The organism is Blautia sp. LMAG:89 (assembly GCF_008679485.1).
Taxonomy (GTDB): domain Bacteria; phylum Bacillota; class Clostridia; order Lachnospirales; family Lachnospiraceae; genus Blautia_A; species Blautia_A fusiformis.
Genome location: NZ_NANC01000003.1, coordinates 172,843 through 385,000, shown reverse-complemented (window position 1 = coordinate 385,000; position 212,158 = coordinate 172,843). Strand labels below are relative to the sequence as shown.

The window sequence follows — 212,158 nt, the reverse complement described above, 5'->3', positions numbered from 1 at the left end:
TTTCCATTACCTGTCAATATATTTTTTACATAAATTTCATTTTTTTCTAAAAAACGTATTTTTGCGCCAAAAACCGCATTTTCCAGACATGTCACCACCTGTATTCTGGTGCTTTTCCGTCTGCAAAATGCGGTTTCTTTTACCCACCATAAAATATTCCTGTAAAAATACGGATAAAAATATTTTTATCATAAAGAAAATCCAGTACTGTATCACCCCGGATCAGTCCCAGACCCTTTTGCCCTATTTCCGTGTTGCATAAAATCGTAAGTACCAGCATTCCGACCCATACAAAAACAATACACTTCATGCCTCCTACTACGGCGCCGGCTATTTTGTTGATCCCACGGATGACCGGCAATCTTGCCAGGAGATCCATGGCATATGCCAGCACATGGATCAGGATTGAGGAAAGTATGTATGATACCAAAAAAGAAAGACAGTTCACTGCTACATTGGCCAGGTATCCGGAAATATACCCTGCAAATGTATTAACCGCCAGATATTGATACACCAATGCCGTATTATTTTCTGTTATTCCCTTCTGGAGGAGATCCGGAATATCCATACTGCTGATCAACGCCTTCTGTTCCTCCTCATCCATGGTTTCTTTTCCATCTGCCAGAGAATCCACAAATGATCCGCTGGCAGTCTGGATTTTTTCATAAACAGACGTATTCTCACGTATGAACTGATTCACATAAGGATTGATCAGCCATACCAGAGCAACGGAGATCAGAACAAGCAATGCAGATACTACTTCTTTTACAAAGCCATGCCTGTATCCATCCACCATGGAAAAGGCAAGCAGGACCAGCACAGCCAGTCCAAGCCATGTCCAGTTCATATCTGCCCCCTTAACTGAATTTTATGGTGCTGACGCCTGTATCCAGTACCATAAGATATTTATTCCATCCGATCTTAAAGAAATCCCGGATCGTTCCATCTACATTTCCGGCATATTTCTGTACGCCACGGTTGTTCATCACGCAGATCTGCGAGCTGTTATACATGATGATATTATCTCCGCTCATTTTTATAGTCGTATATGGAATATTGAAATTTTTACGGAATTTCAGCTGTCCGCTCATATTATAGACTTCCATTGTATACAGATTATCTTTATTATTGTTTTTAAATACCAGGCCAATCCTGTCATCACTGAAAAATGTACTTACGATCTCCTGTTTTACATTGACTGTTTTGCTTTCTTTGGGGATCTGATTTCCCTGGTAAGTAGAAAATCCGTCATCTCGCAAAGCAATATACTTACTGTCACTGATACATTCCACCTGCGGGATCACTACATTCTCATAGGTATAACCACTTACGATCCGATCATCCTCATTCTGTCCTACATCCCCATAATTATAAAATGCCACATAGCTGGTAGTCTTGCTTCCATCAACATACTGGAATGTTACCATCATCACTCCGTTATCAGACACTGCTACATCCATGGGATATCCCGGATCATCGATCTTAGTTAGATTTTCCGCGACCAGACTGCCATCCGGATTATAAAAATTGATCCAGGTATTATCATCATTGTCCAGGATCACGGCAACCATTCCATTCGATGCGATCCGCACTTTTACAATAGAATAAGACGTTGTTACAGTTCCGGTCACACCTTTTTTGTCGCAGATATAAAGCGATGTTCCCTCGCTGTCTGCAACAACCGCCCTGCTTCCATTCACATCTGCAATAGGATTCTGCATTGTATAGGTTTCATTCCAGATGGTATTCATGCTGTTGTCCACAACAGATACTCCATCCGGACTGTATCTCAGGATATCTCCATCCATGTCCACATACTGTGTGGAAACAACATCTTCCTGTTCGCTTGTATTTAATACTTTATAGCTGTGATAGCTTCTTTTTTCTGCATAGAGAAAAACCAGGCAGACTGCTGCAGCGATCACTGCCGCTGTGATCACCTTTTTCCCCTTTCTTGAAATTCTTCGGCGATGAGAAGTTCTCCCGTAGTGAGCGCCTTCCTGTGTAACCTGTTCCTGTGCAAGCCTGGCTTTTTGCCTCATCAGCTTTTTACGCTTTTGTTTTTTCTGTATTTTTTTTATGATATTCACAACCGTATCCCTTACCTTAAGTATTTTATTTTGTAATTGGTTTTCCAGTTATTATAGCACACTCCATCAGGGTAGTACAATTACCTGCCCGGGATAAATGATCTCATTGGCAGAAATTCCGTTTAATGCACAGATCTGTTCCATCGCCTCTACAGTGCCATAGCGGTTCAGACTGATCTGATACAAGGTGTCTCCCGGGCGGATCACATAAGTTTCTCCAGGATTTCCTGCAGCCACTGAAGTCTCTTCTGTTTTTTTCTCTTCTGTTTTATTATCCTTTTTTTGCGTTGCTTCTGAAACAGACTGTTTTTTTGAACTTCGAGGTTCCGGTGTTATTGAGATTTTTTCTCTTTTCTGCGTGGTTTCCGTCGGGACCGGAGTTCCCCGCACAGCTTCCTGCGTCTGTACCGGTTTTTGTGTTTGCACCGGTTTCTGCGTCTGCACCGCCTTTGGCGAAACCGATACACTCCGCACCGGTTCTGTTACTGCAGGTGTCATCTGCACCACCGAAGCAGAAGCAGCGCGATAATCTTCCGGAACCTCTGTTTTTTCCTGCTGATTCCGATAAAAGCCCACTCCAGCCACAAGAACTGCCAGTGCCAGACACACCGTAGCCGCATAAGAAAAAACCGAAGTTTTCTCTTCTCCCCGTTCCTCCGGATTTTTACTGTCTATGATCTTTCTGAAATTTCTGACAGCCCTGTCCTCCACTTCCTCGGATGCTTCTCCGCCCTCTTTCTGGCTGCGTTCGATCATATACGTCTGCATCTGAGAATTTTTCTCATAATAAATATAATACCCGCTCAGTTTTGCCATCATGCCGCCATCATAACGGAAAAAGGCATCCTCCCGTTCTCCAGGATCCATCAGCATCAGGATCTTTTCCCCTCCGAAATGTCTGAGATGTACTTTCACAAAAAGCTCCGTGATCTCCATTGCTATCTGAGGCTGTGCAAAAAACCATCCCACGATCTCCTGCTCCGGAAAATACTGATCCTTATCCTCCTGCAGTTTCTGCCAGAGTTTTTCCGAAAAGTCAATATGTTCTGCCGCAGCCTCCATACCGTCTGCTGCAATGGCACCTTTTATAAAAATACAGGTCATATCTGCAGTCCATTGAATTTCACCTGTAAGTACCGCCACACTTCCCTGACCTTCCGGCTTTTCATCTTCTGCCAGGCTGCAGAGAAATGTGTATACATAATCTTCTATATAAATCCTGTAATCTCCGTTCGCCAGCCCGATCTGCCTTACATTTCTAGGTATGGAAAACGATTCCTGTGCGGCTTCCTGTTCTGTTGTGTCCTCCTTATAAATGACTTCTATCATCTCATATCACTCCTTCTGTCCAAGCATAGCACAGTAAAAATGCGGATTTTAGCAGAATGTAAGAGTCTGTCCATAGAATTTAGCGACAGATTCCGCACCATGCATATTTTTCCTTTTTTCAGGATATGATAGAGTGAAAAAAGAATCGAGGTTTCTCATGGCTTTTTACATTGATGCCGGAAAAAACGGTTCATCCGGCGAGATTGCTTATCTTCTGAAAAAATGCATTCTTCACTGTCCTAAAAAATGGACTGAGATCGTGTTTTTATGCATTGGCAGTGATCGTGTTACCGGAGATTGTTTAGGCCCATATATCGGACACCTTCTTCATCCTCATGAAACCGGACATATTTTTGTCTACGGCACTCTTTCCTGCCCGGTCCATGCCCTGAACCTGGAAAAAACTTCATCGCTTATCACAAGGCTTCATCCACACGCCCTTGTAATCGCCATAGACGCTTCTCTTGGACAAAAAAAACACCTGGGCTATGTGACCATTGGAAATGGTGCACTTTACCCAGGTGCTGGTGTTCAGAAAGATCTTCCACCTGTAGGGGACATCCATATCACCGGCATTGTAAATACTGCTGGAATCATGGAGCAGCTTACCCTGCAGACTACCCGGCTCTCCACCGTGGTAGCACTTGCAGATGTGATCGCCTGCGGGATCCTTAAGATACTTCCTGCAGAAACAGACTTATCCCCTGTTGATCTTGATTATGCGAACTCCTTGATCTGCTTATAGATACCCTCTGCATCGAGACCGTATTTATGAAGAAGCTCTAATGCCGGACCGGACTCACCGAATACATCATGGATTCCGATACGTTTAACCGGTACCGGTGCCTTCTCAGCCAGGCACTCGCATACAGCTCCGCCAAGACCGCCGATGATGGAATGCTCCTCAACAGTTACAACCTTGCCGGTTTCTTTGGCAGCTGCAACAACAAGGTCCTCATCCAGAGGCTTGATGGTATGGATATTGATCACTTTTGCATCGATTCCGTCTGCTGCAAGCTTCTCAGCTGCTTCAAGAGCCGGTGCAACGCAAAGTCCGTTTGCGATGATGGTAAGATCTTTTCCCTCGCGGAGAACGATGCCCTTACCAAGCTCAAATTTATAATCCGGTCTGTCATTGATAACCGGAACAGCAAGACGTCCGAATCTCATGTATACCGGTCCCTGATGCTCGTAAGCAGCAGCAACCATAGCTTTTGCTTCGATATCATCAGAAGGACTTGCAACGACCATGCCCGGAATCACTCTCATCAGGGCAAAATCCTCCAGGCACTGATGTGTGGCGCCATCCTCACCTACAGAAATACCGCCGTGAGTTGCTCCGATCTTTACATTCAGCTTCGGATATCCGATGGAGTTACGAACCTGCTCATAAGCACGTCCTGCTGCAAACATTGCAAAAGTACTTGCAAAGGGAACCTTACCTGTAGAAGCGATTCCTGCCGCAATACCCATCATGTTGCACTCTGCGATACCGCAGTCAATGTGACGCTCCGGGAATTCTTTTTTAAACATACCTGTCTGTGTAGCTGCAGCAAGGTCAGCGTCAAGAACGATAAGATCCTCGTGTTTTTTTCCTAATTCTATGAGGGCACTGCCGTAGCTTGCTCTCGTTGCGATTTTCTTTACTTCTGACATAATGCTTCACCTACCTTCTCCAGATCTTCCATTGCCTGTGCATACTGCTCATCATTCGGAGCTTTTCCGTGCCAGCCTACTGCGTTCTCCATGTAGGAAACGCCTTTACCTTTTACTGTTTTCATGATGATAGCTGTCGGCATACCCTTTGTAGCTCTTGCCTCATCAAAAGCAGCCTTCAGCTGATCCATATCGTTGCCGTCCGCAACATTGATCACATGGAAATTGAAAGCTTCAAATTTCTTGTCGATCGGATACGGGGAGCATACATCTGCAATGTCACCATCGATCTGAAGTCCATTGTTATCTACGATCACAACCAGGTTGTCCAGTTTACGGAAGCCTGCGAACATAGCTGCCTCCCACACCTGGCCTTCCTCGATCTCACCATCACCCAGCAATGTATATACTCGATAGTCATCATTACTGAGTTTGGCAGAAAGAGCCATACCTGCTGCTGCAGAGATTCCCTGACCAAGAGAACCACTGGACATATCAACGCCCGGAATATGCTTCATATCCGGATGTCCCTGAAGATAGGAGCCCAGATGACGAAGTGTTTTCAGATCCTCTTTTGGAAAATATCCTCTCTCTGCAAGTACAGAATAGAGTCCCGGTGCTGTATGTCCTTTAGAAAGGACAAAGCGGTCACGGTCTGCCTTCTTAGGATCCTTCGGATCGATGTTCATCTCTTCAAAATATAAATAGGTGAACACGTCTGCTGCAGAAAGGGATCCGCCCGGATGGCCGGCCTTTGCTGCATGGACTGCTGTTACGATATCCTTGCGGACTTCGTTGGCAACTTTCTGAAGTTCTAACTTATCCATGTTATTAATGTCTCCTTTTTAGTGCCCTGCTGTTCACAGGGAATTTGTATATAAAAGAGGTTTCGATCACTCACCGAATACTGCCTTGTAATCAGCCTGGAATTTAGCGATACCTGCATCTGTCAGCGGATGATGTGTCATCTGCTCAATTACTTTGAACGGTACCGTAGCGATATCTGCGCCTGCAAGTGCACATGCAGTTACATGCATTGGATGACGAACGCTTGCTGCGATGATCTCTGTCGGGATATCTGCAACTGCAAACATCTCAGCGATCTGCTGGATCAGCTCAACGCCATCTGTGGAGATGTCATCCAGTCTTCCAAGGAACGGAGATACATATGTAGCACCTGCTCTTGCTGCAAGAAGTGCCTGGTTAGCAGAAAAGATCAGAGTAACGTTTGTCTTGATCCCCTCAGAGGAAAGAACCTTAACTGCCTTCAGTCCCTCTGTTGTCATAGGAATCTTAACAACCATGTTCGGATGGATCGCTGCGATCTCACGTCCCTCACGGATCATTCCCTCAGCATCTGTTGTGGTAGCTTTAACCTCACCGCTGATCGGTCCGTCAACGATCGTTGTGATCTCTTTGATCACCTCGTTGAAGTCTCTTCCTTCTTTGGCGATCAGAGACGGGTTTGTTGTAACTCCACAGATAACTCCCATGTCATTTGCTTCTCTGATATCCTCTACTTTAGCTGTGTCGATAAAAAATTTCATTGTTTTTTCCTCCTGTTTACGTTCGTTCTTTTTCTTGATGATTCCATTATAACAAACTCATTGCGGGGGTCAAGGCACCTGTTTTTTATTAATAAATATTTTATTAATAAAATAACGTTTTATTAATAGTGCCTGTCAATTTTTTCACCCAAAACAGCTTCTTTCCATTTTCCTCAATTCGAATATCGCCGTAATTATCGTAGCTAACAAGGTTTCTATTCAAATGTGTCATGGAAACTCTCTCTATATATTATTATTAATAATTTTTGCGCCATTATTTATTTTTCTGTTCATCAGACTGGTTTCTGTCCAGTCTTGCATACCCCGTCGTGCGGCGCTTGATCAGCTTCGGGGTATATTCGATATTATACAGGCTGGCAGGTCTTTCATCCAGGTAAAATTTATCATTCATGTCGATCTTACGGATGATGATGTCACAGGCATCTCTTCCCTTCAGCGCAACAAAATGATCAATGGTTGTCAGGGAGATCCTGCGGATGCCGGAATAAAAAATATTGTCGCACCCTATGACAGAAACATCCTTCGGAACGTGTATCCTCATTTCATGCAGCGCATCAATGGCGCCTATGGCCATCATGTCATTCTGTCCTGCGATAGCCGTAAATTTATGTCCTTCCTGGAGAAGCTCCATGGTCAGCTCGTAGCCCATGGCATACTCGGAATCCATCCGCGGGATCTTTCTGTCATTGGACTCATCTGCCGCCTTGATGAGCACATGATCCTTTTTTCCCTCTTTTTCAAACTCGCGGACAAAGCCCTCCACACGCTTGGAGCGCTGCCACTGCCGTCTGGTAAGTGGCGGCGTGATAAATGCCACATCCGTGTGCCCCAGATCAAGAAGATGTCTGGCCATCAGCCTTCCTACCACTGTGTTGTCCTGATTGATAGCATCTACCGTGGTTGTTTTTTCCTTGTTACTGATGATGACCAGCGGTGTTTCTTTTGCGATTTTTTCTACCTGATGCTGAAAATCCGGATGAGGATTGCAGGTATAGATGATCCCTGCCGGCCGCATGGTCTGCATCATACGGAGATATTTTTCTTCCAGCCCCGCATCGCGCTGGGTGTTGCAGATAAATACCCCATATCCCTGCTCATTGGCCACAGCCTCGATCCCCTGAAGCAGCAGTACATAATAGGGACTGGTGAGTGTGGGACAGAAAACAACGATCAGCTTTTCTTTTCTGTCAGCTTTGTGTTTCCGACGTCCGGGAAGCTCATAGCCAAGCTCTCTGGCCGCCTGCTCCACCCGCTCCACAGTTTCTCTCGAAAAAGAAACATTATATTTCCGGTTCAGCACCATGGATACCGTTGCCTGGGAAACTCCTGCGCGTGCTGCCACATCCGATGAGGTTGCTTTCTTTTTTGCCACCAGTCTCACCTCCTTTATAATCTGGGGAAATTTCCTGGCTGCTTATCACTTTTTGCAATCCCTCAGGGAATTTTTCACCTGATCCGGTTATAGTTCCACTCTTCCTTCCAGTGCCCGGAGAAGTGTCACCTCATCAATATACTCCAGATCACCGCCCACCGGAACTCCGCTGGCGATACGGCTTACTTTGATCCCGGTCGGTTTGATCAGCTTACTGATGTACATAGCTGTCGTTTCGCCTTCAAGACTGGAATTGGTTGCCACAATAACTTCCTTTACATCCCCCTGAAGGCGCTTCATCAGTTCCTTCAGTTTGATATCATCCGGCCCGATCCCAAGCATCGGGGAGATCGCACCATGAAGTACATGATATACACCGTCAAATTTACCTGTTTTCTCATATGCTGCCAGATCCCTGGTATTCTCAACCACCATGATCGTGCTGTGATCCCTTTTGGGATTGGCGCAGATCGGACAAAGCTCCTGATCTGTCAGCGTGTAACAGCACTTACAGTACTGAACATTCTGCCTTGCATCGGTAATGGCGGCGGTCAGCTGCTCCACCTGGTCCTTCGGCATATTCATGATATGAAATGCAAGACGCTGGGCAGATTTGGCTCCGATCCCCGGAAGATGGGAAAGCTGCTCAATAAGTTTATTGATATGGCTGCTGTAATATTCCATCAGAAAGGAAGACCTCCGCCAAGACCGCCAAGGCCGCCTGTGAGTTTGGACATCACTGCTGCTGACTCGGACTCAACCTGACGGAGCGCCTCATTTGTTGCTGCCGCGATCATGTCCTCAAGCATCTCGATATCATCCGGATCTACCGCTTCCTCGGAAAGTGTGACCTTTGTTATTTCACGTTTACCGGAAACTGTAACGGAAACAGCTCCGCCGCCTACTGTTGCTGTAAACTCTTTTTCCTCAAGAGCTTTCTGGTTTTCTTCCATCTGACGCTGCATTTTCTGCGCCTGTTTCATAAGATTATTCATGTTTCCCGGCATACCCATGCCAGGAAATCCACCTCTTTTTGCCATAATACTTTCCTCCTGTTTTTTGTTTACGGATTTATGACTCCTCATCCGGGTCTTCTTCCACTACGATATCCATGTGGATATTCTCCCGAAGTGCATCGTCTACTGTGATCTGCGCGAGATTGGTGTGCTGATGTTTGTTGGCTACCAGCATATGTATCTCCACGCTCTTGCCTGTCCGGGCAGCAATAATGTCCTGAAGCTCTTTCTTCGCCTCCGGATTGTCTACATAATTCATCCCCAGAAAATCCTGGAATTCCACATAAAGGATGGGATCTCCTGTTTCTCCGTTATACTTGGGGACTGCACGCTGCAGGGACTGCTTGAAAAGTCCGGTAGTCTGACCCACGATGGCACGCCAGCCTGCCACGATCTTCTGAAGATCCTCAGGAGCTGCCTTCTGTGGTTTCTGCTGCTGTACCGTTGCTGTACCGGTCACTGCCGCCCCCGGTTCCCCGGTTCCACCGGCCTCGCTCTCCCGAACGATCACCTGCTGCACAGGCCGTTCCTCCATCTGCTTTTCCAGGACACGAAGCCTGTCAAGAACAGAGTCCAGATTTGTCTCCATGGCCGGTCTGCACAGCTTGATCAGTGCGATTTCCACCAATACACGCTTCTGGCTTGCAAAACGGATCTGATTGGACAGATCAGAAAAAATACGAATGTAACGCATCAGCGTCTCCACATCTGTCATCCCGCTCTCTTCCTTCAGAAGCTTCAGATTCTCAGAAGAAACATCAATGGCTTCCTCCGGATTTTCGGAAGTCTTCACAAGCAGAAGATTTCGCATATACCAGGTAAAATCTGATACAAACTGGCCCAGCTCCCGGCCGCCTGTGATCAGGTCCTCCAGCACATGGATGGAACCTGTCACATCGCCGGAAAGAACCTTTCGGAGAAGCCTGCTGAATACCTCTGTATCCACAGCTCCCAGAACATCCAGGACTTTATCATAAGTAAGCACCTGTCCCAGATAAAAGGAAATACACTGATCCAGAAGACTCAGGGCATCTCGCATGGACCCGTCGCCTTTTTTTGCCACATAGCGTACAGCCTTCTCCTCTGCTTCCACCCCTTCTGCTGTCAGAAGCTCGGAAAGTCTGGCAGCAATGGTATCAATGGATATCCGGTGAAAGTCATAGCGCTGACATCTGGACAGTATTGTGATCGGTATCTTGTGGGCCTCTGTAGTCGCCAGGATAAAAATAACATAAGAAGGCGGCTCCTCCAATGTTTTCAGAAGAGCATTAAATGCACCTGTTGAGAGCATATGCACCTCATCGATGATATAAACCTTGTATTTGCCCTCTGTTGGACGATAAGCCACTTCCTCACGGATCTCACGGATGTTATCAACACCGTTGTTAGAGGCTGCATCGATTTCGATCACATTCATGGCAGTTCCCGCCTGAATGGCCTTGCACATGGCACATTCATTGCAGGGGCTGCCATTTACAGGATGTTCACAGTTTACTGCCTTCGCCAGGATCTTTGCAACCGTAGTTTTTCCGGTACCACGCGTTCCGCAGAACAGGTATGCGTGTCCGATACGGTTCGCCTTGATCTGGTTGGTCAGTGTTGTCACAATATGATCCTGTCCTTTTACATCGTCAAAATTGTCGGGACGAAATTTACGGTAAAGAGCAGTATAACTCATAAAACTCTCCTTCTCTTCGCCACAGTCGCCGCGGAAAGACTCCCGCGGCGGCCAGATGACTCATAATTCATTAATCGCCAAAACTGATTCCGATCTGTTTGGCTGCTTTTACAAGCTGATCCTTTGGAGATACCATCTTCAGCTTGCCTGCGCATTCAGCAAGAGGAACCCTCTTGATCTTGCCGTTGATGACACCGATCATAACACCGTATTCCTCATCCATGATCGCCTGCGCTGCACCGGCACCGATCCTTGTGGAAAGAACGCGGTCATATGCACATGGCTCTCCGCCTCGCTGCATATGTCCCGGAACTGTGATACGTACCTCACTTCCGGTCACCTGCTGGATCTGGTCTGCGATCTCATAGGATACAGACGGATATTTCTTCGCTCTTTCCGCAAGCTTTTCTTTGTATTTTTTCTTCGGAAGCTCTGCATCTTCTTTTGAGATAGCTCCCTCAGCTACTGCAAGAATGGTAAAACGCTTGCCTGCCTTGTTACGCTTCTGGATGGCTTCTACAACCTTATTGATATCGTATGGGATCTCCGGGATCAGGATCACATCTGCTCCGCCTGCAACACCAGCATTCAGTGTAAGGCTTCCGACCTTATGTCCCATGATCTCAACAATAAATACACGTCCATGAGATGCAGCTGTTGTATGGATGCAGTCAATGGCATTTGTTGCGATCTCCAGAGCGCTCTGGAAGCCAAAGGTCATATCTGTACCCCAGATATCATTATCAATGGTCTTCGGAAGATGGATGATATTCAGGCCTTCCTCGCGGAGAAGATTGGCGGTTTTCTGCGTTCCGTTTCCGCCGAGGATCACAAGACAGTCAAGACAGAGCTTATAGTAAGTCTGTTTCATGGCCTCAACCTTATCCAGTCCCTTCTCATCCGGAACCCGCATCAGTTTGAATGGCTGTCTGGATGTTCCAAGAATAGTTCCGCCCTGAGTCAGGATTCCGGAAAAGTCCTTGGCTGTAAGCATACGGTATTTCCCGTAGATCAGTCCCTTATATCCGTCATCAAATCCATAAACCTCAAGGTTCTCAACGCTGTTGCTCAGACCCTTTACAACGCCTCTCATGGTTGCGTTCAGTGCCTGACAGTCACCACCGCTTGTCAGCAGACCGATTCTTTTAATCATAGCGTCCTCCATTCTGCGCCCTCTTATGTGCACATTTTATTTGTTGCTGTCTGCATATAAGACAGATATTCCACCTGACGTATTTCTGCAGAACAACTACTGTATCCTCTCTTTTCACAGAGTTTTACACAATATAATATTATAAAGCATTTTCAGGCAGTGTACAATAGCCAAAAAAGCACGAAAACAGCGAGTGTATTGATTGACTTTACCTGTATCTCATCGTAAAATAAAATTATCAGTAACTTTCGTATGTTTACAGAAAATTTTTACCAGGAAAGGAGCGTCCTATGAAAAAAATCCTCAAAAAACTATCCTGCGCTTTATTAGCCGCAGCCATGGTATGCGCCATGACTCCTCTCGCCGCCAGTGCAGCGATCAATTATTCCAAAACCCGGATCGTTTATATGCCCACATCCGGAAAGGACCTGGGATACGATGAGATCTCAATCAGCAATATTCCTGCTAAACAGAACATTCTCAAATCCAATGTTAAAGTGGTCAGCGGCGGTTCTGTGATCGCACTGGACTCCTTCGGTTCCAGCAGCTTCAAAAGTACCACGGAGGCTTTCCGCAAGGGTGCAAAACCGTACACTCACTCCGATCATTTCTACAATATCGGTTTTGCCGTTAAAAAGCCCGGAACCGGAAAGATTTCCTTCAAGGTCGGAAACAAAACCTATACTTCCACCATCAAGGTGCTTCGTTATGTCAACCCGTTGAAATCCGTCTCCATCACAGGTGTAAAAGGCAATCTTGCCGGAAAATTCAAAAGATCCGGCCATAACGCCTTTCGTTACGCCAACAAGGCACAGAAGAATGCTGTCATGAAATGCACCGCTGCAAATGGCTGGAAGATCACAGGCGTTTCTTTCAACAACAACCGGACCCATACACAGTATAGTACCAATTACAACGCTCCTAACAGCGGGGCTTCTTCTTCCACGCTCCGTATCGGAAACCTTTCCGCGAAGCAGTCCGCCTATATCAGCTTCACCCTTCGCAACACCAAAAACGGGGCGGTACAGTACTGTACACTTAATATGAACTGATTTATTTCGGTCTGTACCTTGACAAATCTGGTTTCAGAGTCTATAATTAAATTCCGCGCAGCCGGGGAGATAGCGGTGCCCTGTACCTGCAATCCGCTACAGCAGGGGTGATGCCAATCTGAGGCTTGTATCTTGCAGAGCAGCCCTTTATAAGTGGCGTTGACGTCTGGGTCTTACGCAACAGGAATCTGTGAACCGTGTCAGGGCAGGAATGCAGCAGCACTAAGCAGAAGCTCTTGTGTGCCGTGAGGGTGCCTGGGCTGAGTTAACTGTAAAGGTAACGTCTGTGAGACCATTCCGAGGTGCGGCGCGCGTAAAAAAGGTTATAATATATGATCTCTATATAAACAGCATTCCCGCCGGGTCTGTCATTTATGACTGATCCGGCGGGATTTTTTGTACTATTATTTTATTTACAATATCCGGCAACTACCTGATTGATCAGCTTGCCGTCTGCCTTTCCCTTCAGATCTCCCATAACTGCCTTCATGATCTGGCCTTTATTTCCTGTTGCCAGAACATCTGCAAATTTCTCCTCGATATAAGCCTTGATCTCTGCTTCATCCATCTGCTTCGGAGCATATTTCGCAATGATATCATATCTTGCCTGATACTCCTCTTTCAGATCTGTACGTTCTGCAGGGCAGGTGTCGATCTGCTCTTTTGCTGTTTTCAGCTCTTTCAGGATAACTTTGTCTACAAGCTCTCCTTTGATGTCATCACGGCATCCCTCATCAATGGCAGCTTTTTTTACTGCTGCGATCAGTGCGGAAACTGCTTCCTTTGTTACCTTATCTTTGGCCTTCATTGCTGCTACCATGTCTTTTCTTAAAGCTTCAAGTTCCATTTTTTGTTCCTCCATTTTCTGTCGTTCCTATATCAATGACTTTCGTTTGACCTGAATGGATTTTCTGTCTGTAATAGTGAAATCCATTTATGATTTTATTTTGATATTTTCACAGGATTCTGTCAAGAGTAAATCTCCCGGGATTTTTCGTTCTGTTCCGCTCTCTCTGACTGTGTCTGCCCGGCAAGGCGCTCTGCTTCCTGCTTCTTCAGGATTTTTGCCTGCTTCTTTTTCTCCCGCAGTTCCCTGAAAAATGTGGAAAGCATTTCGGAGCATTCCTCTTCCAATACCCCTTCTGTGATCTTTACCTGATGATTAAAGCCTTCGATCTGAAGAAGATTCATCACAGATCCGGCACAGCCTGCTTTCGGGTTCATACAGCCGATCACCACCTCATCGATCCTGGACTGTACCAGTGCACCGGAACACATCTGACAAGGCTCCAGCGTTACATACATGGTGCATCCCTCCAGACGCCAGTCTCCCAGCTTTTTACTTGCCTTTCGGATAGCATTAAGCTCTGCATGAGATAAGGTATTTTTATCTGTATTGCGGCGATTGTAGCCTCTGGCTATGATCTTTCCCTCATGCACGATCACGCAGCCGATCGGCACTTCCTCCAATGCACGGGCCTTTTTTGCCTGGCGGATCGCCTCTTTCATAAAACGTTCCTGATCTGTCACGTTTTTACTCCTCCTGTAACTTCACATTCCGGAAAAAGCTCCGGGATTCTATCTGTTCATACTAAGACTGCTCTCAGCCTTCTGTCCGTTCGATTATAGCTTTTCCGGTATTTCATGTCAATCTGCTGCAAAACAGATATTCGCACACAGCCAAAAACGCCACAGAAATTTCCACACTAATTTCTGCAGCGTTTTCTTATTGTATAACAGAAAAACGCAGACAACGGAAGCTCTCGCGAACTCCATTGTCTGCGTCAATGAATGCATTATATCTGCTTTTTTCCGGAAAGTCAAGCAACCAGATTGGTTCAGTGTACCTGTTCCATCGTCGTTGCGGTCCACGTAAATGTAGCCGTAGCGTTTTTTCAGCTCTGCTGTAGATGCACTGACAAGGTCAATGCAGCCCCAGGAGGTGTAGCCCATAAATTATATGTTTTTTTTCTTCCATGAGCAAGTCCCCATCTCTGCTTACTGCTTTTCGCAGCTCCGCAGGAAACTTACTTGATTCGGTTAAAAAGGCTTGCAGCTTTTTTCGGGGGAGAGTATGCTTGTAGTATCATAAATAAGAGAAACAAGGGGATTTTCCTATGAAAATATGTGGATTTAACAAAACAACCCTGCTGGATTATCCGGGAAGGGTAGCCTGTACCATATTCTTAGGCGGTTGCAACTTCCGCTGCCCATTCTGCCAGAATGGAGCTCTTGTCGTGGAGCCTGACACCCAGCCTGAATATTCCCAGGAGGAAATCCTGGCTTTTCTAAAAAAAAGAAAGGGGATTCTCGATGGCGTCTGTATTTCCGGCGGTGAACCCACACTTGCACCGGAGCTGCCGGAATTTCTCGGCAGAATCAAAACGCTTGGCTATGATGTGAAGCTTGATACCAACGGTTCCCGCCCCTCCGTAGTAAAAAATCTCGCAGCAGATGGACTGATCGACAAGGTTGCCATGGATATCAAAGCCTGTCCTTCCAACTATCATGTGCTTACCGGTGTACATGCTGATCTGGATGGGATCCGGGAAACTGCCGGATGGCTGCTGGACGGACACCTTGATTATGAATTTCGTACAACAGTTGTGAGGGAACTTCATTCCGAAAAAGATTTTCAGGAGATCAGCCGGTGGTTAAGTGGTGCAAAAGCTTATTATCTCCAGGCTTACCGGGATTCCGACGGAGTTCTGATACCGGGATTCTCTGCCTGCTCCGAGGAAGAAATGAAAAACTACCGGGATATCCTGTCTCAGACGATCCCGGTAGTAGAAATTCGTGGTATGGAGCTGTGATCTGCGGATTTGCAAAACTGTTTGCTTATCTGCATGGATGCCGAAATTTTTCTGATCAGATGTTAATAAAACAGTACCAGTATCCTCCCTTTCCGCCTGGGATATGAATATCCGGACATTCCTTAAAGTAGGGAAAGCCAAACATATTGGCCATAAACCGTTCCTGCTGGCTGTATCCACCGGGTACTCCCAGTATGTACTGTCCCCGGGGATTTCTGCACAGCAGAAGATGGCCGAAATTCTGATATCCGTACATGACAAAACGGTTGCTGCAGAAGCAGCCGTTTTTTCTGCATAAGGCACTGCAGTCCGATGGTCTGATCTTGCGGCAGTCTGTGAAATAGCCGTCGTTAAAGGGATCATCACAGGGTATTCCCGGAAGTGGACGAGATGGCTCCGGTCGCGATGGTTTCGGCGGATGCGGTGACGGCTGGCCTGGCCGTGGTAGTTCCGGCGGATGCGGTGACGGCTGGCCTGGTCGTGGTGGCTCCGGCGGATGCGGTGATGGCTGGCCTGGTCGCGGTGGCTCCGGCGGATGCGGACCGGGAGCCTGATATGAATTTCCGGTTTCCGATGTCTTTAATACATCCTCCTGAATCTCCTCCACCGTCATGATCCTGTCTGACTCCTTCTGATTTTCCTGCACTTCTGGCAAGGTTCCATCTTTTTGATTTTCTTCTTCCTTTTCTTCCCGCTCTCTGCCTTTTTTCTCCGCCGTCTTCTGATATTCCGTTCCTGTTTTCTCCGTTTCCTTCCGAGGTTCCGTTTCTTTTTTCTTCCACTCGCGGAAATTCTCCGGCCGGATCGGCTGATCATCCCATTCCGTTCCCCAGAATCCGCCGGCATCGGAGATCAGAAGCAGTCCTCCAAGCTCCTGAAGACTTTTTCCCATGCCTCCAATATCCCCTGTATCCGTCTCCAGTGCGCACTCGATCCGTTCCCGCCCTGTAACACAGTTTCCGATCAAAATACCATCCATCAGCCCTTCCTGCCGCACAAACCCATACACTCTGCACCGACTTCCAGGCTCCAGTCCAACGCAGCGCAGATGAACCTCCACACGGCATTTCCTATCTCTGGCCTCCACCCTCACATAACCGCTGCTGCTATCTTTTTTTCCTTTCCGATACTCGTACACATACGCAACAAAACGCTGATATCCAGCCAACGCACGTCCCTCCGGTATTTCGGTTTCGTTAATATATATGAAGATCGAGAGAAATCATTCCATCAACTGAAAAAAGCTCCAGGATGTACAAACATAAAAAAGAACCCCTCAACCAAGGGATTCTCAAGCTGTTAGTCGAAAGAATACGGCTATACCCGAATCAGTACACCGAAACAGAATATTAACAGACAGGTGAAGAATTAAGACGTACAGAAAATTTGCGCATTTTTCAAAAAAGCATTACTATCTTAGAACATTCTGCGCTTGTCAGGATTTTCCGTATATGCTACACTGTACGGGAACAATCGTGTTACAGGGTGGCTGACCTCTAGTCCCAAAAGGATGGAGGTGGTGCTGATGAACAACAATTATTTTGACTTCAAAGATCTTATGGCTTTTGGCATGTTCATTCTAGCATTGCTTACGTTCGTATTAACGTTTTGTAAGTAATTCTTTACATAGAAAAACCACCCCAAAACTTTGGCCGAGTACAGGGTGGGATTTTCTAATCTTCTCTTATAAGGTCAACCCCTTGTGGACGGTTGTTCTTTATATCTGTATTATAGCACTGCTATTTAAAGCATTCAAGAATATTTTCATCTGTAAATATAAAAAAGCCCCTGGTGGTCCATGCTCGGGACATTCACCAAAGGCTTTCTCCTTTCTTTTCTCATTGAGGTAACACAAGGTAACACAAACTTACGTTCTCTTATTTTTCACAAGCAAAAAAAGAACCCCTCAACCAAGGGATTCTCAAGCTGTTAGTCGAAGCGACAGGATTTGAACCTGCGACCTCTGCGTCCCGAACGCAGCGCTCTACCAAACTGAGCCACGCTTCGTTATTCTGTTTCAGTTGTTTGTGTGTTGCTCAACTGCAAGAGCTATTATATTAGAGTTTCTGTACTTTGTCAATAGAAAAAATTAAAATTTTTCAAAAAAATCGAATTTTTTCTTTTTTCCTGCTTCGGGCATGCATTTTTGCAGACCCGAAGCAGTTTTGAGAAAGGTTCTTTATAACATATCAAGTATATTCAAGTGAAATATATGCTTATTTCACTGTAACTGTTACCTTTTTTGTGATTCCGTTACTGCTTACATAGATAACAGCTTTTCCTTTTTTCACACCTTTAACAACACCTTTGCTGCTTACAGTAGCAACTTTTGTATTGCTGCTTCTGTAGGTGATCTTTGCCTTTGAAGTAGCAACTGCCTTGATGGCTGTTGTTTTCTTTGCTTTTACACTTACAGCTGTTTTGGATGTGATCTTCAGGCTGCCTTTTTTTACTGTGATCCTGCAGGTTGCTTTGTAGCTTCCGCATTTTACTGTAATTGTAGCTGTTCCTGCTTTTTTTGCTGTTACTTTTCCGCCTGCGCTTACCACTGCAACGGATTTATTACTGCTTGTATAAGTAACTTTTCCGCTAACGCCTGTTTTTTTCACTTTGATCTGGCTTGTTCCACCCACAAATACAGTCTTCGCTGAAGCCGAAGCTTTTACAGACGACTTCTTAACTGTGATCTTGCAGGTTGCTTTATAATTTCCGCATTTCGCTGTGATCACAGCTGTACCTGCCGCCTTTGCAGTTACCTTTCCATTTGCGGCTACAGCTACAACAGATGGTTTACTGCTTGTATAGGTTACTTTTCCGGTAACACCTGCGGTCGTTGCTTTCAGCGTCACTGTAGCTGGAGATCCTTTTACATAAAGCGTCTTCGCTGATGCATTCAGTTTTACAGATGGCGTTTTTACAGTAAGCTTGTACTGTGCAGTTTTTCCTGCTGCAGATGTTGCTGTGATCACGGCTGTTCCTGCTGCTTTCGCAGTTACTTTTCCGTTCTCGTCCACAGATGCAACCGTTTCATTATCGGAAGCGTATGTTACATCCTTGCAATTCTCGCCTGTTGCTTCAAGCTGTCTGGAGCTTCCGATATAAAGAACTCCTGAATTTTCTTTAAAAGCAATTGTTCCATACACCAGCTGAACAGAAACATCCGCGTGATCATCACTGGAGACTCTTACTGTATAGGTTTCATTTTCCGGTCTCGCTACAGTAGAATCCAAAGCAACCACTCCATCTGCGGCTACACCATCCTGTACAAGATATGTTGTCTGTGAATCATGTCCGACACCTGTTGTATAGAAAACAGATACCTTCGGATTTTTGTATTTATCAAGATTTGCAAGCTTTACATGGGTGCTGTCCGTAAATTCCGGAGAAACATCCATCTCTTCTGTTGCCTGCGGTTTGATATAAATACCATCTGCAAATTCATATACATACGCACCGTCTGCCATAATATACGTGATCCTGTTTACGGTTTTTCCTTCAAGACCTGCATCTTTTGCAAAGGCAGCCTTATATACCTTCACCCACATCTCGTTCATATGACGCATACCATATTTTCCGCCATCTGTTGTTTCCAGGATCATTCCCTGGATCCCGGAGTTAACTGCAAAACCAGCATCACTCTTTGTGTCGCGGAGATATTTTGTGCTGGTTTCTTTTACTTTGATCTCATAATCTCCCCAACGAGAAGATGTATTGAGTGTTGCCTCCGCATCTGTCACAGTTGCCTTTACATTAAATTTTGTAGCACTGTATGTTCCATCTGCATTCAATGTTTTATACTGCCCAGGCTCTACCGTCGGAGTACGTCCAAGGGTGATCCCTGCTGCTTCTGTATATGCTCCGCTTTCCGGAAGTTCTCCCGCTTCTGAAAGGATCCGCGCCTCTACATACGTTTTTGCATCTGTAGCTACACTAACCTTTTTTACTCCTGCGATCTCATATCCATTTTCTGTCAGATTCTGAACATCTGCATTTCCGAAAGCAGTGCTTTTTCTGGTTGTGGCAGATGTAACGGAATCATATTTGCGGCTCGTTGCATCTCCTGCATAAAATTCCTCGTATGACAGAGATGCCGTACCGTAAAGTGTTCCTGTCAGTGCCTGATGTCCATTTGCCGCCTTATAATAAATATCCGTTCCCGGAATCTGTGTATATCCATCCACTGCTCCCTTTACCCAGTAATAGGAGACATTGGAAACCGTGATCGGCTGGCCTGTCAGTGTGATATTTTTTGTCATATCCACATAATTGTCGCTTGAGATCATAACCGTGTAAATCTCATCCCCGGCCCTGGCTACACTGCTGTCAAAGGTTACCACCCCGTTCTCTGCCACTGCATGATCTACAACATATGTTGTTTTTTTACCATGACCGCTTCCTGTTGTGTAGTATACGGAAACCTTAGGGTTTTCATATTTGTCAAGGTCATCAACTTTAACCTGGGTTGTATTTTCTTTTACAAAAGCCGCCTGTACCTTCATTCCTGCTTCAGGCTGTTTTTTTACAAGAGGAGCTTTGTCTCCAAACTCATATACATAGGAGCCGTCCGGAGTAATATAAGTCACCTTTGATATTTTTTCCCCGATAAGCCCGGATCCTGCTGAAAATGCAAGTTCGTAAGGCTGTACCCAGATTTCATAGGTATGACGAAGTCCTATCTTCTTACCACTGGCGGTTTCAAGGATCACTCCCAGTGTATTTCCACCTACAGCAAAATCACCCTGTCTGGAATTGCGGAGATATTTTGTGCCGGCTTCTTTTACCACCAGCATGTAATCGCCCCAGATTGACGGTGCCTGGATCTGGGCAGTTGCATCTGTAACTGTTGCTTTTACATCGAATTTTGTTGCACTGTATGTTCCGTCTGTATTCAGTGTTTTATACTGTCCTGCTTCCTGTGACGGTGCTTCATTCAGCGTAATATCTGCTGCCTCTGTATAGACACCCTTTCTCGGAAGCTTGGAAGCAGCTTTCAGCGCCTGTGCAGCTACATAGGTTTCCGCATCCACTGCAACACTTACATTCTTCACACCCTGGATCTGATATCCGGAAGAGGTCACCTCTGTGCTGTCCTCATTGGTAAAAATCTGATTTTTGCTTGTTGTTGCCGAAGTGATAGCGTCATAGCTCTCCTGAGTGGTATCGCCGGCATAAAATTCCGAATAACTTAAGGTTGTCGTTCCGTACAGCTTTCCGCTCAGAGCTGTCTGCCCGTCTGCTACTTTTACATAAACGCCTGTTGTTCCTATCTGTGTATATCCCTCTGCCGGCTGCATGGACCAGAGATATTTCACTCCTGCAACAGTGATCTCAGAAGCATCCTGAAGAACCTCGCCTGCTTCTGCCATAAATGCTTCTCCATCACCGAATGCCTCTTCTGTATCCTCCTGGATCTGCGGCTCCTCTTCCTGTTGAATCTCTTCTGCTGAAATTTCTGCTACTTCTTCCTGAATAGCTTCTGCATCACTTTCTTCCGGCTCTTCCGACTGGATATCAGCTTCACCAACTTCCGGCTGGCCCTGGGAAACAGACTCCTGATCCTCGTTCTCTCCTTCTTCCTGTGCTGTATCTCCTTGTGTTTCTTCTGACACGTCACTAAAAACTTCCGCCTCAGACGCCATTGCCGTTACCGGCACTCCTGACGCGATCACCGCTGAGCTCAGAACGAGTGCAGCTGACTTCTTAAAAAGCTTCCACTTATGCATACCTGTCCTCCTCTTTGTCTTTTATATTACACAACTTTATACCAGATCATGACCTTACAGCTGCTCTGGTTAATTGAAATTTCTTCTGCAGGATATTCAACATATGTCAGTCTCCGCAGAAGTGCTCTGTCAAGCACGCTTTAGTTTGTCTAAACTAACATATCGTCATTTTATCAATGCTTAAATTATTTGTCTATACATATCTGGCAAAAAAGCCTCACGGTTATTGTTGTTTTTTTCTCAACTGAAAATTGTTTTCAAAATATTTATATTATTATCTAATATTTCAAACAAAAAAAGTATATATTCCAAGACATCATTTCAGGAAATGCAACAGCTATTGCCATTTCCTCCGGCATTCTCAGATCATATACTTTTTTATATTTCTATATTTTTGCTTTCTTTTATGCCCAGCGGCTCTTCTGTTCTTCGCAGATACTGTTCCACTGGCAGTTTCCACAGATTTCCTTACGTTTATCCATCGCAAGGATTTTTTCCTGGACTTTTTTTGTAAATTCACTGAAGTGCAATGTCTGTCCGGCCTTCAGTCCACATTTTTCCAGCACGGCATTGTCATACTCTGCCACTTTATCTCCGGCTTCACAATGTCCGCCCAGATTATTCGGACAGGCAGAGCAGATCTCATCCGTATCCACATGAAGCCTTATTTTCTTTCCCTCCAGAAAAATCTTCAGCATCTCGGCCATATGTGCAGTAAAACCGTTACTGTAGCCTTCCCCCTTAAAATACGCCAGGCACATACCATGATGAGGGCGCAGAGGAATGACTATTTCCTCTGTGCCCTCATCAGAAGCATATGCCGCAGCACTGCTTTTATCTTGCATATTTACGTACCTTTCCTGATAAAACATAAGCCAGTGCAATCTTGATAAGATCCGGAATGATAAACGGAAACACACACCAGCCAAGAACTGCCATAAGACCTACCGGACCTGTGCTTCTTGTGTAAGCAAACATAAACCATGCGGTTCCAAAGGCATAGCATACGATCAGCCCAACGACCATGGAAATGATCTGAACGACCGGCTTTCTGCCAAAAACGTGCTCAAATGCCCACATAACAAGTGCGGAAAAGATAAATCCAATGATATATCCACCTGCATTTCCGAGAAGAGCTCCAATGCCTCCGGAAAATCCTGCAAAAACCGGAACTCCTACTGCTCCAAGAAGAACGTAAACCAGAACTGCCAGAGTTCCTCTTTTTCCTCCAAGCACACCAACTGCCATAAATACTCCGAATGTCTGCAGAGTAAACGGTACCTGTGCCGGAATGGAAATCCATGAGCAAACTGCCATCACTACTGCAAAAACTGCACTGTAAACAAGATCATACGTCTTGCTTCTGCCTGCTGCCACTGTTGTCATAATAATCTGTATCCTTTCTTTCCTTTTCTGCTTTTCCTGTCGGAAGATCATTCCTGTCCTTTATAAATGATATCCGTTCTTTCGCTGTTAACAATTTAACACAGCAGGGTTTTAATGTCAACTTAATTTTATTTTTTAAGTTTACATTTTACAATGCCGTTTACTACTATGTAAACCTGCCATTTACAAATGATATTGTCAATTTTCACTTTCAAATTCCCCTCTCTGATGCTATACTGAAACCAATGAGTTTTCAGCAAAAAGGGGGATTTTTCCACATGGATATACACGATATTCATAACATCAGCACCAACTGCACACGGACTGAATTTGTAGGGACCGCAGTCCTTGACACAATCGGACTCGTGATCTCCGGAGTTGATGATTCTCTGCTTAAAAAGATGAACGTAGGTACCCAATACCACTGTCTGGGGCTTTTCAGTTCCCGAACAGGCGCTGCCGGCCAGATCACAGCTATTGACGATGCAGTAAAAGCCACAAATACAGAAGTCCTTTCCATTGAACTTCCAAGAGACACCAAGGGCTGGGGCGGTCACGGAAACTATATCGTCCTTGGCGGAAATGATGTATCCGACGTGCGTCACGCCATTTCTCTGGCTCTGGAACTGACTAACAAATATGCAGGTGAGGTCTACATCAGCGAATCCGGCCACCTGGAGTTTGCTTTTTCCGCAAGTGCAGGTCCTGCTATCCATAAAGCCTTCGGCACACCTCTGGGTGAAGCATTTGGTTTCATGGCAGGTTCTCCGGCTGCTATCGGTCTTGTGATGGCAGATAATGCCGTGAAATCCGCAGCAGTATCCATTACACAATATATGACTCCGAATATCGGTACCAGTCATTCCAACGAAGTGATCATCGCCATCTCCGGTGATGCCAGTGCTGTAAAAGCTGCTGTACTGGAAGGCCGTCAGACAGGCCTTGAGCTTCTCATCGGTATGGGAACCTATCCGGAGATCCCGGGTACGCCGTATCTGTAAAATCTCCGGATTGCAGGAAATTTGTGAATTTCCACACACTACACTTCACGAAACACATATCTGCGTCATGCATACAAAAGCAGCGCTGCAAGGATCCGCATACGATCCTGCAGCGCTGTATTTCTCTTAAATATTCTCCTCTGGATTTTTCCGGATCAGCCCACCTGATATACATCTGCAGACTGAAGTCCGAAGCTTAATGCCTCAGAATGGCTTCCACAATAGATATCCACATGTCCGTAAGGAGTTCCCAGATCCTCTACCGTATAAACAGTGCCGTTGATCAGAAGCTTGGTCCCAAACGGAACACCTGCCATAGCAACGGTACGTCCTGCTGTCGGAACTGTTCCGCTGGCGGTAAGATTGCCGGCTGTACCGCAGCACTGTGCACAGTTGCAGTATGCGGTCAGTGTAAAGTTTCCAAGATATGTTCCCTGACTGGAAGAACCGGAATCGGACGTATCCGCAGAGGCATCTTCCGTCTCCTCGGGAGCTGTCTCATCATTGGAAACCTCCTGGGAGCTGTCCTCGGAAACATCTTCGGAACTTCCAGACTGTACATCATCCGCTTCCTCTTCCTCCTCTACAACAATGTCTGTACTTGTAGAGCTGCTGGAAGACTCGGTTGTATCCTCCTCCGGATCATAGCCGTAATCATCGTCAGAATCAGCCTCTTCGCTGTCCTCGTTATCCTGATCGGCTTCTTCCTGGGCTGCCGCTTCTGCTGCCTGTCTCTCAGCCTCTGCTGCCGCTTCAGCCTTAGCTTTCTCTTCTGCAGCCTTCTCCGCCTCTGCCTGCTGTACCAGAGCGGTAATACTGCTGTCTGCATTACTGATATCTGCCATCAGCTGCTGAGCCTCTTCCTGGCTGGCGCTGATCTGGTTTACATAAGAGTTAATATCATCGCTTGTGCTGGAAGCCATGGACTGCACTTCCTGCTGTTTGGCTGCACGCTCCGTCATCAGATCATCAATCTCTGCGGACTCCGTCTCAACCTTTTTCTCATTCTCCTGGATATTCTCCTGAAGACTCACATATTTATCCAGCATGTCTCTGTCGTATGTAGAAATCTGGATCGCATTCTCCGCGCGATTGAGAAATTCTGCAAGGCTTTCGGAAGAAAGCAGTGTCTCCAGCGCGGAAGTTCCGGCATTTTCATACATATATGCGATTCGAAGCTTCATGGATTCATACTGATCTGCAGAAGCTTTCTTTGCTTTTTTCAGTTCTTTTTTTACTTTATTTAATTCATCTTCCTTCTCAGCAGCCTGGATACTAAGCTCAGAAATGCTGTTGGTAAGATCCTCATACTGTGCGTTTAAATCAGCCAGATAGCTCTCCAGCTCCTGCTTCTTGCTCTCCAGTGTGCCGATGCTGCTCTGTACCTGCGCAAGACCCTCCTCAGCGGCCTGTTTCTCCGCCTGTGCCTCTGCGATCGCAGCGTCTGTACCTGATGCATATACGGTGCTTCCCATGGAAAGGGTCAGCATACCTGTAAGCAGTAATGTGAAAACTTTTCTATTCTTCATATAAACACCTTTCGTCCTTTCATGGATTCTAGTATAACACATTTTTCATAAAAAGCAATAATTTTATTTTATTTTTGTAACAAATACGTAATAATTTAAATTTTTATGAACTGAAAAGCATTTTTTTGTTTTCCGGAGCATAAAAAAACTGCCCTCTCACAGATTTATCTGTAAAACGGCAGTTTTTATTCTATGCTGTTTCAATCCAAAGATCATCAGCTACGAGAATACTTCTCTGATGTAATCCCCCCTGAAGCTGCTTCTCTTACTCCGCAGCCTCCATAAGAACCTCATTCTCAGCTTCCTCAGCCATTACTTCCTGATACTTGTCCAGGATGATCGTCTGGATCTGCTCTCTTGTTGCTGAATTGATCGGATGTGCGATGTCACGATATTCACCGTCGCTTGCCTTACGGCTTGGCATTGCGATGAACAGCCCCTTCTCGCCTTCGATCACCTTGATGTCATGTACCACAAACTCATCATCTATTGTGACAGACACAACGGCCTTCATTTTCCCTTCTTTTGCTACCTTCCTCACACGTACATCTGTAATATTCATTGCTACTTGCCCCTTTCATTTCGCTAACCGTATCTGCGGAAAACTGATCTTCCGCATTTATAATACGTAGCGTTCGTTTTTCTCTACGACGATCTTCACTTCTCCTTCTTCGCCGCAGTAATATGAATTCGCCCGGATGGTATCCCGGCTCTCAACAATGCAATTCTCAATATGCGTATTATCTCCAAGATATACGTCATTAAGAATCACAGAGTTTTTGATCACACAGTTATTTCCTACAAATACATCACGGAACAGAACAGAATTCTCCACAGTTCCGTTGATGATACATCCGCTGGACACCAGACTGTTCTTCACAGTTGCACCCGGATTGTACTTAGCAGGAGGTACATCTGCGATCTTGGTTTTGATCGCCGGCTCCTGTTTGAAGAAATAGTTCCGGATCTCCGGTTTCAGGAAATCCATATTTGTCTGATAATAAGCCTCTGCAGTAGAGATATTATTCCAGTAGTTATCGATCTTATATCCGTAAATCCTCTTCAGATTTTTGTAACGGATAAGAATATCATTTACAAAATCATGCCTTCCTTCCTGGGCAGCACGCTCGATCAGTTCGATCAGCTGCCTTCTTCGGATGACATAGATACCAGTAGATACCGTATTATAGGAGGAAACGATCGGTTTCTCCTCAAATTCCTCGATCCGACAGTCCTCATTCATGCGAAGAACACCAAATCTCTCAACCTGGCTCTGATCCTTGCATGTAGTACATACAACGGTAACATCTGCCCGCTTTGCGATATGATACTCCAGGACTTTATTGTAATCCAGCTTGTAGATTCCATCGCCGGAAGCGATCACCGCATAGGGTTCATGACTGTTCTTTAAAAAGCTCAGGTTCTGATAGATCGCATCTGCAGTACCCTGATACCATAAGCTGTTATCTCTGGTAATGGTTGGAGTAAAGACATAAAGTCCTCCCTGTTTTCTTCCGAAATCCCACCATTTGGATGAACTTAAATGCTCATTAAGGGAACGGGCATTATACTGTGTCAGCACAGCAACCTTCTGGATATGTGAATTTGCCATGTTGCTGAGGGCAAAGTCGATCGCGCGGTAACTTCCTGCAATAGGCATTGCCGCGATTGCTCTTTTGTTTGATAATTCTCTCATGCGGTTATTATTACCGCCTGCCAAAATAATACCTATCGCTCTCATTCTTTCCCACCGTCCTTTGCTGCAATTACCTGGCCGGCTGCCAGTTCTCCGTCAGGGTAGTCTTCTTTTGTTGTAACACCGGCGATAGCGGTATTCTTACCGATTTTGACACTGTCTGGAATCACGCTGTTTTCGCCGATAGCCACAAGTCCAAAGGAATATACAGCCGGTTTCAGAACATTCGGTGCCTCCTCGCCGCATCCGATCACAACATTATTTCCGATGACAACATCTTCTGCCACGATGGCTTTATCCATAACAACGTTCTCACCAACTGCTGTATTCTTCATGATAATAGAATCACGGATCACACTGCCCTTGCCGATGATAACATTCGGACCGATCACTGAATTATGTACTTCACCATAGATTTCTGTTCCCTCACCGATGATACACTTGTCCACAACTGCATCTGCGGAAATATACTGTGGCGGGATCACATCTCCCTTGGTGTAGATCCTCCAGAATTCCTCATAAAGATTAAACTCCGGAATGATATCGATCAGCTCCATATTTGCTTCCCAGTAAGAACCAAGAGTTCCTACATCTTTCCAGTAGCCGTTGTACTCATAAGCAAAAAGGCGCTGCCCCTTCTCTTTACAGTACGGAAGGATATGTTTACCGAAGTCACAGCCATTCTGATCCTTCAGGGCGATCAGTGCTTCCTTCAGAACCGGCCATGAGAAAATATAGATACCCATGGATGCAAGATTGCTGCTTGGATGCTCCGGCTTCTCCTCAAACTCAGTAATACGGCTGCTCTCATCAGTAACCATAATACCAAAACGGCTGGCTTCCTCAATGGGAACCGGCATACACGCGATCGTAATATCTGCCTTGTTCGCTTTGTGGAAATCCAGCATCACTTCGTAATCCATCTTATAGATATGGTCACCGGAAAGGATCAGTACATAATCCGGGTTATACTGCTCCATATAAGCCAGATTCTGATAGATCGCATTGGCAGTTCCTGTGTACCATTCGCTGCTTGTGCTCTTCTCATACGGAGGAAGGACTGTGACACCGCCTTCATTGCGGTCAAGATCCCACGGAATACCGATACCGATATGTGTATTCAGGCGGAGAGGCTGGTACTGTGTCAGCACACCCACCGTGTCAATTCCCGAGTTAATACAATTGCTCAGTGGAAAATCGATGATACGATATTTACCACCAAAAGCGACTGCCGGCTTTGCAACCTTTTCTGTCAAAACTCCTAACCTGCTGCCTTGCCCACCGGCCAAGAGCATGGCAATCATCTCTTTCTTAATCATGCGATCACCTCTTGTATGTTATGATTATTTCATTATAGCATACTTTACTGTATTAGTGAACATTTTTTACAATTAATTTATCTATATTTTACTTTTTTTATCGCTATTGTATATTATAAATTGGTAAGACTCACCATTTTTTTCATTCCTCTGGTAATTTTCAACATTTTTCGATGTTATTTTCTGGTTACTTTTATATTCCGGAAAAAACCGCTTTTTTAGCCAAAAGAACCACTTTTCAATTGTTTCTGTTGGCGTTATAATAAAACAGACAAAAGAGCTACGAAAATAACATATATATAAGGAGATTATTATGTATCAGATAGACTTTCATAAACCGCTCCATATTCATTTCATCGGGATCGGAGGCATCAGCATGAGCGGCCTTGCCGAGATCCTTCTGGAGGAAAATTTCCGGATTTCCGGTTCCGATGCCAAATCCAGCCCGCTGACCCGCACACTGGAAGAACGTGGCGCTGTGATCTATTACGGACAGCGCGCTTCCAACATCAAGGATGATGTAGATGTGGTTGTCTATACAGCAGCGATCCACCCGGACAACCCGGAATTTGCCTGTGCGAAAGAAAAAGGGTTTCCAATGCTCACCCGCGCAGAGCTTCTGGGACAGATCATGCGGAACTACGATACACCGATCGCAATTTCCGGAACCCACGGAAAAACCACTACTACTTCCATGGTTTCCCATATCCTTCTTGAGGGTGACTGTGATCCTACCATCAGTGTTGGCGGAATCCTTCCTGCTATCCACGGAAACATCCGCGTTGGAAATTCTGAGACCTTTATCACAGAGGCATGCGAATACACCAACAGCTTTTTAAGCTTCTTCCCTAAGATCAGTGTGATCCTGAACATGGATGCCGATCATCTGGATTTCTTCAAGGACATCGATGACATCCGCCATTCCTTCCGGAAATTTGCAGAGCTTCTCCCTGCTGACGGTACTCTGATCATCAACGCCGACACACCGGAGTATGAGACGATCACCCGGGAGCTTCCATGCAATGTTCTTACCTATGGTCTGGAGCACGATGCCGATTACACCGCAGCAGACATTACCTGGGATAAATACGGACATCCTTCCTTCTCCGTTCTCTTCCGGGGCAAAAAGATCGGCAGCTATTATCTGCGTGTACCGGGTATCCACAACGTATCCAATGCACTGGCCGCCATTGCCGTAGGACGCCTTCTGGACCTTCCGGATGATGTGATCGTCAAAGGTCTCGGAAGCTTTACCGGTACAGACCGTCGTTTCCAGTATAAAGGTGAGATCGGCGGTATCACCATCATTGATGATTACGCGCATCATCCAACCGAGATCGAGGCAACCCTTCATGCTGCAAAGAATTATCCGCATCAGAAGGTATGGTGTGTATTCCAGCCTCATACCTACACACGTACCAAAGCTCTTCTTCCGGAATTTGCAAAAGCGCTGACTCTGGCCGATCATGTTGTACTGGCTGATATTTATGCCGCACGTGAAACAGACAATCTTGGTATTTCTTCCCAGGATCTCCAGAAACAGATCCAGGAACTTGGAACCCCCTGCGAATATTTCCCGACTTTTGATGAGATCGAGAGCTTCCTCTTAAAAAGTTGTGCACATGGTGATTTGTTGATAACTATGGGCGCCGGAGACGTTGTAAATATTGGAGAACACCTTCTCGGAAAATAATTATCCACATTATCCACATGCTTATGCACATTTCAGATGTGCCTGGCATGTGGATTTTTTTGTGTATAACCTACTTGACATAATTCAACAGCCACATTCAACAAATACCGCATTTTTCTTACAAAATTAAGGTTTTTGTTAGTTGCTGATAATGTTATCCTCGAAGTTTTCCACACTATCCACATTTTCCACATGGAAATTGGTGCACAACTTCTGTGAAAATAGACTATTCTCAAGTAAAAGCGGTTGTGCTATAATCCTTTTTAGCATGGCGGACTTCGGGATATCACCTGAAATATCTGCTGTATTTTAGAAAGGGAGCTGCTGATCATGAGCCTGATTTCACTTCAGAATTCCTCTGAACTGGAGGTAACGATTCTTTCCAATCGCTTTATTGACAATTTCATGCCTCGTGCCAACGGGGAGTTCGTAAAGGTATATATCTACCTTCTCCGGATGGTATCTGCCGCTCCTTCTTCTTTCAGCCTGGAGCATATGGCAGACAGCCTTTTCTGCACGGAAAGAGATATTTCCCGTGCGCTGAAATACTGGGAAGGTGAGAAACTGATCGCATTAACCTATACTGCAGATCAGAAGCTTTCCGGGATCACTTTGCTGGAACCCTTTGCGAATACCGGTCATAGAGAGAGCAGCGCTTCCGTGGATACTTTCACCGGTTCCGGCAATTCTGCTTCCGTTTCCGGGAACACGGATCCGGGAGTCCCAAGCTCCGCTGATTACATTCTCAGTCTCACTCCTGACCGGATCAGAGAACTTAAGCAAAACGAAGAGATCAGTCAGCTTCTCTATATCACAGAGCAGTATCTGACCAAAACACTGACGCCTACAGAAATGCAGAAGATCCTTTTTTTCTATGATGAACTTCATATGTCTGCGGATCTCATCGAATATCTGGTGGAATACTGTGTTTCCAGAGGCCGCAAGAGTATGCGTTATATTGAAACTGTTGCACTCGCCTGGGCAAAAGACGGCATCACCACCGTCGAGATGGCACGGGATGCCAGCTCCCGTTTTTCCAAGGATTATTACACGATCCTGAAGGCTATGGGGATCAGCGGCCGCAATCCTGTTGATAACGAGATCACTTACATTGATACCTGGCGCAAGACCTACGGTTTTGATCTGGAACTGATCCAGGAAGCCTGCAGCCGTACTGTCCTTTCCACCGGACAGCCCAGTTTCCAATATGCAGATAAGATCCTCTCCGGCTGGAAAAAGAAAAACGTACATACGCTGGAGGATATCCGGCTTCTGGATGCCGCACACAAAAAACGCCAGCTTGAGAAATCCGTTTCCAGGAAGAAGCAGCCCCAGACTCAGCCTCAGAATAGCAACCGCTTCAATAATTTCCACCAGCGTGATTATGATTTTGCGGAATATGAGAAACGTCTTTTAAATAATCAGTAACAGAACCTGGAAGGAGCGCTTTATGCCTTTACAGAATTTTCAATATGATACTATAATGAGAGAATACAGCCGCCGGCAGGCACAGAACCACCGTATTCTGGAGGAGCACACAGCCGAAGCCTACGGAAAGATCCCCCGTCTGAAAGAGATTGATGACGAGGTGGCAACTTTAAGTGCTGACAAAGTCCGTCGCCTTTTAAACGGCGAAGAAAAGGGAACTTCGGATCTGAAGGCAGCCATTCAGGAGCTTTCCGATGAACGGATCACCCTTCTTGTTGCAAACGGCTTTCCCGGAGACTATCTGGAGATGCCTTACACCTGCCCTGACTGTCAGGATACCGGCTATATCGGCAGCCGAAAATGCACCTGTTTTAAAAAAGCTGAGATCGAACTGCTTTATGCACAGTCCAATCTGAATGAAATTCTCGAAAAAGAGAATTTTGACAGCTTTTCATTTGACTATTATTCTGCTACAATAAAAAACGAAGCCACGGGACTGTCTGCCCTGGAAACAGCCAGACGGGCCTATGACACTGCACAGCGCTTTGTGCAGAACTTCGACCATAAATTTGAAAACCTGTTTTTATATGGTGATACCGGTGTGGGAAAAACCTTTCTTTCACACTGCATCGCCCGAGAGCTTCTCAGATCCACCCACTGTGTCCTGTACTTTTCCGCCTACGATCTTTTTGATATGATGGCTGCGAATTCTTTTTCCCGAAAAGATACCGGCACAGACGAGGAACTGATCTATGACTGTGATCTTCTGATCATTGATGACCTGGGAACGGAGCTTACCAACAGTTTCGTATCTTCACAGCTTTTTCTCTGTCTCAATGAGCGGATCATGCGCAGGAAATCCACGATCATTTCCACGAATCTGACGCTCAAAAATTTCTCGGATACCTATTCCGAGAGAACATTTTCCCGAATTGCCAGCAACTATCAGATGATATCGTTGATCGGGAAGGACATCCGTATACAGAAAATATTTTTAGGAGGAAATTAAAATGGCACAGGTAAATACAAAAGATTTTTCCACACTCCCGGTAGGAAGACTTGGACTGATTCCCCTTCAGAGCTGCAGCTCATTAGGCGCGAAGGTGAATGACTGGCTGGTCAAATGGCGTGCCGAAAGACAGTATCCTGGAATGGACTCCTTTGCATTCGAGGGATACAAGCGCGATTCTTACATTATTGACGCCAAGACTCCACGTTTCGGCTCCGGTGAGGGTAAATGCACCATCAACGAATCTGTCCGCGGTGATGATATCTACGTAATGGTAGATGTGACAAATTACAGCTTATCCTATCCGATCGGACCTTACACGAATCTTATGTCCCCGGATGATCATTTCCAGGATATGAAGCGTGTTATCGCCGCTGTAGGCGGAAAAGCCCGCAGAGTCAACGTGATCATGCCATATCTCTATGAGAGTCGCCAGGACAAACGTGTCGGAAGAGAGTCTCTTGACTGTGCCAATGCACTTCATGAGCTGATCGATATGGGTGTTGAGAATATCATCACCTTTGATGCACATGATTCCCGTGTACAGAATGCGACTCCTCTTCATGGTTTTGAGACTGTACAGCCATCCTACCAGTTCATCAAGGCTCTTCTTAATAATGAAAAGGGACTTCATATCGACAAGGATCATTTCATGACGATCAGCCCGGACGAAGGAAGCATGAACCGTGCGATCTATCTCGCCAATGTCCTCGGTGTTGATATGGGTATGTACTATAAACGTCTGGATTACTCAAGATATGTAAACGGCCGTCATCCGATCGCAGCATATGAATTCCTCGGACCAAAGATCGAGGGCAAGGATATGATCCTGATCGATGATATGATCTCCTCCGGTGATACGATCATTAAGATCGCGTCTCTCCTGAAAGAGAAAGGAGCAGGCAGAGTTTACATCTGCTCTACCTTCGGATTCTTTACCGATGGTCTTGATAAATTTGACGATGCTTACAAGAAGGGCTATTTCGACAAGCTCCTTACTACTAACCTGGTTTATCAGTCACCGGAGCTTCTTGAGAAGCCATACTACATCAGCTGCGATATGAGCAAATATATTGCTCTGATCATTGATACGCTGAACCATGATACCTCTGTCAGCCACCTTCTGAATCCGGTAGACAGAATCAAACGCTGCGTAACAAATTACATGAGCCAGCATGAGAAATAAATAAATCATAACGCACGCAAAGCGGCTGCACCTTCTGAGAACGATATAACAGTCTCTCAGAAAGCGCAGCCGCTTTATATTTCTGTAACAGACGGATATCCATGATCCGCATCTGCTGTCTGCTTTGCTTTTGATCTTTATGCTGAAATCTTCCTGCAAAAGCTCACATAGGAAGCTTCTGATAGGGAATCCTCTCTTTATCCAGGATCTCCATTTCTCTTTTATGGCAGGTACTTATGAGCACCTGTCTGTTTTCTTTATGCAGCCACCTGAGAGCCGCTGCAAGACGTTCTTCATCATACATGCCAAATACATCATCAAGGATCACAGGGAACGGCTCCTCTTTGCAGAAAAGCTCTCCTGCTGCCATACGGAGGGCAAAATAAATCTGCTCCAGTGTCCCGCGGCTCAGTCTCTCAATGGATACGATACGCTCCCCTGTGTTCACAGACATATGCAATGCCTCATCCATCAGAACCTCCTGGTATCTGCCACCGGTAATCTCACTTAATATCTCAGATGTACGTTTTTTCAGACAGATCCCTACCTGATCTGTAATGTTTCCGGAAAGTGCCTCAATAGTCTCCATAGCCATATTCAGCGCCTGGATTTCTGTTTCCTCCGGAGTGATCACTTCTGTGTTTTCTTCACATTCCGTCAACTCTGCCTGCAGGTTCTCCAGCGCTGTATGCTTCTCTTCGTAGTCACTGTCCAGACTGTTCCGGTTCCAGGTCAGCTCCTCATGTCTGGAAAGCCAGCGCTCTCTCTGACGTTCTCTCTTATTCAGCTCCCTGCTGAGCCGTATGCGGAAAAACAATGCCGCTACAGAAATCGCCGCAGTTGCCACGCCTGACAGAACACTGAAAATGACCTGCCCGGAAAAAGCTGCCAGGCAGCCGGTACCGGCAATCCCACCAAGAAGCACAACTGTCAGAACTGCATCTGTCAGCTCCCGCCTTCTTTTTACACGATCGATCCGAAGCTCAAGAAGATCCTCAGTACTCCGTTCTCTGGTCCCTATGTTCATCCCGTCCTGCTGCTGCATGATCCGATCACGCTTCTCATCCAGTTCACGGATCTCTCTGCGGATATATTCCATATTTGCGGAAATCTTTTCTTTTTCCTTTTCCAGCTCCTTTTTTCGCCGGGCCGCTTCTGTCAGATATCCTTTTCTGGACATTTTCAGCATCTGCATGGCTCGTCCCATGTCAATGGAACTGTCACCGGTTCCCTGGTAGCTGGCCATGTAATTCTGCAGTTCACGTACGAGATCTTTTCCTGTAACGCTTTTCAGCTGTGCCACAGACACCGTATTATCATAAACTGCCTCACTTACATTTCCGAGAATAGTCCCAAGAGCTCCCTGTTCCGCATCTACAAGACTGCCATCATCTTCACAGAGAAGCTCTCCCAGCTTCTTTTCTTTATAAAAATTCCTGGTAAGACGATACTTCTTCCCCTTGCTTGTAAACCACATGATCCCACCATACTCTGCCGGATTTTCCCATGGTTCATATTTTGTATATGTATCGTTCAGAGCAGCCTTTCCCCGCAGTCTGCGAACGCCGTAAAACATGGAGCGGATAAATGTATGTGTGGTAGTTTTTCCACTCTCATTTTCACCGTAAAGTACGTTGATCCCAGGTGAAAGCTCCATATCCTTGTCCCGGATCTTCCCGAAATTTTTTATTTTTAAACGTCTGATAACCATCTTATGCTATCCTCCTGTGCTGCCCCCTTATCGCCGGCTACCTGTCTCAAGCAACGCCTGAAGCCCATAATACAACGCCTTTTTTTCCACGGTATCCATACCCTTTTTGGCCAGAAAATAACCGATATAATCACCGATCAGAGTACCGCTGTAGCGTTTGTAGAGCTCACCAAGATCATACGCCGGCCAGGATTCATCCACAACATCGGTAACATTTCCGAGACTTTTCAGTTTCTCAGGAATCAGAAGAATATCCGGCGAACGCATTCCCTGAAGAATGATCCTGTAGATATTTCTTCCTCCTCTGCGGAAAATCTGGGATTTTATTGCTTCTTCCAGAGATATCTGTGTGGTTTCCTCGTGAAGTGTCATTACCAGCTGCTGATAGGAACGGCAGGCAAATGGAACGAACTCTGTACGGATCCTTCCGTTGATCAGTCGTCCCTCCATATATCCATGTTCCCCTGTATCATTCCTGTCAATGGGCTCCAGAGCCCCGGAAAAGGCCGCCTGGTCACGGATCAGGATCTGCGGCTTATGGATATGCCCTAACGCCACATAATCGAAGCCTGACGCCGCCAGAGCTGCTGCACTGAGAGGAATATGCTTCTCATCGCCGCCATGGGCCAGCAGAATATGGATTCCTTCTTTCTGGACAGGGGCAGCCTGATCATAAAGTCCGTCTTTTATTTCCCGGTCATAGTAACTCAGTCCATATACATAGACATCAAGCCTGGGATCTTTAACGCAGGTCAGTTCCCGGCTCCTGAAAAATATAACATTGGAATTCCACTCAAACGTATTATAAAAAGAATCTCTGCTTATAAAATCATGATTTCCTGCCATCAGATACACTCTGGTATCCGGGATGGTGGAAAACAGATAATTTACTTCCTTAAGCTCTCTCATAAGAGGCTGGCGGTGGAACAGATCTCCGGATATAAATAGCAAATCCACCGGATCTTCGCGGATGCCCGCAATAACCCGGCGGAAAGTGCTCCAGATTTCTTCCTCCCGCTCTTTGCTCCACGGGCAGCCCCTGTCGGGAACCGCGCCCAGATGCACGTCTGCAAGATGAATAAATCTCATAATGTTCTCCCTTGTGTGTCAGTCACACATATCAATACCTGTTGCCAATTTCTCTCTGCTGATCTCAGGAGCACAGAACGTCCTGCTGTGCAAAAGTGTTCTGATCAAAGATCGCAGTTCTTTACAGTTCTCGGGAATGGGATCACGTCACGGATGTTGCCCATACCTGTAAGGTACATGACACATCTCTCAAATCCAAGGCCAAAGCCGGAATGACGTGTGGAACCATATTTACGAAGATCCAGATAGAAATCGTAATCCTCCGGTTTCAGACCCAGCTCATCCATACGTGTTTTCAGCTTGTCGTAGTCATCCTCTCTCTGGCTTCCTCCGATGATCTCTCCGATTCCCGGCACCAGACAGTCCATAGCCGCAACTGTCTTTCCATCCTCGTTGAGTTTCATGTAGAATGCCTTGATCTCCTTCGGATAATCTGTAACAAATACCGGTCTCTTGTAGACCTGCTCTGTCAGATAGCGCTCATGCTCTGTCTGAAGATCACATCCCCAGAATACCTTGTAATCAAATTTGTCATTGTTCTTCTCAAGGATCTCAACAGCCTCTGTATAAGTCACATGTGCAAATTCAGAATTAAGCACATGGTTCAGTCTGTCAAGAAGCCCCTTGTCAATGAAGGAATTGAAGAAGTTCATTTCCTCCGGTGCATTCTCAAAGACATAACGGATCACGTATTTCAGCATAGCCTCTGCAAGCTCCATAGCGTCCTGAAGGTCTGCAAACGCACACTCAGGCTCGATCATCCAGAACTCAGCTGCATGACGGGTAGTGTTGGAATTCTCAGCACGGAAGGTCGGTCCGAATGTGTAGATGTTGCGGAATGCCTGTGCATAAGTCTCTCCGTTCAGCTGTCCGCTCACGGTAAGGTTTGTCTCCTTTCCGAAGAAATCCTGTGAATAATCAACACTTCCATCCTCTGTCAGCGGAATATTCTTCGGATCCAGTGTTGTTACCTGGAACATCTCTCCTGCACCTTCACAGTCACTTCCCGTGATCAGCGGTGTATGCACATAGACAAAGCCTCTCTCCTGGAAAAATTTATGGATCGCATATGCGCAAAGAGAACGTACACGGAATACAGCCTGGAAAGTATTTGTTCTCGGTCTTAAATGTGTCATGGTCCTTAAGTATTCAAGACTGTGTCTCTTCTTCTGAAGTGGATAATCCGGTGCGGAAGCTCCCTCTACAGATATCTCTGTTGCCTGGATCTCAAACGGCTGCTTCGCCTGAGGGGTAGCTACCAGTGTTCCCTTGACAATGATGGCCGCTCCAACATTCAGCTTGGAAACCTCTGCGAAATTCTCCATGTTATCGTGATATACGATCTGAAGAGTTTCAAAAAAGCTTCCATCATGAAGTACGATGAATCCAAACGCCTTGGAATCACGAACACTTCGTACCCATCCACCTACAGTGATCTCTTTGTCAAGATACTGTTCACGGTTTCTGTAAATCTCTTTCACTGTTGTCAGTTTCATAATCTATACCTCATTCCTCATATTCAGGATCACACGTCCCTGCGGACCTCCAAACGTCCGTATCGAATTAAGTATAGACTATTCTCATGGTTCGTGCAAGGAGTAATTGCCTTGTCGGACAGAAAAATAGCGGGCCGCCGGACAGAAAAATCCCGCCTGGCGGAATGTCTCCGGCAGACGGGATTTTTCTGTCTGTAATACCATTAATAATAAGATGCGTTGATACTTCCTGTGTTGAGATAAGTAATGCAGTAATAATAGATCCTCTTGAATGTCTTTGTTGTGTAGTGAAGTCCGTCATCGCCGTCATCCACACCATCATAGCGGGCATTGGTCCCGTAGCCTTTTTTCATAAGTACGCTGTACATATCAATATACTTGTAATACAAAGAAAGGCCGGAACGGATCTTGCTGTTGAATTCTCTTACCTGTGCCTCTGTACGGGCACCTCTTCCTGCTTTTGTGATCATAATGCTGTTGATCGGGTTTACGGACATGTAAAAGAGTTTACAGTTCTTACTTTTCAGTGTGGATGCTATATTGGTCATATAGCTGACATAATTACCTGCATTTCCCAGGTCATTGACACCCAGGTTAAAGATAACGGCGATCGGTTTGGAACCTTCTGTTTTGTCGATCTCTTCTATAAGCTGTGCATATCCTGTATCCCGGAACCAGCTCAAGCCCTTTCCTGGGTTTGCAACAAAAGAAACCCCATTTGTTACAGAACTGCTCATCTGTTTTTTCAGTGTCGCCTGTATTCCTGCAGTACGGGAATCTCCCACAAAAATGACCTTACTGTACATCATACCGATAGCCGGATGAGCCATCTCATCGGAACTGATGTCCTTCTCCAGTGCACGGTTAAATACCGTCGCATACAGATTGGTGTTTTTGCTGATCCGCAGAAGTTCGCCGGCTTCATAATCCGGATCTGTGGAAGAACCGGTCCGTCTGGTCTTAGACCATCCCATAAACGTATAACCTTCCGCATTGGATACGGATGGGAGCTTAAGGTAACCGCCCTTTCCAAGTGTTACTGTCTTCCATACGGTTCCGTTTGCCTTGCGGAGATTTACTTTTACTGACTGCATCTGTACGGAATAGTATCTGATATTACCGGAGATTTTAATCTTCGTTCCTACTTTTTTTGCAGTAGATGCCTTGCCGTTCTTTGCCGTTGACCAGCCAAGATTTACATATCCCAATCTGGATGGAACTGCAGGCAATGTGTAATATGTACCCTCTTCTACTTTTTTCTGCAGCTTCTTATATGCGGAATTGGTGCTTCCATTTCCAAGATAGAAGTTTACGGTATAATACTTACTCTTTCTGCGGACCGCATACAGAGTCATATCTTTTCTGATCTTTACGCTGGCACCTGCTTTATATACCACCTTACTGCTCCCCTTCCGTGTGGTCCATCCGAGATTCTGATATCCCACAGCCTTGGGTACTGCCGGAAGCTGGATCGTAGTATTTAATGTCACGTTCCGTGTCAGTGCGGTATACGTCTTACTTTTGCTGGTACCTGAATTATTATTGAACTTAACGGTATAAACAAGCTTCGCCGCCGACACCTTATGCGATGCAGCCGGCACAAAGATCAGTGCAGCTGCCACAAGTGCCAGCAAAAGCCATTTTATCCGAAAGGCCTTTCCGGTTTTTTCCCTGTTTTTCATATAAATAAACTCCTCCTGAAATACATATCCATCCCCGGGTGCCTCCGTACTTTTTTACAGAGTATTGATAAATCTCATAAATGCATCCCTGCCCTCTGGTGTGCATTTATAAACACCGGCATCCTCCAGTACATGAACAAATACATTGCCCACTTCCCTGCGAAGGACTTCCTGGATATTATCTTTATCAAGTTTCTCATATTTTGGCAGAAATTCTGCAACCCATGCAGCATGTTTCTCGATTTTCTCATTGGAAGCGATATCCCTGCCGCTTAAAATGTATTCTTCAAGAAGCTCCAGCTCTTCTTTCAGACGGGCCGGAAGAACAGCGAGTCCCATAACTTCGATAAGACCGATATTCTCCTTCTTGATATGATGATAGCATGCATGCGGATGATAAACCCCCAGCGGATGCTCCTCTGTTGTGATATTATTACGTAATGTCAGATCCAGTTCAAAGGTATCTCCCACTTTACGTGCGATCGGTGTGATGGTGTTATGCGGCTCTCCGTCTGTTTCTGCAAAGATAAATGCAGCCTCATCAGTATACCCTCTCCAGCCTGCCAGTACATGTGTTGCCAGATCGATCAGTCTCGTCTCGTCTTTGCTGCGGATACGCAGTACGGAAAGAGGCCATTTTACAATGCCGGCTTCCACATCTTCGTATCCCGGGATCGTCACATGCTTTTCAATCTCTGCCTTTGCCATGGCAAAGGTATAATGTCCGCCCTGGAAATGATCGTGGCTGAGGATAGAACCTCCTACGATCGGAAGGTCCGCATTGGAACCAAGGAAATAATGCGGGAACAGCTTTACAAAATCAAACAGCTTGATAAATGTATTTCTCTCGATCTTCATCGGAGTATGCTGACTGTTAAATACGATACAATGTTCATTGTAGTAGACATATGGAGAGTACTGGAAGCCCCATGGACTGTCGTTGATGGTGATCGGGATGATCCTGTGGTTCTCCCTTGCCGGATGATTGACTCTTCCTGCATAGCCTTCATTTTCCGGACAAAGCAGACATTTTGGATAGCTGCTGGATTTTACCAGCTTGGCAGCTGCGATAGCCTTTGGGTCTTTTTCCGGCTTGGAAAGGTTGATCGTGATATCAATCTTGCCATATTCGCTGTCTACTGTCCATTTCTGATCTTTTTTTACACGATAACGTCTGATATAGTTGCTGTCCTGACTCAGCTTATAAAAATAATCTGTGGCTTTTTCCGGATCTTCCTTATAAGCATCCCAGAATTCTCTCTGTACCTGGGCAGGACGCGGCATCAGACAGTTCATCAGCTTTGTATCAAAGAGATCTCTGTACACAATACTGTCCTCGATGATCCCCCTCTTTACAGCCTCATCAAGAAGTTCGTTCAAAGTCTCCTCAAGGTCAATTTTAGCATACTCTGCCTCCGGTTCTGTATATTCGCTTTCCCCAAAGGCATCCAGAAGAAGATTGGTTGCATAAATCCTTTCGCATTCCGGAGTAATACCACTCTCCACTCCATACTGTACCAGTTTTTTAATACTTTCACTTAACATTGCTTTTTCCCCTTTCCTGTCGCGCTTTTCCCGGAAAACAGGAACTTTTTTCCTGTTTTCCGATTTATGCCAAACGGGAACTCCCGTCTTGCCATCCTGCTGTAAACCCATAGCCTTCATCCGGCCTGCTCTGTAAGCATCACTCTGTGACGTTTTCTATATAGGTGAGAAATACATTTCCGGCACTCTCAAACAGCGCTGTACTGTCATTCATTCCATACGGGCTGATCTGCCCTGTTGCCGGATCATAAAGATAGGTATTATATTCATCATAGCCTACGATCACCACACTGGAATTTTCTCCTGTCTTGGCGATCACCGGTCTCTGGGCACTGACCTCATAAAGAACATTGTCAAGAGTGCAGCCGGTCAGATCGATCACCGTTCCCATATCACCAAGGCTATCCTGAAGTTCTTTTTTCTTCCAGTTGGCTGTACGTATACTTTCCGGTACATCTTCTATATTCATCTGAAGCTTTGTTTTTTTGTTTCCACGTTCCCAGACATACTGCTGCGCACGGTTAAGTACCACTCCAGTCTGCGCATCCGCGCGTTTCACAGCTGCAGCCGGATCGGTATAGATACGGTCAAGAGAACCATATGCATAAACATAATAAAGTTCTCCCTGTGGAACGGTAGTATCCAATGTTACCGATGAGTCTTCAGTACTCTCGATCTTGGAACAAACAAGCAGCGGACTGTCTGTCTCTGGTTTCTGAGTCATAGTCAGGCGGATCAGCGTTCCTGCACGGTTTGTAGTGATCAATGCTACATCTATCTGGCTTCCGGATGCTTTTTTGTTATTCATGATATTGTCCTTTTTCTGGACTGTATAAGCATTCCCCGATTTTGCAGAAAGTTCAAACTCCATCATGGTACTGCCAACCGTTACGTTGGTGATATAAAGGCCATCCTGACGATACTCTTTTTTCACCTTTCCTTTAAAGCTTTCAATGCGGAATGTACTGATTCCCTCTGTTTCATGTCCGTTGGCATCCGTAAGAATGTCTTCATCGGAAAGGATCCCATATACCAGATCTTCATTCATAAATCCCAGAGCTCTCAGATTTTTTCCGCTTTCCGGCGAAATATCTCTTGTTTTCAGAGAATCAAATTCAATTTCCCGAATCTTCCCTGCATCATCTCCGGATTCGATCAGCCATGCTGCATGTGCCTTGGTATCTGACACAACAAAATGGTTCTGTTTGATCCCTTCTTCCAGAACCTGTGAGGTTCCTGTCTCAATATCTACCTGATACAGCTTCTGTGCAAACAGCAGAAACAGCTGATTGTTTTTGTTTACATAAGTGAGTGTTCCAAGATCTTCCTTCAGAAACTCGTAGGATTCTGTACTTGGTATGAATACTTTTTCTTCCACCACATTACGGTCGCTGTTGTAGTGATAAACACAGACACCGCTGTACCCCTCGTGAACACCACGGTTCATGTAACCGTACAATACAAAGTCCACATCCCCGTTATCTGCCACTCGGATGATCTTGATATCATGTTCGTTGCGCACATATCTGGAATCGTTATCTTCCTCTTTGCGGAAGCTGAAGACCCTTGTGATCTTTCCGCTGGACGGTGCATAAGACCAGAGATCCCCATCCTGCTCAAAAGCAACGATCTTTCCACTGCTGTCTGAAGCATAGGTGACATTCTTGTCACGGACACCCAGAAGCAGGCCTGCATCGGAAACTACCTTCTGAGACGGATCAAATACCTTCGTTGCAGAACGTTTAAAATCCAGCAGCATGATCCTTGTTTCTGTATAACGCATACGGTAAAATTCCGTAACATCATAAATTTCGGTTTTACCCTCATCATCCTGTGCGGAAACCTGATAATCCAGCGTGATACTTGCAGTCGTTTCATTGATATCATCGATCAGCGGAACTCCTTCCATGTAGAGCTTCGGAGAAAGGGATCCCCAGCTGATATTGGAAAGTCCGGAACTGATGGAAATATTATTGTAATTCGTTCCGCCGGAAATATCCTCCGCTTCCAGATATCCGGTCAGCGCATCTGCCTGTTCCTTGTCCAGACACTTTGTGGAAAAATCCTTGACAAACTGAAGATACGCTTCTGTATTCAACTGGGTTCTGGAAACCACTCTTGTATAGTAGTAAACTTCCCCCTCACTGGTATCCAGCGTGATCTGCATGGAATACTCCTGGTTCATGCGAAGGTCACTGCCGATCTCAATCTCTGTACTTAAACAGCCGTTGTCCTCTTTCGTGAGATTCTTGATCTTACGGTTCTCCATAACCTTGCTTCCATCTGAAGTCCGTACCTCGTAAGCAAGCCCTGTTACTGTATCAGCATATGGGTTGATCTCAAAAGACACTTTTTTAGTCGTATCCAGCGGAGTAATACTTCCTCTCATGAAATCGGTCTGCATCTGCTGTCTGTATCCATACATCTTATTTGCCTGGGTACTTCCGATCTTTACCATAACCTCCGGAAGTGTGGCATCATTCATATCAGAGCGGTTATCTGTAGACTGGCTGTTCATCAGAAACGAGGTCCCGGCTACTACTGCCACAAAGATCACCAGCAGTATCGCTCCCTTACGTAGGATCTTCATCATGTCATTCTCCCTTCTGTGAGGCTGACTCTTCCGGATAAAGAAGCCTGTCCAGGGTAGGAGCCACATGAAGAGCCTTCATGGTATCCGAAAAACTGTCCCTGCTCCTTTTCTTTCCGGTTTTTACTGCGCGGATCAGAATATTCTTTGGTATATGTTCCATATCGATAAATTCAAGAAGCTGGGTTTCATATCCTTTGCTTTCCAGAAGCTCGGCACGAAGACCATCTGTGATCAGAGCTGCCATTCTTTCCTTCAGGATCCCATAACGCATAACAGGCTGGAGCATTTCGTTTCGGATCTGACGATTCAGTTCATGCTGACAGCATGGAACAGACAGGATCACCTGAGCCCCCCATTCCACTGCCTTGGCCAGAGCGAAATCTGTTGCTGTATCGCAGGCATGAAGTGTCACCACCATGTCCACAGAAGAAACGCCTTCGTACCCTGCAATATCTCCCTGGTAAAAATGCAGCTTGTCATAACCATAAGATCTGGCCAATTCACTGCAATGCCGTATCACATCTTCCTTAAGATCCAGCCCTATGATGTTTACATCAAAACCCTCCAGTTCTCTGAGATAATAATACATAGCAAAAGTAAGATAGGATTTTCCGCAGCCAAAATCCAGGATCGTGATTTCTCTGTCTTTAGGAAGCTTCGGAAGGATATCCCTGATAAACTCCAGAAAACGATTGATCTGTCTGAACTTGTCATATCTGGAAGCAACGATCTTTCCATCCTTTGTCATAACTCCCAGATCCACCAGAAACGGAGCTGCCGTTCCCTCTCTGAGAATGTACTGTTTCACCCGGTTATGAGGAGCGATCTTTATCTTCTCATTCTGTGCAGGCCCGTGTTGTTTTGTTTTGATGGTTGCTTTCCCTTTCTTGCTGATAAGGATACTTCCATCCTGACTGCGTCCGGTTGCCTGAAGCTGACGAAATTCCTCCATGGCATGCTCCAGATAAGCGATCATCTCTTCCCTGGTAAAATTCTTATGATAAACCTTCGTCCCTTCTGTCATGGACGCCTGGTAAAAAATCTGACCCTTCAGCTCCACAGGACGAAGCTTCACCTTGGAAGGTCCCTCGCCAGTCCTGCGGCCACTGACAACAGCCTGTATCAGCTGTTCATTAATCTGTTCTTCTAAAAATTCCCTTATTGTTTTCATCATACTTCCATTATATTCACTTTTTGTTTTATTGTATATGGACAGATGTTGTGCGAACCAGTTTTGGTCGCTTCTGCCAGTATCACTGTATCGTTCATGGGTAAACCGCCATTTTAATACTCAGTGCGGAAACATTTTCTGCACCTTCTCCTCCTGCATCTTCGTCTGGAAATCTCCTGATACACCAGTACTTCGATCAGATCATCCAGGAACCCTCCTGGGATCTCCTGTACACTGGTATCTCCTTCCATCTGTCCTTTCACCTGGTGACAGATGTGATAGAGCATGAAACGATCCGGATATTCATCATACAGCCGGCTTCCCTCATAATCCAAAAGCTGACACTGTGCTTCCGCTTTTTCCTGGATCCTTCGGGCTGTATCCGGATAGTATGATCTCATCAGATCAAATTCCTTTTCCTGTTCTCTCTCTTCATTATAAAAACCAGGACTTCCCTGTGTAGCATAAAACGGATAAAAATCTGGATAGATCATAACTCTTCTGCTGTCCTCTCTCTGCTATCTCTTACAGTATATGCAGAAGAAAAATGACGGTTCCCTCCAAAGTTCCGATCAGGCCATCCGTTTCAGCATTCCCTGGGTCAGACGTACGCTGTGCTCAATTGCAAGCTTTTCAAAAGCCGGATAATCCATGTTTGCACTATTATCTGCTTTATCTGAGATAGCACGGATGATCAGGAATGGAATCCCGTTAAGAGCTGCTGCCTGTCCGATCGCTGCGCCCTCCATCTCAACAGCATAGGCGCTGAATTCCTTTACAATATTATCTTTTACACCCTGATCACATACAAACTGATCTCCGGAAGCAATTCTTCCTTCAAAAACCCTGATCTCCGGATTTACTTCCTCGCATACATCATGTGCGATCTTACGAAGGCACTCATCTGCCTGGAAGGAAAACTCTTTCATCTGCGGGATCTGTCCCTTCGGATATCCGAATCCGGTTGCATCCATATCATGATGAAGAACATCTGTGGAAAGTACGATATCTCCAATATTGATATCATTGTTAAGGCTTCCTGCGATACCGGTATTGATCACCGCTTCCACCTGAAAGAGATCTGCCAGGATCTGGGTGCACATGCCGGCATTTACCTTACCAATCCCGGACTGTACCACAACTACCTTCTTTCCTTCCAGAACACCCTCATAAAAATCCATTCCGGCTCTGGTAGTAATGGATACATTCTCCATAACCTCTTTCAGTCTTGCTACTTCCTGTTCCATTGCTCCTATGATTCCAACACATTTCATGATCTGTAAATCCTCTCTTTCAATATGATATCCCGCTGAATTTCACAGTTTTTTCCGTTCAGCAGTATCTTTTTCTTTTTCTACATTGTTCATTATAACAAATTTTATTTTTTATGGAAACTTTTTTTGAGAGATGCTATAATCGATAAATAAACAGAACAGGAGGTAACCAGAATGGTTTATAAGACAAAAGGCGTCTGTGCTCAGGGAATTGAGTTCGAGATCGACGATAATAAAAAAGTTCACAATATCAAGTTTACAGGCGGATGTTCCGGAAACACACAGGGTGTTGCACAGCTTGCAGAGGGAATGGATGCAAATGAAGTGATCTCCCGTCTGGAAGGCATCCGCTGCGGATTCAAACCAACTTCATGCCCGGATCAGCTTGCAAAAGCCATCCGCCAGGCATTGAACGAAGGCTGATCTCATATAATCTTATTTTGTATATCGGATTTATCATCACCCTGCGAAAAATTTCCGCAGGGTGATTTTAGAATGATCTGACAAAATAATTGTTTCAATGTTATCTTTGTTATCCGGTTAAATGTCCGTTCTATCCCACTTGTCACACAGTGACTGGATATCTCTTGCAAAACGATCCAGATCTTTATTGGGGCAGCCTTCATTCTTCCGGATCACGGACATCAGGCGACGTCCCATAGCCAGCAGCTTCTCATATGCACGGGCAGCCTTGGTTGTTTTCGGCGAAGCAGTTGCCTTTACGATCCGAATACCAACAGTCTCATGGATACACCGGTTCTCCAGAAGATCATATTCTGTTCCACTAAAGGGTGCCGTTGCATCATACCCAAGCTCTTCTTTAAGCCTCTGGGCAAAAATCTCCGTCACCGTATCATCACCATGCGTAACAAATACGTGTTTTGGTCTCGTCTCAAAGGCTTTCGCCCATTCTATAAGTCCGTTTACATCAGCATGACCGCTTATTCCCGGCATTTTGCAGATTTCAGCAGCCACCTGCACAGTCTCACCAAACAGCTTCATCTCCACAGCACCTTCCAGCAATGCCCGTCCCGGAGTTCCGATAGCCTGGTATCCAACAAAAAGAATGGTATTTCTGGGATTCCACAGATTGTGTTTCAGATGATGTTTGATACGACCAGCATCACACATACCGCTGGCAGAAATGATCACCTTGCAGTCCTCATCAAAATTGATAGCTCTGGAATCATCGGTAGTAACGGAGGTCTTCAATCCCTGGAAGGATAACGGATTGATACCTTTATTCAAAAGATCCATTGCTTCCTCATCATAGCAGGTATATGCATTCTCACTGAAAATCGTAGTTGCCTCATTGGCAAGGGGACTGTCTACATATACCGTAAAACCATCATGGCCGTGAACCAGTCCCTGTTCTTTGATCTGTCGGATAAAATACAGCATTTCCTGAGTACGGCCTACTGCAAAGGACGGGATCACCAAACTGCCGCCTCTGTCAAAGGTCCTCTGGATGATCTCTGCCAGTATTGCCGGATAATCCGGACGTTCTCCATGACTGCGGTCTCCGTAGGTAGATTCCATCACAACATAATCTGCCTCTCGGATATATACCGGATCCCTGATCAGCGGCTGATTGATATTTCCGATATCGCCGGAAAAAACGATCTTTTCTGTTTTGTCCTCTTCCGTCATCCAGACTTCAATACTGCTAGAGCCAAGAAGATGTCCTGCATCCACAAATCTTACTTCGATTCCCTCTGCCGGTTTGATGATCTTATCATATGGGCATCTGACGAAGTTCCGGAGCACACCCATGGCATCTTCCATAGTGTATGCAGGAATAAATTCCGGTTTTCCTTCTCTCCGCCCCTTTCGGTTTCTCCACTCAGCCTCGAACATCTGGATATGTGCGCTGTCACGAAGCATGATATCGCAGAGATTACAAGTTGCCTCTGTCGCATAGATCGGCCCCTGATAGCCTTTTGCATACAAGGCCGGAAGATTTCCGGAATGATCCATGTGTGCATGTGTCAGAAGCACAAAATCCAGATCACCCGGAGCCACCGGAAGCTCCTTATTTTCATAATAATCCGGTCCCTGCTCCATTCCATAATCCACCAGAAACTTCCGTCCTGCCGCTTCCAGATAATAACAGCTTCCAGTTACCTCATGCGTAGCACCGATAAATGTTATCTTCATGCACAAGCCCCCTTTTCCGTCCCACGTTCTGAAATTTCCATATCAAAAAAAGCCTGAAGGATCTCTCTGTGATATCCGATCATCCAGAAACGCTGTGATATACAATTCCAAGAAGAAATAATCGACTTTTTGTTTATTAACGGTTTGTTATTGTATTTATTATACACGAAATATATGTTTTTTGACAGTCTTTTTGTGAAATATGTTTCTTTTTTTAAGGGGATTTTTTTAGATTTTTTGATATTATTCAGAATTTTTAGACATTCCCCAGCGAAGGTAATGTAAAGTTTACTGGATTTTTTATTTTTTTGGGGGTGTGGCATCGCTGGGGGGTGTGTTATTTTGTTGATTTATTATTTTACAAGAATACCATTGGTTAGAGTCCTTGTTGCCTCCTTGCTACCATCTTTCGCTGCATGATAGCCTCGTACACGATAATAATATCCACTTGGAACAATAACTGTAATATCTCTAACTAAATTACTTGCATTTGATGCTGTAAAACTCCAGTTTTTATATGTAGAATATGTTCCATTTACTTTTCTTTCCAAGTAAACGTCCAAATAAACTTTATCGCATACATGATGACACTGAGTAATTCCCGTAATAATAACTTTATTACTTGCTAATTTCTTTATGGTTGTCGTTCCAAAATTTAAATTATTACCACGTAAAACACTATACGTTGTATCTTCAGCGTAATCCGCATCTGTATCTGTTTCCACTGAAAAATCATCTGATAAACTTTCTGCCATTGCAGGAACTGCAAATAACACACTGCAGCAACATACTAAAAGCAACATACTTATTATTTTTTTCATTTTCTCTTTCATGTAATGTCTTTCCTCCTTTAAACTTTCATTACAATATATATACGATTTTAAAGACATTTAATCGCGCTAAAACTTGATATTTTTTACTAATTTTATAAATTCACTTTGCTGCATCTTACCACTTATCTGATAAAATACTGAATCTTTCTCCCAATATGCCGCATAATTTTCCTTCTTGTCATTTTTATCTTGTATTTTCTTTATAGTGATATTGATATTTTCATTTTTCATCTTTACCGTTGCAATTTCTTTTCCGTCCAGAATATACGCCCCGCTTTTACGCTCATCCGAATAATCATTAATATATAACGTAACAATTTCCTGCCCATAATAATATTCCATTATTGCATATCCTGATTTAACATTAACGTTGTAACTTCTAAACTCAAAATTTTCAGGACGATACAATATCAGCGGTATGTCTAAATCCAGTTCTTCTTCAATATCATCTATCGCTGTCTGCTCATCTTCACATTCTTTCTCATTCGTTCTATCATTATCTACCACAATCTTCGTATCATCCCCAACCCAATACCTCACAGAATCAATAAAATAACTCCTGTTCGCCTGGCTGGTCATGCTTGCGGCGAAGATACCGGCTGAGCATACAAGTACTGCTGCCGCTACGCGAGCTGCTTTATGACTTTTCTTTTCGGGCAGATAAACGATTTTTACATTCTCTTTATGATCATCAGTTTTAATACTGTCAGTTTCGTCTTCTTTGTAAACACCATCTGCTTTCAGTTTTTCTACAAGCCTCTGATAAGCAGCCTTTGCCTCCTCTTCTGTTTCTCCATCATCAGGAATCACTCCATCTGGAAACAGGATTTTTTCCATCTCTTCGGTTTCTTTTTCATATTCTTCTGCCAACCATTTTTTCAGTTCAGCATCCCTGAAATTTTCCATTATTTTTCTCCTGTAATCCTATCTTTCCTTGACAATTCCTCCGTTAGAGTTCATATTTAATGATAGTATATGACTATTCAGGAGGAATCCAAATGAAACACATCGTACTTACCGGCGGTGGTACTGCCGGACATGTAACTCCAAATATTGCCCTGATTCCAAAGCTCAGGGAGCTTGGTTATAAGATTTCCTACATCGGTTCCTACGAAGGAATCGAAAAAAAACTGATCGAAGAACTTGGAATCCCATATTATGGAATCTCATCCGGAAAGCTGAGACGTTACTTCGATCTCAAAAACTTCTCTGACCCTTTTCGTGTACTGAAGGGATTCAGCCAGGCCAGAAAGATTCTGAAAGAGCTGAAACCGGACGTTGTTTTTTCCAAGGGCGGTTTCGTTACGGTTCCCGTTGTGATCGCGGCCAAACGTTTAAAAATCCCCGCATTGATCCACGAGTCCGACATGACTCCAGGTCTTGCCAATAAACTCTGTCTCTCTTCTGCATCCAGAATCTGCTGTAATTTTCCTGAGACAGTCGCCAATCTTCCAGCTGACAAAGCAGTTCTTACAGGAACTCCGATCCGCCAGGAACTTCTTTCCGGAAATGCGGAAAACGGTCGTAAATTCTGTGGTTTCACTGCTGACAAACCGGTACTTATGGTTATTGGTGGTAGTCTGGGAGCTGCTTCTGTCAATGATAATGTCCGCAAGATCCTCCCTGAACTTCTGAAGGAATTCCAGGTTGTTCATCTCTGCGGAAAGGGAAAAACCGATGAATCTCTCAACGGTACTGCCGGATACGTCCAGTATGAATATATCCAGGACGAGCTTCCGGATCTGTTTGCCATGGCTGATATCGTGATCTCCCGCGCAGGCGCTAACGCAATCTGTGAGATCCGCGAACTTCATAAGCCAAATCTTCTGATCCCGCTTTCTGCCAAAGCCAGTCGTGGTGACCAGATCCTTAACGCTCGATCCTTCGAACGCCAGGGCTTCAGTAAAGTGCTGGAAGAAGAGGAGATTACAGAAGAAAAGCTTCTGGAAACCATCCGCCAGCTCTATACCAATCGTCAGAAATATACAGATGCTATGGCAGGAAACGGCCAGGTAGATTCCATCAGTAAGATCACTGATCTTATTGAAGAATGCGCCAGAGCCTGACTATATTTCCACAACAGCCATATGAAAACTCTGCCACTCCCTTCCGGGCTGGCAGGGTTTTCTTTTATTCGTATACTTTGCGAAATTCTTCCTGCAGCCAGCGCTTCGCTTTATATATCCTGTTATTGACACCACTTTTCGTCAGACCATATTCTTCTGCAACTGTTTCAACGGAAATCTCCAGATATTTGACCTGAATTAAGATCTCATAATTTATCGGCTGTTTCTTTCGAAATCTTCTCAGCACCATATACATAAATTCTTTCTTCTCTTTACGCAGAAATACCTCTTCCGCATCAACCGAATTCTGTTCTTCCAGAAATGCCGCAACTTCTTCCTGACAGACAAACTCATGCTTGGAGCTTGATTTCTTTATATAATCCAAAGCCTTATTCATAGATGCCCTCTTGATCAGAGAAAACATCATCTTTTCATTATCAATATTCAGGCCATCCTTTATAGTATACATTTTGTAAAGTACATCCTGACTGACATCATCAGCAATACTCCAGTCATGGAGAACCCCATACGCATACCCTCTGGATATTTTTCGGTATTTAAGATAAAACTCTTCAAATGTCTGATTATTCATTTTTCCTCTTTAGTGGCTATTTGTCATTCTTTAATTTTCTTTAAGATTTCATCTCTCACCTCATCGCTGAGTTCTCCGGGTTTCCAAGTTAAACCAACACCATCTCCCTCATATCTCGGAATCAGATGCATGTGAAAATGAAACACAGTCTGTCCTGCGATCTCTCCATTGTTCTGCACAACATTAAATCCATCACAGTTCAGTGCATCTCTCAGCTTTCCTGCCATTTTTTTAGCCAGGATCATTGCTTTTCCGGCAGTCTCATCCGGAAGTTCATAAATATTCGCTGCATGCTTTTTCGGCAGGATCAATGAGTGTCCTTTGCTTGCCGGTCCCAGATCCAGAATCACGCGAAATTCCTCATCCTCATAAAGTGTTGCTGATGGAATCTCTCCATTTGCGATTTTACAAAATATGCAATCTCCCATTATTTTGTCCTCCTTGTTTGCAAAATTATTTTATCTATATTCTTATTTTGTCGTATTTTCTCGAATTTTTCAATACTGTTCTTGTTGATATTTGAAATTTCTGATGTTAATATTTTTTCGAGGTGATAATATGTGCAACGATACTACAGTCAGTAAATTGAAAAACGATTTTCATTATACACTTTCAAAATTTTCACATGAACTCCGGAATCCTCTGACTCTTATTAACAGCGGACTCCAGATGATCGCATCTGCACATCCTGAGGTCAAAGAATATGCGCACTGGGATGATGTTATGGATAATCTTGATTATGTAAAAGAACTTCTTGATGAACTTTCTGCATTTAATAATGCAGGCCATGTCAAAAGAGAAAACATTGACACCTGCAGCTACCTCCGAACGATCCTTTCCTCCATAAAACCTACTCTGGATTATCTGGAGATCACACTTGAAACAGATATTCCGGATTCATTGCCATCGATGGCTCTTGACCGGATCCGTGTCCGGCAGATGCTTCTGAATCTTCTGAAAAACGCATGGGAAGCCGTTCCTATTCCCGGAGGAAAGATTTCTTTTTCTGTCATTCCGGAAAATTCCGGCATCCGCATTGATATCCGGGATAACGGATGTGGAATCTCAAAGGAACAGCAGGCTACGATATTTCAGCCATTTTTTACAACCAAAGAATCCGGGACCGGCCTTGGCCTTGCTGTTTCAAAACAGATCGCTCAGGCACACAGTGGAGACATCACGCTTGAGAGCGCTCCCGGTCAGGGAACTGTTTTCCATATTTTTCTGGGATGATAAAGAATTACAGCGATCAGGAAACCACTCAACAAACCGCCTATATGCGCTACGTTATCTACGCCTTCACTTGCAAATCCGAAATACAGTGAAAATGCGGCCATGATAAGCATCTGTCTGACAGTCAGATCCGCCACTCTTCCTCTGTGCCGTATGATCACATAGATCATACCGCCCATGACTGCAAAAACAGCTCCGGAAGCTCCTGCAGATAAAGAAGCGTTTCCTGCATACATATCAAAAAACAAAGAGAGCATATTTCCGCCCAGACCACCAAATATATAGATCAGAAAAAATTTTATCTTTCCTGTTACCGGTTCCAGTCTCTGGCCAAGCACAAACAGAACCAGCATATTATTGATCAGATGCGGCGCACCAAAATGCAGAAACATACTGCTAAACAACCGATACCACTGTCCCTGTTCCAGGATCAGCGGTGCATAAGCAGCACCGCATTCCAGCATATGCTGCCCGTTCTCCGAGCCGCCGGTAAATTCCACCACAAGAAAGATCAGCGTATTTATGAGGATCAGTAAAACTGTCACAGGTTCTTTTTTTATTTCTTCCAATTCCGGCCTCTTTCCACAGCGGTTCCGGAAATATTTCCCATAACTCGCTGTTATAATCTGAAAATTCGAATTTATTTCATTATTTTAACAGATTTTCATCAGGCGGACAACCTACGGTCCCATATTAGTACGATACAAAACTGGATTTTTCGCTCTGTTATTTCAAAAAAATATAACGGGCCTGTGCAAAATCGACTTCATCCTCATCCTCCAGCAAATAATCTTCTCCTGTTTTCAGAAGCTGTCCATTTACAGAAGTCCCATTTCTGGAGTTCAGATCTGCCAGATAATATGCCCCCTCCCTTTTTCGGATCTTGGCATGGATCCTGCTGACAGTTGGTATATTGATCACTGCATCCGCCGCAGTTTCCAGTTTTCCGATCACTGTGATATCTCTTTCCAGATAAATGGTAGCCAATTCCCCCGGTTCCCGGCTTACTAATGTAGCAGGACCTTTGGATGCACCTGCCGAAAGAACTACTGTTTCACCAAATCCATCTAAAAAATCTTCCGCTTTTGTCGGGATATTTTTTTTGATCTTTTCCAGTTCTTTTCTGCTGTCACCGGCATTGCTCCCTGACAGCGTACCAGATTCTTTCTGATCTTCAGAATATACAGCTGCCTCTTTTTCCGCCGCACCATATTTCTGCTCAGGCACCGGCGTATCCAGTTTTTTCTTTTTTCCACAGACTTTTTTGATCAAAATATAGCTCAGCATCCCCAGTATCATTGCTGCAAGAATTCCCAGAAGAAAAATTTCTTTGCTTATTCTTGGAATATATCCGCCGGCCATTCCTGCCGTAATTCCCAGAAGAAGCACCAATGCTGCACCAAATCCAGCCACTGGCTTCCATATTTTGTTTGTTTTCCGCTTCTGTGAGTCCGCTGAAGATTTTTTCTGTTTTTCATTTCCGGACACACTGGCTCTTTCCCAGCCTTCCACCTGCCACAGATCCTCTGCTTTTTCCTCCTCCGTCATCCTGTTTTCTTCCTGGACCACTGTTTTCTTTTTTTCATATGGAGAAAAATCTTCCTCGTCACTGATACATATTTTATATAACTCTTCCTTGATGTATTCCAGATGAAAACTGTCCTCCAGTGCACGTCTGTATACATTATATCCCAACATGACCGCTTTTCCGTCTTCATGATCCAGCTTTGGAAGGATATACTCCGCAAGACTCTGAAACTGTTTCTGTATTTCCCCATGAAATCCCGGAAGATAACAAAATCGGACACTTTTTCTTTCCGCATCCAGATAGATATATTCCGGTTCCAGGATCAGCTGACAGGGATTCAAAAGATACTCGGACATTTCTTCCATGATCTGTATAAAGCCTCCCAGTATCACCTGAAGCGACTCCAGATCCATCTTTTTTTCCTCAAAAAGTGCAGTCATGGAATGCCTGGAAGTTATATCATAATACACCATGAATTTTCCGTCGATTCCCTGTATCCGACACTGAAGAAGATCAGGCACAGCATTGGCCACGATCATCCTTACCTGGTAAGAATCTGTATCAATCCTCTCTTCTCCTGTCAGGATCAGGTAATTATGATTCATATCTCTTTTATATTCCGTTCTCATTTTATGGCGTCACCTCTCCCAGCATATCCACAGTTCCTTTTACCTTGCGGATCCATCCCACAGGCCGCAGAGGCTTTGCCTTACCACTGACTTCCAGCTTCCATTTCTGCCCCAGGAACCCGGCAGGTACTTCCAGTCTGTAAGTTACTTTCACAGTTTTTCCTGCATTTGTCTGCATGCTCAGATTCTCTCCTCCCGGCAGCCCGATATCTCCCAGCATTCTACCCTGTATATCCGCCTTTTCATATATGTTCCCTTTCTTTTTATATCCTTCCATACTGCCGTTGACTGCTGCCTCATAAGCTGCCGCAGTAAGATATGCTCTGTCATGTACAAAAAAATCCAGATACAGCACTCCGATCAGTATCATAAGCACCAGAGGCATGAGCAATGCAGCTTCTATTGTAAAGCTCCCCTTTTTTATTTTTCTCACAAAAATATCCCTCCCAAATATCCGATCAGCAGAAACGGTACAAAAGGAATTTCCTCACTTCGACTCTTTTTTAGCATAAGATACTCAATGCCTGAGTAGATTCCGCACAACAATAATGCCCCACAGAGGATCCCTGCCAGTTCTCCGGCTCCCAGCACAGAGCCCATTGTCAGTATTAGCAATCCGTCTCCAAATCCGACCATTCCTCCACTGATCAAAGCGATCAAAATTATAAATACTCCAATTCCCATGGAAATAATCCCTGCCGGCCAGAGAAGTCCCTGCCTGATTCGCCACAGGATCCCGCCTGCCAGAAAAATAAAAAGCACCGGTAAACAGATTTCTTTTTTTCGGATATCTGTCCATGTATTAATTCCAAGAAGTACAGTCATGCAAATTTTTACACTGCTCATGATCTCTCCCTTCAGCCACATCGCCCGCAGGCACTCATTTCACCGGAAACCTCTGTTTCTTTCACCATCCGTACAGATCGTTTCAATGCGCTGCAGCTTTCCCTGTTATGAAAACGGTTACTCTTTTTTGTGATATATACCACTCCGGCCGGTTCCTGCCCACGACTGCACAGCTCACAGGCCTGATACTTTTCTCCATATGCATTTTTTAAAGCTTTAACCGAAGAGCCTGATATCTGCTGAACAGACAGATTCAGATAACTGCACCCCAGTTTTCTGTGATACACACTTCCTGATTCTGTCACATACACCATAGGCTGGCTCTCCACTGTATCCTTTCCATTTTCGTATATCACACCATTCCACGTATGAACCTTTACCGTATTATGGAACCATATTTTAGGAAGCGGGATCAGACCGCCTATGGGCTGATAGGAATATACGTCCGGCAATGTGATCGTTTCTGTACCTGAACCGCCGGCACCATACGCATACATACCTGCTTCCTTTGCTTTCTGGCACAAGCCGGTCAGATGCTCCGTCTGTACCTTATAAATATCCATAAAAGAAAGCAGCGTGAGCACTCCGAAAAAAAACAGCGGCAAAGCCATCGCAGTCTCCAGAGTGAGACTTGCTTTTTTCAGAAAGGTGCACAGGGATACTTTTCCAGAAAGCGTTTTCCGGCTTATCGGGGAAAGCAGGAAAAAAGCTCTTCGAGAGCGCCTTTCTCTTTTTTGATCCAGTCTGTTTATCTGATTTTTATCTTCTTTTTCTTTCTGAAAAAGCATCCCTGTACACCTCTCTTTCTATTCATACGCATACTGACGTGTAACTGTAAATATTTTCCGTCTGTTTGCTTTTACATCTGCAGACGCTTCCATGGCAGTGATGCAGTGATCCATCTGAAAACCCGGTCTTTTTCCCTTTTCACGTACAGAGCACTCGATCATATCCATTCCTCTCAGAACTTTATCCTGTTTTCCTTTCGCCATAAGCAGAACCTGAAGATAATCCTCATAAGACATTCCATTCCCTGCATCCTTTCTTGAAGAATCCAGTTTGTCCAGGATATTGGGCAGATTACTCAAAGACAGCTGCCAGTCTGAGGAATTTTTTATAAGAGGTACATGTCCTCCTGCAAAAAGTTCCCGGACATCCAGAATACTCTCCGCAAATGCCCAGCAAAAGATCAGTGCCGCTTCGATCACTGCTGCCGCCGGTGGGATCAGAAAACCTGATGCAATCGCCAGCGCCAGTGTTTCGACCTGTATCCGTTTTCCACCATCTGAAAGCAGATACGCCATGTTAACCCCCTGACGGATCACCAGAAGTTTTCCTGCCACGGACTTCAGATTTTCCCGATCACTGTTCTTCCCTCCAAGAATATATTCCACCTGATAATTTAAGCCCGCCGCTGCCGGTCTTCGATAATTTCCCAGTTTCTTTAACAGATACTGTCCAAACAATATTCCGGACGTATACGAATTATCGGATCGTATATCCGTATCCAACATTAGTCCTGTCTGGAGCTTTCTTCCGGATGTAAGGCTTTTTCTGTCTGTAACCGCATCCGATATTCCCCGTTCGGATGGTACTACCAGATCAAGAAGTCCCATTTTACGGACTCTTCTGATGATTGGAATAGGATTTTCCACGCTTTCATCAACACCGCCGGTAAAATCATCCCCATTTCCTGCATCCGAAAAATCTCCCTGGTTTTTTTGTTGTTCCTGTTCTTTTTTGGCTTCTTCGCTCTTCTGCGCGGCGTCCGTAATAGCAGAATCATAGGAATCCAACGTTCCTTTATTTTCTGCCTGTTCTCCTTTTTTCTCTGCATCCTCTGTCTTCTTTTCCTGATCCTTCAGTTTTCCGAGAAGAGTCTGTACCCCCTGGCTTCCCAGAGTTTCACGCATATACTGAACAGCCTGCTGGTAAAAAATCTCGCCTTTTCCGTCGCTCAGAAGCTGATAACCATTGAATCCGCCCTGGAGAAGCTCCAGTTTCTGACTGTTCTGTTTCAATACAGGTTTCATATAAGTCTGAAAATCATCATATACAGAAGCCATATCCAGTTCTTCTTTTCCACCTGCATACAGTGCAAACAGCTCATAATCTTCCAAAAGCGTTCGGTCATACTGTCCAAATAAGGAATATAAGCCAATATCCATACTGTTAAGTATCTGTGTCCTGGCAGCTGCCATGCGTACAGATTCAATGCTGGCACACACAAGAGAAAGAACCAGGCTCAAGATCAGAGCCAGAAAGATCGTAATGCTGCCTTTTTTCACATTTCCTGCCAAGGGGTACCTCTCCTTTCCAAAACGGAAATATCAGCAGATATCACCGTTTTTTCTCATTTTCAGATCGTGTTGCTTTGTTTTGTGATTTTTGTAAGGATTTTTTTAACAAGTGCTGTAAGCTGTTCCTTAAAGATGATGACCAGACTGATCAGAACCACCAGAATCAGGATGATCTCCACAACACCCACAGCATCCTCTTCCATCGCAAATTCTTTTACATACTTCCACATATTTTCATTTGTCACCTCACATTTCCTTTCTCTGCTCTCCGGTCCTACCCTCCGTAAAAGGAAAGACATGCCGGAAGCATGATCACCGCCATCACCACCAGGAGCATCAGGACCATCGGAAGAAGCAGTTTTGTTGCTGCTGTATCTCCCAGCACTCTTGCTTTTCTTTTTCGCTCCTCCCAGGCTTCCACGGATTCCTTTTCCAGCAGATCGGCCAGATACCTGCTTCCTTTCTGGAGGTTCTGGATCAGTAGTGTTGACAGAGTTTTATACTTTACCTGTCCGCACCGTTCTCCAAATCTCCGGTAAGCCTCTGATTCGGAAATCCCACTGTCCATCTCATAACAGGCTACTCGGATTTCTTCGTAAGCCTCACGTTTTTTACCATCTTCTCTCTTTCCGTAATCCAGTGCTATTTTCTGGAACGCTTTTCTGGCAGTTAAGCCTGCCTGCACCAGAAGGGTAAATTTCATGATCAGTCCTGGATAATCCATCAGCATCTGTTCTCTTCTTTTTATCTGAGCATTCTGTTCTTCCCTTTTTTTTGCAATGACAGCTGCTGCCGCTGCTGCCAGACCAAGAGCTGAAAGCAGGTTTCCTGTTTTGTCTTTTGGCTGCTCCCATTCAATATGTTTTCCATTCCATTCATCTGGAAGATAATAGTACTGCGGATCGTTTTTTTTCTGATTATGTTGTACGATCATGTCCTGCAGCTCTTTCTCGCGCTGCTGTTCTTCGCTAAGTTCTGTTTCCGGTTCTTCTTCGGATCCTTCTGTTTCTTTTTCCGGCACCTGCACATACAGGGAACCGGCTTCTTCTCCGTCTACAGATACTTTGAATTTCTCTTCATAAGCACCTGTCTCCTCTTTTTCCATACGGTATCCGGATGAATAAACCTTATCTCCGCCACTTTGAAATGTCAGGAGCATACCGATGATATTTCCGGTAAGCGCTATCCGTATAAACAGTTTCTTTTCTTCCGGATTTCCGGCTTCCGGAGGCAGTCGCCCCATTTTTCCTGCCAGAAACACCCCAAGGATCACCATAAATATCAAAATATGTATCCACATTATCCTCACCTACACTTCTATGTCTACAATCTTCACACCCAGCCAGTAAGACAAGCCATAGATCACCATGCAAACTGTCATGGCACAGATTCCGAAAGGATTCCCATAAAGTACATCCAAAAATCCCGGCGAAGTCAGTTTCAGATAGCAGATGATACCGGCCGGCATGATACTCATAACCATCTGTTCCGATTTCTTTGCGGCCAGCGTTGCCTCGATCTCTTTTTTTACCTCGATCTTATCACTAAGCATTCTGGCTACTTTCTGGATCACCTGCGTCATATCCCCGCCTGTTCTTTTTGCTGTATAAAATACTGCTGCGAAATTTTCAATATCTTCCACTCCGCTGCGTTTTCCCAGATCCAGGAACAGCTCTTCCACCGGAACACTCAGACGCAACTGGCTTTCGATATACCGAAATTCATCCAGGATATCACTTCCCTTTTCATAAAGTCTCCCCAGATCCTTTACACTGGCACGCACCGCATTCTCCGCGGAATAGCCGGCCTGTACCGCCACATTCATGGCCGTCAGAGCATCCCGGAACTGGTAATTCAGCTCCCTCTGCTGCCGTGCAGTGCATTTTTTCCTCTGCATTTTCAGAAAAAGCACTGGTATTGGAAGCATAAACAGCAACACAGGAAGGCTCTGATAAAACAGATAGTCGGCTGCAGCGCATACGGCAGCTCCCTCCAGAAGATACTTTGCGGTCTCCTTCCCCGTAAAATGATACATCCTGTAATCTTTCCTCGTAGATCTCCATTTCTGATTCTTTCCTTTCCGCTCTTTCATAGTCTGATTCCTGCCCGTTTCATTTTTTCACAATGCAAAAGTTCTCCGGTTTTTACAAGTCCCTTTCCTTCTTCCCAGCGATACAGCGGCCTGGTCTGGATCTCTCCGTTTTCAAATCCACATACTTCTGTGATTTCCAGCAGCTTTCTGCTTTTATCCCGCATACGCCCGAGATGTACCAGAATGTCTACCCCGGAAGCAATCTGCCTTCGGATCGCTTCCAGGGGAAGATCGATCCCCATCAATGTCATCGTTTCAATTCTGGAAAGCATATCCTGACTGCTGTTTGCATGAAGTGTTGAAAGGCTTCCATCATGTCCCGTATTCAGGCTCTGCAGCATATCCACTGCCTCTCCTCCACGGACTTCCCCTACAATTATCCTATCCGGTCTCATTCGAAGGGCTGACCGGATCAGATCTCGGATCGTTACTGACACCGCGCCCGCCATATTGGCCATTTTTGCCTCCAGACATACCAGGTTATCAATTCCCCGGATCTTAAGCTCCGCATTATCTTCAATGGTGATCAGGCGCTCATCTTTTGGAATATATTCTGTAACAGCTCCAAGGAATGTTGTTTTTCCACTGCCTGTACCTCCACCGATCACAATAGAATATCTTGCCTGAACAAGTTTTTTTAAAAACTGTGCACATTCTTCGGTGATGCTTCCAAAAGCGATCAGTTTTTCCATTGTGATAGGATCATCCGGAAAACGACGGATCGTCAGGATCGGACCATTCAGAGCAACCGGATAAACCACTGCATTCACACGTGCTCCGTTTTCCAGCCTTGCATCTACAATGGGCATGGACTCGTTGACAACCCGGTTACAGCGCCCTACGATCTGCTGGATCACATCCTCCAGCTTCTCTTCTGACGTGAAGACCTTATTCCATCTGGTCAGTTTTCCTCCACGTTCCACAAAAATATGATCCGGACCATTTACCATGATCTCCGTAACACTTTCATCATCGATCAGTTCCTGCAGAACATCCAGCTTGCGCACAGAACAGAACAGCTCCTGTCTGAGCTCTACTTTCTCCTTCAGTGAAAGAAACAGTTCCCTTGCCTGAGTTAATATCAGTTCATCGATCACCCCCAGGATCTCATCATCGGACAGCTCTCTGGAAACATCCAGCTGTTCCATGAGCAGATCATACATTTCCCGGAATTTTTCTCTGTTCATGACCGCTCCTTTCTCAAAAGTTCACGGATATAATCTCCCAGTTCACTCCAGACCAGCTGTTCTACGTAAGCGTCAGAAGAGATCCTATCCATATGAAAGGGCAGATGCACCTTTTCTGTTTTTTCCAGGATCTTTTCTTTATTCCAGATACGCAGAAGATTTTCGAATTGTGTCACCTTACAGACAGAAAGTGTGTCATTCAAAACCGGCATATAGATTTTTCTGCACATTTCCAGAAGCCGGAAATCCTCATCTCCATTTTCTCCCATATCCAGGATCAGCACTTCATAGGAACTGTGAAATACGATCTCCTGCAACAGCCGCTCCCAGTCTTCCCAGTCCACGGTCCGGATATCTGAAGGTGTTCTTACAGGCGGTATAAAATCCAGATTGTTTACTGTCTGGATCATTCCGTTCATTCTATGGATTAGGTTTTCATTTCCCTGGCGAACATAATAAAACAGATCACTCAGATTAGCCGGAAATTTTTTCCCAAGAAGTTCTTCAAAACCAGAATAGGATTCCAGATTCAGATAAAGAACGGCACGTTCTTTCGCCAGTATCTGTCCCAGCGCAAGTGCAAAGGATGTCTTCAGACACCTGCCAAGAGGAGAAAAAACACCGATGATCTCCATTGTCTTTTTCAACACAGGAAAAGTTACCGGATCAAGAGACTTCTCTTCTCCATAGCAGGCCATCACCTCCCTTATCACATCTGAGGAGGATTGATATTTATACACACTTGAATACTGATCCAGTTCCGGAGGATGCACACCCTCTGAAAGAATGATGATCTTTCCGATGCCAAGGTCACGGACTTCTTTTCGCATTGCTTTATCGGAAATCAGCAGCAACTCAATATGATTTTCTTTTCCGTAGGCAATGAGACTTTCCGCCGTGGTAAATGCCTGGATCTCAAACGGAAGATTCTTTTTCTGGTTCAGATAATCCATAAAATTGAAAGCATAATCCACCTCCAGATCACAGACTGCAAATATGTTTTTCTTCAATACACACCTCCTGCATAAAGCACCGCACTCAAAAATATGGGTACCGTAAAATGAAAGTTCTCCGGAAAGCTCATCCCCTTTCTGTAATAAGGACGTATCTCACCGGTACAGTAAAACTCATTCATATACTGATATAAATAAAGGAATCGTCGGCGGATACCGCCTGTAGAAATAAGAATTGCCAGAGAAATGCCTGCACCTGCAAGCAGAGAATAAACAATACATTCCATAACTGTCCGCGGCCCCATGATCCCGCCAAGTGCGCACAGAAGCTTGATATCTCCGGCGCCGATCATATGGAATATAAAAAGGATTCCCAAAAGAAGCACCGGCACGGCCACTCCTGCCAAAAAGATCACTCCACCTTTCAGCCCGTTTTCTGTGATCTGGATCAGGAAACCGATCATAAAAGAAAAAAGGATCCATCCATTATCTACAGATGCATCTTTAAGATCCATCCAGACCGCCATCGCAGATATCACCACGGATAATTCTCCATAAAGAAACATACACGCCCCCTTTCCTTCTTAAAATATATGTTTATTCAGTTATAATAAAAATGGGATTTCCCGCCTGACCTGGCGGTGATCGATACCAGAAGATCTCTGGTGAAATTAATTATAGAATTTCAGGAGCATTTTGTCCAGCATTTTCGTTCGACAAATTCTGACACGAATTTTGCTGTCATCTGCTCCTGAAACTCTTTTTATCTTTTAATTTTTTTCGCTTTATCTTCTATGATCTTATCGGATCTTTACTCCGTCCTTGATCACTGCCTTCAGTTCCAGATCCTGATCCAGCAGTACCACATGAGCTTTTTTCCCTGCTTCCAGAGATCCGTACTGTTCTTCTACCCCAAGGCTTCTGGCCGGATTTATGGTCGCGCAGGCCACGGCTGTTTCCAGCGGAAGATCCATCTTTTTAACAACTGTACGCATACAATCCATCAGATTTGTGGCAGATCCTGCGATCGCACCATCAGATACCAGCGTGGCAAGTCTTCCCACAACCTTAACATCCAGTCCGCCCAGTGTATACTGACCGTCCGGCATACCGGTAGCTCTCATACTATCGCTAATCAGGATCATCCTGTCAGCTCCCATCATCTGAAAGGTAGCTCGAACAACAGACGGATGGATATGGATCCCGTCACATATAATCTCTGCCATAACATCCTTATTATCAAAAACAGCACCTACGACGCCTGGTGCACGATGCGTAAACGCAGGCATTGCATTATACAGATGGACTGCATGGTTTGCTCCTGCTCTGCATGCTTCCATTGCTGTATCGTAATCTGCATTAGTATGTGCCAGAGAAACATTGACCCTTTCATGAACTTCCCGGATAAATTCTGCTGCATGCTCACTTTCTTCAGGTGCAATCCCTATAAATTTTACCAGACCTTCCGAGGCCTTTAAAAAACGGTCACAGATTTCCACATTACATGGCAGGATATTCCTCGCGTCCTGTGCCCCTTTTTTCGCCGGGCTGATAAAAGGCCCTTCCATATTGATTCCCAGAAAATCCGCCTTACGGCAGTCCTTTGTTTCTTTTTTATATTCTGCAGCTGTATGGAGGATCTGCTCCAGTTCCTCTACCGGTAAAGTCATGGTAGCCGGTGCGATCGCTGTAACTCCTACCGATGCCTCATATTCCGCGATCCTTCCGATCGCAGCCTTGTCTCCGTCGCAGAAATCATCTCCCTTGCATCCATGAAAATGCAGATCGATCAGTCCCGGAATGGCGTAGCAGCCTTTTCCGTCCAGAACATCCCCGTTAAGCTGCGGCGCATCCTTTTCTTCATAAACCTGTCGGATCTTATCCCCATCCAGGATAATCCCGCCTTTTACAAATGCTTTGTCCGGTGTAAAAACATACACATTATCAATGATCATAGTAAAACCTCCCAAAATCCCCATTTGTGATCATAAACAAAAAAGCAACCAGAAACATGTTCTGATTGCTTTCAGTTAATAGCCAGTACGGGAATCGAACCCGTGTTTCCGCCGTGAGAGGGCGGCGTCTTAGCCCCTTGACCAACTGGCCATATTCTTTTGTTTCTGTCGTTTGATTTCGTTTTTTGTTGTTTCCCTCAACCGACTTCGTTAGTATATAACACTTTCTTTCAAAATGCAAGTACTTTTTTTAATTTTTTTAAAAAATTTTCATGTTTTTCACGTTTATTCGTTTTTTACCCATTTTCCGGTATTTCGTACGCTTGACCACTGCTGATGTAAGTGCTACTATCAAAGCACCAATACGAAAATAATCGACTGCGGATAATGATCCGCCCGGTATAACAGAAAGAAGGAATTGGATGACTCGCATTTTGTGTCTCGGAGACAGTATCACAGATTGCGGACGGCTTTTCTCCGCAGATCCTCTTGGAAAAGGATATGTGAAGCAGCTCTCCTGTCTGCTTCATAACACAGATCACCGATTTTCCATTGAAAACAGAGGTATTGATGGTTTCACCCTGGAACGGCTTCTTCAGAACACAGATTTCTGGCTGGAAAGCTCTGATCCGGATATCGTTACCGTCCTGATCGGGATCAATGATGTGGGGATCATGATGAACACCCGCCGTTCATCTGCACAACAGCAGGATCTGATGAACAAATTTGTCACCCGTTATGAGCTCCTTGCAAAAAAGCTATCCTGCACAAACTCCCGGAAACGAAAGCTCTATTTCCTGGAACCCTTTGTTTTTCCATGGCCACGCTGCTACGCTTCCTGGGCTCCCCTTCTTTCCCAGATGTCCGTGCATATTAAAAAGATCAGTCAGGATCATGGCGCCGTTTTTCTCCCGCTGCAGAACGATCTGGATCAGGAAGCTGCACGGTCCGGGCCTGCATCAATAACTTCTGACGGTATCCATCTCACACTACAGGGGCATCAGATCCTGGCAGATAAACTTTATAAATTGATCATATCAGAAAGGTAATACTATGGAAACAACGATCAAAAAAATCGAAGATATGTCACTGAACGCATGGCCTTCTCATAAAATGGAACTTTATGACGGATGGATCTTACGTTTTTCTTATTTCTATACGCACAGGACCAACAGTGTGGAACAGTTCGGAACCTCCACACTTCCATGGCGCGAAAAAATCCCCTACTGCGAACAGGTCTATAAGCGTCTGGGAACTCCTGCGATCTTTAAGATCAGCCCCCTTGTATCCCCGGATTTTGACTATATGCTGGAAAACAGGGGCTATTCCGTTCAGCACATAACAAATGTTATGACTGTAGACCTGGACAATGCCGTTCTGGATGCGCCTGTCACCGATGTGCTTTTTTCCAATGAAATTCCTGATTTCTGGATCCACAGCCTTTTTGACTTGAAAAGAACTACAAATCCGATCCATCGAAGCGTCGTTCCTTCCATGTACCGCGCCATTCTTAAGGAAACTGTCTGCGCTTCCATAACAAAAAACGGCGAGATCATTGCCACAGGTCTTGGAATCCTGGATCGCGACTACATCGGTATCTATGCCATTCATGTGCGTGAAGATTATCGCCGCAGAGGATATGCCCGTCAGATCTGTACCGGTCTTCTCAATGAGGGCAAAAAAAGAGGCGCCAGCCACGCTTATCTTCAGGTGGTAAAAAACAATACTTCCGCAGAAAAGCTTTACAGCTCTCTTGGATTTCAGTATTCCTATACCTACTGGTTCCGTGTTCAGCCTGTAGGAACACGTTTTCAGTAAATGCATGGATTTTCCGTAAATCCCTGTAGAAATCAAAAAATCTTTTTGCTATAATACCCTTAATATGTATAAAATCTTTCCTGCCTTCATATACTGATCCTTATCAATCGATAAGGAGACTGATCCGATGAACGATCCGCAGGAAAAAAACACCCAAAATCCCTATCATATTTATTACGATAATTATCTGGATACCAATGCCTGTACTGAATGCACGGGTCTGATCAACCATGGAATCGACAGCCGTGAGCAATGGGATTCTTTCCGCCAGATCTTTGACTTTATACCGGCGTCGGAAACCCATGATCTTACAGATAAACAGGACTGACCGTTATCCCGGGTCGGAGGACACAAATGAAAAAACTGTCTGCTGCATGTATGATTCTCGGCCTTTCCCTTTTTGCGGGAGGCTGCAGCAATGATCAGATCGATGATCATATTATTTCTCTTCAGGATAAAATTTCAGACGTTACTGCTTCAGATTCCACAGAACAGGAAGATCAGGAGCCTTCCACGGAAGAACGTGTTTATATAGATGAGCTTACCGGCACACTGCTGGATTTTGACGGTACACACCTGACGATTTCCAGCAATGGAGAAACCTATGTATTTGATGTTTCCCAGACAAGGCTTGAATGCAAATACGGCGTTGTATCCAGTGATCAGGTCAGTGTGATCTACCAGGGACAGCTTTCCGGAACGGATATCAGCACCATTTCCCCCATCAAAATAACCGACAAATATCATAATGAAACTCCTCTGGAGGACCGCACTTTAAAGGGCAAAGTGAAATCACTCACCTCCAATGCCCTTGTGATAGTTACAGAAAAGGGAAATACCGTAACCTTCCCTGTCACCGGTGTCAGACAATACTACAAAAAAGGCATCAAGGCCGGCAAGTGGGTCTATGTCCATTTTCGCGGTAAATTCATCAACGAAACACTCGTGGATGACAAACAGTATGACGGCAGTTTCACAAAAGTGATCAGTGTCTCCGATACGGATCCACTGAAAGTACCTGCAGCAACTCCTACGCCTTCCCCTGAACCGAAAAAAAAAGAGCAGCATCTCCGTGCAAAGATCGTAAATGTCAGCACCGGCACAATGACTGTCATTCCGCAGACCACAGGATCGGAACTGACTGTTTCGCTTTCCTCGGTTCCTGTATATTTCAAAGGAGGAATGGCTCCGGGATCTTATGTAAACATTATCTATACCGGTAAATTTAATGGTGAATCCACCAGCGGCATGAAGATCCGTGGAATCACCGGGGAGGATCCGGACATACTTTCAGTACGCAACATTACTTCTACTGTAACCGGCACGATCCTGGGCACAACCGCCAATACCGTGCTGCTCCAGACATACGATGGCGTAAAGATCCTCTGCAGCCGTGAAAACGTTCCGGACCTTTCCTCAAGCGGAATGGAAGAAGGTGCCGATCTCCGGGTTACTTTCAACCCTGCGAAATCACGCACCTCCAATATTTATACCTGTATTAAATTCGAAGACCCGTGACGGAAGATGGTACGGATCCTTTTTTCTCCATCTTCCATCCAGCTTCGTACTGCCTGCGTATCACCCAGTATATCAAAAAAAGCTCTGCTTTCATCCTGTACACCCTGGCCGTGAAGAACCTGATATGCACCGGCATCGCTTCCTACTGCCACATGAACCTTCTTTTCAAAAGCTTTCTTCAGATTCTGCTCGCCTGCCTTTATAATAGATGCAAGGATCGTATCTTCAAATCTTCCGCAGCCTTTAAGATTCCGCACAGTTACAAGTGTCGGAACCCACACGCTTTCACTGTCTGCCAGTATGGAAATCGTCTCATCATCCATATAGTTCCCATGCTCAATACTGTCAACACCAGCCTCCACTGCTGCCTGTACGCCATAGCATCCATTTGTATGGCTCATCACGGCAAATCCCTCTTCATGAGCAATATGCACCATTTCTTTCACATCCGTTGCTGAAAGCGGCGTTCCCGTAATTTTCCCGTGATCTGCAAAATCCAGAAGCCCTGTAGTCATGATCTTGATAAAATCCGCACCTTCAGCGGCAGCTTCCAGAACTCTTCTGTGATATTCCTTCATGTCTGAGAAGCTTTTTCCAACGATCTTCCCATAATGGCCCTCTTTATAAATGGCAAAAACCGGTGTGCGATAGTCAATTTCATATTCCGGAGCCAGTCTGGCAGCCCGCTTTGACACACCGTAATGATCTCCTCCGTCTCTCACAAAACGGATTCCTCTTTTCCGGTATTCCTCAAGATGAGCACGGATCAGAGCATCCCGGGGTCCGTTTTTCTGTGTCTCAACGGCTTTCCGGTAATCATAGCCATTAAGAAATATATGTGCATGACATTCTCCAAACATTTTCATCACTGCTCAAAAAAGTTTCGGATTTCTTTCTCAGATGCCTGCACCGATCCCTGTACAAAAAACGGCTTCCCACCTCCGCGTCCATTTAATTTCTCATTCATTTCCTTTGTAAATCGGCGAAGATCTCCGTCTTTTTCACCCATTGCATACTTATAGCTTCCATCTGCATTTCTGGAAAAAACCGCACAGCAGCCCTGGCAGGTCTGCGTCACCGCATCTGCAAGCTTCCGCACACTGTCTGCATCCATTCCATCCATAAAGATGAGAACGCTTCCGCTTCCTGCATAACGCTCTGCCTCTTTCCGGCACATGTCGTCTACCAGCTGACCAACCTGTCCTTTCAAGCGGAAATTCTCTTCCTGAAGGCGTTCCACTGCCTGCGCAGTCTTATCCATTTTTGCAGAAAGCTTTACAGAAATCTGATGGTTCTGCTCGTTGATCATATTCAGATAATCCAGCACACGTTTTCCGCAGATCATCTCAATGCGGACACCTTCACGGAATTTTTCCACGGAAAGGAGCTTCACCATTCCGATCTCTCCGGTATGTGTCACATGAGTTCCGCAGCAGGCACAGATATCCACCCCTGGAAATTCTACGATCCGCACCTGACCGGTAAGCTCTTTTTTGCTTCGGTAGTCGATTTTTTCCAGTTCCTCCGCTGTAGGATATATGATCTTTATCTGCGTGTCTTCCCATATCTTTTGGTTTGTTTTCCGCTCAATCTCAGCAAGCTGCGCCTCATCCAACGGACCATTCAGATCTATGGTAATGGTATCGCTTCCCATATGGAAGCCTACATTATCATATCCGTAAGCCTCATGAATCAGTCCGCTCACCATGTGCTCACCGGAATGCTGCTGCATCAGATCGAACCTTCTTGCCCAGTCAATGCGTCCCTGTACTTCTGTTCCGGCTTCCATCGGCTGATCTGTATAATGAAGAAGTTCTCCCTCCTTTTCATGCACTTCCTTTACTTTCACATCGTTGAGATATCCGGTATCGCTTGGCTGTCCGCCGCCCTCCGGGTAAAAAGCACTCTCATCCAGAATGATATGAAAGCCTTTTTTGGCTTCTCTGCACTCCAGGACTTTGGCTGTAAATTCTTTTTTATATACATCTTCATAATATAAGCGTTTCGTCTCTGTCATTTGTCTCATCCTTTCTGCATCTCTGCTCTGACGACTTATAGTATAGACCAAATTTTCTCTCCCCGCTATATAAAAACGGCATTTATCCAATGATTTACATATTTTTCCATAAAAGCTGAAGTCTTTCCTTCAGGTTCCGCGTTATAATAAATGAAACGGGAAGAGAAGGGAGCTGATTGCATCACACGGGAAGAATATCTGGAATATCTGATACATACATACCAAAATTTAATATTTTCCATTTGTCTGAAATCGGTGGGCAATCCCTTTGACGCCGAGGATCTGACACAGGATGTTTTTCTTTCCGCCTACAAAAATCTCTCCCGTTTTGATGGCACCTACGAAAAAGCCTGGCTCAGCAAGATCGCAGTCAGAAAATGTCTGGATCATCTGAAAGCAGCCGGCAGACGTACCATTCCCACAGAGGACACCTATTTTGAACAGCTCCATGATAAAGAGTTTTCCCCGGAGGAGGCATTTCTGGACAAAGATTTCAAGGATCGGATCCGACATTTATGTTCAGCGCTGAAAAGCCCCTACAGGGAGGTTGCCCTTGAGCATTTCTGCGAAGAAAAAACCGCCGCAGAAATTGCAAAAGCGCAGAATAAAAATATCAAAACAGTCCAGACGCAGATCTACCGGTCCAGATCTATGCTGAAAGCACTGCTGGAAAGGAGTGATTAGATGCACATACCACAAGATGAATTACAGAAATTCCAGGACGGAACCATGAATACGGATGAAATGATCCATTTTCTGGAGCATATGGAGCAATGTGACTTCTGTCTGGATGAACTTCTTCAGAATGAGGATGCCGCTTCTGAGTATGCTCCATCCTATCTGCAGGATGAAATTCTGAAAAAAGCAGCTTCTCCGGAAGTTCAGGCTTCCAGAAAAATACATGAAACTGCTTATTGGATGAAGCTTCTCTGTGCAGGCTTACGGACTGCCGTAGGCATGGGTGTTGCGCTGATCATGCTTTTTTCTGTATCTCAGACAGATTTTACGGCTCTTCATCCTTCACCGGAAACAAAAGTTAAGATTTCTTCATCCCTTGACATTGGTTCCGGCCTAAACCAGCTTTCCATGCAGGTAGGTTCCCAACTCAGTGAACATTCTCAGAAGATCAGTAATAATCTGAACGATCTTACGAATAAAATTATAAACGGAGGCAAGTAAATTTATGAAAAAACAAAAACATGGTTTCTGGGTATTTATCTTTTCCCTGATTCCCGGTGCCGGGGAAATGTACATGGGATTTAAAAAACAGGGACTCAGCATTATGCTGCTGTTCTGGGGATCGATCGCACTGGCATCCATAACCGGCCTTGGATGGCTGGCCATGTTTCTCCCGGTAATATGGTTCTATAGTTTTTTTAATGTCCATAATCTGAAATCCCTGTCAGAAGAAGAATTCTACTCTGTAGAGGATAATTACATTCTTCACATGGATCAGCTTTCCGGTGATATGGGAAAATTCTTACAAAAGCATCAAAGTGCAGCTGCATGGGTCCTGATCCTGCTTGGTATCTGCATCCTGTGGAGTCGTTTCACAAGTCTTTTGTACCTCATTGTACCGACTAATATAGTCGACTATGTATACAATATCTGCAACAGCCTTCCGCAGATCATCATTGCTGCAGGTATCATTGCTGCAGGTATTTATCTTCTTACTCAGCAGAAAAAGAAGCTGAAACAGGAAACCGAAACAAAAGAAGAGCATTACTGGGAACCCTATCGTCCATATCAGCAGCTGACAGAAAAGCCTGTTCATACTTCTGATAACTCAGACAAAGATACAGCTTCTGAAGCTTCTTCCATTACTGATCCGGAAAATACCGATTCTAATTCATCCACAAAATAACAGAGAAAAAAAGATCCACTGTCAGTTTCCTGACAATGGATCTTTTTATATGATTTAAATTTACTGCTTATGTGTTACCTTAAGACGTGTCATCGCTCTCGCAAGTGCCATCTGGTTCATATGATACTCCTGGATGCTCTGTTTCTGACGAAGCTGCTCTTCTGCACGTTCCTTTGCTTCCTGAGCACGGCGGATATCAATCTCGTCCGGACTCTCTACGCTGAGGCAGAACAGCTTGGCACGGTTATTGATCATCTCAACAAATCCGCTGCTCACAGCAAACACATACTCATTACCGTCAGCATCCTCAAAACGCATCTCACCGGGAATGATGGCAGCTACAACATTCGCATGATGGGCAAGAAATCCCTGCTCACCATCCACTGCCGGGATAATAAGCTTCTGAGCACGTCCTGCATAAGCCAGTTTATTGCTGGCATATATTTCCAGGCCAAATGTCTCACTCATAGCTGCTCCTTACTGCCGGTTCTCCTCGGCTTTTGCTTTTGCAATTACATCATCAATGGTTCCAACATTAAAGAATGCGTTCTCCGGATAATCATCCATCTCGCCGTCAATGATCGCCTTAAATCCGCGGATCGTCTCTTTCAGAGGTACATATTTACCTTTGATACCGGTGAAGTTCTCAGCTACATGGAACGGCTGGGAAAGGAACTTCTGGATCTTTCTTGCACGGAATACTGTCTGCTTATCTTCCTCTGAGAGCTCCTCCATACCAAGAATAGCAATGATGTCCTGAAGTTCTTTATATTTCTGAAGGATCTCCTGTACTCTACGTGCAACCTCGTAATGTTCCTCACCAACAATATCTGCCTCCAGGATACGGGAAGTAGACTCAAGCGGATCTACGGCCGGATAAATACCCTGCTCAACGATCTTACGGGAAAGAACGGTTGTTGCATCCAGATGGGCAAATGTTGTTGCCGGAGCCGGGTCAGTTAAGTCATCGGCCGGTACATATACTGCCTGTACAGATGTAACAGAACCTTCCTTGGTAGATGCGATCCTCTCCTGAAGCTCACCCATCTCAGTTGCCAGTGTAGGCTGATATCCTACTGCGGACGGCATACGTCCAAGCAGAGCGGAAACCTCAGATCCTGCCTGTACAAAACGGAAGATATTATCAATGAAAAGAAGTACATCTCTGTGCTCCTGATCACGGAAATACTCTGCCATGGTAAGTCCTGTCTCAGCAACACGCATACGTGCTCCAGGCGGCTCGTTCATCTGTCCGAACACTAAGGCTGTCTTTTCAAGAACACCGGATTCCTTCATCTCTGTCCAAAGGTCATTACCCTCACGGGAACGCTCACCGACACCGGTGAAAATAGAATATCCACCATGCTCGGTAGCGATATTCTGGATCAGCTCCTGGATAAGGACTGTCTTACCAACACCGGCACCACCGAACAGACCGATCTTACCACCTTTTGCATATGGAGCAAGAAGATCGATAACCTTGATACCTGTTTCCAGGATCTCAACTGCCGGTTTCTGCTCCTCAAATGAAGGCGGATCACGATGGATGACCCAATGCTCTTCACCGTCCAGAGAATCACCGCCATCTACGGTATCTCCAAGAACGTTGAACAGACGACCAAGTGTTTTATCTCCAACCGGAACCTTGATACCGCTTCCGGTAGCTGTTACTTCTCTGTCTCGCTGCAGGCCCTCGCTGGCTCCCAGCATAATGCAGCGTACGATATTATTTCCAAGGTGCTGGGACACCTCCATAACGCATCTCTTACCGTTGTTCTCGACTTCAAGGGCATCCTTGATATCCGGAAGCTGTCCGTCTTCAAAAACAACGTCTACAACAGGTCCCATAACCTGTACGATCTTACCTTTATTCATAGTCATCACTTCCTTTTTTGTGCTTTAGCACCGCTGATAACCTCAGTGATCTCCTGGGTGATCGCAGCCTGACGTGCACGATTATACTGAATGGAAAGATCCTTCAGCATCGCCTTCGCACTATCTGTAGAGGACTGCATTGCTGTCATTCTCGCACTGTTCTCACTGGCATATGCCTCTACAAGACATCCATAGATCACACCTGTAAGGTAGTTGGGGATCATAGTATCCAGAAGCACATCTGCAGACGGAGATAACACGATCTCCTCCTGATAAATATCTGCCGGGATCTGACCCACCTTAAAATCAGCCTTTTTCAGCGGTAAAAGCTGCATATTCACATTTTCCATTGCCATCGCATTCAGCATCTGTGTATAGACAATGTGAATTTCATCCAGCTCTCTTTCAAGAAATGCCCGTACGATCTCTTCCGTGATAAGGCGTGCTCTGTGCATAGTCGGCTTCTGCACGGTATAATGAAAACTGCCGTCCATATCCACATCTCTCTTGCCGAAATACTGACGCCCTACCATACCAAGGACATACAACTTGTGATGTCCCGGTACCTCTTCCATGAAATCTTCTGTCATTTTCTGTACATTATGATTGTATGCACCAGCCATACCTTTATCACCTGTAATGACAATGGTACCTACCTTTCTTTCATCCTTCGGAACAAGATGACGCTCACTGAAGAAAGGATGCTGGATGTCCGGCATATGACGGAGGATCCTGGCAATGGCAGCCTGCATATTATAGAAATATGGTTCCGTGTCCTGCAGGATCTTCTTGGCCTTCTGCATCTTGGAAGAAGAAATCATGTACATCGCATTGGTGATCTTCATGGTGTCCTGAATGCTTTTCATACGAGTCTGTATTTCTTTTGCATTTGCCATATCAACACCTACCTGCTCTTATCTCTGAATTCTTCTGCCGCCTTTACGATTTTCTCTACAAGCTCATCAGAGAGCTGCTTTGTAGTCTCGATTTCTTTGCCGATCTCAGGATATACATTATCAAAGTACTCCAGAAGATCCTTCTGATATTTCTTGATCTCTTTCTTTTCTACATCTACCATCAGCTTGTGAGTCGCAACGCAGAGAGTAATTACCTGCTGATGAAGACTTAACGGGCTGCAGAGCGGCTGTTTCAGAAGCTCCATCAGACAGCTTCCGTATTTCAGCTGTGCAGTTGTAGCCTCATCCAGATCTGAACTGAACTGGGTGAACACTTCCATCTCTCTGTACTGTGCCAGGTCGATACGTACACTACCGGAAGCTTTCTTCATAGCCTTGGTCTGTGCAGCACCACCAACACGGGATACGGAAAGACCAACATTGACTGCCGGACGCATACCTGAGAAGAACAGATCACTTTCCAGGAAGATCTGACCATCTGTGATGGAAATTACGTTTGTAGGAATGTATGCAGATACATCACCGGCCTGTGTCTCGATGATCGGAAGTGCCGTAATGGATCCGCCGCCTGCCTCTTCACTCAGACGGCTGGAACGCTCCAGAAGTCTGGAATGAAGATAGAATACGTCACCAGGATATGCCTCACGTCCCGGAGAACGCTCAAGCAGAAGTGACAATGCACGATATGCCACTGCATGCTTGGAAAGATCATCATATACGATCAGTACGTCTTTACCCTGATACATGAAATACTCTGCAAGAGCAGTACCAGCATAAGGAGCAATATACTGAAGCGGTGCACAGTCGCTGGCTGTTGCGGAGAATACGGTTGTATACTCCATTGCACCGTATTTTTCAAGATTGGAAACTACCTTTGCAACGGTAGAAGCTTTCTGTCCGATGGCAACATAGATACAGATCACATCCTTACCTTTCTGGTTGATGATCGTATCGGTTGCGATGGATGTTTTACCTGTCTGTCTGTCGCCGATGATCAGCTCTCGCTGTCCACGGCCGATCGGGAACATGGAATCAATGGAAAGGATTCCTGTTTCCAGAGGTACAGTTACAGACTTACGGTCGATGATTCCAGGAGCCGGGTTCTCGATCGGGCGGTATTCCTCTGCCTGGATCTCTCCCTTTCCATCAATAGGCTCACCAAGTGCGTTCACGATTCTTCCGATAAATTTATCCCCTACCGGAATACCTGCCTGCTTGCCAGTTCTGGCAACCTTGGTGCCTTCCTTGATTCCTGTATCCTTTCCGAAAAGAATACATCCCATGCTGTTGGCACGGACATCCTGTACCATACCTTTCAGACCATTCTCGAAGGTCACGACCTCACCGTACATGGCATGATCGATGCCATAAACAGTTGCGATACCATCTCCCACGGAGATGACAGTGCCTACTTCCTGGTCCTTGCTGATTTCGTCATAGTTCTTTATTTCTTCCTTGAGAATCGAAATGATTTCATCTGGATTTATTGCACCCAATTCAATTTCACCTCCGGGTTAATTTCTGTTTCAGTTTCTTATAACGTCCGATGAGGCTCCAGTCGTACTCACGATCTCCTGCCCTGAGAACAAATCCACCTACAAGGCTTTTATCCTCTGTAAGGGTAAGTTCCACTTCTCTGGCAGAAAACTGGCTACGGAGAAACTCCTTCATCTTATTTTCCTGCTCTTCGGCAGGACGTGTTACATAAAGAAGCTCTGCCTTGAGAATTCCTTTCTGTTCCCGGCTGTAAGCATCATAAGCTTCAAGGATCTCTCCGATTCTGTCAATCTTCTGATACTTACACGTTACTTTAAGAAAACTCTTCATTTCCTGCGGAAAAACCCGCTCTATTACCTGTTCTTTTTCTTTGAGGGAAACAAGTGGATTTTCAAGCATTTTACCTATCTCAGGTGTATTCTTAAAAATCTTTCCTGTTTCGCAGATTGCCTCCCCCGGGACAGAAAGACCGTATAATGCTTTTGCATAATTAATGGACGTCTCTGTCATGAGGATCACCTGCTCCTTCTAAAAACTGGTCATATAGGGACATATCCTGTGCTTCGTCGTTCTTTTTTCCCATGATTCTGGATGCTGCATCCATTGCCAGCTCAGCCACTTTGCCTTCCATCGCTTTCATAGCAGCTTCCTGCTCAGTACTGATATCTCTTCTTGCTTTCTCAAGAATCTGACCAGCCTGATCATTAGCTCTCTTCACGATGCTGTCTGCCTGTACTTTTGCCTCGTCCTTAGCCTGCTCTACAATACTGAAGGATTCCTCCTTCGCAGATTTCAGTGCATCCTCATACTGTCCTTTCAGCTGGTTTGCTTCAGTGGTTGTCTTCTCTGCTGAAGCAAACTGCTCATCGATCATGGCTTTTCTCTTCTCCATAACACCAATGATCGGGCCGAAAAGGAACTTCTTCATTAAAAGATAAAGAACGATCAGGTTTATAATAGTAAAGACAAGGTTGATATCAATTTTAATCACCTGGTCCACCTGCCTCTCTTAATCCTGAATTAGTATCTCGTCTTTACCTATTAGCCAAGCATGATGATGATCAGAAGACCGATTACGAAACCGTAAATAGCTGTTGCCTCTGCAAGAGCACATCCAAGAAGAAGCGCTTTACTGATCTTGCTCTCTGCCTCTGGCTGTCTTGCGATAGCTTCTACTGCTTTAGATGTTGCAAGACCGATACCAATACCTGCTCCAATACCTGTAAGAACTGCGATAGCTGCACCAATTGCGATTAACATAGTTTTTTCCTCCTGTAAAATACAATTTTTTTCATTTTTAGATCAAGCGGATCTTCCGCTTCACTACTCAATTGCTTCCTTAATGAACAAGGATGTTAAGAATACAAATACATACGCCTGTATGAATCCGTCGAAGAAATCAAAATACAGGCTGAATGGTATGGGAAGAATGGCCGGACAAACAAACTCCAGCAACTTCATAACTACGAAGCTTCCCAGAACATTACCGAACAACCGCATGCAGAGAGATGTAGGTCTGATCGCTATTTCCAGAATGTTGATCGGAAGCATGATCGGAACCGGCTCCGCAAAGCTTTTCAGGAAACCCTTCAGTCCCCTTTTATGAAAGCCTGCATACTCGATCAGAATAATGCTCATCAGCGCCAGCGCAATGGTAACATTCATGTCCTTCGTTGGTGGTGTAAAACCAAATACGCCTGCGATATTGGCTATTCCGATGTAAATTACGGTTGACATCAAATAAGGCACATACTGTTTGCCTTCTTCTCCAAGGATACCCATGAAGAAATCCTGAAGAAAACTTACCCCGGTCTCCAGAAGCAGCTGCTTCTTACCCGGATTTTCCACACTGAGATTCCGAACTAAGATCAGAGACAGAATCACAAGAACCGCCATGATGACCCATGTGACTACCACGCATTCTGCAATTGGTATTCCACCAAACGCCGGAATGGTAAAGGCTGTCTTACTGTTTAGTTCTTCTGCCAGTGTACTTGATAAATCTCCCGTTTTTCTCCCTCCTTTTCTCTTGGCGCTGATCGTATCTTTTTATAATTGGTATGACCACGCCTTGTACTTGACTTTATTTTACTCCGCATTTCCAGAATGTCAATATTATTTTTGCCTGTTTTGCACAAAAAAGAATCTGTTTTTTATACAAAATATACAATTCATTTCAATTAACCTTGATCTGACTTCCTGCGTACAGATACTTCTCCATAAGAAAGCAGGGTTTCTGAACCATCCTGTTCTCTCACAAGAAGCCTTCCATCTGGTGCTATGGATTCTGCATAAGCTTCCCTTGTACACTGTCCGTCTGTGATCACGATCATGTTTCCAGGAATGATATTATTTTCTGTATATTCTCTGGAAAGTCCCGGAGTCTCCACTTCCATGAGAAGCTGATTGACGATCTCCGCCACAAGAATACTGCAGTTTATATGCTCTGCGTCATTCCTGTTTTCAAATAATGCTCCAGCCGTTTCCTGTATATCTTCAGGAAACCCATCTTCCGGCATATACAGATTCAAACCAATTCCTACAACTGCAAACTCAATGTTCCCGCTTTCAAAGTCTGTAACAGCCTCTGTCAGTATCCCACACACTTTCTTATTATGAAAATACAGATCATTGACCCATTTGATCCCAAGGTCGATCCCGCAGATTTTCTTCACTGCACGGCACACTGCAGTTGCCGCCGCTGTAGTGATCAGGAGTCCTTCCTTCAGAGTTCGGTCCGGTCTTAGAACGATACTCATATAAAGTCCTGCATTTTCAGGAGAATAAAAACTTCGGCCTCTTCGGCCTCTTCCGCTTTTCTGTCTGCGCGCCAGTATCAGTGCACCATGACCTGCTTCTCCTGAAAATGCAGCCTCCTTGGCTGCCCGGTTTGTAGAATCCAGTTCTCTGTATATTTTTACAGGGACATCCGGATGATCGAGGTAAAGCCGTATTCCTTCTTCCGATAAACGGCTGCCTCCTCGAAGCACATAGCCTTTGTTTGGTCCAGCTTCTATGGTATATCCCTCTTCACGAAGGGATTTCACAGCTTTCCAGATGGCTGCCCGTGTGCAGTTTAGTTCTGCTGCTGCCGCCTCTCCGGATATCAGTTCATTCTCGTGCTGCTCCAGAAGCTTCAGCATTCTTGCTTTTACAGTCATATCTTCACCGTCCGTAATCTGCCTGAAATGGCAAAATTTATTCCCTCCTAAGAGTCGAAAGCATTATAGCACTTAAGCATCGCGATGTCTATTATCTTTTTTACATATGCTATCTATATTATTTTTATATTTCAGATGCAGCTATTATATGATTTTTCTCATTTTTGTCTGTTTTCATTTATTTTTTTATATATTATTTCTGTTGAAAACCTGCAGACTCAGGAGTGAATTTTCCTGAATCTTTATTATATACAGATTTTCTTTATCATATATTTATCATTTGTAATTAGAAAGACTTTTCTCAAGAAATTCCCGGTACTTATCGCGAACCTCATCCGGTGACGCGATCACCGCATCCGGGCCAAGACTGGCTATCCAGCCAAAGAACTGGTCACTGATATTTACACGAACCAGTGTTTTGAAATGTTCAGGATCCTTCCTGTGTATCATAATATCTCTGCCAAACCGATCCAGCACCACCCCGACCAAGCGGTTATGTGCTTCCAGACATATGGTTACTTCTCTGCCGCCAAACATCCCGAAGGTCCTGGATGTCAGCTCCCCTATATCATAATTCTCAAAAAATTCTCTGCCGCGTCGCACCTCCTTCTCTATACGGATCTGCTGGAGCTTATCTACCTGATACTGCTTAACCCTTCCACACTTCTCGTCGTAAGTGATCAGATAATACTCCTCATTCTGCCATACAAGTCCCCAGGGACTGACCGAATATCGTTCTCCCTCATTCTCCGGACGCAGCTTCTTCTCCACAGTCCATTCACAATATTGAAAAGAAATCTGCCTGTCCTCAGTTAATGCACGCTGGATCATATCAATACTGTAATACACATTCTCGTTTATAGTCCGGATACGATTCTCTGCAAATCCCTGTCGCCGCAGCTGTCTGGACTCATAAACACTGGCAAGGCTCTCCAGCTTCCTGATCAGCTGTCGGGATTTCCCATTGGTGATACATCTGGAGGACTGTACTGCATCCACCAGAAGTCTCAGCTCCGGAAGCTCAAATTCCCGACTGGCAAGATAAAAACCGGCCGGGTGCTCCCGCCGGTTCAGGATATCCATTCCAAAATTCCGCAGGGTTTCAATATCATCATAGACAGTTTTACGCTCTGCACTGATCCCCAGACTATTCAGATAGGCGATCAGCTCCTTCACAGACATCGGATGCTCTTCGTCCGTCTGCTCCAGAAAAATGCGCATCAGATATAAAATTTTAATCTTCTGGTTAAAGACCCTTGGCATCCTTTCTCCTCCGTTCTGCTACTTGTCTGTCAGTGATGCTACCACTGCAAAATATAATACCATGAATGACAATACAACAGCAACGATATCTGCTCCGCGGAAATCAAAATTAAACAGCATCGCCCCGCCAAGCATGATCTCCATTGTAAGAAGTGCGCCCAGTACCATTGCCATTCCTGAGGAAAGCTTCTGTCTGCCGCAATGTCCGTTCTCAGCTTCTACATATCTTCCTTCTGCCAATACTGCCTTCCTGCTGCTCTCTGTATTCCACATAAGATCCATCCTCCCTGTCCTATGTTCGTCTCACGATTTATCGAACATATTTTCCAAACATATTTTCTGTATATTTGCATTATAGCTCATTTTTAGTCCAATAAAACGGTACAAATATGGTTTTTCCGAACATTTGTTTATTTTATACAAAAATATGTTCGTCTTTAAGATCCACAAAAAAAGCCTGCCGTAAACGACAGACTTGTAAAATGTGACACTTTGAAAGGACATTTGAAATCCTATGATATCTGCTTTTACATCATTCCCGCAAACACAGACGCTCCTATAACCGTAAGCAATCCGGCTACGGCAATGGCAAGGCTGCTCATGGCTCCTTCTACCGGGCCAAGCTCCATGGCTTTGGCTGTTCCGATAGCATGGGCAGATGTTCCAAGTCCAAGACCTCTTGCGATCGGCTCCTCGATCTTTGCGATCTTGTAGACAACCTCTGCGAGCATATTTCCCAGAACTCCTGTGATGATGATCACGGCAACGGTGATGGTCACGATACCGCCAAGCTCCTCGGAAACACCCATTCCGATAGCAGTTGTGATAGACTTCGGAAGCATGGTGACATATTCCTGATGATCAAAGCCAAACAATTTCGCCATAAGCAGAATGCTGCAAAGCCCGGCCAGCGTTCCGGAAAAGATCCCGGCAGCCACTGCCTTGAGATTTTTTTTCAGCAGATGGATCTGCTCATAAAGGGGCACTGCCAGACAGACTGTTGCCGGGGTCAGCAGATAGCTGATATATTTTCCACCTTCATTGTAATCATCATAATCAATATGGAAGATCAAAAGAACACCGATAACACAGATGATCGAGATCAAAAGCGGATTAAAGATTGCCATTTTAAACTTCTTTTTCAGGATCAGACCGATCTCATAGGCGATCAGACTTATCATTGCTCCGAAAAATGCGGAGTTTTTTATGAATTCCATCATTTTTCAGTTCCTCTCTTTCCCATACGGATCACTCCCTGTGTTACTTTTCCTGTTACGACCATTACGATCACCGTGCTGATAAACGTCATGATGAGAACCGGTACACAGATCGGTTTCAGAGTACTCCAGGCTGTGATCAGTCCCGCACCAGCCGGCACAAACATCACCGGCATGATCTCAACCAGAAAATCTGCCGCACCTTTGACCTGATCCAGCTTCAGAATACCTGTGAGCAAAGCCACCAGCATAATGATCAATCCATAGACACTGGCCGGTACCGGAAGTGGAAGAAAGGTTTTCAGTAGTTCTCCAATGACGGAAATCAACAGGATGATGCTAAACTGCTGCACATGCTTCATGTTGCATCCCTCCTGATTCATGTAAAGCGCATATTCACATTTTGCTTTACTGCATACTCATGAACGCAGCTGCGTTCACAGTCTGCGCTCAAACGAATTTTTCAAAAGTGGTAAGACCACTTTTGTTTTAAACGTTTTTTTATTATACGCTACAAATCCAAAATTACAAGGATTGTATCCAATAAAATACAAAAAATCCTTTTATGCATCAGCGTATTCCAGTAATCTACAGAAACGGATCTGCATAAAAGGATCTATAAACAGGGTTCTGATCATTTCCTGGAATTTTCCGCCAAAATGATTTTTTCCACCTGATATTTGCCATCTTCCACAGTCATTACCGCCATGGTAACCTCTCCGCCAAAACGGCTTCTTCCACAGCTTCCCGGATTCAGCCACAGTCTACCATCAATCATCTTCTCAAAATATTTGTGAGTATGCCCGAAGATGACCACCTGTGTGTCCCCCAACTCCCACGCAACGTCTTTTTTGTTATGAACCATAAAAAATTTCACGCCGCCAATGGTAAAGCTTAGACTGGTGCGGAGATTTTCCGCCCAGTCTTTATCATTATTTCCACGGACCACATAGAGATTCCCCATGGAACGCAGTACATCCAGGATCTCATCTTTATTGACATCTCCGGCATGGAGGATATACTTACAGTCTTTTAAGGTTTCCAGTACCTCAGGCCGCAAAAGACCGTGAGTGTCTGATATAATGCCGATTTTTTCTTTCATGATCTCTATCCTGCTCCAATCCTTTATCATTATCGCCTTTTACCTTTTGCAGCTCACGCTATGACCGGCAATACTCTTCACAATACATAAATATTTAACAGCTGCTTCTTTTCACACCATTTCAGAAATTTTCTTAATTGGATCAAGCCGATATTCGCAACCCCGCAGAGGACTTACCTGATTCGCTTAAAACAATTCTATTTTTCCATATTCTCCGTCAGATCCCGGTTTCCGCACCACTTCTCCTGCACGGAGCCGCCGGATGCCTTCCGCCAGAACTTCTCCGCCGGCTTTTCGGATATCTTCCGGCGGAACCTCTCTCAATATGGTAAATTCTGCACCCAGTCTTTCAAGCAGCGCCTCGTACTGTCCCTGAACTTTTTTGCTTGCCGTGGAAAATCCCATGCAGGCGGAGATCACCTCCGGCAGCGGCATCAGGCTTTCATATGGGCGGCCGCTTTCCGGCATGGCCGCTGAACTCTCGTCACGGTCAGATAACTGCAGGATCCGGTGATCCACACCCATAGTCAGCTTCTTTCCGCAGACCGGGCAGATACCGTTATACATCTCTGCTTCTTTCGGGCTCAGGCACACGCCGCACTTCCGGTGACCGTCGAAATGATACTTTCCTTCTTCCGGAAAAAATTCGATCGTCCCTTCAAGACCTTTTCCGTTCTGCACTGCATCCCACAATCCCTGATAGGAAAGCTCTATATCCAGAAGATCCGCTTCCCTTCCCAGCTTCGACGGTGAATGTGCATCCGAATGGGACACCAGCTGATAGCCATCCAGCGCCGAAATCTGCCAATTCATCGCCGGATCTGAAGAAAGTCCTGTCTCCAGGGCATGGATGTAAGGTGTCAGTTCTTCAAAGCATTCTTCTATGGTATCAAATCCGGACTTCGCTCCAAACAGGGAAAAATGTGGGGTCCAGATATGCGCGGGGATATAGATACCCTCCTCACTGACCTCCAGCATCATTTCCAGAAGATCATGACAGGGCAACCCCAAAATAGGACGTCCATCTGAATGGATATTTCCGATCTTTTCCAGCCTTGCGGCAAAAGCATCTGCCTCATTGAATCCCGGAAGCAGGATCAGGCTGTGCACCTTCCTGGTTTTTCCGCCTTTTTTATAGATGGAACTGATCTCACCGGACAGTACGAACCTGGGTGCTTTTCCCGGATAATGCGCTGCCTCCGGCAAAACATATTCCTCTTTCAGCCGGAACATTCCCTGTTCCGCAGGGATCAGCTTCGCCTTCAACTCCTGCCGCCAGATGGGATGTGTCATATCTCCGGTTCCAAGGAGTGTGATTCCTTTTTTCCGCGCCCAGAGATCCAGCATCTCCGGCGTGCCATCTTTGCTGGTTGCCATGGAATATCTGGAATGTATGTGCAGGTCTGCGATCTGTTTCAAAACTTTTCCTCCTGTATCATCTTTTCCTCTGTCCACATGTACATCCTGTCTTTTTAACAAAAACGCAGACAAAGAAATTACCGTCTTCTTTGTCTGCATGAATGACCGGATCGTATATAACTCACCAGAAATCCATCTGTAACATGATCAGATATCTTTATAATACGATGGTGATATCACGTCATACTCCCTGCAGGAGCATCCGTTCTCATAGCTGTCACAGCAGTCACAGTTGGAACAATACATATGCGCATCATTAATATAAAATAAACCGCCGTACTGCATGGAAGTGCGCTGATTCTTGGATTTCTTCTTGCTGTTGTCGTAGTAGGCTCCGTTGGGGATCATCATATTCTCCGGGGAAAAGCTGCTGAAATCAAAGAAATGGGATTCCGTACCATGATGTGGTACCTTGATACACCAGTAATGCTCATGAAGCGGAATCCTCCCATCATAGTTTTCTGCGATCATCCTCATGTACTGTGGCTGTACATCTCCGGTAAACAGAAGATTCAGCTCTCCGTCGCCGGTATTCTGAAATGCCAGACTGATCTTGTGGCGGAACTGACGCAGAAAATGCCCCTGTTTTTCCGCACTTTCCAGAAGTGCCTGAAATTCTTCGGTTGCCTGTAATTCACGGAATTTCTTTTCCAGCTTTTCCGGTTTAAGGCGACGTGCTCTCTCTTTTTCGGCTTCTTCCGGAACCTCTGCTGTATCCTCATCTGCTGCGCCTGTATCTTCCATTATAAGCTCCAGCTTCTCCTGCGTATATCCTTCGTTTTCCCCACCAGGCTCTGTCTGTCCTGTCAAAGAGCGCTCGGATTCCTCTGTATCCTCTTCCACCAAAGATGCCTCAGACAGTGGAGCAGATTTCTGCTCTGCTTCCGGCATCTCCTCTGTCATGGACAGGAACAGCTGACGTACCTCCTCCGCAATGTTCACAAGCTCGGTCATTGCGTTTTCATGATTCTCGATCAGGGAATTAAATACGTCCTCCGTTTCCCGGCTGACTTCCCTGAGATCCGGCCAGAGCGCTGTATATTTTCCTTCAAACTCTGAGCCTCTGGATAAAAGGTCGATCTTTACCCTTTTGGCGCAAAGAGCTTCTGCAAGGGCAAAAAGGCTGACACGTCTTCCGGGAAGACTGGCCTTTTTTGTCACATCCGCAAGGAGCAGAAGCGCCAGTGTGTATTTCATTTCCGGACCGGAAAATACATCCGGAAGATAGATCTTTTCAAATTCGTAGGCATCTCTTCGGTAACGCATCATATAAAGCAATCCGGAAACATGGTCCGGATGAAAATGTGTCAGAAGCAGATTTTTTTTGCGGATAGTGGTAAGGTCTGAGATGATCACATCAAAGACCTCTCTCCGTGGCCGCCCTTCGATCTTGCTGTTGGCTGCCCCGAAATCCACAAGCAGGCTGCTTTTTCTGTCACGGATACAGAAACAGTCTCCGAACCCCACATTGTACATTCGTATTCTCATTTATTTTTCCTCTGGTTTCTTATTCAGCTGACCTTTGTTTTTGCAGCTGACTCTTCTTTTTTCTTCTGTTACTGTCTTCATTTCTCAGAACCAGATCTGCATATCATACCAGGTTGCCCCGCCATGACAGGAATCTGCCACACCCAGCTTCTTCAGTCCGTGGCTCTCATAGAATGGGATCATATGCTCCTTGCAGGTAAGGATCAGAGCTTTTTTTCCACGCTCTTTCGCAAGCTCCTTGAAATATTCCACAAGCTCTCCTGCGATCCCCTGATGACGGTATTCCGGGATCACATTCAGTCCGAATACCGTCTGGATCTCCCCGTCCTTTCTGTGAAGAGTGATATCATGATAAAATTCATCCGGGAGTACTGGTTTATCTGTGGTTCCTCCGTTGATAAAGCCTACGATCTGCTCATCCTTTACTGCTACAACGAAATTCTCCGGGAATGCTCCCATACGCTTCACAACTTCCTCATGACTTGCTGCCTCCGCAGGTGGAAAACAGATTGCCTCGATCTCTGCCAGACGATCCACCTCACCGGGATCTGCCAGTCTGATCTGTAAATTTTCTGCCATTTTTCGTGGTCTCCTCTATATTTATTCCGTTTTCATCCGGTTTCGATTCTTTTTTAATTATATCGGGTGAGGGAAAATGCGTCAACGTGTAACCTGCAAAAAAGCCCTCAGTCTTCACACTACTGAGGGCTTCGCTCTTTTGTTTTTGTCTGTCATTATCACAGCACCGACCTGATCAGCTGCTCCGTATACTCTGTCTTCGGATGCTCAATGATCTCTTCCGGTGTCCCTTCCTCTTCCACATGTCCGTCATGCATCACGATCACCCGGTCGCAGAACAGCTGGACAAGGGCCAGGTCATGGCAGATAAAAAGAAAGGACAGCTGGTTTTCTTTTTTTAACTTCTGAAGCAGCTCCATGATCTGTTTCTGCACAGTCACATCCAGGGCGCTGGTTGCTTCATCACAGATCAGCACTCTGGGTTCCACAGCCAGGGCTCTGGCAATAGCCGCTCTCTGGCACTCCCCTCCGCTGACCTGATGGGGATACCGATCTGCATATTCCGGAGTCAGTCCGCAGGTAAGCAGAAGCTTTTCCACACGGTTCCTGGTTTCCTTCTTACTTATCCCCATATTCCGGAGACTTTCCCCGATTCCGTCCCCAAGAGTGCATCTGGGGTCAAAAGATTCTGCCGGTGTCTGAAAAACCATCTGAAGTTCCCGGTAAGTTTCCCGGAGAGCTTTTCCCTTCACATGTGTGATATCTTTTCCCATGAAAAAAATCTTTCCATCTGTAATATCCGTCAGATGGGTGATCATTTTTGCCACTGTACTTTTTCCGGAACCGGATTCCCCTACGATTCCAAGAACTTCTCCTGCGTTCAGAAAAAAGCTCACATCTTCCACAGCTGTGAAGGATTTTTTCCCGGATAAAAATGTCTTTTTCAGATTCTGCACTTCCAGGATTTTTTCTGCCATCATCTGCCTCCATTTCCGGTGCCTGTACGTTTCAGGCGAAGTACCGAACTCATAAGTTCTTTTGTATAAGAATCTTTCGGGGCTGTCAGGATCTGAGCTGTTTTTCCGTATTCTTTCACTTCTCCGTTTTTCAGGACCAGAACCTGGTCTGCCATTTTTTCTACTACACCAATATTGTGTGTGACAACGATCATGGCAGTTCCATACTCCTGACGCATCAGCAACATTTCCTCAACTACCTGTTTCTGCACTGTTACATCCAAAGCACTGGTAGGCTCATCTGCCAGAAGAAGCGACGGATTCTGCAGCATGGAAATACAGATTCCCACTCGCTGATTCATACCGCCGGACAATTCAAATGGGTAACTTTGCAAAACACGTTCCCCATCCTTGAGGCCAATCTTAGCCATCATCCGGACGGCGCGCTCCGCACACTCTTTACGACTGATCCTTTCATGCTCCCGCATACTCTCATAAATCTGATCGCCCACGGTGCGGATGGGACAAAGGGCTGCTCCTGAATCCTGAAAGACCATGGCGATCTCAGGACCCAGAAGTCTGCGTAATTCTTTTTCCGGCATATCCACCACATTTTTTCCTTTGTACCAGATATCTCCTTCTGTCACCATGCCTTCATTTCCCAAAAGTCCCATGATTGCCTTGATGATGGTACTTTTTCCGCTTCCGGATTCGCCTACCACCCCCAGGATTTCCCCTTTATTCAGTTCCAGATCCACATCATGTACAACCGGTTCTCCGTTGTAGCAGATCGTCACATGCTCAAGCTTCAACAATGATTCCATCTTATTTCACTTCCAGATCTGCCGTGATCTCGTAATAATCACATGGGTGAGCAGTCAGCCCTGATACATTTGACTTTGACACAAGTCCCATATTCAGATGAGAAACAAAGAAATACGCATCATCATCCAGAATGGTCTGCTGTGCTTCCACAGCAAGCTTGCCTCTCTCATCTGTATCAAAGGTCTCATGCAGCTTCGCTACGATATCATCAAGATCCGAATTGCTGTATTTGCCATAATTTTTGGCAGCATCAGATACAACTGTACTTGTGAAGAAATATTCCGGATCACCGGTAGGTGCAGTTGTAAGCGAGCTTACATATACATCAAATTCTCCATTCTTTGCATACGTCGCATGGTCTGCTGTATTGTTGACATCGACCTCAATTCCGATGTCCTTTAAAGTGGACTGTGCATATTCTGCAAGCTTAGGCTGTTCCAGACGGGTTGGATAGGTCAGCCATGTGATGGACAGCTTCTTTCCGTCCTTATCTGCATAGCCATCTCCATCCGTATCTGTCCATCCGGATTCTTCCAGAAGCTTTTTCGCCTCTTCCGGATCATAGGACGGTACTTTCACCGCATCGTTTCCATAGGAAAAGCTGCTTGGGAAAGCTCCCACTGCCGGAACACCTCGTCCCTCCATGATCACACTGCAGAAGCCGTCCTTATCAATTCCCATCTCAATGGCTTTTCTCACATTCTGATCCTGCATCAGTTCAGACTTCATATTAAACTGTCCGAAGAAACATCGGCTTGTTGCTACAGAGCTGATCTGATAATCCGGACTTCCGTCAAAAAGCGCATAGTTATCATACTGAAGTCCATAGGTTCCCTGTATATCGCCTGTCTGTAATGCTGCTGTCAGGGCACTTCCGTCTGAGAAGGATTTTACGATAACGTTGTCTACCTTTACATCTCCGCCCCAGTAATCCTCATTTTTTACCAGCTTAATCTCTGTTGGAGATACCTCTGTTGCAACATAAGGGCCTGTTCCTGCCACATTTGCAGAGCCGCCCTCTCCCTGTACGCCATAATCCATATCAATGATAGCACCATATGGATCACCGAGATAATTGATCAGTGCCGGACATGGTTCGGAAGTATGGATCGTTACTGTCATTCCATCTGCTTCGATCTTATCGATCTTCATATCGTAAGGTGCACGGTCATGGTTTGCGATCAGATCCTCCAGGCATTCCTTTACCGCTTCTCCGTCCATGGTTCTTCCGCTGGAAAATTTCACACCGTCACGAAGGGTGATCTTTACTGTATTATCGTCTGTAAATTCATAGTCTGTAGCAAGCCATGGCTCTACCTCCATGTTGTCATTGTACTTAAACAGTGTTTCTCCTACGCCATAACGAAGACAGCTCCATCCGGAATAATTGTCGTGAGGGTTTAATCCTGCATCTCCCATTTCTTCACTATATCCGGTAGTTCCGTAAACAAAGGTAGTTCCTTCACTCTTTTCTTTGCTTTTTGCTGCTGCCGAAACTCCTGTCATGCTCATGACCATTGCCGCTGCAAGCACTGCTGCCAGAATCTTTTTCTTCATAATCTCCGCTCTCACTTTCTGTGTTATGCTTATTTATAAGTGCCTGTTATCCTCTTCTCCTGTTTCGTTCCTTCGGATCCATATAATCCCGGATCGTATCTCCCAAAAGATTAAAGATCATTACTGTAATAAAAATCGCCATTCCCGGCGCAAGTACCATCCACGGTGAAATCTGCAGCATACTTCTTCCATCGTTGATCATACTTCCCCATTCTGCCATTGGAGGCTTTACCCCAAGCCCGAGAAAGGAAAGTCCTGCCAGCTCCATCATCATGGTTCCGATATCAAGAACTGACGTAACAAGGATGGGGCCTGCGATATTGGGAAGGATATGTTTAAGCAGAAGCTTTCCTGTACTGCTTCCGGAAAGCTTCGCCGCCATAAGATATGCAGAGTCCTTCTGAGTCAGAGTAAGCCCTCTGGCAAGTCTCGCAAACTTCGGCCAGCTGATCACTGCCAGGGCAATGATCGCATTCTGGATACCGCCTCCCAGAACACCTGCTACTGCCAGGGCAAATACCAGTCCCGGAAAAGCCAGGAACAGATCGGAGATACGCATCAGAACGGTATCGGCTTTGCCGCCCTTCCAGCCACAGAAAATACCAATAGCCGTTCCCACCACAGTAATCACCGCAACCAGGAGCAGCGTTGCATAAATACTGGTCGTACTTCCTATGATCACACGGGAAAGCATATCTCTTCCATAACGGTCTGTCCCGAGCAGATGCTCCGGTCCCGGCGGTTTCTGGGCAAGTGCCAGATCCTGGACATAAGGATCATAAGGGCAGAGATATTTTGCAAATGCCGCTACAAACAGAAGCAATGCTGTGAGCACAAGAAAAAAGACAAGCTTTGCTTTTGTATGATTTTTCCGGATCTTCTGCTTCCGGACTGTGATATTATTTTTTCCACTCATGCTCTGTCACCTCCAAGTCGTACTCTCGGATCCAGATAGTGGTAAATAATATCTGTCACCAGATTTACCAGAACATAAATAACCGCCATCCATGCCACATAAGCCTGGATGATCGGATAGTCACGCATGGTGATCGCATCTACCGCCAGTTTTCCGACACCATCCCACATAAAGATATTTTCCACAATGGCAGTTCCTCCCAGAAGATTACCGATGGACAGAGCCAGCAGTGTGATGATCGTCAGCATGGAAGCCTTCATTACACTCTTCCAGATGATCACACGACTGCGGATCCCTCTTGCCCGGGCTCCGGTCACATAATCCTTATTCAGTTCTTCCAGAACCGTGGCACGCACCTGTCTGGTATATTTTGCAGCCATGGAGATCGCCAGTGTCAGTGTCGGCAGAATAATACTCTGTCCGAGATCTGTATTTGTGACTACCGGTAAAACGCCCAGCCTGATGGACAGAAAATACATCAGGACCATGGCAGCAAAAAAATTCGGCATGGAATTGCCGATAAAGCTTAAAAATCTTATCAGATAATCTACCCATTTGTTGTGCTTTACTGCTGACAGGATTCCCAACGGGATCGCAAGAACAATTGTAAGAAGGATCGATGACAGAGTCAGCATCATCGTTGCCGGAAGCTTTGAAATAAAGGTTTCATAGACATCTCTGTGAGACACATAGCTCTCTCCCATATCTCCGGTTACCATTCCCGCAAACCAGGCAGCATATTGTACAAGGAATGGTTTATCAAGGCCATATTCTGCCTTCGCATTATCAATGACCTCCTGAGATACTGCAGAGCCTGCATTTTCATACATATAAGTTACTGCATCTCCGCCGGCAAGCCGCATCATGGCAAAAGAAAGAAATGTGATCCCGATCAGGACCGGGATCAGCTGCAGCAACCGTTTTATTATATATTTTCCCATATTTTCCTCTCCGCACTTTGTTTCTCAGTATTTCGAATAACAAAAGTTTAACAACACGGCTGTTCTGCCACAACCCCGGCGGGGGGATTTTACATATTCCATTTTGTCATGCATATGTATTCCATCATGTTCTTATATTCTCACACAGTGACATGCGGATAATTCTTTCCAGCCCTCTCCAAGAGACTGCGGCTCTTCATACTCGATCAGCCTTCGTTTTCTCTCTTCCAGCGGATCCGGGATATGGATCGCAGAAAGCAGGGACTGTGTATAAGGATGCTGCGGATTTTCAAAAAGCTCTTTTGTAGGTGCCATTTCTACCAGCTTTCCGTTTTTCATCACGCCTGTTGTATCACTTAAAAAACGTACCATGGACAGATCATGGGCAATAAAAAGAAAAGAAAATCTTTTTTCCTGCTGAAGCTTTTTAAAAAGCATGACGATCTGTGCCTGGATAGAAATGTCCAACGATGCGATCGGTTCATCTGCAATGATAAGACGCGGTTCCATGAGAAGGCTTCTTCCTATGGCAACTCTCTGTCTCTGTCCGCCGGAAAGCTCTCCCGGCTTTTTCGAAAGAATGCTTTCATCCAGTCCTGTCTCCTTCAGGATTTCCCGAAGCCTGTTCTCCAGAATTTCTCTGTCACGGATCCTGCGGCTGATCTTTACAGGCTCCAGCATGATCTGCCGTATGCTCATTCGGGGATTCAGTGCAGCGCCCGAATCCTGAAAGATCATCTGGATCTCAGTCTGCATTTTCTTCCGCATTCCGAAAGGATCCTTTTTATCCGGCACTCTTTCTCCCTGATAAAAGATCTCCCCGCCTGTAGGCCGGTAGATTCCTGCAAGCGTTCTGGCTGTCGTGGATTTTCCGCAGCCGGTCTCACCCACCAGTGCCATGATCTCACCTTCCCGGATACGGAAGGAAACATCATCCACTGCATGGATCGTATAATCGGAACGGATACGGAAATGCTGCTTTAAATTTCTGGCTTCGATCAGTACAGGCGCCTGTTTCTGTTCTGTTTTCTGTAAAAATAGCACTTCCTTTTTATCCGGTTTCTGTTTATGGCCGCTGTTTTCCTGTAATCTTTCCTTCAAAATGGAGGGCTTTTCTATTTTCGGAGCTCTTTCATCCAGAAGCCATGTGGCTGCATAATGCGTATCACTGACCTTAAACATCGGAGGAGTCTGTTCATAATCGATTGCTAGTGCCTGGGAATTCCGAACGGCAAACGCATCTCCCGGCGGAGGATTCAAAAGAGAGGGCGGCATTCCGGGGATCGGATTCAGCTCCCCTTTTTCACCTGCAAATACAGGCAGAGAAGACAGAAGTCCCCAGGTATAAGGATGCCGGGGATCATAATAAACATCTTCCGCTGTCCCGATCTCAATGATCTTTCCTGCATACATAACTGCAACTCTGTCTGCGATCCTTGCAACAGCTCCCAGATCATGAGATATGAACACAATACTGATCCCTGTTTTTTCTCTCAGCTCAAGAAGCAGATCCAGAATCCTTGCTTCCACGGTTGCATCCAATGCTGTAGTCGCCTCATCGGCAAATAATATTTCCGGATCACAGGCCAGTGCAATAGCCAGCACACAACGCTGACGCATTCCTCCGGAAAAAAAATGAGGCTGCAGGCCATAGCGCTGTTCTGCATCCGGAATCCCTACCAGCTTCAGCATTTCCACAGCTCTTTTTTTCGCCTCATCCCTGGATACTTTCTGATTTTTAATAATAGCCTCTGTGATCTGTTTGCCAACCGGGATCGTCGGATTCAGCGTCAGCATAGGGTCCTGGAACACCATGCTTACCTTGCTTCCGCACAGCTTTTCCATTTTTTTTCTTTTATAGGCTGTGATATTCTCTCCGCAGAGACTGATCTCTCCGCTTTTTACATGTGCATTCGGTGGCAGAAGCTTCATCACGCTACGGCACATAACGGTTTTTCCACATCCGGACTCACCTACGATACAAAGTATCTCTCCTTTTTTTACCGTGAGATCAACATTCCGGACGGCCTGTACCTCGCCGTCCGGTGTGTCAAAGCTTACCGAATAGTTTTTTAATTCCAAAACGGTTTCCTGCATGATCTTTTCCTTATTTTGTAATGGTCCAGTCTTCAATATTCCACATAACACCTACGGAATGATGTCCCAGAACACGTGTGGTATCCAGTCCGTCAAGTCCGGAAACGCCTACATAATCTCCCTGAAGATAAGCAACCAGAAGGATTCCAGGTGCCTTGGCATATGCCTTTTCGAATTCACTATATGCTTCTTTTCTGGCTTCCTCAGTCTCACCGTGACGGCCTTCCTCAAGATATTTATCCACATCTGCATTGGAATAATGCATGTTGTTTCCACTTGCGTCGGTTACAAAGTTTACATATGCCATATCCGGGTCAAACTGTGTTGCATAGCCGGCAAGAAATCCATTGTATCCTGCATCCCAGTCAAATTTGGTAACAAGCTTTACTTCCATTTCCACACCAGCCTGCTTCAGCATATCAGACATGACATTGGCAATATCCACACGCTCTTCTTCGTAATCACGTACCTGGATGGTAAAGTGGAATTTCTGTCCGTTTCTCTCATAGATCCCATCATCACCTTTTTTCCATCCCAGCTCTTCCATCTTCTTTGCAAAGGTATCCAGATCATAGGAGTAGATATTGGCTTCCTTATCTGTTCCGAGAGGGTTTCTCTGGATCGGGCTGTATGCCGGCTCTCCCTGTCCTGCAAGAACACCTGCAATAATGGAATCCTTATCCAGCGCATAATTCAGAACGCCGATGGAATCTCCGTTTTCCTTCCAGAAATCTGTGCTCATATCCATGGCCGCTCCACGGTAATCTGCTGTGGTGAACTCCCAGTAATTATATCCGTCCTTATCCTTGAACTGAGAAGCATAGTTGGAATTCAGCCATGCAAGATCCGCCTCACCGGACTGGAGCATGGTTGCCTTTGTAGTCTCATCCGATACTGTACGATATACAACGGTTTCAATATTTGGAACCTTTCCGTAATAATCTTCATTTCGTTTCAGTGTGATCATTCCGCCGGTAGCATCCCAGTCTTCAAATTTATAACGGCCTGTTCCCACCGGATTCTGGTTAAAGGATGTAGTATTCATGTCCTCCCCTTCCAGAAGATGCTCTGGAAGGATTCCCATGGTAAAGTAATCCAGCATGGCAGCATCATACTGATCCAGTGTAAAGATCACAGTCTGATCATCCGGTGCCTCAATACTTGTAATGTCCTGATAGTTGCTGGTGATGCTGGCTCCCAGGGTTTCATCCTCTGTAAGCTCCTTATAGGTGTATACAACATCCTCTGCATTGAAATCTTCTCCATCATGCCACTTAACACCATCTCGAAGTTTAAAAGTATAGGTATTGGTATCCTTGTCAAAGGTATAACTCTCTGCAAGATCCTCTACCGGCTTTCCATTGGCATCATATTTCATCAGTCCTGAAAAAATAAGATCCGGAAGTTCATCATGGTTATTCAGAAGGGGATTAATTGTACTTTCTGACTCACCTGCATATACCAGAGTTTTGTTTTCTTCTGCCGCAGCTACGGTTACCGCACTGCCTGCAGCTGCTCCTGTACATGCTGCGGTCACTACTGCCAGTGTTATCGCCGCATATTTTCTGCCATAGTTGATTTCTGTTCTCTTTTTCATTCTGTTTTCCTCATCTTTCCTTATTTTCAAACCGGTTATCTACACTTCGGAATGCTTCATCACGGTTTGTATTCAAATATTTTTGACTGCATCAGAGATTGCTGTAATGGTTATTTACCTCACTTCTCACAAAGCTTCCCATACTGGTAATGCACATTAAAGTAATGACCAGAAAAACTCCGGGGATCACGATCACCCACCAGGTATTCATGATCAGTGCTTTATTTGCCAGTGAGAGCATACTTCCCCAGGAGACTACATCTGCCGGAAGCCCGAGGCCAAGGAAGCTTAAAGTAGATTCCATGGTAATACAGCTGCTTACCGAAGAAATTACTACAAACATGATCGCCGAAACAAAATTCGGTATCAGATGGTGATACATCACATATCCAAAACTTCCTCCGCAAAGTCTTGCATACATCACATAATCACTGTTCCTTATCTGCCGCACTTCACTTCTTACAATACGGGCCAGTGCAAACCATCCGGTAATACCGATGATCACAGATATGCTGATCACATCATCGGCCTGAAGGACTGCTGACAGGATCAGGATCAGCAGAAGCGTCGGAATACTTCCGCACATTTCCGTAAACCGCATCAGAACCGAGTCCACCTTTGGCCCTGCTGTTCCGCTGATGCATCCGTAGGTAACACCGATCACAGTAATGATCGCAGCTCCCAGAAGCCCGATCACCAGAGAAACCCTTCCGCCATACCAGATCAGTGAATAAATATCTCTTCCAAGCGAATCCGTTCCAAAGATAAATTCCTTTCCCGGCGGTGTATTCAGATTCTGGAGATAAAAACCTGAGGGATCATGATTTGCCACAACATTTGCAAATACACAGCCCAAAACGATCAGAAAAAGCAGGAACGCAGAAAATACCGGTTTCCCCTTCAGCTTTTCCTGAAATGTTTTTTTCCGTTTTTCAGATTCATACTGTTTCCACCCGGCACCAACTACCTGAAAAAGCTCAGCTTCTGAAAGCTTCCGGTCAGCTACCATACCCTCACCTCCGAATCCTTCATTCTTGGATCGATCTCTTCATTGACAGTCTGTGCAACAAAGCTGCTTAAAAATACGATAAATCCCGTGATCAGCACATCGATCATCAGCAGGTTATAATCATGATATTTTGCAGATTCCACTGCAAGATTTCCAATTCCCGCATAATTGAAAACAGCTTCCACAGTTACAGTCCCACCGGTTACATGGGGTACCGAAACTGCCATGATACTCACGATCGTCGGCATTACATTTCGAAGACAATGCTTCCACAGGATCTTTCTTTTGGAAAGTCCCTTGGATCTGGCAAGAAGTACATAATCCTTCCGCACCTCATCCAGGAATTTGTTACGTATCATATATGCGTAATACCAGAGATGGCTGAAGATCATTACTACCAGCGGAAGGATCATATGCTTCATACGATTGCCGATACTATCTGCCATTCCCACATCATAGGCACCGCTGCTTGGGAACCATCCAAGATTTACACTGAAGATCAGGATCAGTACCACACCAAGCCAGAAAGCCGGCACATAATAGGCTGCTGTTCCGATCTTGCAGATCAGCCGGTCGATCCACTGATCCTCATGGAGCGTACAGAATATGGCGATCAGAACTGCCAGTAGAAAGATCACAATATAAGCAATTCCTCCCAGCACCAGAGTATTTCCGATCAGCGGTCTGATCACATTCATAACCGGCTGCCTGTATTTCAGCGACAATCCGAAATCACCATGGACTACGTTGGTAAACCACCTTACATACTGTACCCCGATCCCCTGATCCAGTCCCAGTCTCGTTCTGGCCGCAGCCACTTCCTCACTGGTCATCATTTCCAGGGAATCTCCGTAAAAGGACTGCAGGGGATCTCCCGGTGCCAGTCTCGCCAGCCAAAACACCACCACAGACAGCAGAAACATAACCACAGCAAGCAGAAGGATCCGTTTCAGGATCCGGATGACGAGTTTATTTTCTTTGTTCATAATTTTCCTTTCCCACTGCCCTTTACAGTTCAGACAGACATTCGCATTCCGTTCTGCTGCATGCTCATGAACACAAATAGTGGAGCGATTTGTGTTCATATTTCAAAAGCAGTTATGGCATCCAAAACCATAACTGCTTTTGAAAGGGTCGTGTTATTATTCGACAAAACATTTGTATGCACAAATAGGAGTGCGCGGAGGTTATGTGCATCACAGTGTTTTTATATTCAGCACGCGGAGTGTGCTGCTGATATTATTTTATCATTTAACAGCTTTCGGACAACCCCGGTACGGGGATATTGGACAGTCGGGTTTGGCATGGATGTGTATTCCATATAAAAAACGGGACTTTTCTGTATCAGGAACCTGTGTCCCGTGCAGAAAAATCCCGTCTGGTCTTTTGCTTTATTCTTTTATCACTTTCCGGAAATCTGAAGTCTTTCCTTCACGAATCCCAGAAAATCCTTTCCCTGTTCACTGAGCTCTTCACCTTTCCGGCAAATGCACCCGTAAACAAGTTTCTGGCCTTCTCCCGGAAATGTATATTTCACGGAGGAATATCCCGGATCACGGCCGGAAAGATCCGCACCACTGATATTACACAACTCTCCGGACCCAAGAAGACGTTCCACGATATAATCACTGTTTGTTACGACTACGGTCTCTGCCTCCACTGCGGAATGACCGTTTTCCTCTACAAGGTTCCGGTAATTATCCGGGGAAAATTCATCGGGAAATCTCTGGATCAGCCTGAGCTGGGACATATTAAAATCTCCCTCATCTGCTGTATCTGCTTTCCCCTTCCCTGTATAAATATTTACCTCGGTTTCCATCAGCAGCTCAAATTCCAGGTAATTCCGGGAAAGAAAATACTGGAACGCTGCCAGCTGATTCTGCATCACATAGGCGAATCCCATATCATCCTGTCTGGCTTTCACACGTTTTATGATCTCATGGGTATCTGCTGCGTAAACCTGATAATGAAGATCATCGCACTTATGTGCTTCATAATACGTTACGAAGGTATCCGCAAACCAGGAGCTGGGATGAAAGCATACACACAGGTTGCTTTTTGCAAGTGGCTGTGCCTGCATTTCCAGTTCATCTATATTTTCCAGGATCCTCTGCACATGGATATATGCACGCTCTCCTTCCGGTGTCAGCTCTATGCCCTTTGCATGACGGACAAACAGCTGGGTACGCATATCGTCTTCCATGGAACGGATCACCTTGCTTACATTTGACTGCGTGGTAAAAAGCAGTTCTGCTGCCTGGCTGAAGGAGCCTGTTTTGGCACAGGCTGCAAAATATTGTATCTGTTTTATATTGAGCATGATCCTACCTCTGTTTCTTTGCAAAGATCAAAAACATCGGGGTCGGATTGTAAAACTCGTCTTTTTCTGTATAAATACGTTTGCTGATACCAAGGTCAAAGGAAAATTCTTCCACACCTATACGGCTCAGCGTTTCCAGATCCCATGCCGGACGCAGAAAAGAACTGATGGGCAGCTGCCGCTTGATATCCTCGCATTCCTGCATCAGCTCATCCTGGATCTGATGATGGGCATGATTCTCCGGAAGATCCGCAGTGTCCGCAAAGTCTGCTGCCCCGTAATTTGCATCCAGATTTATCATCACTCCGCCCGGTTTCAGTACACGGAACCATTCCTGATAAGCATGCTCCGCGTCCGGAAGTGTCCAGGTAAGATTCCGGGATACGATCACATCAAATTCCTCATCCGGAAAATCCGGAGCTTCTGCATCCATCACCATAAACCGGCAGTCTGCTTTTTCTTCCTCCGCCAGCTCCTTTGCATGAGTGATCATATCCGGCGTCAGATCGATCCCGGTTACCTGATGGCCTTCCTTTGCAAGAAGAATGGTAAAAAATCCGGTTCCGCAGCCTACATCCAGGATCCGGAGATTCTTTTTCTCAGGCAGATACTTCTTAAGCTCAGCCATCCAGCGGCCTGCAAGTGCACTGTGAAGCTCTGCTCTTCTCTGTTCCAGAAAGCTGTCGCTGCGCCTGGTCCAGTACTGGGCGATCCTTGTTTTCCGCTCGTCTTTTTCTCTTACGATATTTCCGTAGGTGATCACAGGGCCGCCTTCCACAACCTGAAGGCTTGATACCTGATAAAGGATCACACCATCCATGTCTGCACGACAGATTTCCTGTACATTTCCCTCATAATCACGGATTTCTCCAAGATACTCATCCTGATGAACGATATCGCCTGGTTTCTTCACCGGGTACCAGAGACCGTTGACACTGGCGCACTGATAACGCACATCATCCATTTTCAGCGGATAGTACGTACTGTGGGAACGGATTCCGTTATAGGCTCCGATGCTGCAGAGGATATTTCTTACATCTCTTCGCATGGAATCCACTTCCTCCCGTTCCCAGGTTCCCATACAGCCGCGTTCCAGAAGGACCGCCGGAATATGGAAGGTACTTGCCGCATAATTGTAGGCGCCGCCTGTACTCACATTTGACTGTACCATATATGGGACATCAACCTGCTCTGCCATTTTTCGGGAAGCTTCCACGATCTCCGGCTTTGCCACGCCTGCAAAATATACATACGGAGTCAGCTCCTCATAATCATCACCGCCGTGAAGATCGATATAATAATCTGCCTTCCGGATCAGGGATTCTGTGATGGCCGCTGCCAGTCGTTCCATTTTTGTGCCATCTTTTCTGCCAGGGAAAACACGGTTCAGATTTTTTCCGTCTTCCCAGCTGATGCTGCCTGCACGCTTCTCAAAATCTTCCCGGTTCAGCACCTTTACCAGAACCAGCTGGCCCTTTACCTTTTCCGGCTTCAGCCGCTTCGACAGCTCGATCAGAGTCTGGATCCCCACATACTCTCCTGCATGAAGCCCGGCTGTGACGAGAACGGTTTTTCCAGGATCTTTTCCACGGATGATGGTTGCAGGAAGGACAAATTCTCCATCTCCGAGCTCAAGAAAGCCTTCTGTTTTTTCTCCTGCCGCAACCGGAAGATTCAGGAAATGATCCGGCTTTACACCGGTTACCATAAACATTGGTGTGGACTGATAATTCAGTCTCTCTTCCTCACTCCAGACCGTTTTCCATATTTCTGTGTCTGTGCGGATTCCAAGAAGTCCTGCTTCTCTGAGAGTTTTTACATCCCAACGGGGACGGCTGATCTTTGACAGCGGTACCTGGAGGGCAATCCGCTCCATGCGCTCAATGTCCGTACAGAGATAGTGATCATCCAGGCTGTTGTTTTCCACATTTTTCCGGTCGTTTTCGTAGGCCTTACGCTGCTCTTCCTCATAAAGATAGCCGTACCAGTTGGCATCAAAATTCAGAAGCCTTCCTCCTGCCTTCAGTACACGGACCCACTCTCTGTAAGCAACATCAGGATGCTCCAGATTCCAGGTAAGATTTCGTGAAATGACCACGTCAAAGGTATTATCCTCAAAATCCAGCTTCTGTGCATCCATCCTCCAAAAACGGATGTTCCGGCAAAGGTCTCCCGCATTTTCCTTTGCCTTTTCCAGCATTCCTTCCGTATAATCTACTGCATCTACATGATATCCGGCTTCTGCCAGGATCACAGGAAAAAATCCGGGACCTGTTCCGATATCCAGGATACGGATCTCTTCCTTGGGCTTGTCCGGAAACTGACTGGTCAGCACCTTAAGCCATGCGTTTTTCTGCGTTCCTGCAAGCTCTTTATGATTCACTTCGGAGTACCCTTCTGTACGGGTGCTCCAGTAAGATTCGATTTCATCAAGAAGTTTTTCCACGTTGATTCCTCCGCACTTTTCTATTCACGTGAGGGAAATCAGGTCCCCCCACAGGTCACGTTTAATGTACCAAATTGTCAGGGTATTAACAAGCCCCTGGGGGGGATTCCCCACATTGCTCTGCCGATAAAATTTCCGAATGCCAAACACTGCTTCCGTACTCCTGTCCACCTTGTAATTCTCCGAATGCTGTGGTATCATCCTGGCTGTAGTAATTCAGTAATATAACCGAAATTGAAAGGATGGTTCATATACAAATGACAACACAGGAACTGGCCTATGAAGTTATCAGCCGTTTAAAAAAGGAATATCCGGATGCAGACTGTACACTGGATTATGATGATGCCTGGAAGCTTCTTGTAAGTGTCCGTCTGGCAGCTCAGTGTACCGATGCCCGGGTCAATGTAGTAGTTCAGGATCTCTATGCAAAATACCCGGATGTGGCAGCCCTGGCAGCTGCAGAGCCGGAAGCGATCGAAGCCATTGTACGTCCCTGCGGCCTTGGAAAAAGCAAAGCCCGGGATATCAGCGCCTGTATGCGCATTCTCCACGAACAGTATCACGACAAGGTACCGGAAGACTTTAACGCACTTCTGAAGCTTCCCGGTGTGGGCCGAAAAAGCGCAAACCTGATCATGGGTGACGTATTCGGCAAGCCTGCCATTGTAACAGATACTCACTGTATCCGCCTTTCCAACCGCATCGGCCTTGTCCATGACATGAAGGATCCGAAAAAGGTGGAAATGGCTCTCTGGAAGATCATCCCTCCGGAAGAAGGCAATGATCTCTGCCACCGTCTTGTCAATCATGGAAGAGAAGTCTGTACAGCGCGTACAAAACCTTACTGCGACCGCTGCTGTCTCAATGATATCTGCGAAAAAAATGGGATCTGAATGTATGCAGTTCAATAAACCTTCAGACCCCGGAAAGGAAAAACATAATGAATTTCAAAAAACTGGAAAATAATCTCCTGGATATGATCCAGGAACAACAGGTAAAGATCGGATACATGAGCGGAGTTACCCGTTTTTATTATCCGCTGCAGTCTCTGAACCGCCTTCTTGGCACAGAGCTTACAGAAGAAGAAATGCAGCACGCAATGGAAGAATTCTCAGATTATGCCTGTGACCGTCTTGGAAAAGTAACAGCTTCTTCCAAAAACAGACGTTTCTGCATCACCCTGCCGCCTCAGGCCTCGGACTACGTTCACGAAAACCGAAAGCCAAGTGAATTTCTGGTACACTTTATAGGCACAGTTGCCCGTCATGGCTGTACTCTGGATGAAGTGATGGACGTTTTTCATGCTTATTCTGACCATGTACACGTGGAAAAAACAACCGGAACCGGATTTGATTATCTTGTATATTTTGAAGACGGGATCCCAGATGACTACCGGTATTGTCTGTCCCTGGAGGGTGAGCATATGATCTATCATAAGTTTACACCGGAGGACTATGAGGACTTCGGATTCTGATCTCCGAACATCGGGCAAGTTTCCCCCACTGCTTATTGCTTTTCGCAACCCTGCAGGAGACTCCCTTGATTTGATCAAAAAACCGCCGGTCTGCAGACAGATCTTCAAAAAATCCTCTGCAGATCGACGGTTGTTTTTATTTTCTATGCACGGAATTTCTTCTGCATCTCCCGCACCATATCTTTCCTCTTAAACAGGAACAGCCATACCAGCATCAGAAAGCTGACGCATATACAGATCAGCGACGGATACAGCACCGTCACCACACCGGCAGCCAGCAGGATCACAGGGATCACTCCTCCGAAAGCTCCTGCTTCCAGAAGATAGATCATATATTCCGCCACCTCCAGCTTCTGTACCGCAGTGATCACCCACATGGAGCAGATCACAGCAAGCGAAGCCAGAGGAAGCAGATAATCCACAGACCAGCCACGCCAGCCGGTAAACACATCCCAAAGCACTCCTGCAACAGCTGCGATCACCAGCTGCCACATCTCATTCTTTAGGAGATTCCGCCGCTTCACATAAGCCACTGAAACCATCAGCCAGGTGCAGAACGCCCCTGCAGTCACAAACCAGGCCCAGCCTATATGACCATCCAGCAGATAATCGATCAGATTACATACCACAGCCAGCACAATACACAGAAACGTAAAGCTTTCAAAAAGCTTCATCTGCTGCTTCTGCTCCTCTTTCTGTCCCGGAAGATCATTCTCCCGAATTGTACAGGACACCTGCTCATTTTTCAGTCTCTCCACAAAATTCCGCTCAATATTTCCATTGGGGATCTTGGACGTAAAGCTTAAAACCATCTCATCTCCAAAAGAACAGGAACACAGCTGCAGACTGTCCGTGCTTGCAAAAAGTCCGAATCTCTGAATATATTTCCGATATTCCTCCGGCATCCGGATAATCCCCACATTGGAATAGATCGCCGTGATAGACCTCCCTCCGAGAGTCGTCCCGGCAAGAAGGAACGGGGTTTTGATCTCCAGTGGTACCAGACGCAGGATCGGATTTTTCTCCAAGCTTACCAGATCATTCAGCTTTGCTTCGATCACGTCCTTACTCAGTTCCTTTGCAAACTGCTCCTTTACGGATCTCAGAATATCCTCAAAGGCTGTATCAGACTGAAAATAACAGCTGATCTCGATCCATCCGAAAAAATTTGCCATAGACCGGGACGGAAAATAATTTCTCAAATTTACCGGGATCATCAGACCAATGGGCTTTTTCGCCTGATTCTGAGGTACTTCTTCATGGATCGCCCAGATAAGTGCTGCCGTAAGAAAAACCGTGATCGACACACCGGCCGCTTTTGCACGGGCGTGGATCTCTTTTACCGGAACACAGACTTCCGTGATATCCATATCCTCCTGCCTGAGCTTCTCGCCTTTTAACTGGAAAGCAGGCTTCTTGGACTCTCTTTTTCTTGGCGCATCGGAGGAATAATACTGAGAAAAGCTGTCCTCCTCCATATCCCTGCCCGTAATGTTTTCATCCGGAAAAAGCTCCGGAAGCTCTGCGGATGGGTGCGTCTCCTGAAGATAATTTTTCACCAGCTCCATCAGAAAATGCATGGCTCCCGTTCCATCCGTCAGCGCATGAAATACCTCGAAATTGATCCTGTTCTTATAATAGCTCACCCGAAAAAGAAGCGTTTTTTTGTCCGGAATATAAAGTCCGCTGCAGGGTGCACCTGCTTCTTTCTTTACCACTGCCGGAATATCACGTCTCTCCAGATAAAACCAGAACAGTCCCTTTCTTAAAACTGCACGGAAAAGAGGATATTTTTCCAGTGTCCTCTCCAGGGCTTCCTGCAGGTTTTCTTCTTTTATCTCTTCTTTAAGTTCACAGTAAAAACGAAATACCCTGGTGTCATTCTTTCCTGTCACCGCCGGGAACGCCAGCGCCGCATTGTCAAGTTTTCTCCACTGTGCATATTCGTTCTTCATGATGCTTTCCTTCTTCCTGTTCCTCTGTTTCCAGAAAACGATTTACATATGCAAAGCTCTCCTGCACATGCAGAAATTTGATCCCCAGTGCAAAATACCCGTGAAACGCACCTGCGATCCTGTGCACTTCCACACGATTTCCCGCTTCCTTCAGTTTTTCACCAAATGCCTCACCTTCATCCCGAAGAGGATCGAACTCAGCGGTAAGTATCAGTGTATCCGGCATATTTCGAAAATTCTTCTCCAGGATCGGCGCAAAATAGGGATTCCTCCTGTCTTCCGGACAACTCTCATAGAATTTCAGATAATCTTCCATCTTCTCCGCTGTGAGAAGATAACCGGTTCCATTTGTTTTTACGGATTCAAAAGGAGAGTCTTCCGTATAACAGTTGTTCAGTGCCGGATAAATAAGGATCTGTTTTTTTGGAAAAAAATCTCCGCGGTCTCTGGCCATCATACATACAGCCGCTGCCAGATTTCCGCCTGCACTATCTCCCATAATGGTGATACGATCCGGATCCGTATTCAGAAGAAAACGATTGGTGTAAAAAGTCTTCGCAGCTGCATAACAATCCATCAGTCCCACCGGGAAACGGTATTCCGGTGCCAGCCTGTATTCAACAGACGCCACGATCTGACCGGTAGACTGTGCCATTCTGGCACAAACCCGCTGATAATTCTCTACACTTTCCGTAACCCATCCACCGCCATGGAAAAACAGGATCACCGGTGGTTTTTTTCCGGAGGCGGCACCATTTTCCATGTCCTCTTCTGTTGGAAAAAACAGACGGATCGGCACTTTATAGTCTCCGTTATAAACTTCCGCATCCAGCGTCCTGTAAAAGATCCTCATAGGATCCATCTTCTTAAGATCTGCCAGCTTTCTGGAAGCCTCCACTTCGATCCCGCCATAGGAAAGAGCATGGAGCACTGTCCGCACGGCACGTGGCATAGCAGTTTCTCTCCCGGTCGGAATGCCCGGAACTATGACTGGGCGGCTTCTTCTGTTTTCTTTTCTTGTATAGATATATTTTGTTTCTGTTTCGTATCTTCCAGGAATGCAGACTTGTTTCACGCAGGTACGCCTGTAGGCAATCCTCTTCAGAATCTCATGATCTGTACGGATGATCACTTCCGTTCCCTTATAGCCCCGGATATAATATCTGTTTTCTTTCTTTTTTATACGTGGTTGTCTCAATCGCAGTAAATATTTTCTGATTACTTTTTCCTCCGTGGATTTTTCCTTTATTTTCACCTATGATAGCATCCGCAGTCTATGAGTACAAGTCATAGTAAAAAATATACTGCTGCATGATCCCACGCATTCCTCTGTATCTGCGGTTGGGAAATCCTCTTTTGTAATGCACGTCCATGACCTGACGGATGTGGGTATCTATGGGAAAAGCATCCATATGATGCAGTGCAAACAGGCAGATACATTCAGCTACCTTTTCTCCCACACCACAAAGCTTCATCAGCTCCTTCTTTGCCTGAGGGTAACGCATATCATAGATTTTTTCCAGAGAGATCTGGCCGGATGCAATGGTCCTGGCCGTTACTGCGATATATTTTGCCCGGTATCCCAGGCCGCATCCTCTTAACTCCTCTTCCGTTGCCTGACTCAGCGCCTCTACAGTCGGAAAAGCGTAGTATTCCGCACCTGCAGATGAATTTTTTCGCTCTCCGTACTTCCGGCAGATGGTTTCGATACATTTGCGGATACGCTTGATATTGTTCTGCTGAGATATCAGAAACGTAACGATCATTTCCCAGAGATCCTGTCTTAATATCCGTATCCCGTCTCCTGCCTTTATTGCGGCACCCAGATATTTATCCCGTGGATTAGCAGCATTCATGTAAGCTTCATAATCCGTATCCAGATCAAAATAAAGCACCCAGTAACAGATAAATTCCTCCTGAGAGCAGCAGAAATCCACCACTCCGTCTTTCTGATACATTTCCAGATACTGGTCTCCCGCCACCATGGAAAAATGTCCGTCTCCAAGCTTTCTCATCCGGAAGCACTGTCCGGAATCGCATATTTTATCAAGGCTGAAATGTTCCAGCTCTACTGTGATCATGTCTGTTCCTCTCGTAAATATTTTTCCTTATATAATGTTCTGTATTCTCTTGGTGTCATCCGGTACCGTTCCCGGAATACCCGGTTAAAAGTCCTCTGACTTTCAAATCCTGGGATCTGCACATACGCCTGCTCCACTGCAAGATTATCATCCTTCTCCTTGCGGTTTGCCCTGAGACACCGCACCGCATTTACAATATCCGGATGCACCTGCTCCTTTTTTATAACCGGGTCCTCCGGACAGCTGTTCTGAATGATATCCGCAAACTGACCAATCAATACCGGCTTTGCCCAGAGATAGACTGCTTTGTTTTCTCCCGGAGAGAACACCTGATAATGATGGATTACATCCGGAAAGATCACTGCAAAATCTCCCTCTTCCATATGATAAAGCTCCTGTCCCATACCAAGCTCCAGAGTTCCCTCTGTGATATAGATAAACTCTATGGAGTTATGAAGATGGGGTGAAGCATGGGCTAAGGTCCGCAGATGAATATGGAGATTCTTCTTTTTTTCTTCGTATACTGGAAACATGGATTTTTCTCTCCGCAATATTTGACTACTTTTTCTGTGTTTTTGGCACGTAATATTTCCGAGAGTTTATTATAATGCATTTGTAAGTTAAAGAAAAGAGGAGGAAAATAAAATGAAAAAAATCATAGAATTTATCAAATATGCGATCAAATGCTACGTGGAGATCAATGCAAGAAATCCATACTTCCACTAAGAAGATCCACAATAATATCTGAGGTCACGGATATTTTGTGTGGATCATGCGCATGAAAAAACTGAATAAAAGTCAATAAATGACTTGTGCGAAAATAATATCACCTGGCATCATGAAGTATCTCCAAAGCCCGTTTATATCTTCCATGCAGCCGTGATATCTGTTCAGTAGACATATTTTCGCAGTCAGAAAGACGTGTTACATCAGAATTGTGGAGCAGATCAGCCTGCTTCACTTTTTTTGCGATCGGATTCTTCCGAAGCTTCCGGATATAATCGAAATAATTCATATTCTTATCTCTTGTAAGACAACGTAATGCCTCCACAACCTCTTCCGGAAATTCTCCGGTAAGATCCTCAAATGTGATCTCTGTATCTTCTATCACATCGTGCAGAAGTGCCGTACATACACTGAGTTCATCATCCATTTGCTCCGCTACATGAAATGGATGAAAGATATAAGGTGTCCCGCTTCGATCTATCTGTCCATGATGTGCCTCGTATGCCACCTTCATAGCTTTTTTCGTCAAAGCTGTATAAATCATAGCTGTGCCTCCCGTCAGGTCTTTCGAACCCCCGTTCATACTCTGTATTACACAGTATAGCATCTATATTTCCTATATACAAGGATAAAAAGTGTTATATATCTATCATTTTTACTTATATACGACAATTTTCTGATTATAACACTCCCAAAACTCTGCTGTTCTTATTTAGATTTTTCATTGGATCATGAACTCGCTTGCCCTCATTCTGAAATTGGTATATACTTACCTTGGTCAGGTAAAACTATCCATATTCGTAGTATTACACGGATCACTTCATTTTAAAAAAGAAAGGAATCTTACCTATGAAATTTATATATCCCGCAGTTTTCCGTCCCACAGAGGACAAAAAATACAATGCTTTTTTTCCGGATCTTGCCTGCTGTGAAGCCAACGGTGACACGCTGGATGATGCCATCGAAAATGCCAATGCAGCTGCATACGACTGGATCTACACAGAGCTTATGGAATTTGAGGGAAAGCTTCCTCCGGTTTCCGATGAGAGCGATCTGGAGCTTCAGGAAGGAGACGTTGTCCGCAATATCTCTGTAAATATCCGCTTCCAGGATGGCTGGGACGAATAAACTCTCGTATCACAAAAACAAAGGCGACATTTAATATCATTTTCAATAAATGTCCGTGTCGAAAATGCCTGTTATGCAAAAAGCATCCGGATCGGTAATTGTCCTTTATTACCGATCCGGATGCTTTTATTATACATTTCATCATTGTTCGTGATACTGTCTAAAAAATTTACGCAGTCCGTCCAGTGCTTTTACCAGCACTTCTGTCTCATTCTCATTCAGCTCTGCGATCACCGCTTCTGTCATCTGCCTGTGAAACTCCGCATGATGATGATATGCCATACGTCCCTTATTTGTAAGCTGGATAAATACCACACGCCGGTCCTTCTCACTTCGTTCTCTCTTCACATAGCCTTTTTTTACAAGACTGTTCATAGATGTTGTGAGGGAGCCTACAGTGATCTTAAGCTTGGCTGCAATGGAGGACATGTTCCCTCCTCCAAGACCTACAGCCTCGATAATGTGCATATCATTGTTGGAAATATCTTTATATTTATCTGTGATGATGGCTTCCTCCTCCAGTCGGAGGATCTCATTGAACAGATTCACCAGCACGTCATTTATAACTTCCCGATTGTCCACTCTACCCGCTCCTGTTTCTCCGGAGTAAAAAGGCTTCTCCGGTTCTCTGTTTATGAAGCCATCGTAACATAAATATGGCATTTTTTCCACTGGATTTTTACTTTGCGGGATACAAAATCACTGCACTTATTGCTTCTACATTTTCCGGAAACGTTCATAGCGATGTTCCAGAAGCTTCTCCGACTCTTCTTCGCCATATTTCTCAAGAAAATCCGCAATTCCGTTTTCCAGATAACCTGCAATATCATTTATGTTCTCACGGCTTACAGGCTCTGCTTCCGGGATCACATGCTCGATCATCCCCATCTGGTAAAGGTCTGCAGCTGTGAGCTTCATCACCGCTGCTGCTTCCTTCGCCTTTTTGCTGTCTTTCCAGAGAATGGAGGCAAAGCCCTCCGGGGACAGGATGGAATAAACGGAATGCTCCAGCATCCATACCTCATCTGCCACAGCCAGGGCAAGGGCACCTCCGCTTCCACCTTCACCGATCACAACGGAAAGCACCGGCACTGTGAGACCTGCCAGTGTATAGAGATTTTTAGCAATGGCTTCACCCTGTCCACGTTCCTCTGCTTCTAACCCGCAGAATGCACCTGGTGTATCTACAAGACAGATCACCGGACGGTGAAATTTCTCTGCCTGCTGCATCAGACGCAGGGATTTCCAGTACCCCTCCGGAGAAACCATTCCGAAATTCCGGACAATGTTTTCCTTTGTACCCTCTCCTTTTTCCTGTGCAAGAACAGTTACCGGCTGTCCGTGGAAAAATGCCACACCACCGATCACTGCCGGATCATCACCACAGTGACGGTCTCCGTGAAATTCCATGAAATCGTCAAAAAGTGCTTCGATGTAATCCTTTCCTGTAGGGCGTGTTTTGGCTCTGGCAAGCTGGACATGTTCCCAGGGAGTGAAATCTCCGGATGGGGCGAAGTCCGGCCAGATCGCATTATCTTCCTCAACAGTTTCCATTGATTCCTTATTGTCATGATTGATCCTGTTTTTAATGTCTGTATTATCGGACTGTACATTATTCAGGACTTTATTCTGATGTAATCTCAGAATATCTGCCAATACGATCCTCTGCTCCTCACGCTTTACGATCTTGTCCACAAAGCCGTGTTCCAGAAGAAATTCCGCTCTCTGGAAGCCTTTGGGAAGCTTTTGCCCGATGGTCTGTTCGATCACTCTGGGACCTGCAAAACCGATCAGCGCTTTCGGCTCTGCCAGGATAATATCTCCCAGCATAGCAAAGCTTGCCGTCACGCCGCCTGTTGTCGGGTCTGTGAGGACCGGCACATAAAGAAGTCCGGCATCGCTGTGCTTCCGGATGGCCATACTGGTTTTTGCCATCTGCATCAGGGAAACCAGTCCCTCCTGCATTCTGGCACCGCCGGAACAGATATAGAGGATTACCGGCAGCTTCTCCTCTGTGGCACGTTCAAAAGCCCGCGTGATCTTTTCCCCCACGACTTCTCCCATACTGGACATCATGAAACGACAGTCACAGACACCAAGTGCCACAGGTGTCCCTTTTATAGTACACTTTCCGGTAACTACAGCCTCATCAAGCCCTGTCTTTTCACGAAGCCCCTGAAGCTTTTCTTCGTAGCCTCTGTACTGAAGGGGATTCTGTTCTTCCATGTGAGCATCCCACTCCACAAAACTCTTTCTATCTGCGATCAGTTTGATCCGACGGTAAGCGGGTACATGGAAATAATTTCCGCAGTGGGGACAGATGTATTGATTCTGCTTTACCTCGTCTACAAAAACCGCCGCTTTGCAGGCGTTGCATTTACGCATCAGGTTATCCGGCACCTCCGGAGTGTTTTCCTGTTCCTCACCCCGGATATCCCTGACTGTTTTTTTGAACATGTGCTTAATTCTCATTGATCTTCACTCCCGCAATGATATGGCTGGCAAGAAAGCCAGTGTCAAAATTTCCGGACTGATAATCCTCATCTTTCAGGATTTCGTACTGATAGTCAATATTTGTATCGATTCCGTCAATGATCACCTCACCAAGAGCACTCTGCATTTTTGCAATGGCGTCTTTCCGGTTACCTGCATGAACGATCAGCTTCGCAAGCATGGAATCATAATATGGCGGGATCTTACAGCCGTTATACACACAGGTATCCACACGGATCCCGTTTCCTCCCGGAAAATGCGCTCCCTGGATAGTTCCCGGCGAAGGGCGGAAATTTTTCTGGGGATTTTCAGCATTAATCCTGCACTCAATGGCGTGTCCCTGGATCCGGACATCCTCCTGAGCGATCTCAAGAGGCATTCCGGAAGCGATCTTCAGCTGCTCCTTTACAAGATCGATACCTGTTACCCACTCTGTCACCGGATGCTCCACCTGGATCCTTGTATTCATTTCCATAAACCAGAATTTTCCATCCGGTTCCAGAAGAAATTCAATCGTTCCCGCATTTACGTAACCGGCTGCTTTCGCCGCCGTCACCGCCGCATGCCCCATTTTTTCTCTTAATTCCGGAGAAACTGCAGCACTTGGAGATTCCTCGATCATCTTCTGATGATTTCTCTGAATGGAGCAGTCACGCTCTCCCAGATGGATCACATTTCCGAAGCTGTCTGCAAGGATCTGAAACTCAATATGTCTCGGATTTACCACGAAATGTTCAATATACATGGTACCGTCGCCAAAAGCGATCTCAGACTCTTTTCTGGCGGTTGCATAGGCTTCCGGAAATTCCTCCGGTATGTTTGCCACACGCATGCCTTTTCCGCCGCCGCCAAGAGCTGCCTTGATGATCACTGGATAACCGATCCTCTCAGCTTCCTTAAGACCGGTTTCAATATCCTCCACATCCCCTTCGCTGCCCGGAACTACCGGAACACCAGCTGCGATCATGGTGCTTCTTGCAATTTTTTTATTGCCCAGCATACGTATGACCTTTGATGGAGGACCCACAAATGTGATCCCGCATTTTTCACAGAGCTCCGCAAATCTGGCATTTTCAGAAAGAAAGCCAAATCCCGGATGAATGGCATCCGCACCGGAAACCATGGTTGCACTGATGATCTGTTCCATATTCAGATAGCTCTGTGCAGATGGTCCCGGTCCGATACAGATTGCTTCGTCCGCCAGCTGTGTGTGAAGGCTTTCCTCATCTGCCTCAGAATAAACCGCCACTGTGGCAATTCCCATTTCTCTACAGGCACGGATAATACGCACCGCGATCTCGCCTCTGTTGGCGATCAGTAACTTTCGAATCATACAATCACCTTACCCGATCATAAATGTAAGCTCAGCCTCTACGGCAACCTCGCCATCCACAGATGCCACTGCAGAACCAATGCCTACAGGACCCTTTCTGCGGATGATCTTTGTTTCAAGACGGAGCTTGTCTCCCGGAGCTACCTTTCTGCGGAATTTACACTTGTTGATACCTCCGAAATAAGCGGTTTTTCCCTTCATGTCCTCCAGGGAAAGAATGGCTACCGCACCCACCTGTGCCAGCGCTTCTACCATCAGAACACCCGGCATTACCGGCTCCTGGGGAAAATGTCCCCGAAAAAAATCCTCGCGGAAGGTCACACATTTATATCCGACAGCAAATTCACCCGGCTCATAATCTTCAATATAGTCCACAAGCAGAAACGGATGTCTGTGTGGAATGATCTCCTCGATCTGTTTTACATCAAGATGCTTCATTCTCTATCCTCCTGAAACAATAATTTTTCTTATTCTCTGATTCTGATCTGAAGGTACTTATCGGATACGGAAAAGCTTCTGACCGTATTCTACCGGCTGTCCGTTCTCCACATAGATCTCTGCGATCTCGCCGTCAAAATCACTTTCGATCTCATTCATCAGCTTCATAGCTTCCACGATTGCAAGAACCTGGCCTTTTTTTACCTTGTCTCCAACCTGAACGTAAGGCGGAAGATCCTGGGACGGTGCAGCATAGAAGGTTCCTACCAGCGGAGATGTTACCAGGCTGCCTGTCTGATCTTCCTCGCTCTGTGGTACGGTTTCCGACTGCTCAGTACCTTTCACTCCCTGTGCTTCTGCCACTGTTTTTCCTGTCACTGTCACTGCCATTTCATCTGTTGAAGCCGGTACCACAGGATCTTTGCCCGCCACCGGTGCTGTATTCACTGCCCTGCGGACTTTTCCACCGGTCATTCCTACTGCCGGAATGTTTTCCACAGTTTCTCCTATAACCCCCTGGATGATCTGTGGCTTTCCATGCTCCATACTTAAGGTCAGATCTGCTGTCTCATATGTAAAGGCAGTAAGCTCTGATGCAGATACGTGATCGATCAGTTCAAGGATCTGGTTAAATTCCATAGCTTCAGTCCTCCTCATACTTCTTTACAAGCAATGTTCCGTTGTGTCCTCCAAATCCAAGGGAATTGCTCATTGCATAACGAACTTCCTGTTTTGCCGGAGCGCCGATCATATAGTTCAGATCAAGCTCCTCCTCTGTTTCTGTTGTTCCCACTGTCTGATGGATAAATCCGTCCAGAATGGATTTTACGCATATGATAAACTCAACAGCTCCTGCTGCGCCAAGAAGATGGCCCACCATGGATTTTGTGGAATTGATCTTTACATCCTTGGCAGCGTCCTTAAACGCAAGCTTGATAGCTCTTGTTTCAAACAGGTCATTGTGATGTGTTCCGGTTCCGTGTGCATTGATATAATCTACCTGCGCCGGTGCAACACCTGCTTCCTTCATGGCATTTTCCATAGCACGTGCGGCGCCGCTTCCGTCCTCGGCCGGAGATGTGATATGGAAAGCATCTGCAGTTGCACCGTATCCCACAACCTCTGCCAGGATATTGGCATTTCTCTTTTTGGCATGCTCAAGCTCTTCCAGAACAACCACACCTGCACCCTCGCCCATAACAAAACCGCCTCTGTCTTTATCAAACGGAATGGATGCACGCAGCGGATCCTCACTTGTGCTCAGTGCAGTAAGGCTTGCAAAGCCTGCGATACCGATAGGGCAGACAGCTCCCTCTGTACCACCGGCAAGCATTACATCTGCATCACCATACTGAATGGCACGGAAAGCATCTCCGATACAATGTGTTCCTGTCGCACATGCCGTTACCACGTTGGTGCATTTTCCTTTTGCGCCGGTAGCGATAGAAACATTTCCGGCTGCCATATTTGTGATCATCTTCGGAACAAGAAGCGGATCCACTCTTGAAGGACCTTTTTCCATAAGCTTCTTCTCATTGGTCTCGGTAGCCTGAAGACTTCCCACACCGGAGCCGATGATAACGCCTACCATGTACGGATCTTCCTCTTCCATCTTAAGCCCGGAATTTTCCACTGCTTCCAGTGCAGCTGCTACCGCATACTGGGAAAAAGGCTCCATTCTTCTTGCAGTTCTCGGATCCATGCGATCCTTTGCCACAAAATCTTTAAGCTCTGCTGCCAGTGTTGCCTTGTATCCGGTCGTATCAAAACGGGTGATCGGTCCGATCCCCACCTTTCCTTCTTTTACTCCGTTCCAGAAGCTTTCCACATCATTTCCGATCGGTGTTACTGCTCCAAGTCCTGTTACTACTACTCGTCTTTTCATCAATCTATCCTCCTGACTCCGGGGAGCCTTCTTTACATTGCCATTCCGCCGTCTACGCGAAGTACCTGTCCTGTGATGTAACGTGCACCGTCTGATGCCAGAAATGCAGCTGCCTTTGCCACGTCTTCTGTTGTTCCCATGCTTCCCATGGGGATAGATGCCGCAATATTTTCTTTTACTTTGTCAGAAAGCACGTCCGTCATATCTGTTTTGATAAATCCCGGTGCAATGGCGTTGACCGTGATTCCTCTGGATGCCAGCTCCTTTGCAGCGGATTTTGTAAGACCGATGATCCCGGCTTTGGATGCCGCATAATTGGCCTGTCCAGCATTTCCACGAAGGCCTACCACCGATGAAAGGCTGATGATCCGGCCGCTTCTCTGCTTCAGCATCATTCTGGACACATGACGGATGCAGTTGAAGGTTCCTTTCAGATTGATGTCAACAACTCTGGAAAAATCTTCCTCACTCATTTTCATGAGAAGTCCGTCCTTCGTAACTCCGGCATTATTTACCAGGATATCAACACGTCCGTATTTCTCTGCAACAGCTTTGAAAAAAGCTTCACATGCATCAAAATCTGCCACATTGCACTGCAGGATATCTGCCTGGCCGCCGGCAGCCTCGATCTCTGCTTTTGTTTCCCGGGCTTTTTCTTCTGAGCCGTTATAATTGATCACTACAAGGTTTCCTGCTTTTGCAAGCTCCAGGGCGATGGCTTTCCCGATTCCACGTGCACCGCCTGTTACAACTGCGATTTTTTTCTCTGACATATGAATTCCTTTCTGATGTTATGCGGTCATCCGTGATCCGCATTTGTTACCTGGCATTTCTGTCTGCTGCCCTATGCCTACTATACTTTTGATTCTTTATCTGTTTTTTCCAATATTTATACCAGTTCCCGGCAGACCTTCTCTGCATCTTCTACGGTCTGGATATTATATACTTTTACATTTCTGTCGATCTTTCTCATAAATCCGGCAAGGGTTCTTCCCGGTCCGATCTCAATAAATGTATCTACTCCCTGACGGATCATATTTTCCACACTCTGCTGCCAGCGCACGGAAGAAGAAATCTGTTTTTCCAGAAGTGCTTTTGTTTCCGCCGGATCTTCCACATACTCTGCGGTCACGTTTGTCACATACGGGATTTTAAGTTCATGAAGTGTGACACCCTCCAGAACCTTTCCCAGTTCTTTTCCTGCAGTGGCAAGCATTGCGGAGTGGAACGGTCCGCTGACATTTAACGGGATCACTCTTCTTCCTCCGGCTGCCTTCAGCTTTTCAGAGGCTTCCGCAACTGCCTCCGCAAGGCCTGTGATCACGATCTGGCCGGGACAGTTGTAGTTTGCAATGCTTACATCTGCAATGTCTGCAAGCACTTCCTCGATCTTCTCTGTCTCCATTCCCATAACTGCTGCCATGCTTCCCTTACCTGCCGGAACTGCCTGCTCCATAAGGATTCCCCTTTTTCTCACGGTAGTAACAGCATCCTTCAGCTCCATGCCGCCGGCAGCTTCAATAGCACAGTACTCGCCAAGGCTTAATCCTGCAGTTACATCCGGATGAAGTCCCATCTCCTCTACCACCTTCTCCATGGCAAGACAGGTAGTGACCAGTGCAGCCTGTGTATATTCAGTCAGGTCAAGCCTGTCATTTTCTTCAAAGCAAAGTGCTTTCATATCCAGATCCAGCCACTCACCGGCAAAGTCGAAAACATCCTTTGCTGTATCGTATTTCTCATAAAAATCTTTTCCCATTCCGGCCTTCTGTGCACCCTGGCCCGGAAAGATGAATGCTGTTTTTCCCATTTATTATTCCTCCACAAGAAAACTGTTTTTCTTTACAGTCTCTTTTGTCTCTCTGATCAGTCTTGCCATCAGCTCCTTACAGGTCGGTACATCCTTTACCATACCTGCGATCTGTCCGGACATAACGCTTCCGGTTTTTACATCGCCGTCAACAACAGCCTTCCTGAGGCCACCAAGTGTCAGCATTTCCAGTTCTTCAAAGGATGCACCTGCAGCTTCTTTCTCCAGATATTCCTTCGTCATAGGGTTTCTTAAGGTACGGACCGGATGACCTGTGGTACGGCCGGTTACTCTTGTGTCGATATCCCTGGCTTTCAGAAGGAATTGTTTGTAATTCTCATGTACGTGACATTCCTCTGTTGCCACAAATCGGGTTCCCATCTGTACGGCTTCTGCACCCAGCATAAAGGCTGCCGCGATCCCACGACCGTCTGCAATTCCACCTGCTGCAATTACCGGGATCTTTACTGCATCCACGACCTGCGGTACCAGCGCCATAGTGGTTGTCTCACCGATATGTCCGCCGGACTCGGTTCCCTCTGCTACCACTGCATCTGCGCCACAGCGCTCCATTCTTCTTGCAAGAGCTACAGATGCAACAACCGGGATCACCTTTACTCCGGCAGCTTTCCATGCTTCCATGTATTTTTCCGGGCTTCCGGCACCGGTTGTTACTACCTTGATTCCTTCTTCTACTACGATCTTCGCAACCTCATCGGCACTTGGACTCATCAGCATGATGTTTACACCAAAAGTCTTATCTGTCAGTTTTTTCGCCTCACGGATCTGCTCACGCACCCACTCTGCCGGTGCGTTTGCCGCTGCGATCAGTCCCAAGCCGCCTGCCTCGGATACTGCTGCCGCAATGTGATGATCTGCCACCCAGGCCATACCGCCCTGGATGATGGGATATTCAATACCAAGTAATTCTGTAACTCTTGTTTTCATCTTTTACCTCCGGAAAATTAAATCAAGCGGATAAAAGCATCCGCGGTTTATTTGGATCAAGCGGATAAAAACATCCACATTCACTACGTAGCCTTATTTTAACAATTCATTAACAGGGGCTTTAATACTCGATCAGGCTTGCTCCGTACGTCAGTCCGCCGCCGAAGCCTGCAAGGACCATTCTGTCACCCCGCTGCAGTTTTCCGCTTTTTTTCATCTCATCCAGGAGGATAAGAAGACTTGCGGAAGAAGTATTGCCGTATCTGTCCATATTCATAGGGAACTTGGAAATGTCTTCGCCCAGCCGCCTTGCTGCGGAACGGATGATCCGCTCATTTGCCTGGTGGAGAAGATAATAATTGATATCTTCACAGGAAACCTGCTCTCGGGAAAGAAGCTCCTTCACAGCCTCCGGTACCTTGCTCACGGCAAAGCTGAACACTTCCTTTCCGTTCATCTGTATGTAGGTTTCCTTTGCCTTCGGATCATTTTCATAACGGATCTGATTTCTGCTCTGTAAGGTAAGTGCACCGCCTTTTTTTCCAATGGAATGGGTTACCTGTGCATAGCTTCCACCCTCTTCTGCTCTCAGCACGACTGCTCCCGCACCATCCCCGAAGAGAATGCAGGTGCCACGATCTGTCCAGTCCGTTAAACCGGACAGTTTTTCCGCTCCGATCACAAGGGCATTCCTATATATTCCCTGGGCCAGGTATGCCTGCGCAGTGTTCAGTGCCAGAAGAGATCCTGTGCAGGCGCCGTTCAGATCAAAGCAGGTAGCCTTTTCCGCTCCGAGCCGCTCCTGCACCCCACATGCCACACAGGGCATGATCTCTGTTGGAGAAATGGTTGCCACAAGGATTAGATCGATTTCTTCTGCCTTCATTTCTGCGTCTTCCAGAGCTTTTAATGCTGCCCCCGCTGCCATCGTCACAGTATCTTCGTCCTCTTTTGCAATATGTCTCTGTACCACACCGGTTCTTTCCCGGATCCACTGATCACTGGTTTCCACCATCTTTGCCAGATCGTTGTTATCCCACACTCTGTCCGGTGCCCACGAACCGGTTCCACATATTTTACCTGTCATATTTTTCTCCATGATATCTGTCTTAAATCAGTCTGTATAAATCTGTACTGCTGTTCTCTGAATTATCTTTTATCTTAAAATATTTTGATTATCAAATTATATCATCATAAAAGTATTTGTCAAGAAGGAATTTTTGAGCATCCTTTTATGAAAAAAATAACAGCTGCCCCAGGCGTGGAGTATTGGTTTCTCCTCTGTCCTGTGACAGCTGTCTTATTTTTTTCAGACAGGTATTGTATTTATGGTTATTGCATTTATAGTTATTGCCTTCATAGTTTTACTTCATCGCCCACTGTACCAGGCACACCACACCAATCTGCACCAGCAGTATCACCGGTACACCAATTGCAAATCTGGCTTTTCGGGTTTTGTGGTGAAAAAATCTCATGCCAAGGATCGCCCCGACGCTGCCACCGATGACAGCACTTAAGATCAGAGTCTTCTCCGGGATCCGCCATTTATTACGACGTGCTTTCTGCTTGTCAACTCCAAAAAGCACAAAGGCCAGGATATTGACTGCAAGCAGATAATAATATATGTAATCATTCATGATAGCTCCCTCCAGGATCTGTGTCCTGTATTTCGGACAGTAACCGATTTATGTCTTCATTGCAGTTTGATGATCAGCACCGGTATGGGCGGATCATTGGGCCGGTTTGCATATTCCGACAGGATCACCAGATATTTATGGGGATCCAGCTGACGGATAAACACAAGCATCTCATCCCGTTCCTGATATCCCGTATCCCCGCCACTGTAAATGCAAAGTGTCATAAGTCCGCCTTTTTTCAGAAGCTTAAGTCCGCTTTCCACCGCTCTTTTGCTGCTGTCTGATCTGGTTGCCACCGAATGGTCTCCGCCGGGAAGATATCCCAGATTAAAGGTGATGCAGGACACTGTTTCTGCTTCTGCATAAACATCCATATTCTCATGGGATTCCAGAAGAAGCTGATAATTTTCCGGACAGTTATCTCTTTTCAGGCGCTCCTCCGTATGTTCCAGTGCCTGCTTCTGAATGTCAAAAGCCAGAACCCGTCCCCTTTTTCCTGCAAGCTGGCTTAACAGAGCCGTGTCATTGCCATTTCCCATTGTTGCATCGATACAGATGTCTCCCGGCATGACCTGGTGCCGTATAAAATGCTGCATGTATGCAGTGATCTGAAGATTTTTCATTTAAAAATCCTTTCAAAATTCTCTTACAGTTCATGATAATACGGACAGATATCCTCATAATGTCCATCCTTCATACGGAACCCCTTCGGGATCACGCCAAGCTGGGTAAATCCAAGTCTCTCATGATCTTCTCCTTTATTTAAGCAGCTCCACATTCCGTCCGTTTCTTCGGATCACACCCTCATCCGAAAGATTTTTGATCTCCCGCATCATGGCACTCCGGTCCACACTTAAATACTGGGCCAGTGCGGTATAGGACATAGGCAGCTTGAATTTCCCGGCATTTTTTTCCGCAGCCAGAGAATGCAGATAGGCTATCAGCTTCTTCCTGGTGGAGGATCGTGAAAGCATGTATATCCGATCTGTCTGCTGCCTGGAACGAAGGGCCGTCATCTGCAGCAGATTACTGACCATCTGGCTGTGATGATGACAGGCATTTTCACAGCGCTTGATCACATGCTCATAATCAATAAACAGCACTTTCGTCACGGTAGTGGCACATACATAATAATGCTGGGAATCTGACGAAAGCAGAAACGGTTCGCCAAATACACTGTCCTTATTCAATTCATCGATGACATACTCATTTCCATCCTCGTCACAGCAGTAGAGAACTGCTCTTCCCTCCTGGATCAGACCGATCTTTTTCATGGAGCTGGAATATTCCATTATGGTTTCTCCATTCTGAAAAACTTTCTCCCGGACTTTGAAGCAGACACGCATCCTTTCCTGTTCTTCGGGCAAAATATCCGTAAATAAAGTGATATGCTCCATAAATTTTCCTCCCACCGGCAAAATAATCTTCCGCATATCTGTACTTTTCTCTCTGCATCCAGGACTATGTAAGAGGACTCTCAAAGCAGATATCCGTATTTTATTTTGCTGCATGTTTCTGATTTTATACCAGCACGAAAAAAATGTAAAGTCTGGAATTTTTTTCTGTTTTGTTGTATTTGCAACAGTTTTTGTTGTCGATTTCTGTTATATTTTTATCAAAGTTAAGAAACAAACAAAACCTGAAGCATATAAATAAATCCACCATAGAAAGAAAAGAGGAATCGCTCATGAAAATCACAGATACCATCAAATATGTAGGCGTTAATGATCATCAGGTTGACCTTTTTGAAGGCCAGTACAAAGTGCCGAACGGCATGTCCTACAACTCCTATGTGATCCTGGACGAAAAAATTGCGGTTATGGATACGGTAGATGCAAATTTTACTCACGAATGGCTTGATAATATCCAGAAAGTTCTGGGTGACCGGAAACCGGATTATCTGATCGTACAGCATATGGAACCGGATCATGCAGCCAACATCGCAAACTTCCTGAAGGCTTATCCGGACACCATCGTTGTTTCCAACAAAAAAGCCTTCGCCATGATGCAGAATTTCTTTGACCTGGATCTGGAAGGTCATCAGATCATCGTAGATAACGGCGGAACCCTTTCCCTTGGAAAACACAATCTGACTTTTGTATTTGCACCGATGGTTCACTGGCCGGAAGTTATGGTCACTTATGACAGCACAGAAAAGGTTCTTTTTTCCGCAGACGGCTTCGGAAAATTCGGTGCCCTGGATGCAGATGAACCATGGGACGATGAGGCAAGAAGATACTATATCGGCATCGTTGGAAAATATGGTGTGCAGGTTCAGAATCTTCTGAAAGTAGCCGCAACTCTGGATATCCAGACCATCTGCCCGCTCCACGGGCCGGTTCTTACTGAAGATCTTGGACATTATATCAGTCTCTATGATACCTGGTCTTCCTATACACCGGAGGATGACGGAATCGTGATCGCCTACACTTCCGTTTACGGCCACACAAGAACAGCAGTCGCACAGCTTGCCGATAAATTCCGTGCCAAAGGATGTCCGCGTGTTCTGATCTATGACCTTGCAAGAGATGATATGTCCCAGGCACTGAGCGATGCTTTCCGTTACTCCAAGCTGGTTCTCGCAACCACCACATATAATGCAGGTATCTATCCGTTTATGAACGACTTTATTACCCGTCTGGCAGAGCACAACTTCCAGAACCGCACTGTAGGACTGATTGAAAACGGAAGCTGGGCACCGCTGGCAGCGAAGGTCATGAAAGAAATGCTTTCCAAATGCAAAAAGATCAACTGGCTGAATACCACAGTTAAGATCATGTCAGCAGTAAACGAAGAAAACCGCAGACAGATGGAAGCTATGGCTGATGAGCTCTGCCAGGAATACATTGCAAAAAGCGATGATCTTGCCAACAAAAATGATATGACCGCTCTGTTCCGCATCGGTTACGGCCTCTATGTGGTAACCTCCAACGATGGCAAAAAGGACAACGGTCTGATCGTCAATACCGTTACACAGCTTACCGACAACCCATATCGCGTGGCTGTCAACATCAACAAGGCAAACTACTCTCACCACGTGATTCAGCAGACCGGTATCATGAACGTAAACTGCCTGTCCACAGATGCTCCGTTCTCTGTTTTTGAGCAGTTCGGCTTCCAGTCCGGCAGAAGCACCGATAAATTTGCCGGACAGAAAGTAAACCACTCCGACAACGGCCTGGTATTCCTGGACAAATATATCAATGCTTTCATGTCCCTGAAGGTAGAAAACTATGTGGATCTCGGCACTCACGGAATGTTCATCTGCAGCGTCACAGAGGCCCGTGTCATGAGCGATCAGGATACCATGACTTACACCTACTACCAGAAACATGTAAAGCCAAAGCCACAGACCGAGGGCAAAAAAGGCTGGGTATGCAAAGTCTGCGGATACATCTATGAAGGCGATGAACTTCCGGAAGATATCATCTGCCCGCTGTGCAAGCATGGCGCTGTGGATTTTGAGCCGATCGAAGGATAAGACTGAAATCCCCATAAATTGATTTAATCCGGTTACAGCTTCCTTATTTTTACAAATTATAAACCACAAAAAAGACAGGCTTCTGAGGTGGCCTGTCTTTTTTGTATTATCATCCAATGTCTTCGCAGCGTCTTTCACCAAATTTATTCTTACAGCAGATCAGACACTCACGCTCTGTATTTCTGCAGGAATCCTGAAATTTACGAATCATATGCCTTTTATTTATTTCATCAGTCTGATAACCTGCTCTGTAGTATCTGCCAGATTCTGCTTTGCATTCTCATTTTTCATGGCCTCCTCCAGAGTTACCACTCCGCGGAGGATCGGGAAAAAGGCATCGATCCCTGCATCGTTGCAGGCTCTTGCGTCACGCTGTACGGCACCTGCAAAGGCGATCACTTTTTTGCCATATTTCTTTGCAAGCTTTGCAACACCTACCGGCGCTTTTCCCATGGCTGTCTGTCCATCCATACGTCCCTCACCTGTGATCACAAGATCCGCGTCTTTGATGTAGTCCTCAAGTTTCGTCTCATCCAGCACGATGTTGATCCCGGATTCCAGGACTGCATCGGTAAAGGTCAGGAATGCAAATCCCATTCCGCCGGCAGCACCTGTTCCCGGATACTTTGCATCTGCTTTCGGAAAACGCTCCTTTGCAAGCTCTGCGTAAGCACCCAGCCACTGATCCATGTCCTGGATCATCTCCGGCGTAGCACCCTTCTGCGGTCCGTAGATGGAACTGCATCCAAGCTCTCCGCAAAGAGGATTTGTGACATCACAGGCAACACGGAATTTACATTCTGCAAGCTCCGGGATCACATAGGCAGCTATGATCTCTGTGATGTCTTTCAGGCCCCTTGCTCCCGGAAGGACCTGCTTTCCGTCTTTATCCAGAAATGCATAGCCAAGTGCCTGAAGCATTCCCACACCACCGTCATTGGTGGCGCTTCCGCCGATACCCACAATAAATCTGCGGCAGCCTTTTTCGATGGCGTCCTTGATCACCTCACCGACACCGTAGGTTGTGGTATAAAGAGGATTTCTTTTTTCGTCCGGCACCTGCGTGATCCCTGCTGCACCAGCCATTTCGATTACTGCGGTCTTTGTGCTTTCGATGATGCCATACTCACAGATCACCGGCTCGCCAAGAGGCCCCGTAACCTTTACGTGCTCTGTTTTTCCGTTCATTCCTGCGACAAGGGCTTCCACGGTTCCCTCTCCACCGTCTGCCAGTGGTCTTACCTGAACTTCTGCGTCCGCATCCACACGATGGATACCTTCAGCAGCTGCAAAGCCTGCCTCCATGGATGTCATACTGCCCTTAAAAGAATCGATCGCTGTTACTACCTTCATTTTATTTTCCTCCTGTATGATTTTTATGTAAAGCTGATATCCGTACTCTCCGTTCTATCATTCCGTGTACCGGAAACGTGAAATGTTCCTTTACGTGTCAGGCGGATATTCTCTGCGCAGCTCTGCAGCCAAATAACTGTTCTGCTGTTTGGTTATCAGCTGTCCCCGGATGAAAAGAACCTTCTGCGAACTTATTTTTCCCTGGAAATGTCTCTGGCTGATACCGCAGAGAAGCTTTTTCTCCACAAAAATACTCTTCAATATAAATTAAACCACATTTATAAAAAATGTGGTCTCAATCCCCGAAAATTCCGGGACGCTGTTCTGTTGTATCTGGCACTGGAGCTGGAATGAACCGGCCATTTCACTATCCTCTCACATGAAAGCCAAACTCCTCCTCCAGTGGAATTTCCCTCGCTTCAATCCCCTCGATCTCCACAAAGCTCTGCTGAGAAAGGCGTTCTACCATCTCCCGGATTTCTTCTCTGGTTCCCTGTACTTCCATTTCCACACGATCATCCCAGAGATTCCGTACCCAGCCGGTCAGTCCCATGGACTGTGCAATATAATAGGAGCGGTAACGAAAGCCTACTCCCTGTACTCTTCCTGAAAAATAAAAATGTTTCCGAATCTTTTCCATCTGGCACCTCATATTTTCTGTCTTAACTATTCTGTCTCTGTATCTCCACCCGAAATTCTCCCGCATCCGCCGCAGGAATATCATAACCAGATTATATAATATTTCTTTATAAATTGTAAAGTTATATCCTTCTATCTATTGGAAACTATAATCATCTGCGTTATAATGGTTTTTATCAGAATAAAAAGAAATTTACTTTCTTTTGCAGAAAATATTTTCAACAAAATTTAACATCAGGAGGTAATGATCATGAATGAAAGCATCAAAAACCTGTTAGAACGCAGAAGCATCCGCGCCTACAAAAAAGAGCTTGTTCCGAAAGAAACTCTGGATACGATCCTGGAGGCGGGAGAATATTCCCCCAGCGGCATGGGACAGCAGAGCACTCTTATGGTAGTGACACAGGATCCGGAGCTGGTTGCAAGGCTTTCCAAAATGAACGCAGCTGTTATGGGCAGCACCTCAGATCCGTTCTACGGCGCCCCAACTGTGATCATTGTCTTTTCCGACAGCAAAATGGGCACCTGTGTGGAAAACGGAAGTCTTGTGATGGGAAATCTCATGAATGCCGCACATGCTCTCGGCGTGGACTCCTGCTGGATTCACCGTGCAAGAGAAGTTTTTGACTCCGAGGAAGGAAAAGAGCTGAAGAAGCAGTGGGGTGTTCCGGAGGAATATATCGGCGTGGGCCACTGTGTTCTTGGATACCGTGACTGTGAGTATCCAACAGCCAAACCGCGTAAAGATGGTTTTGTGATCCGTGTGTGATCGGCTTGCAGAATAAAATTTCCACTGCCAAAAACTTTTAATGTAAATAAAGATCTGACAGATTCCTGCATGATACGCATCGCTACGTATCTGAGAATACACAGGGAAACAACCCTCCGGTATCATAAATACCAGAAGCTTTTCCCGTCTTCTCCGGCAGTGATCTGTCAGATTTTATTTTCTCTTATTTCAGTGCTTTATCCTTATATCTGGAAATCTCCTCCAGATATTTTTTCCCAAGGGTACTGATGTTAACACCCTTTCTGGCAACATAACCGATTGTCATGATCTCATCGGAATCCAGCTTCACAGCACAGTAATCGGAACCATTAAGATCCTCACAGATAATACCGGAGCATAAGGTATATCCATTCAGTCCTACCATCAGGTTCAGCATAGTAGCCCTATCATCGGCTTTGATCAGCCGTTTGTATTCATAGGTGCTCAAAACCTCCTCAGCAAAATAAAAAGAGTTATTTCCTCCCTGTTCAAAGGATAGACACGGATATTCCTTCAGTTCTTCCAGCGTGATCTTCTCACGCTTCGCCAGAGGATGCCCCTTCCACATATAAACGTAGATCCGACAGTTGAGAAGTTCGTGAAACTCCAAACCATACTCGTGAAACATTTTTGTAAGTACCTTACGGTTAAAATCATTTACGTAGAGGATCCCGATCTCACTCTTGAAATTACGGACATCCTCGATGACCTGATGCGTCTTGGTCTCGTGAACCGCAAATTCGTACTCATCCATGCCGAATTGCTTTACCAGCTCCACAAAGGCATTAACTGCAAAGGTATAATGCTGCATGGAAACACTGAATTTTTTGCGTGACTGTTCCTTGGAAATATATTTGGCTTCCATCAGTTCGTACTGTTCCACCACCTGCCTTGCATACCCCAGAAATTCTTCGCCTGCAGGCGTTACGGCGATTCCCCGGTTCGTTCTTCGGAAGATCTCAACACCGGTTTCTGCTTCCAGCTCCCGGATTGCCGTGGAAAGACTGGGCTGAGAAATATAAAGGCTTTTTGCTGCCTCGTTCATAGATCCGGCTTTTGCAATTGCTATGGTATATCTGAGCTGTGCCAGAGTCATCTTTCTGCCTCCCCGTTTCTTGTTCCGGCTTTCTGTTCCTCTTCAGGCAGATCCGGCAACAAGCATCCTTTATCTTTTTATTTAAGATAGTTCTTATCTACATATCCTTCTTTTCCAAGCTTCGGAACATATACATACCAGTAAGTACTGTCTTTCTTCTCAATGACTTCTACCGTATCTCCGTTATTCAGCTGGGCGATCTCATTGTCCTTGTCATACGCCTTTGTACTGCGCAGAGCCAGATATCCGCTTTCCACTTTAACAGTCATGGATGGAGTTGTCGTACCTGAGCCTCCGGTAAGATAGTTCCTATCAACATAACCGGTCTTATCCAGCTGCGGAACATATACATACCAGTACTGATCGTTGCTGGTGTCCTTCACCTGAACCGTGTCACCGGTATTCAGCTGTCCGATCTCATTGCTTTCATTATAGGCTGCCTTGTTGCGAAGGGCAAGATAACCAGTTTCTACTTTAACTGTCCACAGACCACTGTTGTAAATATAACGGTTATCCACATATCCGGATTTATCAAGCCCCGGAGCATATACGTACCAGTAAGTAGAATCACTGCTGTCCTTTACAAGAACGACATCTCCGGTATTCAGGCGTCCGATCTCGTTACTGTCATTGTAAGCTGCGGTACTTCGAAGAGCCAGATAGCCTTTTTTTACCTTTACTGTCCAGGAATCGTTGGAAGCTGTGGCGTTCTCTGCTATCTGGATATAGTTTTTGTCCAGATATCCGGATTTATCCAGTCTTGGCACGTATGCATACCAGTAGGTAGCGTCCTTCCGATTTGTAACTTCCACAAGATCTCCTGTATTCAGCTGTCCGATCTCATTGCCTTTGTCAAAAGCCTTCTCACTCCGGAGAGCCAGGTATCCATCTGTGACTTTGACTTTAAAAGTGGTTCCTGCTGCTGCCTTTGTCTCCCGGATCGTCGCCGGAAAAGCTGCTGCCAGTATAAGTGTCAGAAGTACCAGCCTTTTTACTGCCTTTATATGGGACAGAAGAGTTCTTTTTCTCATATTATACGCCTCCTTTTCTTTTTTGGATCTTTCTCTGATCTGCGGCTCTCTCTGTTTTTTATTTACTGAGCAGACCGCACCGGAATTTATGGTAGTATTATATCATATTTTCAGCTGATAGCTGTAAGAATCATATCTCTCATTGCAGTCCAAAATGTTCTTTTCCACAATGCAGGTATTGACACTTTTAATTAGTAGTGTTATATTACATATAGAACAATATAAAAGTAATGCCCCCGGGATTTTTCCCGGGGAATTTTATACGCATACGTTCAATATATGACAGTCCGGGAGATCTGTCCTCTGAGAGGACAGATCGATCATCCGGGACGCTGCAGACTATAATATAAGGGAAGGTGAATACCATGGCAGTAAAAAGAGATTATTACGATGTTCTGGGCATTGACCGGAACGCAGATGAAAAAACAATAAAAAAAGCCTATCGTAAACTGGCCAAAAAATATCATCCGGATACAAACGCCGGTAATGCAGATGCCGCAGATAAATTTAAAGAAGTAAACGAAGCCTACGATGTCTTAAGTGATCCAAAGAAGAAAAAAATGTATGATCAGTTTGGTCATGCCGCATTTGAAGCAGGAGCTGATCCTGGAGCCGGCGCAGGTGCCGGTGGATTCGGCGGATTCCAGGGTGGCGGCAATGGCAGCTATCAGGAATTTCATTTTAACGGTGAAAATATGGACGATATTTTTGGTGATATCTTCGGAAATATGTTCCACGGCAGTCACGGCGAAAGCCGCGGTTTCGGCAGCAATGGCACATATGAGCATTTCACCGGTAACGGTGGCGGCTTTCACAGTGGATTTGGCGGAAGTGGCTTTCACAGTGGCAACGGCTTCGGCGGATTCCATCAGCAGGATTTTCCGCAAAAAGGCTCTGATGTAAAGGCCAGCATCAACGTTACCTTTGATGAGGCAGCTTTTGGTGCAGATAAAAGGATCTCTCTGTCCGGTCCGGACGGAAGCTCCGGTGCACCGCAGACACTTCAGATTCATATTCCGGCAGGTATTGATACCGGCAAGAGTATCCGTCTGAAAGGAAAAGGCATGCCCGGAACCGGCGGCGGTGAGCCTGGTGACCTTCTTCTGAAGGTTACCGTAGGAACACGTCCTGGCTATGAACGAAAGGGATCGGATGTTTATACCACCATTTCTATTCCTTACACAACCGCTGTTTTCGGCGGTGAAGCCACCGTTCCCACCCTTTACGGAAATGTTATCTGTAAGATCAGGGAAGGTATGCAGTCCGGTTCCAAGATCCGCCTGAGAGGAAAAGGCATTGTTTCCATGAAGAACCCTTCCGTCCGCGGTGATCAGTATGTAACCATTCAGATCCAAGTTCCTCAGAATCTGAATTATTCCGCAAAAGAGAAACTCCATGAATATGCAAAGGCCTGTGGACTGGAACGGAGTAATGCCACCGGATCACATGTAGCATAAAAGTTAAAATAAAAGAGTATCACAAAGCTCATCACTATCAATGAGTTCCTGTGATACTCTTTTTTGATTTTAAAGTAAGATCTGATATAGCTTATGACAGCGTCATATCTCCATCTTTCACCCATCCGAGCTTACGTACAAACATATTGATCAACGGGCAGAGAACTGCCGGGAGAATAAAAGATATCAGAAAAAGTCCCGCCCAGTCCATAGCTGTAACAGCTGTCTTGGTTCCTTCTGCAATATCATTCATCCATCCTGTATACACACCGATCTGACCTACAAAACCACAGGTACCCATTCCTGAGGATACAGCAGTTCCGTTCATCTGAAGCCTGAACAAGCAGGTTGCAATAGGTCCTGTGATAGCAGATGTTACGATCGGAGCAATCCAGATCCTTGGATTTCTGACAATATTACCCATCTGAAGCATGGAAGTTCCAATTCCCTGAGAGACAAGGCCACCCCATTTGTTTTCCCTGAAGGACATGACCGCAAAACCTACCATCTGCGCACAGCAGCCCGCTACTGCAGCGCCGCCTGCCAGTCCGGTAAGTCCCAGAGCCGCGCAGATCGCAGCAGAAGAGATCGGCAGCGTCAGTGCGATTCCAACAAATACAGAAACCAGGATTCCCATAAAGAATGGCTGCAGATCTGTTGCCCACATGATCACGCTTCCTACCTTCATAGCAGCTTTTCCAAGGGCCGGTGCCCACCATGCGGAAAGGCCTACGCCCACACCAATGGTTACAAGAGGCGTTACAAGGATATCGATCTTCGTCTCCTTGGAAACTGCCTTACCGATCTCAGCTGCAACAATGGCAACAAACAGTACAGCCAGAGGACCGCCTGCTCCGCCAAGTGCGTTGGAGGCAAATCCAACGGTGATCAGCGAAAACAATACCAGCGGCGGGCAATGCAAGGCGTAACCGATGGCTACTGCCATGGCAGGGCCGCTCATGGCAGATGCCAGAGAACCTACTGTGTACTGGGTATCATTGACTGTGGCAACTGCCATAGTCAGAAACGGAATGTGAAACTGTGTGCCAATGGTGTTGATGATCGTACCGATCAGCAGGGAACAGAAAAGTCCCTGTGCCATAGCTCCCAGTGCATCGATACCATATCTCTTCAGAGAGATCTCAATATCCTTCCGTTTCAGAAATGCTTTGAATTTTTCCATTTTTAAACTCTCTCCTTACCCTGATCCGCTTCCTGCCGGATCAGTTCCTTTATTTGCAAAAAGCCTCGCTTACTTTCTCAAGTTCCTCGCGGATGGAAATATGCTGCGGACATACTTCCTCACACTGTCCGCATTTTACACATTCATCTGCACGCTTTCTGCCATGACTGACTACCAGCCAGTCTTCCTGATGCGCTGCGGCGGCTTTATTTCCGTACAATGTCAGATAATTCATTGCTGTAAAAGAACCGGAAATTCCGATTTCCATCGGACAGACCTTTGCACAGTAGTTACAGGTTGTGCATGGGATCAGAGGAATTTTGCTCATAGCCTCTCTTGCCTTATCAAGAGTCTCCTTCTCACTGTCAGTAAGGCCATTGAAATCCTTCATAAAGGAAAGGTTATCCTCCATCTGTGCAACATTGCTCATTCCGGAAAGTACGGTGATCACGCCTTCCAGATTTGCCGCAAAACGGATCGCCCAGGATGCTGTGGATGCTTCCGGCTCTGCTTCCTTCAAAAGCTTTTCCACTGCTTCCGGCGGAGTTGCAAGCATGCCGCCTTTTACAGGTTCCATGATAATGACGGGTTTTCCATGTTTTCTGGCTACCTCGTAGCAGGCTCTTGACTGGATCGCCGGATTTTCCCAGTCTGCGTAATTGATCTGCAGCTGTACAAATTCCATTTCCGGATGTGAAGTGAGAAGTGCATCCAGCTCCTCCGGTGTGGAGTGGAACGAAAATCCTGCATGTCTGATCAGACCGGCTTCCTTCTGTTCACGGATCCAGTCCCATAAACCGTACTCATCAAAATATTTTGTTCTGTGCTCTCCAAGATTGTGGAGAAGATAAAAGTCGAAATATCCTGCCTTTGTTCTCTCCAGAGATGTTTTAAACTGTGCAAGAGCTTCATCTCTTGTCTTGCAGTTGATCCAGGCTGCCATCTTGGTGGCTAACTGATATTTTTCTCTCGGATAACGCTCTACCAGCGCTTCGCGGATAGCATCTTCGCTTCCTGCATAAGCCCATGCTGTATCAAAATATGTAAATCCGGCTTCCATAAATTTGTCCACCATGACTTTGGTCTGCTCCACATCGATCACATCTTCTGATTTCTGCGGAAGTCTCATAAGGCCAAAACCAAGTTTTTTGATCTCTTCGCCTAAATATGCCATATTTTTTTCTCCCTTCTTATTCCATTCCGGAAAATTCCTCATATCATCTGATATATCACCGGATAAGCAATATTTCTGACACAGATATCTCCCGGACCGTTATATTTTTGCCGCAGAGAAACTGCGTTTCTCCTATTATAACGATATTTTTCCTGGCGGTAAACCTTTTTCTTTTACAAGTGTCAAGACAACGCCAGGATATAAAAAACAGCTGCCGCACGTTTATTGCACGGCAACTGTCTTTTGTCCTATCAGTTCATCTTTGTTCTTTACACCTCAGATCAAATATTTTAAACTGATATTACTTATAATAACCATATATCGAAAGGTAGAAAACTCTCATGAAAAACAAGCAGGTCATGAACCGCCAAACTTCATCAAAAGAACTTCATCTTATTTCCTGCGGCTGGGAAAAATGTACACCGGAGCAGTCCTATGGTCCAGGTGTACGGCGGTATTACACCATTCACTTTGTGCTGAGCGGACAGGGATATTTCTATATGAACAACCGGAAATATACCTTGAAAGCCGGACAGTGCTTTTTCATTCCTCCTATGACCAGTTCTCTCTACAAAGCGGAACCTTCTGATCCCTGGACTTACATCTGGATCTGCTTCAACGGGGAAAACGCTCCAACGCTTTGCGAACACTGCCATCTTACTGAAGAAACTCCGGTCCAGCAGCTGAATTCGGTTCTTCCCTATCAGGAAACTATTCTTGAAATGATGGCTCATCCACAACTGACGCCTTCCGGTGAGGCCTATATCCAGAGTGGTCTTTACCGGATCATTGCCCTGCTGGAGGAAGAATTTCATGCTTCCTACACCACCATGGAATCCAACGATAATTTTTACATCACACAGGCTGTTGATTACATCAAAAAAAGTCCGCTGCAGAATATCACTGTGACAGATGTTGCTGACTATCTCCATATCAGCCGCAGCCACCTTTATGGACTTTTTAAAAAACATCTTGGAACCACACCCCAAGCATTCCTGACTTCAGCCAAGATCATCAACGCCCGGGAGCTTCTGACCGTCACGGATATCCCTGTCTCCAGCGTGGCGTTCTCCTGCGGATATCAAAATCCATTTGCCTTCTCCCGTGCCTTCAAAAAAGAAACCGGCATGACGCCACGGGAATACCGGGAAAAATATCATCATGCCGAGGATCTTCTGGATTGCTGAACCACTTTTCCTGATTTACGGAACAACTACCTTGGCATTATAGTATTCCACCGCAGCATCCATGGTCGGACCTTCGTTGTCAAACCAGTCATAAGTGATAGTTTCGCCGTTTTCTCCCCATACCTCCGGGCAGTCGATTTCTTCCCAGTCAAGCGGAACAAAATGCTCTTTCTGTTCTGATGCACGCAGCATGATCTGATGCAGGTCCTCAAATTCCTCCGGATTCAAAACTCCAGGTTTTGCGGATACAAACAGTGGTGTACCGCTCTTTGCAAGAACGTCTGCCCACTGACGATTTTTCTCCCATGGGATCATTCCGAAAATACCGACACAGTCTGCATCAATATGGTAAAACGTATTGTGCTGCGGAAGACGGAATGCCAGCGTATTTACGCCCATTCGTCTGGTACGCTCCCAGATACGTCCGCTGGTATCGTCACCGGTCCGGTTCAGATGCATCAGGCCTGCGCCGAGATGTCCGATGGTATTGCAGCCGATGATCACTGCGTTGTTGCTCCGGGAAGCATCATAAATCTCCTGATAAAGCATTTTTACGATTTCTGCGCTGGTTTTGGTCTGATCATAAAAATGCCATTTCTCCATGGAATTGTCTCTTAAATTCGCCTCAAATCCCCATTTTCCAAAGAGATCAAAGGTAGAAAAATCATGCTTGATCAGCGTGTATCCCCAATCACAGATCCTCTCGATATCTTTACGGATATATTCCAGTGCATCCGGGTGAGACGGATCGAGACAGTCATTATAGGAAATTCTCCACTCATCCGGGATATTCTCATCTTCATTAAGAAGCAGACGGACCCAGATACCCGGGCGGACACCTTTTTTCTCCAGCTTGTCTGCAAGACCTTTCATATCCGGAAATCTGTCATTGCCTTTTGTCCATGGTCCACCGTTGTATTCATCCAGGCGGTGATGTTCCTGCCAACAGTCATCAATGACCATGAACGGAGGATTTTTTACACCTTCGGTCAGTTTCAGGATATAATCGGTATCACTTAAGATCTCCTCTTCGGAGCTGTCACCATAAGCATAATACCAGTTATTGCTTCCATATACCGGAAACTCCGGGAAGATCGGATCTGTACACATTTTTTCACAGAATTTCTGTGCAGTTTCAAAAGTATCTGCTCCTTTTGCTTCCATGCAGACGATCTGTGCGGCACACAGCTTTCTTCCTTTCAGCTGTACTCCTGTATTTCCGCAGCGAACATCCAGAAACAAAGTAATTCCTTTGGTATCCACCTGCCAGCAGCACATGGCAGAAGGACGGACCTTTACGCCAAAGCAGAGAACCTTCTCAGAAAGCTTCGCCAGAAAATACCATGGCAGATAACGGTTTCCGCTCATTCCATGCCATTCCGCATCACCATAGGTACGTTCCCAGGCATCTCCCAGGAATCTGGCGGATTTCGGGATCTTGTAGTTCCATCTCAGCTTCACACATCTCACTGCATCCTCGGATGTGACAAATATATCCTCATGTTCACCTGCGTCCTGAAATTCCACAGTAGTTGCACCGGCAGCTACTGTCGTCTGCCCTCCCTGGCACACAAGTCTCTCCTCTTCTGTTTCCACTGTTACATAATCCGGTACCCCAAGCTTAAAATCTGCATATTTTTTCTGCATCATTCTCTCCTCCTGTACTTTTTCATTTACATTTTGCTTTACCTGCATACTCATGAATACTGTCTTTCTATCGTCTGTTCAACTCAGAAGAATGTACGAAAAATTTTTTTAATACATTTTGTCTATATGCCTTATTATATTGATTTTTTTGGTTTTTTCTATGCTTTAAAGTTATTATAACATTGCAGAATGTTCAATCTGCATAAGATTTTCAGTCCTTGTCCGATTCGCTTTTTAATATAAGAACATAAAGGACTAAGATAGAAATTAGTTTTTCATTTTACGGAACACAAATTCTTCACAATTTTTTAGCACTCACCTCTTGACTTTGCTAGTAACATATGTTATATTACATATAGAACAAAGGAGAAGATAAAAAAGAGCTTCCAGATGTTCAGAATAAAACCAAACGATCACCACTGCGGAATAACCCGAAGTGGTAACTATATACCGGCAACAGTTGGATTTCTTGATCCACCGGAACGGCTTTTCATTTGAAAGGAGAAATGACTTATGATGTTCCCGAGTGTATTTGGAGAAAACTTATTTGATGACTGGATGGATGATTTTGGATTCAGAGATAATTTCTTTAGCGGAAAGAACCCTCTTTATGGCAAACATGCAAAAAATATCATGAAAACTGATGTACGTGAAACAGATAAAGGCTATGAGCTGGATGTAGATCTTCCAGGATTTAAGAAAGATGAAGTACAGGTACAGCTGAAGGATGGTTATCTTACCATCTCCGCTGCCAAGGGTCTTAACAAAGACGAGGAAGACAAGAAAGGCAATTATATCCGCCGTGAACGTTATGCCGGCAGCACAAGCAGAAGCTTCTATGTTGGTAATGGTGTAAAAAACGAAGATGTCCATGCAAAATTTGAGAACGGTGTTCTGAGACTTTCTATTCCGAAAAAAGCAGCTGAAGAGATTGAAGCTGATAAATATGTATCTATTGAAGGCTGACATTGACTCACTCTCACAGGGGGAGGATCCATAGGGATTCTCCTCCTCTTTTTTATACGCAATAATATATGACACTCTCTTTCCAATTTACTACGTACTCACAAGTACTTTCACTCCATAGTAATGATCCTATTGTCAAAGTTTTCATGATATTGGATATTTTTTAACAAATATGCTTGATTTTTTGAATATTTTTTATATATTTTGCATTATATTATTTCATTTTTTTGAAATTAATGGTATAATATGCACAGCTAATCGGATATTTGCGATCCGCATTCGGTTAAATAAATCTGTTTCGTAATCTTTCAGGATAATTCTCCTGAACAACCACGTAAAACACGATCACGACAGGAGGTTTTTATTATGGATCAGGACAACATCATAAAAATTTATGCACGCAATGACAACCGCATACAGCTTAAAATGATTCCGGGACACTTCGTAACATCCCAGTCCCATATCACACACTACCTGGATCTCACTACTATGAAATCCAGATGCGCTGAAGCACAGCGTATTGCATCCGCTCTCGCAGCAAATTACGAAGCATCCATTCCGGTAGACACCATCGTCTGCATGGACGGACTTGAAGTGATCGGTGCTTATCTCGCCGAAGAACTGACCAAAGCCGGCGTCCTTTCCATGAACGCACACCAGACCATCTACGTCATCACCCCCGAGTTCAACAGCACCGGGCAGATGATCTTCCGCGACAACTATGAACCAATGATCAATGGAAAAAACATCCTCATCCTAAATGGTTCCATCACCACCGGATCCACATTGAACCGAGCTATTGAAAGCGTTCTGTACTATGGCGGTAAGATCCGCGGCGTGGCAGCCATCTACAGTAGTGTAGACAGTGTAGCCACACTCCCTGTCCACTCTATCTTTCAGGCCAGAGACATCCCGGACTATCACTCCTACCGCTCTGACAACTGCCCACTGTGCAAAAACCGCCAGAAGATCGATGCTATTGTCAGCAGTTACGGATATTCTGTATTATAAGATTCAGATCAATCAACGAATCCCCCATGGATAGCAAAACCAGTGGGGGATTCTCTTTATCTTTTCTTATTATAATTGATATTCTCTGTACATGGCTTCACGCATTTCTTTATCTGTAACAACCTTCTGAATCTCATTACCACGATCATCAAGTATAAGCCTGTTGATCAGAACACTCAGTCGTTCTTCCCCCTGGGCCATTCCCTGAGCTATTCCCTGAGCTATTCCCTGAGCCATTCCCTGAGCCATTCCCTGAGCCATTCCCTGAGCCATTCCCTGAGCCATTCCCTGAGCCATTCCCTGTTCTCGCCCCAGTGCTTCAGCCTGTTCTTTAGCTTCCGCCATCAGTCTTGCCCTTTTCTCAGATTCCAGTTCCAGAACATGTCCACCCATAATCTCACCTATTCCTTTCCGGACTTTCTCCTCATTTCTGAAAATATGATCAGATATCCGAGTTATCAGTCCAATCAGATCACTGAACAGTTCAGACCTTCCAGATTCAGTGATCTCTACCTCCAGTTTACTCCGGATCACTTCATATTCATTCAGTAATTCCTGAAAAAGTTGTGGATCCTCACTCATCTCATGCCCTCTTTTTTCATACCGCATGATATAAAAAGGAAGCAGCATAAGAAGACTCTTTTCAAATATCTTATCTTTTGTATAATTCTCTACTTTAATGGCAGGCACTCTGTACAAATGACATCCCCCATCCGGAAAAACCACATCCACTTCCAGAAAATCCGGCGTATTCCTACTATTTCTCAGATACAACACACAAGAACGTGGAAACTCCATCCGATACCTCCGTCCCTGCTTTCTGGCAAACTCAACAGCAGTTGCAAAATCATACTCTATCATCCGTACAGCCATTGTCGTGTCATCCGTACTCTGACATTCTATATGATAAATCCTGTTTCCGATCAACAGCCGCGAATCCGTAATAATCTCACCATCCACCCTCTGATACTCATTACGCAGCTGCACAATCTCCACATCAGCCGGGTATGATGTATGAAAAACATCATTGATCAAAGGCACGACCAGAAACGTCATTTTCTCCATCATAGTACGAAAAACATCATCAAAAATCGTATTATCTCTCAAACAATACTCCTTCTGGTATATACAATTATACCATCAACCAAACACTTCAGAAACCCTGTATACAGTTTTTATAAATATTTTTGAAAAAACGCTTCAGACATTGAAGCAAAAAAGAAACCAAATAAATGGATAGATCTTATAAGATACACAAATCATATCACACATCCCACCACAACACCACAAAAAACCATCTCCAAATTTCGACACCACCTTCCAACGTCCAGCAACGCGCCGACATTCACAACCTCCCTCCAAACCACAAGGAATCTCAATCTTCCTAACTACAAGCGTCCAGCAACGCGCCGACGCTCACAACCTCCCTGACAAACATATAGAATCTCAAGCGTCCAAACTACAAGCGTCCAGCAACGCGCCGACGCTCACAACCTCCCTAACAAACACATAGAATCTCAAGCGTCCAAACTACAAGCGTCCAGCAACGCGCCGACGCTCACAACCTCCCCTCCAAAACACAAGGAAACTCAGCCTTTCCTCCCAGCCATCCAGCGCAGCGCTGATGGCTCATCCAACTCCCGTCAGACCACTCTATCCCTCCCACCATGACCGCACAGTGTGAGGTTTGCAGCAGAAGTCCGGGTGCTTTGGAGTGAGCCTTGGTCCATACTTAGCGTCTGAGGTGGTTCACGGAGAGGTACCCGGCGGCCACAAGCCGCAGGGTAAGGCCCATCTGTCTGAGCCAGGTACGCATCAGCGTACATGGCGAGTTATGGGCCGGCCGCTCCGTGAGACACCTCAGACGCTTAGTATGACCAGGCGAAACGACGGCACCCGGACTTCTGCTGCAAATCTCACACGTCCGTCCGTGTCATCTTGCCCCAACCAAACACCTGTGCTATAATCAAACTAATTAAAAAACCGAGGTAAACCACACATGAACAAAAAAGAAATCGCAGAAATAAAAAAACAATTCACCCCTGACCGCTGCTCCATCACCCGCATCTGCGGCTGCTACGTAGACGGTGAAAAAAACAAAAAAACCGAACTCAAAGAAGCCTTCTTATCCTTATCAGAGGAAGAAACCTTCAAATACTTCGACATCTTCCGAAAAACCCTCACCGGCACCATCGGAAAAAATCTCATCAACATGGAATTTCCCCTGGATCAGGAAACCGAAGGCGGAACCCAAAACTTCCTCATGAAACTCCGCAAAAGCAAACTCACCGACGACACCCTCACCGAAGCCTTCTACGACAGAATCATAGAAAACTACGACTACGGTGAAAACTACTACATCATCCTCATCCACGCAGTCTACGACATCCCCGGCAAATCCTCCGACGGTGTCGAAATGTTCGACGCTTCCGATGAGATCTACGATCACATCCTCTGCAGTATCTGCCCGGTCAAGCTCTCCAAAGCAGGCCTGCATTACAATGCAGAGACAAACAATATTGAAGACCGTATCCGGGACTGGCTGGTAGAAATGCCTGACTGGGGCTTCCTTTTCCCACAGTTCAACGACCGCAGTACCGATATCCACGGACTTCTCTACTACACCAAAAACGCCGAAAATCTCCGCTCCACCATGATGGAAGAAGTCTTCGGCTGCACCACCCCACTATCTGCCGGAACCCAGCGTGACTCCTTCAATGCTCTGGTGGAAGAAACCCTTGGTGATGACTGTGCCTACGACACAGTCCTTGAGATCCACGAAAAGCTCAACGATCTCATCGAATCCCAGAAGGACGAACCGGAACCTGTTGTCCTCACCAAATCCGAAGTCAAACGTCTCTTCGAAGAATGCGGCGTAGAAGACGAAAAGCTCCAGAACTTCGATGAACAGTATGAGCTTGCCGCAGGAGAGAAATCAGCTCTGGTAGCATCCAACATCACCAACACCCGGAAATTCGAGATCAAAACCCCTGACGTGGTGATCCATGTAGCACCGGACCGGGCAGAACTGGTAGAAACCCGCATCATCGATGGTCGAAAATGCCTTGTGATCCCCATGGAAAGTGAAATAGAACTCAACGGCATCCGTGTCAGCACATTGAACTCTGTTGAAGATACATCCGCAGAACCGCTTCCTGTTAATGATATTACTGACATTGATAACAGTAACACCGAAGAAGAAATCCCATTTTAAAGGAGACCTTATGAACGATAAAAAAATCCTGTTCTTCGACATAGACGGCACACTGCTTACGCCTCACCCCTTCAAGGTTCCGGAGAGCACCAGCCGCGCCCTCACAAAAGCCCATGAAAACGGTCATCTTCTTTTCATCAACACCGGCCGCACCAAAGTAATGATGCCCTCTGCACTCTCAGAGCTTCATTTCGATGGCTATATATACGGCTGTGGAACCCACATTTACATGGACAACAAATTGCTTTTTTTCCGCACAGTCCCAAATCTTCTGTGCAAGGAAACCGTAGACCTTCTCCGCAAATGCAAGATCGAGGCAATTTTTGAATCCAACACTGAGATCCTGTATGATGGCGCATCTCCGGCCCAGTCCGAATTCGGAGTCAAAATGCGAAAAGAAATTCCAATGGTCGACATCACGAAATTCAATCGGGAGGATGCCTGCACTTACTCTTATGACAAATTCCTGGTACATATGCTGCCGGATTCCGATGTCGAAAAATTCCGCAGCTTCTGTAATGATCATTACACCTATTTTGATCACGGAGACGGAATCTGGGAAGTCACACAAAAGGGTACCAGCAAAGCCACAGGCATGGAATTTCTCCTGGACCGCCTTTCCATCCCCAGGGAAAACTGCTACGCATTCGGAGACAGTCCCAACGACCTTCCCATGCTGAAAGCTGCCGGAGTCGGCGTTGCTATGGGAAATGCTTACGGAGGCATCGAAAAGCACTGCACATACCAGACAAGCGCAGTCGACAGGGACGGGATTCTTCACGCACTGGAGCATCTCGATCTGATCTGATGATCCGTAAAGCAGGCATGAGCATTACAAAAAACGAGCCGTGTACGATAAATCCGTACACGGCTCGTTGTCTTTTCTCTTATCATTCCATTGTAAACATTGTATCTTATTTCTCAGCTTCCGGTGTAGCAGCTGCCTCAGATTCTGTACTATCTGCAGTCTCCTCATCAGCCTTTGCAGAATCTCCCTCTGTCTCCGGTGTCTCGGTCACATCGGTCTGCTCCTCAGCTGCCGGTGTCTCGGTTGCCTCAGCCTCTGCAGAATCTGCTGTCGGTGTCTCAGTTACATCCGGGTCCGGTGTCGGAGTTGGAGTCTGGATCGTATAGCTGTGATTATCTGTGATCTTGATCTTCTTGATCAATTTTTTCTCTTCTTTGATATCAGCTTTCTTCTTCCAGCCATCTGTTGTATCATTATAGAAATCATCCTTCTTGGTGTTTGTCAGAGACTCTTTCTTACTCTCCGTTGCAGTTTTATCATTCTTGGAATCCAGTCTCACAACATACCATACGGAATCTGTCTTTATGATCTCCTCGTTCAGTGCACCCTCGTCCAGCTTTCTTAAAGCGGTACGAACCTCATCCGGATAAGTAGTTCCGTTGGCAGCACTGTCATCACCTTCCTCATAGGTAGGGCATGTTCCGGTTGTTGCGGTCATATCCTTGGAGATCTCATCTCCAAGAGTATTGAAATCTGCAGCCGGATCCTCTTTAACCTTGTCATAGAACTTCTGAAGATTCTCTTTATTCTTCTTGATATCATCATCGGAAAGATCATCTCCGCTGACCTTTGCACTTGCATAGCTGAAGGACATCTGCTGATATTCTTTCTCATCCAGCTTCACGTCCGCTTTGGCTTCAATGGCATCCTTCATCTTCACATCGTATGTTTCAAGCTCGAGGAAAGTCTTCACCATATCTTCATCAACTGCAAGCTCTGCAATTGTCTCATCAGAATTGGCAGCCATGAAGTTCTTGGCAGCTTCCTCAAGAGCCTTCTGCTCATCATCTGTGATTTCAACATCATACTCGGAAGCGTGTTCTTTCTCCAGACACATCTTTTCAACAGTTTCAACAGAAGTTGTTACCGCATTTTCACCGTAAGTCTCATCGGAATCATCATCCATTTTGGTACTCCAGATAGACATATCGCTTCCGCCGCCAAGATACATCTTGTACATTGCCTCAGCCTGTGCCTGCTGCATACGTGCTGCCAGACTTACAACGCCAAACGGGATTTCCTGCTTATTGACTGTCACTGCGATCTTTGTACCATCGAGTTTTTTATTTCCGCAGCCTGCCATCATTCCTGCCGCTGTAACGCAGACAAGAGCAGTAACTGCCGCTTTCTTTACTGAATTTCTCATTTCATCCTCCATCTATCCGTCCATAAGAATCACGGTCCGGCTCTTATTCCATAATACTTGATTATAAACGTTTTCACCTTTAAGAGCAAGGAATTTCACGAACTTACACGACATTTCACAAATTATCCACAAGTCTTTCCGGGAAAATATCCGGTATCCACAAACCGGATGTTTTTTCCCGTGGATAACCCTAAGCTTAGCTGATTCTTCCCTTTACTCCAGTGGCTCTGCCAGTTTTGCCAGCTCCCCCGCAAACTTCATCAGCTCTTCGATCAGCCTTCCCTGTGGTGTCAGGATAAATTTCGGCTCATGATCAGCCTTAAACTGCAAACCTCTCCTGTATTGTGACATAATAGCCGGGATACCTGCAGGATCCAGCTTGGCCTTTTCATAGAGCGTGATCCGGACATCTTTTCCAAGCTGCTTGATCTCCGTCACATATCCCTGATGGGCAAGAGCCTTCAGCCTTGCAATAGCGAGAAGGTTCAGCACAGCTTTTGTCGGCTCGCCAAAACGGTCGATCAGCTCCTCCAGCATATCGTCATACTCCTGCTGGCTTTCAATACCGGCAATACGCTTATAAATATCCAGCTTCTGGAACTCGTTGCTGATATAGGAATCCGGAATAAACGCATCGATGTTAAGGTCAATGGTCGTCTCGAAATCATCCATAGTCCGGATTCCCTTTGCCTCCTTGACAGCCTCACTAAGCATCTTGCAGTAAAGGTCATAACCAACTGCATTCATATGCCCGTGCTGCTGAGCACCAAGAAGATTTCCTGCTCCACGAAGCTCCAGATCCTTCATAGCTATCTTAAAACCGCTTCCAAGGTCTGAATACTCCCGCATGGCGCTGAGCCGTTTCTCCGCGGTCTCCTGGAGCATCTTGTTTTTGGTATACATCAGAAATGCATAAGCAGTCCTGTTGGAACGTCCTACACGCCCACGGAGCTGATAAAGCTGGGAAAGGCCATATCTGTCCGAGTCATGGATGATCATAGTGTTTACGTTGGAAATATCCAGTCCTGTCTCAATAATAGTGGTGGAAACCAGTACATCCACATCTCCATTGATAAAATCATACATTACCTGCTCCAGTTCCCTCTGACTCATCTGTCCATGTGCAAAATCCACTCTGGCCTCCGGCACAAGTCTGGATATCCGAAGGGCTACTTCGGCAATGTCATTGACTCGATTATATACGTAATACACCTGTCCACCCCGGCGAAGCTCCCTGCGGATGGCTTCCCGAACAGTCTCCTCATCGTACTCCATAACGTATGTCTGGATCGGCACACGATCCATCGGCGGCTCTTCCAGAACGCTCATATCACGGATACCAATGAGACTCATATGAAGAGTTCTCGGAATTGGCGTTGCCGTCAGCGTCAGTACATCCACATCTTTTTTCATCTGCTTGATCTTCTCCTTGTGAGTAACACCGAAGCGCTGCTCCTCATCAATGATCAGAAGTCCAAGATTTTTAAATTCCACATCTTTTGAAAGAACTCTGTGGGTGCCGATCACAATATCTACCTGCCCCTTTTTGATCCCTTCGATGGTCTTTTTCTGCTGGGCAGATGTCCGGAAACGGCAGAGAAGCTCCACCTTCACCGGAAATTCTTTCATACGCTGTACAAAGGTATTGTAATGCTGCTGGGCAAGAATGGTAGTAGGGACCAGATAAACCACCTGCCGGCTTTCCTGTACTGCCTTAAACGCAGCTCTTAAAGCCACCTCCGTCTTTCCGTAACCAACGTCACCACACACAAGACGGTCCATGATCCTGGTGCTTTCCATATCTCTCTTGGTATCCTCAATGGCTGCCAGCTGATCCTCTGTCTCCTCATAGGGAAACATCTCCTCAAATTCCTTTTGCCATACGGTATCCGGTCCGCAGACATACCCCTCTTTCTCCTGGCGGACTGCATAAAGCTCTACCAGCTCTTTTGCGATATTTTTTACCGCACCCTTAACACGGCTCTTGGTCTTATTCCACTCCTGACCGCCAAGCTTGTTCAGCTTGGGCGTTTTTGCATTTTCGGAGGATCCTGAATATTTCTGCAAAGCATCTAGCTGGGTTGCCAGGATATAGAGATTACTGCCGCCCCGGTATTCGATCTTGATGTAATCTTTCACAACACGGTCAACCTCTACCTTTTCGATTCCACGGTAAATACCCAGTCCGTGCTTTTCATGAACAACAAGATCACCAATGGAAAGCTCTGCAAAATCCTGGATCCTGTTTCCGCTGTACTTTTTCTTTTTTTTGCGCTTTTTCTGCTCTTTGCCGAAAATATCGGTTTCCGTCATCACTGCAAATTTGATCAGCGGATACTGAAAGCCACGTCTTGCGTGACCATAGACCACCATGATCTCCCCGGGACTGATGATACGATCCATGTCCTGGCTGTAAAAAGCATTCAGTCCTTCCTCTGAAAGATCCTTTGCCAGACGCTCCGCCCTGGTCCTGGAACCGGAGAGCAATGCGATCCGGTATCCCTGACTCTTATACTGAAGGAGATCCTTTACCAGAAGTTCAAAGCTGCTGTTATAAGAATCTACAGACTTCACCGTAAGATCAAATTCCTCATTGATCTTCCATCCGGAACGTCTGGGAGAAAGTGCGGATACAGCCACACAATTCCGTCTGTTCAGCTTCTTCTGCAGTTCCTGAAAGCCACATAGCCACTGCTCCGGAAGATTTGCCTCGCCTTTTTCCTCTCTGTGCATACGACTCTGACGGTACTCTTCCTCCACACCCTCGCCGTTTTCTGCCAGGTGGTTCAGTTCATCCAGAAATACCAGTGTTTTTTCTTCCGGAAAATACTCCAGAAAGGATACCATATCTTCTCCGTCCATCTTTTCTGCGGCCGGATAAATCGTAATTTCATCTACATTTTCCAGAGATCTCTGACTTTCCGCATCAAAGCTCCGGATAGAATCCACCTCATCATCCCACAGTTCGATACGCCAGGGATTATCCTCTGTCAGCGGATAGATATCAATGATTCCTCCACGCACAGAAAACTGCCCCGGAAGCTCTACCTGACCAGTGCGTTCATACCCCAGCTCTACCAGCTCTTCCTTCAGCTGATCCAGATCGATCACACTGTCACTTTTAAAATGAAGAAGTCTGCTTCTGATCTTTTCCAGCGGCATCAAGAAATCCATACATCCGTCAATGCTGGTAACAACGGTCACTTCTTCCTGTTCCAGAAGTGCCCGGATCACACGCATCCGCTGCCGGATCAGAAGATTTCCGTGAATATCTGCCTGAAAAAACAGAAGATCCTTTGCCGGATAAAAATATACATTTTTGTCATAGAAGCGGTAATCCTCATAGATTTCCTTTGCGTTGCGCTCATCATCCGCAAGGATCAGATGATATGGAAAAAGCCCGGAAAGTCCATACATCAGATGGACCTTCTGGGACTCCATGCATCCGGAAACATTAAGAATTCCGCAGTTTGCGCCACAGCGCTTTTTTATTTCCCCAAACTCTGCAAGACCCTGCAGAGGATGCAAAAATGCTTCCATACAAACCTCAATTCTTAGGCTTTTTCCTGTTATATTTATTCATCGCCGCATCTACGCCCTCGGACAGGATCATCTCCACAGCCTCTGCCGCATCATTGATCCCTTCATCCACAAGCTTGCGGTCACTGTCCGAAAAATGACCCAGCACAAAATCTGCCAGATCCCAGTCTTTCGGTTTTGCACCGACACCAACACGGATGCGGATAAATTTTTCAGTTCCAAGGCGGCGGATGATATCCTTGATCCCGTTATGTCCGCCCGCACTGCCCTTTTTGCGGATACGAAGCTGCCCAGGCTCCAGATCGATATCATCGTAGATCACGATCAGCTCTGTCTCCGGATCGATCTTGAAATAGCCGGACATCTCCTGGATCGGACCGCCGCTTAAATTCATATAGGAAAGCGGTTTCATCAGAATAGCTTTTTCACCGCCGATGATACCTTTTCCATACATGGCATTAAATTTTACGCCGCCCTGCGGGATATTATGCTTCTCCACAAGACAGTCAACGGTGTCAAAGCCCATATTGTGGCGTGTAGCCTCATACTGCTTTCCCGGATTTCCCAAACCTGCAATTAAATACATAAAAACTCCTCAGCTGTAATTTACCTGTTTCAATGTCAGGCCTTCTTATGCCTTAAGGCATACAAATGCTCTGATCGTATCAGTTGAAATATACCATCTCATCAGCAAGTGGCTCACAAACTTCTACATGCTCTGCGTAAAGTACGATTCCCTCTCCCTGATATTCCATTCTCTTCTCAAACGCAACCTTCGCAGTAACATCCACCCACTGGCCTTCTGCGATCTTCGGAGCAAAAGCGCTCTTGCAGATGTAACCAAGGAATGTGGTATCATCTGCACAGCATGTCATGGCTGTTCTTCCGGGAACAAAGAATTTGCTTCCCATTCCACGCGGCTTCAGGGCACGTGCTTTAAAGTGAACGGTTTTTCCGACATAACGGTCCGGATGATCCATGGAATCCACAAACCAGATACCATAATCCTCCGGAAGGATATCGATCACCGGCGCATCAATATCAAATGGCATCTCATCCTCAAAAAGATCACCAAGCTCGCCCTCTTCATCCTCAAAGATGATCTCCGCACGCTGGTTCACCACCTTGATGCTTCTTCTGTAAGAAGGAAGCGGATCGTTCTCCTGACAGCGGTTAAAGATAACCATATCCGCATTGCGGACCATGTCCATAAAAAGGGACTTCATATTCGCCATATAGACTTGGAATGTGCTTGCATCCACACAGGTGATATGCTGCTCCACGCCCCAGCCTTCCGGTTTTTCCATTTCTTCGAATTTACTTACCAGCCACATGCCATTATACTCAATGATCACCCGCTCCGGCTGATGCAGGATCTCCATTGCCGCAAGTCGTTCCGGTGTAAGCTCTTCCTCACTGTCAATGCTCTCCACAACGGTATTGCACTGTTTCAGTGCTTCCTCATCATATTCTTCCTCACCCTCTTCGCAAAGGATCAGCAGTGTTTTTCCATCGATCTGAAAGTAATCCTGCTGCAGGGTAAAGCTCAGGAAAGAGGTCTTGCCGCTTTCCAGAAAACCTGTGATCAGATAAACGGGTACTCTGGTCTCTTCCATAAATCCATCCCATCAGATACTGTACGATTTAATGTACAGTATCTGTTTCCTTTCTGTAACAATCTATATCTGTATTCCGCTTTGGCTTTGCGTCAAAACGGACATTTATTTTATCATATGCTTTATGCGATCCCGAAAAGCTCCTCCAGTGCATGCTCGTCAAGCTTAGAACCGATCACGCACAGACGGCCTGTATATTCCGGTGCACCCTCACGGATCTCAGTTTCTTCCGGAACCATATCAAAATAGATCCATGTTCCGTCTTCTGCCGGAAGCATTCCCTTTGCACGGAGGATGATACCGTATTTATCAGACTCGGAAAGTGCCTCAAGGATCTTCTCAAGTCCCTCACGTGTATATTTTTTAATAGTCTCACGGCCCCAGCTTGTGAAGACCTCATCTGCATGATGATGGTGGTGGTCATGTCCACAGCCACACTCTCCGTCGTGGTGATGGTGATGCTCATGCTCTTCATGATCATGGCCGCAGCCGCACTCTCCGTCATGGTGATGGTGATGCTCATGCTCTTCATGATCATGGCCACAACCGCACTCTCCGTCATGGTGATGATGCTCATGCTCTTCATGATCATGGCCACAGCCGCACTCTCCGTCGTGGTGATGGTGATGCTCATGCTCTTCATGATCATGGCCGCAGCCACACTCTCCGTCGTGGTGATGATGATGCTCATGCTCCTCCTCAAGCATCTCCTGCTCCAGGGATACCGGATGCTCCATAACCTCTACCAGCTTCTTACCGTCAAGATTCTCGATCGGAGTTGTAATGATAGCAGCATCCTTATTCAGGCTGCGGAGAAGCTCCAGGGACTCCTGAACCTTTTTCTCACTTGCAATATCAGTACGGCTCATGATGATAGCACCTGCATACTGGATCTGATTATCAAAGAACTCACCGAAGTTCTTCATATACATTTTGCATTTTTTTGCATCAACAACAGTTGTATAGCTGTTCAGTTTAATGTCAACCTCGTCCTGAACACCCTGTACAGCCTTGATAACGTCAGAAAGCTTACCAACTCCTGATGGCTCGATCAGGATCCTGTCCGGATCATATTTGGTAACAACCTCTTTCAGAGAGGTTCCGAAATCTCCTACCAGAGAGCAGCAGATACATCCGGAGTTCATCTCACGGATCTGGATCCCTGCCTCTTTCAGGAAGCCGCCGTCAATACCGATCTCACCGAACTCGTTCTCGATCAGCACTACCTGCTCACCCTGAAATCCATCCTTCAGAAGCTTTTTGATCAGAGTTGTTTTTCCGGCGCCAAGGAAACCGGAGATAATATCAATTTTAACCATTTTGTATACACTCCTTTTAACGTAGTTTGACCAGGAAGTATTATACCCCCTGGTTGTATCCTGTTATGCTCATGATGACAGAGAAAAAAATACCTGTTTCTGTATCTGCTGTCATTATATCCATTTTACAAAACAGACATTCCTATTCTGCTTTATATTCAGATTAATAGAGGGATGTGAAAAGCTCACATCCCTGAAAATCGTTCTTCCTATCAGCCGTTGATCATAAAGTTCATAAGCTTGTCGATATCCTCTTTCTCTGCTGCAACGATCTCAAGCTCCGGGATCTCACCAGCGGAAAAGATGTTTGCAAGAGATACATACTGGGAAAGCTTGGATTTCAGATTCAGTCTGTCTCCCTCTCCTGTTACAAGCTCTACTCTGCCCTTGCAGCTGTCAATTACCTCAAAAAATTTATCAATATCTGTAATATGTGTTACTTTCATTTTAAAAATCTCCTTTCTTATTAAAGGGCTGTTCTTAACTCTTTCCGTTAGATTATACCCCAGTGTTTTTAAAAAAGCAATCCCTGCCGGGCAAAAACACTTCACAGATATTCTCTGCGGATCTATATATATTTCGTCATATTTCTTCAATTTCAACGGTACAGTCTTTTCTTCCTTTGTTCCATTTCATGAGATAAACCTTAAATCCCAGAGAATCTCTGGCAATGGTAAACGGTTCTTCCCTGAGTACTTCGGATCCCATACCCTGCTCGTTCAGCTCTGCCTGCTTTGTCCTGGCTTTTTCTGTAAGAACTCTAAGTTCTTCATCGGCTTCTTTTCCAAAAGAACGATTCCCATATCCGGATGAAGCTTCCCGCAGCTTTTCAGAAAGGCACATCGTTACCTGGATGTGTTTTGTACGGTGAAGCATTCCTGCCAGTTTCCGTGCTACCCATTTAAACGGAAGTTTCCGGTAAATTTCAAGCCACCTGACAAAGGTACGGTCTCCTGCCTGCCTTGCGATCTCTCCCATTACCTCAAATGCCTTTTCCGAGGGAATCCACGGATTTTCCCTGGGAACAATATACTTTTCCGGAACAGCCGGATAACAGCAGTAATTCAATGGCGGAAATTCCACCAGTGCAGAAAGCTTCTCCTCTAGAGCGTTGCAGCTGTCCCCGCCTATATAATCATATTTGTCGCGGAGGATCGCCAGCCGATATTCCAGCTGCCGTAAGTATTCATACCCTTCTACCCAGAAATGACCGATCCGGCTGTAATCGTAGAGATGTTTTTCCAGAGACAGAGTTTCAAAAAACAAAGTCACCACCGAATCATCCTGGTGGACCACAAGGATATATTCTCTCCCCTGCCGGCTTAAATCTGCCAGGATCTCGCCCTCGTAATCCGGTTTGTATACACCTGTCATACGGGCATTTCCAAAAACAAGAAAGCTTTCTACCGCATCATTCATAAGATACACAAGGCGGATTTCTCCGTTTTTTACATAAGAATCCACTCTGTATATATTGTCATCGGGCTTTTCCGCCATCTCTTCCGAAAAAGCACTCTCTGAAGCTGCTTTCTGATCCTGAGGATCTTCCTCATCATTCACTGCCACCAGTTCAAACTGATCTTCTCCAAGCAGCTCTGCTAGCTTCTGAAAGGTATCTGGCAGCTCTTCAAATGCCTTCTCTGAGACATATCTCTCCGGTGCTGTTTTTCCTGCAGTATTATTTCCAGTATCCATCAATTACCTCTTTATTCAGTTTCTCCCCAATAACGATCATGATCTCCTGTCCCAGCTTCGTTGGCCGGATGCAGATCTCATGGCGGGTAGCATTCAGCTCCAGCCACTGTCCATCTTCTTTTCTGAGAAAACCTTTTACGCGAAAAACATCTCCGCAAGATGGATCATTCAGGATCCTTTCTGCAGTTTCATGAAGTTCCTCCTCGCTTTTATGAACGTTCATAAAAAACAGAGAATCAAATCCGCCGCCTTCCGCATAGGATTCCTTCACGTAATCCTCTGCCACATACCCGCAATCCAGGATCTTTTCCAGGTCTGTGTCTGTGAGATCATCCCAGTTTCCGGTGAGGATCTCACTGTCCAGACGGCGCCTGCACTGGATCTGGCCAAGTGCACGGTTGAGATGCTCTTTTGTGCTGCTGATCTCTTCCACCGTGGCTTCCTGGCTCCTGCTCAGTAATACATAGCCTGCATCTGCCACCTCGGAAGCCAGCAGATAATCCGCTTCCGCAGAAAGATCCTCTGCCAGCTTCGCATCCACAATGGCGATCACATTTCCGATCTCATACCATTTATCCAGCGGTTCCTCATGGAGGGCGTCAAAGAACTCATCCACATCAAAGATTCCGGATGGTTCTACGATGACACGGTCGTAACCGCACATTCCCATGGCGATCAGCTTTGTCTTAAATCGCCTTCTGTGACAGTCCGCATCACAACCGCCGGAAACCATCTCCAACTCACAGTTGTCACCCATCAGATCCTGAAGCAGCATCATATCCACATTCACTGCCCCGAAATCATTTTCCAGGATCCCGATGTTCATGCCTTTTTTCAGAAGATAGGAGGCATATTTTTTTATAAATGTTGTCTTTCCGGATCCGAGAAATCCGGTTATCAGATCGATCTTTATCATATTTCTTCCTTTACTTTATCAACTCTCCGGAGCATACAGTAAAATAAATGCGAATATATACTTTACTTATGTTCCGGTCATATTTCAACAATCTCCTGCCCGACAAATGCCGGACTGCTATCAGTATATAATCTTTTTTCCGCAAAGAAAAGAGGCGGTCCTGAAAAATCCTCTCAGAACTGCCTCTTTCCGGCTATTTTATCTTTTTTATAAACATATATGAAGATTACTTTGTAAACAGATCTACCAGATCCTGACCATCATTATAGCCCTGTTTTTTCAGTTCCTGAACAAACCAGTCATCTACACCGTCTACTGCTTTCTTAAAGGAATCGATATCCATGTCCTTTTTCTCTGTGAAGGTCACACCGTTTTTGTCTGCCCAGCGTGCTTTGATCTCATCATCGCTGGAACGGTTGATATAACGCTCATACTCTACGGCTTTCTGGCCGCACTCATCAACAACAGCCTGCTGCTCCGGTGTCAGCGCATCATAAATATCCTGGTTGATGCAGAAGAACAGGCAGTCATAGATTGCATCCCACATGGAGCAATATGGCTGTACCTCCTGTACACTGGCTGCATCGATGGCGGGCAACGGATTCTCCTCGCCCTCTACCGTATTCTGCTGAAGTGCTGTGTAGGTCTCGGACCAGTTCATATTTGTAGCATCTGCCCCCCATCTCTTATAACACTCCATAAGAAGATTAGAGCCTGCTACACGAACCTTCAGATTCTTCATATCATCTACAGATTTTACCTCATGCTTGCTGTTTGTCAACTCACGGAATCCGTTCTCTGCAATACCCATACAGTGAAGTCCGTAGCCGTTAAGGATCTCCTTCAGCTTGTCTCCGGCCTCTCCGTCAAACTTCGCATCTGCATCATCGTAGGAATCATAGATGAACGGCAGGGATACCACATTGAAGCGTGGATCAAATGCAGAATAGATCAGATTGGAATGCATGGAGATCTGTACCGGGTCTCCGTTCATCAATGCCTGGATTCCCTCGGACTGATTTCCGTTTGTCAGCTGATCCGCTGCGTAAATGTTAACCTTGACCTTTCCTCCGGTAGCCTTTTCCATGAGTTCACCGAACTTACGTCCTCCATCAGCCCAGGTACTTGTCTCCGTTGTGGAGCATGCAAAGTTCCAGGTTGTCTCAGGCCAGTTCAGATCACTGTAATCCTCCACGGTATCTACCGAATCCTCTGTAAACAGATCTACAAGATCCTGTGCATCGTCATAGCCTGCACTCTTAAGCTCCTTTACAAACCAGTCGTCGATTCCGTCTACTGCTTTCTTGAAGGAATCGATATCCATATCCTCTTTCTTTGTAAAGGTCACACCGTTGCTCTTCTCCCAGCGGCTCATGATCTCCTCGTCGCCGGAACGGTTGATATAACGCTCATACTCAACAGCCTTCTGGCCTGCCTCATCAACAACCTGCTGCTGTTCCGGTGTCAGGCTGTCATAGATATCCTGGTTGATACAGAAGAACAGACAATCATAGATTGCATCCCACATGGAGCAGTACGGCTGTACCTCCTGTACACTGGCTGCGTCGATCGCAGGCAACGGGTTCTCCTCACCCTCTACCGTATTCTGCTGAAGTGCTGTGTATGTCTCAGACCAGTTCATATTTGTGGCATCTGCACCCCATCTCTTATAGCATTCCATAAGAAGGTTGGAACCGGCCACACGAACCTTCAGGTTCTTCATGTCGTCTACTGTTTTTACTTCATGCTTGCTGTTTGTCAGCTCACGGAAACCGTTCTCTGCGATTCCCATACAATGAAGTCCGTACTCACCAAGGATCTCTTTCAGCTTTTCTCCGGCCTCACCGTCAAATTTTGCATCTGCGTCATCGTAGGAATCATAGATAAACGGCAGGGATACTACATTGAATCTCGGGTCAAATGCAGAGTAGATCAGATTGGAATGCATGGAGATCTGTACCGGGTCTCCGTTCATCAGTGCCTGGATTCCCTCGGACTGATTTCCGTTTGTCAGCTGATCTGCTGCGTAAATATTAACCTTGACTTTTCCGCCGGTTGCTTTTTCCATAAGCTCACCAAACTTACGTCCTCCGTCAGCCCAGGTACTTGTTTCAGTTGTAGAGCATGCGAAGTTCCATGTCATCTCCGGCCAGTCAAGATCACTGTAATCCGCGATGGTATTAAAGGAATCACTTCCGTCTCCGGAATCCTTGGAACTCTGGCTTTCTGTGTCAGAAGACTGGTCTCCTGTATAGGAGCCCTCTTTTGCAAGAGCCTTCGGAAGAGCTGTGGAAACAGCCGGAATATAAGTGATGATCAGAAGAACTGCAACGGATGCAGCGATCATCGGCATAACTGCTCTGGAGATCTGCTGAAGAGTAACCTCCAGACCTTTTTTGATCTTGATACTGATGGCAACGAAAAGATTTACACCTACCGGAGGTGTTACCTGTCCGATCGCAAGGTTAACTGTTGCCATAACACCGAATGCTACCACATCATAGCCCAGAGCCTTACATACCGGAAGCATGATCGGTACAAAAATGTACATCGCAGAGTTTGCATCAATGAAGCATCCTGCGATCAGGAAAATGATGTTTACGATCAGAAGGAAGGTAAACTGATTATGTGCAATGCCGGCAAGAAGCTCAGATGCCGCATTTGCAATACCAAACTTGGTACATACAAAAGAGAACAGGGAAGCACTCGCTACGATCAGCATGATTCCACCAGTTGTCTTTGCAGAATCCACAAGAATGTCAAACAGATCTTTGAGCTTAACCTCACGGTAGATCACCATACCAACAAACAGACCGTAAACAACAGATACGGCTGCAGCCTCAGTTGGTGTAAAGATACCACCGTAAATTCCTCCGAGGATGATAACCGGCATCAGGAATCCCCAGAATGCATCTTTAAATGTATCCCAGCGCTCTTTTGCGGAAGCTTTTTCACGGGATGGCTGAATGTTATGCTTCTTTGCCTCGATCATAACAATGATCACAAGAGCAACACCCATCAGAAGTCCCGGAACGATACCAGCCATAAACATATCTGCAATAGATACGCCTGTGATGGAAGCATATACAACGAATGCGATACTCGGCGGTATGACAATGGCGATGGAACTGGAAGTTGCCATCAATGCCGTGGAAAACGGTGCGGAGAAACCGCCCTGCTCAACCATAGCCGGGATCAGAACTGCTCCAAGTGCCGCAACAGTTGCAGGACCGGAACCAGAGATCGCTCCGAAGAAGCAGGCTACGATAACACATACAATGGCGATACCGCCCTTTTTATGTCCTACGCAGGTATCTACGAAGTTGATCAGTCGTTTGGAAATACCGGCTTTTGCCATAATGTTTCCGGACAGAACAAAGAACGGGATAGCAAGAAGCAGAAATTTACTGATTCCGGAGTACATATTTGTAGCTACGATCGTCAGAGATGTGCCGGAATAAAGGATGGCACATACAGATGACAGACCTAAGCAAATCGCAATGGGAAGTCCCAGGATCAGGAAAACAAAGAAGGAGATAAATAAGATTGCACTGATCATTTATTTGTCCTCCTTTTCATCATCTTTTTTCAGGCAGAAGTCGAGGCAGTACTCAATAAAATGAAGGATCATGCAGCCTGCTCCGATCGGCACAAAGGACCAGAAGATCCACTCCGGCCAGTTCAGTACGAAAGTTCTCTTGCCGTTTGCCAGCTGTGTAAGAACTTTGTCCATTCCATACTTAAATAAAATTGCAGAAAAAACAATGCACAGGACCGTGATCAGGATCACAGATGGTTTTTCCAGTTTTTTCGGAAGACGGTCCGTAACCAGTGTCAGACTTACCAGTCCTCCCTTTTCACGGCAGGCAAGTGCTGCTGCCAGAAGTGTGATGAGAACAAACACCGCTACAACAAGCTCTTCTGTAAAAGACCATGAGCGATGGATGACCTTGCGGGAAAATACATTTCCCACAGTCAGCACAAGGATCAGCAGGGTGGAAATGACCAGTACGATTTTTTCTACTGCTGCAAGTGCGTTCATGAGTTTTTTGTACACTTTCATACTCTTTCCCCTTTTGTATATTTTTCCGGTTTCAGATCCTTACCCCGTGGTTTAAAATGTTTTTGGATAAAAAAATCCGTCCCCTTTCAGGGACGGATATAAAATTCCGCAACCACCCTGTTTCTCCATTGAAACAAGCACGATTCTGCAACGTACCGGCATACGCGACTTCTGTAACGGGAAGCACCCGTGAAAACCTACTTACTTGTCTGAAACTTTCGGCTTTCCTTCTCAGGGATGATATTCAAGGCAGTTCCGACGCTGCATCACACCAGTCACAGCTCTCTGAAGACGGTTCCTCTGTCTTTACTGATTCCCTTCATGGAATTTACTTCTGTTATGTGTTAACTCTTTAATGAGTTAAACCAATTCTAACTCTGTTTGTTTTGATAGTCAAGTTTTTTTTTCAAAAACTCCTTCAGGCGTTCTTTCCTTCTCCGGCGAAGTACTCCTTCACAAGCTTTACAACCACACCGGAAAGCAGGAATACTGCGATCAGGTTAGGGATCGCCATCAGACCGTTGAAGGTCTCTGCGATACTCCAGAGAAGTCCAAGGTCAACAGTTGCGCCGATGATCGCTACCAGAGAGTACAGTACCATAAAAGGTCTGATAGCTTTTTCCTTAAAAAGGAACTCCGCACATCTGGCTCCGTAAAGTCCCCATCCAATGATAGTGGAAAATGCGAAGCAGCACATGGCAACTGCTGTAAAGATGGAAACCCAGTTTCCGTATGTACTGGTAAAACCGCTGATGGTAAGCTCCGCTCCTGCTGCTGCGCCATAACCAACCGGCACCCCGCTGCAGAGGATGACAAGCGCTGTCAGCGTACAGATCACGATCGTGTCCGTGAATACCTCAAAGATCCCGAAAAATCCCTGTTTTACAGGTTTTCTGGTGTCTGCACAGGCATGTGCGATGGAACCGGTACCAAGACCTGCCTCATTGGAAAAAATACCTCTGGAAACACCTTTTTTCATACTCATGAAAAAGCTTCCTACTACGCCGCCTGTCACAGATGCCGGATTAAATGCCCCTCTGATGATAGCGCTGAAAACACCCGGAACATTTTTCCAGTTGATGATAACTACACCGACGGCAAGAATAATATAAAACAATGCCATAAACGGTACCAGCTTTTCTGTAACCTGGCCGATCCTTTTGATTCCGCCAAGCAGGATCATTGCCACAAGAATCGCAAGGATGATCCCCATAACAAGGTTTACCGTAGAAGTATTGTCTGCAGCGATCACATTGTAATTGATCAGTGCAGAATCAATAGCTGTTGTAATGGTATTAACCTGGGTTGCATTTCCGGTTCCGAAAACAGTAAGCACACCAAAAGCGGAAAACAGATATGCCAGCCAGTGCCAGTGTTTTTTTAGACCATTCTTAATGTAATACATTGGTCCTCCAACCAGATCTCCGTTGGCATTGGTTTCGCGGAAATGTACCGCAAGTGTTACTTCTGAAAACTTTGTACACATTCCAAGAAGTGCGGAAATCCACATCCAGAATACGGCTCCCGGTCCTCCGATGGCAATAGCACCTGCCACACCTGCAATATTTCCCGTTCCCACGGTAGCAGCTAACGCCGTACAAACAGCCTGAAACGGTGTCAGACTTCCATCGGAAGCTTCTCTTTTCCGAAGCATACGTCCGATAGTGACCCTGATGGCATAGGGAAATTTCCGAATCTGGAGAAAATTCGTGCGGATACTTAAATAAAGACCTACACCAATAATACAGATCATCGCAGGAACGCCCCAGATAAAATTGTTTACGGCAGCATTCACTGATTCAATAACAGATAACATTCTATAATCCTTCCCTTATTTAATTTTGTCTTTTTGGATTGTACGTTTGTCTGTACAAAAAGACGATTCGTTAGATTATATCACATTTTTTGTCGAATGTATAAGAGAAAAGCTTTATAATTTTACTATGATAAAGAAAGGAAGTGAATAAAAGCTGCCAATCCTGTTGTTAAATATGTGATACACCTGTAGTAAAAATACTTATCTGTGATCAATATCATTTTCCGTATCGTCCAGGAATGTAAATATATATCCCCAGTATTTCTCCAGGATCTTACCTCTGCTTCCATAGATCTCATGCTTTGTTCCGATCATATGGATATAATCACAGCTTGTTTTTCCCTGGCGATTGATCTTTCCGGCAAAATTTTTCAGGGCACGGACAGACACCAGATCTTCCGTCTGGGCCTGGATGAGCAGCATTGGTGCCGTATATTTTTTCCATCCGTAGAGACGCAGATACCAGCTCATTTCCGCAGAAGCCCAGAGCCAGCCGTAGGATGGAGACCAGGTCTGGAGCTCCTTATGTTCTGCACGGAGATTTTTGTATCGCTCGTATCTTGGTTTTGATGTTGCGGAGCTTGTCTCAAAAGAACCGCTGCCATCGTAAGGCTTTCGGCCAGCTACATATTCCTCATCTTTTCCGAAAATGCATTTCTCCAGAGCTATGCCGGTGGCTGCCGGCCACGGAACATTATCTGTAAGAGGACGGATCATCGGAGAAGAAAGGATCACCTTGTGAAACCAGTCCGGCTCCCAGGCTGCAGCAATACCACCGATGGCACCACCCATGGAATGTGCATACAAGTTAAGTGACAGATCCGGATGTGCTTTCTTTATATAGCGGCATGCTTTCAGAAAATCGCGGATATATCTTCTCCATGTATCGATGTGGACCAGAGACGGGTCTGCGGTAAGGCGATAGCTGCGGCCATGACCGCAATGCTCCGGAATATATACATGATAGCCTTCCTTAAGAAAATAATAGGCCACTTCATCATATTTCACTGCTGATTCTGTGAATCCGTGGCTGATGACTACCACACCTTTAGGCATATCAATATCAGACAGATACTGCAGCATATGGATCTTACCTGTGATCCGTTTGCTTTCGTTACGAAACGGATAATCCGCACCTGGTACATAAAGTTCCCTTCTGTGTGACAGAAGATATGGCGTTACGATATTTTTCATGGTTTCTTCGTATTCATTTTCATGTATGATCTGCATATTGGTTAAAAACCTCCCTACTGTATTGCTTTTTTCTCCCAAACTCTGCTTTTCAAAATCCTTCCATGTTGTTACAGCTGTTTTCTTACAGGATAACAGAATTCATTCCTTCAGGCAATCCTTTTCAGACCATTTTGCTCTTTAATTTCTGTTAAAAAATGCCCGAACATTTTGATATGTACCGGGCATTTCTTCTATTATTTAATAGAATCTCACAATATCTTCCACATCTTTACGTTTCGGTCTTGCAGGCTCTTCGGCTGCTTTTCCGATGGCGATCACTGCCACTACCGTTTCTGTTTCCGGAATGGAAAGGATCTCACGGAGTTTGTCTCCGGCACGAAGTCCCATGATCAGGGTTCCATATCCAAGCTCCTTTGCCTTCAGGATAAGATTCTCGTTCTGAAGTCCCAGATCATAGCAACCCCAGCCGTTTCCGAGCTCATTATCCGGTGTTCCGTCTTTCTGAAATCCGGCATGGTTATGTACAAAGGTTGTAACGATCAGGGAGGCATTCTCTGCTTTTGCCTGGTTCATTTCCGGCAGACATTCTCTGCTGACCTTCTCCACCATCTCTTCGGACATTACACAATAATATCTTCCGGTCTGGGAATTTTTCCAGCTGGGTGCTTCCTGAGCTGCCCGGATCACTGCAAGAAGATCTTCTTTTGTGATCCTGCTCTCCGGGCTGTATTTACGGATGGTCCTTCTCTCTTCGATCAGTTTCTGAAATTCCATATTTTTCCTCCTTATCTGTCCGGTGCAGGATCTGCTTCCGGATCCTGCAGTTATTCCGGCACGGATTTATATGTTCACACTTTTTATGGAACTATTTTAACACAATGCCGTATTGAAATCAATTTCGGAACTCCGGCATCATTACTGTTCATTCTGCGACCGTTACTGTTCGCTCCGTTCTCAGTAACACACTTCAAAAAATATTGCCTGGGAACAATAACTGCAATACCACTTATGAAGATTTTTTTTGATTTACCACATAAATTCCCACACAGACAAGAAACAGTGCGATGAGACTTCCCATATTAAATGCCTGACGTACCTCTCCCAGAACCAGTGCAGACAGGATCACACTGAACAAAGGATTTACAAAGCCAAAGATCGCTACCCTGGATACATCGTTCCAGGCAAGCAGCACTGACCACAGTGTATAGGCCACCGCAGACACCATTGCCAGATAAAAGATGATCCCGATACCGGCAGCGTTTACGCTTCCGAGATGTCCTCCCATCCCTTTTCCGATCAGGAACAGAATGATCCCGCCCATGGTAAACTGCGTTCCGCTGAGTACCACCGGAGATATCTTTCTGGAAAAAATATTAATCAGCACCGTGGACATTCCGTAAGAAAACTGCGCGATCAGAATAAATCCTTCTCCTGTAATCCTAAAACCTGCATCCAGAGAATTTCCCATAAGATTGATCACGACCACGCCTGCAAAACCCAGGATACAGCCAAGCATCTTTCGCCCGGTCATTTTTTCCTTGTGAAAAACAAGGCAGGACAGCAGGATCGCAATAAAATTCCCAAGACCTGTGATAATAGCGCCTTTTACACCGGAGGTATGTGCCACACCTATATAAAAGAAGAAATACTGACATACCGTCTGAGCCATACATACCGGCACCGCATATTTCAAAACAGTCCGATCGGGAAGCAGAACCTTGCGCTCACGCAAAGATGCAAAGATCAGTACAAGGATTCCTGCCAGTGCAAAACGCACTCCTGCAAAAACGATCTGACTTGCCGTATCTGCAGAATCCATCTGCATCAGACGGTATCCTGTCTTGATCAGCGGGATCGCACTCCCCCAGAGAAGACAGCAGACGCAGGCAAGCACTGCCACCACCCAGGTTTTTTTTAATATTATTTTTGTTTGTTCCATTTGTTTATTCTCTCTTTCTCAAAACTTCTTCCATCTGACTGATCACAGCTTTTATTTCATTTATTGCACTGATACTTACGTCCCGGAAATCAAGTTTTTTCCCCTTTCCGTATAATTCCGCCTCATAAGCGCTGGCTTTCTCTTCATCTTTGTCCTTGTATCGGGCTTTTCCGATCAGCCAGGCACTGGAATCCGCACAGTCCGGATATTCCGTATTTCCCCGGATCAGAAAATCCTCTGAAGCTTCCGTCAATGCCGTTTTCAGTTTTTCTGCTTTATCCAGAAATTCTTCCGTTGTCTGCGGATAATGTTCTTTTATATAGAGGAGATTTTTATGAATACAGGTGGCACTTTTTTCCATTAGTTTCCGTTCCTCCGGATCTTTGAAATTATCATATTCCCCAGGCCGGACTTCCCATCCGCGGATGGATTTGCTTAATTCCATCAGCCAGTACACATGACGGGAAATATCGTCCGGAAACATAAAATACGTAGAAAATTCATGATCGATCATAGGTGCAAGACTTATGATCCCACCATCTTTATCACAGAGAAATGCTACATTTTCATAGTGATAATTCTGGTCTCCTTTCAGGACAGAGATCAGTACCTGCATGGCAAGCTGTTCCGCCATTTCCTGATGCTCCTGAAAAAAATCAGCCTCAAAAATATCTCTATAATCATAAAACATCTGGCAATAGTTTACATAATTATCTATGTCCACCTTTTCATCCGGATATTTTCGAAAAAATTCCAGAAGATTCAAAAGGTTTTCCCCTTCTTTATATGCCATGGGTACTGTCGTTCCGTAATCAAGATATTTTTCATTTGCTGCCTCATATCCTTCACAAATGGCCAGTTCATACCTGGGCGCAGGCATGAAATATTCATTAATGATCGTTGACCAGAATACCTCTGCATAAGCATACAGTGGCGTGGAAAATGGTTTGGATTTCGTCAGTGGCTTGAAGATCATATTTCCCGGAAATATAGGGAAATGTTTTTCCCCGCTTACCACGCCTACAGCTTCAGCCCTAAGGTTTCCAATTCGATTTTTGTATTGATAGTGTCTGACTTTATAATACATAGCAGTCATATCGTATTGCCTTCCCCTTCAATGTATAAGACGGCTCCCGGCCGGCAAGACATTCACTTTTCAGCGGACGCTTGACAATGATCTTATCCGGATTTGCTCTGATAGCTGCATCAAAAAGATCCTTTTCCCCGGAACACGGTGGTTCCAGCTTCTGGATCAATTGAAGTTTCTTGTTGATCAGGCTGGATTTCTGTCTTGCCGGAAACATGGGATCCAGATAGATCACGTCTACAGGATCAAGAAGCTTTGACATACCTTCTACACTGTTTCCCTCAATCACCTTCATACGACCGGCAATATCTTTCAGATCCATATTTTTTCTGGCACGGCGAATGGCATCTTTAAGAAGGGCTGCGATCACCGGATTCTGCTCGTACAGCGTCACCTCATAGCCCTGAGCTGCCAGAAGAAAGGCATCCTCACCCATTCCTGCCGTAGCATCGATGGCCTTCCTTCCCTCCTTATCTGACTTCACCGCCTTCACCAGCATCTCATGCTGAAGTCTGCCTCTGGTAACTCTGTGAAGCATCGTCTCCACAAAATCCCCCTGATAGGTCAGCCCGAAACCGGACAGCGAAACGCCCCTGGAATCAAACCGCACCGTCAGAAAATCTCCCGGCTTATCCTGAAGCTGCGCTCCGGTCCTCCTGCAAAAGGCTTCCACCATATCTCTCTGTCCGCCCTTTCCAAGACAGACTGCGATTTTATCATTCATTTCCCGATTCTCTCTTTCATGACTCTTTTTCATAAGCTCTTTCATTCTACAATTTTACAAAAGAAATTGCAATTCATCTCAAATAAAAGCTGTCGCTTTGCAATCTATTAATCGCTAAAGCGACAGCTTTCTTCTCAGCCGTATATTTATTTTGAATTTCTCTTTCCTTTTCTGACTTTGATCCTGTGGATCATCCTTCGGATCAGAAATACCACAAGCACAATGATCACTATAAAGATCAGACAAATACCTGCGATCATTGCCGAAAACTTATTCGGCTGCTTCACCAGATCAATGATATTTCTGCTGTCCTCCACAACCTTACGTCCATGTGTCGTCTCATAATATTCCGGCACATTGGCAATTCCGTCGCCGTCTGTATCCGCAAAGGACTGCATATATCTTGCGATCGCATCCCAGGCCTTTAATTCCCTGTCGTCCTCCATGATCGCCTGATCTTCCAGATTTTCAATAGGATTTCCATCCCTGTCCTTCGGTTCAAGAGACAGCAGTCCATAGGACATTTTCATCACTGAACCAAGCATCTGGCCGGTATACAGATCTGTCACAACATGATACAGCTTGTCATCCTGGATCTCGATCCGCTCTCCGTCTGCCCTGGTGAGATAACAATCTGTCACCTTATTCAGGATCATCCGATGTGGATTGTATGCAAAATTCAATCCACTGCAATATAACCTTGCCGTTGTCATAAAATCCGATACAGAAGCGTCCACCTCCGCTGCCAGCTTTAGCTCTTTTCCGGTCAGGTATGCACTGATCAGCGGATATCCGGCAACACCGTCCTTTCCGATCCCCAGTGAAAAGGAATTAAAAACATCCTCTACTGTGATATCGCCCTTTGTGTATGTGTCCCGCACGGTTCCGCTTGGAACAACGGCTACATCAACCGGATCACCATCATAATACTCGGAATTCTCCACTGCATATATGTATGCATCGGACATGATATCACCAAGATTCAACTCTTCGTGCTTCGTGCCCATTTCTTCCAGACTGTTGAATTCAACATCATTTTCAGCAAGAACCTCTTCCCTTGTATAGCCGAAATCGGCAAGATAATTCTTATCCACCGTATCCATCAGGGCATCGATCTGTTCCTGTGTCGCCTGGTCCGGTTTTACATCCTCAGAAACAGGGATCAGCTCATAGGATGTCAGCTCCCACCGTCCGTCCTGCTTCTGTGTCATGGAAAGTGATCCCAGATTTCTTCCGTATTCGCCGCAGGATACGATATATGTGTTCCCATGCTGAATTGCCTCTTTCAGCTCTGTGTGCGTATGTCCGCTGATGATCAAGTCGATATCCGGCACCTCTTTTGCAAGGATCTCATCCTCCGATTTGTTCTCATCCTCCCAGGTTCCTCCATGGGACACACAAGCGATCATATCCACTTTTTCATTTTTTCGGATCTCTTCTACCGTCTGTTTTACGGCCTCAACCGGATCCTTGAACTTTAATTCACAGGTCGGTGCACATTCCAGGGCATCCTTACCGAACACACCGACTACTGCAGCCTTTACATCTCCCTTTTGAACTACCACATAGTCCTTCACGCCGTAGGTTTCAAATGCTGATCGGATCTGCTTCTGGCCATCATTTAGTCCATCCTGCTCCATACTGTCCCAGTCCACATTGCATACCACCAGTGCCGGCACTGTCTCACCGGAATCCTTCGCAGCCTCCAGCATATTTGCCAGTCCCTTTGAACGATAATCATATTCATGATTCCCCAAAGTCGTCACATCATACCCCAGATATCCCAGCATTCGAAGCTCTGCCGCCTCCGTATCGTATACGGTCTGGATCAGGGTTCCCATGGAAAAATCACCGCCATCCAACACCAGGGTGTCCGGATCTTCCTGCTTCTTTTCATCGATCAGAGTTTTGATCCTTGCAAATCCGCCAACTTCTTTTTGCTCTCCATCTACGATGGTTGAAAAGCTGTTCAAATGCGAATGTGTATCATGGCTGAACAAAACATCGATCTGTTTTGCCTCGGCTGCTTCCACCGGAACATTCCATGTAAAGGGAAGCAGTAATGTGGCAACAAGCATGATCACCAGAAGCCTTGCTGAAATTTTCTTTCGTGTTTTCATAGCCCTCTCCTTTTGTGTATAGTTTTCTTATGCCTTTTTACAAAACCATCAATAATGTTCCCATACCAATCAAAATACATCCGATCAGCGATTTTGCTGTAAATTTCTCGTGTAAAAAAACAAATGCCAGTACCAGCGTGATCACAACACTCAGCTTGTCTATCGGCACAACCTTAGATGCATCTCCTATCTGCAAAGCACGATAATAACACAACCATGAGGCACCTGTTGCCAGACCTGAAAGTATCAGAAACAGCCAGCTTTTTTTACTGATCGCAGTGATTCCACCTTGTGTATTTGTGAGGAAAACCATTACCCATGCCATGACAAGCACCACCACCGTTCGAATCGCTGTTGCAAGATTCGAATTAACACCGGTAATACCTACCTTGGCCAGTATGGAGGTCAGCGCCGCAAATACAGCAGACAGCAAGGCAAACACAAACCACATATTATACCCCCTTCTTGGCCCGCCGCTTAGTGCTCCATACACCTAAAGCGGGGAATACTTATTCTGCATTCATCGTATCATTTTTCTTCTGATATGTCACTATTAACAATTTCATAAGGCATACTGTACCAGATTTTATCATATTTATCTATAACTCCATTTAAAACAGATTTCATTATCTCATAAATTCTTGCAACCTGATCCTCCATATTGTTATCCACAGTTCCATAGATTTCCCCGAGTCGGATCTTCTGATTCATTTCCTGACTGTTATTAATTCCAATAATAATCGGAAGTTTCATCTGATGTTTTTTGTAATAATCATAGACCCCAAGTGCCATGTCATCATTGTTGCATACGACTGCCTCCGTATTCCGGATCGTCTCTTCATCCAGCTTCGCAAATTTTTCCAGGGCAATCTCCCGTTTCCAATCCGCAGTCAGGTTTCCCAGCTGCTTTAACGGCAATTCTCTTCCTGACTCCAAAAATCCGTTAGTTCTCCGAATCGTATCATAATGAGACTCTTCCCCCTCAATCAACATGTAGTCCAGCTTTCCGTTTTGATTCCGATCCACGCTCTGCTTCTGCTTATCCCAAAGCTCCTTCAGCAGCTTTCCCTGTATCTCTCCGGCAGCTTTTCCGTCTGTTCCTACATACCATACATCCTTCACGATCTGAAGATCCTTCTCGGCAACTTCACGGTTATACAAAATGACGGGGATCTCCTTCTCCTCCGCTTCATTCAACACACTGGCTGCAGATGCAGGCTCTACCAGGTTAACCAACATGATATCATACTCCTGCGCATACATATACTGCAGCTGTTTTTCCTGTTTCTTATTTTTCCCATCTGCATTATAGATTTCGTAGGATATTTTCCTTCCTGCAATTTCTGTTTTTTCAATCATATCCTGCAAAGTCCGTATATATTTCTCCATAAAGGTATCATTCAGATCATATACCGCAATTCCCATGTGGATATAACAGTCTTCTCTCTTTGGTAGCTTCCATGCCACGATCAGACCTGCCATCAGCACAAAAAGACCTTCCAGTATAAAATTATATTTTTCAGTTTTCCACTTCATCTTCTCCCTCTACCTTGCAAGTAATGCATCCAGACTGCCCGCTTCCAGAATTTCCCGATCAAGCTTTAACGGCTGCAGAAAGATACTCTCCATCTTTTTTTTCTTTCCGTAAGCTTCTATCATCTGCATACATTCATAGCCAAGTCTGTATGTATTTTCCATATAAACCACTTTCTTACGGCCACTTTTGATCTGTCCCAGAACAGTTTCACTGATTGGCATCCTGTATGTTTCTTCTTCCTGTTCCCTCCGCACAAATGCCGCATAATGCAAAAATGACTCCTTCATGGTATCTGTAAGTGCCAGTACTTCCTTATATTTGTAACCATTCTGATTTTTTTTCAGATAAAATTCCGGATATACCAGAAGAATTCCCATGCTTCGATTCTGCTTTTCCTCTTTCACCAGCTCTGCAAAACTTTTTTCGGACATCTGCTTTTTGTACCAGACATCCAGCTTTATCTGATGGTCATAAGCATAATCCCGGATTCCCTCCTGGACACTGCTTAAATCTTCCTGTGTGTTTTGTGGCAGGACGATGGTAATTCTGCTTTTTTCTGCCCTATGATTTCGCACTGTCATATACCGAAAGGATATAAGTGCGATCAGAACCAGAATCAGAATGATATGTTTTTTCTTACTGCTCATCCATTTCCTCCATTTTCGGGATCGTGATCGTGGCAACGGTTCCCTCATCCAGTTCACTACTGATCGTAATTCCATAATTTTTTCCATAGATCAGCTGTATCCTCTCATTTACATTGCACACTCCGATTCCGGAACCACGTTTGCTGGATACTACTTTATTGTGCATGATATAATCTATTTTTTCCTGTGTCATACCGGGTCCATTATCTGACACATCGATTTTGATATCTCCATTCTTTTCATAGATCCGGATCTCGATTTCTCCATCCTCATACATTCCATCCATTCCATGATAAATAGCATTTTCCAGCAATGGCTGAATAGATAGCTTGGGGCAAAAATATTTCAGCAGTTCCGGATCTGCGTCCACATGAAATTCAAATTTATCCTTGAAACGAATATTCTGGATGGCCAAATAGCTGGAAGCATGTTCCAGTTCTTTTTCCAGAGTGATCATATCTTTTCCCTGACTTAAGGAGATCCGGAAAAATTTAGCCAGAAGAGAGACCATCTCCCCGGCACCATCATATTCTTCACTTCGGATCATCCAGATAATGGAATCCAGCGTATTATACAAAAAATGAGGATTGATCTGTGACTGCAGAAGCTTCTTCTCCATCTTCTGCTTTTCTCTCTCATTTCTGCGTATCTCTTCCATTTGCTCCTGAAGCTTATCTGCCATAATATTAAAATGTATACTTACATTTTTCAGTTCGCCGATTCCTTCCTCTTGTGCTCTGGCATTATAATCGCCTTTTCCGAATTTTTCCATTGTCCGAAGCAGCCTGTAAATCGGATTTGTAAAATTGTGAAACACAAGAGTATCAAGAAAGATCAGGATCACTCCGATCAGAAGGAGTATAAACCATACAAGATAATGAAGATTATGGCTTTCCAATACCAGACTGTCCATGGAATTTACAACCACCATATTCCATCCTGTGTAACCGATCTGCTGACCCTCTATCAGCCACTGCTGACCATCCGCCTTTTCTATCCTATAATTTTTGCAGGACAATGCAGACTCTATGGTCTTTTCTTTATATAATCCGGATGCGATCTCTTTATCAAAAGGATGATAGAGCATATTCTTCTGATCATCCAGCAAATAGCAATAAGCTGATTTCTGATTTCTGTAATGCGACAGTATCTCATCCACAGAATCTGTATAATACTCCATCAGAAGAATTCCTGATCTCATATTCCCATCCTTGATATATTCTACATAACGGCTGATCTCAAATACATAACTATCCTCCTGAGGACGTACCAGTCTCCGCCGTCCGTAACTGATCGTCTCAATATTCTCCTTTGCCTGTAAAAACCAGGCCATCTCTTTCGCATCCTCTTGTTCTGCAAATGTCCCTGAATGCCATATACTTTCTCCGTCTATATCGTATAAGGCAAGTCCATACAAACACTTTTCTTCAAGAAATATCTGCTGTTCCATTTCCTCCGCAAACCTGGCACTGTCCACATCATATTTCTTTATATTCTGATAGTAGATCCTGTTGATCAGTACATTGATATTTTCAATCTGTGTCTCCAGACTCTGCGCCAGAAAATCCCTTTGCTTTCCTATTTTTTCTATGGCATCCTTCTGAAAATATGTTGAAAAATAGTAGGAAAACAGAAGAATACAGCTGATGATGCAGGCTGCAATGGAAGCAGACATAACCACCGGAAAAATGATACGGATACTTATCTTTTTATTTTTCATTTTCAGCTCCTTGTATATTATTGCCGATCTATGTATCTGACTGTGCAGATTTTCTGTATTTTACAGGTGAGATTCCACAGTTTTTTTTAAATACGTAGCTGAAATAATTTGGCTCCGGATACCCTACCATCGCTCCGATGGTCTGACTCTTATAATCAGTCTGCAAAAGCAGTTTTTTTGCTTCTTCCATACGTCGACTGATCAGATAATTAATGAATGTACCTCCTGTTTCCTGCTTGAATATTTTCGAAAAATAGGAGGTACTAACATGTAACTCTCCACATATCGACTCCACACTCAGCTCCGGATTCCGGAATTTTTTTTCCACGATCTTCATTGCATTTTCTGCCAGAACCACATTGTTGTCAATCTGTTTTTTCTGGATCAGTGATCGTATCAGAAGGCAGTAATTCAAAAGCCAATGATCTAATTCTTCCCCCGTGCTCAACGAAAGGATCTTCACCGCCATCTTTTTGGATCCCGCAAATTCTGCGTCTGATGTAATCTGGTATTTCTTATAAAATCTGGCAACAGAAAAAGAGATTTCCAGAATAACGATCTGATATTCATTCAAATTATAGTGACCCTTATGCAGCCATGCGATCAGATCACCGACCTGTTTTTTCAATTCTTCTTCCGTACAATATGTGATGGATTTTCCGATCATTTCCACCTGAGAGTTCCAGTCCTCTTCCTCCTGCTGCGGCATGATATCGTTATAGTAAGTATAGCTCTCCTCCGGCAAAACAAGATTATAATCCAATGCTTCTGCTGCCTGAGCATACAACGCCGGCATATCTTTCAGATTCTCTCCGCTGTTGCTGATCCCGCAGGAAATCCTCGCTCCGAAAATACGCTGGATCATAACTGCTGTTTCCTGGATACTTCGTGTAATCTTCCCAATCTCATGTCTCTTGCTGCCACCAAGGAGAAATACTTCTTTATCGCCCATACCAAATTCATGAACGTGTGCAATTTTTTCCAGTGCTTCCTTCAACGTTTCCTTCATTGACAGTTCGCTGAGAATGTCCTTCTTCCCTTCTTTTCCCACTTTTACTGCTATAACTGAATACACCTGATCCGAAAGATCCAGCTTCAGATTTTTTATCTGCCGCCTGCATTCCTTCTCCTCCATAACCTCTGTCATAAGCCTGGAAAAAAACTGCTGACGCAATAACGGCAAGCTCTGTGTATATGCATTCTCCAGCCGGACACGGTTTATTTTTTCATTATATTCTTTCTCCAGTTCCTGATACATTTTTATGAGCAGACGTTGCATCTCCTCGTAATCAATGGGTTTCATCACATATTCCGAAACTCCATAACTGATAGCCAGACGTGCGTATGTAAAATCATCCCATCCGGAAAACAGGATCACCTTTGTATTCATATAATTTTCATGGATATTCTTTGCCAGCTCCAGACCATCCATGAAAGGCATTTTTATGTCACTGATCACTAAATCCGGATGAAATTCATCCATCATATCAAGCACTTCTTTTCCATTCTGTGCTGTTCCAACTACAGAGAATCCAAGGCTCTCCCAGTCTATTCCCTTCTGCATTCCATATAGGATATTCGGTTCGTCATCTGCCAAAATAATACTAAATATTCTCACACTCCATACTCCCTGATGTTTTACTGTATTTTATGATAGCATATTATCAATATACATAAAATACAAAAAATCCCCTGTTTATTGTTTTCACAATTAAAACAGGGGACTGCTCTTATTTCTCTTCTGAGCCGTTCAGTTTCGCAACGACTTTTTTCATAAATTTATCATCTAATTTATATTTGCTCTTAAATACAACATATGCAAGAATAACTCCGATAGTCGGCACTACACACATCAGAACACGAATAGAATTCTGTGTTGCAAGTGACTGCACTGTGTTCGGAACATATCCTGTAAGCTCCAGTACAAATCCAATAGCCAGTGCTGTAAATGCTGCTGTCAATTTTACGATCAGGGTCTGCAGAGAGAATACAACACCCTCGTTTCTGTTTCCGAGAACATATTCTCCATAATCCACAACATCCGCAAGGAATACCGTTGCACATCCAAGCTCCAGACCGGTTCCTGTCTTAACAATAATACCAGCAATCGCTGTCAAAACAATATTATTCGGACACACAATTCCTACCACCAGAAGAAGAATCAATCCGATCGGTGGCAACACACACGCAAACAAAAACGCCTGCTTTCTGGACAAGATCTTTGTTACCTTCGGGAAGATCAGAAGTCCTACAACCTCTGCAACAGATGCACTGATCATAAATGCAGATAACATTCCGGCATTGTTGCATACATAACTGAAGTAATAGGTCGCAACTCCCATGATTGCCTGAATTGCCACATTATATAAAAGAATCAGCAATACTGCCCATCTTAACTGGTCATTCTTTCTGATGACTGTGAAGATGTCTTTAAATTTCATTTTTTCTTTTTTCTCAACATCGTGCTGGATCTTTGGCAGATTCAGTACACATACAGCCATTGTAAAAATAAATGTTGCTGCAATGATCAAAGCAAATCTATGATATCCTGTATAATCACCGCCAAGACCTTTGATGATCTGTACTCCAAATCCGGCAATGATCAGTGACTGTCCGATACTTGCAAAAATTCTTGGCAGTACGGATACTTTTTCACGCTCCTGTGGATCAGATGTAAGATTCGGGATTACTGACCAGTATGGAATGTCCATAATTGTATAGGTCATTCCCCATAATACATAAATAACAGATGCAAAAACACAAAGGCTTACGCCTGATAAATGAAAATCTGTAAATACAATTACAAATACAAATGCGTTGATCAACGTTCCGATCACCAGCCACGGTACAAATTTGCCAAAACGGCTTCTTGTATTATCAACAACCATTCCCATGAAAAGATCATTAAACGCATCCCAGATCTTTGCCACGAAAAACATGGTTCCGATAAACGCCGGCGCTACTTTAATGATATCTGTAAAATAGATCATGGAAAAAGTTGCTATCATTCCATAGATCAAATCCTTACCCAATGCTCCAAAAGCAAACGAGTACTTTACTCTTCCAGGAATCTTACCCTGGTAAACCACACTGCTTTTATTGTTATTATCCATTCCTCTATCTCCTCTTTTATGCCCTTTCTTTGTACACATTTCTTTACCGTGTGATAGTTTAGCATTTTGGGATGGATATGAACATTTGATATTCTATTCAAAAAATATGATTTTTTGTTTTTAACTCTATTTTTCGAACAATTTACTTTTCTTTTGCCTTGCCATCTCTTGTCAACATTTTTTTTGAACTTTTGAAGGTCTCTGTTCTTTTCCTGACGTTTCTTCTATAGCAGCAATTTCCTCCGCCGTATATTCCTCTATTTCTGTCTTTGTTACCTGTTTGATATGCTTTTTTTTCAGGCGCAGATATACGAATTCCCGAAAAATAGTATAGAACACGGAAAGCAGTGGAATGAAAACAAGCATACCTACAATTCCCATAAGGTTTCCGCCGATCGTAACTGCTGCAAGAACCCAGATTGACGGAAGCCCTACAGATTCACCCACAACATGAGGATATATCAGATTTCCCTCAATCTGCTGCAGCACCAGAAATACTATAATAAATAAAATTGCCTGTTTCGGATTTACCATAAAGATCAAAAAGCTTCCCACTGCACATCCGATAAAGGCCCCGAAAATCGGAATCAATGCAGTAAACGCAATCAAAACTCCTATCAAAAGTGCATATGGCATCCTCAAAATACTCAGTATCACCACAAACATGCATCCGAGGATCACAGCTTCCAGACACTGACCTGCAAGAAAATTCGCAAATGTCCGATAAGTCAGAGAACAAATTTTAAGAAAAGCATCTGCCTTTTTCTTTGGAAGAAAGGCAAAAAATACTTTTCGGATCTGCACATGCAGCTTCTCCTTCTGAAAAAGAACATAGCAGGCAAATGAAAATGCAATAAAAAAGGTTGCCAATCCACTGACTATGGAACCCACTGCTGACATTGTGGTATTCATCATATTTCCTGCACCATTTCCAAGAAGACTTATTCCCCACTTGATCGCCTGATCCGGATTAAACTGCACCTGATTTACCAGCTTCATGATTTCCTGGTTATTATGGGAAAATTCCCGAATCCAGCCTTGCATCTGCGGAATGAAATCAGCGATACTCATCATCAGAGTTCCCATTGTCCGCGTAAGCTGCGGAATCACCCCGAACATTACCAGTACGATTACACCAACCGCCAATATGATCGTAAGGAGCAGACTTATCGGTCTTGCCAGTTTTCCAACTGTCTTATTTTCTTTTTTTACTCTTCCGAAAATTTTCTTTTCCAAAAAGCTCATTGGCACATTTGTTATAAAAGCGATCGCCCCGCCAAGCACAAACGGAAATATAATCCCCCATATTGCTTTTAGCACGCTGAGTACCACATCGAATTTCCATAGGGCAACTACAAGAAGTGCCGTAAACACAATAAGCTCCCTGATTTTTTTTATAGATATTTTGCTTAAATCCACTATTTTTCCTCTCTTTTTTTCAATTTCATACGTATCCATTTAAGCAGCTGAATGATTGGAAGACTTGCAAACGCATACAGATATACACAGCCAAGCTGCATCAGATCCAACGTCTCTACTTTAAACAGGAGATGAAATCCTGGAACCGTCAGTACAACGGTAATGAGTACTGCCCCAAGTACAAATGCTCCCTGAAGCCATTTATTATTAAAGAAACGTTTTGTAAAGATAACCGGATGATCCGATTTGCAGTTGAATCCATGGAACAGACGTGCCAGACAAAGTGTTCCGAAGGCATAAGTACTGCCAAGCAGTGCACCATTCTGATGATATCCTGTCAAAAATCCTATCATCGTCATCATACCGATCACCAGTCCTTCCAGACCGATTTTACCAAGAAAATCCCTTGTCAGTATTGACTCGTCTGCTGATCTTGGTTTCTCATTCATCACCTCACTGCTGTGCGGCTCCACGCCTAATGCGATTGCCGGAAGGCTGTCTGTCAAAAGATTGATAAACAGCAGATGTACCGGTGCAAAAGGAACAGGAAGTCCTGCAAGGGATGCACAAAGAACTGCCAGGATCGCACCAAAGTTTCCTGACAGAAGAAACTGGATCGCATACTTGATATTCTGATATAAATTTCGTCCGTTTTCCACTGCTTTTACAATTGTTGCAAAATTATCATCTGTAAGCACCATTGCTGCGGCATCCTTTGCGACCTCGGTTCCGGTCACTCCCATTGCAACACCAATGTCTGCCTGCTTCAATGCCGGAGCATCATTCACACCGTCTCCAGTCATTGCCACGATCATCCCCTTCTCCTGCCATGCACGGACAATACGGATCTTGTGCTCCGGTGACACTCTTGCATACACAGAAATATTCGGGACAAATTCCTTCAGCTGCTCATCACTCATATTTTCAATATCAGTACCCTCACAGGCCTCCGACAGATCATGTAGGATCCCGATTCTTTTTGCGATTGCCGCTGCTGTGATCTTATGATCTCCCGTGATCATGATCGGCCGAATCCCCGCTTTTATACATTCTGCAACTGCAGCCTTTGATTCTTCCCTCGGCGGATCCATCATAGCGATCAGGCCAAGAAATACCAGATGGTTCTCATCTTCTGTCGTCAATACATGCTTCTCCGGAATTTCACGATAGGTAAATGCCAGTACCCGTAACCCTTCCATTGAAAATTCCTGATTCTGGCGCCGGATCTTTTCTTTATCTGCTTCTGTGATTTCCCGAACTCCGTCCTTTGTCCAAATCCTGTCTGTCAGCTCCAGAAGCCGGTCAACCGCACCTTTTACGATCATCCGGTTCTCATCATCAATTCTGTGAAGTGTTGACATCATCTTACGGTCACTGTCAAAGGGAAGCTCTCCTTCCCTTGGATAAAGCTTTCTTACACCAGCAGCCTCGATTCCGTACCGGCTGCCCAGATTGATCAATGCCGTTTCCGTCGGATCTCCGATCTCCACTCCATTTTCATTTGTTGAATCATTACATAAAATGCTGTAGTCCAAAAGACATCTCTGCGCCGGATCTGCTACATCAATTGCATCTGCTGTGATTCTTTTTCCATCAATATAATAATATTCTACTGTCATTTTGTTCTGTGTGAGTGTTCCGGTCTTATCCGAACAGATAACAGATACGCTTCCAAGACCTTCCACAGCCTGAAGCTTACGAATGATCGCGTGCTCCTTTGCCATCTTCTGTGTTCCGAAAGAAAGGACGATCGTCACGATGGAACTTAAAGCTTCCGGAATCGCTGCGACTGCAAGTGCTACTGCAAACATAAATGCACTGCTGATCTTCTCACCGCGGAATACACTGATTGCAAACAGAATTCCGCAAAATATCAGGATCAGAATGGAAAGCTTCTTTCCAAAATCATCCAGATTCGCCTGAAGTGGCGTCTGTTTTTCCGAAGTCGATTTCAGAAGTCCCGCAATCTTTCCAACCTCTGTCTGCATTCCTACATTCGTTACAACCGCTCTGCCACGCCCATATGTGACAAAGCTTCCGGAAAACAGCATATTTGTCCGATCACCAAGCGGTGCTTCCTCCAAAATAATGTCCATACTCTTTTCAACCGCAAGACTTTCTCCGGTAAGGGCACTTTCATCGACCTTAAGGCTTGCATTTTCAATCAATCTTCCATCGGCCGGGATCATATCACCTGCTTCAAGAAGGATCACATCTCCTACAACCAGTTCTCTTGCCGGAAGCTGTACCGCCACACCATCACGCAATACTTTTGCCTCCGGACCGGAAAGCTTCTTTAAGCTCTGCAGGGACTGCTCAGCCTTTACTGTCTGCACAGTTCCCAAAATCGCATTGATCGTAATAACGATCACGATAACTGCTGCACTTTCCACATCTCCAAGCATACCGGATATCACTGCCGATGCGATCAGGATCAACACCAGAAAATCCTTATACTGTTCAAAGAAGATCTGCAAAATACTTTTTTTCTTTCCTTCTGCAAGCTCATTCCATCCGCACTTCTCTCTGGACCGTCTGACCTGTTCATCGGTAAGCCCTGATTCCCTGCTTTCCACACGCTCGAGAACTTCTTCTGCTGTCTGCTGATAAATTTCTTTCATTACCTTTGCCTCCTTTTTTGCAAATATTCACCAACTGTAATTTTTTTATGCAATAAAGGATTTTTTTGATAAAAGGATATAAAAAAAGAAACCCTTATTGCACAACAAAAAATGCAATAAAAGTCTCACCATTTCCCTGCAGCGCCGGATGTTTCCACCGTACTGACGACACTGCAAACGCAGATTTCCAAACGTAGGTTACTCCCCTTTATCAGTTTTAATAGTATAACAGGATCGGTACCTCTGTCAAGATACTTTATAAATCACACCTTGCAAATATGATACTCCGGTAACAGAAAAACTCCCATTTTTTGAATGGAAGTTTTTCTGTTACCCTGAAAGTATTATAGGCCTGCAGCCGTTTTATTACCTTTTAAGATTTATTACTCTGATCAGCCACAATATTTCCCTGTACAACTCTTCCCTGATCTTTTCCTTTTCTCAGTCCTCGAACCACCTGCACATTTCCAAGAATCAGATAATCCATTTCTCTCTTAGTGACTTTCGCAAAATTTTTCTTTGAAACAAAATAGAAGGTAACTCCCATCAACACCCACACGATCAGTGCTGCAAAGGACTGTGGAGCCATGAATGCAGGAGAACCGGGCACGATCAGAAGCAGTAATATTACAACAGAGATCACGCAGCCGCCCATTGCTACTGCCGGATGGATTTTATTTGTATCTGTATCATCGCCATATTTTTTCAGAAGAATATAAGCACCTGCACAGGTAAAGAAATATCCGAACGCAGTACCTACAGAACACATATCTACAACCCAGCCGATCACTTCTCTGCCGAAAAATGGGCAGATACAGCAGATGATCATGGTAAACCCAACACATATGGACGGAGTTTTATGCTCCGGATGAACCTTTTCAAAAGCTGACGGAAGCATTTTTGCTCTTGCCATACCAAATAAAAGACGGCTGGATGTCATAAAGAATCCGTTCATACCGGTAAAAATCCCCATGCACACTGCCAGTGCCACAAAGCACACACCAACTTTTCCCATTGCAAGATCAAGAACTGCACCTGTATGCCATTTTACAAGAGTTCCATTCGCATCTGTCATAGTCAGAACCTGCTGCCAGGGAACAACACAATCTGTCACCAGTGCCATTGCACCATAGATCAAAGCACCTACGATCAATGCTGAAATGATCAGCATTTTGCATTTCTGTGGTGGAAAATCATATTCTTCTGCCGCCTGTGGAATACAGTCAAATCCTACATAAAGGAACGGAGCCAATGCCAGGATAGATACAAAACCGCTTCCAAGAGACTTGCCTTCGGCTCCGTATGCCGGCTGCAAGTTTGAAGCATCAAAATGTCCTGTTGCGATCACACCAATGACTGATACAACAACCGCTGCACACATGATAAGGACCATCGCAAGCTGAAGATTTCCTACAGATTTCGCCCCTTTGTAATTCATGATCCCGAAAAGTATGATAAAGAACAGGGATAATCCGACTTCACCCATATATACATCATATCCTGCAATTGTATACAGGTAACCTCTGTTAAAGACTCCAGGAAAAATATAGGATGCCAATACCGGAAGTGCCGTTGCATTCAAAGCTACAATAGACAGATATCCAAGCGACAGCATCCATCCGCATATGTACGAAGCAGTTCTTCCAAAGCCTTTATATGCATAGGCAAATTCACCACCCGCTACCGGGAATTTTGCGATCATATAAGAATAGCTGTAGCCTACCACGATCATTAAAAGACCGCCTGCCAGAAATCCCAGAAACAGCGGGAGCGGTCCACCTGCACGTTCTGTCCAGAGACCACCCTGTATAAAACATCCCCATCCAATGATGGAACCGACTGCAACTGCCCAGATCGAACCAGGTCCCATGGATTTTTTTAATTTTGTTCTTTTATTTCTTTCACCCATATATATCCTCCTGCTTCATCAATCATATCATTCATCATCTTCTCTGGTTTCTTCACTGATCGTATATGCCTCACTGATATCGGAAACAAAAATTTTTCCATCACCATAATGTCCATACTGCCCACTCTTTGCACTGTTAATGATAATATCTACAACCTCATCTTTTTCTTTGTCCCCAACAGTAATATACAGCATGTTTTTTGCCATTTCCTGATAAAGGACATCCCCTACCTGAATTCCTTTTTCCTTACCTCTTCCTGAAATTGCCCATTTTGAAAAAGCAAAATATCCTTCCTGCTCCAGTGCTTTGATGACGTCCATCACTTTCTCAGGTCTTACGATTGCTGTGATCAGTTTCATAATCCTTCATCTCCCATCCATAAATACAAAAAGAGCCCAGATACCAAAGTATCCGGACTCCATCGTCTCTCTTTATATTATCATTATTTTTTTCAATATTCAATCAAAATCTTTCACTTTCCGGCCAGATATCGATACATCTCATCCAGCATCTCATCTGTGATCTCCACCGGATTGTTATAAAGGTTCGGATGTCTGCTGATACGAACCAGCTCCGCAATCTGATCATCATCAAGCTCCAGATCCTTCAGATCACACCGCAATCCCATTTTTTTCTTTAATTCAAGAACTGCATCCGCCATCTCTTCTGCATCTTTGAATCCAATCCTTCTGGCAAATTCCTCTACACGTTCACCACCTTCGCCTTTTGCATTGATTCTTATAAAATAATCCAGGGTCAGGCCACACGCCTCGCCATGCGGGATGTGATAAATATTGGTCAATGGAAATGAACACGCATGGGACGAAGTGGTTTTCGGTAAAGTAAACGCCAATCCTGCGATCAAAGATGCTTCGCACATTTTCTCCCTTGCTTCCTCATCATCGGGCTTCCTGTATGCTCTGTAAACATATTTAAATACCAGTTCTGCTGCATGCATCGCAAGTACATCACAGATCGGCTGATGACCTTTGCTCCAATAGCCTTCGATCGCATGGGAAAGAACATCAATTCCTGTTCCTGCCGTAACCTGCGGTGGCATTGTATAAGTAAGTTCCGGATCAATGATAGCTGCTGCCGGATAAAATCCCTCTGATACGATCGGCGCTTTTTTTCCATTTGCATGATCCGAAAGAACTGATACACAGGTCACTTCACTTCCTGTTCCTGCAGTCGTAGGAACTGCGATCAGTGGAAGATGTTTCTCCGGCATTGCTACTCCGGTTCCATGATACTTACGGATGGAATCCGAAGTCAGAGCTACACTGGCAGCTGCTTTGGCACAATCCATGGGACTGCCTCCACCCAGTGCTACCACAAATCCGATATTTTTCTGCCGGATCACTTCCGCACAGGCATCTACCTCTACAACGTCCGGGTTTGGAGAAACATCTCCAAAAGAAGCAACGATCATTCCTTCTGACTCTTTTATGACCTTTTCGGCAAAACCGCTTTTAAAGAAAAACGGTCCTGCCACCAGAAGGCCTCTTTCGCAGCCAAGCTCTCTGGCTATTTCTTTGATTTCTTTTACTCTGCCTTTGCCGAAATGAATTTTTACCGGCTGTAGATAATCCCAGTTCATAGGCTACCTCCTGCTTTATCAGTCACAAAATTTTTCATCGACCATTGTAAGCACTTCATCAAGGATCGGGAGATACTCTTCCAGCTCCTCTTTCGTGATGATCAGTGGCGGACAGATTTCAATAAAGTTCTCACGTCCGAAGGTTGCAAAGCCACGTTTCTTTAATTCTGCAAATATCCACGGCATTACCGGTCCGGGTACGCCGTATTCCTGCATCGGTTCTCTGGTTTCTTTATTCTTGACTACTTCAAGTGCACCGAACAAACCGATACATCTTGCTTCACCAATACATTTATGCTTCTTTACCATCTCATCCATAAACGGAGCAACGATCTCGTGCATCTCAGCTACATGGCCCTCGATGTCGTGTTCTTTATAATATTTCATTGCTGCTACACCAGCCGCACATGCAAGTGTATGTCCACTGTAAGTAAGTCCGCACTGAAGAACATTTTCCTCAAAATACTCCGCAACCTTTTTACTTACAATACATCCGCCCAGCTGTACATAACCACAGGTAACACCTTTTGCAAATGTAATGATATCCGGTTTCATGTCGAAATTCATAAATGCAAACATTTTTCCTGTACGGTAAAATCCTGCCATAACCTCATCACAGATCAGAAGGATTCCATATTTGTCACAAAGTGCACGAACACCTTCCATATATCCGTCTGGAGGAAGAATGACACCGTTTGCACCTACTATAGACTCCATCAGGATCGCTGCCACATTTCCGGGGCCTTCATATCTGAGCTGCAGATCCAGCGCATCCAGATATTTCTTCGTTACCTCTGCATCATCAACTCCTTTTGTATATCCGTCACGATACATCTGAGGGTTCATAAAGTGTACGAATCCATTTGCACCACCGATCTCTGCTGCATATCTTCTCCAGTCACCGGAAGCATTGGATGCTCCAAGTGTAGCTCCATGATAGCTTCTGTAGCAGGAAAAGATCTTGGTTCTTCCGGTTACCATACGTGCCATTTTTATAGCATTCTCATTGGATTCTGCTCCACCATTTGTGAAGAAAACTCTCTTGTATGTATCTGCTCCTGCTGCTTCTACAAGCATTTTTGCCAGCATGCTCTTAGGCTCGGATGCATATGCCGGTGCCATGAAGCACATCTTATCAGCCTGTTCCTTGATCGCTTCAACGATCTCCGGAAGCTCATGTCCGAGGTTGGAACACACCAGAAGTGAAGCCATATCTGCATATTTTTTTCCATCATAATCGTAAAAATAAATTCCCTCAGCTCTTTCTACCGGTAAAGTATCTGCTCCTGATCTTGCCCATGACTGCATCACATAATCTTTGTGCATCTGTGCTACTTCTTTTCCTGTTAAACTCATAATAACTTCCTCCTCTTTATCTGTAATTCAGTTTTAAATATTGTTCATTTTTGCGGTAAACAAACTTATTATTTGTTGTAGAATAAGAAAAGCGCCCGGCCCACATTCATTTGTGAACCAGACGCCTTTGTCTTATCTGAGTCATATATTACTCTCGACACTGGCTGTCTGCAATAGACATCTATCCAATTATTTTTGTGCTGCAGCACAATCGTTATTATTCTGCTGCCGCATTTTCCTTTTACATTTCATTCATCTGATATAACAGGAAACCCAGCCTCAGCTGAAAACGCACATCAAAATCAGAAAGATTTTTTCCAAGTATCTCAGCGGCCTTTCCAAGCTTATAATTAATTGTATTTCGATGTACGATCAATTCCTGTGACGCACTTTTGACACTGCAGTCGTTAGCCAGGTAGCACTGAAGTACTCTGACCAGATCTGAGTGGTTCATCTCATCATATTCATACAATGGAGCTACTGTATCTGCCAGATATTCTTTTATTGCTTCCTTATCTGTAAGTGTGAGCAGTACCCTGTAAATCCCAAGATCTTTGTAAAAAATAATCTTTCCGCCATCTGTGCTTTGCTCGCCCGGAACCTGACAGACACATAATAGATCAGACATTTTTTCCGCAAACTGATAGCTCTTATAAATCTGCCTGATCCCGGAAATCTGCTTACCTACACTTACAAAAATCTGTTCCTTCTGACATACCATCCTGCATAGTATCTGAAAAATCCTCTCTGTAGTTTTTCTGCATGCTTCATCAGAATAATCACACAAAACCAGAAGAATCTGCTTATCCTGGGCACAACACAAAATCCCATTATAATTACAGCGGATATGACTGCTCAGTTTAGATAAAATCTGCTCTAGCCTTGTTCCTGTTACACGATCATTGTCTTCCAGAACACACACATTCACAACCGTATATGCACTGTCTGTAAAATACCCTTTTCTCATCAGTGCCGAAACATACAGTTCTTCCTGGGACGGACATAAAAAGGCATTGTTCAGTGCCGTCGCAACCTCAATTGCGTTCTGCTGCTCTTTTGTTATTGCAAAACATATGATCCGCATGATTTCAGCCATTCGAACCCTCCACGGTACTTCAAATACCGGGAATCCCTTTTCATTTGCAAAATCAATAACATCCTGTCCGATCTCACTGATATAAGGCCCTATATTGATCACGATTCCACTGGCTTTGTTTCGCCATACTTCCTTTACCAGACGAAGAAGAGTCAGATTTTCATTCAGTCCCAACCCTGTTGTAAAGGTAAGTTCCTGTCCCTGCAGAAATGCAGAAATCGTGTCGCTGTCTACCATATGAGTCCATGACACTTCATGATCCAGTCCTGTCTCACCTGCTACCAGCTTCATCTCCAGATGCTGTACCTGTTTTATGATCTCACGCAATGTTACTGCCATATTTATACACCTTTCTCCACCGCAGCTTCCTGTGATCAACTGCATCAGACGATCAAAGATACTCCAGATATCAGAAGCAGTATATAAGTCAGATTCAGAAATACCTTCTGAGATACTTTACATACCAGCTTTTTACCTAACCATGTAGCTATAAGTAATGGCAGGATACTGATACAGATCAGTCGAATATCTGCCGTTCCAACCAGGCCGCTCCTGAACTGGGTAACCATCAGAAAAAAATTCAGCACCACCCATACAGGGGCCACTGTCGCACGAAATTCTTCTTTTTCTTTCAGTACCTGTGTTGCATAGATCACAAGTAAAGCCCCTCCTGATACAAACATACCATGAATTATCCCTGCTAGGATCAGAACTATCCACAAAATGAAATCCGGAAGTTTTTTCTCTGTATGGATGCACAGATTCTTTAATGCAACTACGACGATTATGATTCCATATATTGTCAGAAGAATATTTTCAGATTTCACGATCCGGCAGATCTGTATCCCTGCAAACATTCCAACCAACATGACCGCAGACATCTTAAGCAATTCTTTCCAGTTTATATGTCGATATCCGGTCACTGCGATCATCAGTCCGGACAGCCAGGCCATAACATTCAGGACCACCTTTGCATGATCCAGCCCAAGCAAATAAACGGAAGGCGGCATCGCCAATACCGTACCGGCAAACCCTGTGATAGCCTGAATAACATTAGAAACAAACAATACAAGCAAAAATAACAATTCTTTCATAGAGCATTCTTCCTTTTCTGTATTATCTGTTTACCGCACACTCTTTATCACTGCTGATAAAATAAAAAGACGCTTTGCAATAATGACTGCAAAACGTCTTTGTTTTCTACATCCTCGATTTTAACACGCTAAAAGGAAAAAGTCAACAGTTGCCTTTCTCCATTACCTTGACACATTCTTTTGTATTATTATTTTTTGCTATTTTTCTTAATGACAGCTATGGCTTCCACATCCATGCTCGCCACATGTATGTCCTTCCCCGTGGCTGTGCTCATGATGAGAACATTTCACATCCGGATTATACTCCAGTGTTTCATTGATAAAAGCTTCTACTGCTTCATCCGCATCTCCGGAAACTCCTCCGAAAAGCTTAATGCCGGCTGCCGCTAACGCTGTCTGTGCGCCGCCTCCGATTCCGCCACAAATCAGAACATCTGCATTCAATGCATTAAGAACTCCCGCCAATGCGCCATGTCCGCTTCCATTGGTATCTACTACTTCTGAATGTACTACTTTTCCTTCCTCTACATCGTAAATCTTAAATGTTTCTGTGTGTCCGAAGTGCTGAAAAATCTGTCCGTTTTCATATGTTACTGCTATTCTCATGATACCCTCTCCTTTTTCCACTGCATATTTTTGATGAAGCTCCTGCTTGTAACATCCTCCAAGCCCACAGTTACTGCTCTGACCATCACAGATTTTGAAATCTCCACCTTCAATTTTAAGCGGATATCCATCAATGAGTGCATCTGCTATTTTCTTCCTGGCAATCTCATAAATTCGTTGAACAGTTGTTCTTGCGACTTGCATAGATTCTGCACACTGCTCCTGACTATAACCTTTCTTGTCCAAAAGACGGATGGTTTCGTACTCATCTACAGTCAGAACAATGGGTGCTTTTTTCTCAGCATCATCTGCCGGAAGAAATTCTAAAACATTCGGAAAATGGCAGACTTTTCTGCATTTTACTGGTCTCGGCATAAACTGCTCCTTTCTCGCTTTTCTTATATAATAGCTCTATAAAAGGCATATGTCAATAATGTTTTTGACATATGCCCATATAACTCAGCTAATAGTATTATATACGTAAGCGCTTAAATTTTAGGTATGATAGAAAAAATCCCCGACTACTTTCCAGTAGTCGGAGCACCTTGACAATTCACATATGATTGATTTGATTCGTTTGCACGACGTTCGATCTCAGCTTTGACCGTTTCGTTCCATGGCGCCAGGAGTTCTAAGTCACCATCGCTCATCCTATCATCAGGCAGTTTTTCCAGCAGATAAGTAAGATAGTGATAGACGTTTACTCCATTGGCTTTTGCCATTTCTACCATTGTGTACACAACAGCACTGGCCTGGGCTCCGTTTGGTGTATCGCAGAACAGCCAGTTTTTGCGGCCTACTGTAAACGGGCGGATCGCATTTTCGCTGAGATTATTAGAAAAACTGCAGCGGCCATCTTCCAGATAGGTGGAAAGATAGGATCGGCGGTTCTGAATGTAGGTGACAGCTTTATCCATCCTGCTCCCACGGATAGGATCCTGCTGATCAAGCCACGACAAAAAACCTTCTACTACCGGCTTTTCTTTTTCAAGACGCGCCTTTTTGATAGCATCGAAGGAAGAATACTTTGATCTGATCACATCTTCCAGATGGAAGAGCTGGTTAATGTACAGCATTCCCTGTACGGATGGCTGGGTATAATCCAGAGCCTTTCCCTTAGGGATGGCATCTGTCAGATATCTTCTGATGTGTGCCCAGCAGGCTGTGCGTTTGGCATCTGGAACTTTATTGTATCCACTATAGCCATCACACATCAGATAACCCTTGAATCCGTGAAGAAAATCTACGGCATTGTCCCCGGCCCGGGTCTCTGAGTATTTATAGAGGATAATAGGCGGTCCTCCGTCTTCGCCGCTGCGGAACAGCCACATATATGACTTTGTCTGTGCACGGCGTCCCGGTTCATGCAGAACCTGAAGAGGCGTTTCATCTGCCATCACGAATCCACGTTCCAGAAGTTTCCTGTGGAAGTATTCATACATAGGAAGAAAAAACGCTTCGGAATTCCGGATCACCCAGTTTGACATAGTAGCTCTGGTGATCTTCACGCCATACTGTTTCCAGTCCTTCTCCTGACGGTAGTATGGGAGACCATTACAAAACTTCTGGTACATTACCCAGGCAACCGTTCCGGCAGAAGCCATTCCATAAAGCATATGGGCTCTGCCATCTTTTCCTTTTTTGACGACCGGAATATCCTGAAGCCTGCACTGCGGGCACTCATAGCTCTTACTGTAGTATTCATATACTTTCAGTTTTGCCGGTACAAAGACCAGTTCCCGGCAGACAAACTCTTCCCCTATTTCTTTCAGCGGGATACCACAGACAGGGCAGAGTTTCTCTTCCTCAGAAAGTTTCAGATACTTTTTTTCAACAGGAACTCCCTTAAAACGCTCCACATCTGTAGCTCTTGCTTTTCGCTTTTTTGCTGTTTTTTCCGGAAGAATTGCTTCAAGATCCTCTGCTTCTGTAGCTTTCGGATCCTGTTCCAGTTCCGCCTCATTGAAAAAGTTTAACTGGCCTGGAATATCGAGGGTCCTTTTTTCGCTGGAGGTGCCAAACAGTTTTTTGCGGAGAAGGTCTATCTCTTCTTTCAGATTATCCCGCTCCTGGGTGAGAGCTTCTTCCCGTTTATTGGCAGCATCGACAGTTGCCTGAAGTGTTTTTATCATCTTTTAGCAAGAGTTTTATGTGCATCTTTTTTATGTTGCCTTGATCGCTTTGGGCTGCTCAATATCAATGCCAGACATCAGCCAGTCGAACTCCCGCCATGTAAGATTCCGGACCTCAGATTTATTCCTGGGCCACCGGTAAGATCCCTGGGCGGTCAGTCTTTTGTAGATCATAACGATCCCGTCAGGTTCTTTTAAAATAGCTTTGATACGGTCGCATTTACGACCGCAGAAAAGAAAAAGTGCATGGTCGATCTCCATCGAAAACTGTTCCTGGATGATCGCACATAATCCATCAATGGACTTGCGCATATCTGTTCTGCCACAGACGATATAGATTGCATCAACACTTGAGATGTCCGCTAACATAACGACTCCTTAAGCGTATCCATAAGCATCTTAAGAAGTAACGGTTTGATCTCATTACTCATTCGTATAAGCAATCCGTCTGCTTCGATTTCAATCGTATGTGAATTGTCAAGGTGCATAGGTCTGTTTCCATTATCTGGGATCAGTCCTGCCGGAGAAGACTCCGGTTCTATAGCAATCTGGACTACATCCTGTTTATGGGATGTAGGGTCAAGAGTGCTGGCTTTGGGGGCTGGATCCGGTATCTGACAGGCTTTTTTGCGGAGACGGGTAACTGCATTGTAAAAACAGCTGGGAGATATCCCATGCTCATTACACCATGCAGCATCTGTCAGGCCACTTTGTCTGCATTCGGTTACCAGATCCATCCATTCGTCCAGGGAACGCCCTGGAGCACGTTTCTTACTCATAATGAAACCTCCAAATGTAGTAAATTTCTATCTCCTATCAAGCGGAGTGTAGTAAAACTCTATTTACTATCATTATGAGTTCAAAAACGTAGACAGTAAAGCTACCCAAGATTTAAGCGCTTACGGTTAAAATGGGGAAAACCTCATTTTAACTTGTACTAAATCTTGACATAGGACCAAAGTGAACCATATTTGCTTACAAAACCTCTCTTCTCCCACAAAGATAAGGCTCCGAACCTACTATGTAGATTCAGAACCTTAAAGTGTATAGATTATTCATTTTTACAAAAAACTGAATAATGAGGTTTGCGAACAAACACGTGAATTATTCAAACTCCTCTTTGCCAATTTGTTGTGTGGTGCTTTTCGTTGGTTTTTAAAACAGGAATCGGGAAGTTTTGTCCGGTTTCTACCTGTTGCGTAGTTTTTCCTGAGATTGTATTGTCATTTTGTTGTCACTGTGTCAACAATTTTCTTATATTTCGTCACTAATAAACAGTACCCATATCACATTACTCAAAAGGATTCTCACAAACTTCTTCAAACACCATATCTGGCAACTCTGCAAATAATTTATTATCGTTAAATGCATTAACTACATCTATGTTTCCTGCAAATTCCGTTCTTGTGATAAGATTTGTGATGTACCTAATAATTTTATCACGAAAGCCCTTTTCTATAGAATTTACATATGCAATCTTGCCCAATATTTGACTGTTATTTTGGTAATTCTTTAATTTTATCGAACAATATATCTGTGCTCTCAAATTTCTCTTAAATTTTTTGTCCACATGAATACTGTCATCATTAATGGTAATGCCCGTAACTGTTTTCTTCACATCATTAGATAGATATCTTGTCTTTTTGTCATTGATTGTAAAACCTTCATCCGTAACAATATACTTAATAAATTTCTCAATCTTATTCAAAAGCATTCTATTATCCGAAGAAAAAGTCAAATCATCCGCATAACGAGTGTATACAATATCTTTTCTACTACAATAGCCATTAATTCTTGCATCCATATGATAACAAACTAAATTCGCAATATACGGAGATGTAACCGCACCCTGTGGCAAATAATTATTATATGTACACAAGTTAGCTAAAATACCTGCAACTTTACTATTATAACCTATATTGCAAAACAACGTATACACCTGTTGTTCAGTTATCGTACCAAAGAAATTTGTGATATCCATCTCCAAAAGAAAAATGTTCTTTTTATGTCTCTCTGCATTTTCTCTCAATCCATTTTTATTTGGGACAAAAGCCATAGCTTGCTCTGACACAAAAATTTTCTCTAATATTTCTTTCAAAATCCACTTTTGTACCACTTTTAATGATAAATTTGGTACATTCAATATTCTTTCTGTTTTGTCCTTTTTAGGTATTACCTTTTGGAAATAACAATACTCTTTTTTATATGTTAGATAATATAATAACTGTTCTGTTATCGAAAGCTGTTCGCATAAATGTTCAAATGAATTTATTACTGGAACACCTAAAGTATTTAAAACTACACTGTTTCCAATATTCAAATAAATCACCTCATTCTTACTCAGTATATTCTCGGGTAAAACAACGGGGGAGTTCCACTATTGTGGAAGTTCACCGTTGTTTTAGCTGATTTCATGTAATTATCATTCTCACGAGGTCGAACCAACCCCCAGCTGCTATGTATGCATATTAACAACAATTCTAAGAATGAGGCAATTTATAGAACTCCTTATGCATCAGCTCAACTCTTATTCTATCACATACCCCAGCGCATATACAATCATTTATCATCAATTTTATCGTTTCATATCCAATATTTGTTAATTTGTATGATGAATACGGTTCTCCTGTGATTTTAACTATCTTTTTATCTTGAAAAAGCAATTTCAATGATGCGTTAAAAAGAACTTTAAAATCAGAATATACTATTTTTTCTTTGCATGAAATATAATCTACTATTGCTACAAGTTCTTTAGAATTTAGCGACTTGAAAAAATAAAGTATCAGTTGTATAAAATAGTGCATCCCAACAATAGTTGTTAAATCAATCATACTATTCTTATTGCCACTAACTTTATTCTTGTCCCTTATATCCCTTGAAAGCCGCTTCGCAAAGTCCTCCACATCCTGTCCATATTCAATAACATTGAGCTTATTTCTTTTCTTCAGATATTTTATTGGGCCAAGCATAATAAAGCTTTTATGCTTAGTTAAATTTTTGTCCACTGCTGCAATTACCTTATCAACAGTATACTTATTATTAGTAAATGCACCCAACTCAACCAACGAGCCCGCGCTTTCACAAATAATAACAATCACATGAGAATTACTTGCTAAAAATTGCTCATAACTTAATAAATCAGCATCCTTTGTTTTATTAAGAATTTCTATCAATAAATCTTCCGGATAAAATATTTTAAATGGTTTATACCACAATGTCTTTTTTTCATTTTCAAGCAATACTCTTACTTGATCTCTTAACGATTTATGCTTACTATTACTTGCTCCACCGCATAAAAATACTACTATATATTGTTCACTAAATTTACAATATATCTGTTGATAAATCTCTTCAATTATTCCACATATATCTTTATTCAATCGAATTACTTGTTTTTCCATTACCTGTGCAACCTCATATCAACAAAATTTCTATTATCATAGCCCACTTGTTGTCTATTTCAAAAGTGTATTTATCACATAACTCAACTAAATTAACAAAAAGTTTCTATATTATTATATATTTTCTCTTTACAATATTTCTTTCTTATTATATAATACCACAAAAAATAAAAGGAGGATACATGTTTTCTACAAATACAAATAAATATAAACTATTTAACGAAGATGCTCTAAGCCTTCTATCTCGAATTCCAACCAGTTCTATCGACCTAATCTTAACCGATCCCCCATATAATATTGCATTGAATTCTACTGGTAACATTAAACTCACTAACGGAAAAACGATCAATAATGACATTGCAGAATGGGATAAATATTCTATAAATCCCTTAGACTACGTAAAAGATTTCAAACGTGTTATTTCTCCAAAAGGAAATATTTTCATTTTTACCAGTTATTCTCTTCTTGGTAAATGGCATGAAGCATTTGACAAAGAATTCAAAACTTTTCAATTATTTGTATGGCACAAAACTACCCCAACAGAAAGCGTATATAGAAATAGTTTTCTAAACAGTTGCGAATTAGTAGTCTGTCTCTGGAATAAGCATCACACATGGAATTTCTTAGGTCAGAAAGAAATGCATAATTTCTTTGAATGTCCTTCTTGTCGATATCCCGAAAAAATATCTTCTCCAAATCACCCAACACAAAAACCCCTTGTACTTATTGAACATTTGATTAGAATATCCTCAAATCCAAACGAAATAGTATTGGATCCTTTCATGGGAGTTGGTTCTACTGGTGAAGCAGCCTTAAATCTGAATCGTAGATTTATAGGATGTGATATTTGTAAGGATTATTGTGATGCATCTCTAAAGCGTCTCTCGAAATTCTAGCACTATTTTCACATATTATGTGCTATAATGATACATTATACATTCACACATAAGGAGGCACTTATGATCAAACACTTTAGAATACACGGAGATAACATTGTCGAATGTGAACGTCTCTTCAATCTTATTACAAAATCCATCCAGACACAAAAGGCAGAACGCTATTTTCTCTCGCCTGCATGTCCATCTGTTAAAATTACAACCATTGATTCTGACATTTTGTTTTTTAAATATTTCCCTGGCTTTAACAAAAATACTAGCGATCGATGGCCTTCCAATATATTCCAAATTTTAAAAGATAACGGAAGCTTTCTAAACGAAACACCAGATGTTCTATTAACAGAAGAAACTGATACTGGCGAAAAAATTCTTCTTGCCATCGAATTCTGTAGTGCATTACAAGCAGGTAACCAAGCATGGCAACGTAGCGGACGAGCATACTCAACTGCTCGTGCTAACATTTGTCCGTATCTATATATCATCGACTTTGTAAAATATGAATTGGACGAAAATAGGAACAGAAAAGCATTGCGTTTTCCAAATGTCGCTATCCCTTATAGCTACTATAACGCATCAAAGCACTGGAAATATCCAGCCATACAAGTTTATTTCAAATCAGAAGAGTTCCAACCTTCTTTTGATTCATCATTACACGATTTTGATACATCTCTATTTGGAGAAAATGATGTATATTCATTGCTTTATGGCTTAATATATAACATTGATGTAACCCCAATATATACTTCATTAATCAAAAAAAGCTTAAAAATAATGGATTACATGACAACTCCAAGTAGTTCAAATAGCTATACTAAAGAAGATTGGACATCTATACAAAATGATTATTCAGGAGACATTCTTGCATTTTCAAGACAGAATAATCTTTTCCCTTTTGCAAAGAAAATTGCCCAAAAATCAATCACTGGTCGCAACAAAGATTTTGCAAATTTAGCAACGAAATATAGCACTGGAATTGCCTCTAAAGATTTGCCGTTTGGTTTAATTCCTTCTTATAACAAAACCGCTTTTGCAAATGAGTTACGTACTCTTTATCCTGAAATGAACGATGAGTTTTATAGAAAATTATCCACCACAAACGACTTAATTATTTGTATGTTCAAAGGATTCAAGCCACACGGAGACGATGCACGACCAGATAGAGGAATTCTCCCTTTAATTGCAATGCTTTTCGGCGAATCAACTGAAATTCTTACATTTATATACGGCGAAACTTTGGAATCCACAATACAAAAGTTAGATCAAAACATACTATCTTTATCTAGTGGAAACGGATTATGGAGTGCTATTGTGTCATTAAGCGATTTTATTATACTTGATGCACCAAAGATACCTAAAAATACTGAAGATTCCAACATTGTTCGCTTAATACCAAACATGGAAAATAAAACTTTTTCCTTGTCGTTGAAAAATCGAACAACAAATATGCTTATTTCTCCATACCCAACTCACTATACAGAAAATGATGTTGATACATTTATACACACTATTTTTAACTATATAATTCCCAACACATTTGAAGGATTTTGTAATCCTCCAGGTGGTGATTGGAGTGGCATATCGCTAATAAATAATAATGATCCTGCAATCGGAACAGAATTTAGATGGCTGACCCTCCCCCGTGTGAGTGACAGCAAAAGGCCTGACCATATTACCGTTCTATTCAATTTATTTGAAAAACCATTAATAATATGCACCGAATCAAAGGAATCACCAAGAAATTTGGAACCAAACATCGGACCAGCGTTAACAAAATATATATTTGATTTGCTATCTTATCCGCCTAGTGTAGAGCGTCAATTAAATTCAGATATTTGGACTATTTCTACATCAACAGTATCTGTATCTGATTTTACTTGTGCTTCTATAGGATGCTTTTTTGCCCCTATCAATTTTGATTTATCTACTATTTCAAGCAAATGTAACTGTGATGTATTGATAGGATTCAATATAGATAGCAGCACCTCTCGTTGCAAGGTACAAATTAAAGGGTTTTCCTCTATTGGTAACACTTTAGCTGAATATCTAAGCAACATAATCCAGCATCGCAATTCACTTATCAACATCTTCGATATCTGTTAAATTTGTTTTAAAAACTGGTAAGAGTTTTTCTCTTACCAGTTTAAATATAAGGCTTCATACACTTGCTCATTACTTTTATCCATAACCTTTTTGAATGAAGAATTCCCTGATGCCAAAAAGAACTTCTTCACATACAGTTCTTTCGGTATACCTGTCTCATATTCTTTATCACCACGTATTCCATCAAATGACAATACATATCTAATTCCTTTTTTATTCAAATCGTTCAGATACTCATAAAACTCTTCATAATCAATAGTTCCGTAATATCTTCCTTTAGTATTTTCATACGGAGGATCTAAGTAAATTATATCTTTCTTTGTTGCTGTTTGTGTCGTTTCTCTGTAATCACCACAGAGAAATTGAACATTTAAAATTCTTTCATGCCAATCCAACACAATTTTTTCAAAACGTTTAGGATCTATTCCTTTTCGCGTATGATGAAAAGAATTATTAAACTCACCTTCTGAGTTGAATCTTATCAACCCATTTACACAAGTACGAGATAAAAACAGTAAATCCAATGGTGACTTATCTGCATTAAACCTAGAACGTATATCATAATAAACTTCATAGCCGTCTTTTTGCAAACGATTCCATTCCTCTGAATAATAACTTATCACTTCCCGCGGACTGCTTTGAACCATCTTCCAAAATCCAATTAATGGTTCACAAATATCACCACAAATAGCACTGGACGAATTAACTGCGTACATAACAGATCCTCCGCCTAGAAACGGTTCATAATAACAATCAAATTGTTCAAAGTGCTTAATTATTTCTTGTGCCTGTGACCTTTTACTGCCGCTCCATTTAATTACCGGTTCCATTCGCATTATCTTCACACACACCTTTCTCAAATAAACTAATTTGAACATTCTCTCTTTCACAATGGCTTAATCTTTCTAATGAAATATTATAATATTCCTTATTTATTTCAAATCCACAATAGCTCCTTCCACACATCTTTGCAGCTACACACTCACTCCCAGAGCCACTAAATGGTGTAAATACCATATCACCTTCTTTTGATGATGCCATAATTATTCTTTTCAATAATCTTATCGGCTTTTGTGTTGGATGTTTTCCATATGCCAACTCTTCCTTGGATTTATTATTTGGAACATCCCATACGGTTCTCATTTGTTTACCTGGCTGCTTAATCAAATCTTCCGGAAAATCCGTATTCTTTATATATTCATAATCATAGTAATACTGTCTTTTTTTACCTCCAGTATGTGCCCATAAAATAGTCTCATGACTAGCTGTGAACCTCCTGCCAGAAAGGTTCGGAAATGCATTACGCTTAAACCATACAATCTCGTTAATTATTTCTACTTCCAGCATTTGACAAATTACATTGATAATCCCCATATTATGATATGTCCCAAAAATCCATACAGAACCAGTGGGTTTTAAAATTCTTTTTACTTCTGATATCCATTGAATTGTGAAATTCCAATAATCTTCGAAGGACATATCGTCCCAATCAGCCATTACTTTATTCCAATTTCCTCCCATTCCCTTTAAAACAACACTATTATCCCATTTCCACTTTGCACCTTTAGACAGATTATACGGTGGATCCGCAATAACCAAATCAACTGAATTATCTGGCATACCTTTCATTCCTTCAAGACAATCCGCGTTAAAAATGGTGTTTATATAATCATTAATCATTGCAACATACCTTTCTCTAGTTATTCAAGTAATACAATGCAGGATTCTTTGATGTTTGCTTAAACTTAACATTCTTGGATTTTTCAATATGTTTTCTTATACATGCATTCATAGTATTAACTGGAGTTTTACCTATGGACATAAGTTTCTTACTATATCCTTTTTCTTCAGCAACTTCCCATATTTCCCCAAGGGTCATCTCCCTTTTTTCACTTCTAAGAACCTCTTCAATCAAGTCTAAATATGTGTATCTCATAATCCATCTCCTTTGCATTCTTTTATTAAATATTACATTAAATTAAGCAACAAGTCAACCATACAAAGCATTCTTTTGCATTCTTTTTCACCTTCCTCTCCCAACATCCTTTATCCTCTCCCCAATCCATTCAAAAAACTTCTCCAGCAGATTCATCCCACCAATCACAAACTGCTTCATAAACTCATACGCCTTTTCCAGCTTATCCTTCCGGCTTCGGTTTTCCTCCCGGAGCATCTGATTCTGATACCTCAGCTCTATCACCTGCTCCTTCAGATAATCGTCGCCATCAACAGTTCCCAAAAGTTCCTTCTTAAGCCTTTCCGCCTCCTCCAGTTTCATCTGTGCCTGCTCCGTCTGCCACTTTGCGGTATCCGTTATCATCATCCACTTGTCAGCCTCTTTTTGAGCGACCTCAATTTCTTTTTGTTTATCGGTAAGCTTATCTACACTTTTAGAATACTCTAACCGCAACTCAGAATTCTTCAAACGTAAATCCGTTCCTTCCGACTGCAATTTCTGAGTTTCAGCCTTGGTATAATCCAACATCTTTTGTGCTTCGGATTGTTCTTTTCGAATACTAACACGCCTATTCTCTATTTCCTTGTCCAGAGACTCAATCCTTTCCTCTTTTAATTCAAGAACAACCTGTGCGCCCTCTAGTTCCTCCTCAAGAGCAGCCACTTCCTTTGCCCGCTCCTGCTTCTTATAATCCAATACGGATAAATGCGGATTGTGCGTGTTTTTCTTCTTCCAATCAATCCCGTACCTACGCGTGATAAGGGCAATATCATCTTTCTCCGCCTCTGCCCATTGCTTCCATTCAGTGTTCCCTTTACCTTCGCTTGCAATTCCTCTGGTAGCAAGTGCTGCCTTAAGGCTTGTCTTAGTTTCCAGTCCTCTTTTACAACAGGATACCCAAGGAACAAAATTCAGATGCAAATGTGGTGTTTCCTCGTCCAGATGAATATAAGCACCAATCACATATAACTGCGGATTACGAAGCTGGAACATTTTTACATAATCCTTCAACACCCATGTTGCAACCTCAGCAGCCGAACTGCCCACTCCGGTATCATCCTTATTGCCAATCTGAACAATTACCTCATAAAATAATTTTTCCTGCTTACTCCGGGATATCTTTTCATAATAGCTTTTAATCTGCCTGTCCTTGCGTTTCTGTTTTGCATTGTATTCCTTAAGCGCCTTGTCAAACAGTTTATGGTAGACTTGCTTAATATCCTCGTGGATAAGTGTAATATTATTTTTGGTGCGGCTGGCATCCACATTGTCCGCGATAAAGCTTCTTGTTTTGTGTCCGATGGAACCCTTCCCATTCATAAAACTGATTGTTCTTTCCATTGTAAAAATCCTCCTCTTTCGTTATGTATGTAAACATTTCTGTCTTATCCGTAACGAGTGCTGGATACGGCACGAGATAGCAAATTTCTTTGGGAAGGTTTTGTTACTTTTGTCAAAAGTAACGCAAAAGCACTTTTAACAGCTTCGCCATCAAAAATACAGACCCGCAAGCGGGTTTTGCGCTCCTCGCCGGAGTGGCTGTACGGCTCTGCGAGCCGGATAAAGCTCCCTTAAGGGAACTTATGAGCCGCAGATATGCGGCATATCATTTACCATACACAGCTCCTTTAATACCAGTGCCGGCTCCTAATGAAAACAGTTCACCACATCATGCAGCACTACCTCCTCTGCTATCATTCTTGCCTGTGTTCGTAGCCGGTACATTTTCACAAAAGAATTTGCCTGCTTCGGCTTATGTTCGCCCAGCCATTCCTTTTCAATATCCTCCAGCAATTCATAAGCCACCTCATTTACCTCTGCTGCCTTATCATGTAATTCTCCAAACCGCACCAGACTTTTGTATCGCTGTGAGTACTCTGTCCGTATGTAATCAATCCACATGTGACCGTATTTCCCAACATCTGTGTTTTTCTCCTCGCCATCTAAAGTAATCAACGGATAAAAGATGCCATCCTTTTCTATGTATTTCACTCCTAATTTTTCAAATAATGTTTCTTCGCTCATAGCCGCCATTTCCTTTCCAAAAATATTTTTATTTCTCATTCGGTACAGTAAGTTCCTTCATACCTGCTAATGTTCTCGGCTGTTTCTTGAATCCTTCCAGTATTTCCAGCATGGAGCGGATGGGAGTTAGCAACTCCCCATCCATATCCGATACCTTTTCAATTCAATTCTTTCAAGCTCACGCTCTATCTGTTGCAGGTTCTTCCGAAATTGCACCAGCATCAACGGATTGCCCGTTGCAACCACCTTCTGATGAAGAACGCTCTGGATAATATAATCCTGCTTGGTTCGAAACCCACTGAGTTTTACTCGGTTATTGAGTTCTTCATTCTCCTCCGGCGACATGCGAAATGCGATTGTCACATTACGCCATCGGTTTTTATCATCTCTATTCTTTTCTGACATTGACTAACGCCTCCCTTTCTGTTTCCAATTGTGCTGCCATATCCGTCTGCACCGTTGGAAATAAATGTGCATAATGATAAGTGATATCTACCGCCTCATGTCCGACTCTTTCCCCTATTGCCAATGCAGAAAATCCTAAATTGATTAACAGAGAAATGTGGGAATGTCGTAATCCATGAATCCGGATTCTTTTCACTCCTGCAAGCGTTGCTCCCCTATCCATTTCGTGATGAAGATAACTTTTTGAAATGGTAAAAATTCTGTCGTTCATCTTTATTCCGTATATGCTTTTTATAAAATCCTCCATTTCCATAGCAAGGAAATCCGGCATGACGATTGTCCTGTTACTCTTTGGTGTTTTCGGATCCGTAATCACATCTTCGCCCTCAAGCCTCTGATATGACTTATTTATCCGAAGAGTTTTCTTTTCAAAATTGAAATCCGCCGGTGTCAGGGCAAGCAATTCTCCCTCTCGTATTCCCGTCCAGTAAAGCATTTCAAATGCATAATACGAAATCGGCTTATCTGCCACACGCTCCAAAAATTTCTGAAATTCCTCCTGTGTCCAGAACTCCATTCCCTTATTTTCTTCCTTCCCCATAGTTCCGGCTTTTCGTGCCACATTATCCTTTAGTCCATACATATTGACTGCATAGTTTAATATGGCACTGAGCTGATTGTAAATCGTTTTCAGATAAGTTTGGGAGAACAACTCCCCATTATCCTTTTTCAGTTTCATAATCTCATTTTGCCACTGGATGACATCCGAAGTACGAATATCATCCAGCTTCCTTTTTCCGAAATATGGCAGAATCTTGGTCTCAATAATGTGCTTTTTTGTCAGGAACGTATTGCGTTTTATTCTCGGCTCCAAATCCATCAAATAAATATCCACAAAGCTTTGAAAGCTCATACTGATACTCTGATTCTCTTTCAGCTTGAAGTTTCGCTCCCATTCAAGGGCTTCGCTTTTCTTCGCAAAGCCCCTCTTGGTCTTCTGCTTCCTTTCTCCGGTCATATCCTTATAATAAGTCCTCACCTCCCACATTCCGGTCTTTTTGTTCTTGATAACCGCCATCTATCCCACCTCCTTGTCTGTGGACAGTCCGTAGATTCATTCCATAAAATACTTCGTGCTGACACGCCCTTTTATTGTCACAAATCCTTCAGCCTCAAGTTCTGCATTCAGCCGCCGTATCAGCTTATAAGCATAGGATAGTGATACGCCCAGCATTTCCATGACATCCTATGCTGTTAAAAAACGTTTGTTCTCCATAAGCAAATGCCTCCTCTCTTTCGTTTTATTATCCAGTTCATTTCTGAACTGTTTTGATGTGTTTTATATTAACAGTTCGTTTTTGTACTGTTGATACTTTTTAGCAAAAAACATTTCGTTTTTGTACTGTTGATGATATAATGTACGCGAAGGCAAAAGTGAGCATGGAGTTTTGCCGATTGATATGCGAAGCATTAAACAATCGGCAAAGCACCTTGAGAACGTGCCCGTGAACGAGGTAAACCGAAGGTTTTTCGAGTTTTTGCCTTCGCAGAAAACATATCAAGTATTAATGTAGATGCATGTTTTGTACCTCGTGACTTTATGCATGCTACAACACTCATTCCACGAATAAGGAGCAGCTAAGATGGGCGAAAAATTCACCAGCCGGGTAGGCTATTTGATTCGTAATTTCAGAATTGCATCTGATATGACACAAAAGGAGTTAGCAGATAGATGCGGATTAAATGAATCTACTATTAGAAACTATGAACTCGGAAACAGATATCCGGATGAAGCAACTTTATTAAATATTGCCAACAATCTAGGTGTCAGCTTTTATGCATTATCTGACCCTGATGTAGCAAATATATTCAGTGCACTTCATGTGCTGTTTGATATTGAATGGGCATATGGACTACGCCCCACTATAAAAGACGGAGAAGTTTGCTTTAAATTTGAAGAGCGGCTTCCAAGTGCCGGACCCCGTCCACAGGAAGACCTTGATAACTTCCGAAAGATAGTTGAGTATTGGGCACGTTTACGAGATAAACTTGAGGATGATAAAATATCAGAAACGGAATATTATCTCAAAGAAGTAAAATACCCAATGAACCCAACAGACCCGAATAAAGAATATACTATATCGTTAAATCTTGATGATGACGACCAACTACTGGTTCAGAATATGAATGGGAATGACGATGCAGAAGATACTGCTGAATTGTTAAAAGACTTGTTTCCAGATTTCTCTTATATGAAGAGGAAACGGAAACCGAAGAAGGAATAAATTTACTATAATCACAGGAAGGGAGCTATTATTATGAGAAGATTTATATATTTAGATACTGACACCCTTAATTCATATATAGCACAAATATATGATGGTTTAGTGCAAACCCAAGAAACAGAAACTCAATCCAGCCAAACAGCAAATAAACAATCTGAACGCACATCTAATTTAGGAGCAGATGCTGATTTGAAAGTTTTTGGAAAAGGAATCGAAGGCAAAATAGATTTTACCTATCGACATTTAAAAGATACATCTAACACAGATCTGATTAGCGATGTACAGACCAAACTTTTACATGATAATGCATTTGATCAACTTATGAATTATTTAACCAAGAATAAGCTTTTATCAAATCTTAATATTGGTGACTTCATAGAAATTAATGATGAATTTTACATTATGGATTTAGACTATTACAAAAAAATATTTAACGACAAAAAATTTCTTGATTTTATAAAGAAAAGTGAACGTAATAAAATATTAGCCTTACTGAAAACACAACAGGATTTTGAATTAACTCAACAGGGAGTTAATTCTAATGAAATCAAGAAAAACTACACAAATTTTGCCAAAAACAAATGTGCAGAATCTGATAAAAGCTATGATGATATAAAGGACATAATTGATATGCTTTGTACACTTGTTCCATATCGAAGAACCTTATGTATTGCAGACAATATGGTTGTGTTAAATGACAAATATATGCGTGATAACATTGATATGACATCTTTTAAATTCGGTGGTAAAATCAAAGTTCTCGGATATATAACCAACAAAATAACAACGGATACTACTGAAAGTTCAAATATTTCACCATTAGCCCAAGTTGGCATCGGTTTGAACCAAATCATGCTTTCATTCTTTGGTCAACAATCTTCCTTAAATATTGTACATCCTATTGCAATATACTACGAATAAAAAGGAGATATATATATGAGATTTTGTGATTTATTTATTAGCTATAAAATTGGTCTAAAGGATATCAAGAGTACTATCCCTTTTACCAAACTTCCACTATATAGAAAAATATTTGTAATTATTCTTTTTGCCAGTGCAATTATAAGTTTTATTTTATCAATTTTCAAATTAACCTGGATAGCATATATTCCTCTCGCATTAGGCGTAATTTCTTTCATAGTATTCTTAATAATTGACTCATTCAAAAGAAATCTTCAAGTAATGCTTAATGAACACTATAGTCCCTATTCTGAAAAAAGGATGCAAATGACCGTCAAGGTATTAAATAATTACCAAATTAGCATTCATGATTTTGAAGCACTTGATCTGTTAATTGAAGAAGCTAAAATTGCACAAATTCAATGTGATTATTTGGCACCTTTAAAAAAGCCACTAAAAACTCTCGCCGCAATCATCGTCCCTATTATTGTATATGTTGCCGAAAAAATAGGTGATTCGACTTCTCAAAATGAAATGATTATTATGGCAGCTCAAATAATAACAATTGTATTACTTATTTTCTCACTTATTTTTTCAATCACGCCTATTGTAAAAGATATTTTATACCGTGATTACAATAAGTATGGTGAACTAATTTATGATTTGAGACAAATAAAACTCTTTTATGCAAAAGAAATTTCTTCATCTTCAAATTAAGAAACAGATAAAATAATTTCCAAAATTATTGTCATTTGATTGTCACCGGGCAAAAAACGAGCCAAGAAACGCCGTAAATTCGACATTTCTTGGCTCGTGTACATTATTCAAAGTAAGCGTCAAATAAAACAGTGTATAGAAAAATAACCGTCAGCCTTTTATACTAAAAGGTCAACGGTTATCGACAGAATTCTTTTACAAGAGGATTCCAAGGCAGATAATCATCCAGATATTCAGGATGTTCAAGAAAAGCACTCCCCGGCATGTCGGACAGGATATATTTTATATATTTCATCGGGGCAAGCCCATTCGCTTTCGCTGTCTCTACCAGTGTATAGATTCCTGCACTGGCTTCCGCCCCTTTCGGACTGCCGGAGAACAGCCAGTTCTTTCTGCCGATCACAAAGGGACGGATACAGTTTTCCGCAAGCGAATTACTGATGGAACAATTCCCGTCTTCCAGATAATTCCAAAAACCTTCACGGTTATTTAAGGCGTAATGAAAAGCTTTTGAAAGTTTGGATTTCGGCAGCTCTCCGATGGCACTTTTTTCTGCCCATGACCAAAAAGCCTCGAGAAGCGGTTTCTCGCGGATAAGACGTTCTTTTTTCTTCTGATCAGGAGGGAGCGCCTCCAACTCTGACTCTATGTTAAAGAGTTGATTCAGACGGAGGATTGCTTCCGCAGGTTTTGATGCTTCCGAATTATGGATGTCTTTTGGGAGCGCATCCACGAAAGCCCGGCGCAGATGCGTATAGCAAAGACATCTTTTTACTCCTGAAACTGCATTGTATCCGGAGTAAGCGTCTGTATGGATATAACCTTCATATTCCCTCAGAAACGCTTCCGGATATTTCCCGCTTCGTCCCGGCTGGTACTCGAAGTAGCGGATGGGATTTACGGCATCTCTGATGCTGCAGTAAACCCACATATAGGAATCGGACGTATTTTTCCGTCCCGGTTCTTTCAGCACCTGTACATGTGTTTCATCGATATGAAGGTATCTCTGTTTCAGAAGTTCCAGCTTCAGACGGTGGACGATGTGTACAAGCCAGTCCCGATAGACAACCAGAAGCCAGTTTGACATAGTCGCTCTGCTTAAACGTAATCCCAAAGCCTCCCATTCTTTTTCCTGTCTGTACAGCGGGATGCTTAATTCAAACTTCTGGTGGATGAGCCAGGTGATGGTAGATGCAGATGCCAGAGAATGCAGGACGGGAGGATATGGCACCGGAGCCTTCTCCATATAAGGAGTTCCGTTTTTCCGGCATGACCTGCATTCATACGTTTCCCGGTAATGGTCAATCACCTTGAGTTTTGCAGGGATAAACTGTACTTCCGTGCGGACGAATTCTTCCCCTACTTTCACCATCGTACTCCCGCAGTTATCGCATATCTGTTCCCTTTCATCTATGGTATGGAGTACTTTGCTGTGAGGGAGATTTTTTACCAGTTCTTCCCGCTGACCGGTGTACTTCCTTTTACGTAGGTGCTTCTCTATCTCAACAAGCTCCGGTTCGTGTGCATCAGGATCCGCACAGGTTTCGATTTCATTAAAAAGAGACATCTGCCCCTCGATTTCGAGAGTAGATGTCTTCTCGGATTTTGTTCCATAAAGTTTACGGGTCAGGAAATCAACCTGCTCTTTCAGGAGCCGGACCTGCTGTTCCAGTTCTTTGATATGATTTTTATACTCCTGTTCCGTAGCTGACATAACCTGAAAACCCTTTCGTTTCGATAAGATTATTATACCATAGAATCGTCAGATTTCCCAGCATTTCTAAGGATTTTCAGTATTTTCAGACTTATGCGGGAGCCATTTCTGAACTGCCTTTGGCTGCTCCGGGTTCAAACCTTCCAGAAGCCAGCGTAGCTGCTGATCAGAAATCTGTTTTGCTTCTTCGCCGGTCCGCGGCCATTGGAGACGTCCGTTTTCGTACCGTTTGTATAAAAGGCAGAAACCGTCTCCCTCGTAATGGACTGCTTTGATCCGGTCAGCCCTCTTTCCACAGAACAGGAATAAGGAATTGCTGTAAGGATCCAGTTTGAAGTTGTACTGGATGATATCCAGCAAGCCATTGAGCTGCTTCCTCATATCGGTGTAGCCGCATCGGATATAGATTTTCTCCACATGGGAAAGATCTCCTAACATGACTGCACGGCTTTCAGAATGTTTTCCAGCATCTGGGCAGATGTGCCTTCATAAAGTTCCACTGTTATGGATCCGATATGAAGTATGGCTGCAGGAGTGGAACGGGAAATGTTTCTGTCCGGAAGTGAAAGCTCCGCAAACTCAGCCGGGGATTCCGTTAAAGCAGTTGACTGTTGGTCTGTACACATGTGGATGCCGTTTTTCTTGCGGGGCAGTTCTTCCAGGGCAAGCTTTCGAATTTTGGAAAGCCAGTAATAATAACTTTTCAAAGAGATATCGTGTTGTTCACACCAGATCTGATTTGTCAGTCCGGAGGCCCTGCATTGCTGTATTACATCCAGCCAGTATTGAAGTTTCACCTGTTTGTCTGGAGTCAAAGAAGAAAGATCCATAAGCCTGCTCCTTAGATTAGATTTAGAGTTTTTAGAGTCAACTCCCAAAACTCTAATCAATAGTTTACATGCAACAGCCAGAAATTTCGATACACCCTCTTATTGGACGCTTACTATTCAAACTCCAGACAGACAGTATGCCATATAAATAAAAATCATTGATTTTAAGGCATTTTCAGGAACTATCAACCACTAAAATCTATATGAAAACAGATTAAAAATGCAATAAAAATGCAATCGAAGTACATTCAGATTTTATAAGATAGACCAGCAAACCTCAATATCATCCCAAAATAGACGTTCAACAATGGGCGTCTATTTTTTGTTTCAAAATTAAATGGGGCTGAAAACAGCCCCGATGGGAATTGGAGATTTGACCCTCCCGGATTCTTCATGTCATGCCAGCCGTAATTTTTTCCATTGCCCCTGCACACTTTAGCAAAAATTCCCAGAAATTCCGTCGCCCACCATAATGCTTTTTACAGTTGTTATTATTGTCATAAGCGTACCTCCTGATATTATAAATCTCCACTGAAATCTACTTTTAAGTTGTTGGGAGTACATGACAGAGCTACATGAAAAAACACAAGCTAACAATCCTAACCATGACGATTTAATTTTTAACACCTAGATAATATCACAACCCTGTAATTTCTTCAATAGCCCCAGAAAGGATGTGATACTACGAAGAAATCACCACCGCCGGAGCGTTCCCCTCCGACTTTCAAACCAGAACCCAAAACTAACCATCAAACGCAACATTCAGAAAGGACAGGTACATCTATATGGAATTAAAATTCGTTATCCCCAACATGGAAAAGACATTCGGCAACTTGGAGTTTGCCGGAGAAGACAAAACAGAACAAAGAAGAATCAACGGACGCGTGGCGGTACTCTCCCGCAGCTTCAACCTTTATTCAGACGTACAGAGGGCGGATGATATTGTGGTTATCCTCCCTGCCGAAGCCGGAGAGAAGCATTTTGACTTTGAAGAACGTGTGAAGCTCGTCAATCCCCGTATCACCGCAGAGGGCTATAAAATCGGCACAAGGGGCTTCACTAACTACATTTTACACGCTGACGATATGGTAAAAGTGTAAGGAAAAGGAGGACATCAGACTATGAGATTAGCAAACGGAATCGTGATTGACAAGGAAGCAACATTCGGGGCATTGAAATTTTCTGCCCTCCGCCGTGAGGTTCACCTCCAGAATGAAGACGGCTCGGTATCAGAAGAAATCAAGGAGCGTACCTATGACTTAAAATCCAGAGGACAGGGGCGTATGATTCAGGTTTCTATCCCTGCCAGCGTGCCATTAAAGGAGTTCGATTACAACGCAGAGGTGGAAATCATCAATCCTGTGGCAGATACCGTGGCAACGGCTACCTTTCAGGGGGCAGAGGTGGACTGGTACATCAAGGCGGATGATATTGTTCTGAAAAAAGGTGCTGCCATGAATCCGCAGCCGCCAAAGAAAGAACCGCCAGCAGAAAAATAAGTATGGACGCAATTACTGGATATGAAGAATACGAACAGGACTTCCGGCTGGTTTCTCTGCCGGAATACTGCTGGATGGCAGGTCAGCTTCTTATCGAAGCCCTAGAAGATTATCAGCCGCCGGAAAATCTGGCAGTTTATATGCCGGAATGTCTGTGCAGGGAGTCATCCGGCTATACTTTTTTATTTCAAGCCCATATGGAAGACAGCAAGAAAGGATATTCGCTGCTTTATATGGGCTATTTTTAATCACGGAAAGGAGGATTGTTCCCATGAAGCAGCTTTTCCCCCGTGGAAAACGTATCCGTCCCACGGATAAAGACCTTGTGTCCCATACTGCCCTTGCTGCCCTGTTCCCTGTCTTCCTGCTGGTTGTCCTACTGTTTCATATCCGGCAAATAGCCGGAACCAACTGGCAGGAAGTGCCCCTCTCCCAGATAGCACAGGATGTAAATATCCCTTACCTGTTATTCAGCATGGGCATGGCAGGGCTGGTGTGTCTTACAACAGTTCTTCTGTTCTGGCGATACCGCAGGGACGAAGTAAAGCAGCTCATCCACCGCCAAAAGCTGGCAAGGATGGTGTTGGAAAACAAGTGGTATGAATCGGAGCAGAGAACGGAAGACGCTTTTTTCAAGGACTTGTCTTCCAGCCGTTCCAAAGAAACCATCACTTACTTTCCCAAAATCTACTACCGGATGAAACAGGGCTTGCTCCATATCCGTGTAGAAATCACCTTGGGGAAATATCAGGAACAGCTCTTAAACTTGGAGAAAAAACTGGAAAGCGGCTTGTACTGTGAGCTGACGGATAAGGAATTAAAGGATTCCTATGTGGAGTACACCCTGCTCTATGATACCATTGCCAACCGTATCTCCATTGAGGACGTACAGGCAAAGGATGGCAGACTCCGGCTCATGGAAAATGTCTGGTGGGAGTATGACAAGCTCCCCCATATGCTCATTGCCGGAGGAACCGGCGGCGGAAAGACCTACTTCATCCTGACCCTCATTGAAGCCCTGCTCCGCACCAACGCCGTCCTGTTCGTGTTAGACCCCAAAAACGCCGACCTTGCGGACTTACAGGAGGTTATGCCGGATGTGTACTACAAAAAGGAAGATATGCTCGCCTGTATTGACCGTTTCTATGAGGAAATGATGAAACGCAGCGAAGACATGAAGCTCATGGAGAATTACCGGACAGGGGAAAACTACGCTTACTTGGGGCTTCCGGCAAATTTCCTTATCTTTGATGAATATGTGGCATTTATGGAAATGCTCGGCACAAAGGAAAATGCCGCTGTCCTCAACAAGTTAAAACAAATCGTTATGCTTGGGCGGCAGGCTGGTTTCTTCCTGATTCTCGCCTGCCAGCGTCCGGACGCAAAGTATCTGGGGGATGGAATCCGTGACCAGTTCAATTTCCGTGTGGCTCTGGGGCGGATGTCGGAAATGGGCTATGGGATGATGTTCGGGGAAACCACAAAGGACTTCTTCCTAAAGCAGATAAAAGGGCGTGGCTATGTGGATGTGGGAACCAGCGTTATCTCGGAGTTTTACACACCCCTAGTACCCAAAGGACACGATTTCCTCAAAGAAATAAAAAAACTGACAGACAGCAGGCAGGGAGTGCAGGCGGCGTGCGAAGCGAAAGCCGCAGAAACGGACTGACCTGCTGTGGCTGGTGTGCCGCAAGGCACGCTAGCATAAACCCCTCGTATCTAACAGAGGGGTACAAATCGACAGGCAACAACCAAACAACAGGGCAGAATCCCACGGTACACAAGGGATTTTTCCCATATCCGGCGTATGTCAACAAGGCTCCGAAAGTTGACATACGCTTTTTTAGACAGGAGGGATTTTCGCTGAACGAAGAAACATGGGTACGGGACATCAAAGAGAAACGGGAAGTTTACGGTATCTCACAACAGAAACTTGCCTTAGCTGCCGGAATTACCCGTCCGTACCTGAGCGATATTGAAACGGGCAAGGCTCACCCATCCGAAACATTACAGGAAACCATCACGAAAGCTCTGGAACGCTTCAATCCAGACAATCCCCTTGAAATGCTCTTTGACTATGTGCGGATTCGCTTTCCCACTACGGATGTGAAGCATATCGTGGAAGACGTGCTGCGGCTAAAACTGCCTTACTTTATCCATGAAGACTACGGCTTCTACTCTTACACGGAGCATTACTATCTGGGGGATATTTTCGTTCTGGTATCACCGGAACTGGAAAAAGGGGTGCTGTTGGAACTGAAAGGGCGTGGCTGCCGCCAGTTTGAAAGCTATCTGCTGGCACAGGAACGGAGCTGGTATGAATTTTTCATGGACGTTCTCATGGAGGACGGCGTGACGAAGCGGCTTGACCTCGCTATCAATGACAAAACGGGAATCCTGAACATTCCCAATCTGACAGAGAAGTGCCGGAATGAGGAATGTATCTCGGTCTTCCGCAGCTTCAAAAGCTACCGCAGCGGCGAACTGGTACGGCGTGGGGAAAAAGAATGTATGGGGAACACCCTGTATATTGGTTCCCTCCAAAGTGAGGTGTACTTCTGCATTTACGAAAAGGACTATGAGCAGTACAAGAAGCATGATATTCCCATTGCGGACGCAGAGGTAAAGAACCGCTTTGAAATCCGGCTGAAAAATGAGCGTGCCTTTTACGCCATCCGTGACCTGTTAGAACATGACAATCCAGAACGGACAGCCTTTCAAATCATCAACCGCTATGTCCGGTTCGTGGACAGGGACGATACAAAGCCCCGTTCTGACTGGCGTATCAGTGAGGAATGGGCGTGGTTTATCGGGGAACACAGGGGAAGCCTGAAACTGACAACCAAACCGGAACCCTATTCCTTTGAACGCACCCTGCACTGGCTCTCACATCAGGTAGCACCCACCTTAAAGCTGGCTCTCCGTCTGGATAAGATGAACCACACCCAGATTGTCCATGACATCATCACCCATGCAAGGCTGACGGAGAAGCATGAAAAAATCCTGAAGCAGCAAGCCGCCGCTGCAAAGGAGGTGGTGCTTTAACGGCGGCAATCTTGAAACATAAGGAATCTTACAAGAAAGAAAGGAGCTTTTATGAATTTCGGACAGAATCTTTACAACTGGTTTTTATCCAACGCCCAGTCCCTTGTGCTGCTGGCAATCGTGGTGATTGGACTGTACCTTGGATTTAAGAGGGAATTTTCCAAACTTATCGGTTTTCTGGTGGTGTCCCTTGTAGCGGTCGGTCTGGTCTTCAATGCGGACGGTGTAAAGGACATTTTACTGGAACTGTTCAATAAGATTATCGGTGCATAGAAAAAACATATCACACTTCCGTTATGGAGCAAGCTCTGATTGCTTCATAGCGGAAGTCCACTAGGGGCTTGGGGAGCGTAACTCCCCAAAAGAAGCCTGACGGAGAATGGAGGTGACACTGTGGAAGAAATGCGGATTTACATTGCCAACTTAGGAAAATACAATGAGGGCGAACTGGTGGGGGCATGGTTTACGCCGCCTGTGGATTTTGAGGAAGTCAAGGAACGTATCGGCTTGAATGATGAGTATGAGGAATACGCCATCCATGACTATGAGCTGCCCTTTGAGATTGACGAATACACCCCCATTGAGGAAGTCAACCGCCTGTGTGAAATGGTGGAGGACTTACCGGAGTACATTCAGGAGGAACTATCAGAGCTGCAATCCTACTTTGGCAGTATCGAAGAACTCTGTGAGCATGAAGACGATATTATCTGCCATTCCGGCTGTGACGATATGGCGGATGTGGCTCGCTACTATCTGGAAGAAACTGGACAGCTTGGGGAACTTCCGGCACACTTACAAAACTATATCGACTATGCAGCCTATGGGCGTGACATGGAATTGGAGGGAACCTTTGTTGTCACAAACCACGGCGTATATGAAATCTTACGGTAGACCCGTCTGTATCTCTTTCAAGAAATACAGGCGGCTTTTTTATTCAGGGGCGGCTTTTGCTGCCCCATCTTTTAGAAAGGACGGACAACATGAAAAAAATACGAAGCTATACCAGTATCTGGTCGGTGGAAAAGGTACTATATTCCATCAATGATTTTAAGCTGCCATTCCCCATCACGTTCACACAGATGGCGTGGTTCGTGGTATCGGTGTTTGCAGTTATGCTCTTGGGGAACCTCCCTCCCCTTTCGTTCATTGACGGGGCATTTTTGAAATATTTCGGCGTACCCTTTGCCCTCACTTGGTTCATGTGCCAGAAGACCTTTGACGGGAAGAAGCCTTACGGCTTCCTGAAATCCGTACTGGCATATCTGGTACGCCCGAAACTGACCTATGCAGGAAAGCCCGTGAAGCTGGAAAAGGAATCTCCGGCACAGCCCATCACGGCAGTAAGGAGTGATATTTATGGCATATCCGATTAAGTATATCGAAAATAACCTTGTGTTCAACCATGATGGGGAGTGCTTTGCTTACTATGAGCTGCTTCCCTACAACTATTCCTTTTTAAGCCCTGAACAGAAATATCAGGTACACGATTCGTTCCGGCAGCTTATCGCCCAGAACAGGGACGGGAAGATTCACGCCCTGCAAATCAGCACGGAATCCAGCATACGGGCGGCACAGGAACGCTCCAAACAGGAAGTGACAGGCAAGCTAAAGGACGTTGCCTGTGCAAAGATTGACGCACAGACCGAAGCCCTGATTTCCATGATAGGGGAAAATCAGGTGGACTACCGCTTTTTTATCGGCTTCAAGCTGCTTGTCAATGAGCAGGAAGTCACCATGAAGCAGTTTCGCAGGGAAGCAAAGACCGCCGTTTCCGATTTTCTCCATGAAGTCAACCACAAGCTCATGGGGGATTTTGTTTCCATGAGCAATGAGGAAATCTGGCGGTTTCAGAAGATGGAAAAACTGTTGGAAAGTAAAATCTCACGCCGCTTTAAAGTCCGGCGGCTTGATAAGGACGATTTTGGTTATCTGATTGAGCATTTATACGGGCAGACCGGAACCGCCTACGAAGATTATGAGTATTACCTGCCAAAGAAGCGGTTTCAGGAAGAAACGCTGGTGAAATACTATGACCTCATCAAACCCACCCGTTGTCTGATAGAGGAAAACCAGCGGTATCTGAAAATCGAACAGGAAGACGGGACGGTTTATGCCGCCTACTTCACCATCAACAGCATTGTGGGGGAACTGGACTTCCCATCCTCGGAAATCTTTTACTATCAGCAGCAGCAATTCACTTTTCCCATTGATACCTCTATGAATGTGGAGATTGTGACAAACCGGAAAGCCCTCTCCACGGTGCGGAACAAGAAAAAAGAGCTGAAAGATTTGGACAACCACGCATGGCAGAATGACAGTGAAACCAGTACAAACGTGGTGGACGCTTTAGACAGCGTAAATGAGCTGGAATCCACCTTAGACCAGAGCAAGGAATCCATGTATAAGCTGTCCTATGTGGTGCGTGTGACGGCTCCCGACTTGGAAGAACTGAAACGCCGCTGCAATGAGGTAAAAGATTTTTATGACGATTTGAACGTGAAGCTGGTTCGCCCCTTTGGGGATATGCTGGGGCTGCATGGGGAATTTCTCCCTGCCAGCAAACGGTATCTGAACGATTACATCCAGTATGTCACCAGCGACTTCCTTGCTGGTCTTGGCTTCGGGGCAACCCAGATGTTAGGGGAACCGGAGGGTATTTATATCGGGTACAGCCTTGATACGGGAAGAAACGTGTACTTAAAGCCTGCCCTTGCCAGTCAAGGGGTAAAAGGCTCTGTCACCAACGCCCTTGCTGCCGCTTTTGTCGGCTCCCTCGGCGGTGGAAAATCATTCAGTAACAACATGATTGTCTACTACTGTGTATTATTTGGGGCACAGGCACTCATTGTTGACCCGAAAGCAGAACGGGGACGCTGGAAAGAAACCCTGCCGGAAATCGCCCATGAAATCAATATCGTAAACCTGACCTCAGAGGAACAGAACAGGGGCTTACTCGACCCGTATGTGATTATGGAGAACCCAAAGGATTCCGAATCACTGGCAATCGACATCCTGACCTTTTTAACGGGCATTTCCAGCCGTGACGGGGAAAAGTTCCCTGTTCTTCGGAAAGCCATCCGTGCGGTGACAAACAGTGAGGAACGGGGGCTTTTCAAGGTGATTGAAGAACTACGGGCGGAGGGAACCACCATCAGCACCAGCATAGCAGACCATATTGAATCCTTTACGGACTATGACTTTGCACACCTGCTCTTTTCGGATGGGGATGTCACACAGTCCATCAGCCTTGAAAAGCAGCTCAATATCATTCAGGTGGCGGATTTGGTGCTGCCGGATAAGGAAACCTCGTTTGAAGAATACACCACAATGGAACTGCTTTCCGTGGCAATGCTCATTGTAATCAGCACCTTTGCCCTCGACTTCATCCATACCGACCGCAGTGTGTTTAAGATTGTGGATTTGGATGAAGCATGGAGCTTCTTACAGGTGGCACAGGGCAAGACCCTCTCTATGAAGCTGGTTCGTGCCGGACGTGCCATGAACGCAGGCGTTTACTTTGTCACCCAGAACACGGACGATTTACTGGATGAAAAGCTGAAAAACAATCTGGGCTTAAAGTTTGCGTTCCGTTCCACGGACATCAACGAAATCAAGAAGACCCTCGCCTTTTTCAGTGTGGATTCCGAAGATGAAAACAACCAGAAGCGGCTCCGTGACTTGGAAAACGGGCAGTGCCTTATCAGTGATTTGTACGGGCGTGTGGGAGTGATACAGTTCCATCCTATCTTTGAAGACCTGTTCCATGCCTTTGATACCAGACCGCCCGTAAGAAAAGAGGTGGAATGATGGTGATACATAGAACTTCCAACGGGCAGCAACTCCCTGTTCCCTATTCAGAAAAAAAGGGCTTGTCTTGGAAAATAGCAGGAAAAGTGATTGGCAGGGTGCTTCTGGCACTCCTGCTCATCCTCCTGCTGCTGGCAGTCTTCGGCACAGCCGCCCACGCTGCCGGACTGGTGGATGATACGGTGGACGCTGCCAACGAATACAGCAAATATCCTCTGGACAACTACCAGCTTGATTTTTATGTGGACAGCGGATGGGACTGGCTCCCGTGGAACTGGCTGGACGGTATCGGAAAACAGGTGATGTACGGGCTGTATGCCATCACAAATTTTATCTGGACAATCAGCCTGTACCTTTCCAACGCCACGGGGTATCTGATTCAGGAAGCCTACTCGCTGGACTTCATTTCCTCTACGGCGGATTCCATTGGGAAAAATATGCAGACCCTTGCAGGCGTTACCACAGGCGGCTTGTCCTCGGAGGGATTTTATGTCGGGTTCCTGCTGATTCTCATTCTGGTAGTGGGGATTTACGTTGCCTACACAGGGCTTATCAAACGGGAAACCACAAAAGCCATCCATGCCGTTGTGAATTTCGTGGTGGTGTTCGTGCTGTCCGCTTCCTTTATCGCCTATGCCCCTGATTATATCGGGAAAATCAATGAATTTTCCGCAGACATCAGCAATGCCAGCCTGACCCTTGGCACAAAGATTGTGCTGCCGAACTCGGAAAGTCAAGGAAAAGACAGCGTGTATTTGATACGGGACAGCCTGTTTTCCATTCAGGTCAAGCAGCCGTGGCTCCTGCTGCAATACGGCAACTCGGATGTGGAAAGCCTTGGGACTGACCGTGTGGAACGCCTGCTCTCAACCAGTCCAGACGAAAACAACGGGCAGGACAGGGAAGAAATCGTAGTGGAGGAAATCGAAGACAGGGAAAATACGAACCTTACCATCACAAAGACCATCAACCGCTTGGGAACCGTCTTCTTCCTGTTCATGTTCAATATCGGTATCTCCGTTTTTGTATTCCTGCTCACGGGGATAATGATTTTTTCACAGGTGCTTTTTATCATCTATGCCATGTTCCTGCCTGTGAGCTTCCTCCTTAGCATGGTTCCCTCTTTTGAGGGGATGTCAAAACGTGCCATTACGAAACTGTTCAATACCATCCTTACCAGAGCCGGAATCACCCTGATTATCACGGTAGCGTTCAGTATTTCCACCATGCTCTACAACCTGTCTGGGGAATATCCGTTCTTTCTGACGGCGTTCTTGCAGATAGTGACCTTTGCCGGAATTTATTTCAAGCTGGGGGATTTGATGGGGATGTTCTCCTTGCAGAGCGGCGATTCCCAAAGCATGGGAAGCCGTATCATGCGAAGACCCCGTATGCTCATGCACGCCCATATGCACCGTTTACAGCATAAGTTAGGACGTTCTGTGGCGGCTCTTGGGGCTGGTACGGCTGCCTACCATGCAGGAAAACAGGCTGGCTCAGACCAGAGAACTGCTTCCAGCTCCGGTTCTTCCAAACGGACACAGGCAGACCACAGCAGACCAGACGGGCAGGCAGCACCGGAAAAGGAATCCGCATGGAAACGGGCTGGCTCTGCGGTAGGTGCGGTGGCAGATACCAAAGATAAGATAAGCGATACTGCTGGACAGCTTCGGGAGCAGGCAAAGGATTTGCCCGTCAATGCAAAGTACGCCCTTTACCACGGGAAAACACAGGTATCAGAGGGAGTACGGGATTTTACTTCCAGCGTGACCCAGACCCGAACTGCCAGAGCCGAACAGCGAAACGCACAGGCAGAAAGCCGCAGACAGACCATTGCAGAACGCAGGGCGGAACTGGAACAGGCAAAACAACAGCAAAAGACAGCTTCCGAAGTACTCAAAGGAGCGGCTCCTGTCCATGAACGCCCTGTTACTGCAAAGCAGCCGGAAGATTTCCAAAACCATGCAGATACCATTCATGCAGGAAAACCAGCCATGCAGCCTGCTTCCCCATCCATCAGGGAACGGGGACAGGTTCCTTATGGGGGAACTGTGGCAGAACGGGCTTCGGTTCCGGTGGTAAAAGCGGCTTCCATCCACCATGAACAAACACCGCCTGTAAGGACAGAACGCCAGATAGTCCCTCCGGCTTCCCCAGACAAACCAGAGGAAAGACAAAAGACAACTACTACACCTGCTGCTCCCCGTCCGGCAAGACCTGTCCATAACGATACGGCTCCTGTGATACCGGAAAGAAAACGGGCTGCCCCTGCGGTAAAAGAATCGAACTTTACCATCCGGCGTACCACCGCCAGAAAGGAGTGGACAAAAACGGAAAAAGCAGCTGCCAAACAGAAGAAAGGGGAGAAGCCATGAAGTTAAGACACCTTTTCTTTGCCTGTTCCGGCGTGTTCGTGATGATGTTCTCCCTGCTCCTTTT

The 212,158-nt window shown here is 44.7% G+C and carries 195 protein-coding genes, 2 tRNA genes, 1 other RNA gene, 4 pseudogenes and 1 other annotated feature (1 of these 203 cut by a window edge); of the genes and pseudogenes, 47 read left to right on the top strand and 155 right to left on the bottom strand.

What is annotated here, in order from left to right:
* Positions 1–139: 139 nt before the first annotated feature.
* The 3 genes from CCC70_RS02040 to CCC70_RS02030 all read right to left on the bottom strand — a co-directional run bounded on the left by CCC70_RS02040 (position 140) and on the right by CCC70_RS02030 (position 3,419).
* Positions 140–847, bottom strand: coding sequence for a CvpA family protein (locus tag CCC70_RS02040; protein ID WP_021650939.1), 708 nt, complete (start codon positions 845–847; stop codon positions 140–142).
* Positions 848–857: 10 nt separating this feature from the next.
* Entirely contained in the window at positions 858–2,090 is a 1,233-nt protein-coding gene (locus CCC70_RS02035) for a DUF5711 family protein (RefSeq protein WP_287084165.1), read from the bottom strand.
* Between the two features lie 66 nt (positions 2,091–2,156).
* Positions 2,157–3,419, bottom strand: coding sequence for a LysM peptidoglycan-binding domain-containing protein (locus CCC70_RS02030; protein ID WP_287084164.1), 1,263 nt, complete (start codon positions 3,417–3,419; stop codon positions 2,157–2,159).
* A 157-nt stretch (positions 3,420–3,576) separates the two neighbouring features.
* Between CCC70_RS02030 and yyaC the strand changes: the two genes are divergently transcribed.
* On the top strand, positions 3,577–4,164 hold the full coding sequence (gene yyaC / locus CCC70_RS02025; protein WP_022426512.1) for a spore protease YyaC: 588 nt from the start codon (positions 3,577–3,579) through the stop codon (positions 4,162–4,164).
* Here yyaC and CCC70_RS02020 read toward each other — a convergent pair.
* The 8 genes from CCC70_RS02020 to CCC70_RS01985 all read right to left on the bottom strand — a co-directional run bounded on the left by CCC70_RS02020 (position 4,137) and on the right by CCC70_RS01985 (position 11,862).
* On the bottom strand, positions 4,137–5,075 hold the full coding sequence (locus tag CCC70_RS02020) for a transketolase family protein (protein WP_015525670.1): 939 nt from the start codon (positions 5,073–5,075) through the stop codon (positions 4,137–4,139). The two genes, yyaC and CCC70_RS02020, sit on opposite strands and share 28 nt — an antisense overlap.
* Positions 5,063–5,902 (bottom strand): transketolase, encoded by an 840-nt coding sequence (locus CCC70_RS02015; RefSeq protein WP_015525669.1) that lies wholly within the window; start codon positions 5,900–5,902, stop codon positions 5,063–5,065. The genes CCC70_RS02020 and CCC70_RS02015 overlap by 13 nt, the downstream gene beginning before the upstream one ends.
* A gap of 66 nt (positions 5,903–5,968) precedes the next feature.
* Positions 5,969–6,622 carry a fructose-6-phosphate aldolase gene (gene fsa / locus CCC70_RS02010; RefSeq protein ID WP_015525668.1) on the bottom strand — a complete coding sequence of 218 codons (654 nt, stop codon included), beginning with the start codon at positions 6,620–6,622 and terminating at the stop codon, positions 5,969–5,971.
* Positions 6,623–6,896: 274 nt separating this feature from the next.
* Complete coding sequence (locus CCC70_RS02005) at positions 6,897–8,015, bottom strand: LacI family DNA-binding transcriptional regulator (RefSeq protein WP_114001484.1); 1,119 nt, start codon at positions 8,013–8,015, stop codon at positions 6,897–6,899.
* Between the two features lie 87 nt (positions 8,016–8,102).
* The gene (recR, locus tag CCC70_RS02000) at positions 8,103–8,699 is read right to left on the bottom strand and encodes a recombination mediator RecR (RefSeq protein ID WP_287084163.1); all 597 of its coding nucleotides are present in this window, start codon (positions 8,697–8,699) and stop codon (positions 8,103–8,105) included.
* A complete protein-coding gene (locus CCC70_RS01995) occupies positions 8,699–9,055 on the bottom strand; it encodes a YbaB/EbfC family nucleoid-associated protein (RefSeq protein ID WP_015525666.1) in 357 nt (118 codons plus the stop codon). The genes recR and CCC70_RS01995 overlap by 1 nt, the downstream gene beginning before the upstream one ends.
* Positions 9,056–9,086: 31 nt before the next feature.
* Positions 9,087–10,709 (bottom strand): DNA polymerase III subunit gamma/tau, encoded by a 1,623-nt coding sequence (gene dnaX / locus CCC70_RS01990; protein WP_015525665.1) that lies wholly within the window; start codon positions 10,707–10,709, stop codon positions 9,087–9,089.
* Between the two features lie 70 nt (positions 10,710–10,779).
* Positions 10,780–11,862 carry a 6-phosphofructokinase gene (locus CCC70_RS01985; protein WP_173740029.1) on the bottom strand — a complete coding sequence of 361 codons (1,083 nt, stop codon included), beginning with the start codon at positions 11,860–11,862 and terminating at the stop codon, positions 10,780–10,782.
* Positions 11,863–12,152: 290 nt separating this feature from the next.
* Here CCC70_RS01985 and CCC70_RS01980 point away from each other — a divergent pair, with 290 nt between their 5' ends.
* Together CCC70_RS01980 and ffs are read left to right on the top strand one after the other, a co-directional pair.
* Entirely contained in the window at positions 12,153–12,914 is a 762-nt protein-coding gene (locus CCC70_RS01980) for a hypothetical protein (RefSeq protein ID WP_287084162.1), read from the top strand.
* 53 nt (positions 12,915–12,967) lie between these two features.
* Positions 12,968–13,229: signal recognition particle sRNA large type (ffs, locus tag CCC70_RS01975), an RNA gene on the top strand.
* 94 nt (positions 13,230–13,323) lie between these two features.
* On the opposite strand, the gene CCC70_RS01970 is transcribed toward ffs, so the two are convergent.
* From CCC70_RS01970 to CCC70_RS01960, 3 genes and pseudogenes are all read right to left on the bottom strand, one after another.
* Complete coding sequence (locus CCC70_RS01970) at positions 13,324–13,761, bottom strand: GatB/YqeY domain-containing protein (RefSeq protein WP_022426683.1); 438 nt, start codon at positions 13,759–13,761, stop codon at positions 13,324–13,326.
* Positions 13,762–13,883: 122 nt separating this feature from the next.
* Positions 13,884–14,444, bottom strand: a complete 561-nt coding sequence (tadA, locus tag CCC70_RS01965) for a tRNA adenosine(34) deaminase TadA (RefSeq protein WP_227574179.1) — start codon at positions 14,442–14,444, stop codon at positions 13,884–13,886.
* Between the two features lie 303 nt (positions 14,445–14,747).
* Positions 14,748–14,867: pseudogene (locus tag CCC70_RS01960) on the bottom strand (family 1 glycosylhydrolase); the annotation flags it as partial.
* Positions 14,868–15,031: 164 nt separating this feature from the next.
* Between CCC70_RS01960 and CCC70_RS01955 the strand changes: the two are divergent.
* Positions 15,032–15,727, top strand: coding sequence for an anaerobic ribonucleoside-triphosphate reductase activating protein (locus CCC70_RS01955; protein WP_287084161.1), 696 nt, complete (start codon positions 15,032–15,034; stop codon positions 15,725–15,727).
* A 55-nt stretch (positions 15,728–15,782) separates the two neighbouring features.
* Here CCC70_RS01955 and CCC70_RS01950 read toward each other — a convergent pair whose 3' ends face one another.
* The 5 genes from CCC70_RS01950 to CCC70_RS01930 all read right to left on the bottom strand — a co-directional run bounded on the left by CCC70_RS01950 (position 15,783) and on the right by CCC70_RS01930 (position 22,836).
* The gene (locus tag CCC70_RS01950; RefSeq protein WP_287084160.1) at positions 15,783–16,895 is read right to left on the bottom strand and encodes a DUF6128 domain-containing protein; all 1,113 of its coding nucleotides are present in this window, start codon (positions 16,893–16,895) and stop codon (positions 15,783–15,785) included.
* Positions 16,896–17,660: 765 nt separating this feature from the next.
* Positions 17,661–17,734: transfer RNA gene (locus CCC70_RS01945), tRNA-Pro, on the bottom strand.
* 209 nt (positions 17,735–17,943) lie between these two features.
* A complete protein-coding gene (locus tag CCC70_RS01940) occupies positions 17,944–21,450 on the bottom strand; it encodes an Ig-like domain-containing protein (RefSeq protein ID WP_287084159.1) in 3,507 nt (1,168 codons plus the stop codon).
* A gap of 404 nt (positions 21,451–21,854) precedes the next feature.
* Positions 21,855–22,295 carry a DUF1284 domain-containing protein gene (locus tag CCC70_RS01935; RefSeq protein ID WP_015525657.1) on the bottom strand — a complete coding sequence of 147 codons (441 nt, stop codon included), beginning with the start codon at positions 22,293–22,295 and terminating at the stop codon, positions 21,855–21,857.
* Complete coding sequence (locus CCC70_RS01930; RefSeq protein WP_173758279.1) at positions 22,285–22,836, bottom strand: biotin transporter BioY; 552 nt, start codon at positions 22,834–22,836, stop codon at positions 22,285–22,287. The genes CCC70_RS01935 and CCC70_RS01930 overlap by 11 nt, the downstream gene beginning before the upstream one ends.
* A gap of 278 nt (positions 22,837–23,114) precedes the next feature.
* Here CCC70_RS01930 and pduB point away from each other — a divergent pair, with 278 nt between their 5' ends.
* Positions 23,115–23,837: a microcompartment protein PduB gene (gene pduB, locus CCC70_RS01925; protein ID WP_015525654.1), complete on the top strand. Its 723-nt coding sequence runs from the start codon at positions 23,115–23,117 to the stop codon at positions 23,835–23,837.
* Between the two features lie 155 nt (positions 23,838–23,992).
* Here the strand turns inward: pduB and CCC70_RS01920 are convergent, their stop codons facing one another.
* The 4 genes from CCC70_RS01920 to CCC70_RS01905 all read right to left on the bottom strand — a co-directional run bounded on the left by CCC70_RS01920 (position 23,993) and on the right by CCC70_RS01905 (position 28,381).
* The gene (locus tag CCC70_RS01920) at positions 23,993–25,366 is read right to left on the bottom strand and encodes a PcsB-like coiled-coil domain-containing protein (RefSeq protein WP_287084158.1); all 1,374 of its coding nucleotides are present in this window, start codon (positions 25,364–25,366) and stop codon (positions 23,993–23,995) included.
* 265 nt (positions 25,367–25,631) lie between these two features.
* Complete coding sequence (gene spoVG, locus CCC70_RS01915; protein ID WP_015525652.1) at positions 25,632–25,928, bottom strand: septation regulator SpoVG; 297 nt, start codon at positions 25,926–25,928, stop codon at positions 25,632–25,634.
* A 57-nt stretch (positions 25,929–25,985) separates the two neighbouring features.
* Positions 25,986–27,107: a glucose-1-phosphate adenylyltransferase subunit GlgD gene (gene glgD, locus CCC70_RS01910; RefSeq protein ID WP_021652857.1), complete on the bottom strand. Its 1,122-nt coding sequence runs from the start codon at positions 27,105–27,107 to the stop codon at positions 25,986–25,988.
* Positions 27,104–28,381 (bottom strand): glucose-1-phosphate adenylyltransferase, encoded by a 1,278-nt coding sequence (locus CCC70_RS01905; RefSeq protein WP_059086196.1) that lies wholly within the window; start codon positions 28,379–28,381, stop codon positions 27,104–27,106. The genes glgD and CCC70_RS01905 overlap by 4 nt, the downstream gene beginning before the upstream one ends.
* A gap of 313 nt (positions 28,382–28,694) precedes the next feature.
* Here CCC70_RS01905 and murC point away from each other — a divergent pair, with 313 nt between their 5' ends.
* The 4 genes from murC (at position 28,695) to CCC70_RS01885 (ending at position 33,697) form a co-directional block, all read left to right on the top strand.
* Positions 28,695–30,074: a UDP-N-acetylmuramate--L-alanine ligase gene (murC, locus tag CCC70_RS01900; protein ID WP_118752416.1), complete on the top strand. Its 1,380-nt coding sequence runs from the start codon at positions 28,695–28,697 to the stop codon at positions 30,072–30,074.
* Between the two features lie 330 nt (positions 30,075–30,404).
* The gene (locus CCC70_RS01895; RefSeq protein WP_287084157.1) at positions 30,405–31,502 is read left to right on the top strand and encodes a DnaD domain protein; all 1,098 of its coding nucleotides are present in this window, start codon (positions 30,405–30,407) and stop codon (positions 31,500–31,502) included.
* Between the two features lie 22 nt (positions 31,503–31,524).
* Positions 31,525–32,511, top strand: coding sequence for an ATP-binding protein (locus tag CCC70_RS01890; RefSeq protein WP_015525647.1), 987 nt, complete (start codon positions 31,525–31,527; stop codon positions 32,509–32,511).
* A 1-nt stretch (position 32,512) separates the two neighbouring features.
* Positions 32,513–33,697, top strand: coding sequence for a ribose-phosphate pyrophosphokinase (locus CCC70_RS01885; RefSeq protein ID WP_015525646.1), 1,185 nt, complete (start codon positions 32,513–32,515; stop codon positions 33,695–33,697).
* Positions 33,698–33,860: 163 nt separating this feature from the next.
* Here the strand turns inward: CCC70_RS01885 and CCC70_RS01880 are convergent, their stop codons facing one another.
* The 9 genes from CCC70_RS01880 to CCC70_RS01840 all read right to left on the bottom strand — a co-directional run bounded on the left by CCC70_RS01880 (position 33,861) and on the right by CCC70_RS01840 (position 46,258).
* Complete coding sequence (locus CCC70_RS01880) at positions 33,861–35,408, bottom strand: ATP-binding protein (RefSeq protein WP_287084156.1); 1,548 nt, start codon at positions 35,406–35,408, stop codon at positions 33,861–33,863.
* A gap of 27 nt (positions 35,409–35,435) precedes the next feature.
* The gene (locus CCC70_RS01875) at positions 35,436–36,497 is read right to left on the bottom strand and encodes a metallophosphoesterase family protein (protein ID WP_118607830.1); all 1,062 of its coding nucleotides are present in this window, start codon (positions 36,495–36,497) and stop codon (positions 35,436–35,438) included.
* 104 nt (positions 36,498–36,601) lie between these two features.
* On the bottom strand, positions 36,602–37,993 hold the full coding sequence (asnS, locus tag CCC70_RS01870; protein WP_015525643.1) for an asparagine--tRNA ligase: 1,392 nt from the start codon (positions 37,991–37,993) through the stop codon (positions 36,602–36,604).
* A gap of 203 nt (positions 37,994–38,196) precedes the next feature.
* Positions 38,197–39,675 carry an InlB B-repeat-containing protein gene (locus CCC70_RS01865; RefSeq protein WP_287084155.1) on the bottom strand — a complete coding sequence of 493 codons (1,479 nt, stop codon included), beginning with the start codon at positions 39,673–39,675 and terminating at the stop codon, positions 38,197–38,199.
* Between the two features lie 54 nt (positions 39,676–39,729).
* Entirely contained in the window at positions 39,730–41,220 is a 1,491-nt protein-coding gene (galT, locus tag CCC70_RS01860) for a UDP-glucose--hexose-1-phosphate uridylyltransferase (RefSeq protein WP_287084154.1), read from the bottom strand.
* A gap of 139 nt (positions 41,221–41,359) precedes the next feature.
* Entirely contained in the window at positions 41,360–43,813 is a 2,454-nt protein-coding gene (locus tag CCC70_RS01855) for a hypothetical protein (protein ID WP_287084153.1), read from the bottom strand.
* Between the two features lies 1 nt (position 43,814).
* Positions 43,815–44,984 (bottom strand): class I SAM-dependent methyltransferase, encoded by a 1,170-nt coding sequence (locus CCC70_RS01850; RefSeq protein ID WP_287084320.1) that lies wholly within the window; start codon positions 44,982–44,984, stop codon positions 43,815–43,817.
* 113 nt (positions 44,985–45,097) lie between these two features.
* Entirely contained in the window at positions 45,098–45,478 is a 381-nt protein-coding gene (locus CCC70_RS01845) for a hypothetical protein (protein ID WP_021652849.1), read from the bottom strand.
* 78 nt (positions 45,479–45,556) lie between these two features.
* Positions 45,557–46,258 carry a 5'-methylthioadenosine/adenosylhomocysteine nucleosidase gene (locus CCC70_RS01840; RefSeq protein WP_015525635.1) on the bottom strand — a complete coding sequence of 234 codons (702 nt, stop codon included), beginning with the start codon at positions 46,256–46,258 and terminating at the stop codon, positions 45,557–45,559.
* A 174-nt stretch (positions 46,259–46,432) separates the two neighbouring features.
* Between CCC70_RS01840 and CCC70_RS01835 the strand changes: the two genes are divergently transcribed.
* Positions 46,433–46,681, top strand: a complete 249-nt coding sequence (locus CCC70_RS01835; protein ID WP_110102758.1) for a TIGR03905 family TSCPD domain-containing protein — start codon at positions 46,433–46,435, stop codon at positions 46,679–46,681.
* Positions 46,682–46,798: 117 nt separating this feature from the next.
* Here CCC70_RS01835 and CCC70_RS01830 read toward each other — a convergent pair whose 3' ends face one another.
* From CCC70_RS01830 to CCC70_RS01820, 3 genes are all read right to left on the bottom strand, one after another.
* Positions 46,799–48,415: an MBL fold metallo-hydrolase RNA specificity domain-containing protein gene (locus tag CCC70_RS01830; protein WP_287084152.1), complete on the bottom strand. Its 1,617-nt coding sequence runs from the start codon at positions 48,413–48,415 to the stop codon at positions 46,799–46,801.
* A gap of 353 nt (positions 48,416–48,768) precedes the next feature.
* A complete protein-coding gene (locus tag CCC70_RS01825; protein WP_287084151.1) occupies positions 48,769–49,248 on the bottom strand; it encodes a DUF6147 family protein in 480 nt (159 codons plus the stop codon).
* Between the two features lie 66 nt (positions 49,249–49,314).
* On the bottom strand, positions 49,315–50,154 hold the full coding sequence (locus CCC70_RS01820) for a DUF4367 domain-containing protein (protein ID WP_287084150.1): 840 nt from the start codon (positions 50,152–50,154) through the stop codon (positions 49,315–49,317).
* A 92-nt stretch (positions 50,155–50,246) separates the two neighbouring features.
* On the opposite strand from CCC70_RS01820, the gene CCC70_RS01815 reads away from it, so the two are divergent.
* Complete coding sequence (locus CCC70_RS01815) at positions 50,247–51,314, top strand: undecaprenyldiphospho-muramoylpentapeptide beta-N-acetylglucosaminyltransferase (protein WP_287084149.1); 1,068 nt, start codon at positions 50,247–50,249, stop codon at positions 51,312–51,314.
* Between the two features lie 64 nt (positions 51,315–51,378).
* Here the strand turns inward: CCC70_RS01815 and CCC70_RS01810 are convergent, their stop codons facing one another.
* Both CCC70_RS01810 and CCC70_RS01805 read right to left on the bottom strand, forming a co-directional pair.
* Complete coding sequence (locus CCC70_RS01810) at positions 51,379–51,906, bottom strand: RNA polymerase sigma factor (protein WP_059086207.1); 528 nt, start codon at positions 51,904–51,906, stop codon at positions 51,379–51,381.
* A 23-nt stretch (positions 51,907–51,929) separates the two neighbouring features.
* Positions 51,930–52,334 (bottom strand): HIT family protein, encoded by a 405-nt coding sequence (locus CCC70_RS01805; protein ID WP_015525628.1) that lies wholly within the window; start codon positions 52,332–52,334, stop codon positions 51,930–51,932.
* A 130-nt stretch (positions 52,335–52,464) separates the two neighbouring features.
* Here CCC70_RS01805 and CCC70_RS01800 point away from each other — a divergent pair, with 130 nt between their 5' ends.
* Positions 52,465–53,139: a two-component system sensor histidine kinase NtrB gene (locus CCC70_RS01800; protein ID WP_287084148.1), complete on the top strand. Its 675-nt coding sequence runs from the start codon at positions 52,465–52,467 to the stop codon at positions 53,137–53,139.
* Here CCC70_RS01800 and CCC70_RS01795 read toward each other — a convergent pair.
* The 14 genes from CCC70_RS01795 to CCC70_RS01730 form a co-directional block, all read right to left on the bottom strand.
* Positions 53,106–53,708, bottom strand: coding sequence for a rhomboid family intramembrane serine protease (locus CCC70_RS01795; RefSeq protein ID WP_114001496.1), 603 nt, complete (start codon positions 53,706–53,708; stop codon positions 53,106–53,108). The two genes, CCC70_RS01800 and CCC70_RS01795, sit on opposite strands and share 34 nt — an antisense overlap.
* 157 nt (positions 53,709–53,865) lie before the next feature.
* Positions 53,866–55,296: a DUF6382 domain-containing protein gene (locus CCC70_RS01790; RefSeq protein WP_287084147.1), complete on the bottom strand. Its 1,431-nt coding sequence runs from the start codon at positions 55,294–55,296 to the stop codon at positions 53,866–53,868.
* Position 55,297: 1 nt separating this feature from the next.
* Positions 55,298–55,729, bottom strand: coding sequence for a TadE family protein (locus CCC70_RS01785; RefSeq protein WP_287084146.1), 432 nt, complete (start codon positions 55,727–55,729; stop codon positions 55,298–55,300).
* Positions 55,726–56,142, bottom strand: a complete 417-nt coding sequence (locus tag CCC70_RS01780) for a prepilin peptidase (RefSeq protein WP_215638149.1) — start codon at positions 56,140–56,142, stop codon at positions 55,726–55,728. Before CCC70_RS01780 ends, CCC70_RS01785 begins: the two co-directional genes overlap by 4 nt.
* Before the next feature lie 11 nt (positions 56,143–56,153).
* Entirely contained in the window at positions 56,154–56,753 is a 600-nt protein-coding gene (locus tag CCC70_RS01775; RefSeq protein WP_242981814.1) for a hypothetical protein, read from the bottom strand.
* A gap of 195 nt (positions 56,754–56,948) precedes the next feature.
* Positions 56,949–58,442, bottom strand: a complete 1,494-nt coding sequence (locus CCC70_RS01770) for a DUF5702 domain-containing protein (protein ID WP_022426241.1) — start codon at positions 58,440–58,442, stop codon at positions 56,949–56,951.
* 59 nt (positions 58,443–58,501) lie between these two features.
* Complete coding sequence (locus tag CCC70_RS01765) at positions 58,502–58,672, bottom strand: Flp1 family type IVb pilin (protein ID WP_044962312.1); 171 nt, start codon at positions 58,670–58,672, stop codon at positions 58,502–58,504.
* A gap of 44 nt (positions 58,673–58,716) precedes the next feature.
* Positions 58,717–59,742: a type II secretion system F family protein gene (locus CCC70_RS01760; RefSeq protein WP_278654924.1), complete on the bottom strand. Its 1,026-nt coding sequence runs from the start codon at positions 59,740–59,742 to the stop codon at positions 58,717–58,719.
* 9 nt (positions 59,743–59,751) lie between these two features.
* Positions 59,752–60,534, bottom strand: coding sequence for a type II secretion system F family protein (locus tag CCC70_RS01755; protein WP_021652832.1), 783 nt, complete (start codon positions 60,532–60,534; stop codon positions 59,752–59,754).
* Positions 60,531–61,721 carry a CpaF family protein gene (locus CCC70_RS01750; protein ID WP_092071684.1) on the bottom strand — a complete coding sequence of 397 codons (1,191 nt, stop codon included), beginning with the start codon at positions 61,719–61,721 and terminating at the stop codon, positions 60,531–60,533. The genes CCC70_RS01755 and CCC70_RS01750 overlap by 4 nt, the downstream gene beginning before the upstream one ends.
* Positions 61,718–62,731 (bottom strand): hypothetical protein, encoded by a 1,014-nt coding sequence (locus tag CCC70_RS01745; RefSeq protein WP_287084145.1) that lies wholly within the window; start codon positions 62,729–62,731, stop codon positions 61,718–61,720. Before CCC70_RS01745 ends, CCC70_RS01750 begins: the two co-directional genes overlap by 4 nt.
* Positions 62,728–63,240: a prepilin peptidase gene (locus tag CCC70_RS01740; protein ID WP_022427135.1), complete on the bottom strand. Its 513-nt coding sequence runs from the start codon at positions 63,238–63,240 to the stop codon at positions 62,728–62,730. Before CCC70_RS01740 ends, CCC70_RS01745 begins: the two co-directional genes overlap by 4 nt.
* Positions 63,241–63,474: 234 nt before the next feature.
* Positions 63,475–64,629 carry an N-acetylglucosamine-6-phosphate deacetylase gene (nagA, locus tag CCC70_RS01735; RefSeq protein ID WP_173741083.1) on the bottom strand — a complete coding sequence of 385 codons (1,155 nt, stop codon included), beginning with the start codon at positions 64,627–64,629 and terminating at the stop codon, positions 63,475–63,477.
* Between the two features lie 79 nt (positions 64,630–64,708).
* Positions 64,709–64,780 (bottom strand) — tRNA-Glu (locus tag CCC70_RS01730).
* Between the two features lie 271 nt (positions 64,781–65,051).
* On the opposite strand from CCC70_RS01730, the gene CCC70_RS01725 reads away from it, so the two are divergent.
* The 4 genes from CCC70_RS01725 to CCC70_RS01710 all read left to right on the top strand — a co-directional run bounded on the left by CCC70_RS01725 (position 65,052) and on the right by CCC70_RS01710 (position 67,965).
* Positions 65,052–65,678 (top strand): SGNH/GDSL hydrolase family protein, encoded by a 627-nt coding sequence (locus CCC70_RS01725; RefSeq protein WP_278654925.1) that lies wholly within the window; start codon positions 65,052–65,054, stop codon positions 65,676–65,678.
* A 4-nt stretch (positions 65,679–65,682) separates the two neighbouring features.
* The gene (locus tag CCC70_RS01720; RefSeq protein ID WP_022427138.1) at positions 65,683–66,447 is read left to right on the top strand and encodes a GNAT family N-acetyltransferase; all 765 of its coding nucleotides are present in this window, start codon (positions 65,683–65,685) and stop codon (positions 66,445–66,447) included.
* Between the two features lie 127 nt (positions 66,448–66,574).
* Positions 66,575–66,775, top strand: coding sequence for a hypothetical protein (locus CCC70_RS01715; RefSeq protein WP_021652824.1), 201 nt, complete (start codon positions 66,575–66,577; stop codon positions 66,773–66,775).
* 26 nt (positions 66,776–66,801) lie between these two features.
* Positions 66,802–67,965, top strand: coding sequence for a hypothetical protein (locus tag CCC70_RS01710; protein WP_015525588.1), 1,164 nt, complete (start codon positions 66,802–66,804; stop codon positions 67,963–67,965).
* Here the strand turns inward: CCC70_RS01710 and CCC70_RS01705 are convergent.
* Entirely contained in the window at positions 67,935–68,825 is an 891-nt protein-coding gene (locus CCC70_RS01705) for an amidohydrolase family protein (protein WP_287084144.1), read from the bottom strand. The two genes, CCC70_RS01710 and CCC70_RS01705, sit on opposite strands and share 31 nt — an antisense overlap.
* 5 nt (positions 68,826–68,830) lie before the next feature.
* On the bottom strand, positions 68,831–69,991 hold the full coding sequence (locus CCC70_RS01700; RefSeq protein WP_270485871.1) for an alanyl-tRNA editing protein: 1,161 nt from the start codon (positions 69,989–69,991) through the stop codon (positions 68,831–68,833).
* 141 nt (positions 69,992–70,132) lie between these two features.
* Here CCC70_RS01700 and CCC70_RS01695 point away from each other — a divergent pair, with 141 nt between their 5' ends.
* The 3 genes from CCC70_RS01695 to CCC70_RS01685 are packed head-to-tail and all read left to right on the top strand — an operon-like array spanning position 70,133 to position 71,846.
* Entirely contained in the window at positions 70,133–70,666 is a 534-nt protein-coding gene (locus CCC70_RS01695) for an RNA polymerase sigma factor (protein ID WP_110102749.1), read from the top strand.
* The gene (locus CCC70_RS01690; RefSeq protein WP_022427141.1) at positions 70,667–71,161 is read left to right on the top strand and encodes a hypothetical protein; all 495 of its coding nucleotides are present in this window, start codon (positions 70,667–70,669) and stop codon (positions 71,159–71,161) included.
* A 4-nt stretch (positions 71,162–71,165) separates the two neighbouring features.
* The gene (locus CCC70_RS01685; RefSeq protein ID WP_278603393.1) at positions 71,166–71,846 is read left to right on the top strand and encodes a hypothetical protein; all 681 of its coding nucleotides are present in this window, start codon (positions 71,166–71,168) and stop codon (positions 71,844–71,846) included.
* 60 nt (positions 71,847–71,906) lie between these two features.
* Here CCC70_RS01685 and atpC read toward each other — a convergent pair whose 3' ends face one another.
* From atpC to CCC70_RS01545, 28 genes and pseudogenes are all read right to left on the bottom strand, one after another.
* Positions 71,907–72,314 (bottom strand): ATP synthase F1 subunit epsilon, encoded by a 408-nt coding sequence (gene atpC, locus CCC70_RS01680; RefSeq protein ID WP_015525582.1) that lies wholly within the window; start codon positions 72,312–72,314, stop codon positions 71,907–71,909.
* Positions 72,315–72,323: 9 nt separating this feature from the next.
* The gene (gene atpD / locus CCC70_RS01675; RefSeq protein WP_015525581.1) at positions 72,324–73,721 is read right to left on the bottom strand and encodes a F0F1 ATP synthase subunit beta; all 1,398 of its coding nucleotides are present in this window, start codon (positions 73,719–73,721) and stop codon (positions 72,324–72,326) included.
* Positions 73,722–73,726: 5 nt separating this feature from the next.
* A complete protein-coding gene (atpG, locus tag CCC70_RS01670) occupies positions 73,727–74,617 on the bottom strand; it encodes an ATP synthase F1 subunit gamma (protein WP_015525580.1) in 891 nt (296 codons plus the stop codon).
* Positions 74,618–74,625: 8 nt separating this feature from the next.
* A complete protein-coding gene (atpA, locus tag CCC70_RS01665; protein WP_021652816.1) occupies positions 74,626–76,134 on the bottom strand; it encodes a F0F1 ATP synthase subunit alpha in 1,509 nt (502 codons plus the stop codon).
* Positions 76,135–76,141: 7 nt separating this feature from the next.
* Positions 76,142–76,645, bottom strand: a complete 504-nt coding sequence (atpH, locus tag CCC70_RS01660; protein WP_278603394.1) for an ATP synthase F1 subunit delta — start codon at positions 76,643–76,645, stop codon at positions 76,142–76,144.
* Complete coding sequence (gene atpF, locus CCC70_RS01655) at positions 76,626–77,126, bottom strand: F0F1 ATP synthase subunit B (RefSeq protein WP_022427145.1); 501 nt, start codon at positions 77,124–77,126, stop codon at positions 76,626–76,628. The genes atpH and atpF overlap by 20 nt, the downstream gene beginning before the upstream one ends.
* A 50-nt stretch (positions 77,127–77,176) precedes the next feature.
* A complete protein-coding gene (gene atpE, locus CCC70_RS01650; RefSeq protein ID WP_021652814.1) occupies positions 77,177–77,395 on the bottom strand; it encodes an ATP synthase F0 subunit C in 219 nt (72 codons plus the stop codon).
* A 63-nt stretch (positions 77,396–77,458) separates the two neighbouring features.
* The gene (locus tag CCC70_RS01645) at positions 77,459–78,124 is read right to left on the bottom strand and encodes a F0F1 ATP synthase subunit A (protein WP_084449196.1); all 666 of its coding nucleotides are present in this window, start codon (positions 78,122–78,124) and stop codon (positions 77,459–77,461) included.
* Between the two features lie 191 nt (positions 78,125–78,315).
* Positions 78,316–79,296 carry a biotin--[acetyl-CoA-carboxylase] ligase gene (locus CCC70_RS01640; RefSeq protein WP_015525577.1) on the bottom strand — a complete coding sequence of 327 codons (981 nt, stop codon included), beginning with the start codon at positions 79,294–79,296 and terminating at the stop codon, positions 78,316–78,318.
* Positions 79,297–79,572: 276 nt separating this feature from the next.
* Entirely contained in the window at positions 79,573–80,559 is a 987-nt protein-coding gene (locus CCC70_RS01635) for a helix-turn-helix transcriptional regulator (protein ID WP_015525576.1), read from the bottom strand.
* An 18-nt stretch (positions 80,560–80,577) separates the two neighbouring features.
* The gene (locus CCC70_RS01630) at positions 80,578–80,832 is read right to left on the bottom strand and encodes a hypothetical protein (RefSeq protein ID WP_059086214.1); all 255 of its coding nucleotides are present in this window, start codon (positions 80,830–80,832) and stop codon (positions 80,578–80,580) included.
* Positions 80,833–81,086: 254 nt separating this feature from the next.
* Positions 81,087–81,779 carry an LrgB family protein gene (locus tag CCC70_RS01625; protein ID WP_278603395.1) on the bottom strand — a complete coding sequence of 231 codons (693 nt, stop codon included), beginning with the start codon at positions 81,777–81,779 and terminating at the stop codon, positions 81,087–81,089.
* Positions 81,776–82,138: a CidA/LrgA family protein gene (locus CCC70_RS01620; RefSeq protein ID WP_015525571.1), complete on the bottom strand. Its 363-nt coding sequence runs from the start codon at positions 82,136–82,138 to the stop codon at positions 81,776–81,778. The genes CCC70_RS01625 and CCC70_RS01620 overlap by 4 nt, the downstream gene beginning before the upstream one ends.
* A gap of 272 nt (positions 82,139–82,410) precedes the next feature.
* The gene (locus tag CCC70_RS01615) at positions 82,411–82,878 is read right to left on the bottom strand and encodes a metallophosphoesterase family protein (RefSeq protein ID WP_278603396.1); all 468 of its coding nucleotides are present in this window, start codon (positions 82,876–82,878) and stop codon (positions 82,411–82,413) included.
* Positions 82,879–83,067: 189 nt separating this feature from the next.
* A pseudogene (locus CCC70_RS01610) lies at positions 83,068–84,255 on the bottom strand (endonuclease Q family protein); the annotation flags it as partial.
* A 189-nt stretch (positions 84,256–84,444) separates the two neighbouring features.
* Positions 84,445–85,785 (bottom strand): MBL fold metallo-hydrolase, encoded by a 1,341-nt coding sequence (locus CCC70_RS01605; RefSeq protein WP_278603397.1) that lies wholly within the window; start codon positions 85,783–85,785, stop codon positions 84,445–84,447.
* 84 nt (positions 85,786–85,869) lie between these two features.
* On the bottom strand, positions 85,870–86,364 hold the full coding sequence (locus CCC70_RS01600; RefSeq protein ID WP_278603398.1) for a GNAT family N-acetyltransferase: 495 nt from the start codon (positions 86,362–86,364) through the stop codon (positions 85,870–85,872).
* 158 nt (positions 86,365–86,522) lie between these two features.
* A complete protein-coding gene (locus CCC70_RS01595) occupies positions 86,523–87,281 on the bottom strand; it encodes an ABC transporter ATP-binding protein (RefSeq protein ID WP_278603399.1) in 759 nt (252 codons plus the stop codon).
* Complete coding sequence (locus CCC70_RS01590) at positions 87,281–88,084, bottom strand: ABC transporter ATP-binding protein (protein ID WP_270391249.1); 804 nt, start codon at positions 88,082–88,084, stop codon at positions 87,281–87,283. Before CCC70_RS01590 ends, CCC70_RS01595 begins: the two co-directional genes overlap by 1 nt.
* A 1-nt stretch (position 88,085) precedes the next feature.
* Positions 88,086–89,642, bottom strand: a complete 1,557-nt coding sequence (locus CCC70_RS01585) for an ABC transporter substrate-binding protein (protein ID WP_278603400.1) — start codon at positions 89,640–89,642, stop codon at positions 88,086–88,088.
* Between the two features lie 46 nt (positions 89,643–89,688).
* Positions 89,689–90,558 carry a nickel transporter permease gene (gene nikC / locus CCC70_RS01580; RefSeq protein WP_173739367.1) on the bottom strand — a complete coding sequence of 290 codons (870 nt, stop codon included), beginning with the start codon at positions 90,556–90,558 and terminating at the stop codon, positions 89,689–89,691.
* The gene (gene nikB / locus CCC70_RS01575) at positions 90,555–91,499 is read right to left on the bottom strand and encodes a nickel ABC transporter permease (protein WP_021977177.1); all 945 of its coding nucleotides are present in this window, start codon (positions 91,497–91,499) and stop codon (positions 90,555–90,557) included. Before nikB ends, nikC begins: the two co-directional genes overlap by 4 nt.
* A gap of 132 nt (positions 91,500–91,631) precedes the next feature.
* The gene (locus CCC70_RS01570; RefSeq protein WP_278603401.1) at positions 91,632–93,581 is read right to left on the bottom strand and encodes a dipeptide ABC transporter ATP-binding protein; all 1,950 of its coding nucleotides are present in this window, start codon (positions 93,579–93,581) and stop codon (positions 91,632–91,634) included.
* Positions 93,582–93,606: 25 nt separating this feature from the next.
* Positions 93,607–95,193, bottom strand: coding sequence for an ABC transporter substrate-binding protein (locus CCC70_RS01565; protein ID WP_278603402.1), 1,587 nt, complete (start codon positions 95,191–95,193; stop codon positions 93,607–93,609).
* Positions 95,194–95,284: 91 nt separating this feature from the next.
* Positions 95,285–96,202 carry an ABC transporter permease gene (locus CCC70_RS01560; protein WP_278603403.1) on the bottom strand — a complete coding sequence of 306 codons (918 nt, stop codon included), beginning with the start codon at positions 96,200–96,202 and terminating at the stop codon, positions 95,285–95,287.
* Positions 96,196–97,188: an ABC transporter permease gene (locus CCC70_RS01555; RefSeq protein ID WP_278603404.1), complete on the bottom strand. Its 993-nt coding sequence runs from the start codon at positions 97,186–97,188 to the stop codon at positions 96,196–96,198. The genes CCC70_RS01560 and CCC70_RS01555 overlap by 7 nt, the downstream gene beginning before the upstream one ends.
* Positions 97,189–97,604: 416 nt before the next feature.
* A complete protein-coding gene (locus tag CCC70_RS01550; protein WP_278603405.1) occupies positions 97,605–98,522 on the bottom strand; it encodes a LysR family transcriptional regulator in 918 nt (305 codons plus the stop codon).
* A 4-nt stretch (positions 98,523–98,526) separates the two neighbouring features.
* Positions 98,527–100,968, bottom strand: coding sequence for a methyltransferase domain-containing protein (locus CCC70_RS01545; protein WP_278603406.1), 2,442 nt, complete (start codon positions 100,966–100,968; stop codon positions 98,527–98,529).
* Positions 100,969–101,225: 257 nt separating this feature from the next.
* Between CCC70_RS01545 and CCC70_RS01540 the strand changes: the two genes are divergently transcribed.
* Positions 101,226–101,861 (top strand): endonuclease III domain-containing protein, encoded by a 636-nt coding sequence (locus CCC70_RS01540; RefSeq protein ID WP_022427162.1) that lies wholly within the window; start codon positions 101,226–101,228, stop codon positions 101,859–101,861.
* 47 nt (positions 101,862–101,908) lie between these two features.
* Complete coding sequence (locus CCC70_RS01535; RefSeq protein WP_278603407.1) at positions 101,909–102,442, top strand: DUF3877 family protein; 534 nt, start codon at positions 101,909–101,911, stop codon at positions 102,440–102,442.
* A gap of 143 nt (positions 102,443–102,585) precedes the next feature.
* On the opposite strand, the gene CCC70_RS01530 is transcribed toward CCC70_RS01535, so the two are convergent.
* The 5 genes from CCC70_RS01530 to CCC70_RS01510 form a co-directional block, all read right to left on the bottom strand.
* A complete protein-coding gene (locus CCC70_RS01530; protein ID WP_278603408.1) occupies positions 102,586–104,397 on the bottom strand; it encodes a DUF6320 domain-containing protein in 1,812 nt (603 codons plus the stop codon).
* Positions 104,363–105,652 carry an alpha/beta hydrolase gene (locus CCC70_RS01525; protein WP_021652786.1) on the bottom strand — a complete coding sequence of 430 codons (1,290 nt, stop codon included), beginning with the start codon at positions 105,650–105,652 and terminating at the stop codon, positions 104,363–104,365. Before CCC70_RS01525 ends, CCC70_RS01530 begins: the two co-directional genes overlap by 35 nt.
* A 19-nt stretch (positions 105,653–105,671) precedes the next feature.
* Entirely contained in the window at positions 105,672–106,478 is an 807-nt protein-coding gene (locus CCC70_RS01520; protein WP_278603409.1) for a DNA-3-methyladenine glycosylase family protein, read from the bottom strand.
* The gene (locus CCC70_RS01515; protein WP_118368499.1) at positions 106,475–107,011 is read right to left on the bottom strand and encodes a cupin domain-containing protein; all 537 of its coding nucleotides are present in this window, start codon (positions 107,009–107,011) and stop codon (positions 106,475–106,477) included. Before CCC70_RS01515 ends, CCC70_RS01520 begins: the two co-directional genes overlap by 4 nt.
* 293 nt (positions 107,012–107,304) lie before the next feature.
* Positions 107,305–107,748: an HD domain-containing protein gene (locus CCC70_RS01510; RefSeq protein WP_287084143.1), complete on the bottom strand. Its 444-nt coding sequence runs from the start codon at positions 107,746–107,748 to the stop codon at positions 107,305–107,307.
* Between the two features lie 305 nt (positions 107,749–108,053).
* Between CCC70_RS01510 and CCC70_RS01505 the strand changes: the two genes are divergently transcribed.
* Positions 108,054–108,332 (top strand): type II toxin-antitoxin system HicB family antitoxin, encoded by a 279-nt coding sequence (locus CCC70_RS01505; protein ID WP_015525547.1) that lies wholly within the window; start codon positions 108,054–108,056, stop codon positions 108,330–108,332.
* 141 nt (positions 108,333–108,473) lie between these two features.
* On the opposite strand, the gene CCC70_RS01500 is transcribed toward CCC70_RS01505, so the two are convergent.
* From CCC70_RS01500 to CCC70_RS01435, 14 genes and pseudogenes are all read right to left on the bottom strand, one after another.
* Positions 108,474–108,914, bottom strand: a complete 441-nt coding sequence (locus CCC70_RS01500) for a MarR family winged helix-turn-helix transcriptional regulator (protein WP_022427168.1) — start codon at positions 108,912–108,914, stop codon at positions 108,474–108,476.
* 135 nt (positions 108,915–109,049) lie between these two features.
* Positions 109,050–110,804 (bottom strand): acetyl-CoA carboxylase carboxyltransferase subunit alpha, encoded by a 1,755-nt coding sequence (locus CCC70_RS01495; RefSeq protein WP_287084142.1) that lies wholly within the window; start codon positions 110,802–110,804, stop codon positions 109,050–109,052.
* Positions 110,794–112,158 carry an acetyl-CoA carboxylase biotin carboxylase subunit gene (locus CCC70_RS01490; RefSeq protein WP_287084141.1) on the bottom strand — a complete coding sequence of 455 codons (1,365 nt, stop codon included), beginning with the start codon at positions 112,156–112,158 and terminating at the stop codon, positions 110,794–110,796. The genes CCC70_RS01495 and CCC70_RS01490 overlap by 11 nt, the downstream gene beginning before the upstream one ends.
* Before the next feature lie 9 nt (positions 112,159–112,167).
* On the bottom strand, positions 112,168–112,596 hold the full coding sequence (gene fabZ, locus CCC70_RS01485; RefSeq protein ID WP_015525544.1) for a 3-hydroxyacyl-ACP dehydratase FabZ: 429 nt from the start codon (positions 112,594–112,596) through the stop codon (positions 112,168–112,170).
* A 57-nt stretch (positions 112,597–112,653) separates the two neighbouring features.
* Positions 112,654–113,235 carry an acetyl-CoA carboxylase biotin carboxyl carrier protein gene (accB, locus tag CCC70_RS01480; RefSeq protein ID WP_287084140.1) on the bottom strand — a complete coding sequence of 194 codons (582 nt, stop codon included), beginning with the start codon at positions 113,233–113,235 and terminating at the stop codon, positions 112,654–112,656.
* A gap of 4 nt (positions 113,236–113,239) precedes the next feature.
* A complete protein-coding gene (gene fabF / locus CCC70_RS01475; protein ID WP_287084139.1) occupies positions 113,240–114,481 on the bottom strand; it encodes a beta-ketoacyl-ACP synthase II in 1,242 nt (413 codons plus the stop codon).
* Between the two features lie 32 nt (positions 114,482–114,513).
* Positions 114,514–115,254, bottom strand: a complete 741-nt coding sequence (gene fabG / locus CCC70_RS01470) for a 3-oxoacyl-[acyl-carrier-protein] reductase (protein ID WP_015525540.1) — start codon at positions 115,252–115,254, stop codon at positions 114,514–114,516.
* Between the two features lie 116 nt (positions 115,255–115,370).
* Complete coding sequence (gene fabD / locus CCC70_RS01465; RefSeq protein WP_287082915.1) at positions 115,371–116,291, bottom strand: ACP S-malonyltransferase; 921 nt, start codon at positions 116,289–116,291, stop codon at positions 115,371–115,373.
* A 3-nt stretch (positions 116,292–116,294) separates the two neighbouring features.
* Positions 116,295–117,239: an enoyl-[acyl-carrier-protein] reductase FabK gene (gene fabK / locus CCC70_RS01460; protein WP_015525538.1), complete on the bottom strand. Its 945-nt coding sequence runs from the start codon at positions 117,237–117,239 to the stop codon at positions 116,295–116,297.
* 121 nt (positions 117,240–117,360) lie between these two features.
* Positions 117,361–118,326 (bottom strand): beta-ketoacyl-ACP synthase III, encoded by a 966-nt coding sequence (locus CCC70_RS01455; RefSeq protein ID WP_287084138.1) that lies wholly within the window; start codon positions 118,324–118,326, stop codon positions 117,361–117,363.
* 277 nt (positions 118,327–118,603) lie between these two features.
* Positions 118,604–118,876, bottom strand: coding sequence for a DUF1294 domain-containing protein (locus CCC70_RS01450; protein ID WP_022427174.1), 273 nt, complete (start codon positions 118,874–118,876; stop codon positions 118,604–118,606).
* Positions 118,877–118,932: 56 nt separating this feature from the next.
* The gene (locus tag CCC70_RS01445) at positions 118,933–119,499 is read right to left on the bottom strand and encodes a tRNA (mnm(5)s(2)U34)-methyltransferase (RefSeq protein WP_287084137.1); all 567 of its coding nucleotides are present in this window, start codon (positions 119,497–119,499) and stop codon (positions 118,933–118,935) included.
* A gap of 23 nt (positions 119,500–119,522) precedes the next feature.
* Positions 119,523–119,624 (bottom strand): annotated as a pseudogene (locus CCC70_RS01440) (GNAT family N-acetyltransferase); the annotation flags it as partial.
* 10 nt (positions 119,625–119,634) lie between these two features.
* A complete protein-coding gene (locus CCC70_RS01435) occupies positions 119,635–120,273 on the bottom strand; it encodes a Crp/Fnr family transcriptional regulator (RefSeq protein WP_182465462.1) in 639 nt (212 codons plus the stop codon).
* A gap of 290 nt (positions 120,274–120,563) precedes the next feature.
* Here CCC70_RS01435 and CCC70_RS01430 point away from each other — a divergent pair, with 290 nt between their 5' ends.
* On the top strand, positions 120,564–122,357 hold the full coding sequence (locus CCC70_RS01430; RefSeq protein WP_118607873.1) for a flavin reductase: 1,794 nt from the start codon (positions 120,564–120,566) through the stop codon (positions 122,355–122,357).
* A 222-nt stretch (positions 122,358–122,579) separates the two neighbouring features.
* Here the strand turns inward: CCC70_RS01430 and CCC70_RS01425 are convergent, their stop codons facing one another.
* The gene (locus CCC70_RS01425) at positions 122,580–123,710 is read right to left on the bottom strand and encodes a glycerate kinase family protein (RefSeq protein WP_278603412.1); all 1,131 of its coding nucleotides are present in this window, start codon (positions 123,708–123,710) and stop codon (positions 122,580–122,582) included.
* 105 nt (positions 123,711–123,815) lie between these two features.
* Between CCC70_RS01425 and CCC70_RS16475 the strand changes: the two genes are divergently transcribed.
* Positions 123,816–124,064, top strand: a complete 249-nt coding sequence (locus CCC70_RS16475) for a helix-turn-helix domain-containing protein (protein ID WP_334296279.1) — start codon at positions 123,816–123,818, stop codon at positions 124,062–124,064.
* Between the two features lie 13 nt (positions 124,065–124,077).
* On the opposite strand, the gene CCC70_RS01415 is transcribed toward CCC70_RS16475, so the two are convergent.
* The gene (locus tag CCC70_RS01415) at positions 124,078–124,350 is read right to left on the bottom strand and encodes an acylphosphatase (protein ID WP_118752378.1); all 273 of its coding nucleotides are present in this window, start codon (positions 124,348–124,350) and stop codon (positions 124,078–124,080) included.
* A 249-nt stretch (positions 124,351–124,599) separates the two neighbouring features.
* Between CCC70_RS01415 and CCC70_RS01410 the strand changes: the two genes are divergently transcribed.
* On the top strand, positions 124,600–125,118 hold the full coding sequence (locus CCC70_RS01410; RefSeq protein WP_015525528.1) for a nitroreductase family protein: 519 nt from the start codon (positions 124,600–124,602) through the stop codon (positions 125,116–125,118).
* A gap of 184 nt (positions 125,119–125,302) precedes the next feature.
* On the opposite strand, the gene CCC70_RS01405 is transcribed toward CCC70_RS01410, so the two are convergent.
* Positions 125,303–126,214: a LysR family transcriptional regulator gene (locus tag CCC70_RS01405; protein ID WP_118752377.1), complete on the bottom strand. Its 912-nt coding sequence runs from the start codon at positions 126,212–126,214 to the stop codon at positions 125,303–125,305.
* A gap of 77 nt (positions 126,215–126,291) precedes the next feature.
* Positions 126,292–127,245 carry an SH3 domain-containing protein gene (locus CCC70_RS01400; RefSeq protein WP_021652766.1) on the bottom strand — a complete coding sequence of 318 codons (954 nt, stop codon included), beginning with the start codon at positions 127,243–127,245 and terminating at the stop codon, positions 126,292–126,294.
* Positions 127,246–127,610: 365 nt separating this feature from the next.
* Between CCC70_RS01400 and CCC70_RS01395 the strand changes: the two genes are divergently transcribed.
* On the top strand, positions 127,611–128,702 hold the full coding sequence (locus CCC70_RS01395) for a DnaJ C-terminal domain-containing protein (RefSeq protein ID WP_059086226.1): 1,092 nt from the start codon (positions 127,611–127,613) through the stop codon (positions 128,700–128,702).
* Positions 128,703–128,793: 91 nt separating this feature from the next.
* On the opposite strand, the gene CCC70_RS01390 is transcribed toward CCC70_RS01395, so the two are convergent.
* Both CCC70_RS01390 and CCC70_RS01385 read right to left on the bottom strand, forming a co-directional pair.
* Positions 128,794–129,885, bottom strand: a complete 1,092-nt coding sequence (locus CCC70_RS01390) for a PTS transporter subunit IIC (RefSeq protein WP_015525523.1) — start codon at positions 129,883–129,885, stop codon at positions 128,794–128,796.
* A gap of 49 nt (positions 129,886–129,934) precedes the next feature.
* Positions 129,935–131,059, bottom strand: a complete 1,125-nt coding sequence (locus CCC70_RS01385; RefSeq protein WP_287084136.1) for an aldo/keto reductase — start codon at positions 131,057–131,059, stop codon at positions 129,935–129,937.
* A gap of 341 nt (positions 131,060–131,400) precedes the next feature.
* On the opposite strand from CCC70_RS01385, the gene CCC70_RS01380 reads away from it, so the two are divergent.
* Positions 131,401–132,246 (top strand): AraC family transcriptional regulator, encoded by an 846-nt coding sequence (locus CCC70_RS01380; RefSeq protein WP_287084135.1) that lies wholly within the window; start codon positions 131,401–131,403, stop codon positions 132,244–132,246.
* A 15-nt stretch (positions 132,247–132,261) separates the two neighbouring features.
* On the opposite strand, the gene CCC70_RS01375 is transcribed toward CCC70_RS01380, so the two are convergent.
* The gene (locus CCC70_RS01375; protein WP_287084134.1) at positions 132,262–133,896 is read right to left on the bottom strand and encodes a glycoside hydrolase family 36 protein; all 1,635 of its coding nucleotides are present in this window, start codon (positions 133,894–133,896) and stop codon (positions 132,262–132,264) included.
* Positions 133,897–134,406: 510 nt separating this feature from the next.
* On the opposite strand from CCC70_RS01375, the gene CCC70_RS01370 reads away from it, so the two are divergent.
* A complete protein-coding gene (locus CCC70_RS01370; protein ID WP_278603416.1) occupies positions 134,407–134,859 on the top strand; it encodes an Hsp20/alpha crystallin family protein in 453 nt (150 codons plus the stop codon).
* Between the two features lie 366 nt (positions 134,860–135,225).
* Positions 135,226–135,870, top strand: a complete 645-nt coding sequence (locus CCC70_RS01365; protein ID WP_147603191.1) for an orotate phosphoribosyltransferase — start codon at positions 135,226–135,228, stop codon at positions 135,868–135,870.
* A 69-nt stretch (positions 135,871–135,939) separates the two neighbouring features.
* Here the strand turns inward: CCC70_RS01365 and CCC70_RS01360 are convergent, their stop codons facing one another.
* The gene (locus tag CCC70_RS01360) at positions 135,940–136,977 is read right to left on the bottom strand and encodes a hypothetical protein (protein ID WP_287084133.1); all 1,038 of its coding nucleotides are present in this window, start codon (positions 136,975–136,977) and stop codon (positions 135,940–135,942) included.
* An 892-nt stretch (positions 136,978–137,869) separates the two neighbouring features.
* Here CCC70_RS01360 and CCC70_RS01355 point away from each other — a divergent pair.
* Both CCC70_RS01355 and CCC70_RS01350 read left to right on the top strand, forming a co-directional pair.
* Complete coding sequence (locus CCC70_RS01355) at positions 137,870–139,084, top strand: DUF4317 domain-containing protein (RefSeq protein ID WP_287084132.1); 1,215 nt, start codon at positions 137,870–137,872, stop codon at positions 139,082–139,084.
* 10 nt (positions 139,085–139,094) lie between these two features.
* A complete protein-coding gene (locus tag CCC70_RS01350; protein WP_244095939.1) occupies positions 139,095–139,892 on the top strand; it encodes an HAD family hydrolase in 798 nt (265 codons plus the stop codon).
* A 106-nt stretch (positions 139,893–139,998) separates the two neighbouring features.
* On the opposite strand, the gene CCC70_RS01345 is transcribed toward CCC70_RS01350, so the two are convergent.
* From CCC70_RS01345 to CCC70_RS01165, 37 genes and pseudogenes are all read right to left on the bottom strand, one after another.
* Positions 139,999–141,258 (bottom strand): FKBP-type peptidylprolyl isomerase, encoded by a 1,260-nt coding sequence (locus CCC70_RS01345; RefSeq protein WP_287084131.1) that lies wholly within the window; start codon positions 141,256–141,258, stop codon positions 139,999–140,001.
* Positions 141,259–141,471: 213 nt separating this feature from the next.
* Positions 141,472–144,798, bottom strand: coding sequence for a transcription-repair coupling factor (mfd, locus tag CCC70_RS01340; protein ID WP_287084130.1), 3,327 nt, complete (start codon positions 144,796–144,798; stop codon positions 141,472–141,474).
* Between the two features lie 7 nt (positions 144,799–144,805).
* Complete coding sequence (gene pth, locus CCC70_RS01335) at positions 144,806–145,384, bottom strand: aminoacyl-tRNA hydrolase (protein ID WP_015525511.1); 579 nt, start codon at positions 145,382–145,384, stop codon at positions 144,806–144,808.
* 79 nt (positions 145,385–145,463) lie between these two features.
* On the bottom strand, positions 145,464–146,414 hold the full coding sequence (locus tag CCC70_RS01330) for a TIGR03943 family putative permease subunit (RefSeq protein WP_021651300.1): 951 nt from the start codon (positions 146,412–146,414) through the stop codon (positions 145,464–145,466).
* A 122-nt stretch (positions 146,415–146,536) separates the two neighbouring features.
* The gene (locus CCC70_RS01325; protein WP_114001534.1) at positions 146,537–147,733 is read right to left on the bottom strand and encodes a CobW family GTP-binding protein; all 1,197 of its coding nucleotides are present in this window, start codon (positions 147,731–147,733) and stop codon (positions 146,537–146,539) included.
* A gap of 212 nt (positions 147,734–147,945) precedes the next feature.
* Positions 147,946–148,179 (bottom strand): hypothetical protein, encoded by a 234-nt coding sequence (locus tag CCC70_RS01320; RefSeq protein ID WP_015525508.1) that lies wholly within the window; start codon positions 148,177–148,179, stop codon positions 147,946–147,948.
* Between the two features lie 136 nt (positions 148,180–148,315).
* Positions 148,316–149,428 carry a DUF3878 family protein gene (locus CCC70_RS01315; RefSeq protein WP_287084129.1) on the bottom strand — a complete coding sequence of 371 codons (1,113 nt, stop codon included), beginning with the start codon at positions 149,426–149,428 and terminating at the stop codon, positions 148,316–148,318.
* Positions 149,412–150,344, bottom strand: a complete 933-nt coding sequence (locus tag CCC70_RS01310) for a GTP-binding protein (RefSeq protein ID WP_287084128.1) — start codon at positions 150,342–150,344, stop codon at positions 149,412–149,414. The genes CCC70_RS01315 and CCC70_RS01310 overlap by 17 nt, the downstream gene beginning before the upstream one ends.
* A 226-nt stretch (positions 150,345–150,570) precedes the next feature.
* Positions 150,571–153,903 (bottom strand): TRAP transporter large permease subunit, encoded by a 3,333-nt coding sequence (locus CCC70_RS01305; RefSeq protein ID WP_173745617.1) that lies wholly within the window; start codon positions 153,901–153,903, stop codon positions 150,571–150,573.
* Positions 153,904–154,407 carry a TRAP transporter small permease gene (locus CCC70_RS01300; RefSeq protein WP_118514171.1) on the bottom strand — a complete coding sequence of 168 codons (504 nt, stop codon included), beginning with the start codon at positions 154,405–154,407 and terminating at the stop codon, positions 153,904–153,906.
* 85 nt (positions 154,408–154,492) lie between these two features.
* Positions 154,493–154,739, bottom strand: a binding site (T-box leader).
* An 86-nt stretch (positions 154,740–154,825) separates the two neighbouring features.
* Positions 154,826–156,223, bottom strand: coding sequence for an alanine/glycine:cation symporter family protein (locus tag CCC70_RS01295; protein ID WP_015525503.1), 1,398 nt, complete (start codon positions 156,221–156,223; stop codon positions 154,826–154,828).
* 201 nt (positions 156,224–156,424) lie between these two features.
* Positions 156,425–157,453 (bottom strand): alpha/beta fold hydrolase, encoded by a 1,029-nt coding sequence (locus tag CCC70_RS01290; protein ID WP_015525502.1) that lies wholly within the window; start codon positions 157,451–157,453, stop codon positions 156,425–156,427.
* Between the two features lie 201 nt (positions 157,454–157,654).
* Positions 157,655–158,191, bottom strand: a complete 537-nt coding sequence (locus tag CCC70_RS01285) for a nitroreductase family protein (protein ID WP_092072068.1) — start codon at positions 158,189–158,191, stop codon at positions 157,655–157,657.
* Between the two features lie 232 nt (positions 158,192–158,423).
* Positions 158,424–159,356, bottom strand: a complete 933-nt coding sequence (locus CCC70_RS01280) for a DMT family transporter (protein WP_118169607.1) — start codon at positions 159,354–159,356, stop codon at positions 158,424–158,426.
* 4 nt (positions 159,357–159,360) lie between these two features.
* Positions 159,361–160,452 carry a hypothetical protein gene (locus tag CCC70_RS01275; protein WP_243006107.1) on the bottom strand — a complete coding sequence of 364 codons (1,092 nt, stop codon included), beginning with the start codon at positions 160,450–160,452 and terminating at the stop codon, positions 159,361–159,363.
* Entirely contained in the window at positions 160,433–161,167 is a 735-nt protein-coding gene (locus tag CCC70_RS01270; protein WP_287084127.1) for a class I SAM-dependent methyltransferase, read from the bottom strand. Before CCC70_RS01270 ends, CCC70_RS01275 begins: the two co-directional genes overlap by 20 nt.
* 146 nt (positions 161,168–161,313) lie before the next feature.
* Positions 161,314–163,287, bottom strand: coding sequence for a bifunctional metallophosphatase/5'-nucleotidase (locus CCC70_RS01265; RefSeq protein WP_287084126.1), 1,974 nt, complete (start codon positions 163,285–163,287; stop codon positions 161,314–161,316).
* 37 nt (positions 163,288–163,324) lie between these two features.
* Positions 163,325–163,738, bottom strand: a complete 414-nt coding sequence (locus CCC70_RS01260) for an EamA family transporter (protein WP_287084125.1) — start codon at positions 163,736–163,738, stop codon at positions 163,325–163,327.
* Between the two features lie 77 nt (positions 163,739–163,815).
* Entirely contained in the window at positions 163,816–164,823 is a 1,008-nt protein-coding gene (locus CCC70_RS01255) for a substrate-binding domain-containing protein (protein ID WP_287084124.1), read from the bottom strand.
* A gap of 9 nt (positions 164,824–164,832) precedes the next feature.
* On the bottom strand, positions 164,833–165,471 hold the full coding sequence (locus CCC70_RS01250) for a hypothetical protein (protein WP_287084122.1): 639 nt from the start codon (positions 165,469–165,471) through the stop codon (positions 164,833–164,835).
* Complete coding sequence (locus CCC70_RS01245) at positions 165,461–167,191, bottom strand: sensor histidine kinase (protein ID WP_244791021.1); 1,731 nt, start codon at positions 167,189–167,191, stop codon at positions 165,461–165,463. Before CCC70_RS01245 ends, CCC70_RS01250 begins: the two co-directional genes overlap by 11 nt.
* A 28-nt stretch (positions 167,192–167,219) precedes the next feature.
* Positions 167,220–168,809, bottom strand: a complete 1,590-nt coding sequence (locus CCC70_RS01240) for a response regulator (RefSeq protein ID WP_118625266.1) — start codon at positions 168,807–168,809, stop codon at positions 167,220–167,222.
* A 112-nt stretch (positions 168,810–168,921) separates the two neighbouring features.
* Positions 168,922–170,304, bottom strand: coding sequence for a melibiose:sodium transporter MelB (gene melB, locus CCC70_RS01235; RefSeq protein ID WP_118514188.1), 1,383 nt, complete (start codon positions 170,302–170,304; stop codon positions 168,922–168,924).
* Positions 170,305–170,475: 171 nt separating this feature from the next.
* Entirely contained in the window at positions 170,476–171,723 is a 1,248-nt protein-coding gene (locus CCC70_RS01230; RefSeq protein ID WP_243119216.1) for an AI-2E family transporter, read from the bottom strand.
* Positions 171,723–174,344: a cation-translocating P-type ATPase gene (locus tag CCC70_RS01225; protein ID WP_287084117.1), complete on the bottom strand. Its 2,622-nt coding sequence runs from the start codon at positions 174,342–174,344 to the stop codon at positions 171,723–171,725. Before CCC70_RS01225 ends, CCC70_RS01230 begins: the two co-directional genes overlap by 1 nt.
* A gap of 373 nt (positions 174,345–174,717) precedes the next feature.
* The gene (locus tag CCC70_RS01220; protein ID WP_118368510.1) at positions 174,718–176,253 is read right to left on the bottom strand and encodes an APC family permease; all 1,536 of its coding nucleotides are present in this window, start codon (positions 176,251–176,253) and stop codon (positions 174,718–174,720) included.
* Positions 176,254–176,280: 27 nt separating this feature from the next.
* A complete protein-coding gene (locus CCC70_RS01215; protein WP_059086245.1) occupies positions 176,281–176,613 on the bottom strand; it encodes a P-II family nitrogen regulator in 333 nt (110 codons plus the stop codon).
* A gap of 113 nt (positions 176,614–176,726) precedes the next feature.
* Entirely contained in the window at positions 176,727–177,854 is a 1,128-nt protein-coding gene (locus CCC70_RS01210) for an iron-containing alcohol dehydrogenase family protein (RefSeq protein WP_287084116.1), read from the bottom strand.
* Between the two features lie 18 nt (positions 177,855–177,872).
* Complete coding sequence (locus CCC70_RS01205) at positions 177,873–179,210, bottom strand: aminotransferase class III-fold pyridoxal phosphate-dependent enzyme (RefSeq protein WP_015525486.1); 1,338 nt, start codon at positions 179,208–179,210, stop codon at positions 177,873–177,875.
* A gap of 241 nt (positions 179,211–179,451) precedes the next feature.
* Positions 179,452–180,645, bottom strand: a complete 1,194-nt coding sequence (locus CCC70_RS01200; RefSeq protein WP_287084115.1) for a PucR family transcriptional regulator — start codon at positions 180,643–180,645, stop codon at positions 179,452–179,454.
* Positions 180,646–180,689: 44 nt separating this feature from the next.
* Entirely contained in the window at positions 180,690–181,400 is a 711-nt protein-coding gene (locus tag CCC70_RS01195) for a sulfite exporter TauE/SafE family protein (RefSeq protein WP_270609706.1), read from the bottom strand.
* 207 nt (positions 181,401–181,607) lie between these two features.
* Positions 181,608–182,381 (bottom strand): NifB/NifX family molybdenum-iron cluster-binding protein, encoded by a 774-nt coding sequence (locus CCC70_RS01190; protein WP_287084114.1) that lies wholly within the window; start codon positions 182,379–182,381, stop codon positions 181,608–181,610.
* A 146-nt stretch (positions 182,382–182,527) separates the two neighbouring features.
* Positions 182,528–184,138, bottom strand: a pseudogene (gene tnpC / locus CCC70_RS01185) (IS66 family transposase); the annotation flags it as partial.
* A 30-nt stretch (positions 184,139–184,168) separates the two neighbouring features.
* Positions 184,169–184,507 carry an IS66 family insertion sequence element accessory protein TnpB gene (gene tnpB / locus CCC70_RS01180; RefSeq protein ID WP_117689872.1) on the bottom strand — a complete coding sequence of 113 codons (339 nt, stop codon included), beginning with the start codon at positions 184,505–184,507 and terminating at the stop codon, positions 184,169–184,171.
* Positions 184,501–184,917: an IS66 family insertion sequence element accessory protein TnpA gene (gene tnpA, locus CCC70_RS01175; protein WP_287084112.1), complete on the bottom strand. Its 417-nt coding sequence runs from the start codon at positions 184,915–184,917 to the stop codon at positions 184,501–184,503. The genes tnpB (CCC70_RS01180) and tnpA (CCC70_RS01175) overlap by 7 nt, the downstream gene beginning before the upstream one ends.
* A 512-nt stretch (positions 184,918–185,429) precedes the next feature.
* The gene (locus tag CCC70_RS01170; protein ID WP_287084110.1) at positions 185,430–186,458 is read right to left on the bottom strand and encodes a retron St85 family RNA-directed DNA polymerase; all 1,029 of its coding nucleotides are present in this window, start codon (positions 186,456–186,458) and stop codon (positions 185,430–185,432) included.
* 160 nt (positions 186,459–186,618) lie between these two features.
* Positions 186,619–187,539, bottom strand: a complete 921-nt coding sequence (locus CCC70_RS01165) for a retron St85 family effector protein (RefSeq protein WP_287084109.1) — start codon at positions 187,537–187,539, stop codon at positions 186,619–186,621.
* Positions 187,540–187,721: 182 nt separating this feature from the next.
* On the opposite strand from CCC70_RS01165, the gene CCC70_RS01160 reads away from it, so the two are divergent.
* Both CCC70_RS01160 and CCC70_RS01155 read left to right on the top strand, forming a co-directional pair.
* On the top strand, positions 187,722–188,435 hold the full coding sequence (locus CCC70_RS01160) for a DNA-methyltransferase (protein ID WP_287084108.1): 714 nt from the start codon (positions 187,722–187,724) through the stop codon (positions 188,433–188,435).
* A 63-nt stretch (positions 188,436–188,498) separates the two neighbouring features.
* Positions 188,499–190,535, top strand: a complete 2,037-nt coding sequence (locus tag CCC70_RS01155; protein WP_287084107.1) for a hypothetical protein — start codon at positions 188,499–188,501, stop codon at positions 190,533–190,535.
* 32 nt (positions 190,536–190,567) lie between these two features.
* Here CCC70_RS01155 and CCC70_RS01150 read toward each other — a convergent pair whose 3' ends face one another.
* The 7 genes from CCC70_RS01150 to CCC70_RS01120 form a co-directional block, all read right to left on the bottom strand.
* Positions 190,568–191,365: a DNA adenine methylase gene (locus CCC70_RS01150; protein ID WP_270377683.1), complete on the bottom strand. Its 798-nt coding sequence runs from the start codon at positions 191,363–191,365 to the stop codon at positions 190,568–190,570.
* Positions 191,349–192,215 carry a DNA-methyltransferase gene (locus CCC70_RS01145; RefSeq protein WP_287084106.1) on the bottom strand — a complete coding sequence of 289 codons (867 nt, stop codon included), beginning with the start codon at positions 192,213–192,215 and terminating at the stop codon, positions 191,349–191,351. The genes CCC70_RS01150 and CCC70_RS01145 overlap by 17 nt, the downstream gene beginning before the upstream one ends.
* Before the next feature lie 16 nt (positions 192,216–192,231).
* Positions 192,232–192,471 (bottom strand): winged helix-turn-helix domain-containing protein, encoded by a 240-nt coding sequence (locus CCC70_RS01140; RefSeq protein ID WP_287084104.1) that lies wholly within the window; start codon positions 192,469–192,471, stop codon positions 192,232–192,234.
* A gap of 87 nt (positions 192,472–192,558) precedes the next feature.
* Complete coding sequence (locus tag CCC70_RS01135) at positions 192,559–193,833, bottom strand: plasmid recombination protein (protein ID WP_287084103.1); 1,275 nt, start codon at positions 193,831–193,833, stop codon at positions 192,559–192,561.
* A 306-nt stretch (positions 193,834–194,139) separates the two neighbouring features.
* A complete protein-coding gene (locus tag CCC70_RS01130) occupies positions 194,140–194,517 on the bottom strand; it encodes a TnpV protein (protein WP_287084102.1) in 378 nt (125 codons plus the stop codon).
* Positions 194,518–194,643: 126 nt separating this feature from the next.
* Positions 194,644–194,922 carry a plasmid mobilization protein gene (locus CCC70_RS01125; protein WP_287084101.1) on the bottom strand — a complete coding sequence of 93 codons (279 nt, stop codon included), beginning with the start codon at positions 194,920–194,922 and terminating at the stop codon, positions 194,644–194,646.
* Complete coding sequence (locus tag CCC70_RS01120) at positions 194,906–196,000, bottom strand: site-specific integrase (RefSeq protein ID WP_287084100.1); 1,095 nt, start codon at positions 195,998–196,000, stop codon at positions 194,906–194,908. Before CCC70_RS01120 ends, CCC70_RS01125 begins: the two co-directional genes overlap by 17 nt.
* 565 nt (positions 196,001–196,565) lie before the next feature.
* Between CCC70_RS01120 and CCC70_RS01115 the strand changes: the two genes are divergently transcribed.
* The 3 genes from CCC70_RS01115 to CCC70_RS01105 are packed head-to-tail and all read left to right on the top strand — an operon-like array spanning position 196,566 to position 198,824.
* Complete coding sequence (locus tag CCC70_RS01115; RefSeq protein WP_287084099.1) at positions 196,566–197,207, top strand: helix-turn-helix domain-containing protein; 642 nt, start codon at positions 196,566–196,568, stop codon at positions 197,205–197,207.
* A 33-nt stretch (positions 197,208–197,240) separates the two neighbouring features.
* Entirely contained in the window at positions 197,241–198,128 is an 888-nt protein-coding gene (locus tag CCC70_RS01110; RefSeq protein ID WP_287084098.1) for a DUF6414 family protein, read from the top strand.
* A gap of 15 nt (positions 198,129–198,143) precedes the next feature.
* Positions 198,144–198,824, top strand: coding sequence for a hypothetical protein (locus CCC70_RS01105; protein WP_287084097.1), 681 nt, complete (start codon positions 198,144–198,146; stop codon positions 198,822–198,824).
* Between the two features lie 178 nt (positions 198,825–199,002).
* Here the strand turns inward: CCC70_RS01105 and CCC70_RS01100 are convergent, their stop codons facing one another.
* The 3 genes from CCC70_RS01100 to tnpA (CCC70_RS01090) form a co-directional block, all read right to left on the bottom strand.
* Positions 199,003–200,538, bottom strand: a complete 1,536-nt coding sequence (locus CCC70_RS01100; RefSeq protein ID WP_004611469.1) for an IS66-like element ISRob1 family transposase — start codon at positions 200,536–200,538, stop codon at positions 199,003–199,005.
* A gap of 66 nt (positions 200,539–200,604) precedes the next feature.
* Positions 200,605–200,955, bottom strand: coding sequence for an IS66 family insertion sequence element accessory protein TnpB (tnpB, locus tag CCC70_RS01095; RefSeq protein WP_158526524.1), 351 nt, complete (start codon positions 200,953–200,955; stop codon positions 200,605–200,607).
* A 14-nt stretch (positions 200,956–200,969) separates the two neighbouring features.
* On the bottom strand, positions 200,970–201,368 hold the full coding sequence (gene tnpA, locus CCC70_RS01090; protein WP_249308030.1) for an IS66 family insertion sequence element accessory protein TnpA: 399 nt from the start codon (positions 201,366–201,368) through the stop codon (positions 200,970–200,972).
* A gap of 785 nt (positions 201,369–202,153) precedes the next feature.
* Between tnpA (CCC70_RS01090) and CCC70_RS01085 the strand changes: the two genes are divergently transcribed.
* The 11 genes from CCC70_RS01085 to CCC70_RS01035 all read left to right on the top strand — a co-directional run.
* Positions 202,154–202,468, top strand: a complete 315-nt coding sequence (locus CCC70_RS01085) for a YdcP family protein (protein ID WP_287084096.1) — start codon at positions 202,154–202,156, stop codon at positions 202,466–202,468.
* Positions 202,469–202,489: 21 nt separating this feature from the next.
* The gene (locus CCC70_RS01080; RefSeq protein ID WP_118209967.1) at positions 202,490–202,867 is read left to right on the top strand and encodes a YdcP family protein; all 378 of its coding nucleotides are present in this window, start codon (positions 202,490–202,492) and stop codon (positions 202,865–202,867) included.
* Between the two features lie 2 nt (positions 202,868–202,869).
* Positions 202,870–203,115 (top strand): hypothetical protein, encoded by a 246-nt coding sequence (locus CCC70_RS01075; RefSeq protein ID WP_032547033.1) that lies wholly within the window; start codon positions 202,870–202,872, stop codon positions 203,113–203,115.
* A gap of 23 nt (positions 203,116–203,138) precedes the next feature.
* Positions 203,139–204,536 (top strand): FtsK/SpoIIIE domain-containing protein, encoded by a 1,398-nt coding sequence (locus CCC70_RS01070; RefSeq protein ID WP_118209966.1) that lies wholly within the window; start codon positions 203,139–203,141, stop codon positions 204,534–204,536.
* Between the two features lie 164 nt (positions 204,537–204,700).
* The gene (mobT, locus tag CCC70_RS01065; protein ID WP_118209979.1) at positions 204,701–205,912 is read left to right on the top strand and encodes a MobT family relaxase; all 1,212 of its coding nucleotides are present in this window, start codon (positions 204,701–204,703) and stop codon (positions 205,910–205,912) included.
* Between the two features lie 51 nt (positions 205,913–205,963).
* The gene (locus tag CCC70_RS01060) at positions 205,964–206,185 is read left to right on the top strand and encodes a hypothetical protein (RefSeq protein ID WP_002570387.1); all 222 of its coding nucleotides are present in this window, start codon (positions 205,964–205,966) and stop codon (positions 206,183–206,185) included.
* A 129-nt stretch (positions 206,186–206,314) separates the two neighbouring features.
* Entirely contained in the window at positions 206,315–206,803 is a 489-nt protein-coding gene (locus CCC70_RS01055; protein ID WP_173721802.1) for an antirestriction protein ArdA, read from the top strand.
* 89 nt (positions 206,804–206,892) lie between these two features.
* The gene (locus tag CCC70_RS01050; RefSeq protein WP_118209964.1) at positions 206,893–207,285 is read left to right on the top strand and encodes a conjugal transfer protein; all 393 of its coding nucleotides are present in this window, start codon (positions 206,893–206,895) and stop codon (positions 207,283–207,285) included.
* A complete protein-coding gene (locus CCC70_RS01045; RefSeq protein WP_287084093.1) occupies positions 207,269–209,719 on the top strand; it encodes an ATP-binding protein in 2,451 nt (816 codons plus the stop codon). The genes CCC70_RS01050 and CCC70_RS01045 overlap by 17 nt, the downstream gene beginning before the upstream one ends.
* Positions 209,719–212,094, top strand: a complete 2,376-nt coding sequence (locus CCC70_RS01040; RefSeq protein ID WP_118625512.1) for a CD3337/EF1877 family mobilome membrane protein — start codon at positions 209,719–209,721, stop codon at positions 212,092–212,094. Before CCC70_RS01045 ends, CCC70_RS01040 begins: the two co-directional genes overlap by 1 nt.
* Positions 212,091–212,158 carry the 5' portion of a bifunctional lytic transglycosylase/C40 family peptidase gene (locus tag CCC70_RS01035; protein WP_287084092.1) on the top strand. The gene runs 937 nt beyond the window's last position, so only the first 68 of its 1,005 coding nucleotides appear in the window; it begins with the start codon at positions 212,091–212,093; its stop codon lies beyond the right edge, outside the window. Before CCC70_RS01040 ends, CCC70_RS01035 begins: the two co-directional genes overlap by 4 nt.

What these genes read in the sequence shown, in the direction of transcription:
- CCC70_RS01315 (WP_287084129.1), bottom strand. Translation starts at nt 149,428, where the DNA reads ATGGATACTGGAAATAATACTGCAGGAAAAACAGCACCGGAGAGATAT.
- CCC70_RS01145 (WP_287084106.1), bottom strand. Translation starts at nt 192,215, where the DNA reads ATGATTAATGATTATATAAACACCATTTTTAACGCGGATTGTCTTGAA.
- CCC70_RS01585 (WP_278603400.1), bottom strand. Translation starts at nt 89,642, where the DNA reads ATGAAGAAAAAGATTCTGGCAGCAGTGCTTGCAGCGGCAATGGTCATG.
- CCC70_RS01815 (WP_287084149.1), top strand. Translation starts at nt 50,247, where the DNA reads ATGAAACACATCGTACTTACCGGCGGTGGTACTGCCGGACATGTAACT.
- CCC70_RS01820 (WP_287084150.1), bottom strand. Translation starts at nt 50,154, where the DNA reads ATGGAAAATTTCAGGGATGCTGAACTGAAAAAATGGTTGGCAGAAGAA.
- CCC70_RS01600 (WP_278603398.1), bottom strand. Translation starts at nt 86,364, where the DNA reads ATGGCAGAAAATTTACAGATCAGACTGGCAGATCCCGGTGAGGTGGAT.
- CCC70_RS01955 (WP_287084161.1), top strand. Translation starts at nt 15,032, where the DNA reads ATGAAAATATGTGGATTTAACAAAACAACCCTGCTGGATTATCCGGGA.
- CCC70_RS01560 (WP_278603403.1), bottom strand. Translation starts at nt 96,202, where the DNA reads ATGGTAGCTGACCGGAAGCTTTCAGAAGCTGAGCTTTTTCAGGTAGTT.
- CCC70_RS01140 (WP_287084104.1), bottom strand. Translation starts at nt 192,471, where the DNA reads ATGAGATACACATATTTAGACTTGATTGAAGAGGTTCTTAGAAGTGAA.
- CCC70_RS01750 (WP_092071684.1), bottom strand. Translation starts at nt 61,721, where the DNA reads ATGAACAGAGAAAAATTCCGGGAAATGTATGATCTGCTCATGGAACAG.
- CCC70_RS01085 (WP_287084096.1), top strand. Translation starts at nt 202,154, where the DNA reads ATGGAATTAAAATTCGTTATCCCCAACATGGAAAAGACATTCGGCAAC.
- CCC70_RS01850 (WP_287084320.1), bottom strand. Translation starts at nt 44,984, where the DNA reads ATGAAAACAATAAGGGAATTTTTAGAAGAACAGATTAATGAACAGCTG.
- CCC70_RS01290 (WP_015525502.1), bottom strand. Translation starts at nt 157,453, where the DNA reads ATGCAGATCATACATGAAAATGAATACGAAGAAACCATGAAAAATATC.
- fsa (WP_015525668.1), bottom strand. Translation starts at nt 6,622, where the DNA reads ATGAAATTTTTTATCGACACAGCTAAAGTAGAGGATATCAGAGAAGCA.
- mfd (WP_287084130.1), bottom strand. Translation starts at nt 144,798, where the DNA reads ATGGAAGCATTTTTGCATCCTCTGCAGGGTCTTGCAGAGTTTGGGGAA.
- CCC70_RS01105 (WP_287084097.1), top strand. Translation starts at nt 198,144, where the DNA reads ATGAGATTTTGTGATTTATTTATTAGCTATAAAATTGGTCTAAAGGAT.
- CCC70_RS01045 (WP_287084093.1), top strand. Translation starts at nt 207,269, where the DNA reads ATGGCATATCCGATTAAGTATATCGAAAATAACCTTGTGTTCAACCAT.
- CCC70_RS01620 (WP_015525571.1), bottom strand. Translation starts at nt 82,138, where the DNA reads ATGAAGCATGTGCAGCAGTTTAGCATCATCCTGTTGATTTCCGTCATT.
- CCC70_RS01920 (WP_287084158.1), bottom strand. Translation starts at nt 25,366, where the DNA reads ATGAAGAATAGAAAAGTTTTCACATTACTGCTTACAGGTATGCTGACC.
- CCC70_RS01615 (WP_278603396.1), bottom strand. Translation starts at nt 82,878, where the DNA reads ATGAAAGAAAAAATCGGCATTATATCAGACACTCACGGTCTTTTGCGG.
- CCC70_RS01450 (WP_022427174.1), bottom strand. Translation starts at nt 118,876, where the DNA reads ATGAATGATTACATATATTATTATCTGCTTGCAGTCAATATCCTGGCC.
- CCC70_RS01640 (WP_015525577.1), bottom strand. Translation starts at nt 79,296, where the DNA reads ATGACTGTAAAAGCAAGAATGCTGAAGCTTCTGGAGCAGCACGAGAAT.
- CCC70_RS01705 (WP_287084144.1), bottom strand. Translation starts at nt 68,825, where the DNA reads ATGTTTGGAGAATGTCATGCACATATATTTCTTAATGGCTATGATTAC.
- fabD (WP_287082915.1), bottom strand. Translation starts at nt 116,291, where the DNA reads ATGGGAAAAACAGCATTCATCTTTCCGGGCCAGGGTGCACAGAAGGCC.
- CCC70_RS01765 (WP_044962312.1), bottom strand. Translation starts at nt 58,672, where the DNA reads ATGTGGAAGTATGTAAAAGAATTTGCGATGGAAGAGGATGCTGTGGGT.
- CCC70_RS01530 (WP_278603408.1), bottom strand. Translation starts at nt 104,397, where the DNA reads ATGAAGAACGAATATGCACAGTGGAGAAAACTTGACAATGCGGCGCTG.
- CCC70_RS01515 (WP_118368499.1), bottom strand. Translation starts at nt 107,011, where the DNA reads ATGTTTCCAGTATACGAAGAAAAAAAGAAGAATCTCCATATTCATCTG.
- CCC70_RS01055 (WP_173721802.1), top strand. Translation starts at nt 206,315, where the DNA reads ATGCGGATTTACATTGCCAACTTAGGAAAATACAATGAGGGCGAACTG.
- atpH (WP_278603394.1), bottom strand. Translation starts at nt 76,645, where the DNA reads ATGACAGAGACGTCCATTAATTATGCAAAAGCATTATACGGTCTTTCT.
- CCC70_RS02020 (WP_015525670.1), bottom strand. Translation starts at nt 5,075, where the DNA reads ATGTCAGAAGTAAAGAAAATCGCAACGAGAGCAAGCTACGGCAGTGCC.
- CCC70_RS01740 (WP_022427135.1), bottom strand. Translation starts at nt 63,240, where the DNA reads ATGTTTCTTTATGGAGAATTATCCGTGGTGATATCTGCGATGGCGGTC.
- CCC70_RS01550 (WP_278603405.1), bottom strand. Translation starts at nt 98,522, where the DNA reads ATGCTCAATATAAAACAGATACAATATTTTGCAGCCTGTGCCAAAACA.
- CCC70_RS01135 (WP_287084103.1), bottom strand. Translation starts at nt 193,833, where the DNA reads ATGGAAAGAACAATCAGTTTTATGAATGGGAAGGGTTCCATCGGACAC.
- asnS (WP_015525643.1), bottom strand. Translation starts at nt 37,993, where the DNA reads ATGAAACTGACAACAGTGAAAGAGATTTACAGAAACCGTGAACAGTAT.
- CCC70_RS01435 (WP_182465462.1), bottom strand. Translation starts at nt 120,273, where the DNA reads ATGGAGCATATCACTTTATTTACGGATATTTTGCCCGAAGAACAGGAA.
- CCC70_RS01270 (WP_287084127.1), bottom strand. Translation starts at nt 161,167, where the DNA reads ATGAATGATAAAATCGCAGTCTGTCTTGGAAAGGGCGGACAGAGAGAT.
- CCC70_RS01790 (WP_287084147.1), bottom strand. Translation starts at nt 55,296, where the DNA reads ATGAGAACGGAATATAAAAGAGATATGAATCATAATTACCTGATCCTG.
- CCC70_RS01995 (WP_015525666.1), bottom strand. Translation starts at nt 9,055, where the DNA reads ATGGCAAAAAGAGGTGGATTTCCTGGCATGGGTATGCCGGGAAACATG.
- CCC70_RS01710 (WP_015525588.1), top strand. Translation starts at nt 66,802, where the DNA reads ATGAAAAAACTGTCTGCTGCATGTATGATTCTCGGCCTTTCCCTTTTT.
- CCC70_RS01245 (WP_244791021.1), bottom strand. Translation starts at nt 167,191, where the DNA reads ATGAAAAATAAAAAGATAAGTATCCGTATCATTTTTCCGGTGGTTATG.
- CCC70_RS02030 (WP_287084164.1), bottom strand. Translation starts at nt 3,419, where the DNA reads ATGATAGAAGTCATTTATAAGGAGGACACAACAGAACAGGAAGCCGCA.
- CCC70_RS02040 (WP_021650939.1), bottom strand. Translation starts at nt 847, where the DNA reads ATGAACTGGACATGGCTTGGACTGGCTGTGCTGGTCCTGCTTGCCTTT.
- CCC70_RS01415 (WP_118752378.1), bottom strand. Translation starts at nt 124,350, where the DNA reads ATGGAAAAGATTCGGAAACATTTTTATTTTTCAGGAAGAGTACAGGGA.
- CCC70_RS01535 (WP_278603407.1), top strand. Translation starts at nt 101,909, where the DNA reads ATGAATTTCAAAAAACTGGAAAATAATCTCCTGGATATGATCCAGGAA.
- CCC70_RS01050 (WP_118209964.1), top strand. Translation starts at nt 206,893, where the DNA reads ATGAAAAAAATACGAAGCTATACCAGTATCTGGTCGGTGGAAAAGGTA.
- nikC (WP_173739367.1), bottom strand. Translation starts at nt 90,558, where the DNA reads ATGAGTGGAAAAAATAATATCACAGTCCGGAAGCAGAAGATCCGGAAA.
- CCC70_RS01220 (WP_118368510.1), bottom strand. Translation starts at nt 176,253, where the DNA reads ATGGGTGAAAGAAATAAAAGAACAAAATTAAAAAAATCCATGGGACCT.
- dnaX (WP_015525665.1), bottom strand. Translation starts at nt 10,709, where the DNA reads ATGAGTTATACTGCTCTTTACCGTAAATTTCGTCCCGACAATTTTGAC.
- CCC70_RS01120 (WP_287084100.1), bottom strand. Translation starts at nt 196,000, where the DNA reads ATGGCGGTTATCAAGAACAAAAAGACCGGAATGTGGGAGGTGAGGACT.
- CCC70_RS01590 (WP_270391249.1), bottom strand. Translation starts at nt 88,084, where the DNA reads ATGGAATCATTGTTGAAGCTTGAGCATGTGACGATCTGCTACAACGGA.
- CCC70_RS01555 (WP_278603404.1), bottom strand. Translation starts at nt 97,188, where the DNA reads ATGAACAAAGAAAATAAACTCGTCATCCGGATCCTGAAACGGATCCTT.
- CCC70_RS01565 (WP_278603402.1), bottom strand. Translation starts at nt 95,193, where the DNA reads ATGAAAAAGAGAACAGAAATCAACTATGGCAGAAAATATGCGGCGATA.
- CCC70_RS01805 (WP_015525628.1), bottom strand. Translation starts at nt 52,334, where the DNA reads ATGGGAGATTGCATATTTTGTAAAATCGCAAATGGAGAGATTCCATCA.
- CCC70_RS01080 (WP_118209967.1), top strand. Translation starts at nt 202,490, where the DNA reads ATGAGATTAGCAAACGGAATCGTGATTGACAAGGAAGCAACATTCGGG.
- CCC70_RS01520 (WP_278603409.1), bottom strand. Translation starts at nt 106,478, where the DNA reads ATGATCACAGTAGAGCTGGAACATTTCAGCCTTGATAAAATATGCGAT.
- CCC70_RS01685 (WP_278603393.1), top strand. Translation starts at nt 71,166, where the DNA reads ATGAAAAAACAAAAACATGGTTTCTGGGTATTTATCTTTTCCCTGATT.
- atpC (WP_015525582.1), bottom strand. Translation starts at nt 72,314, where the DNA reads ATGAGTGAGACATTTGGCCTGGAAATATATGCCAGCAATAAACTGGCT.
- CCC70_RS01890 (WP_015525647.1), top strand. Translation starts at nt 31,525, where the DNA reads ATGCCTTTACAGAATTTTCAATATGATACTATAATGAGAGAATACAGC.
- CCC70_RS01605 (WP_278603397.1), bottom strand. Translation starts at nt 85,785, where the DNA reads ATGAGAATACGAATGTACAATGTGGGGTTCGGAGACTGTTTCTGTATC.
- CCC70_RS01275 (WP_243006107.1), bottom strand. Translation starts at nt 160,452, where the DNA reads ATGACTGCTATGTATTATAAAGTCAGACACTATCAATACAAAAATCGA.
- CCC70_RS01115 (WP_287084099.1), top strand. Translation starts at nt 196,566, where the DNA reads ATGGGCGAAAAATTCACCAGCCGGGTAGGCTATTTGATTCGTAATTTC.
- CCC70_RS01595 (WP_278603399.1), bottom strand. Translation starts at nt 87,281, where the DNA reads ATGGCAGAAAAAATCCTGGAAGTGCAGAATCTGAAAAAGACATTTTTA.
- CCC70_RS01410 (WP_015525528.1), top strand. Translation starts at nt 124,600, where the DNA reads ATGAATGAAAGCATCAAAAACCTGTTAGAACGCAGAAGCATCCGCGCC.
- CCC70_RS01285 (WP_092072068.1), bottom strand. Translation starts at nt 158,191, where the DNA reads ATGGAATTTCAGAAACTGATCGAAGAGAGAAGGACCATCCGTAAATAC.
- CCC70_RS01300 (WP_118514171.1), bottom strand. Translation starts at nt 154,407, where the DNA reads ATGAAAGTGTACAAAAAACTCATGAACGCACTTGCAGCAGTAGAAAAA.
- CCC70_RS01320 (WP_015525508.1), bottom strand. Translation starts at nt 148,179, where the DNA reads ATGAAAGTAACACATATTACAGATATTGATAAATTTTTTGAGGTAATT.
- CCC70_RS01260 (WP_287084125.1), bottom strand. Translation starts at nt 163,738, where the DNA reads ATGTGGTTTGTGTTTGCCTTGCTGTCTGCTGTATTTGCGGCGCTGACC.
- nagA (WP_173741083.1), bottom strand. Translation starts at nt 64,629, where the DNA reads ATGATCATTGATAATGTGTATGTTTTTACACCGGACAAAGCATTTGTA.
- CCC70_RS01455 (WP_287084138.1), bottom strand. Translation starts at nt 118,326, where the DNA reads ATGACAGGTAAAATATGTGGAACCGGTTCGTGGGCACCGGACAGAGTG.
- CCC70_RS01690 (WP_022427141.1), top strand. Translation starts at nt 70,667, where the DNA reads ATGCACATACCACAAGATGAATTACAGAAATTCCAGGACGGAACCATG.
- CCC70_RS01305 (WP_173745617.1), bottom strand. Translation starts at nt 153,903, where the DNA reads ATGATCAGTGCAATCTTATTTATCTCCTTCTTTGTTTTCCTGATCCTG.
- CCC70_RS01840 (WP_015525635.1), bottom strand. Translation starts at nt 46,258, where the DNA reads ATGAAATGTGTTGGAATCATAGGAGCAATGGAACAGGAAGTAGCAAGA.
- CCC70_RS01395 (WP_059086226.1), top strand. Translation starts at nt 127,611, where the DNA reads ATGGCAGTAAAAAGAGATTATTACGATGTTCTGGGCATTGACCGGAAC.
- CCC70_RS01490 (WP_287084141.1), bottom strand. Translation starts at nt 112,158, where the DNA reads ATGATTCGAAAGTTACTGATCGCCAACAGAGGCGAGATCGCGGTGCGT.
- CCC70_RS01225 (WP_287084117.1), bottom strand. Translation starts at nt 174,344, where the DNA reads ATGAAAGAAATTTATCAGCAGACAGCAGAAGAAGTTCTCGAGCGTGTG.
- CCC70_RS01510 (WP_287084143.1), bottom strand. Translation starts at nt 107,748, where the DNA reads ATGATTTATACAGCTTTGACGAAAAAAGCTATGAAGGTGGCATACGAG.
- CCC70_RS01875 (WP_118607830.1), bottom strand. Translation starts at nt 36,497, where the DNA reads ATGAGATTTATTCATCTTGCAGACGTGCATCTGGGCGCGGTTCCCGAC.
- CCC70_RS01905 (WP_059086196.1), bottom strand. Translation starts at nt 28,381, where the DNA reads ATGATTAAGAAAGAGATGATTGCCATGCTCTTGGCCGGTGGGCAAGGC.
- CCC70_RS01935 (WP_015525657.1), bottom strand. Translation starts at nt 22,295, where the DNA reads ATGCAAGATAAAAGCAGTGCTGCGGCATATGCTTCTGATGAGGGCACA.
- CCC70_RS01265 (WP_287084126.1), bottom strand. Translation starts at nt 163,287, where the DNA reads ATGAAAACACGAAAGAAAATTTCAGCAAGGCTTCTGGTGATCATGCTT.
- CCC70_RS01210 (WP_287084116.1), bottom strand. Translation starts at nt 177,854, where the DNA reads ATGAACTGGGATTATCTACAGCCGGTAAAAATTCATTTCGGCAAAGGC.
- CCC70_RS01700 (WP_270485871.1), bottom strand. Translation starts at nt 69,991, where the DNA reads ATGAGACAAATGACAGAGACGAAACGCTTATATTATGAAGATGTATAT.
- CCC70_RS01695 (WP_110102749.1), top strand. Translation starts at nt 70,133, where the DNA reads ATGAAACGGGAAGAGAAGGGAGCTGATTGCATCACACGGGAAGAATAT.
- CCC70_RS01835 (WP_110102758.1), top strand. Translation starts at nt 46,433, where the DNA reads ATGGTTTATAAGACAAAAGGCGTCTGTGCTCAGGGAATTGAGTTCGAG.
- CCC70_RS01865 (WP_287084155.1), bottom strand. Translation starts at nt 39,675, where the DNA reads ATGAAAAACAGGGAAAAAACCGGAAAGGCCTTTCGGATAAAATGGCTT.
- CCC70_RS01380 (WP_287084135.1), top strand. Translation starts at nt 131,401, where the DNA reads ATGAAAAACAAGCAGGTCATGAACCGCCAAACTTCATCAAAAGAACTT.
- CCC70_RS02015 (WP_015525669.1), bottom strand. Translation starts at nt 5,902, where the DNA reads ATGGATAAGTTAGAACTTCAGAAAGTTGCCAACGAAGTCCGCAAGGAT.
- CCC70_RS01810 (WP_059086207.1), bottom strand. Translation starts at nt 51,906, where the DNA reads ATGAATAATCAGACATTTGAAGAGTTTTATCTTAAATACCGAAAAATA.
- CCC70_RS01845 (WP_021652849.1), bottom strand. Translation starts at nt 45,478, where the DNA reads ATGATCTATCCAGATTTTTATCCGTTTTATGCTACACAGGGAAGTCCT.
- tnpA (WP_287084112.1), bottom strand. Translation starts at nt 184,917, where the DNA reads ATGAGTAAGAAACGTGCTCCAGGGCGTTCCCTGGACGAATGGATGGAT.
- fabZ (WP_015525544.1), bottom strand. Translation starts at nt 112,596, where the DNA reads ATGAAGCATCTTGATGTAAAACAGATCGAGGAGATCATTCCACACAGA.
- tnpB (WP_117689872.1), bottom strand. Translation starts at nt 184,507, where the DNA reads ATGTTAGCGGACATCTCAAGTGTTGATGCAATCTATATCGTCTGTGGC.
- CCC70_RS01070 (WP_118209966.1), top strand. Translation starts at nt 203,139, where the DNA reads ATGAAGCAGCTTTTCCCCCGTGGAAAACGTATCCGTCCCACGGATAAA.
- CCC70_RS01195 (WP_270609706.1), bottom strand. Translation starts at nt 181,400, where the DNA reads ATGAAAGAATTGTTATTTTTGCTTGTATTGTTTGTTTCTAATGTTATT.
- CCC70_RS01250 (WP_287084122.1), bottom strand. Translation starts at nt 165,471, where the DNA reads ATGAGCAGTAAGAAAAAACATATCATTCTGATTCTGGTTCTGATCGCA.
- CCC70_RS01985 (WP_173740029.1), bottom strand. Translation starts at nt 11,862, where the DNA reads ATGATTAAAAGAATCGGTCTGCTGACAAGCGGTGGTGACTGTCAGGCA.
- CCC70_RS01430 (WP_118607873.1), top strand. Translation starts at nt 120,564, where the DNA reads ATGAAAATCACAGATACCATCAAATATGTAGGCGTTAATGATCATCAG.
- fabF (WP_287084139.1), bottom strand. Translation starts at nt 114,481, where the DNA reads ATGAAAAGACGAGTAGTAGTAACAGGACTTGGAGCAGTAACACCGATC.
- CCC70_RS01405 (WP_118752377.1), bottom strand. Translation starts at nt 126,214, where the DNA reads ATGACTCTGGCACAGCTCAGATATACCATAGCAATTGCAAAAGCCGGA.
- CCC70_RS01040 (WP_118625512.1), top strand. Translation starts at nt 209,719, where the DNA reads ATGGTGATACATAGAACTTCCAACGGGCAGCAACTCCCTGTTCCCTAT.
- CCC70_RS01160 (WP_287084108.1), top strand. Translation starts at nt 187,722, where the DNA reads ATGTTTTCTACAAATACAAATAAATATAAACTATTTAACGAAGATGCT.
- CCC70_RS01255 (WP_287084124.1), bottom strand. Translation starts at nt 164,823, where the DNA reads ATGAAGTGGAAAACTGAAAAATATAATTTTATACTGGAAGGTCTTTTT.
- CCC70_RS01100 (WP_004611469.1), bottom strand. Translation starts at nt 200,538, where the DNA reads ATGTCAGCTACGGAACAGGAGTATAAAAATCATATCAAAGAACTGGAA.
- CCC70_RS01775 (WP_242981814.1), bottom strand. Translation starts at nt 56,753, where the DNA reads ATGGCTTTGCCGCTGTTTTTTTTCGGAGTGCTCACGCTGCTTTCTTTT.
- CCC70_RS01885 (WP_015525646.1), top strand. Translation starts at nt 32,513, where the DNA reads ATGGCACAGGTAAATACAAAAGATTTTTCCACACTCCCGGTAGGAAGA.
- CCC70_RS01715 (WP_021652824.1), top strand. Translation starts at nt 66,575, where the DNA reads ATGAACGATCCGCAGGAAAAAAACACCCAAAATCCCTATCATATTTAT.
- CCC70_RS01540 (WP_022427162.1), top strand. Translation starts at nt 101,226, where the DNA reads ATGACAACACAGGAACTGGCCTATGAAGTTATCAGCCGTTTAAAAAAG.
- CCC70_RS01930 (WP_173758279.1), bottom strand. Translation starts at nt 22,836, where the DNA reads ATGACAACAGTGGCAGCAGGCAGAAGCAAGACGTATGATCTTGTTTAC.
- CCC70_RS01895 (WP_287084157.1), top strand. Translation starts at nt 30,405, where the DNA reads ATGAGCCTGATTTCACTTCAGAATTCCTCTGAACTGGAGGTAACGATT.
- CCC70_RS01760 (WP_278654924.1), bottom strand. Translation starts at nt 59,742, where the DNA reads ATGTGGATACATATTTTGATATTTATGGTGATCCTTGGGGTGTTTCTG.
- CCC70_RS01200 (WP_287084115.1), bottom strand. Translation starts at nt 180,645, where the DNA reads ATGGCAGTAACATTGCGTGAGATCATAAAACAGGTACAGCATCTGGAG.
- CCC70_RS01400 (WP_021652766.1), bottom strand. Translation starts at nt 127,245, where the DNA reads ATGAGAAAAAGAACTCTTCTGTCCCATATAAAGGCAGTAAAAAGGCTG.
- nikB (WP_021977177.1), bottom strand. Translation starts at nt 91,499, where the DNA reads ATGGGAAAATATATAATAAAACGGTTGCTGCAGCTGATCCCGGTCCTG.
- CCC70_RS01350 (WP_244095939.1), top strand. Translation starts at nt 139,095, where the DNA reads ATGAACGATAAAAAAATCCTGTTCTTCGACATAGACGGCACACTGCTT.
- CCC70_RS01365 (WP_147603191.1), top strand. Translation starts at nt 135,226, where the DNA reads ATGGATCAGGACAACATCATAAAAATTTATGCACGCAATGACAACCGC.
- CCC70_RS01205 (WP_015525486.1), bottom strand. Translation starts at nt 179,210, where the DNA reads ATGAGTTTAACAGGAAAAGAAGTAGCACAGATGCACAAAGATTATGTG.
- CCC70_RS01295 (WP_015525503.1), bottom strand. Translation starts at nt 156,223, where the DNA reads ATGTTATCTGTTATTGAATCAGTGAATGCTGCCGTAAACAATTTTATC.
- CCC70_RS01940 (WP_287084159.1), bottom strand. Translation starts at nt 21,450, where the DNA reads ATGCATAAGTGGAAGCTTTTTAAGAAGTCAGCTGCACTCGTTCTGAGC.
- CCC70_RS01330 (WP_021651300.1), bottom strand. Translation starts at nt 146,414, where the DNA reads ATGGAAGAGACCAGAGTACCCGTTTATCTGATCACAGGTTTTCTGGAA.
- CCC70_RS01425 (WP_278603412.1), bottom strand. Translation starts at nt 123,710, where the DNA reads ATGAAGGTAGTAACAGCGATCGATTCTTTTAAGGGCAGTATGACATCC.
- CCC70_RS01720 (WP_022427138.1), top strand. Translation starts at nt 65,683, where the DNA reads ATGGAAACAACGATCAAAAAAATCGAAGATATGTCACTGAACGCATGG.
- CCC70_RS01830 (WP_287084152.1), bottom strand. Translation starts at nt 48,415, where the DNA reads ATGAAGATAACATTTATCGGTGCTACGCATGAGGTAACTGGAAGCTGT.
- CCC70_RS01385 (WP_287084136.1), bottom strand. Translation starts at nt 131,059, where the DNA reads ATGGCATATTTAGGCGAAGAGATCAAAAAACTTGGTTTTGGCCTTATG.
- atpE (WP_021652814.1), bottom strand. Translation starts at nt 77,395, where the DNA reads ATGTTAATCGCAATTGGTGCAGCTATCGCAGTTCTTACAGGTATTGGA.
- atpG (WP_015525580.1), bottom strand. Translation starts at nt 74,617, where the DNA reads ATGGCAAATGCAAAAGAAATACAGACTCGTATGAAAAGCATTCAGGAC.
- recR (WP_287084163.1), bottom strand. Translation starts at nt 8,699, where the DNA reads ATGGAATATTACAGCAGCCATATCAATAAACTTATTGAGCAGCTTTCC.
- CCC70_RS01880 (WP_287084156.1), bottom strand. Translation starts at nt 35,408, where the DNA reads ATGGTTATCAGACGTTTAAAAATAAAAAATTTCGGGAAGATCCGGGAC.
- CCC70_RS01725 (WP_278654925.1), top strand. Translation starts at nt 65,052, where the DNA reads ATGACTCGCATTTTGTGTCTCGGAGACAGTATCACAGATTGCGGACGG.
- CCC70_RS01155 (WP_287084107.1), top strand. Translation starts at nt 188,499, where the DNA reads ATGATCAAACACTTTAGAATACACGGAGATAACATTGTCGAATGTGAA.
- CCC70_RS01390 (WP_015525523.1), bottom strand. Translation starts at nt 129,885, where the DNA reads ATGGAAAAATTCAAAGCATTTCTGAAACGGAAGGATATTGAGATCTCT.
- CCC70_RS01150 (WP_270377683.1), bottom strand. Translation starts at nt 191,365, where the DNA reads ATGGAACCGGTAATTAAATGGAGCGGCAGTAAAAGGTCACAGGCACAA.
- galT (WP_287084154.1), bottom strand. Translation starts at nt 41,220, where the DNA reads ATGTTAAGTGAAAGTATTAAAAAACTGGTACAGTATGGAGTGGAGAGT.
- CCC70_RS01780 (WP_215638149.1), bottom strand. Translation starts at nt 56,142, where the DNA reads ATGAGCAGTGTAAAAATTTGCATGACTGTACTTCTTGGAATTAATACA.
- CCC70_RS01635 (WP_015525576.1), bottom strand. Translation starts at nt 80,559, where the DNA reads ATGCCAAGGGTCTTTAACCAGAAGATTAAAATTTTATATCTGATGCGC.
- CCC70_RS01625 (WP_278603395.1), bottom strand. Translation starts at nt 81,779, where the DNA reads ATGATGGAATTCATAAAAAACTCCGCATTTTTCGGAGCAATGATAAGT.
- pduB (WP_015525654.1), top strand. Translation starts at nt 23,115, where the DNA reads ATGGATATACACGATATTCATAACATCAGCACCAACTGCACACGGACT.
- murC (WP_118752416.1), top strand. Translation starts at nt 28,695, where the DNA reads ATGTATCAGATAGACTTTCATAAACCGCTCCATATTCATTTCATCGGG.
- accB (WP_287084140.1), bottom strand. Translation starts at nt 113,235, where the DNA reads ATGGAATTTAACCAGATCCTTGAACTGATCGATCACGTATCTGCATCA.
- glgD (WP_021652857.1), bottom strand. Translation starts at nt 27,107, where the DNA reads ATGAGAGCGATAGGTATTATTTTGGCAGGCGGTAATAATAACCGCATG.
- CCC70_RS01310 (WP_287084128.1), bottom strand. Translation starts at nt 150,344, where the DNA reads ATGATAAAGATCGATCTGATAACCGGATTTCTCGGATCCGGAAAGACA.
- atpD (WP_015525581.1), bottom strand. Translation starts at nt 73,721, where the DNA reads ATGAATAAAGGTAAGATCGTACAGGTTATGGGACCTGTTGTAGACGTT.
- pth (WP_015525511.1), bottom strand. Translation starts at nt 145,384, where the DNA reads ATGTATTTAATTGCAGGTTTGGGAAATCCGGGAAAGCAGTATGAGGCT.
- CCC70_RS01855 (WP_287084153.1), bottom strand. Translation starts at nt 43,813, where the DNA reads ATGATGAAGATCCTACGTAAGGGAGCGATACTGCTGGTGATCTTTGTG.
- CCC70_RS01445 (WP_287084137.1), bottom strand. Translation starts at nt 119,499, where the DNA reads ATGAAAAATCTTCAGATCACTGCATACATGCAGCATTTTATACGGCAC.
- CCC70_RS01630 (WP_059086214.1), bottom strand. Translation starts at nt 80,832, where the DNA reads ATGTGGAATACAGAGAGCAGCAGGAAGGCAGTATTGGCAGAAGGAAGA.
- melB (WP_118514188.1), bottom strand. Translation starts at nt 170,304, where the DNA reads ATGGATAATAACAATAAAAGCAGTGTGGTTTACCAGGGTAAGATTCCT.
- CCC70_RS01980 (WP_287084162.1), top strand. Translation starts at nt 12,153, where the DNA reads ATGAAAAAAATCCTCAAAAAACTATCCTGCGCTTTATTAGCCGCAGCC.
- CCC70_RS01215 (WP_059086245.1), bottom strand. Translation starts at nt 176,613, where the DNA reads ATGAAACTGATCACAGCAATCGTAAGACCTGAGAAAGTGATGGACGTC.
- fabG (WP_015525540.1), bottom strand. Translation starts at nt 115,254, where the DNA reads ATGTCAGAGAAAAAAATCGCAGTTGTAACAGGCGGTGCACGTGGAATC.
- CCC70_RS01110 (WP_287084098.1), top strand. Translation starts at nt 197,241, where the DNA reads ATGAGAAGATTTATATATTTAGATACTGACACCCTTAATTCATATATA.
- CCC70_RS01165 (WP_287084109.1), bottom strand. Translation starts at nt 187,539, where the DNA reads ATGGAAAAACAAGTAATTCGATTGAATAAAGATATATGTGGAATAATT.
- tnpA (WP_249308030.1), bottom strand. Translation starts at nt 201,368, where the DNA reads ATGGATCTTTCTTCTTTGACTCCAGACAAACAGGTGAAACTTCAATAC.
- CCC70_RS01280 (WP_118169607.1), bottom strand. Translation starts at nt 159,356, where the DNA reads ATGGAACAAACAAAAATAATATTAAAAAAAACCTGGGTGGTGGCAGTG.
- CCC70_RS01970 (WP_022426683.1), bottom strand. Translation starts at nt 13,761, where the DNA reads ATGGAACTTGAAGCTTTAAGAAAAGACATGGTAGCAGCAATGAAGGCC.
- yyaC (WP_022426512.1), top strand. Translation starts at nt 3,577, where the DNA reads ATGGCTTTTTACATTGATGCCGGAAAAAACGGTTCATCCGGCGAGATT.
- CCC70_RS01075 (WP_032547033.1), top strand. Translation starts at nt 202,870, where the DNA reads ATGGACGCAATTACTGGATATGAAGAATACGAACAGGACTTCCGGCTG.
- CCC70_RS01370 (WP_278603416.1), top strand. Translation starts at nt 134,407, where the DNA reads ATGATGTTCCCGAGTGTATTTGGAGAAAACTTATTTGATGACTGGATG.
- CCC70_RS01825 (WP_287084151.1), bottom strand. Translation starts at nt 49,248, where the DNA reads ATGAAAGAGAAAATGAAAAAAATAATAAGTATGTTGCTTTTAGTATGT.
- CCC70_RS01505 (WP_015525547.1), top strand. Translation starts at nt 108,054, where the DNA reads ATGAAATTTATATATCCCGCAGTTTTCCGTCCCACAGAGGACAAAAAA.
- CCC70_RS01495 (WP_287084142.1), bottom strand. Translation starts at nt 110,804, where the DNA reads ATGAGAATTAAGCACATGTTCAAAAAAACAGTCAGGGATATCCGGGGT.
- CCC70_RS01325 (WP_114001534.1), bottom strand. Translation starts at nt 147,733, where the DNA reads ATGGTTAAAATTGATATTATCTCCGGTTTCCTTGGCGCCGGAAAAACA.
- CCC70_RS01130 (WP_287084102.1), bottom strand. Translation starts at nt 194,517, where the DNA reads ATGAGCGAAGAAACATTATTTGAAAAATTAGGAGTGAAATACATAGAA.
- CCC70_RS01375 (WP_287084134.1), bottom strand. Translation starts at nt 133,896, where the DNA reads ATGATGCAGAAAAAATATGCAGATTTTAAGCTTGGGGTACCGGATTAT.
- CCC70_RS01800 (WP_287084148.1), top strand. Translation starts at nt 52,465, where the DNA reads ATGTGCAACGATACTACAGTCAGTAAATTGAAAAACGATTTTCATTAT.
- CCC70_RS01125 (WP_287084101.1), bottom strand. Translation starts at nt 194,922, where the DNA reads ATGTCAGAAAAGAATAGAGATGATAAAAACCGATGGCGTAATGTGACA.
- CCC70_RS01345 (WP_287084131.1), bottom strand. Translation starts at nt 141,258, where the DNA reads ATGAGAAATTCAGTAAAGAAAGCGGCAGTTACTGCTCTTGTCTGCGTT.
- CCC70_RS01755 (WP_021652832.1), bottom strand. Translation starts at nt 60,534, where the DNA reads ATGAAAGAGCGGAAAGGAAAGAATCAGAAATGGAGATCTACGAGGAAA.
- CCC70_RS01190 (WP_287084114.1), bottom strand. Translation starts at nt 182,381, where the DNA reads ATGCCGAGACCAGTAAAATGCAGAAAAGTCTGCCATTTTCCGAATGTT.
- CCC70_RS01060 (WP_002570387.1), top strand. Translation starts at nt 205,964, where the DNA reads ATGAATTTCGGACAGAATCTTTACAACTGGTTTTTATCCAACGCCCAG.
- fabK (WP_015525538.1), bottom strand. Translation starts at nt 117,239, where the DNA reads ATGAAAACAAGAGTTACAGAATTACTTGGTATTGAATATCCCATCATC.
- spoVG (WP_015525652.1), bottom strand. Translation starts at nt 25,928, where the DNA reads ATGAATATTACAGATGTACGTGTGAGGAAGGTAGCAAAAGAAGGGAAA.
- CCC70_RS01355 (WP_287084132.1), top strand. Translation starts at nt 137,870, where the DNA reads ATGAACAAAAAAGAAATCGCAGAAATAAAAAAACAATTCACCCCTGAC.